The 229842-nt window shown below is 72.4% G+C and carries 209 protein-coding genes, 5 tRNA genes and 1 riboswitch (2 of these 215 only partly in view); of the genes, 137 read left to right on the top strand and 77 right to left on the bottom strand.

Annotation, left to right across the window (positions count from 1 at the left end):
• The 7 genes from KM842_RS08660 to KM842_RS08630 all read left to right on the top strand — a co-directional run.
• A protein-coding gene (locus KM842_RS08660) for an alpha/beta hydrolase (protein ID WP_216257569.1) crosses the window boundary here: on the top strand, nt 1-926 show its 3' portion. 445 nt of this gene lie to the left of the window's left edge; 926 of the gene's 1371 nt are visible here — the last part of the coding sequence; its start codon lies off the left edge, out of view; its stop codon occupies nt 924-926.
• A gap of 189 nt (nt 927-1115) precedes the next feature.
• Nucleotides 1116-3539 carry a transglycosylase domain-containing protein gene (locus KM842_RS08655; protein ID WP_216257567.1) on the top strand — a complete coding sequence of 808 codons (2424 nt, stop codon included), beginning with the start codon at nt 1116-1118 and terminating at the stop codon, nt 3537-3539.
• 106 nt (nt 3540-3645) lie between these two features.
• Complete coding sequence (gene gatC, locus KM842_RS08650) at nt 3646-3945, top strand: Asp-tRNA(Asn)/Glu-tRNA(Gln) amidotransferase subunit GatC (protein WP_216257565.1); 300 nt, start codon at nt 3646-3648, stop codon at nt 3943-3945.
• A 9-nt stretch (nt 3946-3954) separates the two neighbouring features.
• Nucleotides 3955-5502, top strand: coding sequence for an Asp-tRNA(Asn)/Glu-tRNA(Gln) amidotransferase subunit GatA (gatA, locus tag KM842_RS08645; protein WP_216257564.1), 1548 nt, complete (start codon nt 3955-3957; stop codon nt 5500-5502).
• A complete protein-coding gene (gatB, locus tag KM842_RS08640) occupies nt 5502-7004 on the top strand; it encodes an Asp-tRNA(Asn)/Glu-tRNA(Gln) amidotransferase subunit GatB (RefSeq protein WP_216257562.1) in 1503 nt (500 codons plus the stop codon). The genes gatA and gatB overlap by 1 nt, the downstream gene beginning before the upstream one ends.
• 111 nt (nt 7005-7115) lie before the next feature.
• Nucleotides 7116-8405, top strand: a complete 1290-nt coding sequence (locus tag KM842_RS08635) for a type III polyketide synthase (protein ID WP_216257560.1) — start codon at nt 7116-7118, stop codon at nt 8403-8405.
• Entirely contained in the window at nt 8402-9094 is a 693-nt protein-coding gene (locus KM842_RS08630) for a methyltransferase domain-containing protein (protein WP_253206055.1), read from the top strand. Before KM842_RS08635 ends, KM842_RS08630 begins: the two co-directional genes overlap by 4 nt.
• 176 nt (nt 9095-9270) lie before the next feature.
• On the opposite strand, the gene KM842_RS08625 is transcribed toward KM842_RS08630, so the two are convergent.
• Entirely contained in the window at nt 9271-10323 is a 1053-nt protein-coding gene (locus KM842_RS08625) for a zinc-binding dehydrogenase (protein WP_216257557.1), read from the bottom strand.
• Between the two features lie 122 nt (nt 10324-10445).
• Here KM842_RS08625 and KM842_RS08620 point away from each other — a divergent pair, with 122 nt between their 5' ends.
• Entirely contained in the window at nt 10446-11381 is a 936-nt protein-coding gene (locus tag KM842_RS08620; RefSeq protein WP_216257555.1) for a DUF3097 domain-containing protein, read from the top strand.
• Nucleotides 11382-11561: 180 nt separating this feature from the next.
• Nucleotides 11562-12215 (top strand): spermidine/putrescine ABC transporter substrate-binding protein, encoded by a 654-nt coding sequence (locus KM842_RS08615; RefSeq protein WP_216257554.1) that lies wholly within the window; start codon nt 11562-11564, stop codon nt 12213-12215.
• On the opposite strand, the gene KM842_RS08610 is transcribed toward KM842_RS08615, so the two are convergent.
• On the bottom strand, nt 12212-12631 hold the full coding sequence (locus tag KM842_RS08610) for a DUF3054 domain-containing protein (RefSeq protein WP_216257552.1): 420 nt from the start codon (nt 12629-12631) through the stop codon (nt 12212-12214). The two genes, KM842_RS08615 and KM842_RS08610, sit on opposite strands and share 4 nt — an antisense overlap.
• A gap of 93 nt (nt 12632-12724) precedes the next feature.
• On the opposite strand from KM842_RS08610, the gene KM842_RS08605 reads away from it, so the two are divergent.
• The 4 genes from KM842_RS08605 (at nt 12725) to KM842_RS08590 (ending at nt 17141) form a co-directional block, all read left to right on the top strand.
• Nucleotides 12725-14299 (top strand): inositol monophosphatase family protein, encoded by a 1575-nt coding sequence (locus KM842_RS08605; RefSeq protein WP_216257550.1) that lies wholly within the window; start codon nt 12725-12727, stop codon nt 14297-14299.
• A gap of 99 nt (nt 14300-14398) precedes the next feature.
• Entirely contained in the window at nt 14399-15139 is a 741-nt protein-coding gene (locus KM842_RS08600; RefSeq protein ID WP_216257547.1) for a hypothetical protein, read from the top strand.
• A 56-nt stretch (nt 15140-15195) separates the two neighbouring features.
• Nucleotides 15196-16284 carry an ATP-binding cassette domain-containing protein gene (locus KM842_RS08595; RefSeq protein WP_216257546.1) on the top strand — a complete coding sequence of 363 codons (1089 nt, stop codon included), beginning with the start codon at nt 15196-15198 and terminating at the stop codon, nt 16282-16284.
• 41 nt (nt 16285-16325) lie between these two features.
• Complete coding sequence (locus tag KM842_RS08590) at nt 16326-17141, top strand: ABC transporter permease (RefSeq protein ID WP_216262251.1); 816 nt, start codon at nt 16326-16328, stop codon at nt 17139-17141.
• A 157-nt stretch (nt 17142-17298) separates the two neighbouring features.
• On the opposite strand, the gene KM842_RS08585 is transcribed toward KM842_RS08590, so the two are convergent.
• A complete protein-coding gene (locus tag KM842_RS08585) occupies nt 17299-18987 on the bottom strand; it encodes a long-chain-fatty-acid--CoA ligase (protein ID WP_253206054.1) in 1689 nt (562 codons plus the stop codon).
• A 94-nt stretch (nt 18988-19081) separates the two neighbouring features.
• Here KM842_RS08585 and KM842_RS08580 point away from each other — a divergent pair, with 94 nt between their 5' ends.
• A complete protein-coding gene (locus KM842_RS08580; RefSeq protein ID WP_216257543.1) occupies nt 19082-20020 on the top strand; it encodes an oxygenase MpaB family protein in 939 nt (312 codons plus the stop codon).
• A gap of 719 nt (nt 20021-20739) precedes the next feature.
• On the opposite strand, the gene KM842_RS08575 is transcribed toward KM842_RS08580, so the two are convergent.
• The 3 genes from KM842_RS08575 to KM842_RS08565 all read right to left on the bottom strand — a co-directional run bounded on the left by KM842_RS08575 (nt 20740) and on the right by KM842_RS08565 (nt 23146).
• Nucleotides 20740-21741 (bottom strand): aldo/keto reductase, encoded by a 1002-nt coding sequence (locus KM842_RS08575; protein WP_216257542.1) that lies wholly within the window; start codon nt 21739-21741, stop codon nt 20740-20742.
• A 125-nt stretch (nt 21742-21866) separates the two neighbouring features.
• Nucleotides 21867-22433, bottom strand: coding sequence for a TIGR03086 family metal-binding protein (locus KM842_RS08570; RefSeq protein WP_216257540.1), 567 nt, complete (start codon nt 22431-22433; stop codon nt 21867-21869).
• Nucleotides 22434-22585: 152 nt separating this feature from the next.
• Nucleotides 22586-23146: a YceI family protein gene (locus KM842_RS08565; RefSeq protein WP_216257538.1), complete on the bottom strand. Its 561-nt coding sequence runs from the start codon at nt 23144-23146 to the stop codon at nt 22586-22588.
• 200 nt (nt 23147-23346) lie between these two features.
• Between KM842_RS08565 and KM842_RS08560 the strand changes: the two genes are divergently transcribed.
• Nucleotides 23347-24351 (top strand): aldo/keto reductase family protein, encoded by a 1005-nt coding sequence (locus tag KM842_RS08560; RefSeq protein WP_216257535.1) that lies wholly within the window; start codon nt 23347-23349, stop codon nt 24349-24351.
• 129 nt (nt 24352-24480) lie between these two features.
• On the opposite strand, the gene treZ is transcribed toward KM842_RS08560, so the two are convergent.
• From treZ to glgX, 3 genes are read right to left on the bottom strand one after another with little or no spacing between them, the layout of a single operon-like run.
• A complete protein-coding gene (gene treZ / locus KM842_RS08555; RefSeq protein ID WP_216257533.1) occupies nt 24481-26235 on the bottom strand; it encodes a malto-oligosyltrehalose trehalohydrolase in 1755 nt (584 codons plus the stop codon).
• Entirely contained in the window at nt 26232-28745 is a 2514-nt protein-coding gene (gene treY, locus KM842_RS08550; RefSeq protein WP_216257531.1) for a malto-oligosyltrehalose synthase, read from the bottom strand. Before treY ends, treZ begins: the two co-directional genes overlap by 4 nt.
• The gene (gene glgX / locus KM842_RS08545; RefSeq protein ID WP_216257529.1) at nt 28742-31084 is read right to left on the bottom strand and encodes a glycogen debranching protein GlgX; all 2343 of its coding nucleotides are present in this window, start codon (nt 31082-31084) and stop codon (nt 28742-28744) included. The genes treY and glgX overlap by 4 nt, the downstream gene beginning before the upstream one ends.
• Nucleotides 31085-31307: 223 nt before the next feature.
• Here glgX and KM842_RS08540 point away from each other — a divergent pair, with 223 nt between their 5' ends.
• The 5 genes from KM842_RS08540 (at nt 31308) to KM842_RS08520 (ending at nt 35572) form a co-directional block, all read left to right on the top strand.
• A complete protein-coding gene (locus KM842_RS08540; RefSeq protein WP_216257527.1) occupies nt 31308-31637 on the top strand; it encodes a hypothetical protein in 330 nt (109 codons plus the stop codon).
• 66 nt (nt 31638-31703) lie between these two features.
• Nucleotides 31704-31814, top strand: a riboswitch (TPP riboswitch).
• The gene (locus KM842_RS08535) at nt 31809-32456 is read left to right on the top strand and encodes an ECF transporter S component (protein ID WP_216257526.1); all 648 of its coding nucleotides are present in this window, start codon (nt 31809-31811) and stop codon (nt 32454-32456) included. It overlaps the preceding riboswitch by 6 nt.
• A complete protein-coding gene (locus tag KM842_RS08530; RefSeq protein ID WP_216257525.1) occupies nt 32453-34186 on the top strand; it encodes an ABC transporter ATP-binding protein in 1734 nt (577 codons plus the stop codon). Before KM842_RS08535 ends, KM842_RS08530 begins: the two co-directional genes overlap by 4 nt.
• Nucleotides 34183-34989 carry an energy-coupling factor transporter transmembrane component T family protein gene (locus KM842_RS08525; RefSeq protein ID WP_253206053.1) on the top strand — a complete coding sequence of 269 codons (807 nt, stop codon included), beginning with the start codon at nt 34183-34185 and terminating at the stop codon, nt 34987-34989. The genes KM842_RS08530 and KM842_RS08525 overlap by 4 nt, the downstream gene beginning before the upstream one ends.
• Nucleotides 34982-35572: a nucleoside/nucleotide kinase family protein gene (locus KM842_RS08520; protein ID WP_216257524.1), complete on the top strand. Its 591-nt coding sequence runs from the start codon at nt 34982-34984 to the stop codon at nt 35570-35572. The genes KM842_RS08525 and KM842_RS08520 overlap by 8 nt, the downstream gene beginning before the upstream one ends.
• Before the next feature lie 23 nt (nt 35573-35595).
• Here KM842_RS08520 and KM842_RS08515 read toward each other — a convergent pair whose 3' ends face one another.
• The 5 genes from KM842_RS08515 to KM842_RS08495 all read right to left on the bottom strand — a co-directional run bounded on the left by KM842_RS08515 (nt 35596) and on the right by KM842_RS08495 (nt 38748).
• The gene (locus KM842_RS08515) at nt 35596-35940 is read right to left on the bottom strand and encodes a metallopeptidase family protein (RefSeq protein ID WP_253206358.1); all 345 of its coding nucleotides are present in this window, start codon (nt 35938-35940) and stop codon (nt 35596-35598) included.
• Between the two features lie 124 nt (nt 35941-36064).
• Nucleotides 36065-36140, bottom strand: a tRNA-His gene (locus KM842_RS08510).
• A gap of 74 nt (nt 36141-36214) precedes the next feature.
• Nucleotides 36215-36853 (bottom strand): oligoribonuclease, encoded by a 639-nt coding sequence (orn, locus tag KM842_RS08505; RefSeq protein ID WP_216257522.1) that lies wholly within the window; start codon nt 36851-36853, stop codon nt 36215-36217.
• Between the two features lie 222 nt (nt 36854-37075).
• On the bottom strand, nt 37076-38317 hold the full coding sequence (locus KM842_RS08500) for an MFS transporter (protein ID WP_216257521.1): 1242 nt from the start codon (nt 38315-38317) through the stop codon (nt 37076-37078).
• Nucleotides 38314-38748 (bottom strand): MarR family winged helix-turn-helix transcriptional regulator, encoded by a 435-nt coding sequence (locus tag KM842_RS08495; protein ID WP_216257520.1) that lies wholly within the window; start codon nt 38746-38748, stop codon nt 38314-38316. The genes KM842_RS08500 and KM842_RS08495 overlap by 4 nt, the downstream gene beginning before the upstream one ends.
• Before the next feature lie 128 nt (nt 38749-38876).
• Here KM842_RS08495 and KM842_RS08490 point away from each other — a divergent pair, with 128 nt between their 5' ends.
• Both KM842_RS08490 and KM842_RS08485 read left to right on the top strand, forming a co-directional pair.
• Nucleotides 38877-39167: a hypothetical protein gene (locus tag KM842_RS08490; RefSeq protein WP_216257519.1), complete on the top strand. Its 291-nt coding sequence runs from the start codon at nt 38877-38879 to the stop codon at nt 39165-39167.
• 200 nt (nt 39168-39367) lie between these two features.
• Nucleotides 39368-39631: a thioredoxin family protein gene (locus KM842_RS08485; protein ID WP_216257516.1), complete on the top strand. Its 264-nt coding sequence runs from the start codon at nt 39368-39370 to the stop codon at nt 39629-39631.
• Here the strand turns inward: KM842_RS08485 and KM842_RS08480 are convergent.
• From KM842_RS08480 to KM842_RS08470, 3 genes are read right to left on the bottom strand one after another with little or no spacing between them, the layout of a single operon-like run.
• The gene (locus tag KM842_RS08480; protein WP_216257515.1) at nt 39572-41077 is read right to left on the bottom strand and encodes a DUF6716 putative glycosyltransferase; all 1506 of its coding nucleotides are present in this window, start codon (nt 41075-41077) and stop codon (nt 39572-39574) included. The two genes, KM842_RS08485 and KM842_RS08480, sit on opposite strands and share 60 nt — an antisense overlap.
• On the bottom strand, nt 41074-41952 hold the full coding sequence (locus KM842_RS08475; RefSeq protein WP_216257514.1) for an N-acetylneuraminate synthase family protein: 879 nt from the start codon (nt 41950-41952) through the stop codon (nt 41074-41076). Before KM842_RS08475 ends, KM842_RS08480 begins: the two co-directional genes overlap by 4 nt.
• On the bottom strand, nt 41949-42833 hold the full coding sequence (locus KM842_RS08470) for an acylneuraminate cytidylyltransferase family protein (RefSeq protein WP_253206052.1): 885 nt from the start codon (nt 42831-42833) through the stop codon (nt 41949-41951). Before KM842_RS08470 ends, KM842_RS08475 begins: the two co-directional genes overlap by 4 nt.
• A 154-nt stretch (nt 42834-42987) precedes the next feature.
• On the opposite strand from KM842_RS08470, the gene KM842_RS08465 reads away from it, so the two are divergent.
• Both KM842_RS08465 and KM842_RS08460 read left to right on the top strand, forming a co-directional pair.
• The gene (locus KM842_RS08465) at nt 42988-43572 is read left to right on the top strand and encodes a P-loop NTPase family protein (protein ID WP_216257513.1); all 585 of its coding nucleotides are present in this window, start codon (nt 42988-42990) and stop codon (nt 43570-43572) included.
• A tRNA-Arg gene (locus tag KM842_RS08460) sits at nt 43563-43635 on the top strand. Before KM842_RS08465 ends, KM842_RS08460 begins: the two co-directional genes overlap by 10 nt.
• A 61-nt stretch (nt 43636-43696) precedes the next feature.
• On the opposite strand, the gene KM842_RS08455 is transcribed toward KM842_RS08460, so the two are convergent.
• Together KM842_RS08455 and KM842_RS08450 are read right to left on the bottom strand one after the other, a co-directional pair.
• Entirely contained in the window at nt 43697-45115 is a 1419-nt protein-coding gene (locus KM842_RS08455) for a hypothetical protein (protein ID WP_216257511.1), read from the bottom strand.
• Between the two features lie 92 nt (nt 45116-45207).
• The gene (locus tag KM842_RS08450) at nt 45208-45474 is read right to left on the bottom strand and encodes a hypothetical protein (RefSeq protein ID WP_216257509.1); all 267 of its coding nucleotides are present in this window, start codon (nt 45472-45474) and stop codon (nt 45208-45210) included.
• A gap of 159 nt (nt 45475-45633) precedes the next feature.
• Between KM842_RS08450 and msrA the strand changes: the two genes are divergently transcribed.
• From msrA to KM842_RS08425, 5 genes are all read left to right on the top strand, one after another.
• Nucleotides 45634-46161: a peptide-methionine (S)-S-oxide reductase MsrA gene (gene msrA / locus KM842_RS08445; protein ID WP_216257508.1), complete on the top strand. Its 528-nt coding sequence runs from the start codon at nt 45634-45636 to the stop codon at nt 46159-46161.
• A 37-nt stretch (nt 46162-46198) separates the two neighbouring features.
• Nucleotides 46199-46438: a methyltransferase gene (locus tag KM842_RS08440; protein WP_253206051.1), complete on the top strand. Its 240-nt coding sequence runs from the start codon at nt 46199-46201 to the stop codon at nt 46436-46438.
• A gap of 127 nt (nt 46439-46565) precedes the next feature.
• A complete protein-coding gene (locus tag KM842_RS08435; protein WP_216257507.1) occupies nt 46566-47147 on the top strand; it encodes a single-stranded DNA-binding protein in 582 nt (193 codons plus the stop codon).
• Nucleotides 47148-47200: 53 nt separating this feature from the next.
• Nucleotides 47201-48886, top strand: coding sequence for an energy-dependent translational throttle protein EttA (gene ettA, locus KM842_RS08430; protein ID WP_216257506.1), 1686 nt, complete (start codon nt 47201-47203; stop codon nt 48884-48886).
• Between the two features lie 6 nt (nt 48887-48892).
• Nucleotides 48893-49375, top strand: coding sequence for an acyl-CoA thioesterase (locus KM842_RS08425; RefSeq protein WP_253206050.1), 483 nt, complete (start codon nt 48893-48895; stop codon nt 49373-49375).
• A gap of 167 nt (nt 49376-49542) precedes the next feature.
• Here KM842_RS08425 and KM842_RS08420 read toward each other — a convergent pair whose 3' ends face one another.
• The 3 genes from KM842_RS08420 to KM842_RS08410 all read right to left on the bottom strand — a co-directional run bounded on the left by KM842_RS08420 (nt 49543) and on the right by KM842_RS08410 (nt 51334).
• Nucleotides 49543-50403, bottom strand: coding sequence for an acyl-CoA thioesterase (locus tag KM842_RS08420; protein WP_216257505.1), 861 nt, complete (start codon nt 50401-50403; stop codon nt 49543-49545).
• Nucleotides 50404-50407: 4 nt separating this feature from the next.
• Nucleotides 50408-50725 (bottom strand): hypothetical protein, encoded by a 318-nt coding sequence (locus KM842_RS08415; protein WP_216257504.1) that lies wholly within the window; start codon nt 50723-50725, stop codon nt 50408-50410.
• Nucleotides 50726-50848: 123 nt separating this feature from the next.
• Entirely contained in the window at nt 50849-51334 is a 486-nt protein-coding gene (locus tag KM842_RS08410) for an Hsp20/alpha crystallin family protein (RefSeq protein ID WP_216257503.1), read from the bottom strand.
• Nucleotides 51335-51496: 162 nt separating this feature from the next.
• Here KM842_RS08410 and KM842_RS08405 point away from each other — a divergent pair, with 162 nt between their 5' ends.
• Both KM842_RS08405 and KM842_RS08400 read left to right on the top strand, forming a co-directional pair.
• Nucleotides 51497-52198: a DUF8185 domain-containing protein gene (locus KM842_RS08405; RefSeq protein WP_216257502.1), complete on the top strand. Its 702-nt coding sequence runs from the start codon at nt 51497-51499 to the stop codon at nt 52196-52198.
• A 53-nt stretch (nt 52199-52251) separates the two neighbouring features.
• Nucleotides 52252-53094 (top strand): NAD-dependent epimerase/dehydratase family protein, encoded by an 843-nt coding sequence (locus KM842_RS08400; RefSeq protein WP_253206049.1) that lies wholly within the window; start codon nt 52252-52254, stop codon nt 53092-53094.
• 57 nt (nt 53095-53151) lie between these two features.
• On the opposite strand, the gene KM842_RS08395 is transcribed toward KM842_RS08400, so the two are convergent.
• From KM842_RS08395 to pepN, 3 genes are all read right to left on the bottom strand, one after another.
• A complete protein-coding gene (locus tag KM842_RS08395) occupies nt 53152-53577 on the bottom strand; it encodes a globin (RefSeq protein ID WP_216262233.1) in 426 nt (141 codons plus the stop codon).
• Between the two features lie 95 nt (nt 53578-53672).
• On the bottom strand, nt 53673-54743 hold the full coding sequence (locus KM842_RS08390) for a mechanosensitive ion channel family protein (RefSeq protein WP_253206048.1): 1071 nt from the start codon (nt 54741-54743) through the stop codon (nt 53673-53675).
• Nucleotides 54744-54820: 77 nt separating this feature from the next.
• Nucleotides 54821-57400, bottom strand: coding sequence for an aminopeptidase N (gene pepN / locus KM842_RS08385; protein ID WP_216257499.1), 2580 nt, complete (start codon nt 57398-57400; stop codon nt 54821-54823).
• A gap of 115 nt (nt 57401-57515) precedes the next feature.
• On the opposite strand from pepN, the gene KM842_RS08380 reads away from it, so the two are divergent.
• Nucleotides 57516-58175 carry a mycothiol-dependent nitroreductase Rv2466c family protein gene (locus tag KM842_RS08380; RefSeq protein ID WP_301183829.1) on the top strand — a complete coding sequence of 220 codons (660 nt, stop codon included), beginning with the start codon at nt 57516-57518 and terminating at the stop codon, nt 58173-58175.
• Nucleotides 58176-58287: 112 nt separating this feature from the next.
• Here KM842_RS08380 and KM842_RS08375 read toward each other — a convergent pair whose 3' ends face one another.
• On the bottom strand, nt 58288-58806 hold the full coding sequence (locus tag KM842_RS08375) for a GNAT family N-acetyltransferase (protein ID WP_216257494.1): 519 nt from the start codon (nt 58804-58806) through the stop codon (nt 58288-58290).
• Between KM842_RS08375 and KM842_RS08370 the strand changes: the two genes are divergently transcribed.
• The 3 genes from KM842_RS08370 (at nt 58805) to KM842_RS08360 (ending at nt 61057) form a co-directional block, all read left to right on the top strand.
• Complete coding sequence (locus tag KM842_RS08370; RefSeq protein ID WP_216257492.1) at nt 58805-59482, top strand: XRE family transcriptional regulator; 678 nt, start codon at nt 58805-58807, stop codon at nt 59480-59482. The genes KM842_RS08375 and KM842_RS08370 overlap by 2 nt on opposite strands.
• Before the next feature lie 138 nt (nt 59483-59620).
• Nucleotides 59621-60109, top strand: a complete 489-nt coding sequence (locus KM842_RS08365; RefSeq protein WP_216257490.1) for a ribose-5-phosphate isomerase — start codon at nt 59621-59623, stop codon at nt 60107-60109.
• Nucleotides 60110-60127: 18 nt separating this feature from the next.
• Nucleotides 60128-61057, top strand: coding sequence for an Fpg/Nei family DNA glycosylase (locus tag KM842_RS08360; protein ID WP_216257488.1), 930 nt, complete (start codon nt 60128-60130; stop codon nt 61055-61057).
• Between the two features lie 37 nt (nt 61058-61094).
• Here the strand turns inward: KM842_RS08360 and KM842_RS08355 are convergent, their stop codons facing one another.
• Both KM842_RS08355 and KM842_RS08350 read right to left on the bottom strand, forming a co-directional pair.
• Nucleotides 61095-62564 carry an amidohydrolase gene (locus KM842_RS08355; RefSeq protein WP_216257486.1) on the bottom strand — a complete coding sequence of 490 codons (1470 nt, stop codon included), beginning with the start codon at nt 62562-62564 and terminating at the stop codon, nt 61095-61097.
• Nucleotides 62561-63205, bottom strand: coding sequence for an FMN-binding negative transcriptional regulator (locus KM842_RS08350; RefSeq protein WP_216257483.1), 645 nt, complete (start codon nt 63203-63205; stop codon nt 62561-62563). The genes KM842_RS08355 and KM842_RS08350 overlap by 4 nt, the downstream gene beginning before the upstream one ends.
• Before the next feature lie 33 nt (nt 63206-63238).
• On the opposite strand from KM842_RS08350, the gene KM842_RS08345 reads away from it, so the two are divergent.
• Nucleotides 63239-64645, top strand: a complete 1407-nt coding sequence (locus tag KM842_RS08345; protein WP_216257481.1) for a serine hydrolase domain-containing protein — start codon at nt 63239-63241, stop codon at nt 64643-64645.
• Nucleotides 64646-64705: 60 nt separating this feature from the next.
• Here the strand turns inward: KM842_RS08345 and KM842_RS08340 are convergent, their stop codons facing one another.
• Nucleotides 64706-65389 carry a hypothetical protein gene (locus tag KM842_RS08340; RefSeq protein WP_216257479.1) on the bottom strand — a complete coding sequence of 228 codons (684 nt, stop codon included), beginning with the start codon at nt 65387-65389 and terminating at the stop codon, nt 64706-64708.
• A 125-nt stretch (nt 65390-65514) separates the two neighbouring features.
• Here KM842_RS08340 and KM842_RS08335 point away from each other — a divergent pair, with 125 nt between their 5' ends.
• The 3 genes from KM842_RS08335 to KM842_RS08325 are packed head-to-tail and all read left to right on the top strand — an operon-like array spanning nt 65515 to nt 68779.
• A complete protein-coding gene (locus KM842_RS08335) occupies nt 65515-67239 on the top strand; it encodes a sensor histidine kinase (protein WP_216257478.1) in 1725 nt (574 codons plus the stop codon).
• 29 nt (nt 67240-67268) lie between these two features.
• Nucleotides 67269-67931: a response regulator transcription factor gene (locus KM842_RS08330; RefSeq protein WP_216257476.1), complete on the top strand. Its 663-nt coding sequence runs from the start codon at nt 67269-67271 to the stop codon at nt 67929-67931.
• On the top strand, nt 67928-68779 hold the full coding sequence (locus KM842_RS08325) for an EamA family transporter (RefSeq protein ID WP_216257473.1): 852 nt from the start codon (nt 67928-67930) through the stop codon (nt 68777-68779). Before KM842_RS08330 ends, KM842_RS08325 begins: the two co-directional genes overlap by 4 nt.
• Nucleotides 68780-68935: 156 nt before the next feature.
• On the opposite strand, the gene KM842_RS08320 is transcribed toward KM842_RS08325, so the two are convergent.
• From KM842_RS08320 to KM842_RS08310, 3 genes are all read right to left on the bottom strand, one after another.
• Nucleotides 68936-69088 (bottom strand): hypothetical protein, encoded by a 153-nt coding sequence (locus KM842_RS08320; protein ID WP_181431126.1) that lies wholly within the window; start codon nt 69086-69088, stop codon nt 68936-68938.
• A 114-nt stretch (nt 69089-69202) separates the two neighbouring features.
• Nucleotides 69203-69574, bottom strand: a complete 372-nt coding sequence (locus tag KM842_RS08315; protein WP_216257471.1) for a hypothetical protein — start codon at nt 69572-69574, stop codon at nt 69203-69205.
• Nucleotides 69575-69747: 173 nt separating this feature from the next.
• Nucleotides 69748-70359: an immunity protein CdiI family protein gene (locus KM842_RS08310; protein WP_216257469.1), complete on the bottom strand. Its 612-nt coding sequence runs from the start codon at nt 70357-70359 to the stop codon at nt 69748-69750.
• Between the two features lie 155 nt (nt 70360-70514).
• On the opposite strand from KM842_RS08310, the gene KM842_RS08305 reads away from it, so the two are divergent.
• Nucleotides 70515-72416, top strand: a complete 1902-nt coding sequence (locus KM842_RS08305; RefSeq protein WP_216257468.1) for an ABC transporter ATP-binding protein — start codon at nt 70515-70517, stop codon at nt 72414-72416.
• On the opposite strand, the gene KM842_RS08300 is transcribed toward KM842_RS08305, so the two are convergent.
• From KM842_RS08300 to KM842_RS08290, 3 genes are all read right to left on the bottom strand, one after another.
• Nucleotides 72413-73384 (bottom strand): alpha/beta hydrolase, encoded by a 972-nt coding sequence (locus tag KM842_RS08300; protein ID WP_216257465.1) that lies wholly within the window; start codon nt 73382-73384, stop codon nt 72413-72415. The genes KM842_RS08305 and KM842_RS08300 overlap by 4 nt on opposite strands.
• The gene (locus KM842_RS08295) at nt 73377-74945 is read right to left on the bottom strand and encodes an MFS transporter (protein ID WP_367397681.1); all 1569 of its coding nucleotides are present in this window, start codon (nt 74943-74945) and stop codon (nt 73377-73379) included. The genes KM842_RS08300 and KM842_RS08295 overlap by 8 nt, the downstream gene beginning before the upstream one ends.
• 212 nt (nt 74946-75157) lie before the next feature.
• Nucleotides 75158-76201, bottom strand: a complete 1044-nt coding sequence (locus tag KM842_RS08290; RefSeq protein ID WP_216257463.1) for a LacI family DNA-binding transcriptional regulator — start codon at nt 76199-76201, stop codon at nt 75158-75160.
• Between the two features lie 102 nt (nt 76202-76303).
• Here KM842_RS08290 and KM842_RS08285 point away from each other — a divergent pair, with 102 nt between their 5' ends.
• The 11 genes from KM842_RS08285 to KM842_RS08235 all read left to right on the top strand — a co-directional run bounded on the left by KM842_RS08285 (nt 76304) and on the right by KM842_RS08235 (nt 90901).
• The gene (locus tag KM842_RS08285) at nt 76304-77599 is read left to right on the top strand and encodes an ABC transporter substrate-binding protein (RefSeq protein WP_216257461.1); all 1296 of its coding nucleotides are present in this window, start codon (nt 76304-76306) and stop codon (nt 77597-77599) included.
• Between the two features lie 36 nt (nt 77600-77635).
• Nucleotides 77636-78514, top strand: a complete 879-nt coding sequence (locus KM842_RS08280) for a carbohydrate ABC transporter permease (protein WP_216257459.1) — start codon at nt 77636-77638, stop codon at nt 78512-78514.
• Nucleotides 78511-79518, top strand: coding sequence for a carbohydrate ABC transporter permease (locus tag KM842_RS08275; protein WP_216257457.1), 1008 nt, complete (start codon nt 78511-78513; stop codon nt 79516-79518). The genes KM842_RS08280 and KM842_RS08275 overlap by 4 nt, the downstream gene beginning before the upstream one ends.
• Nucleotides 79518-80957, top strand: a complete 1440-nt coding sequence (locus KM842_RS08270) for a glycoside hydrolase 5 family protein (protein ID WP_216257455.1) — start codon at nt 79518-79520, stop codon at nt 80955-80957. The genes KM842_RS08275 and KM842_RS08270 overlap by 1 nt, the downstream gene beginning before the upstream one ends.
• A 172-nt stretch (nt 80958-81129) precedes the next feature.
• On the top strand, nt 81130-84165 hold the full coding sequence (locus tag KM842_RS08265) for an alpha-mannosidase (protein ID WP_216257453.1): 3036 nt from the start codon (nt 81130-81132) through the stop codon (nt 84163-84165).
• Nucleotides 84166-84289: 124 nt separating this feature from the next.
• Nucleotides 84290-85267 (top strand): endo-beta-N-acetylglucosaminidase H, encoded by a 978-nt coding sequence (locus tag KM842_RS08260; protein ID WP_216257451.1) that lies wholly within the window; start codon nt 84290-84292, stop codon nt 85265-85267.
• A 15-nt stretch (nt 85268-85282) separates the two neighbouring features.
• The gene (locus tag KM842_RS08255; protein ID WP_216257447.1) at nt 85283-88480 is read left to right on the top strand and encodes a GH92 family glycosyl hydrolase; all 3198 of its coding nucleotides are present in this window, start codon (nt 85283-85285) and stop codon (nt 88478-88480) included.
• A 58-nt stretch (nt 88481-88538) separates the two neighbouring features.
• Nucleotides 88539-89066 carry a hypothetical protein gene (locus tag KM842_RS08250; protein ID WP_216257445.1) on the top strand — a complete coding sequence of 176 codons (528 nt, stop codon included), beginning with the start codon at nt 88539-88541 and terminating at the stop codon, nt 89064-89066.
• A gap of 70 nt (nt 89067-89136) precedes the next feature.
• A complete protein-coding gene (locus KM842_RS08245; protein ID WP_216257443.1) occupies nt 89137-89997 on the top strand; it encodes an alpha/beta fold hydrolase in 861 nt (286 codons plus the stop codon).
• Nucleotides 89990-90562 (top strand): TetR/AcrR family transcriptional regulator, encoded by a 573-nt coding sequence (locus KM842_RS08240; RefSeq protein ID WP_216257441.1) that lies wholly within the window; start codon nt 89990-89992, stop codon nt 90560-90562. Before KM842_RS08245 ends, KM842_RS08240 begins: the two co-directional genes overlap by 8 nt.
• Nucleotides 90563-90610: 48 nt before the next feature.
• Nucleotides 90611-90901: a hypothetical protein gene (locus KM842_RS08235; RefSeq protein ID WP_216257439.1), complete on the top strand. Its 291-nt coding sequence runs from the start codon at nt 90611-90613 to the stop codon at nt 90899-90901.
• On the opposite strand, the gene KM842_RS08230 is transcribed toward KM842_RS08235, so the two are convergent.
• On the bottom strand, nt 90869-91534 hold the full coding sequence (locus KM842_RS08230) for a CatA-like O-acetyltransferase (protein WP_216257438.1): 666 nt from the start codon (nt 91532-91534) through the stop codon (nt 90869-90871). The genes KM842_RS08235 and KM842_RS08230 overlap by 33 nt on opposite strands.
• A gap of 56 nt (nt 91535-91590) precedes the next feature.
• On the opposite strand from KM842_RS08230, the gene KM842_RS08225 reads away from it, so the two are divergent.
• Together KM842_RS08225 and KM842_RS08220 are read left to right on the top strand one after the other, a co-directional pair.
• Complete coding sequence (locus KM842_RS08225) at nt 91591-92133, top strand: GNAT family N-acetyltransferase (RefSeq protein WP_216257436.1); 543 nt, start codon at nt 91591-91593, stop codon at nt 92131-92133.
• Nucleotides 92130-92330 (top strand): GNAT family protein, encoded by a 201-nt coding sequence (locus tag KM842_RS08220; protein ID WP_216257434.1) that lies wholly within the window; start codon nt 92130-92132, stop codon nt 92328-92330. The genes KM842_RS08225 and KM842_RS08220 overlap by 4 nt, the downstream gene beginning before the upstream one ends.
• A gap of 12 nt (nt 92331-92342) precedes the next feature.
• Here KM842_RS08220 and KM842_RS08215 read toward each other — a convergent pair whose 3' ends face one another.
• Together KM842_RS08215 and KM842_RS08210 are read right to left on the bottom strand one after the other, a co-directional pair.
• Entirely contained in the window at nt 92343-93461 is a 1119-nt protein-coding gene (locus tag KM842_RS08215) for a sensor histidine kinase (protein WP_216257432.1), read from the bottom strand.
• A complete protein-coding gene (locus tag KM842_RS08210) occupies nt 93458-94144 on the bottom strand; it encodes a response regulator transcription factor (RefSeq protein ID WP_216257430.1) in 687 nt (228 codons plus the stop codon). The genes KM842_RS08215 and KM842_RS08210 overlap by 4 nt, the downstream gene beginning before the upstream one ends.
• Nucleotides 94145-94231: 87 nt before the next feature.
• Between KM842_RS08210 and KM842_RS08205 the strand changes: the two genes are divergently transcribed.
• From KM842_RS08205 to KM842_RS08195, 3 genes are read left to right on the top strand one after another with little or no spacing between them, the layout of a single operon-like run.
• Nucleotides 94232-94879, top strand: coding sequence for a M15 family metallopeptidase (locus KM842_RS08205; protein WP_216257428.1), 648 nt, complete (start codon nt 94232-94234; stop codon nt 94877-94879).
• A complete protein-coding gene (alr, locus tag KM842_RS08200; protein ID WP_216262227.1) occupies nt 94879-96054 on the top strand; it encodes an alanine racemase in 1176 nt (391 codons plus the stop codon). Before KM842_RS08205 ends, alr begins: the two co-directional genes overlap by 1 nt.
• On the top strand, nt 96051-97061 hold the full coding sequence (locus KM842_RS08195; protein ID WP_216257425.1) for a D-alanine--D-alanine ligase family protein: 1011 nt from the start codon (nt 96051-96053) through the stop codon (nt 97059-97061). The genes alr and KM842_RS08195 overlap by 4 nt, the downstream gene beginning before the upstream one ends.
• A 15-nt stretch (nt 97062-97076) precedes the next feature.
• On the opposite strand, the gene KM842_RS08190 is transcribed toward KM842_RS08195, so the two are convergent.
• Both KM842_RS08190 and KM842_RS08185 read right to left on the bottom strand, forming a co-directional pair.
• A complete protein-coding gene (locus KM842_RS08190; RefSeq protein ID WP_216257424.1) occupies nt 97077-97802 on the bottom strand; it encodes an SGNH/GDSL hydrolase family protein in 726 nt (241 codons plus the stop codon).
• 156 nt (nt 97803-97958) lie between these two features.
• Nucleotides 97959-98032, bottom strand: a tRNA-Gly gene (locus KM842_RS08185).
• 53 nt (nt 98033-98085) lie between these two features.
• On the opposite strand from KM842_RS08185, the gene KM842_RS08180 reads away from it, so the two are divergent.
• The 5 genes from KM842_RS08180 (at nt 98086) to KM842_RS08160 (ending at nt 101406) form a co-directional block, all read left to right on the top strand.
• Nucleotides 98086-98349, top strand: a complete 264-nt coding sequence (locus KM842_RS08180) for a hypothetical protein (RefSeq protein WP_216257422.1) — start codon at nt 98086-98088, stop codon at nt 98347-98349.
• Nucleotides 98350-98476: 127 nt separating this feature from the next.
• A tRNA-Pro gene (locus KM842_RS08175) sits at nt 98477-98553 on the top strand.
• Nucleotides 98554-98589: 36 nt separating this feature from the next.
• Nucleotides 98590-99933, top strand: coding sequence for a trigger factor (gene tig / locus KM842_RS08170; RefSeq protein ID WP_216257421.1), 1344 nt, complete (start codon nt 98590-98592; stop codon nt 99931-99933).
• A gap of 157 nt (nt 99934-100090) precedes the next feature.
• Nucleotides 100091-100720, top strand: coding sequence for an ATP-dependent Clp protease proteolytic subunit (locus tag KM842_RS08165; protein WP_216257419.1), 630 nt, complete (start codon nt 100091-100093; stop codon nt 100718-100720).
• A gap of 26 nt (nt 100721-100746) precedes the next feature.
• Nucleotides 100747-101406 (top strand): ATP-dependent Clp protease proteolytic subunit, encoded by a 660-nt coding sequence (locus KM842_RS08160; RefSeq protein WP_027464696.1) that lies wholly within the window; start codon nt 100747-100749, stop codon nt 101404-101406.
• 884 nt (nt 101407-102290) lie between these two features.
• Here the strand turns inward: KM842_RS08160 and KM842_RS08155 are convergent.
• Together KM842_RS08155 and KM842_RS08150 are read right to left on the bottom strand one after the other, a co-directional pair.
• A complete protein-coding gene (locus tag KM842_RS08155) occupies nt 102291-102935 on the bottom strand; it encodes a copper resistance CopC family protein (RefSeq protein ID WP_216257418.1) in 645 nt (214 codons plus the stop codon).
• Nucleotides 102932-103687: a YcnI family copper-binding membrane protein gene (locus KM842_RS08150; protein WP_216257416.1), complete on the bottom strand. Its 756-nt coding sequence runs from the start codon at nt 103685-103687 to the stop codon at nt 102932-102934. The genes KM842_RS08155 and KM842_RS08150 overlap by 4 nt, the downstream gene beginning before the upstream one ends.
• A 187-nt stretch (nt 103688-103874) precedes the next feature.
• On the opposite strand from KM842_RS08150, the gene clpX reads away from it, so the two are divergent.
• Entirely contained in the window at nt 103875-105155 is a 1281-nt protein-coding gene (gene clpX / locus KM842_RS08145; RefSeq protein ID WP_216257414.1) for an ATP-dependent Clp protease ATP-binding subunit ClpX, read from the top strand.
• Between the two features lie 100 nt (nt 105156-105255).
• Here the strand turns inward: clpX and KM842_RS08140 are convergent, their stop codons facing one another.
• The 4 genes from KM842_RS08140 to valS all read right to left on the bottom strand — a co-directional run bounded on the left by KM842_RS08140 (nt 105256) and on the right by valS (nt 111001).
• Nucleotides 105256-107283 carry a M3 family metallopeptidase gene (locus tag KM842_RS08140; protein WP_216257412.1) on the bottom strand — a complete coding sequence of 676 codons (2028 nt, stop codon included), beginning with the start codon at nt 107281-107283 and terminating at the stop codon, nt 105256-105258.
• Nucleotides 107284-107345: 62 nt separating this feature from the next.
• Complete coding sequence (locus KM842_RS08135; RefSeq protein WP_216257410.1) at nt 107346-107936, bottom strand: TetR/AcrR family transcriptional regulator; 591 nt, start codon at nt 107934-107936, stop codon at nt 107346-107348.
• 130 nt (nt 107937-108066) lie between these two features.
• On the bottom strand, nt 108067-108318 hold the full coding sequence (locus tag KM842_RS08130) for a hypothetical protein (protein WP_216257408.1): 252 nt from the start codon (nt 108316-108318) through the stop codon (nt 108067-108069).
• A gap of 85 nt (nt 108319-108403) precedes the next feature.
• Entirely contained in the window at nt 108404-111001 is a 2598-nt protein-coding gene (gene valS, locus KM842_RS08125) for a valine--tRNA ligase (RefSeq protein ID WP_253206047.1), read from the bottom strand.
• A gap of 274 nt (nt 111002-111275) precedes the next feature.
• Between valS and proP the strand changes: the two genes are divergently transcribed.
• On the top strand, nt 111276-112859 hold the full coding sequence (gene proP / locus KM842_RS08120) for a glycine betaine/L-proline transporter ProP (protein ID WP_253206046.1): 1584 nt from the start codon (nt 111276-111278) through the stop codon (nt 112857-112859).
• Between the two features lie 194 nt (nt 112860-113053).
• On the opposite strand, the gene KM842_RS08115 is transcribed toward proP, so the two are convergent.
• From KM842_RS08115 to KM842_RS08100, 4 genes are all read right to left on the bottom strand, one after another.
• Nucleotides 113054-114634, bottom strand: a complete 1581-nt coding sequence (locus KM842_RS08115; RefSeq protein ID WP_216257406.1) for an ABC transporter ATP-binding protein — start codon at nt 114632-114634, stop codon at nt 113054-113056.
• A complete protein-coding gene (locus tag KM842_RS08110; protein WP_216257404.1) occupies nt 114631-115503 on the bottom strand; it encodes an ABC transporter permease in 873 nt (290 codons plus the stop codon). The genes KM842_RS08115 and KM842_RS08110 overlap by 4 nt, the downstream gene beginning before the upstream one ends.
• Nucleotides 115500-116531: an ABC transporter permease gene (locus KM842_RS08105; RefSeq protein WP_253206045.1), complete on the bottom strand. Its 1032-nt coding sequence runs from the start codon at nt 116529-116531 to the stop codon at nt 115500-115502. Before KM842_RS08105 ends, KM842_RS08110 begins: the two co-directional genes overlap by 4 nt.
• Before the next feature lie 76 nt (nt 116532-116607).
• On the bottom strand, nt 116608-118260 hold the full coding sequence (locus KM842_RS08100; protein WP_216257401.1) for an ABC transporter substrate-binding protein: 1653 nt from the start codon (nt 118258-118260) through the stop codon (nt 116608-116610).
• A gap of 32 nt (nt 118261-118292) precedes the next feature.
• On the opposite strand from KM842_RS08100, the gene KM842_RS08095 reads away from it, so the two are divergent.
• The gene (locus KM842_RS08095; RefSeq protein ID WP_216257400.1) at nt 118293-118892 is read left to right on the top strand and encodes a TetR/AcrR family transcriptional regulator; all 600 of its coding nucleotides are present in this window, start codon (nt 118293-118295) and stop codon (nt 118890-118892) included.
• A 94-nt stretch (nt 118893-118986) separates the two neighbouring features.
• Nucleotides 118987-119775 (top strand): hypothetical protein, encoded by a 789-nt coding sequence (locus tag KM842_RS08090; RefSeq protein WP_216257398.1) that lies wholly within the window; start codon nt 118987-118989, stop codon nt 119773-119775.
• An 87-nt stretch (nt 119776-119862) separates the two neighbouring features.
• Here KM842_RS08090 and KM842_RS08085 read toward each other — a convergent pair whose 3' ends face one another.
• Nucleotides 119863-120933, bottom strand: a complete 1071-nt coding sequence (locus KM842_RS08085; RefSeq protein WP_216257396.1) for a cation diffusion facilitator family transporter — start codon at nt 120931-120933, stop codon at nt 119863-119865.
• A 248-nt stretch (nt 120934-121181) separates the two neighbouring features.
• On the opposite strand from KM842_RS08085, the gene ileS reads away from it, so the two are divergent.
• From ileS to ndk, 4 genes are read left to right on the top strand one after another with little or no spacing between them, the layout of a single operon-like run.
• Nucleotides 121182-124439, top strand: a complete 3258-nt coding sequence (gene ileS / locus KM842_RS08080; RefSeq protein ID WP_216257394.1) for an isoleucine--tRNA ligase — start codon at nt 121182-121184, stop codon at nt 124437-124439.
• On the top strand, nt 124436-125926 hold the full coding sequence (locus KM842_RS08075) for a bifunctional folylpolyglutamate synthase/dihydrofolate synthase (protein WP_216257393.1): 1491 nt from the start codon (nt 124436-124438) through the stop codon (nt 125924-125926). Before ileS ends, KM842_RS08075 begins: the two co-directional genes overlap by 4 nt.
• The gene (locus tag KM842_RS08070; protein WP_216257391.1) at nt 125923-126330 is read left to right on the top strand and encodes a DUF4233 domain-containing protein; all 408 of its coding nucleotides are present in this window, start codon (nt 125923-125925) and stop codon (nt 126328-126330) included. The genes KM842_RS08075 and KM842_RS08070 overlap by 4 nt, the downstream gene beginning before the upstream one ends.
• A 33-nt stretch (nt 126331-126363) precedes the next feature.
• On the top strand, nt 126364-126783 hold the full coding sequence (gene ndk / locus KM842_RS08065) for a nucleoside-diphosphate kinase (RefSeq protein ID WP_216257388.1): 420 nt from the start codon (nt 126364-126366) through the stop codon (nt 126781-126783).
• Nucleotides 126784-126852: 69 nt separating this feature from the next.
• On the opposite strand, the gene KM842_RS08060 is transcribed toward ndk, so the two are convergent.
• The gene (locus KM842_RS08060) at nt 126853-127719 is read right to left on the bottom strand and encodes a DsbA family protein (protein WP_216257387.1); all 867 of its coding nucleotides are present in this window, start codon (nt 127717-127719) and stop codon (nt 126853-126855) included.
• 100 nt (nt 127720-127819) lie between these two features.
• Nucleotides 127820-128425, bottom strand: a complete 606-nt coding sequence (locus KM842_RS08055; protein ID WP_216257386.1) for a vitamin K epoxide reductase family protein — start codon at nt 128423-128425, stop codon at nt 127820-127822.
• A 327-nt stretch (nt 128426-128752) separates the two neighbouring features.
• Between KM842_RS08055 and KM842_RS08050 the strand changes: the two genes are divergently transcribed.
• Together KM842_RS08050 and KM842_RS08045 are read left to right on the top strand one after the other, a co-directional pair.
• Nucleotides 128753-131917, top strand: a complete 3165-nt coding sequence (locus KM842_RS08050; RefSeq protein ID WP_216257384.1) for an Rne/Rng family ribonuclease — start codon at nt 128753-128755, stop codon at nt 131915-131917.
• 1 nt (nt 131918) lies between these two features.
• Complete coding sequence (locus KM842_RS08045) at nt 131919-132575, top strand: hypothetical protein (RefSeq protein WP_216257382.1); 657 nt, start codon at nt 131919-131921, stop codon at nt 132573-132575.
• Nucleotides 132576-132700: 125 nt separating this feature from the next.
• Here KM842_RS08045 and KM842_RS08040 read toward each other — a convergent pair whose 3' ends face one another.
• A complete protein-coding gene (locus KM842_RS08040) occupies nt 132701-132970 on the bottom strand; it encodes a DUF4031 domain-containing protein (protein WP_216257380.1) in 270 nt (89 codons plus the stop codon).
• A 210-nt stretch (nt 132971-133180) separates the two neighbouring features.
• Here KM842_RS08040 and rplU point away from each other — a divergent pair, with 210 nt between their 5' ends.
• The 15 genes from rplU to KM842_RS07965 all read left to right on the top strand — a co-directional run bounded on the left by rplU (nt 133181) and on the right by KM842_RS07965 (nt 149432).
• Complete coding sequence (gene rplU, locus KM842_RS08035) at nt 133181-133489, top strand: 50S ribosomal protein L21 (protein WP_111052511.1); 309 nt, start codon at nt 133181-133183, stop codon at nt 133487-133489.
• A 15-nt stretch (nt 133490-133504) separates the two neighbouring features.
• Nucleotides 133505-133756 (top strand): 50S ribosomal protein L27, encoded by a 252-nt coding sequence (gene rpmA / locus KM842_RS08030; RefSeq protein ID WP_111081199.1) that lies wholly within the window; start codon nt 133505-133507, stop codon nt 133754-133756.
• An 85-nt stretch (nt 133757-133841) separates the two neighbouring features.
• Nucleotides 133842-135404 (top strand): GTPase ObgE, encoded by a 1563-nt coding sequence (gene obgE, locus KM842_RS08025; RefSeq protein WP_216257379.1) that lies wholly within the window; start codon nt 133842-133844, stop codon nt 135402-135404.
• A 34-nt stretch (nt 135405-135438) separates the two neighbouring features.
• Nucleotides 135439-136227, top strand: coding sequence for a glutamate 5-kinase (proB, locus tag KM842_RS08020; protein WP_216262221.1), 789 nt, complete (start codon nt 135439-135441; stop codon nt 136225-136227).
• A gap of 119 nt (nt 136228-136346) precedes the next feature.
• On the top strand, nt 136347-137612 hold the full coding sequence (locus tag KM842_RS08015) for a glutamate-5-semialdehyde dehydrogenase (protein ID WP_216257377.1): 1266 nt from the start codon (nt 136347-136349) through the stop codon (nt 137610-137612).
• Nucleotides 137613-137653: 41 nt separating this feature from the next.
• A complete protein-coding gene (locus KM842_RS08010; RefSeq protein ID WP_216257376.1) occupies nt 137654-137854 on the top strand; it encodes a hypothetical protein in 201 nt (66 codons plus the stop codon).
• Nucleotides 137855-137865: 11 nt separating this feature from the next.
• Complete coding sequence (gene nadD / locus KM842_RS08005) at nt 137866-138465, top strand: nicotinate-nucleotide adenylyltransferase (RefSeq protein WP_216257374.1); 600 nt, start codon at nt 137866-137868, stop codon at nt 138463-138465.
• Nucleotides 138462-139919: a hypothetical protein gene (locus KM842_RS08000; RefSeq protein WP_216257372.1), complete on the top strand. Its 1458-nt coding sequence runs from the start codon at nt 138462-138464 to the stop codon at nt 139917-139919. Before nadD ends, KM842_RS08000 begins: the two co-directional genes overlap by 4 nt.
• A 145-nt stretch (nt 139920-140064) precedes the next feature.
• Nucleotides 140065-140457 carry a ribosome silencing factor gene (rsfS, locus tag KM842_RS07995; protein ID WP_216257371.1) on the top strand — a complete coding sequence of 131 codons (393 nt, stop codon included), beginning with the start codon at nt 140065-140067 and terminating at the stop codon, nt 140455-140457.
• A 116-nt stretch (nt 140458-140573) separates the two neighbouring features.
• A tRNA-Ala gene (locus KM842_RS07990) sits at nt 140574-140646 on the top strand.
• Between the two features lie 129 nt (nt 140647-140775).
• Nucleotides 140776-141714, top strand: a complete 939-nt coding sequence (locus KM842_RS07985) for an aldose 1-epimerase family protein (protein WP_216257370.1) — start codon at nt 140776-140778, stop codon at nt 141712-141714.
• Nucleotides 141693-143249 (top strand): anthranilate synthase component I family protein, encoded by a 1557-nt coding sequence (locus KM842_RS07980; protein WP_216257369.1) that lies wholly within the window; start codon nt 141693-141695, stop codon nt 143247-143249. The genes KM842_RS07985 and KM842_RS07980 overlap by 22 nt, the downstream gene beginning before the upstream one ends.
• Nucleotides 143250-143333: 84 nt before the next feature.
• Entirely contained in the window at nt 143334-144182 is an 849-nt protein-coding gene (gene imuA' / locus KM842_RS07975) for a DnaE2-dependent mutagenesis accessory factor ImuA' (RefSeq protein WP_253206044.1), read from the top strand.
• Between the two features lie 122 nt (nt 144183-144304).
• Nucleotides 144305-145882: a DNA polymerase Y family protein gene (locus KM842_RS07970; protein ID WP_253206355.1), complete on the top strand. Its 1578-nt coding sequence runs from the start codon at nt 144305-144307 to the stop codon at nt 145880-145882.
• 13 nt (nt 145883-145895) lie between these two features.
• Nucleotides 145896-149432 carry an error-prone DNA polymerase gene (locus tag KM842_RS07965; protein WP_216257368.1) on the top strand — a complete coding sequence of 1179 codons (3537 nt, stop codon included), beginning with the start codon at nt 145896-145898 and terminating at the stop codon, nt 149430-149432.
• Between the two features lie 170 nt (nt 149433-149602).
• Here KM842_RS07965 and KM842_RS07960 read toward each other — a convergent pair whose 3' ends face one another.
• A complete protein-coding gene (locus tag KM842_RS07960; RefSeq protein WP_216257367.1) occupies nt 149603-151126 on the bottom strand; it encodes a sensor histidine kinase in 1524 nt (507 codons plus the stop codon).
• Between the two features lie 10 nt (nt 151127-151136).
• Entirely contained in the window at nt 151137-151814 is a 678-nt protein-coding gene (locus KM842_RS07955) for a response regulator transcription factor (protein ID WP_216257366.1), read from the bottom strand.
• A gap of 210 nt (nt 151815-152024) precedes the next feature.
• On the opposite strand from KM842_RS07955, the gene KM842_RS07950 reads away from it, so the two are divergent.
• On the top strand, nt 152025-152342 hold the full coding sequence (locus tag KM842_RS07950; RefSeq protein ID WP_216257365.1) for a hypothetical protein: 318 nt from the start codon (nt 152025-152027) through the stop codon (nt 152340-152342).
• A gap of 69 nt (nt 152343-152411) precedes the next feature.
• On the opposite strand, the gene KM842_RS07945 is transcribed toward KM842_RS07950, so the two are convergent.
• Entirely contained in the window at nt 152412-153473 is a 1062-nt protein-coding gene (locus KM842_RS07945) for an FUSC family protein (protein ID WP_216257364.1), read from the bottom strand.
• A gap of 79 nt (nt 153474-153552) precedes the next feature.
• Here KM842_RS07945 and KM842_RS07940 point away from each other — a divergent pair, with 79 nt between their 5' ends.
• Nucleotides 153553-154794 carry an aminoglycoside phosphotransferase family protein gene (locus KM842_RS07940; RefSeq protein ID WP_216257361.1) on the top strand — a complete coding sequence of 414 codons (1242 nt, stop codon included), beginning with the start codon at nt 153553-153555 and terminating at the stop codon, nt 154792-154794.
• Nucleotides 154795-155245: 451 nt separating this feature from the next.
• Entirely contained in the window at nt 155246-157372 is a 2127-nt protein-coding gene (locus KM842_RS07935) for a DEAD/DEAH box helicase (RefSeq protein ID WP_216257359.1), read from the top strand.
• Between the two features lie 167 nt (nt 157373-157539).
• On the opposite strand, the gene KM842_RS07930 is transcribed toward KM842_RS07935, so the two are convergent.
• Nucleotides 157540-157812, bottom strand: coding sequence for a mycoredoxin (locus tag KM842_RS07930; RefSeq protein ID WP_022902366.1), 273 nt, complete (start codon nt 157810-157812; stop codon nt 157540-157542).
• Between the two features lie 39 nt (nt 157813-157851).
• Here KM842_RS07930 and KM842_RS07925 point away from each other — a divergent pair, with 39 nt between their 5' ends.
• On the top strand, nt 157852-159366 hold the full coding sequence (locus KM842_RS07925) for a CYTH domain-containing protein (RefSeq protein ID WP_216257358.1): 1515 nt from the start codon (nt 157852-157854) through the stop codon (nt 159364-159366).
• Between the two features lie 132 nt (nt 159367-159498).
• Here the strand turns inward: KM842_RS07925 and KM842_RS07920 are convergent, their stop codons facing one another.
• The gene (locus KM842_RS07920) at nt 159499-161670 is read right to left on the bottom strand and encodes a S9 family peptidase (protein ID WP_216257357.1); all 2172 of its coding nucleotides are present in this window, start codon (nt 161668-161670) and stop codon (nt 159499-159501) included.
• A gap of 442 nt (nt 161671-162112) precedes the next feature.
• Here KM842_RS07920 and KM842_RS07915 point away from each other — a divergent pair, with 442 nt between their 5' ends.
• Nucleotides 162113-163315, top strand: coding sequence for an amidohydrolase (locus KM842_RS07915; protein WP_216257356.1), 1203 nt, complete (start codon nt 162113-162115; stop codon nt 163313-163315).
• A gap of 245 nt (nt 163316-163560) precedes the next feature.
• On the opposite strand, the gene KM842_RS07910 is transcribed toward KM842_RS07915, so the two are convergent.
• Both KM842_RS07910 and KM842_RS07905 read right to left on the bottom strand, forming a co-directional pair.
• Nucleotides 163561-164451 carry an aminodeoxychorismate lyase gene (locus KM842_RS07910; protein ID WP_216257355.1) on the bottom strand — a complete coding sequence of 297 codons (891 nt, stop codon included), beginning with the start codon at nt 164449-164451 and terminating at the stop codon, nt 163561-163563.
• A gap of 88 nt (nt 164452-164539) precedes the next feature.
• Nucleotides 164540-164890 (bottom strand): tryptophan synthase subunit alpha, encoded by a 351-nt coding sequence (locus KM842_RS07905; protein ID WP_216257354.1) that lies wholly within the window; start codon nt 164888-164890, stop codon nt 164540-164542.
• Between the two features lie 65 nt (nt 164891-164955).
• Between KM842_RS07905 and KM842_RS07900 the strand changes: the two genes are divergently transcribed.
• On the top strand, nt 164956-165474 hold the full coding sequence (locus tag KM842_RS07900; RefSeq protein WP_216257353.1) for an 8-oxo-dGTP diphosphatase: 519 nt from the start codon (nt 164956-164958) through the stop codon (nt 165472-165474).
• 265 nt (nt 165475-165739) lie between these two features.
• Here KM842_RS07900 and KM842_RS07895 read toward each other — a convergent pair whose 3' ends face one another.
• The 3 genes from KM842_RS07895 to KM842_RS07885 form a co-directional block, all read right to left on the bottom strand.
• Entirely contained in the window at nt 165740-166024 is a 285-nt protein-coding gene (locus KM842_RS07895; protein WP_216257352.1) for a hypothetical protein, read from the bottom strand.
• Nucleotides 166025-166106: 82 nt separating this feature from the next.
• A complete protein-coding gene (locus KM842_RS07890) occupies nt 166107-167450 on the bottom strand; it encodes an ABC transporter permease (RefSeq protein ID WP_216257351.1) in 1344 nt (447 codons plus the stop codon).
• A gap of 75 nt (nt 167451-167525) precedes the next feature.
• Nucleotides 167526-169214, bottom strand: a complete 1689-nt coding sequence (locus tag KM842_RS07885; protein WP_216257350.1) for a cation:proton antiporter — start codon at nt 169212-169214, stop codon at nt 167526-167528.
• Nucleotides 169215-169327: 113 nt separating this feature from the next.
• On the opposite strand from KM842_RS07885, the gene KM842_RS07880 reads away from it, so the two are divergent.
• The 3 genes from KM842_RS07880 (at nt 169328) to KM842_RS07870 (ending at nt 172462) form a co-directional block, all read left to right on the top strand.
• On the top strand, nt 169328-170584 hold the full coding sequence (locus tag KM842_RS07880; RefSeq protein WP_216257349.1) for an inorganic phosphate transporter: 1257 nt from the start codon (nt 169328-169330) through the stop codon (nt 170582-170584).
• Nucleotides 170584-170880: a hypothetical protein gene (locus tag KM842_RS07875; RefSeq protein WP_216257348.1), complete on the top strand. Its 297-nt coding sequence runs from the start codon at nt 170584-170586 to the stop codon at nt 170878-170880. Before KM842_RS07880 ends, KM842_RS07875 begins: the two co-directional genes overlap by 1 nt.
• Before the next feature lie 70 nt (nt 170881-170950).
• Nucleotides 170951-172462, top strand: a complete 1512-nt coding sequence (locus tag KM842_RS07870) for an aspartate ammonia-lyase (protein WP_437124526.1) — start codon at nt 170951-170953, stop codon at nt 172460-172462.
• A gap of 140 nt (nt 172463-172602) precedes the next feature.
• On the opposite strand, the gene KM842_RS07865 is transcribed toward KM842_RS07870, so the two are convergent.
• Both KM842_RS07865 and KM842_RS07860 read right to left on the bottom strand, forming a co-directional pair.
• Nucleotides 172603-173733: a YihY/virulence factor BrkB family protein gene (locus KM842_RS07865; RefSeq protein ID WP_216257347.1), complete on the bottom strand. Its 1131-nt coding sequence runs from the start codon at nt 173731-173733 to the stop codon at nt 172603-172605.
• 21 nt (nt 173734-173754) lie between these two features.
• Nucleotides 173755-175074: an MFS transporter gene (locus KM842_RS07860; protein WP_216257346.1), complete on the bottom strand. Its 1320-nt coding sequence runs from the start codon at nt 175072-175074 to the stop codon at nt 173755-173757.
• Nucleotides 175075-175143: 69 nt separating this feature from the next.
• Between KM842_RS07860 and KM842_RS07855 the strand changes: the two genes are divergently transcribed.
• Genes KM842_RS07855 through KM842_RS07845 form a run of 3 tightly spaced genes read left to right on the top strand, consistent with a single transcriptional unit; the run spans nt 175144 to nt 178676 of the window.
• Nucleotides 175144-175515, top strand: coding sequence for an FKBP-type peptidyl-prolyl cis-trans isomerase (locus KM842_RS07855; RefSeq protein ID WP_216257345.1), 372 nt, complete (start codon nt 175144-175146; stop codon nt 175513-175515).
• Nucleotides 175515-176357 (top strand): aldo/keto reductase, encoded by an 843-nt coding sequence (locus KM842_RS07850; protein ID WP_216257344.1) that lies wholly within the window; start codon nt 175515-175517, stop codon nt 176355-176357. Before KM842_RS07855 ends, KM842_RS07850 begins: the two co-directional genes overlap by 1 nt.
• Nucleotides 176358-176417: 60 nt before the next feature.
• Nucleotides 176418-178676: a HelD family protein gene (locus KM842_RS07845; protein ID WP_216257343.1), complete on the top strand. Its 2259-nt coding sequence runs from the start codon at nt 176418-176420 to the stop codon at nt 178674-178676.
• A 52-nt stretch (nt 178677-178728) separates the two neighbouring features.
• Here KM842_RS07845 and KM842_RS07840 read toward each other — a convergent pair whose 3' ends face one another.
• Nucleotides 178729-179754: a glycoside hydrolase family 6 protein gene (locus KM842_RS07840; RefSeq protein ID WP_216257342.1), complete on the bottom strand. Its 1026-nt coding sequence runs from the start codon at nt 179752-179754 to the stop codon at nt 178729-178731.
• A 132-nt stretch (nt 179755-179886) separates the two neighbouring features.
• Here KM842_RS07840 and KM842_RS07835 point away from each other — a divergent pair, with 132 nt between their 5' ends.
• From KM842_RS07835 to KM842_RS07825, 3 genes are all read left to right on the top strand, one after another.
• Nucleotides 179887-180339: a VanZ family protein gene (locus tag KM842_RS07835; RefSeq protein WP_216257341.1), complete on the top strand. Its 453-nt coding sequence runs from the start codon at nt 179887-179889 to the stop codon at nt 180337-180339.
• Nucleotides 180340-180540: 201 nt separating this feature from the next.
• The gene (gene rpsO / locus KM842_RS07830; RefSeq protein ID WP_110823867.1) at nt 180541-180810 is read left to right on the top strand and encodes a 30S ribosomal protein S15; all 270 of its coding nucleotides are present in this window, start codon (nt 180541-180543) and stop codon (nt 180808-180810) included.
• A 180-nt stretch (nt 180811-180990) separates the two neighbouring features.
• Nucleotides 180991-181608, top strand: coding sequence for a CE1759 family FMN reductase (locus KM842_RS07825; RefSeq protein WP_216257340.1), 618 nt, complete (start codon nt 180991-180993; stop codon nt 181606-181608).
• A 15-nt stretch (nt 181609-181623) separates the two neighbouring features.
• On the opposite strand, the gene KM842_RS07820 is transcribed toward KM842_RS07825, so the two are convergent.
• Entirely contained in the window at nt 181624-182853 is a 1230-nt protein-coding gene (locus KM842_RS07820) for a coiled-coil domain-containing protein (RefSeq protein ID WP_216257339.1), read from the bottom strand.
• A gap of 277 nt (nt 182854-183130) precedes the next feature.
• On the opposite strand from KM842_RS07820, the gene KM842_RS07815 reads away from it, so the two are divergent.
• The gene (locus KM842_RS07815) at nt 183131-185404 is read left to right on the top strand and encodes a polyribonucleotide nucleotidyltransferase (protein WP_216257338.1); all 2274 of its coding nucleotides are present in this window, start codon (nt 183131-183133) and stop codon (nt 185402-185404) included.
• A gap of 127 nt (nt 185405-185531) precedes the next feature.
• Here the strand turns inward: KM842_RS07815 and KM842_RS07810 are convergent, their stop codons facing one another.
• Nucleotides 185532-186059: a YbhB/YbcL family Raf kinase inhibitor-like protein gene (locus KM842_RS07810; protein ID WP_216257337.1), complete on the bottom strand. Its 528-nt coding sequence runs from the start codon at nt 186057-186059 to the stop codon at nt 185532-185534.
• Nucleotides 186060-186116: 57 nt separating this feature from the next.
• Nucleotides 186117-186788, bottom strand: coding sequence for a TetR/AcrR family transcriptional regulator (locus KM842_RS07805; protein ID WP_216257336.1), 672 nt, complete (start codon nt 186786-186788; stop codon nt 186117-186119).
• Nucleotides 186789-187035: 247 nt separating this feature from the next.
• Between KM842_RS07805 and KM842_RS07800 the strand changes: the two genes are divergently transcribed.
• Both KM842_RS07800 and KM842_RS07795 read left to right on the top strand, forming a co-directional pair.
• The gene (locus tag KM842_RS07800; RefSeq protein ID WP_216257335.1) at nt 187036-188370 is read left to right on the top strand and encodes a M16 family metallopeptidase; all 1335 of its coding nucleotides are present in this window, start codon (nt 187036-187038) and stop codon (nt 188368-188370) included.
• An 8-nt stretch (nt 188371-188378) separates the two neighbouring features.
• Nucleotides 188379-188981: a histidine phosphatase family protein gene (locus KM842_RS07795; RefSeq protein WP_216262213.1), complete on the top strand. Its 603-nt coding sequence runs from the start codon at nt 188379-188381 to the stop codon at nt 188979-188981.
• A gap of 42 nt (nt 188982-189023) precedes the next feature.
• Here the strand turns inward: KM842_RS07795 and KM842_RS07790 are convergent, their stop codons facing one another.
• Nucleotides 189024-189515 (bottom strand): GNAT family N-acetyltransferase, encoded by a 492-nt coding sequence (locus KM842_RS07790; RefSeq protein ID WP_216257334.1) that lies wholly within the window; start codon nt 189513-189515, stop codon nt 189024-189026.
• Nucleotides 189516-189537: 22 nt separating this feature from the next.
• On the opposite strand from KM842_RS07790, the gene KM842_RS07785 reads away from it, so the two are divergent.
• Both KM842_RS07785 and KM842_RS07780 read left to right on the top strand, forming a co-directional pair.
• Nucleotides 189538-190293, top strand: coding sequence for a 4-hydroxy-tetrahydrodipicolinate reductase (locus tag KM842_RS07785; protein ID WP_216257333.1), 756 nt, complete (start codon nt 189538-189540; stop codon nt 190291-190293).
• A gap of 1 nt (nt 190294) precedes the next feature.
• On the top strand, nt 190295-190741 hold the full coding sequence (locus tag KM842_RS07780; protein WP_420364117.1) for a tetratricopeptide repeat protein: 447 nt from the start codon (nt 190295-190297) through the stop codon (nt 190739-190741).
• 145 nt (nt 190742-190886) lie between these two features.
• Here the strand turns inward: KM842_RS07780 and KM842_RS07775 are convergent, their stop codons facing one another.
• A complete protein-coding gene (locus tag KM842_RS07775; RefSeq protein ID WP_216257332.1) occupies nt 190887-191789 on the bottom strand; it encodes a TIGR01777 family oxidoreductase in 903 nt (300 codons plus the stop codon).
• 142 nt (nt 191790-191931) lie between these two features.
• On the opposite strand from KM842_RS07775, the gene KM842_RS07770 reads away from it, so the two are divergent.
• From KM842_RS07770 to dapF, 14 genes are all read left to right on the top strand, one after another.
• Nucleotides 191932-192735, top strand: a complete 804-nt coding sequence (locus tag KM842_RS07770; protein ID WP_216257331.1) for a thymidylate synthase — start codon at nt 191932-191934, stop codon at nt 192733-192735.
• Nucleotides 192735-193238, top strand: coding sequence for a dihydrofolate reductase (locus KM842_RS07765; RefSeq protein ID WP_216257330.1), 504 nt, complete (start codon nt 192735-192737; stop codon nt 193236-193238). Before KM842_RS07770 ends, KM842_RS07765 begins: the two co-directional genes overlap by 1 nt.
• Before the next feature lie 127 nt (nt 193239-193365).
• Nucleotides 193366-194343 carry a 4-hydroxy-tetrahydrodipicolinate synthase gene (gene dapA, locus KM842_RS07760; protein WP_216257329.1) on the top strand — a complete coding sequence of 326 codons (978 nt, stop codon included), beginning with the start codon at nt 193366-193368 and terminating at the stop codon, nt 194341-194343.
• A 48-nt stretch (nt 194344-194391) separates the two neighbouring features.
• The gene (locus KM842_RS07755; protein ID WP_216257328.1) at nt 194392-196068 is read left to right on the top strand and encodes a ribonuclease J; all 1677 of its coding nucleotides are present in this window, start codon (nt 194392-194394) and stop codon (nt 196066-196068) included.
• A 170-nt stretch (nt 196069-196238) separates the two neighbouring features.
• Complete coding sequence (locus KM842_RS07750; RefSeq protein WP_216257327.1) at nt 196239-199202, top strand: FtsK/SpoIIIE family DNA translocase; 2964 nt, start codon at nt 196239-196241, stop codon at nt 199200-199202.
• Nucleotides 199203-199206: 4 nt separating this feature from the next.
• Complete coding sequence (gene pgsA, locus KM842_RS07745; RefSeq protein ID WP_216257326.1) at nt 199207-199839, top strand: CDP-diacylglycerol--glycerol-3-phosphate 3-phosphatidyltransferase; 633 nt, start codon at nt 199207-199209, stop codon at nt 199837-199839.
• Nucleotides 199836-200333, top strand: a complete 498-nt coding sequence (locus KM842_RS07740) for a CinA family protein (protein ID WP_216257325.1) — start codon at nt 199836-199838, stop codon at nt 200331-200333. The genes pgsA and KM842_RS07740 overlap by 4 nt, the downstream gene beginning before the upstream one ends.
• 154 nt (nt 200334-200487) lie before the next feature.
• A complete protein-coding gene (locus KM842_RS07735) occupies nt 200488-200796 on the top strand; it encodes a helix-turn-helix domain-containing protein (RefSeq protein WP_110823882.1) in 309 nt (102 codons plus the stop codon).
• A gap of 67 nt (nt 200797-200863) precedes the next feature.
• Nucleotides 200864-201088, top strand: coding sequence for a DUF3046 domain-containing protein (locus KM842_RS07730; RefSeq protein WP_216261890.1), 225 nt, complete (start codon nt 200864-200866; stop codon nt 201086-201088).
• A 364-nt stretch (nt 201089-201452) separates the two neighbouring features.
• Complete coding sequence (recA, locus tag KM842_RS07725; protein ID WP_216261887.1) at nt 201453-202511, top strand: recombinase RecA; 1059 nt, start codon at nt 201453-201455, stop codon at nt 202509-202511.
• The gene (locus KM842_RS07720; protein ID WP_216261882.1) at nt 202508-203404 is read left to right on the top strand and encodes a regulatory protein RecX; all 897 of its coding nucleotides are present in this window, start codon (nt 202508-202510) and stop codon (nt 203402-203404) included. The genes recA and KM842_RS07720 overlap by 4 nt, the downstream gene beginning before the upstream one ends.
• A gap of 119 nt (nt 203405-203523) precedes the next feature.
• Nucleotides 203524-205017: a tRNA (N6-isopentenyl adenosine(37)-C2)-methylthiotransferase MiaB gene (miaB, locus tag KM842_RS07715; RefSeq protein ID WP_216261881.1), complete on the top strand. Its 1494-nt coding sequence runs from the start codon at nt 203524-203526 to the stop codon at nt 205015-205017.
• Nucleotides 205004-206038: a tRNA (adenosine(37)-N6)-dimethylallyltransferase MiaA gene (miaA, locus tag KM842_RS07710; protein WP_437124548.1), complete on the top strand. Its 1035-nt coding sequence runs from the start codon at nt 205004-205006 to the stop codon at nt 206036-206038. The genes miaB and miaA overlap by 14 nt, the downstream gene beginning before the upstream one ends.
• The gene (gene dapF, locus KM842_RS07705) at nt 206035-206925 is read left to right on the top strand and encodes a diaminopimelate epimerase (RefSeq protein WP_216261874.1); all 891 of its coding nucleotides are present in this window, start codon (nt 206035-206037) and stop codon (nt 206923-206925) included. The genes miaA and dapF overlap by 4 nt, the downstream gene beginning before the upstream one ends.
• Before the next feature lie 109 nt (nt 206926-207034).
• Here the strand turns inward: dapF and KM842_RS07700 are convergent, their stop codons facing one another.
• On the bottom strand, nt 207035-207646 hold the full coding sequence (locus tag KM842_RS07700; RefSeq protein ID WP_216261872.1) for a class I SAM-dependent methyltransferase: 612 nt from the start codon (nt 207644-207646) through the stop codon (nt 207035-207037).
• Between the two features lie 61 nt (nt 207647-207707).
• On the opposite strand from KM842_RS07700, the gene hflX reads away from it, so the two are divergent.
• On the top strand, nt 207708-209249 hold the full coding sequence (gene hflX, locus KM842_RS07695; RefSeq protein WP_216261870.1) for a GTPase HflX: 1542 nt from the start codon (nt 207708-207710) through the stop codon (nt 209247-209249).
• A gap of 248 nt (nt 209250-209497) precedes the next feature.
• Here hflX and lexA read toward each other — a convergent pair whose 3' ends face one another.
• Nucleotides 209498-210142, bottom strand: coding sequence for a transcriptional repressor LexA (lexA, locus tag KM842_RS07690; RefSeq protein WP_216261861.1), 645 nt, complete (start codon nt 210140-210142; stop codon nt 209498-209500).
• 254 nt (nt 210143-210396) lie between these two features.
• Between lexA and KM842_RS07685 the strand changes: the two genes are divergently transcribed.
• The 15 genes from KM842_RS07685 to KM842_RS07615 all read left to right on the top strand — a co-directional run bounded on the left by KM842_RS07685 (nt 210397) and on the right by KM842_RS07615 (nt 224965).
• Entirely contained in the window at nt 210397-210759 is a 363-nt protein-coding gene (locus KM842_RS07685; RefSeq protein ID WP_216261859.1) for a LysM peptidoglycan-binding domain-containing protein, read from the top strand.
• A gap of 67 nt (nt 210760-210826) precedes the next feature.
• The gene (locus KM842_RS07680) at nt 210827-211933 is read left to right on the top strand and encodes a histidinol-phosphate transaminase (protein WP_216261857.1); all 1107 of its coding nucleotides are present in this window, start codon (nt 210827-210829) and stop codon (nt 211931-211933) included.
• Nucleotides 211930-212532 carry an imidazoleglycerol-phosphate dehydratase HisB gene (gene hisB, locus KM842_RS07675; protein WP_216261856.1) on the top strand — a complete coding sequence of 201 codons (603 nt, stop codon included), beginning with the start codon at nt 211930-211932 and terminating at the stop codon, nt 212530-212532. Before KM842_RS07680 ends, hisB begins: the two co-directional genes overlap by 4 nt.
• Nucleotides 212529-213167 carry an imidazole glycerol phosphate synthase subunit HisH gene (gene hisH / locus KM842_RS07670; RefSeq protein ID WP_216261853.1) on the top strand — a complete coding sequence of 213 codons (639 nt, stop codon included), beginning with the start codon at nt 212529-212531 and terminating at the stop codon, nt 213165-213167. Before hisB ends, hisH begins: the two co-directional genes overlap by 4 nt.
• Nucleotides 213168-213187: 20 nt before the next feature.
• Nucleotides 213188-213934 carry a bifunctional 1-(5-phosphoribosyl)-5-((5-phosphoribosylamino)methylideneamino)imidazole-4-carboxamide isomerase/phosphoribosylanthranilate isomerase PriA gene (gene priA, locus KM842_RS07665; RefSeq protein ID WP_216261850.1) on the top strand — a complete coding sequence of 249 codons (747 nt, stop codon included), beginning with the start codon at nt 213188-213190 and terminating at the stop codon, nt 213932-213934.
• Nucleotides 213935-213937: 3 nt separating this feature from the next.
• Complete coding sequence (locus tag KM842_RS07660; RefSeq protein ID WP_216261849.1) at nt 213938-214771, top strand: SseB family protein; 834 nt, start codon at nt 213938-213940, stop codon at nt 214769-214771.
• Nucleotides 214772-214865: 94 nt separating this feature from the next.
• Nucleotides 214866-215744 (top strand): ParA family protein, encoded by an 879-nt coding sequence (locus tag KM842_RS07655; RefSeq protein WP_216261848.1) that lies wholly within the window; start codon nt 214866-214868, stop codon nt 215742-215744.
• The gene (locus KM842_RS07650) at nt 215728-216621 is read left to right on the top strand and encodes a segregation and condensation protein A (RefSeq protein ID WP_437124547.1); all 894 of its coding nucleotides are present in this window, start codon (nt 215728-215730) and stop codon (nt 216619-216621) included. The genes KM842_RS07655 and KM842_RS07650 overlap by 17 nt, the downstream gene beginning before the upstream one ends.
• Before the next feature lie 226 nt (nt 216622-216847).
• A complete protein-coding gene (gene scpB, locus KM842_RS07645; protein ID WP_437124550.1) occupies nt 216848-217417 on the top strand; it encodes an SMC-Scp complex subunit ScpB in 570 nt (189 codons plus the stop codon).
• A 1438-nt stretch (nt 217418-218855) separates the two neighbouring features.
• The gene (locus KM842_RS15850) at nt 218856-219608 is read left to right on the top strand and encodes a pseudouridine synthase (protein ID WP_253206353.1); all 753 of its coding nucleotides are present in this window, start codon (nt 218856-218858) and stop codon (nt 219606-219608) included.
• Nucleotides 219609-219750: 142 nt separating this feature from the next.
• Entirely contained in the window at nt 219751-220851 is a 1101-nt protein-coding gene (locus tag KM842_RS07635; RefSeq protein WP_216262204.1) for a prephenate dehydrogenase, read from the top strand.
• A 164-nt stretch (nt 220852-221015) separates the two neighbouring features.
• Nucleotides 221016-221711: a (d)CMP kinase gene (cmk, locus tag KM842_RS07630; RefSeq protein WP_216262202.1), complete on the top strand. Its 696-nt coding sequence runs from the start codon at nt 221016-221018 to the stop codon at nt 221709-221711.
• 72 nt (nt 221712-221783) lie between these two features.
• Complete coding sequence (gene der, locus KM842_RS07625) at nt 221784-223301, top strand: ribosome biogenesis GTPase Der (RefSeq protein WP_216261846.1); 1518 nt, start codon at nt 221784-221786, stop codon at nt 223299-223301.
• A 57-nt stretch (nt 223302-223358) separates the two neighbouring features.
• On the top strand, nt 223359-224087 hold the full coding sequence (locus tag KM842_RS07620; RefSeq protein WP_216261845.1) for a hypothetical protein: 729 nt from the start codon (nt 223359-223361) through the stop codon (nt 224085-224087).
• Nucleotides 224088-224425: 338 nt separating this feature from the next.
• On the top strand, nt 224426-224965 hold the full coding sequence (locus KM842_RS07615; RefSeq protein ID WP_253206314.1) for a hypothetical protein: 540 nt from the start codon (nt 224426-224428) through the stop codon (nt 224963-224965).
• Here the strand turns inward: KM842_RS07615 and KM842_RS07610 are convergent.
• The gene (locus KM842_RS07610) at nt 224919-225851 is read right to left on the bottom strand and encodes a helix-turn-helix domain-containing protein (protein WP_253206312.1); all 933 of its coding nucleotides are present in this window, start codon (nt 225849-225851) and stop codon (nt 224919-224921) included. The two genes, KM842_RS07615 and KM842_RS07610, sit on opposite strands and share 47 nt — an antisense overlap.
• A 103-nt stretch (nt 225852-225954) precedes the next feature.
• On the opposite strand from KM842_RS07610, the gene KM842_RS07605 reads away from it, so the two are divergent.
• Complete coding sequence (locus tag KM842_RS07605; protein ID WP_216261843.1) at nt 225955-226830, top strand: oxidoreductase; 876 nt, start codon at nt 225955-225957, stop codon at nt 226828-226830.
• Nucleotides 226831-226944: 114 nt separating this feature from the next.
• On the opposite strand, the gene KM842_RS07600 is transcribed toward KM842_RS07605, so the two are convergent.
• Both KM842_RS07600 and KM842_RS07595 read right to left on the bottom strand, forming a co-directional pair.
• Nucleotides 226945-229167, bottom strand: coding sequence for a RecQ family ATP-dependent DNA helicase (locus KM842_RS07600; protein ID WP_253206310.1), 2223 nt, complete (start codon nt 229165-229167; stop codon nt 226945-226947).
• A 70-nt stretch (nt 229168-229237) separates the two neighbouring features.
• A protein-coding gene (locus KM842_RS07595) for a hypothetical protein (protein WP_216261842.1) crosses the window boundary here: on the bottom strand, nt 229238-229842 show its 3' end. Its footprint extends 859 nt past the window's final position; the window shows 605 of its 1464 coding nt (coding positions 860-1464); the start codon falls outside the window, past its right edge — the gene reads right to left on this strand; it ends in the stop codon at nt 229238-229240.

Genomic DNA, 229842 nt, shown 5'->3' with positions numbered 1-229842 from the left:
AGCGGCTCGCCGACCGGGACGCCCCGACCGCACTCGCCGCGATGCTCGGACAGGTCCGGAAGTCGCTCGTGCAGCAGCCGGGGGACCCGCGGAAGTACCTCGTCACGCTCGACACCCGGGGCAGCGGCCGGTGCGCGATCTCGATCGGGGACATCGGCTCGGCCGGGGACGTCTCGGTGGTCGTGCCCGGCATCTTCTTCACCGTCGGCGGGCAGATGGCGGACTTCACAGCGACCGCGGGCGACGTGTACCGGGAGCAGGCCACCCTCGCCCCGGTCGCGGCACCGGCGGACGGCGAGGGCGTGGCCGTCCTCGCGTGGATGGGCTACCGCACGCCGGGCATCTCGGACTTCATGTCGCTCGACCTCGCGCACCTCGGCGCCGACCGGCTCGTCCGGACCCTCGACGGCATCCGGTCGGTCCGCACGGGGCACGAACCGCGGCTCGGGGTCGTCGCGCACTCGTACGGCAGCACGACGGCGATGATCGCGCTGTCGTCCGGCCGGACCCACGTCGACAGCCTCACGATGCTCGGGTCCCCGGGCAGCGCGGTCACCAGCGCCGGCCAGCTCGCCGTCACCCCGGGCGAGGTGTACGTCGGCTCGGCGCACTGGGACCCGGTCGCCGGCACGGGCTTCTTCGGGACCGACCCGGGTCGGGCGTCCTTCGGCGCAGCCACGCTCGACCTGGTGCGCGGGTCCGGCCCGGACGCCGCCCGGGACCTCTTCCGCCAGCCGTTCGGCCACAACGACTACCTCAAGCCGGGGACCGCGTCCCTGCACGACGTCGCGCTCATCGCGGTCGGACGGGGCGACCTGGTCCGGGAGGGGCACCGACACGACCGCGACGGCGACGGCAGCGGCGTCGTACAGGCCACGCCGGACATGTACCTCGTCCGCCCGCAGGACCTCCAGCCGCGTGACTGAGCGGCGGAGGCCGCTCGTCGCGAGACGTGACCGGATCGTGACCGGAGCGCACCCCGCCCGGTGATCCGGGCCTCCCGGCGGTCCGTCGGGTGCCGGAGGACGACGGCTGTGGGTCTTCCTGTGGGGCTGCGCAGTCCTGCGGCCGCCCGGAGCAGAGCGGGCCCAGCACGGCTCCTTACCGTGCTGACCATGCGAATCGCGCGGTGGCCGGGGGCCTTCCTGATGTTCGTCGTCCTGTCCGCGCTCGCCGGCCTGCTGGTCGCCGTCGCGGTGACCCCGGCGGTGGCGGTCGCCGGTGAGGGGGCCTCCGGAGCGGCGTCGTTCTTCGAGGACCTGCCGAGCTACCTCGACATCCAGACACCGCAGCAGGTGTCGACGGTCTACGCGAAGCAGGGCGGGAAGGACGTACCGATCGCGTCGTTCTATGCCGAGAACCGCACGAACGTCAGCTCTGCGCAGATCGCCGACACCCTGAAGCAGGCCGCGATCGACACCGAGGACCCGCGGTTCCGCGACGAGGGCGGGGTCGACGTGATCGGCACCATCCGGGCGGCCATCGCGGACGCCCTGCACGCGGGTGTCCAGGGCGGTTCGAGCATCACGCAGCAGTACGTCAAGAACGTGCTCGTGCAGCAGTGCGAGCAGCTGACCGGCAAGGACGCCGACGCCACCGACGCCGCGATCGCCGCGTGCTACCACAAGGTCGCCGGGCAGTCGAAGGCGCGCAAGCTCCAGGAGATCCGGTACGCCGTCGCGGTGAACAAGAAGTACACGAAGGACCAGATCCTGACCGGGTACCTCAACATCGTCGGGCTCGGCGGCCGCGTCTACGGCGCGGAGGCCGGCGCGCACTACTACTTCGGCGTGCACGCGAAGGACCTGTCGCTCGTGCAGTCCGCGACGCTCGTGGCGATCCTCAACTACCCGTCGCAACTGCGCATCGACCAGCCCGACGACGCGAAGAACGGCGCGGCGAACGGGTACCGGCTGACGAAGATCCGTCGTGACTACGTCCTGCGCCGCATGCACGCCCACGGGGCCATCACGGCAGCCGAGCTGCGGAAGGCCGTCGCCACCCCGATCACGCCGAAGATCACCGAGACGGCGGACGGCTGCTCGGCGGCCGCGTCGCAGTACGACGCGGGGTACTTCTGCGACACGGTCCGGTCGCAGCTGCTCGCCGACCCGGCCTTCGGCAAGACGGCCTCGGACCGGATCGCGACGCTCGACACGAAGGGCCTGTCGATCCACACCTCGCTCGACCTCGACCTGCAGCACACCGCGCAGGCCGCGCTGTCCTCGTACGTGCCGAAGACGATGGCCGGGGTGGACGCGGGCGGGGCGAACGTCACCGTCGAGCCGGGCACCGGGCGGGTGCTCTCCATGGTCCAGAACACGGACTACACGCAGTCGGACGCGCCGACCGCCGGGGCGACGGCCGTGAACTACAACGCCGACCGGGCCGTCGGCAGCTCGAGCGGGTTCCCGACGGGGTCCACGTACAAGGTGTTCACCCTGGCCGACTGGCTGGCGACCGGGCACACCCTGTCCCAGACGGTCTCGACGACCGAGCACTCCTTCCCCCAGTCGGAGTTCACGAACTCGTGCACGCCGCTCGGTGGTCCGCCGTGGCAGGTCGCCAACGCCGAGCTGGTCGACCCGACGATGAGCGTCCTGACGGCGACCGTCGAGTCCATCAACACCGCGTTCGGCGCGATGGCGAAGCAGCTCGACCTGTGCGGCATCCAGAAGACCGCCGAGGCGATGGGCATCCACCAGGCCGACGGCAGCGCCCCCGACTCGAACCCGGCCTCGGTGCTCGGGACGAACCCGCTCTCGCCGATCGACCTGGCCGAGGCGTACGCGGGGTTCGCGAACGGCGGCGTCGTCTGCACCCCGACCACCATCGACCGCGTGACCACGGCCGAGGGCGGCACCATCCGACCCACGCCGTCCACGTGCACGCGGGGCGTCAGTGCCGAGGTCGCCGGCACCGTCGACTTCGCCCTGCAGGGGGTCCTGTCCGGCCGGGGCACGGCGGCGACCGCGAACCCGGGCGACGCCGTGCCCAAGTTCGCCAAGACCGGCACCACCGACGGCGACGAGCAGAACTGGCTCATCGCCTCGACGACGAAGTACACGAACGCCACCTGGGTCGGCAACGTGCAGGGACACGTCCGGTTGGCCCAGTGGCCGTTCCTGCAGGGCACGACCGGCTACAGCGCGAAGTTCGGCATCGGCAAGCAGCTCATGACCTACCTGGACGGCACGTACAGCGGTGGTGCGCTGCCGGCACCCGACCAGGCGCTCATCGGCTCGGCGCCGAAGGCGAGCCCGGCGCCGTCGACCGGTGCGCAGCAGGGCGCGCAGACCCCGGCGCCCGCCGGGCGGGACGCCGCCGCGCAGGGTGCCGCAGGGCAGGGCGCGGTCGGCCAGGGAGGCGCGGGGCAGGGTGCCGCGGGGCAGGCGACGGCTGGGCAGCCGGCGGCCGGGCAGGGCGGGTCCGGCCAGGGCGGGTCCGGCCAGGGTGGGTCCGGCCAGGCCGGACCCGGCGCGACGGCCCCCGGCGGGGCTGCGGCACCCGCGGGTGGAGGCGGTGGGAGCGGTCGGTGACGGCGCGCGGCGAGGCCGCGGCACCCGCGGGTGACGGCCCGGTCCCGCCCTCGTCGGCACGCTCGGTAGAGTGGTGCGCATTCCACGAACCGATCGACGGAGCACCATGCCTGACATCACGAGCGAGCAGGTCGCCTACCTGGCGAACCTCGCACGTATCGCACTCACGCCCGACGAGATCGAGAAGATGACCGAGGAGCTGTCACTCATCGTCGACAGCGTCGCGAAGGTCACCGAGGTCGCGACCCCGGACGTCCCCGCGACGAGCCACCCGGTCCCGCTCGAGAACGTGTCCCGCCCCGACGAGGTCGGCGAGACGCTGACCCAGGAGCAGGCCCTCTCGGGTGCCCCCGACTCGGACGGCGAGCGCTTCCGCGTGACCGCGATCCTCGGCGAAGAACAGTAGGCGACGACAGTGACCGACGACATCACCACCCTGAGCGCCGCTGCGCTCGCCGACGCCCTCGTGGCCCGCGACGTCTCGAGCGTCGAGGCGACCCAGGCGCACCTCGACCGCATCGCCGCCGTCGACGGGGACGTGCACGCGTTCCTGCACGTCAACCAGAACGCCATCGCCGCGGCCAAGTCGATCGACTCCCGCCGCGCCGCCGGTGACGACCTCGGCCCGCTCGCCGGTGTGCCGATCGCGGTGAAGGACGTCCTGTGCACGCAGGACATGCCGACCACCTCCGGCTCGAAGATCCTCGAGGGCTGGGTGCCGCCGTACGACGCCACCCCGGTCGCGAAGCTGCGCCGTGCCGGCCTGGTGCCGCTCGGCAAGACCAACATGGACGAGTTCGCGATGGGCTCGTCGACCGAGTTCTCGGCGTACGGCCCGACCCGCAACCCGTGGGACCTCGACCGCATCCCCGGTGGTTCCGGTGGTGGCTCGGCCGCCGCGGTGGCCGCGCACGAGGCCCCGATCGCCCTCGGCTCCGACACCGGTGGGTCGATCCGCCAGCCCGGTGCCGTGACCGGCACCGTCGGCGTGAAGCCGACCTACGGTGGCGTCAGCCGCTACGGCGCGATCGCGTTGGCGTCGAGCCTCGACCAGATCGGCCCGGTGTCCCGCACCGTCCTCGACGCGGCGCTCCTGCACGACGTCATCGGCGGGCACGACCCGAAGGACTCCACGTCCCTGCGGCAGGAGTGGCCGTCGTTCGCGGCCGCCGCACGCGACGGCCTGCAGGCGGACTCGCTCGCGGGCGTCCGCATCGGCGTCGTCAAGGAGCTCGCGGGTGGCGAGGGCTTCCAGGCCGGCGTCACGCAGCGCTTCCAGGAGACCGTCGCCCTGCTCGAGTCGGCCGGTGCGGTCGTCGTCGAGATCGACGCCCCGTCGTTCGCCTACGCGATCAGCGCCTACTACCTGATCCTCCCGGCCGAGGCCTCGTCGAACCTGGCGAAGTTCGACTCGGTGCGCTTCGGCCTCCGCGTCACGCCCGAGGGCGGTGCCACGGTCGAGGACGTCATGGCGGCCACGCGCGAGGCGGGCTTCGGTCCCGAGGTGAAGCGCCGCATCATCCTCGGCACGTACGCCCTGAGCGCCGGGTACTACGACGCCTACTACGGCAGCGCGCAGAAGGTCCGCACGCTCGTCCAGCGCGACTTCGCGGCCGCGTTCGACCAGGTCGACCTGCTCATCAGCCCGTCGGCGCCGACCACCGCGTTCAAGATCGGTGAGCGCATCGACGACCCGCTCGCGATGTACCTCAACGACCTCACCACGATCCCGGCGAACCTGGCGGGCGTGCCCGGCATGAGCATCCCGAACGGCCTCGCGCCCGAGGACTCGCTGCCGACCGGTGTGCAGCTGATGGCCCCGCAGCGCGAGGACGCCCGGCTCTACCGGGTGGGCGCCGCCCTCGAGCGTCTGCTCGAGCAGCAGTGGGGCGCACCCCTGATCTCCCGGATCCCCGACCTGGACGCCGCACAGCAGTCCGCCGCAGAGGAAGGTGTCATCTGATGGCCAAGGACGCACTCATGGACTTCGACGAGGCGATCGAGCGGTTCGAGCCGGTCCTCGGCTTCGAGGTGCACGTCGAACTCGCGACGAAGACCAAGATGTTCTCGGACGCGCCGAACTTCTTCGGTGGCGAGCCGAACACGAACGTCACGCCGGTCGACCTCGGGCTGCCCGGGTCGCTGCCGGTCGTGAACGAGCAGGCCGTGCGCTACTCGATCCAGCTCGGGCTCGCGCTCGGCTGCTCGATCGCCGAGAGCTCGCGGTTCGCGCGGAAGAACTACTTCTACCCGGACAACCCGAAGAACTACCAGATCTCGCAGTTCGACGAGCCGATCGCCTTCGAGGGCGAGGTCGAGGTCGAACTCGCCGACGGCACGATCTTCCAGGTCCCCATCGAGCGCGCCCACATGGAGGAGGACGCCGGCAAGCTCACGCACGTCGGTGGTGCCACCGGCCGCATCCAGGGTGCCGAGTACTCGCTCGTCGACTACAACCGCGCCGGCGTCCCGCTCGTCGAGATCGTCACGAAGCCGATCATCGGTGCGAAGGAGCGCGCGCCGGAGCTCGGCGCCGCCTACGTGCAGGTCATCCGCGACCTCGTCCGCGCGCTCGGTGTCTCCGAGGCTCGCATGGAGCGCGGGAACCTGCGCTGCGACGCGAACATCTCGCTCCGCCCGTGGGGCCAGGAGAAGCTCGGCACCCGCACCGAGACGAAGAACGTCAACTCGTTCCGCGCCGTCGAGCGTGCCATCCGCTACGAGATCCAGCGCCAGGCCGCCATCCTCGCCGCCGGTGGCACGATCACGCAGGAGACCCGGCACTGGCACGAGGACACCGGTCGCACCTCGGCCGGCCGCCCGAAGTCCGACGCCGACGACTACCGGTACTTCCCGGAGCCGGACCTGCTCCCCGTCGTGCCCGACCCCGCCCTGATCGAGGAGCTGCGCGCCGGCCTGCCCGAGGCACCGGTGGCACGCCGCCGTCGCCTCAAGGGCGAGTGGGGCTTCGCCGACCTCGAGTTCCAGGACGTCGTCAACGGCGGACTCCTCGACGCGGTCCAGGCCACGGTCGTCGCCGGTGCCGCTCCGCAGGCCGCCCGCAAGTGGTGGACCGGCGAGATCAGCCGCGTCGCCAACGCGCAGGACGCCGCTCCCGGTGACCTCGTGTCGCCGCAGCACGTCGCCGAGGTCATCGCGCTCGTCGAGTCCGGCGACCTGACCGACCGGCTCGCGCGTCAGGTCCTCGAGGGCGTCATCGCCGGCGAGGGCTCGCCCGCCCAGGTCGTCGAGGCCCGCGGGCTCAAGGTGGTCTCGGACGACTCCGCCCTGACCGCCGCGGTCGACGAGGCACTGGCCGGCCAGCCGGACGTGCTCCAGAAGATCCGCGACGGCAAGGTGCAGGCCGCGGGCGCGATCATCGGCTCGGTCATGAAGGCCATGAAGGGCCAGGCGGACGCGGCGCGCGTCCGTGAGCTGGTCCTGGAGCGCGCGCAGCAGCAGTAGCGCGCGACCCACCCGACGGACGGGAGGCCCGTGGCGGATCCGCCACGGGCCTCCCGTCCGTCGGGTGGACCATCCTGGGGACACGTCAGCGACCCGGTGACAGGATGGAGCGTGTCAGCAACGATCCGAGCCATCGGTACCGCCGTCCCGCGGACCACCCTCGGGCAGGCCGCGGTCCGTGACCTGTTCGCCTCCCAACCCGGTCTCGGGAGGCTCGCCTCGCGGCTCGTCCCCGCCGCGTTCAACGCCTCCGAGGTCGAGCACCGGCACAGCGCCCTGCCGGAACTCGATTCCGCCGGTGCCCCCGGCCTGTTCCGCGACGGCGAGGGTGTCCTCACCTCGCCCAGCACCGGGACGCGGAACGACCGCTTCCGCGAACTCGCACCGCCCCTGTTCGTCGGTGCTGCGCGCGACGCCCTCGACCGCGCCGGTGTCGACGCGGCGACCGTCACCCACGTCGTCACCGTGTCGTGCACCGGGTTCACGCAGCCCGGCCCCGACCTGGCGATCGTCGAGGAGCTCGGCCTGCCGCGCACCGTCTTCCGCCAGCACATCGGGTTCATGGGCTGCTTCGCGGCCTTCCCCGCGCTGCGCATCGCCGACGCGTTCGTCGGCGCCGACCCCTCGGCCGTCGTGCTCGTCGTCTGCGCCGAGCTCTGCACGCTGCACGTGCGGAACTCGGAGGACCCCGACCAGATCGTCGCGAACAGCGTGTTCGGCGACGGGGCCGCGGCGGCCGTGGTCACCGCGGACGGACCGGGCCTGCGCCTCGACGCCTTCACGACCATGGTGCTCCCGGAGGGGGCCAGCGAGATGGCGTGGAACATCGGCGACGAGGGCTTCGAGATGGTGTTGAGCACCGCGGTGCCGAAGCTGATCGGTGTGCACGCGCACGAGGCCGTGGTGCCCCTGCTCGAGCCGCGCGGCTGGACGCCGGACGACGTGCCCGTGTGGGCCGTGCACCCCGGCGGCCGGGCCATCCTCGACCGGACGCAGGACGCGCTGCACCTGCCGGAGAGCGCCCTCGCCGCGAGCCGCGCCGTGCTGCGCGACCACGGGAACATGTCGAGCGCGACGATCCTGTTCGTGCTGCGCGAGGCGCTGGCAGCGGGGCCCGGTGACGGGACGCCCGTCGTGGCGCTCGCCTTCGGCCCCGGTCTGACGGTGGAGGCCGCCGCGTTGACGGTCGTGGGGAGCGAGGCGGCCGCCCGGGCCGTCGCGGGCGATCCCGCCTTCGTCGACGTCGACCCGACTCCCGGCGCGGACACGGCGACGCCCGGTGCGGACACGGCGACGCCCGGTGCGGACACCGCGACGCCCGGTGCGGACACCGCGACGCCCGGTGCGGACGCCGCGCCGACCGGTGCCGCGGCCACTGCGCTCCACGGGGCCGGGGCGTGACCGGACGGATCGACCTGTCCACCCGCGCGGTCGACCTGCGCGAGCTGATGGACGACCCGGACTGCGACCCGGCGACCCTCGACCGGACGTTCCGCCGCTTCGCCGTCGTGAACGCGGCGGTGAGCGGCTGGCGGTCGGTCTGGCGGACGCACGTCGTCCCCGCGCTGCCGGCGGCCGGACGAGCGCGTGTGCTCGACCTCGGTTGCGGCGGCGGTGACCTCGCGCGCTCCCTGACGCGGTGGGCGAGCAGCGACGGGTTCGACCTGGAGGTCGTCGGCGTCGACCCCGACCCCCGCGCGATCGCCGCGGCCGAGCGTCACCGGACGACCGGCGTGACCTTCCGCACGGAGTCGAGCGCCGACCTGGTGGCCGCGGGGCAGCGCTTCGACGTGGTCGTGTCGAACCACGTGCTGCACCACCTCGACGACGCCGAGCGCGCCGCGTTCCTGCACGACTCGGCGGAGCTGGCCACGGCGCGGAGCGTGCACTCGGACATCCGGCGATCGCGCGCGGCCTACCGGCTGTACGCGCTGGGCTCCCCGCTCGTCTCCGCCGGGACCTTCATCCGCGAGGACGGGTTGCGGTCCATCCGCCGGAGCTTCACGCAGCCGGAGCTCGCCGCCGTGCTGCCGCGGGGATGGCGTGCCGAGGCGGTCGCGCCGCACCGGGTGCTCGCGGTGCGCGGCTGAGCGCAGGCGCCCGCACACGCCCGCCCGTGCCCGCCCGCCCGTGCCCGCCCGCCCGCACACGCCCGCGCGCGAGTTGGTACGCGAAAGCGACAGTCCGCGGCGGATCTCCCACGGCAGACTGTCGCTCTCGCGCAGGACTCCGGCCAGCGCCGCGCCGGCGCCGCACCAGCACGGCGCTACGGGCGCAGCAGCACCTTGATCGCGCGGCGCTCGTCCATCGCCGCGTAGGCCTCGGCGGCGTCCTCGAGCGGCAGCTCCAGGTCGAACACGCGGCCCGGGTCGATCGCACCCGAGAGCACGTCGGGCAGCAGCTCCTCGATGTAGGCCCGCGCCGGGGCCATGCCGCCGCCGACCGTGATGTTCTTCGCGAACAGGAACGGCATCGGCAGCTCGGGGTCGCCTGCGGGCACGCCGACGTACCCGACGGCACCGCCCGGGCGGACGACGCGCAGGGCCTGGTCCATGCTCTCCGCGGTCCCGACGGCCTCGAGTGCGCAGTCGGCCAGGTCCCCGTCGAGCAGGTCGCGCACGGCCTGCACGCCCTCGTCGCCGCGGGTGTCGACGATGTCGCTCGCCCCGAAGTCACGCGCGAGCGCCTGGCGGTCGGCGTGCCGGCTCATCGCGATGATCCGATCGGCGCCCAGGCGCTTCGCCGCGAGCACCGCGGAGAGGCCGACGGCACCGTCGCCGACCACGACGACGGTCTTGCCCGGGCCGACACCGGCGGAGACCGCGGCGTGGTGTCCGGTGGAGAACACGTCGGACAGGGTGAGGAGCGAGGGCACCAGGGCGTCGTCCACGGGGCCGGGCACGCCGACGAGCGTGGTCGCGGCGTCGGGCACGCGGACGTACTCGGCCTGGGCGCCGCCGAGCGGCAGTCCGTACGCGTCCGGGGTGACGCCGAACGTCGAGCCGTGGTCGCAGCCGCTCGTCATGCCGTGGGCGCACGCCTGGCAGGTGCCGTCGTTCGTGGTGAACGGCGCGATGACGAAGTCGCCCCGACGGAGCGACCCGGCCGCGTCGCCGACGTGCTCGACGACGCCGACGAACTCGTGGCCGATCGCACGCGGCTCCTTCGTGTCGCGGACGCCGCGGTAGGGCCACAGGTCCGACCCGCAGACGCAGGCGGCGACGACGCGGACGACGGCGTCGGTGGGGGCGAGGACCTCGGGGGTGTCGCGCTCCTCGACGCGGACGTCGCGAGGGGCGTGGATGACTGCTGCGCGCACGGGGCTGCCTTTCGGTTGCGGGTGTTCGTACCGGCGCGCGGGGACGCACCGGGTGACGGAGCGTGGGGAACGCGCCGTCTGCCGGCGCCGTTGCGGGACCCCTCGACAGTACGCTCGTGCGGGTGGACGAGGACCGGTACGGCAGCGACGTGCTCTCGGGCGACTGGCGCTCGCGGGGCGTGAAGAAGGTGCGGCAGGTGCCGCTCGAGCGTGACATGGTGCTCGAGGACCCGGACTCCGGGTGGGCGGGCGCCGTCGTCGGCCTCGAGGCGGGGAACGTCGCCCTCGAGGACTGGAAGGGCCGCACCCGGTCCTTCCCCTTCGTCGGGCAGTTCCTGCTCGAGGGCGAGCTCGTCACGCTCACGCGGCCGCAGGCGCCGGTCGGCCGTCCGGCCGGGGCAGCGCCGGCACCCCGGTCCGGTCCCGGCGGTGCGGCCGGGAGGCCCGGAGCGGCCCCGGCGGTCCGGCACGCCTCCGACGGCGGTCGCCTCCGCACCGCGTCGGGATCGTTCGCGGTCGAGCAGCAGCGGGCCCGCGTGGCGCTGCCCTCGCGGATCATGGTCGAGGGCAAGCACGACGCCGAACTCGTCGAGAAGGTGTGGGGCGCGGACCTCCGGGTCGAGGGCGTCGTCGTCGAGGAGCTCTCCGGCGTCGACAACCTGGCGGACGTGCTCGACGACTTCCGACCGACCCGGGAGCGCCGCGTCGGGGTGCTCGTGGACCACCTCGTGCCGGGCTCGAAGGAGTCCCGCTTCGCCGACGCCGTGATGCGCGGCAAGTGGGGTGCGCACGTGCTCGTCGTGGGGCACCCGTTCGTGGACGTCTGGCAGTCGGTGAAGCCCGCGCGCGTGGGCCTGCGCGAGTGGCCGGTCATCCCGCGGACGATCGAGTGGAAGGCGGGCATCTGCCAGGCGCTCGGGTGGCCGCACGCGGAGCAGGCCGACATCGCGCGGGCGTGGCAGCGCATCCTCGGACAGGTGCGGACCTTCGCGGACCTCGAGCCGCAGCTGCTCGGCCGGGTCGAGGAACTGATCGACTTCGTCACCGAACCCGTCTGACGCAGAGCCGGACCGGACCCGGCCGACCGACAGCAGGCCCGACGCCGGTCCGACGGACGCGCCCCGCGCCTCCCGTCTCGACGCGCCCTGCGCCTGCCGTCTCGACGCGCCCCGCGCCTCCCGTCCGGACGCGCCCCGCGCCTCGGCGCGGATCCCGGGCGCGCCGCCTACGCTGGCGGGATGGACGGCATCGACGGACGCGTGCGCAACGCCGTCGACGTCTGGCTGCGCTGGCTGCCGCGCTGGCAGATCGGCTCGGCCCGGCCGCGCACCCGGATCTGCCGCCGCTGCACCGGGTCGCCGATCGCGGTCGCGGCGGGGTTCGGCCCCGACGTCCCGCACCCCGTGCAACACGCGCTGATCGGCCGGATGTCGAGCATCGTCGAGGACGCGGTCGACGACTACACGGCGAAGAACCTGCCGCTGCTGCACCGCGAGCTCGAGCGGGCCGCGGCCCGGAAGCGGCACGCCGGGTACCAGCCGGCCGAGGGGCTGTCCCCGGAGTTCCAGGGCCTCGACGTCGACCCGCAGCCGCAGCCCGGTGCGCCCTTCCTGTTCACGCTGGGCGAGCTGGCCGGCACCGGGGCGAGCGCGCAGGAGCCGCGTGAGCCGCTCTCCGACGAGGCCAAGGCGGCACTCCGCCACGAGATCGACCTGTCGGACGAGTGCGCACGCGCGACCGGGACAGCCGTCTGCCTGGCGCTGATCGACCACCGGGAGCGGATCACCGAGGCCGTCGAACGCCTGGTCGAGCCGCAGATCGCGGCGCTCGTGTCCGACATGTTCCGCGGGCTCGACGGGCCCGACGACGGTCCGCGCGGCGGACTCTTCTAGCGCCCGGCTGCGTCCCGAGCGCCACCGCGACGGGACCGCGACCGCACCACGAGCCGGGCCACGAGCCGCCACCCGACCAGGAACACCCCGAGGACGATCGTCGCCACGATCACGAACGACACCGGCAGCGGGTTCCCGTCCACGACGCCCTGCCCGGTCGCGACGCGGAGCGCCATGCCGACGGCGACGGTCAGCAGCCACGCGACGACGCCGGTCGGCCAGACGGCGAACGGACGACGCCACGCCCGCGTCACGACGAACGCGAGGGCCCACCCCGCCAGGAACGGGTACGCCGTCGTCCACAGGCCGAGCGGGGCGAACGCCTCGCCGTGCGAACTGCGGCCGATCACCGCGAACGCCACGATGAGCACGACGTCGACGACGGCTGCGAGCCAGGCACGGGTACGGGTCTCCACGCCTCCATCCTCGCAGGCCCGGCGCCGCAGGCGCGCCCCGGCTGTTCACCGCCGCGTCACGCTCCGTTGGGCCGGCCCTCCGACGATGGACCGGTGACGACGCTCGAGACCCCGGCACCCGTGACGACCGGGAGGCCCGGCATCCGCCCGCCACGGATCGTCGCCTCCCGCGGTGCCCCGCGGGTCCGGCGCGAGAACACGCTGCCGGCCGTCGCCGTCGCGGAGGCGCTCGGCGCGGACGTCGTCGCGGTCGACGTGCGGCGGACCGCGGACGACGTCGCCGTGCTGCTGCACGACGCCACCCTCGGGCGGATGTGGGGCGACGCCCGCCGCGTGGCCGACGTGCCGTGGTGCGAGGTCGCCCGGCTCGGCAACGGCCTGGACCGCATCCCGCGCCTGGACGCCGTCCTCGAGCGGCTCGAGGGGTGCTCGGCGACGCTGCTGGTCGGGGTCGCGGACCCGGAGGACGCCGCCGCCGCGGTCGACACCGTGCGTGGTTCGACGGCGGGTGTGCCGGTCGCCTGGCGGGGGAGCGCGGCCGCGATGACCGCCGTGCGCGCGCTCCTGCCCGAGGCCGACGTGTGGCTGCCGTGGGACGCCCTCGAACCGCCGACGGCCGCACACCTGGCGGCACTCCGCCCCTCCACGCTCGACCTCGACGTCGCGTTCCTCACCCCCGCGACCGTCCGTGCCGCCCACGCCCTCGGACTCGCGGTCGCGGTGTGGACCGTCGACGACCCGGAGCCCACACGCTGGGCCAGCCGCCTCGGTGCGGACCTGCTCCTGACCCAGGACGTCGCCACGGTGCACGCCGTGCTCGCCGCCGCGGAGCGGGACGGCTGGCCGGTGCCGTCCCGGGAGCCGAGCGAGCCCGAGGTCGCCGGCCGCGCCCAGGCCCTGGCCCACCGGATCGCGCACGAGGTCGTCGCCTTCACCCGTGAGCACCGCATCGACACCGACGCCGGGAACGCCGCCGCACGGGTGGCCGACGTCGACCGGTCGATCGAGCAGCACGTGCGGGGGCGGGTCCGGGCGGCGTTCCCCCAGCACGGGTTCACGGGCGAGGAGTACGGCGTGGCCCCGGGCGACAAGCACCGGTGGTACCTGGACCCCGTCGACGGCAGCACGAACCTGGCGAACGGCGTGCCGTGGACCAGCACGTCCCTCTGCCTGACGCGCTCGGGTCGACCGCTCGTCGGGGTCGTCGTCGACCCGTGGCGCGGTGAGGTCCTGGAGGCGCGGCGCGGCCGGGGCGCGACCGAACGCGACCGGGTGCTCCGCCTCGACGACACCCCGCGGGCGCTCGCCGGCGCGGTCGTCGGCACCGAGCTGGACGGGCACCGTCCCTGGCCGGGGTTCGCCGCGTTCGTGGCGGCGCTCGCCGCACGGTCCTGCTCGGTCCGCGTTCCGGGGTCGGGCACGCTGACGATCGCCCAGGTCGCCGCCGGGCGCGGGATCGGGGCATGCATGCCCGCGTTCGACCCGGTCGACCACGGCGCGGCGGTGCTCCTCGTCCACGAGGCCGGCGGGGTCGTCCTGACCCTGGCCGGTGCGGTGTCGGAGTTCCCACCGGTCGGGGCGCCGTTCCTGGTGGCGCACCCCGGCGCCGCCGACGAGCTGTCCGCGCTCTGGTCCGCGGCGCTGCTCGGTGCGGAGCAGGAGCGGTGACGCTCAGCGGCTGGTCCTGAGCACACACCCAGTCAACCGGGGCCGCGGGTGCCTACCGTGGGCGCCAGCGGGCACGGTGTCCGCACGAAGGAGCACGACATGGGATTCCTCGACCGTCTGCTCGGCCGCGAGGAGCGTCCGGACCAGCAACGACCCGGCGGCGGACAGCAGCAGGGGTACCAGTACGGCCAGCAGTCGTACCAGCAGCCCGCCGGCGCACCGCAGCAGCCGTACGGCGCACCGCAGCAGGCCGGTGGTGCGGACGAGCGCGCCGTCGAGCGGTACCGCTACCTGCTCCGGACCGCGCCGCCCGAGCGCATCGAGGAGGTCCACGCCGAGGCCTTCGCCCAGCTGACCCCCGACCAGCGCCGCATGGTCTACGACGAGTTCACCCGGACCGCCCCCGCCGGCGAGGCCCCGCGCGGCGACGACCCGCGCTCCCTCGCTCAGGCCGCAACCCGGTCCGAGCTGCGACAGCCCGGGTACGTGGAGCGGTCGCTCGGCGGCATCGGTGGCGGCGGCCGGCAGGGCCCGGGCTTCGGCGGCATGCTCGGGGCGTCGCTCCTCGGCACCGTCGGCGGGTACGTCATCGGGTCGGCCCTGATGAGCGCGTTCCTGCCCGACCCCGGGTCGTTCGACGGTGGAACCGATGCAGGGGGTGCGGACGACGGCGGTGCAGGGGACACTGGTGACGGATCCGGTGACGGCGGCGCGGCCGACGGCGGCGGGTACGAGAACGCCTCCTGGGGCGATGGTGGGTCCGACCTCGGCGGAGCATCCGACGGCGGTGGGTTCGACCAGGGCTTCAGCGACTTCGGTGGTGGTGACTTCGACGTCTGACTGACGCCCGTTCCGCCACCGGCCCAGCAGGACGCAGCCGGTCACGGAGGAACGACATGGCGATCATCGAGGCCTCGGGCCTCACGAAGACGTACCGATCGACGTCGGGGCCGGTGCACGCGCTGGCCGGCCTCGACCTGTCGGTGCCCGAGGGCACCGTCACCGCACTGCTCGGACCGAACGGTGCGGGCAAGACCACGACCGTCAAGGTCCTCACCACCCTCGTCGAACCGGACGCCGGGTCGGCGACCGTCGCCGGTGTCGACGTCGTCGCGGACCCGCAGGCGACCCGGCGCGCGATCGGCGTCTCCGGGCAGTACGCCGCCGTCGACGAGAACCTGACCGGGGTCGAGAACCTCGAGATGATCGGTCGGCTGTACCACCTGGGTCGCCGGGCGGCGCGGGAGCGGGCCCACGAACTCGTCGACGTCTTCGGGCTGGCCGAGGCCGGGGACCGCCCGGTCAAGGGCTTCTCGGGCGGCATGCGGCGGCGGATCGACCTGGCCGGCGCGCTCGTCATGAACCCGCGGGTGCTGTTCCTCGACGAGCCGACGACCGGCCTCGACCCGCGGAGCCGTCTCGCGCTCTGGGGCGTCATCGAGGACCTGGTGGCGGGCGGCACGACGGTCCTGCTCACCACCCAGTACCTCGAGGAGGCCGACCGGCTGGCCGACGACGTCGCCGTGATCGACGACGGCCGGGTCATCGCCGAGGGCACCTCCGACGAACTCAAGGCGCAGGTCGGCGGGCACCGCGTGGTCGTCACCCTGGTCGACGCCGCCGACGGCGACGCGGTGTCGACCGTCCTCCGCCGGTACGGCATCGGCGACGTCGAGACGAGCAGCGACGGACGCACGGCGGGCATCGCCGTGGACGCCGGACCGGCCGCCCTGCAGCGTGTCCTCGCCGACCTGGGCGAGGCCGGCATCGACCTGCACGACGCGGGCATGCGACGACCCACCCTCGACGACGTGTTCCTCCGGCTCACCGGACACGCCGCGACGGAGGACGCGGACGACGCGACCGGCGGGGACGACGGTGGGCGGGCCTCCCGGCGGGGTCGGCGAGGGCGCCCCCGGGACGGCGCCGACGGCCGGACCGGTGTCGGCGTCGGCGGTCCCGCCGGACGGGAGGAGGTCCGGTGACCGCCGCGACCCCGTCGACGGACACCGCCCTCGGACGGCAGCTGCCCGTCGTCGTGACGTCACCCGTCGCGGTGTGGTTCGAGGACGGGTGGACCGTCACGAAGCGGAACCTCACCAAGATCAAGCGGTCGCCGGACATGCTCGTGTTCGCGGTCCTGCAGCCGATCATGTTCGTGCTGCTGTTCAGCCAGGTCTACGGCGGGGCGATCAGCGTGCAGGGGACCGACTACACGCAGTTCCTCATGGCGGGGATCTTCGCGCAGACGGTGGTGTTCGGGGCGACGTTCTCCGGGTCGGCGATGGCGCAGGACCTCAAGGAGGGGCTCATCGACCGGTTCCGGACCCTGCCGATGTCGGCCTCGGCGGTGCTGGTCGGCCGGACGGCGTCGGACCTCGTGCTCAACGGCATCTCGATGGTGATCATGATGGCGACCGGTCTGGCGGTCGGCTGGCGGGTGCAGTCCTCACCCCTCGAGTTCCTCGGCGGCCTCGCGCTCCTGCTGCTCTTCAGCTACGCGTTCAGCTGGGTGATGGCGCTGCTCGGCATGAGCGTGAAGACGCCGGAGGTCATCAACAACGCGTCGTTCATGATCCTGTTCCCGCTGACCTTCGTGTCGAACGCCTTCGTGCCGAGCGACACCCTGCCGCTCGTGCTGCGGGTGTTCGCCGAGTGGAACCCGGTGTCGTCGCTCGTGCAGGCGGCGCGGCAGCTGTTCGGCAACGCGGGGTCGGCGCCCGTGCCGGACATCTGGACCATGCAGCACCCGATCGCCACGGTGCTCGTCGGGATCGCGGTGATGCTCGTGGTGTTCGTGCCGTGCGCGGTGGCGAAGTACCGGCGGATCAGCAGCAAGTAGGCGCGGTGGGCGGGGCCCGACGGCCGGTCCCGCCGTCGTCGTCCTCGGCGGGGTCGCGTCACGGTCGGTGGGGTCGCGCCGTGGTCGGTTGGGTCGGTCGTGGCCGGCGGGTCGCGTCCTGATCCGCGGGTCGCGTCCTGGTCCGCGGGGTCGCGTCCTAGTCGGCGGCGAGGATCGCGTCGCGGACCTTGCGGCGCAGCACCTTGCCGATCATCGAGCGGGGCAGGTCCTCGACGACGACCACGCGGCGGGGCACCTTGTACGCCGCCAGGTGGTCACGGGACCACGCCCGGAGCGCGGCCGGGTCGAACGTCGCCGGGTCGACGGGGATCACTGCGGCGACCACCTGCTCGTTGCCGCCCTGCGTGATGCCGACGACCGCGACCTCCTTGACGCTCGGGTGCTTGAGGAGCGTGTCCTCGACCTCGGAGGGTGCGACGTTGAAGCCACCCGTGATGATGAGCTCCTTGAGCCGGTCGACGATCTTGACGAAGCCGTCGGCGTCGATGGCCACGATGTCGCCGGTCCGGAACCAGCCGTCGGGGGAGAAGACCTCGTCGGTGGCCTCGGCCTTGCCCCAGTAGCCGCTGAAGACCTGGGGGCCGCGGACCTGCAGCTCGCCGGGCTCGTCGGTGCCGAGGACCTTCGACGGGTCGTCCGGGTCCACCACCCGGCACTCGGTCGAGGGCAGCGGCAGGCCGATCGCACCGAGACGACGGTCCTCGGACACCGGGTTCGCCATCAGGACGGGGGAGCACTCGGACAACCCGTAGCCCTCGACCAGGAAGCCGCCGGTCCGGGCCTCCCACGGTTCGATGACGTCCTGCGACAGGGGCATGGCGCCCGAGATGCCGATGTCGATGCCCCGCAGCGAGACCCCGGCGGAGTCGGCGGCGTGCTGCAGGCGGGCGTAGATCGGCGGCACGGCCGGCAGGAACGTCGGCGGACGCTTCTTGATCGCCGCCAGCACGAGGGCCGGGTCGAAGGCCGGGAAGAGCACGAGCCGCCCGGCGATGCTCATCGCGAAGGTCAGGCAGAGGGTCAGGCCGTAGGCGTGGAACATCGGCAGAACGGCGTGCACGACGCTGCCGTCGCCGGCGCTGATCTGCGGGATCCACGCCCGGGCCTGGGCGGCGTTGGCCAGCAGGTTGCGGTGGGTCAGGACCGCGCCCTTCGGGGTGCCCGTCGTACCCGAGGTGTACTGGATGAGCGCGACGTCGTCGGTCTCCGGGCGCGGGTGCCGCTTCGACAGCTTCCGGTTCGACACGAGGTCGTCCCACCGGGTGGTGCCCGTCACCGGGGCCGTCAGCTTCGCCCGGGACTCGCGGGCCTTCGCCACCGGCAGCGACAGCGCCAGGCGGGTCCGGCGCGGCATCGCTCGGGTCAGGTCGACGGAGACGATCGCGTCGAGGGCGACGTCCTTCGGGAAGTCCTGCAGGGTGGCCACCGACTTGTCCCAGGCGATCGCGACCCGGGCACCGTGGTCCTCGAACTGGTGCCGCAGCTCACGCGGGGTGTACAGCGGGTTGTGCTCGACGACGATCGCGCCGAGCCGCAGCACCGCGTAGAACGCCACCACGTGCTGGGGGCAGTTCGGCAGCACCAGGGCCACCCGGTCGCCCTTCGTCACGCCGAGCTTCCGCAGACCGTTCGCCGCGCGGGCGATCTGCTCCTCGAGCTCGGCGTACGTCGTCGTCCGCGTGAAGAACTCGAGCGCCACCGCCTTCGGGAACCGCTTCGCCGACTGCTCGACCAGGTCCAGCAGGGACCCGGTCATCGGCTCGATGTCGGTCGGCACCCCTGCAGCGTAGGAACCGAGCCAGGGACGAGGCGTGTCGATGCTCACGCCGACCAACCTAGCGGGCAGACCCGAGCGGTGGTCAGGCGCGGTTCGTGGCCGACCGGGGCGCACTGTCAGGGGCGCGACGGACGATGGCGTCATGTCGTTCGTCACCGATGCCTTCCGGACCCGCATGCAGGCCACCTTCACCGGCAGCACCACCGGCAGCCCCGAGTGGGTGGACCAGCTCGAACGCGGTACCGACGCCGGCTTCTTCGGCCCCGGGTCCGCCACCTGGTCGGTGCACGGCGGCAATCAGACCATCGTCGCCGGGGTCCGTGCCCTCCTGGTGCAGGCCCTCCACCCGGGGGCGCTGGCCGGGGTGGCCGACCACTCCCGCTACAAGGACGACCCCTTCGGGCGGCTCGCCGGCACCATCCGGTGGATCTACACCGTCACGCACGGCGACACCGCCACCGCCCGGGCCGGCAGCGAGTGGGTGCTCAAGCTGCACGAGCGCGTCCGCGGGCAGTACGTCGACGGCCACGGCATCGGCCGTCCCTACACTGCCAACGACCCCGACCTGGCGCGCTGGGTGCACCTGGCCTTCACGGACGCGTTCCTCCGCACCGCGCAGCGCTGGGGTGAGCCGATCCCCGGCGGCGCCGACGCCTACGTCAAGGAGTGGGCGATCGCGGGACGGCTCATGCGCGTGGAGGACGCCCCCGAGAGCGAGGCCGAGCTCCGCGCGCAGATGGACGGCTACCTCGACCGTGGCGAGCTCGCGGTGACGCCCAGGACCCGGGAGGTCCTGCGCTTCATCAAGAACCCGCCGCTCGCCCAGTTGCTCCGGCCGGGGTACCGGGCGCTGTACCAGGGCGCGGTCTCGACCCTCGACCCGCGGCACCGGTCGCTGCTCGGCATCCGCACGCCCGCGATCGGACCGATCGAGCTGCCCGTCGACCGTGCGACCGGGCTCGTCCTCGACGGCATCGGCGGGGTCCTGGGAACGCAGTCGGGCACGGAGCGTGCGGCGTTGGCGCGCATCGCGCGGCTCGAGCGCGAGGCGGCGGCGGGGCGGGGAGTCGGCGCGGCCTGACGGCGTTGCCGGAGCCGGCGGGGTCGGCGAGGTCGGCGGGGCTGAGGTCGCACGACCCGCCGTGGCGCGCTCGTCGAGGTCGCACGAAGTGCCATGGCGCGCTCGTCGAGGTCGCACGAAGTGCCGCCAGGGCCGTCCCCGGCCGGCCGTTCGTGCGACCCCGACGGCGTGCGGATGGCGTGTCGTGCGACTCCGGCGCGGCCGGCTGTGTCGATCTGGAGGCGCGGCCGGATTCCGCGCGGACCCTCGGCCGCTGACGCGCCCGGGTGGCAGCCGTCGAGGTCGCGCGAAGTGCCGTGGCGCGCTCGTCGAGGTCGCACGAAGTGCCGCCAGGGCCGTCCCCGGCCGGCCGTTCGTGCGACCTCGGCGGCGTGCGAGTGTCGTGTCGTGTCGTGCGACCTCGGCGTGTCCGGCCGGGGCTGTCTGGAGGCGCCGCTTCGGTCCTGCGCGGATGCTCGGCCGGGTTCCGCGGCGCCGCAGCGGTAGGCGCGCCCACGTGGGCACCGGCGAGGTCGCACGACCCGCCGCGGCCCGCCCGCCGAGGTCGCACGACGTGCCGCCAGGAGAGGGCCCGGCCGGCCGTTCGTGCGACCTCGGCGGCGCGTGGGCGGCGTGTCGTGCGACCTCGGCTGCGGCTGCGGCTACGGCTACGGCTACGGCTACGGCTACGGCTACGGCTACGGCTGCGGCTACGGCCACGGCCTGCGCCGGCGCCGGGATCAGAAGCCGGACGGCACCCGCGGGGTGTAGGCCTGCTCGAGTCGCGCGACCTCGTCGTCGGTCAGCGTGATCGCGGTCGCCGCGACCGCGTCGTCGATGTGGTGCTCCTTCGTCGCGCCGATGATCGGGGCGGAGACGGCAGGCTTGCCGGCGACCCAGGCCAGGGCGATCTGCGCCATGCTGGCGCCGCGCTCCTCGGCGACCTGGCCGACGGCGTCGACGATCGCGCGGTTCGCGTCCTCGTCCTGGCGGTAGAGGGTCTTGCCGAACTCGTCCGTGTCCGAGCGCGAGCCGGAGCCCTGGGCGTCCCACGGGCGCGTGACCTTGCCACGCGCGAGGGGGCTCCACGGGATGACCCCGACGCCGGTGTGGGCGCAGTAGGGGTGCATCTCGCGCTCCTCCTCGCGTTCGAGGAGGTTGTACTGGTCCTGCATGCTGACGAACCGGGTCCAGCCGTGGCGCTCGGCGACGTGCTGCATCTCGGCGAACTGCCACGCCCACATGCTGCTCGCGCCGATGTAGCGCGCCTTGCCGGCCTTGACGACGTCGTGCAGCGCCTCCATCGTCTCCTCGACCGGGGTCTCCGGGTCGAAGCGGTGGATCTGGTACAGGTCGACGTAGTCGGTGCCCAGGCGGGTCAGCGAGGCGTCGATCTCGTGCATGATCGCCGCGCGCGACAGGCCGGCGCCGTTGCGACCCGGGCGCATGCGGTTGAACACCTTCGTGAGGACCTGGACCTCTTCACGCGGTGCCAGCTCCTTGAGGAGCTGACCGGTGATCTCCTCGCTGCTGCCCGCGGAGTACACGTTCGCGGTGTCGAAGGTCGTGATGCCCGCCTCGAAGGCGCGGCGGACGAAGGGGCGGGCCTCGTCGATGCCGACGCTCCAGGCGTGCGAGCCGGCGGCCGGGTCGCCGTAGGACATCATCCCGAGGACGATGCCCGAGATCTCGAGCCCGGAGCTGCCCAGGCGGGTGGTGGGAACGGTCGGGGTGTCGGACATGCTGGGTCCTTCCGGAGGCGGCGCGGTCACCCACCACGCGGGAGGCGGTGCGTCGCGGTGTGTGCGTCCGCTCGTGCGGGCGAGGGACGAACGGGCGACCGGGCGGCCGCTCGTGACGGGTGTGGTCAGGCGGAGACCCGGGCGTCCCGCCCGGTGACCGCGAGGAGCCGCACCTGCAGAGGAGCATCGTCGTCCACCTGCACTGGTGCCGCGTACAGTCCCGTGGCCTCGAGCGACTGGATCTGCGGCTCGAAGTGCGTCCACACCGCCTCGACGAGTTCGTCGGGCAGCTGCTCGTCGCTCCCGGTCGCGCGGGCGAGGTCCCACGTGTGGATCGTGATGTCGCTCGTCTGCTCCGCGAGGTACTCGCCGGCGCTCACGACGTCGGTCGCGAGGTGGACCGGGGTGTCCTGGGGAGCGCGCTGCCACGCCTCGATCGCGGCACCCGAGTGCCGTTCCCACTCGGCCACGAGGTCGTCGCCGATCGGTTCGAGGTCCGCCTCGGCCTGGGCGTGGTCGCACCCGGTGAGGAGCTTCGGGATCCAGCGCTGCTCGTCCACGACGTGGGCGACGAGGTCGCGGGTGGTCCACTCCGAGTCGGGCGTCGGGGCGTCCCACTCGGTGACAGCGGCAACGCGGCGGCCGAACTCCGCGGCCGCGAGGGTCTGCAGGGCGATCCAGTCGGTGGGCATCGTGGGCTCCTGTTCGTCGGCGGTGGTGCCTGCAACCCGACGGTGCACGGCTGGATTCCCGCCGGCGGGTCGGTGCGTCGCTCACGCTACCGCTCGGTGGACGGCACGAAGCCCCGACGCCGAGGGCGCCGGGGCTTCGTGGTGTCAGGAGGTCAGGCCGCCTGGAGGACGAACTGGACGTCGAGGTTGATCGTGACGTCGTTGCCGAGCGTGAAGCCGCCGGCCTCGAGCGCTGCGTTCCAGTTCACGCCGAACTCGGTGCGGTCGATCTTGGTCGTCGCCTCGGCGCCGAGCTTGACCTGGCCGTAGCCGTCGGTGGTGACGCCGCCGAACTCGGTCTTCAGCGTGACGTTCTTCGTCACGCCGCGCAGCGAGAGCTCGCCGTCGATGAGCATGTCGTCGCCGTCCTCGCGGATGCCCGTCGAGCGGAACGTCATGTGCGGGTGCTCCTCGGTGAGGAAGAAGTCACCGGTCGCGAGGTGCTGGTCGCGCTGCGGCTGGTTGGTGTTGATGCTGGCGACGTCGATCGAGGCCTCGAGGGTGGTGTCGAGCGGGTTCTCGGCGGTGACGAGCGTGGCGTCGAACTGCTCGAACTTGCCCTTGACCTTGCTGATGGCGAGGTGGCGGACGGAGAAGCTGACCTCGGAGTGGGTCGGGTCGAGCTTCCAGGTGCCGGTGACGTAGCCGGGGATGGCGGAGGCGGTGAGAGCCATGGTGAGTCCTTACTTCGAACGAGTGGTCTTCGAGCGATGAGTCGTGGGGCCGACGCGATGGTGCATGCGCCTGCATCGACCTTGATGCTACCCCATCCTGCACCCGTTTGGTTGAAGCGTCAACCATTGTTCACCGAGGCGTCGTCCCGGGTACTGCCCGGACCCCTCACGGGAGCGCTCACTCCAGTAGCGTCGGACCCATGGAATTCAGGTACCTGGGCAACTCCGGACTCAAGATCTCCGAGATCACCTACGGCAACTGGCTGACGCACGGCTCGCAGGTCGAGAACGACGTCGCCACCCAGTGCGTGCGGGCAGCGCTCGACGCCGGCATCACCACGTTCGACACCGCGGACACCTACGCGAACACCGCCGCCGAGACCGTCCTCGGCGAGGCGCTCAAGGGTGAGCGCCGGCAGTCCCTCGAGGTCTTCACGAAGGTGTACTGGCCGACCGGTCCGAAGGGACACAACGACGTCGGCCTCAGCCGGAAGCACATCATGGAGTCGATCAACGGCTCCCTCGAGCGGCTGCAGACCGACTACGTCGACCTGTACCAGGCGCACCGCTACGACTACGAGACCCCGCTCGAGGAGACCATGCAGGCCTTCGCGGACGTCGTCCGTCAGGGCAAGGCGCTGTACATCGGCGTCAGCGAGTGGTCCGCCGAGCAGATCCGTGCCGGTGCGGCGCTCGCGAAGGAGCTCGGCTTCCAGCTCATCTCGAACCAGCCGCAGTACTCGATGCTGTGGCGCGTCATCGAGGGCGAGGTCGTCCCCGCCTCGAAGCAGCTCGGCCTCTCCCAGATCGTCTGGTCGCCGATCGCCCAGGGCGTCCTCACCGGCAAGTACAAGCCGGGTCAGCCGCTCCCCGAGGGCTCCCGCGCCACGGACGAGAAGGGCGGCGCGGACATGATCAAGCGGTTCATGCGCGACGAGGTCCTCGAGGCCGTGCAGCGCCTGCAGCCGGTCGCGGACCAGGCCGGGCTCACCCTCGCCCAGCTCGCCATCGCGTGGACGCTGCAGAACGAGAACGTCGCGTCGGCGATCGTCGGCGCCTCGCGCCCGCAGCAGGTCACCGACAACGTGAAGGCCGCGGGCGTCACGCTCGACGCCGACGCGCTCGCCGCGATCGACGCCGCACTCGGGGACATCCCCGAGCGCGACACCGCGAAGGTCGTCTCGCCGGCACAGCGTCCGGCCTGAGCCGACGACGCGCGGCGCGGCGGCCTGCGAGCCGACGCCACGACGGACGGGAGGCCCGGTACCAGCTCGTACCGGGCCTCCCGTCCGTCGTGTGGGCGCGTGCTCAGCGACCCCGCTCGCCGGACGCCGTCAGCGCACGACCACGAGGCCGCGGCCGCCGAAGCGGACGCCGTCCGTGTCGAAGTCCGCGTCGCCGAAGCTGAACAGCACCTCGCCGGTGGCGCCGACGAGAGGGACCTCGGTCGCGTCGTCCGAGAGGTTCACGACCACGTGCACCGGCGCTGCGGTCGGGCCGAGCAGCCCGCGGGTGAGCACCAGCCAGCGCTCGTCCTCGCTGAAGCGGACCGCGTTCGCCTCGTACCGGTGGTCGACGAAGGCCTCGTCGGTCCGGCGGAGGGCGACGAGCACCCGGTAGGCGTTGAGGACCCGGGCGCCGCGCTCCGAGTCCACGTCGGACCAGTCGAGTTTCGAGTTCGTGAACGTCGTCGGGTCCTGCGGGTCCGGCACGGTCGACTCGTCCCAACCGTGCTGCGCGAACTCCTTGATGCGACCCTCGGCCGTCACCTTGCCGAGCTCCGGCTCGGGGTGCGACGTGAAGAACTGCCAGGGCGTCGTCGCCGCGAACTCCTCGCCCATGAACAGCATCGGCGTGAACGGGCCGAGCAGGGTCAGGGCCGCTGCGATGACCAGGCCCTCGTCGGACACGGTGGCCGCCAGGCGGTCGCCCGCGGCACGGTTGCCGATCTGGTCGTGGTTCTGGTTCGCGACCACGAGGGCGGTCGTGGGGGAGGTGCCCCGGTCGATCGGCCGACCGTGGCGCGAGCCACGGAACGACGACCAGGTGCCGTCGTGGAAGAAGCCGTGGTCGAGCACCTTCGCCAGCGCGGTCAGCGGCGCGAAGTCGGCGTAGTAGCCGTTCGTCTCCCCGGTCACCGCGACGTGCACGGCGTGGTGGAAGTCGTCCGACCACTGGCCGGCGAGCCCGTAGCCCGCGGCCTCGCGCGGACGGAACATCACCGGGTCGTTGAGGTCCGACTCGGCGATGAGCGACAGCGGCTTGCCTGTGAACGCCGAGTAGGCGTCGGTCTCGCTGGCCATCTCGGCCAGGACGTGCGGCCGGGTGGTGTCGCGGATCGCGTGCACGGCGTCGAGACGGAGGCCGTCGACGTGGTGGTCACGGAACCACATGCGCACGTTGTCGAGAACGTAGCGCCGCACCTCGGGGTGCTCGACGTTGACCGAGTCACCCCAGGTGTTCGCCAGGCCCTGCACGAGGTACGGCCCGTACAGCGGCAGGTAGTTGCCGCTCGGTCCGAGGTGGTTGTACACGACGTCCTGGATGACGCCGAGGCCGAGCGCGTGCGCCCGGTCGACGAAGCGGTCGTAGGCGTCCGGGCCGCCGTACGGGGCGTGCACGGCGAACCACGCCACCCCGTCGTAGCCCCAGTTCCACTCGCCGTTGACACCGTTCACGGGCAGGAGCTCGACGAACTCGACCCCGAGCTCGACCAGGTGCTCGAGCTTCGCCGCGGCCGCGTCGAGCGTGCCCTCGGGAGTGTAGGTGCCGACGTGCATCTCGTAGATCACGCCGCCGCGGGCCGGGCGACCGGTCCAGGCGTCGTCGGTCCACGCGAAACGTGCCGGGTCGACGACCTCGGACGGGCCGTGGACACCTTCGGGCTGGAAGCGGCTGCGCGGGTCCGGGCGGACGGCGTCGTCGTCACCGATGCGGAAGCCGTAGCGGGCGCCGACGACGGGGAGGACCTCGTCGGTGGTCCACCAGTCGTCGTCGCCGCGGGTGAGTGCGTACTCGGTGTCGTCGACGACGAGGCGGACGCGCTCGGGCTCGGGGGCCCAGACGCCGTAGCGGTCGGGACTGGTCATGCGTGACCCTCCAGGATCTCGACCTCTGCCTGGGCGTCGGTCTCGGTGTCATCGGTGCTGGTGCTGGTGCTGGTGCTGGTGCTCGTGCTGGTGCTGGTGGTGCCGGTGCTCGCGGCGTCGTGCCCGGCTCCGTCGACGACGTCGGCCGGGACGAGGAGCGCGACCGGGTAGTCGGCGAGCACCTCGTCGAGCAGCAGGTCGCGGTCGGCAGGGAAGCGGCGACCGGTCAGCAGGTCGACCCGCTCCACCGGGACGACGTGCAGGAGCGTGTCCGCCCAGCCGCCCACGGCCGCGAGGCCGAGGGGCAGGCGCGTGGCCACCGTGACGGCGCCACCGCGGTCGAACGCGACGACGTGGTCGGCTGCCGGGCCGGTCGCGTCGAGCGGCACGTACCGGGTGAAGAGCTCCGGGCGGTCACGGCGGAGGCGGAGCGACCGGCTGGTGACGAGCGTCTTGGCGGCGGCGTCGAGGTCGATCGCGGGGAGCGCGTCGGGCCCGTCGTCGTCCGCACCGTCGAGGCCGGCGAGCACGCGGCGGCGCTCGGCGTAGTCCACCGGTCGGCGGTTGTCCGGGTCGACGAGCGAGCGGTCCCACGCCTCGGTGCCCTGGTAGACGTCGGGGACGCCGGGGGCGGTGAGCTGCAGGATCTTCGCGCCGAGGCCGTTCGACCATCCGGCGGCGGTGATGCGCTCGTCGAGGGCGTCGAGGACGGCGACGACGTCCGGGTCGTCGAACGCGGCGTCGACGAGCGCGTGCATCTGGCGCTCGAAGGCCTCGTCCGGTTCGGTCCAGGTCGTGCTGTCACCGGCTTCGCGCGAGGCCTTCTCGGCGTACGCGTGCAGCCGCTCGCGGGATGCCGGTCGGGCGCCGACGATCGCCTGCCAGAGCAGGTTCGCGAAGACGCCGTCCTCGAGCGGCGCGAGACCGTTCAGCCGGTCGAAGACCTCGGTCCACTCGCCACCGAGCTCCGCCAGCACGGCGATCCGCGCCCGGGTGTCCTCGCTGCGCTTGGTGTCGTGCGTGGTCAGGGTCGTCATGGCGGACGGCCAGCTCGCCAGGCGCTCGACCTGTGCGGCGTGGAACTCCGCGGTGGTCGCGGCGAAGACGCTCGGGTCGCCGCCGACCTCGCTGAGGGACGAGAGCCGCGAGGTGCGGTAGAAGGCCGTGTCCTCGACACCCTTCGCCATCACCATCCCGCTGGTCTGCTGCAGTCGGACCGCGGCGGCGTTGTCCGGGTCGCAGAGCGCCGGGGCGATGCGGTCGACCACGTCGGCGAGGTCCGGACGGGACTCCGCCGCGACCTCGAGCGCCTCGATGAGGTGGTGGATGCCCTCGGGCAGGTACGTGCGGTAGACCTCGAAGCTCGCGACGACCTCGGCGACCGCGTCGACGATGCGCTCCTCGGCGAGGGGCTCGCCCACACCCTGCACGCTCGGATCGGTGACGAGCAGACGGGCCAGGCGCCGGACCTCGCTGTTCAGGATGCCGTCGGCGATGCCACGGCGCGTACCGCGGGTCAGGTCCTGCCACGCCACGTGTGCGCCGCGCAGCCGGTCCTCGAGGGCGGCTAGCGGTGCCTCGCCCGCGGGGTCGACGAACACCCGGTCGACGAAGCCGAGCGCGTCGTACCCGGTCGTGCCGTCGACGGGCCACGACGCGGGCAGGAGCTCGCCGGGCTCGAGGATCTTCTCGACGAGCGTGTAGGCGCCACCGGTCAGGTCGGCGAGGTCGTCCAGGTACCCGGCCGGGTCGTACAGCCCGTCCGGGTGGTCGATCCGCAGCCCGTCGACCAGGCCGTCGCGGAACCACGAGCCGATGACGCCGTGGGAGGCCGCGAAGACCTCGGGCTCCTCGACGCGGATGGCCGCGAGGGTGTTCACCGCGAAGAAGCGGCGGTAGTTCAGCTCGGAGTCGGCGCGCTTCCAGTGCACGAACTCGTAGTGCTGGCGTGCGTGCACGGCCTCGACGTCGTCGCCGTCCTGGACGGTGCCGGGAGCGGTCGGGTAGGCGGTCTCACCCACGAGCAGGCGCGGACCGTCGGCCGAGCCGTCGCCGGTTCCGCGGTCGAGCGTGACGCCCTCGAGCAGCCGGTCGTCGAGGACCGGGACGCGGATGCGTCCGTCGCCCGCTGCCCAGTCGACGTCGAAGGCCCACGCGACGGGGGACTCCTGCCCGTGCTCGAGCAGCGACCACCACCACGGGTTCACGGCGGGCGTGGCGACGCCGACGTGGTTCGGCACGACGTCGACCAGGACGCCGAGCCCGACCGCGTGCGCGGCGTCGGCGAGGGCACGGAGTGCGTCGTCCCCACCCCGCTCGGTGTCGACGTGCGTGTGGTCGACGACGTCGTACCCGTGTCCGGAGCCGGGCTCGGCCTGGAGGACGGGGGAGAGGTAGATCCAGTCGGCGCCGAGGTCGCGGACGTAGTCCACGACGTCACGGGCGGCGCTGAGGTCGAAGTCGGCCGTGACCTGCAGACGGTAGGTCGAGGTCGGGTGGCGGCGGGTCATGCGGCACTCCCAGGGGTGTCGGTCTCGGTGGGGTCGGGTGCGTCGCTGACGGGTGCAGCGTCGGTCGTGGGCTCAGCCGCGGAGGCGGAGGAGGCGGCTGCCGGGACGCCGGCGGCACCGGCCGTCCCGGCAGCGCTCGGCGCCGCGGAGGCGGCCGGGTTGGCGGGGGTCGCCGCCGGGTGCTCGGGCTCGCCCTGCTGCGCCGTGTCGACCGGCGTCCGCTGGATCTCGTGCTCCGGCTCGGCGCGCAGGACGATCATCGACCGCGCGGGCACGTCGAGCGGCTCACCGGCCTCGAGCACCTCTTCGCGAGCGCCGGGCTCGGCGGTGTCGATGCGCACCGTCCAACCCGGGGAGTACTCCTCGGGCGGCAGCGTGAAGGTGACGACGCCGTCGTGCGCGTTGAAGTACGTCAGGAAGGCCACGTCGGTGACGCGCTCCCCACGGGCGTCACGGCCGCGGATGCCCTCGCCGTTCAGGTACATGCCGACGCTCTTGCCGAACCCGGAGTCCCACTCCTCGGGCTGCATGGCGTCACCCGCGGGGGTCAGCCACACGACGTCGGGCAGCGGTTCGCCCTCGCCACGGCGGACCGGACGACCGTTGAAGTACCGGGTCCGGCGGAAGGTCGGGTGGTCGTGGCGGAGCTTGACGACGTCGGCGGTGAACTGGATGAGCTCGTCGTCGGCGGTGGCCCAGTCGATCCAGCTGAGCTCGGAGTCCTGCGCGTAGACGTTGTTGTTGCCCTGCTGCGTGCGGCCGAGCTCGTCACCGTGCGCGATCATCGGCACGCCCTGGCTGAGCAGCAGCGTGGCAAGGAAGTTCCGTCGACGCTGCAGCCGGAGCGCGGTGACCTCGGGGTCGTCCGTCGGGCCCTCGACGCCGGAGTTCCACGAGCGATTGTGGCTCTCGCCGTCGTTGTTGTCCTCGCCGTTGGCGTCGTTGTGCTTCTCGTTGTAGGCGACGAGGTCGTGGAGCGTGAAGCCGTCGTGGGCGGTGATGAAGTTGATGCTCGCCTTGGGCGTGCGGCCGTCGTGCTCGTAGAGGTCGGCCGACCCGGAGATGCGTGAGGCGAACTCGCCGAGGGTCGAGGGCTCGCCCCGCCAGAAGTCGCGCACGGTGTCGCGGTACTTGCCGTTCCACTCCGACCACTGCGGGGGGAAGTTGCCGACCTGGTACCCGCCGGGGCCGACGTCCCACGGCTCGGCGATGAGCTTCACCTGCGACACGATCGGGTCCTGTTGCACGAGTTCGAAGAACGCCGACAGACGGTCGACCTCGTAGAACTCGCGGGCCAGGGCGGCGGCGAGGTCGAAGCGGAAGCCGTCGACGTGCATCTCGGTCACCCAGTAGCGGAGCGAGTCCATGATGAGCTGCAGCGAGTGCGGGTGGCCGACGTTGAGCGAGTTCCCGGTGCCCGTGACGTCCATGTAGTACCGCTTGTCGTCGTCCATCAGGCGGTAGTAGGCGGCGTTGTCGATGCCGCGGAACGACAGCGTCGGGCCGAGGTGGTTGCCCTCCGCGGTGTGGTTGTAGACCACGTCGATGACGACCTCGATGCCGGCCCGGTGCAGCTCCCGCACCATCGTCTTGAACTCCTGCACCTGCTGCCCGCCGTCGCCGGACGACGAGTAGTGCGCGTGCGGCGCGAAGAAGCCGATCGTGTTGTAGCCCCAGTAGTTCGACAGCCCCTTGTCCTGCAGGGTCGAGTCGTTCACGAACTGGTGCACCGGCATGAGCTCGAGCGTGGTCACGCCGAGTCGCTTCAGGTGCTCGATGACGGCCGGGTGCGCGACGCCGGCGTAGGTGCCGCGCTGCTCCTCGGGCACGTCGGGGTGCGTCTCGGTGAGGCCCTTCACGTGGGCTTCGTAGATGACGGTCTCGCCGTAGGGGATGCGGGGAGCCCGGTCGCCCTGCCAGTCGAAGAACGGGTTGATCACGACGCCCTTGACCATGTGGGACGCGGAGTCCTCGTCGTTGGTCGAGTCCGGGTCGCCGAACGTGTACGAGAACAGGGACTGGTCCCAGTCGATGTCACCGCTGGTCGCCTTGGCGTACGGGTCGAGCAGCAGCTTGGCGGGGTTCGAGCGCAGCCCGTTGGCCGGGTCGTACGGCGCGTGCACGCGGAACCCGTACTCCTGCCCCGGGCCGACGGTCGGCAGGTACGCGTGCCAGACGTGCGCGTCGACCTCGACGAGGCGGACGCGCTCCTCGGTGCCGTCGGCGTCGAACAGGCAGAGCTCGACCCCTTCGGCGACCTCGCTGAACACGGCGAAGTTGGTGCCGCTGCCGTCGTAGGTCGCGCCGAGCGGGTAGGGGTTGCCGGGCCAGGTGTGCAAACGTGCCTCCAGAAGGGGTGAACTGGGCCAACGTATCGGCGGACCCCTGTGATGTCCGCGCCGCTGGCGCGCCCTGTGGAGGGAGCGCGTGCTCCACAGGCGGACGCGACGGAGGCGGGACCGTTCCTCCACAGGGCGGACCACGGGCGCGACGGGTCGGCCCTTCTCCACAGATCGTCACGAGCGGCCCGACGGCCAGTCCGCGCGGAGTAGCGTCGCCGCCATGACCAACATCGTCACGCAGATCGCAGACAAGGTGCGGCCCGTCGGCGTCGCCTCGAACTACGGCGACCCGGTGGACGTCGGGGACAGCACCCTGATCCCCGTGTCCGTCAACTGGTACGGCTTCGGCGGCGGCTCCGACGCCGACGAGGACGGCGCGGGCGGCGGTGGCGGCGGTGCCGTCTCGCTGCCGGTCGGCGCGTACGTCCGCCGCCCGGGGCAGGACCTCGCGTTCGAGCCGAACCTCATCGCGCTCCTCACCGTCAGCATCCCGGTCATCTGGGTCGGCGGCAAGGTGCTCGTCAAGCTGGTGCGCGCGCTCAAGAAGTGACCGCCTGACCGGGACGGAGGCCCGTGGTCACGTGACCACGCGCCTACGGTCCGGTGGGTACACTGCTGGGACACACACGGGAGTCCGCCAGAGCGGGCTGAGAGGGAGCGAACCGCGCTCCGACCGTCGAACCTGATCCGGATCATGCCGGCGCAGGGAGGAGTCATCGCGATGTCCACTGGCACACCCATCGTCACGCCCACCGGACGGCCCACCGCCAAGCGCTCACTGCGCTGGCGCGTCGTCGACATCGTCGTCGCCGCGGTCCTCGCCGTCGCGGTCGGCGTCGTCTTCAAGCTCTGGGACTTCGCCTACGAGCCGATCGGCGCGGGGCTCGGTCTCGTCCTGCCCGGGTCGCAGGCCCTGGTCGGCGGGGTCTGGCTGCTCGCCGGGCCGCTCGTCGCGATCGTCGTCCGCAAGCCGGGTGCCGCACTGTTCGGCGAGATCGTCGCCGCGTCGGTCGAGGCCATGCTCGGCACCCAGTGGGGCTGGGGCACTCTGTTGTCCGGGCTCGTCCAGGGCATCGGCGCTGAGATCGTCTTCGCGATCTTCCTGTACAGCGTCTGGCGTCTGCCGGTCGTCATGCTCGCCGGCGCTGCCACCGGGCTCGCACTCGGCCTGAACGACGCCTTCCGGTACTACGCCGGCGCGACCGCCTCCTTCCAGGTCGTCTACGTCATCTGCGCGATCGTCTCGGGGGTCGTCATCTCCGGCCTCGGGTCGTGGCTGCTCGTCCGCGCACTCGCCCGCACCGGTGTCCTCTCGTCGTTCGCGGCCGGACGGGAGCAGGGGCGCCGGCCACGAGCCTCCGCAGCGTGACGACCGTCCCCGCACGGATCGCCTTCTCCGGCTGGGGCTGGCGCTACCCGGAGCGGCACGCCTGGGCCGTCCGCGGGGTCGACCTCGTCGTCGGCCCCGGGGAGCGGGTCGCGGTCGTCGGTCCCTCGGGCGCCGGCAAGTCGACCCTGCTGCGGGCCGCCGCCGGGGTGCTCGCCGACGACCCGGACGACGCGGACGACACCGCGGCGGCGGTCGAGGGCACGGTCCTCGTCGACGAAGCCGAACCGCGCACCGTCCGCGGCCGGGTCGGCCTCGTCATGCAGGACCCCGAGGCGCACACCGTCATGTCACGCCTCGGGGACGACGTGGCCTTCGGGTGCGAGAACACCGGCGTCCCGCGAGCGGAGATCTGGCCGCGGGTGCAGCACGCGCTCGACGTGGTCGGGCTCGACCTGCCGCTCGACCGTTCCACCTCCCGACTGTCGGGCGGCCAGCGGCAGCGGCTCGCCCTCGCCGGGGTGCTGGCGATGCGTCCGGGGGCGCTCGTCCTCGACGAACCGTGCGCGAACCTCGACCCCGACGGCGTGTCCCAGGTGCACGACGCCGTCCGGGCACTGCTCGACGACACGGGTGCGACGCTCCTCGTCGTGGAGCACCGCATCGGCACCTGGTTGGACCTGGTCGACCGTCTCGTGCTCCTCGAGCCCGGGGGCGGCGTCGTCGCCGACGGGACGCCGACCGACGTCCTCGCCCAGCACGGGGACGCCCTCGCCCGCGGCGGCGTCTGGCTGCCCGGAGCGGCACCCGGCCGGGGAACCGCCCGCCGGGGAGCCGCCGACAGCGGACCCGCCCCCAGCGGAGCAGCCGGCAGCGGACCCGCCCCCAGCGGAGCAGCTGGCAGCGGACCCGCCCTCCATCGCCCGACCGCTCCCGGCCCGACCGCTCCCCGTCAGCCCGCTTCCCGTCCGCCCGAGCAGACCGCCGCCGAGGGTGCACCCGACACGGCCCTGCTCCACGCCCGGGGTCTCGCGACCTCTCGGGGCCGGCACCGTTCCGTCGGCCACGGCATCGACCTCGACGTGCAGAGCGGTCGCGTCCTCGCGGTCACCGGACCGAACGGGGTCGGCAAGAGCACGCTGGGGCTCACCCTGGCCGGACTGCTCCGTCCCGGCGGCGGGGTCCTCGAGGCCACACCGACGCTGGCCGGGGCGCTCGGCACCGCCCCGCTCGGCTGGTCGAGTCGCGAGCTCGCGGCCCGCATCGGCACCGTCTTCCAGGACCCGGAGCACCAGTTCATCGCCCGGTCCGTCCGCGAGGAGATCGCCGCCGGGCCGACCGCACTCGGGTTCCCCGAGGACGACGTCGCCGCACGCGTCACCGAGGTCCTCGACGCCTTCGCCCTCGACCACCTCGCCGACGCCAACCCGTTCACGCTCTCCGGCGGTGAGCAGCGCCGGCTGGCGATCGGCGCGGTGATCGCCGCGCGGCCGCCCGTCCTCGTGCTCGACGAGCCGACCTCCGGGCAGGACCGCGCGACGTGGGGCGCCGTCGTCGAGCGACTCGGCGCCCTCGCCGACGACGGCACCGCGCTCGTCGTCATCACACACGACCAGGACCTCGTCCGCGCGCTCGACGCCGACGAGGTCGTCCTCGCCGTTGACGGCGCCACGCGCGTCGAGCGCCCCACGCCCGACCCGACTCCGACGCCGGCCGCAGCTCCGGCTCCGACGCCGGCACCGGCGCCGGCGCCGGCGGGGGAGCCACGGTGACCGCCCCGACGACGGACGCGGTCGGTCGGGCCGGAGCCGAGCCTCCCGTCCGACCCCGCCGCGGCATCGACGGCGTCCAGCCGGTCGCCGCGCTCCTCGGGGTCATCGCGCTCGGCATCGTCCTGGTGCTCAGCCTGGACCTCGTGTCCGCGACCGTGGCCCTGCTGCTCGAACTCGCCCTGCTACCGCTGCTCCGCATCCCGGTCCGCACCCTGCTGCTGCGGACCTCGCCGGTCCTGGTCGCCGTCCCGCTGACGGGTCTCAGCATCGCGCTCTACGGGCAGGCGTCCGGCCGTGTGTGGTTCGATTTCCTGTTCGCGCACGTCACGGACGGGTCGTTGCAGCTGGCGCTCGCGACGATGCTCCGCGTGCTCGCGGTCGGCATCCCGGGCATCGTGCTGTTCGTCCGGACGGACGTGACGGACCTCGCCGACGGGCTCGCGCAGGTGCTCCGGTTGCCCGCCCGGTTCGTGCTCGGCGCCCTCGCGGCGATCCGGATGATGACGCTCCTCGGCGACGACTGGCGGCAGCTCGCGATGGCCCGACGCGCCCGAGGGGTCGCCGACCGCGGACGCCTCCGCCGTGGCGTGTCGATGGCGTTCGGCCTGCTCGTCGTCGCCCTCCGACGGGCGACGACGCTCGCGGTCGCGATGGAGTCGCGCGGGTTCGGCGCCCCCGGTCCGCGGACGTGGGCGCGGCCGGTGCGGTTCGCGGGCCCGGAGTGGGCGATGCTCGCCGTGCTCGTCGGGATCGGCGTGGTCGCCGTCGCCGCGGCCGTCCTGGCGGGGACCTGGCGTGCCTGACGGCGCGTCCACGACGGGTCCGGAGGGGAACGCCGCGGGCACCGGACGGGAGGCCCGCCCCACCTCCGTCACGGCCCTCGCCGCCCGCGCGCGATCGGCCGCATCAGCTGCGGGGCACGACCGCCTCGTCGTGCTCGTCGACGGACGGTCGGGAACCGGCAAGACGACGCTCGGGAACGCCCTCGCGGCCGAGCTCGACGCGACGCTCGTGCACCTGGACGACGTGTACCCGGGGTGGGACGGCCTCCGCGCCGCGGCGGACGCCGTCGTGCACGAGGTCCTCGGCGCCCCGTCGGGCTACCGGCGGTGGGACTGGACGGCGTCGGAGCCGGCGGGCTGGGTGTCCGTCGACCCGGCGTCGCCGATCGTCGTCGAGGGGTGCGGTGCGCTCTCCCGCGCATCGGCGGCCCTCGGGTCGCTGCGGGTGTGGATGACGGCCGACGACCGGGAACGTCGGCGCCGGGCCATCGACCGGGACGGTGAGACCTTCGCGCGGCAGTGGGAGCGGTGGGCCCGGCAGGAGGACGCCTTCATCGCGGCCGAGGACCCGGCGTCACTCGCGGACGTGGTCCTGCGGTCGTAGACCTGCCGCATCCGGGCCGAGCGCTACGCCCAGCCGAGCTCGTGCAGTCGCTCGTCGTCGATCCCGTAGAAGTGCCCGATCTCGTGCACGAGCGTGGTGTGCACTTCGTCGGCGAGCTCCTCGAGCGTGTCGCACTCCGCCAGGTGCTGCTTCCGGTAGACGACGATGCGGTCGGGCAGTTCGCCGAACCCGTACTGCCCGCGTTCGGTCTGGGCGACGCCGTCGTAGATGCCGAACAGGTCCGACCCGTCCTCGGGCTCGTCCTCGACGACGAAGACGACGTTCTCGAGACCGTCCACCATGTCGTCGGGGAGCCGGTCGAGCTCGTCGGTCACGAGTTGCTCGAAGTCCTCGGCTGCCATCTCCATCACGGGTCCGATCGTGACACGCCTGCCCGTGCGATCCCTGGCCAGCGGCGTCGGCATCGTGGACGGCGGCGCACGGGGGAACGCCGAAGGCCCCCGTCCGTCGGACGAGGGCCTTCGTGGAGACTGGGGTGAGTAACGGGGCTTGAACCCGCGACCTCCTGGACCACAACCAGGCGCTCTACCAGCTGAGCTATACCCACCATGTGTCGGTCCGGCGAGCCGGAGCAACCACTCGATTGTAGTACATCCGAGCCCCCGCTTGGACCACCCGATCCTACTCGGCGGGCTGCGGGGCCAGACGTGACTCCCACTTCGCCACGACCTCGGCGGCGACGGCCTTCACGTCGTCGCTCGCGGGCCCCGGCTCGGGCGTGAACCCGGCGCGGCGGTAGTACTCGAGCTCACGGATCGACTCGAGGATGTCGGCGAGGGCGCGGTGCCCGCCGTGCTTCTCGGGCGAGTTGAAGTACACGCGCGGGAACCAGCGGCGGCAGAGCTCCTTGATGCTCGACACGTCGACGCTCCGGTAGTGCAGGTGGGCGTCGATGCGGGGCATGTACTTCGCCAGGAAGGCCCGGTCGGTCCCGATGGTGTTGCCGGCCAGGGGAGCGGTGCCCTCGGCGGGGACGTGGGCGAGGATGTACTCGAGCACCTGGTACTCGGCATCGGCCAGGGACACCCCGTTCGGGATCTCCTCGATCAGGCCCGAGGTGGTGTGCATCTTCGTCACGAACTCGTTCATGTTGTCGAGCGCGGACTGGTCCGGCTTGATGACGATGTCGAAGCCCGGGTGCACCGGGTTGAGGTCGAAGTCCGTGACGACGACCGCGACCTCGACGAGCTCGTCGACCGCGACGTCGAGGCCCGTCATCTCACAGTCGATCCAGACGAGGCGGTCATTCGCTGCAGACATGTCCCCGATCCTACTTCCGCCCACCGACGCGACCGACGCCCCGCACGCGGCGGCCAGCACCGACGACGCGACCGACGGCTGCGACGCGACCGACGACTGCGACGCGACCGACGACTGCGATGTGACCGACGTGCGCGACGTGCGTGGCGCGACCGACGCCCCCGCGCCTCCCGACCGCGACAGCGACCGCGACCGCCCCGCGAGGCGCCGCCCGCGCCACCGCTACGCCATCTCGCCGGCCGAGATCGCCTCGGCCTCGACCCGCTCCGGCTCGGCGCCGTCGTCGACACGTCGCAGGACCTTCGTGGTGGCCACGACGACGACGAACGCGACGGCCACCGAGGCGCCGGCGAACACGTACGCCGCGCTCGGCGAGTACGCGTCGGCGAGCAGGGTGGCGACGGGCGGGGCGATCGCGCCGCCGATGAACCGGACGGCCGAGTAGGCGCTGGACGCGACGGAGCGCGGGAGGTCGGTGGCCTCCATGACGGACTCGGTGAGCACGGTGTTGAGCACGCCGAGCACGAGGCCGCCGACGACGACGCAGACGATGAGCCCCGCGGGGGAGCGGACGACGACGGCAGCGGCGAACAGGTCGAGTGCGAGGAGCGGCAGTGCGAGCTTGAGCACGCTCGTCCGACGCATCCGGGCGGTGAGCATCGGCGCGACCCAGACGGAGGTGACCGCGAGGCCGACACCCCAGCCGAAGAAGGTGAACCCGATGCCGAGCGCCCCGAAGCCGAGCGGGAACGGCGTGTAGGCGAGCAGCACGAAGAAGCCGATGTTGTAGAAGAGCGCGGTCGCGGCGAGGGCGGCCAGCGCGGGGCGGCCGAGCGCGCGGAACGGTGCGGAGAGCTTGGTGGGGGTCGGCTTCTCGAGCATCCCGGGCTTGAGCAGCACGAGGATGGCGATGAACGCGACGGCCATCAGGGTGGTCACGCCGAAGAAGGGTCCGCGCCAGCTCACGGAGCCGAGCAGTCCGCCGACGAGCGGACCGACCGCGATGCCGAGGCCGAGCGCTGCCTCGTACAGGATGATCGCCGACGCGGTGCCGCCCGAGGCTGCACCGACGATGGTGGCGAGTGCGGTGGAGATGAAGAGCGCGTTCCCGAGGCCCCAGCCGGCGCGGAAGCCGATGATCGTCCAGACGTCGTTCGACACGGCGGCGAGCACCGAGAACAGCACGATGAGCGCGAGCCCGGTCATCAGGGTCTTCTTCGCGCCGATGCGGCTCGACACCCAGCTGGTGAAGAACATGGCGATGCCGGTGACGGCGAGGTAGCTCGTGAACAGCAGTTCGGTCTGCGCGGGGGTCGCCCGCAGGGACTCGGCGATCGCGGGGAGGATCGGGTCGACGAGCCCGATGCCCATGAAGGCGACGACGCAGGCGAAGGCGATCGCCCAGACCGCCGACGACTGCTTCAGGATGGAGCCGGACTGCCCGGCGGGTGCGTGCGCGTTCACGCGGTGGTCTCCGTTCTGGTCCTCGCTGCGATGAGGGCCGATGCTTCGTGCAGGACGTCCCAGTCGTCGTCGCTCAGGTCCTCGAAGAGGGGGCCGACGGTGCTGGTGAGTGCGGCGCGCCACGAGACGAGTCGCTCGCGGCCGGCGTCGGTGATCTCGATGAGCTGGCCGCGCGAGTCGTCGGGGTCGACGGTCCGCGAGACGAGTCCGTCGGCGGTCATGCCGGCGACCAGGCGGGTCATGGTCGGCTGGGACACCCGCGACGCCTTCGCGAGTTCGCCGAGTCGGAGGGACTCGTCGGCCTCGAGGATGCCGAGGGTGCGCCAGACGGCGGTGGACGTGGTGTGGCCGGTGGCCTGGAGCGCGGACCGGATGAGCCGGTTGACGGAGACGAGGAGCGTCTCGATGGTCTGTTCCCGCGCTTGTTCCATACTGAAACTGTATAGCCATGCTATGGATTCGGCAAGGAGGGTCGCCCCGCGTCCGTCACGTCGCCTGCCGCCGTCTCCGCTCCCGACGGGCTGGACGGCGCTGCCCCTCCCACTGGTAGGAAGGGAGCATGACCGACATCACCATCCACGAGGGCGACGAGTTCACCGCCATCTTCCACGGCGGCCCGTTCGACGGCACCACCGACACCCGCACCGCCACGAGCGATGCGCTGGACGACGAGGTGACGGTCTTCGCCGACATCGAGGGCCTCCAGACGGCCTTCACCTACAAGTCGACCGGCTCGCGCCAGGTCCTCGACCAGATCTCGGTCGACTACACCTTCGCGCCCGACGAGTCGGACCCGGTCGACGACCTGCAGGACCGCGGTGACCGCAGCGGCGAGTTCGACCGCGAGTAGCCGGTCCCGACGACCCCCGTCCGTCCTCGACGGCCGGGGGTCGTCCGCTGTCCGGATGCCGCCGCCCGGATGCCGCCGGCCTGAGGGCCACCGCCTGAGGGCCACCGCCCGGAGACCGCTGTCCGGAGATCGCATCGGGCGGCCGGTCGGGTGCGGCCCGATCGGGAGTGCTCGACGGGCCGACGCTGTTGGAGGACCACATGCAGGTCGATCTCTGGACGTCAGCGTTCTGCGCCCCGTGCGCCGCCGCACGCCGCGTGGTCGGTGACGCCGCCCGACTGGTGCCGGGCCTCGAGGTCACCGAGCGCGACGTCGCTGGCGTCCCCGAGCTGGTCGAGGAGCTCGGCATCCGTTCGACCCCCACCGTGGTGGTGCGACGCGACGACGGCACCGAGGTGTTCCGCTCAGCGGGCGTCCCGACCCGCGACCAGTTCCTCGTCGCGGTCGCGAAGGCCCTCGACTGACACGGTCCTGACGGCCGGTCCACCCGACGCCGACACCGCCGACCCGGGCACGCCAGCCACCGGCCCGCAAGACCCCGGTCCGCCCGACCCCGGTCCTCCTGACCCGGGCGCGCCGGACACCGGCGTCGACCGCAGCGCCCGCCGCAGCCGTCGGAGCGATCGTTTCACCGCTCGGATCGGTGTGCCGATGAGCACCGCCACGCGGCCGATCGCCGACCGGTCGAGGTCGCCGAGCGCGTTCCGCCGCTCCCACGCCCGCCGGAGCACGCCGCCACGACTGCGGCGGGCAGCGGGCCGGTCGACCGTCAGCCCCGCGTCCCGCAGCGCCATGAGCGCTTCCGCACGGTCGCTCCAGTCGTCGTCCTCGGGCGGGTGGAAGTAGTTGTCCGTCATCCACTCGGGCCGGACCGTGCCGAACCGCCCGTGCACCAGGTCGTCGGCGTCGCCCTCCAGCCCGCTGTCGACGAACACCTCGTTGATGAGCGTCCGGGACGTGCCGAAGTCGGTCAGCGTCAGGGCGGGCACCCCGCGAGCGGCTGCCTCGAGGACGGCCGTCGAACTGATCGTCACGAGCGCCACCGCGCGGTCGAGGTGCACCGACATCGGCCCGGCCTCGACCACCAGGTTCGACGGGGCGTCGGGCGGCAGCAGTTCCGCGTACGGGTACGTCTCGCGGTGCGTCTGGTGTTCACCGGCGGCCGCGCGCGTCTTCACCACCACGCGCCACTCCGGGTGCGCGCGTGCGGTGTCGGCGAGCCACCCGACCACGCGGCGACGCTCGTCCTCCTCCTTCGGCACGCTCGGCTGCGCGGCGAAGACCACGGCGTCGCGTGGCACCGGGCTGCGTGTCGTGACGGCCGGTCGGGCGAACGGCAGGGTCGCGAGGGCGAACGCCGGTTCCACACCGCCCGCCGTCGCCAGGGCCGTGTACTCCCGGACCTCGCGGTGGCTGTGCAACACGAACAGGTCCGCGCGGGCGCGGAGGAACACGCCCTTCCACTTCGCCGGGAACGAGATGCCCGGCAGCCCGCTCAGCAGGACCGGCCGTCGGGGCACGGCCCGGCTGATCACGTCGATGAGGACCTCCGCCACCGGGCCGATGCAGGACACCAGCACGGCGTCCGGCGGGTCAGCCTGGAGGCGCGCCACGACCTCGTCCACGCTCTGGGGCTCGGGAGGGGCGAGGTCGATCGGGCCCAGACGGGCGTCGACGTCACGGAACGCGGCCCGCAGCTGCGCCGGGCTCGCCGACCGTGGCGTCGCCACGGTCCGCAGCTCGAGTGACCAGTTCGGCGGGGCCGCCGACAGCAGGTGGGCGCCCCACTTGGCGAAGGAGTCGGTGTCGACCAGACCGACCACCCGGCGGCGGCGGGGTGCGGCGCCGGAGGGGTGCCGTGCCTCCCGGCCGTCACCGACCGCGTCGTGGTCGTGCTCCGCAGTGCTCACGCACCCACCCGGCGGAGCTTGGCGAGGGGCGCCTCCTCGCCGGGGAAGATGCGCTTCACGCCGTCGCCCATCGCGGTCTCGATGATGCGGATGTCGCGGACCAGGGTGCGCAGGCCGTGCGGCTCGAGCGAGGCGGCGTGGTCCGAGCCCCACATCGTGCGGTCCAGCGTGATGTGCCGCTCGACCGCGGTGGCACCCAGGGCGACCGCGGCGAGCGAGATCTGCAGGCCCGGCTCGTGGCCCGAGTAGCCGACCGGGACGCCCGCGTAGGCGTAGCGCGTGGCGAGGGTGTCGATCATGCGGAGGTTCGCCTCCTCCGGGGGGAGCGGGTACGTCGAGGTCGCGTGCATCAGCACGAGGCGCTCGGTGCCCAGCGTCGAGACGGCCCGGTCGATCTGCTCGAGCGTCGACATACCCGTGGACAGGATGACGGGCTTGCCGGTCGCGGCGACGGCGGCGAGCATGCCGAGGTCCGTCACGGACGCCGAGGCGATCTTGTAGGCGACGACGTTGAGGTCCTCGAGGAACGCGACCGACGGCTCGTCCCACGGCGACGCGAACCAGTCGAGGCCGCGCAGGGTCGCGTGGTCGCCGATCTCGATGTACTGGTCGCGGTCGAACTCGACGCGGTACCGGTAGTCGAGGTAGGTCATGTCGCCCCAGGGGGTGCTGCGCGGCATGGACTTCATGTGCTCGGGCGTGGAGATCTCGGGCGTGCGCTTCTGGAACTTCACGGCCTGCATGCCGGCGTCGGCGGCGACGTCGATGAGCTGCTTGGCGATCTCGACGTCGCCGTTGTGGTTGAGGCCGATCTCCCCGATGAGGTAGGCGGGGTTCCCCGCGCCGATGGTGGACAGGCCGATGCGGACGCTCATGGTGCTCCGTTCTCCGCGGCGGTCGCCCGCGCGGGGTGGGGATGGGGGTCGGAAGGGGCTGCTGGTTGCGGTCGTCCCGGTGCCGGTGTCGATGTCTGTGTCTGTGTTGGTGCCTGCGCCGGTGCCGGTGCCGGTGCCGGTGCCGGTGCCTGTGTCGGCGCCTGCGCGCTTGTGTCGGCCTCGACCAGGGGGGCCAGAGCGGCGGCGAGCGCGAGGTCGTCGGCGTCGTCGATGTCCACCGCGGTGCGGGCCGGGACGACCGCCAACTCGACGCGGCCGAAGAAGCGGTGGCGTGCCTCCCGGAAGCCGGCGACGCGGACCACGTAGAACGCCCCCGTCTCGCGGTACTCGGGCGCTCGGTCCTGGCGGCGGGGGCGCGTGGCGGCGTCGTGGTTGACGGCGACGGCCGACCCGTCCTCGGCGACGCGCCAGATGAACGCGTGCGACGGTGCGGCGGCCAGGACCGCGTCGGCGCCGCCGTCCAGGACACGGGCGACGGCGGCGTCGAGCTCGTCCGCTCGGGTGAAGGGGGAGGTGGCCTGCAGGAAGACGAGCACCTCGGGGGCGGTGTCGGCGTCACCGGTGTCGGGGTCCGTCAGGACGTCGAGGGCGTGCAGCAACGCGGACTCCGACGAGGCCTCGTCGCCGGCGAGCGCCTCGGGTCGGCGGACGATCCGTGCGCCGACGGACAGCGCCTCGGCTGCGATCGCGTCACCGTCGGTGCTGACGACCACCGCGTCGATGGTCTCGGCGGCGCGGGCGGCGTCGATGGACCGCGCGACGAGCGAGCGACCGGCGACCTGTCGCAGGTTCTTGCCGGGGATGCCCTTCGAGCCCGACCGCGCCGGGATCACCGCGACGACACGGGGGGAGGAGCTCATGTGGGGAACCGTAGGGAGACGCGGTGACGCCGAGGGGAACGCCAGGGGGACGGGTGACGAACCGTTCCGGAAGGAGGGCGGGACGCGCCGGCGATCGCTGGCTGCTGGTGGTCGACCGCTGGCGGACGGCCCGCCTCGGTCCTAGGGTCGGGGGATGCTCGGAGCCGACGCCGTCCTCGACCCACCGCCGCGACGGGTCCTCGTCGCCGGGACCGCCGGCGTCGGCAAGACGACGACTGCCGGCAGGATCGCGGCGGCGATCGGCGCTCCCCACACGGAGATCGACGGGCTGTACCACGGGCCGGGGTGGACGGTCCTGCCGACGTTCGAGCAGGAGGTCCGACGCGTCACCTCGGCGCCGACGTGGGTGTCCGAGTGGCAGTACCGGTCCGTCCGGGCGCTGCTCGTCGAACGAGCGGACACCCTGGTGTGGCTGGACCTGCCGCGGCGTGTGGCGTTCTGGCGGCTGCTCCGGCGCACGCTCCGTCGGCGGCTGCGACGCACGGTGTTGTGGAACGGCAACGTCGAGCCGCCGCTCTGGACGTTCCTGACCCGCCGGGAGCACATCCTGCGCTGGGGGATCGCGACCCGGAACGCGATGCGGGAGCAGGTCCCGGCGCTCGTCCCGGACGCCCCGCACCTGCGCGTCGTCCGACTCCGGTCGCAGCGGGAGATCGAGCGGTTCGTCGAGCGTCTGGTGGTCGGCACCGAATACAATCGTCGGCGTCCGCCTCCGTAGCTCAGTGGATAGAGCAGGTGGTTTCTACCCACCGTGCCGCGGGTTCGATTCCTGCCGGGGGCACCGACGACGACGGCCGCCACCCTGTCCGGGTGGCGGCCGTCGTCGCGTGCGTGGGGTCAGATCACTCGTCGTCGTCCGAGCGGCGGCGCAGTTCGCTGGCGCTCACCGGGTTGGCGTACGGCGGCTCGGAGGTCTCGTCGGCGTCCGCCGGTCCGGCCGGGGAGCCGGTGGACCGGGTCGGGACGGACCATGTGGGCGTCGTGCTCGAGGGGTCGACCGGCGCGCTGCCGGAGCGGCCGTCGTCGGACGGGTCGCGGCGGTCGCGGTCGGAGTCCGCGGAGCGTCCGGCCGGCAGGTCGTTCTGGGCGGAGCGCACGGCGGGGGACCGGTCGGACGCGCGCCCGAGGTCGTCGATCCGGACGTCGTCGACCACGTCGTCGTTGTCGGAGTCGGCGCTGGCGGTTCCGGTGTCCGAGGTTCCGGCGCTGGGCGTTCCGGCGGCGGGGCTGCCGGTACCGGGGGTGCCCGTGCTGCGGGGGTCCGCTCCGCGGGCGTCGAGGGTGCGCGTCGCACCGACGGAGGCGCCGGACGGCCGGTCACCCGCATCGCCCCGTGCGGCGGACCAGCCCGGGCCGGACGACCCGGCAGTCGACGAACCCGATCCGGTCGACCCGACGGACGGCGAGCCGAACGCGGGGGAGCCGAGCGCGGGACGGATCGGGGTGGTCTCGCCCTCGGAGTACGGGCGCGTGCTGTTGTCGGTGATCGGGACGGTCGCGTCCGCACCGTACGACGGAGCGGCCGGACGGACGGACGAACCGGCAGCGGCGGGCCGCGTCTGCGCCGATCCCTCGTCGCCCCGGGCGGACGAGGTGGTGCGGCCGGCGCCGCCACGGTCGTCGTCGGCCGCACGCGGGACGCTCGGCTGCGCGGGACGCAGGGAAGTGGTGGTCGGTGTCGGTGCCGGCTCGGGCGCGCGGCTGGCGTCCACCTTGTCGGCGTTCCACTCCTGCTGCCGCGAGATGAGCTCGGCGTCCGGGTCCGGGGAGTCGAACTTCCAGCGCTCGAGGTCGCTCTTGAACAGCTTGCGTGCACGGGCCGGACGCGCCTGCCACTCGAGCATGCGGTCGCGGAACTCGACGAGCGACTGGTCGGCCTGGAAGTTGAACGTCGACGAGTTCTTCTTGATGTCGGCGATCTCGTGCTGGGCCCAGTCGGCGGCGATCGAGGCGCCGGCGACCGGGAGCAGGCGGAGTCGCACGTCGGCGTCCTCGGCCAGGTGGTCCGCGTAGGCCCGTTCGTCGTGGCCGAGCGAGCCCCACGTGGCGGCCTTGCGGGCTGCCGACACGAGACCGGCGACGGCGGCGTTCTTCGCCTCGCGCTCGTGGAGGGTCACGACGCGCTTCGTGGCGCCGCGGCCGATGAGCGCGGCGACGATCCCCGCCACGAGGATGGCGAGGAAGGGGATGACCGCCCCCGACACCACGCGCCATCCTTCGTCGGACGAGGTCCAGTCGATCAGGTCGTTCCACCACTGCATGCGCGCACCATACCCACGGATCGTTCAGGTCCGGCGGAGGACGGACGGCGGGGCCGCGCATCCATCGCACCTGGTCCCGGTGTGGGACACCATCACCAGCGGAGGGTGTCGACCGCGTCGTCGGCGTCCCACACGTTCGGGAGCTCGACGAACCGACGCTCGGCGGCGACGTACCGACGGGCTCGGTACGCGGTGCCGCCGGCGACGTCGACCCGGTCGACGTACCCGACGATCTCGCCGTTCGCCCGGGTGACGCGGCTCAGGTCGTCCCGGACGTCGAGGATGCGGAGGTCGCCGCGCGACCGCGCCACCGGCCGCGGCGAGTGGATGCTGAGCCGGGCGTCCGTCGTGGTCTGCATGGGTGCCTCCTGGTCGTCTGGTGTGCCACGACCGTACGGCGGGCCACCGACACGCCGACGGACCGGCGGCCGACCTGGGGAACACCGCCGCGCCTCCCGTGGTTGTGGAGGAGTGTCCCGAACCCGGCTCCGCGGAGCCCAGGAAGGTAGGTTGTGGCCATGACCACGTTCGTGCTCGCAGGTGGATGCTTCTGGTGCCTCGACGCGGTGTACCGCACGCTGCAGGGCGTGCAGGACGTCGTGTCCGGCTACGTCGGCGGGACCGACCCGCACCCGACGTACGAGCAGGTGTGCACCGGCACGACCGGCCACGCCGAGGCCGTCGCCGTCACGTTCGACGAGAGCGTCATCCCCGCCGACGTCGTCCTCGACGTCTTCTTCACGCTGCACGACCCACGACAGCTGAACCGTCAGGGCGCCGACGTCGGCACCCAGTACCGGTCCGCGATGTTCCCGGCGGACGACGAGCAGCGCGCCCTGTTCGAGCGTGCGATCGACCGCGCCTCGGACATCTGGGACGGCGGGGTCGTCACGACGCTCGAGCCCCTCACCGATTTCCACCGCGCCGAGGAGTACCACCAGGACTTCTTCGCGAAGAACCCCGGTCAGGGCTACTGCCTCGCGGTCGCGCTGCCCAAGGTCAACAAGGTGCGCAAGGCGTACGGTCAGTACATCCTGGCGTCCTGACGACGGGGCGTCCGGGCCACGAGGAGGTGGTCGCACGATGACGAACGACACGATGACGAACGACACGATGACGAACGACACGACGACGGGGACCTGGGTCGCCGTCGGGCCGGCCGGCGCGGTGGGGACGATCCACCGGACCGCGGACGGGTTCGCGGTCGAGCTCTACGGACGCCGCGGGCCGGGTGGTACCTACCCGACGCTGCAGTCGGCGAAGGGCGCCGTCCACAAGGCCATGGGGCCGCTCGCGGAGCGCCCGGAGTTCCGCGCCCACTGACGCGCTCCGCGGCGTCGGTCGGGAGGCCCGGATCACCTTCCCTGCACAGGGAGCGTGAGCCGGGCCTCCTGTCCACAGCTCGGGAGAACCGGGCTCCGGCGGCGCGACGCGGACCGACGATCGAGCCATGAACGACACGATCACGGTCTGCGGCATCGTCGCCACCGAACCCCGCCACCTCGTCACCGAGACGGGCATCGCCATCACCAGCCTCCGCCTCGCCTCGCCGTCCCGCCGCTGGGACCGCCAGACGTCCGCGTGGACGAACGGCCCGACCAACTGGTACACCGTCACGGCCTTCCGGTCGCTGGCCACGAACGTCAACCGTTCCCTCAGCAAGGGCGACCGGGTGGTCGTCACCGGGCGGGTGCGCATCCGGACGTGGGAGCGGGACGGACGTGGCGGCACCAGCGTGGAGATCGACGCCGAGGGCATGGGCCACGACCTGGCCTGGGGCATCAGCAACTGGATGCGGCTGTCGCGGCACGTGGCCGAGGCGACCACGGCGCCGGGCTCGTCGCCGCGCATCGACCACGAGACCGGCGAGGTCCACGACGACGTCCCGGACGCGGCGCACCCACCGGTCGACGCGGCCCCCGACGACGTCCACCCGGACGAGCAGCCCGACCACGACGACGGGCTCGTCGCCGCGCTGGACGAGCCGCCGCACGGGCACCCCGACGGCGGATCGGGGCTCGATGCGGCCTGATCTCGACGTCCTCGCCCACGGGCGGGCGGTTGCGTCACTACACTTGGAGCGATATGGCTGAGTACATCTACCAGATGGTCCGCGCCCGCAAGGCGGTCGGTGACAAGCTGATCCTCGACGACGTCACGATGTCGTTCCTGCCCGGCGCGAAGATCGGCGTCGTCGGCCCGAACGGTGCCGGCAAGTCGACGATCCTGAAGATCATGGCGGGGCTCGACCAGCCCTCCAACGGCGAAGCGAAGCTCACCCCTGGCTTCACCGTCGGCATCCTCATGCAGGAGCCCGAACTCGACGAGTCGAAGACGGTGCTCGAGAACGTGCAGGAAGGTGTCGGTGCGATCCACGGCAAGCTGACCCGCTTCAACGAGATCTCCGCCCTCATGGCCGAGCCGGACGCCGACTTCGACGCCCTGCTCGCCGAGATGGGCACGCTGCAGGAAGAGATCGACGCCGCCGACGCGTGGGACCTCGACTCGCAGCTCGAGCAGGCGATGGCCGCGCTGCAGTGCCCCCCGGGGGACGAGCTCGTCACGCACCTCTCCGGTGGTGAGAAGCGTCGCGTCGCCCTCTGCAAGCTCCTGCTCCAGAAGCCCGATCTGCTCCTCCTCGACGAGCCCACGAACCACCTGGACGCCGAGAGCGTGCAGTGGCTCGAGCAGCACCTGCAGCAGTACCACGGCGCCGTCCTCGCCGTGACCCACGACCGGTACTTCCTCGACCACGTCGCCCAGTGGATCGCCGAGGTCGACCGCGGTCGTCTCTACCCGTACGAGGGCAACTACTCGACCTACCTCGAGAAGAAGCGCGCTCGTCTCGAGGTCCAGGGCAAGAAGGACGCCAAGCTCGCCAAGCGCCTGTCGTCCGAGCTCGACTGGGTCCGCAGCAACGCGAAGGGGCGCCAGGCGAAGTCCAAGGCGCGTCTGGCCCGCTACGAGGAGATGGTCAACGAGGCCGAGCGCACGCGGAAGCTCGACTTCGAGGAGATCGTCATCCCCGTCGGCCCGCGTCTCGGGTCGCAGGTCATCGACGCCGAGAAGCTGCACAAGCAGTTCGGCGAGCGCGTCATCATCGGCGACCTGTCCTTCACGCTGCCCCGCAACGGCATCGTCGGCGTCATCGGCCCGAACGGCGTCGGCAAGACCACGCTGTTCAAGACGATCGTCGGCCTCGAGCCGCTCGACGGTGGCGTGCTGAAGATCGGCGACACGGTCGACATCTCGTACGTCGACCAGAGCCGTGGCGGCATCGACCCGAACAAGAACCTGTGGGAGGTCGTGTCCGACGGGCTCGACTACATCCAGGTCGGCAAGACCGAGATCCCGTCCCGCGCCTACGTGTCGCAGTTCGGCTTCAAGGGACCGGACCAGCAGAAGCGCGCCGGCATCCTGTCCGGTGGTGAGCGCAACCGTCTGAACCTGGCGCTGACGCTCAAGCAGGGCGGCAACCTGCTGCTCCTCGACGAACCGACGAACGACCTGGACGTCGAGACGCTGGGCAGCCTCGAGAACGCACTGCTCGAGTACCCCGGTTGCGCCGTGGTCATCACCCACGACCGGTGGTTCCTCGACCGCATCGCGACGCACATCCTCGCCTGGGAAGGCCTGAACGAGGACGGCACGCCGAACTGGTACTGGTTCGAGGGCAACTTCGAGTCCTACGAGGAGAACAAGGTCGAGCGCCTCGGTGCCGACGCGGCCAAGCCCGGTCGCGCCACGTACCGCAAGCTCACCCGGGACTAGACAACCGTGGCGAGACTGCACGCGCCGGTCCGCATCCGCTGGAGTGACATCGACGCCTACGGGCACGTGAACAACTCGGCGATGCTCCGGCTGCTCGAAGAAGCACGCGTGCTGGCGTTCTGGGCGCCGGACCCCGACGAGGTGGACGAGTCGGGGTCCGCGCCGGAGCCGGTGATCGACGGACGCCCGGGCTCCGGGACGATGACGGTCATCGCTGCGCAGCGCCTCGAGTACCTCGCGTCGACGCCGTACTTCCGCCGACCGCTCGACATCCAGCTGTGGATCGGGCGGATCGGTGGGGCGAGCATCGACGTCTCGTACGAGGTGTGGTCGCCGGTCGGACACGAGCCGGCCGAGCTGTACACCCGGGCGACGACGACGCTGGTGATGGTCGACGCCGAGACCAACCGTCCGCGACGGCTGACGGACGTGGAACGCGCGGCGTGCCAGACCTACGTCGAGCCGCCGGTCACGTTCTCCCGACCCTGATCGGGTCGCACCGGTCCGGGTGATCGCCGTACCGAGGTCGGTGGTGCGCCGAGGCCGGCAGCGCACCGTGGTCCGTGGTCCGTGGTCCGTGGTCCGTGGTCCGTGGTGCGCGGTGCGCTGAGGCTGGCGGCGCACCGCGGTTGCGCGGGGTTCCGCCGTCCGTGTCCTCAGGCGGTGGGGACGCGCATCATCCCCTCCTGGGCGACCGTGGCGAGCAACCGACCGTCGCGGGAGAACATCCGTCCCAGTGCGAGGCCCCGACCACCCTGTGCGCTCGGTGACTCCTGCGCGTACAGCACCCAGTCGTCGGCTCGCCCGTCGCGGTGCCACCACATCGCGTGGTCGAGGCTCGCGAGCTTGACGCCCGGCGTTCCCCAGGCCATCCCGTGCCGGCGCATGATCGGCTCGAGGAGCGACAGGTCGCTCGCGTAGGCCAGGACCGCGCGGTGCAGTGCGGGATCGTCCGGCATGTCCGCGTCGACCCGGAACCACACCGCCTGGTGCGCCACCTGGGCGCCCTGCACGTCGAAGTACACCGGGCCCTCGACGTGGCGCATGTCGATCGACCGCTCCGCCCACGCCTGCGCCGTCGGGTGGTCGATGGTCGCGAGGACTGACGCCGCGGACGGCAGCGACTCCGGGTCCGGGACGTCGTCGGGGAAGGGGTCCTGGTGCTCGGCGCCGACGTCCGGGGTCTGGAACGACGCGATCATCGAGAAGATCGGCACCCCGTTCTGGTACGCCTGCGCCCGCCGGGTCGCGAACGAGCGGCCGTCGTGGATGCGCTCGACGCCGAACGTGATCGGTACGTCGGTCGCGCCGGGGCGGAGGAAGTAGCCGTGCACGGAGTGGATCGCGCGCCCCTCGATGGTCGACTGCGCCGCGACGATGCACTGCGCCAGGACCTGGCCGCCGAACACGCGACCGCCGGGGGACCAGTGACTCGCCCCGGTGAGGATCGTCTCGCGGGTGCTCGCTCCGGTGTCCTCGAGTCGCAGGGTGGAGAGGAAGTCGGGTTCGCGGTTCACGCCGTCAGTCTACGAACGGGTCCTGGCGTTCCGGCGCTCCGACCAGGTCCTGGCGCTCCGATGCTCCGACGAGGTCCAGGACCGTGGGCGACGTACGGAGCAGGCTCCAGAGCGCGACCGCGGTGATCGCCCCGGCGGTGCTCGCGACCCACGGTGCGAGCGGGTGCGCCCAGAGGCCGGGCGCGAGCATCCAGACGAACTGGTTCGCGACGACGGAGCCCCCGAGGCCGAGCAGCAGGGCGAGCCGGGGACGGAGGCTGGGGCCGGCGAGCAGGCCGGCGACGACGGCGACGGACAGCAGGGCGTTGAGCAGGTGGGGCATCGACGAGATCCGAGCGGGCACGAAGCGGGAAGGGGACGGGGCGCGGCAGGCACGGCGGACCGGACGGGGGACGGCGGACCGACCCCGTCGAGGGTCGGCCCGCCGTCACCAGTGCCGTCCGACTCAGGCGCCGGGGGCCGCCTGCTCGACGGCGAGCGGCTGGGCGCCCTGGCCGCCGCGGTCCGCACCGCTGCCTCCGTCGGCCCTGCTGCTCGTGCTGATCGCGATCTTGCGCGGCTTCGACGACTCCTGCACGGGGATCGTGACGCTCAGCACACCGTTGTCGTAGTGCGCGGCGATCCGCTCCACGTCGAGCCCGTCGCCGAGGGTGAGCTGCCGGACGAAGGTCCCCGGCTGACGTTCCCGGGTGAGCCACTGCACGCCGTCCGGAGCACCGAGGGTGCGTTCCGCGCGGATGGTGAGGACCGAGCCGTCGACGTCCACGTCGACCGAGCCCGGGTCGACGCCCGGCAGGTCGACGTCCATCACGTAGTGGTCGCCCGCGCGGTACAGGTCCATCGGCATCGAGCGCGGACCGGTCGTGGCTCCGCCGAGGAGGGAACCGGCGAGACGGTCGAGCTCGCGGAACGGATCGAAGGTCATGGCCATCTGACATCAACTCCTTCACGATGTGGGTCGTGTTGAGTCCTTCCGACTCAACTGCGTCATGTTCTAGCACTCGAACCCGGAGAGTGCCAAAAACGGGCTCGGAGATCGCCGAGAACGGGGCCAGGGAGTGCGCGGACGGTCGCGGCTAGGATCGGTGACGACATGAGCAGCTCGTTCACCCTTCCCGACGCCGCATCACTCGGTGACCTCCGCACCTACCTCGGGCGGGCCGCTCGGATCGAGGACGGCTCGGTGCGCCTCATCGCCGACTCCGGCGTGCTGGCGGTCTACACGGCGATCCTCTACCCGCTCGGACTGCTCGACGAACTGCCGACGGTGCTCGGGTTGCGGACCTTCGCGCTCACCCAGCCGGAGGAGATCGACGTCGTGGTGCCGCTCCGGTCGTTCCAGGAACGGCTCCGGCTCCTCGCCGAGGCCCAGGACGCCGAGCAGGCCCACAGCGCCGACCCGACCCGTGCCACACCGATCGAGGTCGAGCTGCCCCTCGAGGTCCACACCGTCACCTGGGCAGCGATCTCCCCGCCCCGTGGCGGCTGGGCGCCGCAGCCCGACGTGTCCGCCGAGCTCCTGCACCGCGCCGCTCGGCAGGGCATCGACGAAGTCGCCGCCTCCGTGCCGACCAGCTCGGGGGAGTCCATCGTCCGCCGCGTGCGCTCCGAGGTCTGGGGCCGTCCGATCCCGGGCGTGGAGCACCTACCGGCCGGGGCGGGCTTCGCAGCCGAGAGCCTCGGCTTCCTCGGCACCGAACCGGTGCGGCTGTTCGAGACCGGCCCGTGGAGCCGCCTGACGACCTCCCGTGGGCACGTCCTGGTCAAGCGTCGGGCCTGGACTCTGAGCTCGTAGGGCTCCGACAGCGTCTCCGGACGATGCGCAGCGGGACGTGTAAGGCTCGTGTCGTGCACGTCTTCCTCACCGGCGCGTCCGGCTACATCGGTTCCGCAGTCCTCGACGCCCTCGTGGCCCACGGCCACCGGGTCACCGCCCTCGTCCGTTCCGACGACAAGGCCGAGCGTGTCCGACGGTCGGGAGGGGAGGCGGTGGTCGGCGACGCGACGGACGGTCGCCTCGTCGCCCGCCTGGCACGCGAGGCCGACGGCGTCGTCCACACCGCGTCGGCGCAGGACGTCGACCAGGGTCTGATCGACGCGGTGCTCGACGCGCTCGGTGGCACAGACCGGCCCTTCGTGCACACCGGGGGCATCTTCACGTTCGGTGCCGCCGCGGACATCACCGAGGACTCGCCGGTCGCCCCGCCAGCCCTCACCGCCTGGCGTGCGCCGAACGAGGACCGTGTGAGGACCAGCGCCGTCCGCACCACCGTCGTCGCGCCGGGCATCGTGTACGGCCGTGGTGCCGGCATCCCGACGATGTTCCTCGGCGACGAGACCGCGCCGGTCCGGACGGTCGGCGACGGGACCCAGCGGTGGACCACCGTGCACGTCGACGACCTCGCGGAGCTCTACGTCCTCGCCCTCGAACGCGCCGACCAGGACGGCTACGTGGTGGCCGCGACGGGTGAGGCCCCGACGGTCCGCGACCTCGCCGAAGCCGGGGCCGCGGGCAGCCCGGTCGTCACCGAGTCGGTCGACGAGTCCCGCGACCGCCTCGGTGCGGCGTTCGCCGACGCGCTGCTCCTCGACCAGGTGGCCGCCGGATCCCACGCCCGCTCCCACTACGGATGGCAACCGTCACGTCCGTCACTCGTCGAGCACCTCCGGTCCGAGGCCGCCGGGCGCTGACGACCCCGGGCCGCTCGTCCGTCCAGCGGACCGGGGTCCGACCACCCCGCGGTGGTGTCAGTCGAACGAGTTCGTCATGGCGTGGGCGGCCCGGTCGAGGTAGCCCCAGAGCTCGGCCTCGTCGAGTGGTGCGAGCCCGAGCGACTCGACCGCGTCCTGCATGTGCTGCAGCCAGTGCTCGCGGGCCTCGGGCGTGATGCGGAAGGGGTTGTGGCGCATCCGCAGCCGGGGGTGGCCACGCTGCTCGCTGTACGTCGACGGCCCGCCCCAGTACTGCTGGAGGAACTGCGAGAGGCGCCAGATCGCACCCTCCAGGTCGTCCGCCGGGTACATCGGCCAGATGACCTCGTCCTGCTGGACGCCCTCGTAGAAGCGCCGGACGAGCCGGTCGAACGTCGGGGCACCGCCGACCCGGTCGAACAGGGAGCCCGATGCGGCCGCACCGCCGAGCCCCACCCGGAGCGTGACGGGCTGCCCCGGCATGCCGAGCTGGCCGGGCTGACCCTGGCCGGAGCCGGAGCCGGAGCCGGAGCCGGAGCCGGAGCCGGCAGCTGGACCCAGGGGGAGCGTCGATCCAGTCACGGGGAGTCCTCGCCGTCGGTGGTGGTGTCCTCGCCGGTCCGGATCGACTTGCCGAGGATGGTCTTCCGCGCACGGCGGGGCTTCGTCGGCGCCGGTACCGGAGCGGTCCGCACCGGGCGGAGGCCGTTCACCGAGGTGGCGTTCTCCCACCCCTCGGGCATGATCATCGCCATCGCGGGCAGGGTCACGCCGAGTTCGTCCACGCTGTGCTTCAGGCGGATGCGGAGTTCCCGCCCGACGACGTCGAGCTCGGACGCCCGGGTCTTCACGACGAGGCGGAAGACCATGCCCGTGTCGGTGATCGACTGCAGGCCCCAGATCTCCGGCTTCTCGACGATGCGCTGCCGCCACCGCGACTCCTGCGACATCGCCACGGCGGCGCCGATCAGGGCGTCCTGCACGGCGTCGATGTCGGTGTCGTAGGGGACCGTGATGTCGACGAGGACACGCGACCATCCCTGCGAGAGGTTGCCGACGCGCAGGATCTGCCCGTTCGGGACGAACCAGAGGATGCCGTTGACGTCGCGGATCTGCATGACCCGCAGACCGACGTTCTCGACCACGCCGGTCGCCTGCCCGGTGTCGACGACGTCGCCGACGCCGGCCTGGTCCTCGAGGATCATGAAGATGCCGGACAGGATGTCGCGAACGATGCTCTGCGCACCGACCGCCAGACCGGCCGCGACGACCGAGGCGCCACCGACGATGCCGACGGCGGCCGTGGGGAAGACGGTCGAGATGATGATGGCGAAGGCGATCACCGCGACGACGACCGTCGCCAGGTTCTCGAGCACGCTGCCGAGCGTGCGGGTGCGCTGCACGACCCGGGCGGTCTGCAGCGGCGACGCCACGAGCGCCTGGGTGTCGGCGGCCCCCTGGCGCTTCTTCACGCCGTTGACGATGCGGTCGACGACCTGCTTGATCATCCGGCGGAGGAGCAGTCGGATGATGACCGCCGCGAGCAGGACGACGACGATGGTGATCGGGACGTGCCAGGTGTCGACGAACTGGGTGAAGGTGTTCGACGCCCACTTGGAGACGTCGGTGGTGTCTGCAGCCAAGAGCATGATCCGGACGATGCTAAGCGGCGAGGCCTCGGCGTCCCTGGAGGAACGCCGAGGCCTCGCCGCTGCTCACATCAGGCTCAGACGTCCGCCGCCTGGACGCGGAGTGCCCGCTCGGTGCCCGCGAGGTTCTCGGTCACGATGCGGCGCAGCGCCGGCGTCTCGGGGTGCGCGTCGAGCCAGGCCCGAGCGGCGTCCCGCAGCTCGGTCGAGGCCAGCGGCGCCGGGTAGAGGCCCGTCACCACCGTGTCGGCGATGTGGTAGCTGCGCTCGTCCCAGATGCGCGTGATGACGTCGAAGTACCGCTGCACGAGGCCCTCGAGCACCACCGGCGCGTTGACGTGCTGGAACCCGACCGTCGTCTGGCGGACGATCGCGTTCGGCGCGTCGTCGCTGTCGACGAGCGACGAGAACGCCGCGAGCTTGCCCTCGGCGGTCGGGATCGTCGCCCGTGCGCGGGCAGCGGCCTGCGCGCCGGAGGCGGTCCGGTCGGCGGCGAGCTCGGCGTCGATCTCGTCGTTGCCGGCAGCGCCCGCGAGCACGAGGCCCTCGAGGAGCTCCCAGCGCAGGTCGGTGTCGACCTCGAGGCCCTGCAGCGTGACCGAGCCGTCGCGCAGGCCCTGGAGCGTCGCCACGTGCTCGGGCGTCGAGGGGATCTGTGCGAAGAACTTCACGAACTGGAACTGCGCGTCGGAGCCGGACTCCGCCGACGAGGCCAGCTGCCACAGGGTGTCGCCGACGGTGCGGACGGTGCCGTCGGTCTTCGCCGGGGCCACGTAGTTCCGCGCCGCCAGCAGCAGCTGCGACAGCGTGGTGCGGATCGTCGTCGACTCGGTCTCGGTCGCGATGTTGCCGAGCACCAGGGTGACGTAGTCGCTGGCGGGCGACTCGGCGTCACGCGTGGCGTCCCAGACGGCACCCCACACGATCGACCGGGCGAGCGGGTCCGCGATCGCCGCGAGGTGCTCGATCGCCGTGCGGCGCGAGTGCTCGTCGAGACGGATCTTGGCGTACGCCAGGTCGTCGTCGTTGAGGAGCACGAGGTCGCCGCGGTGGATGCCGACCAGCTCGGGGACCTCGGTGCGGGCACCGTCGACGTCGATCTCGACGCGGTGCACGCGCTCGAGCTTGCCGCCGGAGTACGCGGTGTCGGCGCCGAACGGTGCCGACGAGTCGTTGGTGAAGCCGTACACGCCGATCGCCAGACGGTGCGGGCGCAGCGTCGGGTAGTCCGACGGGGCTTCCTGCAGGACGGCGAACGAGGTGATGACGCCGTCGGCGTCGGTCTCGATATCCGGGCGCAGGGTGTTCACGCCCGCGGTCTCGAGCCAGAGCTTCGACCACTCGGACAGGTCGCGGCCGCTGGTGGCCTCGAGCTCGACGAGCAGGTCCTTGAGCTCGGTGTTCGAGTGGTGGTGCTTCTTGAAGTACGCCGAGACGCCGGCGAAGAACGCGTCGATGCCGACCCACGCCACGAGCTGCTTGAGGACGGAGCCGCCCTTCGCGTACGTGATGCCGTCGAAGTTGACCTGGACGTCCTCGAGGTCGTTGATCGTCGCGACGATCGGGTGCGTCGAGGGGAGCTGGTCCTGGCGGTAGGCCCAGGACTTCTCCATCGCCTGGAACGTCGTCCACGCGCCGGTCCACTCGGTGGCCTCGGCCGTGGCGATCGTCGACGCCCACTCGGCGAACGACTCGTTCAGCCACAGGTCGTTCCACCACTTCATGGTGACGAGGTCGCCGAACCACATGTGCGCGAGCTCGTGCAGGATCGTGACGACCCGGCGCTCCTTGATGGCGTCCGTGACCTTCGACCGGAACACGTAGGTCTCGGTGAAGGTGACCGCGCCCGCGTTCTCCATCGCGCCGGCGTTGAACTCCGGCACGAAGAGCTGGTCGTACTTCTCGAACGGGTAGGCGACGTCGAACTTCTCCTCGAAGTACGCGAAGCCCTTGCGGGTGGTCTCGAACACGTAGTCGGGGTCGAGGTACTCGGCCAGCGACTTCCGCGCGAAGACGCCGAGCGGGATGGTGCGGCCGTCGCGGCTGGTGAGCTCGCTGCGCACGACCTCGTACGGGCCGGCGATGAGCGCCGTGATGTAGCTCGAGATGCGCGCGGTCGGCGGGAAGGTCCACGTGGCGTGGTCGCCGTCGACGTGCGGCTCGGGCGTCGGGGCGTTCGAGACGACCTGCCAGCGGGCCGGTGCGGTCACCGTGAAGGAGAACTCGGCCTTGAGGTCGGGCTGTTCGAACACGGCGAACATGCGGCGGCTGTCCGGCACCTCGAACTGGGAGTACAGGTAGACCTCGTCGTCGACGGGGTCGACGAAGCGGTGCAGGCCTTCGCCGGTGTTCGTGTACAGCGCGTCGGCGACGACGACGAGCTCGTTCTGTTCCTGCAGGTCGGCGAGCTGGATGCGGACTCCGTCGTTGACCGCGTCGACGTCGAGCGGGACGCCGTTCAGCGTCACCGCGTGCACGGCCTTCGTGATGGCGTCGATGAACGTGCTGGCGCCGGGGGTGGCGGTGAAGCGCACGCGGGTGGTGCTGCCGAAGCTCTCGGCGCCGCGGGTCAGGTCGAGTTCGACGTCGTACGTCTGGACGCTGACGATGCCGGCACGTTCCTGGGCTTCGATTCTGGTGAGGTTCTCTCCGGGCACGGACGCTCCATCTTCGCTGCGGACGCGGACGATCGATGTCCGCGTGTCGGTGGTCCCACCCGGCGTCGTGCACCGGTGGGACGGCTCGGGGACCAGCCTAGCGAGCGGGCGTACGCTGCGATCCGTGACCGACACGACTGTGGAGAAGACCCCTGCGACCCGGACCGCTGTGGAGTTCTGGTTCGACCCGACCTGTCCGTGGGCTTGGATGACGAGCCGCTGGGTGGGTGAGGTCGAGCAGCACCGCGACCTCGACGTCACCTGGCACGTGATGAGCCTGTTCGTGCTGAACGAGCACAACGAGGACATGCCCGCCGCCTACAAGGAGGCCTCCGAGCGCAACCAGGTGTACTCACGCCTGGTGACGGCCGCGCGGCTCCGCCGCGGGCAGGAGGTCGTGAAGCCGCTCTACGACGCGCTCGGCGAGCAGATCCACCACCGCCAGCAGCAGGACCCGCAGCAGGTCGTGCCCGCCGTGCTCGACCAGCTCGGCCTCGAGGCCGACCTCGCCGACGCCGCCTGGACCGACGAGGTCGACGCCGCGATGCGCGAGAGCCACCGCGACGGCATCGAGCGCGTCGGCCAGGACGTCGGCACCCCCGTCATCGCCGTGGACGGGGTCGCCTTCTTCGGCCCGGTCATCTCGCCGGCGCCGAAGGGCCAGCAGGCGCTCGACCTCTGGGACGGCGTCGTCGCCGCGGCCCGCTACCCGGGCTTCTTCGAGCTCAAGCGCTCCCGCACGACCGGCCCGGTCTTCGACACCGTCGAGGACTGACCTCATCGGTTGACCGTCCGCGCCCCGGTGCGAACGCCGCGCCCCGTTCCGACGGGGCGCGGCGTTCGTGCAGGGGCGCGACGCGCGCCGTGCCGGCCGGGAGGCGCGGTGCTCAGGCCAGCGGCAACCGCATCAGCGTCAGGTCGAGCCAGCGGCCGAACTTCCGGCCGACCTCGGGCACGACGGCGACCGTCGTGAAGCCGAGGCGCTCGTGCAGCGCGATCGACCCGGTGTTCGTGCTGCAGATGCCCGCGACCATGACGTGCCGGCCCTCGTCGGTGGCACGCGTGACCAGGGCGCGCATGAGCGTCGAGGCGACACCGCGTCCGCGGAGGGCCTCGACGACGTAGACGCTGTGCTCCACAGTGTGGCGGTACCCCTGGTGCGGGCGCCACTGCGAGTAGGTGGCGTACCCGGCGACGACGCCGTCGACCACGGCGACCAGGACCGGCCAGCCGTCGCCCTGTCGTTCGGCGAGCCAGCTGTCGAACCAGGAGCGGGGGTGTGGCTCCTCCTGCCAGATCGCGGTGGAGTGCAGCACGGCGTCGACGTGCAGCGCGTGCACGACGTCGAGGTCGGCCGGGGTGCAGTCGCGGATGCCGACGGCTCCTGTCGCATATGCTGTCGCCATGTCTCACATCGTAGACGAGCAGGAGCGCCCGGACGCAACCGAGCAGGACGAGCGTGCCGCCGTGCCGTCCGACGGAGCGCTCGAGGGCCCGGACGACGCCGACCAGCGGCGGCTCGGGGAACGCCTGCAGCGCCTCCGTACCGAGCGGCGGTGGAGCCTCACCGAACTCGCCGCGGAGTCCGGCGTCTCCCGCGCGATGATCAACCGGGTCGAGCGGGGCGTCTCGAGCCCGACCGCCACGATCCTCGGCCGACTGTCCGGGGCGTTCGGCCTGACCGTGTCCCAGCTCCTCGACGAGGCCCTCGAGCCCGAGGTGCCCCGCACGAGCGACCCCGACGAGGCGCGCGGCGTCCGGCGCGCCGCCTCCGCCGACTCGTGGACCGATCCCGAGACCGGGTATCGCCGCCGACCGCTGTCGAGCGCGGACTTCCCGGCGGACGTCACCGAGGTGCGCCTGCCCGGCGGTCGCGAGGTCGCCTACCCCGCGAGTGCCTACGCGTTCCTGCGGCACTGCATCTGGGTGGTCGACGGCTCGCTCGAGCTGCAGGTCGGCGAGACCACCACGCGGCTGGGCGCGGGGGACCGCATCGAGCTCGGCGAGCCCGCCGACGTCGTCTACCGCAATCCCGCGGACGAGCCGTGCCGGTACGTCGTGGTCGTGGTCCGCCAGCGCTGACGGGAGGCCCGCCCCACCCCCGGCACACCGGTCCGGCCCGCGCACCGCCCCACCCCCGGCACACCGGTCCGGCCCGCGCGCCGCCCCGCCCCGGCGCACCGGTCCGGCCCGACACGGGTGCAGGAATAGGATCGGTCCATGCGCATCCACCTCGGAACGGACCACGCCGGCCTCGAGTTCTCCCAGACCCTCGCAACGCACCTGACCGGAGCCGGGCACGAGGTCGTGGACCACGGACCGACCGCGTACGAGCCGCTCGACGACTACCCCTCGTTCTGCATCAACGCCGCGCACGCCGTCGTGCAGGACCAGCGCGCGGGCGTCCAGGCCCTCGGTGTCGTCTTCGGCGGCTCGGGCAACGGCGAGCAGATCGCGGCGAACAAGGTCGAGGGCATCCGGGCCGCGCTGGTGTGGAACGAGTCGACCGCCGTCCTCGCCCGCCAGCACAACGACGCCAACGTCATCTCGATCGGCGCCCGCCAGCACACCGAGGAAGAGGCCATCCGCTTCGTCGACCTCTTCGTCGCCGAGCCGTTCTCGGGCGAGGAGCGTCACGCCCGTCGCATCGCGCAGCTGGCTGAGTACGAGACGACGGGGCACATCGCCGGTCGGCAGATCGACGAGTAGTCCGGGTAGACAGGACCGATGCCAGAGGGTCACTCCGTCCACCGCATCGCGAACCAGTTCTCCCGGCACTTCGTCGGCAAGCGCTGCGAGGTGTCGAGCCCGCAGGGGCGGTTCGCCGCCGGTGCCGCCCAGCTCGACGGCAAGCGCATGGTCGCCGCCCGAGCCGTGGCCAAGCAGATGTTCCTCGAGTTCGAGGGGGACCTGTTCCTCCGCGTGCACCTCGGGCTCTACGGGGCGTGGGACTTCGCCGGCATGATCTCGTCGGCCGAGGCGCTGTCCGAGGACGGCGACGGCGAGGAGTCGCTGTCGTCGATCGGCGCCCCGCGGCTCGCGCGGTACCGGATGGCGGAGCAGGAGAAGGCCGAGGACCCGATCGAGTCGTTCCCGCCCGACCCGGTGGGCCAGGTGCGCGTCCGCATCCTGACCGAGGACACGGTGGCCGACCTCCGCGGTCCGACGGCCTGCGTGGTCGAGGACCCGGCCGGGGTGCAGCGGGCACTCGACAAGCTCGGACCGGACCCGATCAACGACGACGGTCCCGAGGCCGAGAAGACCTTCGTCGAGAACGTGCGGAAGCGGAACGTCGCGATCGGGCAGCTGCTCATGGACCAGGCCGTCGTCGCCGGGATCGGGAACATCTACCGCGCCGAACTGCTGTTCCGGCAGCGCATCGACCCCTACAAGCCGGGGAAGAAGATCACCGTGAAGCAGGCGAAGGCGCTGTGGCAGGACTGGTCGAAGCTCCTGCACGACGGGGTCCGCGACGGGCTCATGCTGACGATGGACGACCTGTCCCCGGCCGACCACGCCAAGGCCGTGCGCTCCCGCAAGGACCGGCACTGGGTGTACCACCGGCAGGGCGAGCCGTGCCGGGTGTGCGGGACCGAGATCCGGATGGCGGACATGGCCGGCCGCAAGCTCTACTGGTGCCCGAAGGACCAGAAGTAGCGCGACTCGGACCTCGGCACCGCGTGGGTGCCGGCCGCTACAGGTCGCGGTGGGTCCAGCGCCCCGCGACCGCCGTCGCGGTCACCGGCATCGTCCGGAGCTCGGCGGACGACACCGTGAGCGGGTCGGACGGCACGAGCACGAGGTCCGCGACGTCACCCACCGACACCGACACCCGCCCGTCCGTCGACCCCCGCCACGCGGCGAGCGCCGACATCCGCTGCTCGGGGTGCCACGGCTCCCGGCCGTCGCGGTCACGGCCGACCGCGGCCGCCATCGACACCCACGGGTCCAGCGGGGCGACCGGGGCGTCCGAGCCGAGGACCATCGCGGCTCCCGCCCGTTCGAGTGCGGCGAACGGGAAGGCCCGGTCGGTGCGGCCGGCCCAGTAGCGGTCGGCGATGTCCCGGTCGTCCATCGCGTGCTCCGGCTGCACGGACGCGACGACACCGAGGCGCGCGAACCGCTCGACGTCCGGTGCGGCGAGCAGCTGCGCGTGCTCGATGGACCCCCGGGCGCCGACGGTCTCGAGGGCGTCGAGCGCGAGCGTGACGGCACGGTCGCCGATCGCATGCACGGCGGGGACGAGCCCGGCGTCGACCGCGCGACGGAGCAGCGGCACGAGGTCCTCGGGCGCCCAGGTGAGGACGCCCTCGCCGTCGGCGGTCGCGGCGGTGCGGGTGCCGAGCGAGCCGTCCGTGATGACCTTGAACGGTCCGACGGTGAGCAGGCCGCGGGTGCCGTCGACGACGTCCCCGGTGCGGAGGCCGCGGCGGACCGCCTCGTCGAGCCGGGCCGGGTACACGCCGGAGGCGATGCGCAGACCGTCGGTGCCGGCGTGGATCCGGCGGACCCAGCGGTCGAGGTCGGCGTCCATCTCGAGGTCGACCACCCCGGTCACGCCGCGGGCGGCCGCGGCCTCGACCGCGTCGGCGACGTAGCCGTCCAGGACCTCGTCGGGCACCCGCGAGAGGGCGCCCGTCACGTCGAAGGCGTCCTGCTCCCGCAGGACCCCGTCGGCGCCGGCCGGCAGCGCGCGGCCGAGCACCGCGCCGAAGTGTGCGAGCGCGATCGTGTTGCACCACACGGCGTGCAGGTCGGCGCTCACGACGACGACCGGGAGGCCCGGTGCGGCCTGGTCGAGCAGCTCGCGTCGGGCGGGGCGCGGCCACAGCCCGTCGCGGTACCCGTGGCCGACGAGCACACGGTCCGGGACCCCGCTCCGCGCGGCTGCGGCGAGGCGGTCGGCGGTGTCCTCGGCCGAGGTACAGTCCGTCACGTCGACGCGGCGGCGGACGAGGGCCCACTGGTCGAGGTGCACGTGGTGGTCGCGCAGCCCGGGCCCGAGCCACGCGCCGTCCGCCGCGACGACCTCGGTGTCGTGGTCGAGCGGGTCGAGGGTGCCGGCCGGCGCGACGGCGGTAACCCGCCCGTCGACGACCAGGGCGTCGGCGGGGGCGCCCGAGGTGCCCACCCGTCGGACGGTGCGGAGCAGGGTCGCGGTCACGGTGCCTCCAGGCCGGTCGTGGTGTCGTGGACGCGCGCCATCTCGTCGGCGAGCGCGGGGGAGGCGTAGGGGCCGTCGGCGCGCAGGCCGGCGATGATCCGTTCGACCACCTCGGGTGCCTTGTTCTGGCTGAGCTTCGCACGGGCGTCGAAGCGCGTCACGCGGAGGCGGATGCCGACGGTGCCGCGCGCGATGCGTCGGGCGGTGGCCTCGTCGACGTCGAGCGACGCCGGCTCGGGCATCTCCCGCTCGAAGTGGTCCACGAGGTCGCCGAGGACCCGGAAGTTCTCGTCGTCGGACAGGATCTCCGGCGTGCCCCACAGGTGGGCGGTGGTGTGGTTCCAGGTCGGGACGAACTGCTCCGGCGGGTACCAGGCGGGGGAGACGTAGCCGTGCGGCCCCTGCACGACGACGAGCACCTCGTGCCGACCGAGTTCGTGGGCGACCTCGTCCGGCCGGCCGACGTGCGACACGAGCACGATGTCGTCGCTGCCCTCGGGCTGCTCCTCGAGCAGGAACGGGTAGTGCGACGCGACGATCCCCCGGGCGGTGGAGGACACGATCGTCGCCCAGGGGTTCCCGCGGACGAGTCGTCGGACCTCGTCGACCTCGGTCATCAGGAAGGAGGGTGTGTGCCGCATGCGACGAGCGTGGCACATGCCAGGCTGGTCGGCATGGAGAAGCGCGCCGCCTACGAGTCCGTCCTGCCCTACGTCCGCGAGTGGATCGCGTACAAGGTGTGGCAGCTGCGGTTGCCCGGGGTGCAGGTCGCCGTCGGCTTCGAGGGCGAGGAGCTGTTCTCCGAGGCGTGGGGGTACGCCGACGTCGAGGCCGGACGGCGCCTGACCACCACGGACCTGTTCCGGATCGCGTCGCACTCGAAGACGTTCACGGCGACGGCGCTGCTCCGGCTCGCCGACCAGGGCGCCCTGCGGCTCGACGACACGGTGGGCTCGTTCGTACCGGCGCTCGCCGAGGCCGGGTCCCCGATCGCCGACGCCACCGTCCGCGAGCTCATGGAGATGGGCGCCGGCGTCGTCCGGGACGGCGCGGACGGCGACCACTGGGCGCTCGCGCACCCGTTCCCCGACGTCGACCAGCTCGTCGCGCTCGTCGTGGACGGCGGGGCGAAGGTGCCCGTCGGGTCGGCGTTCAACTACTCGAACCTGGGCTACGGGCTGCTCGGGCTCGTCATCGAGGCCGTCACGGGCACCTCGTACGCCGAGCACGTCCGCACCGCGATCACCGAGCCGCTCGGCCTGACCGGCACCGGCGCCGAGTTCGACCCGGCGCGCGCGGACGAGTTCGTCGTCGGCTACACCGGCCTGCACACCGCCCGCACCCGGCAGCCCGTCCCGCACGTGACGACAGGGGCGCTCGCCGCGGCCACCGGCTTCCACGGCACCGCCTCGGACCTGGTCCGCTACTTCACCGCGCACGTGCCCGGACGCGGATCGCTGCTGTCGGACCACGCCAAGCGACTGGCGCAGCGGAGGGCCTGGAGCGCGCTGGACAGCGACCCGGCGGCGCGCGGCTACGGAGCCGGGTTCGTCGTCGACCGGATCAACGGCCGGGAGGTCCGTGGCCACTCCGGCGGGTTCCCCGGCCAGATCACGCAGTCCGTCTTCGACCCCGCGTCCTCGCTGGTCGTGTCCGTCCTGACGAGCAGCGCGACCGGTCCGGCGACGATGCTCGCGTACGGCATCGTGCACCTGCTCGACGCGGCGGCCGACGAGCACGCCCCCGGCACGGCGCTCCCCGCGGACGTCGACGCCGGGCGGTACACCGGACGGTTCGCCACGTTCGAGGGCATCACGGACGTCGCCCGCGTGGGTGACCGGCTGCTCGCGATCGACCCGACGCAGCCGGTGCCGACCGAGTCACCGGTCCGGCTGGAGGTCGTGGACGCCGACACCCTGCGCATGGCCTCGGGCAACCGGTTCGGGTCGATCGACGAACAGATCGTCTACACGCGGGACGCGGCCGGCGCGGTCGTGTCCGTGCGCGGGGACAGCGGGATGACGCAGCGGCCGTGGTCGGTGCCCGAGGAGACGCCGGAGGTCGCCGCGGCGCTGGTCTGAGCGGGTGGCGTCCGCGGCCACCTGTGGTCCGCGGACGCCCTGGTGTCCGCGGCTCGGCGGTCAGCGGACGTCGGCGGTCGCCCAGAGGCGGCGCAGACCGGTGCCGACCGGGCGGACGAGCGGCGGGACGAACAGCAGGGCCGCGGCGACGAAGCCGACGAACTGGCCGACCTGCGGCACCGTGAAGAACGGCAGCAGCGCCTCCTGCGACGGGATCCAGAACCGGAACAGGACGTCCATCCCGATCTCGGACAGCAGCCAGACACCGGCACCGACCGTGACGGACCAGCCCGCGACGCGCCGGGCACCCGTCGACCGCAGTGCGACCACGACGCCGAACGCGACGAGGAGCACGCGGGCCAGCAGGAGCAGCACGGCCGCCACGGGGTTCAGCAGGCTGGTGACGAGGACCCCGAGCGGGAGGGCGACCGCCGCGAGCCCGAAGCCCAGGGTGGCGCGGTCACCGCGACGGGCGGCGAGCACGGCGGTGACCACGCCCGCGAGGAGTCCGACGACGCCGAGCACCCGTGCGACGGGCCCGTACGTCCACGAGCCGCCGACCGTCTGGTCCGCCCACACCCCGACGACGCCGAGCGCGGGCACGAGGGCCGCCACCACGGCGGCGAGCGCCGCCCAGCGCGCCGACGTGGCCGACCGGACTGGTGCTCGGACGGCCTCGTCCGTGCCCGTCCGTCCGGCCTCGTCGCCGTGCGTCGTCCCCGCGTGGTCCGTCGTGTCCGTCATGGTGCCCCCACCGATCGTCGTCCGTTGCCGCACACTACCGCCGACCAGGGGGTGGGGGTAACCCCACCACGGGTCCGGGAGACGGCAGGATGGGAGCGGGCCCGCGTCTCCGCGAGGCTCGATGCATGACCGACACCGACCGGCTCGACCTGGCACGCACCGTCCCCCTGGACGACGCGGTGGCCTCGCCCGACCACGCCGAGACCGTTCCACTGCACGACGTGACCGGCCCGTCCGGGCAGGAGCCGACCGTCCCGCTGCGCGACCTGCGCGGCGGGACGGTCGGGGCCACCCGCACGCCGGACACCGCCGGAACCGCGGCACCCGCAGCCACCACCGCACCCGCCGACACCCCGGCGCCCGACGAGGGGCACCGGACCACCGAGACCCCGAGAGCGACGGAACCGATGCCCAGCCAGTCCGCCCCCGGCGGCGCCGTGCCCCCGACGTGGGACGCCACCCCGCCGATGCCGCCCACGTCGTCCGGCCGCGGACCGATGGCACCGGTGCGCAGCGGTGCCGGTCGCGGTGGCGGGACGACCGCCGGAGCGTTCTACCGCGAGGCGTGGCGTCGGTCGCCACGGGACTTCGGCTACATGGCGCTGACCGCGGTGCTGCTGTGCACGCTGTACTTCGCGTTCCCGGCGGTCCTGGGCATCGGCGGGTTCGGGTCGCGGGACGTGCTCAACCCCTTCACGCTGCTGCTGTTCTTCGTCGCCCTGTTCATCGCCCGCTGGCTCGGTCAGTTCGAGAAGCTCCGGATGAGCTGGGCCGACCCGCGGCCGATCCGCCCGGTGGACTGGACGCCCCGCTGGCAGCAGAACTGGTGGACGCGCACCGGGTCCGCCGTCGCCAACCCGCACTACTGGCTGTACCTGCTGCACGCGGTGGTCGTCTACCCGATGGCTGCGGTGGTCACCGTCGGCGCCGGGGTGCTCCTGGCGGCCGGGTTCGTCTGGCCGATCGCCGCCGTCCTCTTCTATGTCGTCGCCGGCTCGTACCTCATCGACCCGTACCAGGTCGGGTCCTTCGCGGGCCTCGCCTTCCTGGGCCTGCTGTCGATGGCGGCCAGCGTCGTGCTGTTCCCGCTGTGGCTGCGCGGCTCGGTGCTCGCGCACTACTGGATCGACCACGGCCTGCTCGGTGGGTTCCGCGCTGAGGTGCTCGAGCAGCGCGTGGCGGGCCTCCAGGCCTCCCGCGCCGGTGCCGTGACGGCCGAGGGCCAGGCGCTCCGCCAGATCGAGCGTGACCTGCACGACGGCCCCCAGCAGCGGCTCGTGCGGCTCCGGATGGACCTGGCGTCGGCGGAGCGGTCGTTCGAGAAGGACCCGGAGCGCGCCAAGCAGCTCATCGCCGAGGCGTCCGGCCACGCCCAGGACGCGCTCGACGAGCTCCGGGCGCTGTCCCGCGGGTTCGCACCGCCGATCCTGCTCGACCGCGGCCTGGTCGCGGCGCTCGAGGCCCTGTGCGCCCGGTCGCCGATCCCCGTCGGCCTCGACATCCGCCTGCCGGAGGGACTCGAGCTCGCCACCGAGGTCCAGCGCAACGTGTACTTCACGGTGAGCGAGCTGCTGACGAACACCGCGAAGCACGCCGGCGCCTCCACCGCGGGGGTGTACCTCGGGCTGCTCGTCGACGCGTCGGGCACGTGGTTCCTCACGGTGAGCGTCACCGACGACGGTCGTGGTGGGGCGACCCCGCGTGAGGGGCACGGCATCCAGGGCCTGATGGGCCGGATGCGCGCCCTCGACGGCGAACTGACCGTGTCGAGCCCCGCCGGTGGCCCGACCGAGGCGACCGCTCGCATCCCGCTCGGCGCGCTGAACGGCGTCCCGACGCCGCGCGCGTGAGGATCCCGGGTCGCCGCTAGGCTGACCGCATGACCGACGGCCCGGGTGCAGCACGCATCCGGGCCGTCGTCGTCGACGACGCCGTGCTCCTCCGCGAGGGGCTGGCCCGCGTGCTCGACGAGGCCGACATCGACGTCGTCGGACAGTTCGGCGACCCGACCTCGTTCCTCGCCGCGCTGCCGGCCCTGGCACCCGACGTCGTCGTGATGGACGTCCGGATGCCGCCGACCTTCACCGACGAGGGGGTCCGTGCCGCGGTCGAGGCCCGACGCATCGCCCCGGGCACCGGTGTCCTGCTCCTGTCGCAGTACGTCGAGGCCACCTACGCCGAGGACGTCCTGGCCGCCGGCAGCACCGGCATCGGCTACCTGCTCAAGGACCGCGTCACCCGGCTGGACGAGATCGACGACGCCGTCCGGCGCGTGGCCTCCGGCGGGACGGTGCTCGACCCCGAGGTCGTCACGCAGCTGATGAGCCGCCGCCGCGACCCCCTCGCCGCACTGACCCCGCGGGAGCGCGACGTGCTCGGGCTGATGGCCGAGGGACGCACGAACGCCGCGATCGCCCGCGCCCTGGTCATCGGCACCGGCGCGGTCGAGAAGCACGTGTCGAGCATCTTCGCCAAGCTCGCGCTCGAGGACACCGGCGAGGACCACCGCCGCGTCCTGGCCGTCCTGGCGTACCTCGGATGACCCGGGTCCCGGCACCCCTGCTGGCACTGGCCGCGATGGTGTCGGTCCAGCTCGGCGCCGCGGTCGCGAAGACCCGCTTCGAGGAGATCGGGTCCGTCGGCGCCGCCACCCTCCGCCTGGTCATCGGCGCGCTCGTCCTGGCCCTCGTCGTCCGTCCCCGCGTCCGGCACTGGACCCGGACGCAGTGGGTCGGGGCGGTCGGGCTCGGTCTCGCACTCGGCGGCATGAACCTGTTCATCTACGTGGCGTTCGCGACCATCCCGATCGGTGTCGCCGTGACGATCGAGTTCCTCGGCCCGCTGGCGCTCTCCCTCGTGCACACCCGTCGGTGGCGGGACGCGCTCTGGGCGGTCCTCGCGCTCGCCGGGGTCGTGCTGCTCGGCGTCGGACCCGCGGCGGTCGGTGACGTCGGGGGCGTCGTGGCCGCCGTGCTCGCCGCCGCGTGCTGGGCCGCCTACATCGTCATGAACCGACGCGTCGGCGCGGCCATCCCCGGCATCGACGGCCTCAGCGTCTCGATGCTCGTCGCGATGGTCGTCGCCCTGCCGTTCGGACTGCGGCCCGCGGTCGACGGCGTCGTCGCCGACCCGGTGCTGCTCCTCGTGTTCGGCGTCGTCGCGGTCCTGTCGAGCGTGCTGCCGTACGCGCTCGAGATGACGGCGCTCCGGCGGATGCCGACCCGGGTGTTCGGGGTGCTGCAGAGCCTGGGACCGGCGATCGCGGCCCTGGCCGGGCTGGCCGTCCTGCGCGAGGCGCTCTCGCCGCTCGAGGTCGTCGCGCTCGTGTGCGTCACCGCGGCGAGCGCCGGCGTCACCCTGACGGCACGTCGCGCGGCGGCGACCGCCTGAGCCGCACCCGACGGCGCGACGTGCCGGCGGGGCCGCGGTCCGGAGGGTGGGGCCCGTCGGACGGGGGAGTGTGTGGGACGTGGGGCGGGCCTCCCGGCCGGGAGGCGCACCCCACGTCAGCAGCGCGACCTGCGGCGGTCGCGCCGGACGATCCGTCTACTCGCCGCGGAGGAAGTCCGCGTACGTGGGTTCCGCCTGCACTCCCGACAGGAGCGACGGGTCGTTGACCCGTCGGTCCACGTAGGCCGCGATGACCTCAGGTGGGGTGAGCACGTGGGCAACCCAGGACGGCACCTCGGTCTTCTTCATGGTGCCTCCTCTCCAGGGGCTCGATCCGGTCAGATCGCTCGATGATCGAGTATCTTCTCGAACCGGTGTGTCTGGAACGATCCTCGTCGCGGCTCCGGAAGTCAACGCGATGCGTCATGCGGACTCCGGTGAGCGCGGTCGGACCGGCCGCGGATCGGATCGAGCGCCGTTCCGAGGCGCGTGTCCGGTGCGCGGGTCCACCGCCCGCAGGGCCCGGTGCTTGACGGCGGACCGCCAGATCCACGCGTCCGCCTGCTGGCCGAACTGCGCCCACTCGACGAGCACCGCGTCGCGCGTCCAGCTGCGGGCGAACGCCTTCACGCGGACGTGGAAGGTGGGGAACTGCACCCACGCCCACACCGGGATCGGGGTCACGGCGTGGCAGACGTCGCCGCCGCGCGCCTCCTCGGAGAGCGAGAACGCGCGCGGACGTTCGACCTCCGGGTGTTCCGGGGGCTGCCACCGGTTCTCGCGACGCCGTCCCACCCTCGTATTCGAACGTGTGTTCGAACGAGCGTCAAGTCCGGGTGCGCCGGTCGGCGTGTCCGGGACCGGACGACGGCTCGCCCGTGGGCACCTGCGTCGGGCGTGGTGCAGGACGAGTCTGCGCGGGCTTGCGCGTGCTGCGTCGCGGGTGGTCGCCGCGGCGCGGCCGGGCGTCAGCCGACCTCGTCGATCCGGTAGGGCGCCGAGACCCCGCCCGTGGAGACGACCTGCGCCCGCGGTCCCACGTCCGCTTGGACCTGCCCGGCGGTCCGGAGGCCGAGGGCGCGCGTCTCGGCGTCCCCGAAGGGCGTGTCGACGCGTCGGGTGAGGGCACGCCAGTGGACGATCGCCTGCGCCGCCCGGTGGGACGCGCCCGCTCCGAGCGCCGTCCGGACGTCACGGTGCCCGTCATGCAGGAACTCGACGTCGGTCCCGGCCCGCTCGCTCTGGAGCACGATGGCGGTCCCCGCCTCGTGCACCGTGTCGATGCCGTCGCCGGCTCCGCACCAGACGTGGACGTCGTCGCCGAGTTCCAGTTGGACCCGAGCGGCCAGTGCGAAGGCGTCGACGCGGTGGGTGTCGTGGACCGCGGCGGACGGCCAGGCGAAGTCCGGCTCGCCGCGCGACTCGTAGACGTCGTTCCACGCCAGCAGGTCCTGCCGGAGCGACCGGCTCAGCCCGAGCTGCTCCGCGTCCGCCTCCCCGACGTCCTCACGCGAGCCGCGGTACCACAGCGGTGAGTCGCCGACCGAGAACTCCGCCATGACGAGGATGATCGCGCGCACCACTCCTGCAGCGTAGGGCGTGTCCGGACGGGCCACCCGCGCCGGGTGTCCGGGCGGCGACGTATCCTGGCTCCCGGTTCGCCGCCGAGGGGAGGACCTCGAGCTCGGGCACCCCGACGCCGCAGCCGGGCCCGGTGCCCACGGAAGGAACTGCCATGAGCATGGAAGGCGCGGCCTGGAGCTCGCTGTACAAGATCTCGAGCGCCAGGGACGGTGGGAACGGCTTCTCGCGTGCGTCCGTCCGTCGGATCACGACGTTCGCGGTGCCGTACCGGGCCAAGCTGGTGGTCTTCATCGCGCTCTCCGTCGTGGGGGCGTTCCTCGCCGTCGCGACGCCGGTGCTCGCCGGCCGGGTGGTCGACGTCATCGTCGCCCGCGGCGCCGCCTCGACGGTCGTCTCGCTCGCCGTCGTCATCGCCCTCGTGGCCGTGGCCGACGCCGGTGCCGCACTGGCGACGCGCTGGTACTCGGCCCGGATCGGCGAGGGCGTGATCCTGGACCTGCGCACCGCGGTGTTCGACCACGTGCAGAAGATGCCGATCGCGTTCTTCACCCGCACGCGGACGGGCGCCCTCGTGAGCCGCCTCAACAACGACGTCATCGGTGCGCAGCAGGCCTTCAGCGGCACCCTGTCCGGCGTGGTCACGAACCTCGTGGCACTGATCCTCACGCTGACCGTGATGCTCAGCACGTCCTGGCTCGTGACGGTGCTCGCGATCGTCATGCTGCCGGTCTTCCTCGTGCCCGCGCGCCGCATGGGCAGCCGCCTCGCCGCACTACGCCGCGAGGCCGCCGACCACAACTCCGCCATGAGCACGCAGATGACCGAGCGCTTCTCGGCACCCGGTGCCACCCTCGTGAAGCTGTTCGGCCGACCCGACGAGGAGGCCGAGGAGTTCCGCGTCCGCGCCGCCCGGGTGCGCGACATCGGCGTCCGCACGGCCCTGCTGCAGTTCGTCTTCGTCACCGCCCTCACGCTCGTCTCCGCCCTGGCCCTGGCGCTCGTGTACGGCGTCGGCGGTGTCCTCGCGCTCGCCGGTCAGCTGGACACCGGCGCGGTGGTCACCCTGGCGCTCCTGCTGACCCGCCTCTACGTCCCGCTGACCAGCCTGGCGAACGCACGCGTGGAGATCATGAGCGCGGTGGTCAGCTTCGAGCGCGTCTTCGAGGTCCTGGACCTCGAGCCCCTGATCCAGGAGCAGCCCGACGCCGTCACCGTCCCCGACGGCCCCGTCGCGGTCGAGTTCGACGACGTCCGCTTCGCGTACCCGTCCGCGGACAAGGTGTCCCTCGCCTCCCTCGAGGAGGTCGCCACGCTGGACACCCGCGGCGGCGAGGAGGTGCTGCACGGCGTGTCCTTCCGGATCGAGCCGGGGCAGACCGTCGCGCTCGTCGGCACGTCCGGCGCCGGCAAGTCGACGATCGCGCAGCTGCTCTCGCGCCTGTACGACGTCGACAGCGGCGCCGTCCGCCTGGCGGGGACCGACGTCCGCGACGTCACCTTCGCCTCCCTGCGGCACACCATGGGCATGGTGACGCAGGACGGGCACCTGTTCCACGAGACCATCCGCTCGAACCTGCGGCTCGCGAGGCCGGAGGCGTCCGACGACGAGGTCTGGGACGCCGTCCGCCGCGCGCGGCTCGAGCCGCTCGTCCGCTCCCTGCCGGACCAGCTGGACACGATGGTGGGGGAGCGCGGCTACCGCCTGTCGGGCGGTGAGCGCCAGCGGATGACCATCGCGCGCCTCCTGCTCGCCCAGCCGCGCGTCGTGATCCTCGACGAGGCGACGGCGGCCCTGGACTCAACGTCCGAGGCCGCCGTGCAGGCCGCGCTGAGCGAGGCGCTCGAGGGCCGGACGGCGATGGTCATCGCGCATCGGCTCTCGACCATCCGCAGCGCGGACCTGATCCTCGTGGTCGAGGACGGCTCGGTCGTGGAGCGCGGGACGCACGAGGAACTGCTCGCCGCCGGCGGGCGGTACGAGGAACTGCACCGCACGCAGTTCGCGGTGCAGGAGGACCGCGCTGCGGACGAGGAGGCGCGGAGCGTGGGCTAGCCGAGGAGCCGCCCGGTGAACTCCCGCATGGCCTGCACGGCCCGACGGGACAGGACCGCGTCCGGCATCATGCTCGTCGACCCGTGGAACGCGCCCGGCCACACGTGGAGCTCCGCCTGGACGCCCGCGGCCCAGAGCGCGCCGGCGTAGGCGACGGTCTCGTCGCGGAACACCTCGGTGCTGCCGCAGTCGACGTACGCGGGCGGCAGTCCGGTCAGGTCCGTCGCGCGGCCCGGGGCGGCGTAGACGGAGACGTCCTCGCCACCACGACGCTCGCCGAGGTAGGCGTCCCAGCCGAACGACGTCATCTCGCGGTCGGCGACCCCGACCCCGTCGAACTGCCGCGAGGACAGGGTCGCGAGCCGGTCGTCCAGCATGGGGCTGACGAGCACCTGTCCGATGACGCCCGGCCCCCGGCGGTCACGGGCCAGGAGTGCGGTGCCGGCGGCGAGTCCGGCGCCGGCGCTCTGTCCGACGAGGACGATGCGGTCCGGGTCGATGCCGAGCTCGTCGGCGTGCTCGGCGGTCCAGACGAGGCCGGCGTAGCAGTCCTCGACCGGGTAGGGGTCCGGGTGCTCCGGAGCGAGGCGGTAGTCCGGGCTGACCAGGACGACGTCGTGCACGAGCAGCCACTCGTCGTAGGCCTCGAGGTTGCCGAGGTGGTGGCCGAACATCATGCCGCCGCCGTGCACGGCGAACGCACAGGCCGCCCGACCCGTCCGGCCGGCGCGTTGGACGACGGCGAGGGTGATCGGGTCGCCGAGGTGACCGGGGACGGTGATGCTGCGCCGCTCGAGGCCGCGGGCGCGCAGTCCGTCGTCGAGCTCGGCCTCCGTCACCTCGAGCTGTCGCATCCGCGGCAGCATCTCGGCGGTCAGGTGGAAGCGGCCGCGCTCGTCCGCGGCGGAGAGGAACGGGACGAACTCGGGGTCGAACGGCGGGCGGGGCAGGGTGGTGGTCTCAGGCACGGGTGGTCTCCTCGGCGTGGGTCGTCGGACGGGTCGGGTCGGTCGGGGCGGGGGTGTCGGTGGTGGTCTGGGGGACGTCGGAGGTGGGCGCGTCGACCGGGTCCTCCGGTCCGTCGGTGTGCCGCGCCCGGAGCATCCCGACGACGACGAGCAGGGCGGCCACGACGGCGAGGCCGACCCCGGCGACGGTGAGGGCGTCCTGGAACGCTGCGAGGCGGTCGGCCGACCAGGTGGTCGTGGTGATGCTGCCTGTGACGACGGCCGCGACGACCGTCCCCGCCACGGCGACCGCGGCGCCACCGGCCAGTTCGCTCGACGTGTCGACGAGCGCGGCACCGACGGAGGTCCGGTCGGCGGGCAGCCCGGTGAGCACGGAGGCGCCCGCGACGACGCCGACGACCCGCATGCCGGCGGCGACGAGCACGAGTGCGACGAGCACCCACACGTAGCCGTGGCGGCTCAGGGCGCCGAACACCGCGAGTCCGGAGACGACCGCGGCTGCGCTGGTCCACGCGGCCCGACCGAGGCCGACCCGCTGGACGAACGGCCCGACGAACCTGCCGCCGGCCAGCAGCACGACGACCTGCGGCAGCGTCCCCACGGCGGCCAGGACCGGCGGCCACCCCCAGGCGAACTGCAGCTGCAACGTCACGAGGTACGACAGCCCGCCGACGGCGAGCCCCGACGCGGCCTTGAACGCGAGGCCGCTCGACACCAGCGGTCGGGCCAGCAGGTGCAGGTCGACCAGCGGGCTCCGCGCCGTCCGTTCCCGGATGACGAAGCCCGTCGCGGACACGACGGTCAGGACGAGGACGAGCCACCCCGGGACGGAGGCGCTCCCCGCGTCGACCAGGAGGGTCGGCGTGACGAGCGCGCCCGCCGTCGCGGCGGTGCCGAGCAGCGCGCCGACGACGTCGACGGGGTCGCGGCGGAGTCCTGCGGACTCGTCGCGCGCGACACCGAGTCGGATGCCGACGAGGGCGAGCAGGGCGATCGGGACGTCGGCCAGCAGCAGCACCTGCCACGGGGCGACCGCGAGCACGAAGCCACCCACCGTCGGTCCGACGGCCAGGCCGACGAGCCCCGCGGTCGAGATGACGGTGAGGGCCCGCACACGGAGCCCCTCGTCGTCGAACAGGCGGAAGGCGAGTGCCATCGATCCGGGGGTGGTCATCGCCGCGGCGACGCCCATCAGGACCCGGACGGCGACGAGCTCCCCGGTCGTCGTGACCACCGCGGTGGCCAGGCTCGCGACGGCGAGCAGGACGAGGCCGGACAACATCACGCGGCGACGGCCGAAGCGGTCGGCGACGGCGCCGAAGAGCAGCATGAGGCCACCGAAGGCGACCGAGTACGCGCCGGACACCCACTGCAGGCCCGTCGTCGACGACCCGAGGTCACGGCCGATCGTCGGCAGCGCGACGTTGAGCACGGAGTTGTCGAGCATCTCGAACAGGAACACCGCGGACAGCCCGGCGAGGGCGATCCAGGCATCGGAGAGACGAGGTGGCAGGCCGTCGGTCGACGAGCGACCACGGGGGAGAGCGGGGTTGGACGACACGGGGGCACACTCCTTCGCGGGAAGAAGTGGCGACTCGTTCGATGCCGCGTGCTGGTGCGTCGCAGACGGCGGCGCCTTTTACCTCGGTGATCGGAACCATACACGAACCGGCCCGCCGTCGGGGACGCAGCCGGGGTCTCCTCGGCGGTCCCGCACGCGGTCGGCGCGGGGCGACCGGCGGCCGTGCTCCACCGACCACGCGGACGGGCCGCTCAGCCCCCGACGCGCGCCGTCGACTCCCGCACGCTCAACGTCAGCTCCGGCCCGGGCCGGGACGGCAGCGGAGCGTCCGCCTCGATCTGCTCGCGGAGCAGGACCGCCGCACGCTGCCCGAGCTCGACGGTGTCACGGGTGAGCGAGGTGATGGCCGGTCGGACCAGCCGGATCATCGCCGAGTCGTCGAACGACACGATCGAGACGTCCTGCGGCACCCGCACGCCCATCTCGCTCGCGACGCCGAGGCCCGCCACGGCGAGCACGTCGTTGTCGAACACGATCGCCGTGGGACGGGTCGCCCCGGACAGGAGCCGTCGGGTGGCCGCCGCACCGGCCTCGGCCGAGTAGTCGGTGGGCACGGACTCGGTGCGGTCGTCCGGGTCGGCATCGACGAGCGTGCCCGCGAACGCCTGGACGCGCTCGATGCGCAGCGCCGTGTGCTCGAACTCCGGGGGACCGGACACGTGTGCGATCCGCCGGTGGCCGAGGGCGCGGAGGTAGCGCAGCACGGTGTCGGTGGCGTCCGAGTCGTCGATCCACACGCTCGGAGCCGATCCGGCCGGGGTCGGGTGGGAACCGACGACCACGCACGGCATCCCGAGCTCCGCGAGCAAGCGCAGGCGGTCGTCGTCGCGGCGCGGGTCGATGACGACGACGCCGTCGACCCGGTGCCCGCGCCACCAGTCGCGGTAGGTCTCGAGCTCCTCGTCGGCGTCGCGAGCGACGAGGAGCGTCATGCCGATGTGCGTCCCGGTGAGGCCGAGCTGGATGCCGGAGATGAGGTCGCCGAAGAAGGACTCGGTGCCCAGGGTCCGGGCCGGCCGGTTGAGGACGAACCCGATCGTCCCGGCACGGGCTCCGCCGAGCGCGCGCGCCGCGGTGTGCGGACGCCAGTCGAGTTCGCGAGCGGCCTGCCGCACCCGTTCGCGCGTCGCCTCGGACACGCCGGGGCGCCCGTTGAGGGCGAAGGACACGGCGCTGATCGACACGCCGGCCCGCGCTGCGATGTCGGCGATCGTCGTCCGGCGTCCTGTGGCCACGGGCTTGACTATAGCGCTTTAGTCAGGCATCGTCGCCGTCACGCAGCGGTTCGGCGCAGAAGGCTGAACCGGTTCAGTAGCTCGACGAAGGAGTCAGCAACGATGAGAACCACCCCACGCACGACGTCGGGCCGAGTGGCCGCGATCCTCGCCGGCGCCGCAGCGGCAGCGCTCGTCCTCACCGGTTGCTCGAGCGGCAGCGGTGCAGCCACCGGCGGCGGCGACGGCGAGGTCAGCGGGTCGATCACCCTGCAGACCTGGGCCCTCACGCCGACCTACACGAAGTACCTCGACGGCGTCGTGAAGGACTTCGAGGAGAAGTACCCGAAGGCGAAGGTGAAGCTCGTCGACCAGCCCGGCGACGGCTACGCCGAGAAGGTGCTCAGCCAGGCGTCCTCGAACTCGCTGCCCGACGTGGTCAACCTGCCGCCGGACATCGCGCTGCCCCTCGCCAAGCGCGGGTTCCTGCAGGACATCGCGAAGGACGACGACACGCTCGCGAAGACCTACGTCGAGGGCGGGCTCGCCGCGTACGAGTACAAGGGAGTCGACGGCACATTCGGCTACCCCTGGTACCTCAACACCGACATCGACTACTGGAACAAGACGATGTTCGAGCGGTGCGGCCTCGACCCGGCCAGCCCGCCGACGACCACGGACGAGCTGTTCACGCAGGCCGAGACGATGCACGAGAAGTGCCCGGACGACTACCTGATGAGCCGCAAGCCCGGCCTGTCCGACTTCTCGCTCGCCGGGGTGGAGATCCTCAACGACGAGGGCACGAAGTTCACCTTCGCGGATTCCTCGAAGGCCGCCGACCTCATCGCGAAGTACGCGAAGGCGTACGAGGACGGCCTCATGCCGTCCTCGGTCCTCAACACCGACTACCTCGGCAACTCGACGCTGTTCACGCAGGGCAAGGTCGCGTGGACGACCGGTGGCGCCACGGCGATCAGTGACTTCGAGAAGAACAACCCGTCGCTCAAGGGCAACATCGTCGTCTCGCCGGCGCTGGACAACCCGCCGCTGTACGTCCAGGGGCTCAGCGTCTCGGCGAAGAGCAAGCACATCGCCACGGCCGAGGCCCTCGCGGCCTTCATGACGAACGCCGAGAACCAGGAGGCGTTCGCGCACCTGGTGAACATCTTCCCGTCGACGAAGTCCTCGCAGTCCGACCCGTTCTTCTCGAAGGACGACGGCACCGTGCAGGCGAAGGCCCGCGTCCTCGCCAACGACGCCCTGAAGACCGCGAAGAACCTCAACCCGGTCGAGGCGAACTCAGCGATGACGGACTTCCTCGACCAGCAGATCGCGCTGGCGATGAAGGGCGGCACGACCCCCGAGAAGGCGCTGCAGACCGCGCAGACCAAGATGAACACCCTGCTCGCCAACGGCTGATCCGGCCCGACACACGAAGGAAGAGGGAGGATCGTCATGCGTGCGAACCGTTGGTTCACGCCCTGGCTGCTGGTGCTGCCCGCACTGGTCTGGCTGCTCGCGTTCAGTCTCTGGCCGTCGATCAACACCGTGCGGCTGTCGTTCACGAACGCCAGCCCGCTCGGTGGGGTCAGCGCGTGGGTGGGGACCGCGAACTTCCGCACCCTGCTCGCGGACCCGCAGGTGTGGGAGGCGCTGCTCAACAGCGTCATCTACATGGTGGTGTGCCTGCCGCTGCTGACGATCCTCCCGCTCCTCATGGCCGTGCTCGTCCAGCACCGGATGCCCGGGATCGCGTTCTTCCGGACGGCCTACTACACGCCGGTGATCGCGAGCGCGGTCGTCGTCGGGCTCATCTGGAACTGGATCCTCGACGACCGCGGTGTCGTCAACGAGATGGCGCAGTCGCTCGGCGTCGTGCAGGGCGCGATCCCGTTCCTGTCCGACCGGTGGCTGCTGCTGTTCAGCGCCATCAGCCTGACCGTGTGGAAGGGACTCGGCTACTACATGATCATCTTCCTGGCCGCCCTCGGGAACGTCGGGAAGGACCTGCACGAGGCCGCCGCGCTCGACGGCGCCGGTGCGGTCCGCCGGTTCTGGTCGGTCACCATGCCCGGCGTCCGCGGCACCATGACCCTCGTCGGCATCCTGGTCTGCGTCTCGGCGCTCCGGGTGTTCAGCGAGCTCTACATCCTGACGAACGGGACGGGCGGCCCCGGCGGGCAGGACAACTCGCTCGTCATGCTCATCCAGCAGTACGCCCGCGGCTTCACCGGCAACCTCGGCTACGCGTCCGCCCTGAGCCTCCTGCTCTTCGCCGTGACCCTGATCCCGATGCTCGCCCTCGCGCGGATGAACAGCAAGGCGGACAAGTGACGAACACGACGGACACCAGCGAACCGGTCATCGGCGGCAACGCCGGCGCGGCCGCACCGACACCGGACGTGACCGGCGCGACCGACGCCGGCCGGGCCTCCCGACCGAAGGGGCCGAACGGGCCGGACGGACGGGACGGGACGACCGGACCGAAGCGGCGCCGCCGCGCGGTCTGGGGCGTCATGTCCACCCGCGAGAAGGCGGTCCGCTACGTGCTGCTCGTCGTGGTGCTCTTCATCACGATCGGCCCGTTCCTCTGGCAGCTCTCCACGTCGCTCAAGGGCACGGGCGAGGACATCTACACCGCGAACCCCTCGTTCATCCCGTCGCAGCCGACGTTCGGCAACTACCTGCGCGTCGGCGAGGCCATCCCGGTCTTCGGCTACATCGGCAACTCGCTCATCGTCGCCGCGATCGACGTCATCGGGAACATCGTCTTCGCGACGCTCGCCGGCTTCGCCCTCGCCCGACTGCAGTGGCGAGGTCGGAAGATCATCCTGGGCCTGTTCCTCGCCACGCTCGTGCTGCCCGGTGAGGCGACGATCATCTCCCAGTTCGTCACCGTGAAGGACCTCGGCCTCGCCGACTCCCTGGTCGGTGTCGCCCTCCCGGGGATGATCGCCGCGCTCAACGTGCTGCTCATGTTCAACGCCTTCCGACAGGTGCCCGAGGAGATCGACCAGGCCGCGGTGATGGACGGGGCGAACGCGATGCAGCGCCTCCGGTACATCTCGCTGCCCGCCGTGCAGGGGACGATCGCCGTCATCGCGATCTTCTCGTTCATCGGCGCGTGGGACGACTTCCTCTGGCCACTCATCGTGCTGCAGTCGCCGGACAAGCTGACGCTGACCGTCGGCCTCCAGTACCTGCAGGGCACGTTCGCCACCGACCAGCGGATGATCGCGGCCGGCACGATGATCGCGTTCATCCCGATCGCCGTGATCTTCGCCGTGCTCCAGCGCTTCTTCTTCAAGGGCGTCGAAGAGGGCGGGGTGAAGGGCTGATGCGCTTCGGCGTCAACCACACCCCGTCCAACGGGTGGTTCCACTCGTGGCTCGACTTCTCGCCGTCGGACACGGCGCGGGACCTCGAGGCGATCGCCGGGCTCGGGGCCGACCACGTGCGGGTGTTCCCGCTCTGGCCGGTCGTCCAGCCGAACCGGACGCTCATCCGCCCGGCCGCCCTGGCCGACGTCGCCACCGTGGTCGACATCGCGGCGTCCTTCGGGCTCGACGTCACGGTCGACGCGCTGCAGGGACACCTGTCGAGCTTCGACTTCCTGCCGTCGTGGCTGGACAGCTGGCACCGGCGGAACATGTTCACCGACCCGGACGTGGTCGCCTCGACGGCCGCGTACGTTCAGGCGCTGGCGGGTGCGGTCGCGGGACGGCCGAACCTGCTCGGCGTCACGGTCGGCAACGAGGTCAACCAGTTCGCGCACGCCCCGCACCCGGCACCGTTCCCCACCACGCCCGAGCAGGGGCACGCGTGGGCGGCCACGATGGTCGCGGCAGCGCGGGCGGGTCTCGGGACGAGCGAGTCCGGTGGGCTCGCACCGTCCGCCGCGTCCGGGCCGTCAGCTGCGTCAGCCAGGTCCGGGTCGTCGGGGTCGTCCGGCATGGAGGCCCGCCCCGCGTCCGGCGTCCGACCCGCCCCCGCCACCGGCGAGCGCCCGGCACCGCTCGTCACCCTCGCCCAGTACGACGCCGCCTGGTACGACGACGCGCAGCCCTTCGGCCCCGAGCACGCCGCCGAGCACGGCGACGCCACGGTCACGCACTCGTGGGTGTTCAACGGCGCGGCCCGCGTGCACGGCGCCCTGGGTCCCGGGTCGGTCCGGCACGGCGAGTACCTGCTCCAGCTCGCGGCCGCGTGGAACACCAGCGCGGACCGGCCGAACTGGTTGCAGGAGGTCGGCGCACCCACCAACGTGGTGGACGTGGCCGACGCCCCGACGTTCACCGAGCAGACGATCCGGCACGCCCTCGACGTGCAGGGGCTGTTCGGCATCACGTGGTGGTGCTCCCACGACGTCTCCCGCTCGCTCGCCGACTTCCCGGAGCTCGAGTACGACCTCGGCCTGCTCACGAACGACGGTCGGGTGAAGCCGACGGGGGAGCGGTTCCGCGAGATGGCCGCGGCGTTCGGCGACGGCGCGTACCGGGCGCCGACCCCGCCGACGACCGCACTCGTGCTCGACGACGTCGCCCCGGACGGCACACCGCTCGGCGGGACGCGGGCCGACTCCGCTCCCGGTGGTCGCTTCGCCGCGGCGTGGCTCGCGATCGCGGAGCAGGACGGCCGCGGTCCCCAGGTCGTGCTCCGCTCCCGGGTGCCTGACGCGGTGCTCCTCCGCGACCGGGGGATCACCACGTGCATCGACGTGCCCGGCGACACCGCATCCGCCACCGTTTCGGTCGCCCACCCCGCGACGATGCCCTGACCGCACGACGAGCAGCACGCCGCAGGACCAGCACCACACCAGCACCACCCCGCAGGACCAGCACCACACGAGCACGACCCAGCAGGACCAGCACCACCGGCACGACCAGCACCACGCCCCACGCCCCACGCCCCGACGACCCGGACGGTCACGGCCGTCCCCGGGAGGACCCATGCACGACGACATCCCGCTCACCATCGGCCGCGCCCGCCGCGTCCTCGACGAGCGCATCCTGCCCGAGGTGCACGCCACCGCCGTCCCGCTCGACACCGCCTGGCACGAGTTGCCCGGTGAGCCGGTCGCCCCAGCCGAGGGACTCGCGCTGGACTTCGAGCCGTACGAGGTCGGCACACCCTGGGGCGCCGCGTGGGGCACCACCTGGTTCCGGCTGTCCGGCACCGTCCCCACCGCCTGGGCCGGGCAGCGGGTCGAGGCGCTCGTCGACCTGGGGTTCGACAAGAACATGCCGGGCTTCCAGTGCGAGGGGCTCGTGTACCTGTCCGACGGCACCCCGGTGAAGTCGATCAACCCGCGCAACCAGTGGGTGCTCGTCGCCGAGCAGGCCGTCGGCGGCGAGACCGTCGAGTTCTTCGTCGAGGCGGCGTCCAACCCGGTGCTGCTCGACTACCACCCCTTCCTCGTCACGCAGGAGGGCGACGTCCGCACCTCGTCCCCGAAGCGGCTCTACACGTCACGACGGATGGACCTCGCCGTGTTCGCGTCCGAGGTGCACGAACTCGCACTCGACATCGACGTCCTGCTCGAACTGCAGGAGGAGCTGCCCCAGGGCCCGCGCCGCATGCGGATCCTGCAGGCGCTCGACGACGCCCTCGACGCCCTCGACCTGCAGCACATCCCGGAGACCGCCCCCGACGCCCGTGCGGCGCTCGCCGAGGTGCTCGCCGCGCCCGCTGAGGCCTCCGCGCACCGGATCTCCGCCGTCGGCCACGCGCACATCGACTCCGCCTGGCTCTGGCCGGTCCGCGAGACGATCCGCAAGGTCGCCCGCACCACCTCGAGCATGACCGAGCTCATCGGCCAGACCGACGACTTCCTCTACGGCATGTCGAGCGCCCAGCAGTACGCCTGGATCAAGGAGCACCGCCCCGAGGTGTACGCGAAGGTCAAGGACGCCGTCGCCGCCGGCCGGTTCCTGCCCCTCGGTGGGATGTGGGTCGAGTCCGACACCGTGATGCCGACCGGTGAGAGCATCGTCCGGCAGTTCTCGCAGGGCCAGCGGTTCTTCGAGCGCGAGTTCGGCATCCGACCGAAGGGTGTCTGGTTGCCGGACAGCTTCGGGTACTCGCCGGCGCTGCCGCAGCTCATGCGCCGCGCGGGCTTCGAGTGGTTCTTCACGCAGAAGATCTCGTGGAACCAGGTGAACAAGTTCCCGCACCACACGTTCCTCTGGGAGGGCATCGACGGCTCGCGGGTGTTCTCGCACTTCCCGTCGATGGACACGTACAACTCGCGGCTGTCCGGGTCCGAGGTCGCGAAGGCCTCCCGCCAGTTCCGGGAGAACCGCCTGGCCACCGGGTCGATCGCGCCGGTCGGCTGGGGTGACGGCGGCGGCGGCACCACCCGCGAGATGACCGGCACGGCCGCGCGGCTGGCCGACCTCGAGGGCAGTGCCCGCGTCACGTGGGAGCACCCGGACGCGTTCTTCGACCGGGCGAAGTCCGAGCTCGAGAACCCGCCCGTGTGGGTCGGCGAGCTCTACCTCGAGCTGCACCGCGCGACGCTCACGAGCCAGCACCAGACGAAGCAGGGCAACCGCCGGAGCGAGCACCTGCTCGTCGAGGCCGAGCTGTGGTGTGCAACGGCCGCCGCCCGCACCGACTTCGCCTACCCGTACGACGAGCTCGACGCGCTCTGGCAGCAGGTCCTGCTCCAGCAGTTCCACGACATCCTGCCGGGCACCTCGATCGCGTGGGTGCACCGCGAGGCCGTCGAGCGGTACGCGGAGATCGCGGCCCGGCTGGAGGCCCTGATCACGTCCGCCCTGTCGGCCCTCGCCGGGGACGGGGACGCGACGGTCGTCGTGAACCCGGCCCCGTCCCTCCAGGGCGGCGCCCTCGCGCAGAGCGCGATCCTGACCACCGACGTCGAGGCGACCACCCCGGTCGCGATCGCCGAGGCCGACGGCGGGTTCGTGCTCACGAACGACCTGGTCCGCGTCGTCGTCGACGGCCGCGGGCTCGTGACGAGCGCCGTCGACCTGTCCACCGGCCGCGACGCGATCGCACCGGGCCAGGTGGCGAACCTGCTGCAGCTGCACCAGGACTTCCCGAACATGTGGGACGCGTGGGACGTCGACCGGTACTACCGGAACCGTGTCGACGACCTGGTCGACGTGACCGCCCTGCGCGGCTCGGTCGACGAGGACGGCACCGCCCGGGTGACGGTGTCGCGGTCGTTCAGCGAGTCGACGGTCACGCAGGAGATCACGCTCGCACCCGGTACCCGCACGCTCGAGTTCGACCAGGTGACGGACTGGCACGAGACCGAGAAGTTCCTCAAGGTCGCGTTCCCACTCGACGTCCGCGCCGAGCACACCATCGCGGAGACGCAGTTCGGCGCGCAGAAGCGGGTGACGCACACGAACACCTCGTGGGAGGCCGCGAAGTTCGAGACCTCGATGCACCGGTACGTGCTCGTCGAGGAGCCCGGGTTCGGCGTCGCCCTCGTCAACGACTCGATCCACGGGTTCGACGTCACGCGCGACTCGGTCGACGGACACGTCACCACGACGCTGCGGCTCTCGCTGCTCCGGGCGCCCCGGTTCCCGGACCCGGAGACCGACCAGGGCGTCCAGACGCACCGGTACGGCCTGGTGATCGGGACCGATGTGGTCGGAGCGACCGCTGCGGGCACGGTCATGAACACGTCGGTCCGACGGATCACCGGCGCGCACGGCTTCGACGCGCTCGTGCAGGCCTCCGGCGACGTCGTGGTCTCGGCCGTCAAGCTCGCCGACGACCGCTCGGGTGACCTGGTCGTCCGCGTGTACGAGCCCGAGGGTCGTCGCGGCACCGGAGGCCTGGCGGTCGACGGACCGTTCGACGAGCCGGTCGAGGTCACGCTGCTCGAGGAGACGAACCCGGCGCTGCCCGGCGTCGCCTCGGTCACGGACGGGGTGGCGGCCTTCCCGGTCGACGCCTTCGAGGTCCGCACCTTCCGCTTTGCTCGCCGGGCCGCAGCGCACTGACGGGGGAGCACTGAGACCCCCGCCGCCGGGACTTCGGGTGTCCCGGCGGCGGGTCCCACGGCCGGACCGGTCGTGGACCGCGGCGGCACCTCGTCGCCGCGGACACCACTCGAAGAGGAGTGTCATGCAGAAGACCATGAAGATCGGGATTGTGGCGGCGCTCGTCGCCATGGTGGCGGCGCCGATGGTGCCCGCCGCCGCGTCGGCAGCACCGGGCGGGCCAGCAGCGGCATCCCACGGGCACGGGCACGGCCACGGCCACGGCCACGGCCACGGGAACGGACGCCCGGGGCACGCCGCCCCGACGAAGTCCGGGCCGACGAGCATCGCCTACGTCGAGGTGAACAACGACGAGCTCCGGAACGTCGGCCGGTACACGCTCGAGAACGGCGCGAACGCGTTCGACGTGGCGATCATCTTCGCCGCGAACATCAACCGGGACGCGGACGGCGACGCAGTCCTGTACGCCAACGAGAACGTGCAGCGCACGCTCGACCAGGCGGCGACCCAGATCCGCCCGCTGCAGGCGAAGGGCATCAAGGTCACGCTCTCGGTGCTCGGCAACCACCAGGGCACGGGTCTGGCCAACTTCACGTCGAAGGCGGACGCGCGGGACTTCGCGGCCCAGGTGTCGGCGACGGTCGAGAAGTACGGGCTGGACGGCGTCGACCTCGACGACGAGTACTCGGACTACGGCGTGGACGGCACCCCGCAGCCGAACGACCAGTCGATCGGATGGCTCGTCTCGGCGCTCCGCGCGGACATGCCCGGCAAGATCATCTCGTTCTACGACATCGGCCCGTCGTCGACGTCGCTGCAGCACGAGAAGCCGTCGATCGGCAAGAAGCTCGACTACGCGTGGAACCCGTACTACGGCACCTACACGGCGCCGACGATCCCGGGCCTGCCGAAGTCGAAGCTCTCGGCTGCGGCGGTGGACATCCAGAACACGCCGGCGGACCTGGCCGTCTCGCTCGCCGAGCGCTCGAAGGCCGACGGGTACGGCGTCTTCATGACGTACAACCTGCCGGACGGCGACGTCAGCCCCTACGTGTCGCAGTTCACGCAGGTGCTCTACGGTCAGTCCGCGGTCTACAAGTAGGGGAACGATCGATCCATGAGTGACGTGCGCCGTGGCGGCCCGACCACTGACAGCCCGACGAACACCGGTCCGGTGACCGCGGTCGCGGCCCGGAACGGGGTCGGGTTCGTCTCGCAGGAGGCGACCCTGGTCGAGCAGACCGGGCCGGGGGAGACCGTGCAGGTCCTCCGCGGGCTGACCGGTCGGGAGGTCGGCCCCACCGACGTCCTGACCTGGGTCTGGTTCCCGGAGCGGTCGCTGCCCGAGGGGCAGACCGAACCGGCAGTCCGGGACCTCGACGGGTTCTGGGCCGCCACGGCGTTCGCACTCGACGTCGTCTTCACCGACGGCACCCGACTGAGCGAGGGCGGCGCCCGAGACCAGTACGGCGACGTCGTCACCCCGGCCGGGCAGGACGACGCCGGCAAGCAGTGGGTCGACCAGTGGAACCGCCGCACCGTCGACCTGTCGGCGGCCGCCGGTCGGGTGGTGGACCGCCTGGAGGCGCGGCTCGGCCGGGCAGACCGGCCCGCCTCCGTCGGCGGACCGTCGGCCCGGTCGGTGCGCGGGTGGCTCGACGACGTCCGCATCGAGCCCGCCGGTCCCGCCACCGGCGCCCTCCCCGCGGACGCGCGTCCGCTCGACCACGTCCGCACCACCCGCGGCACGCACTCGTCGGGCACGTTCTCGCGCGGGAACAACGCACCGCTCGTCGGGCTCCCGCACGGGGGCGTGTTCGGGCTGCCGATGACGAACGCGTCCGACAGCCGGTGGCCGTACGCCTACCAGGAGCACAACCGGGCGAGCGACAACCGGCCGACGATCCAGGCGTTCGCCACGAGCCACCTGCCGTCCCCGTGGATGGCCGACCGCGGGGTGTTCCAGGTCATGCCGTCGCCGCTCGCCTCGCCCGACCCCGACCGGACCGCCCGCGCGCTCGGGTTCGACCACGTCGACGAACTCGACGGCCCGCACCGGTACCAGGTCGCCCTCGACGAGGGTGTGACCGCCGAGCTGACCGCGGGGGAGTTCGCCCTGGCCTGGCGGTTCACCGGTGCCCGCAGCGTCGTGCTCGACCACCACGGTGTCCTGCGCTCCTGCGCGGTCCGGGTCGAGGACGGCACCGCCGTGGTCGACGCCCTGCTCGACGACCGTGCCGAGACCCCGCCGCACCACGTGCACCTGCGCATCGCGAACGCCGTCGCCGAGCACACCGCGTTCGTCGACGGCGAGCTGCGCGGCTGGGTCGAGGTCGCCGGGGACACCGACGTCTTGCTCGGCATCTCGACCGTCTCCGCCGAGGACGCCGTCGCGAACCTCGCCGCCGCGGGCGACTTCGACGCGATGCGCGAGCACGCGGAGGAACGCTGGGTCGCGGAACTCGACGTGCTGCAGGTCGAGGGCGCCACCGAGGACCAGCTCGTGTCGCTGTACTCCGGCCTGTACCGGGCCTTCCTCTACCCGACCCGGGCGGGGGAGACCGCGCGGACGGGGAGCCCGCGCCATCGGTCTCCGTACGGCGCCGTCCTGTCGGAGCCGATCCGCGACGAGCCCGGTCCAGAGATCGTCGAGGGGCCGCTCACCACGACGAACGGGTTCTGGGACACCTACCGCACGGCCTGGCCGCTCCTCGCGCTCCTTACCCCGGACACCGCGGCCGACCTCGCCGAGGGCGTCGTCGGACACTTCGTCGACGGCGGCTGGACCCCGCGCTGGAGTGCACCCGGCGCCGAGGACGTCATGACCGGCACGACGAGCGACACGGTCTTCGCCGACCTCGTGGCGAAGGGCGTCGACGGGTTCGACGTCGAGCAGGCCTACCGGTCGGCACTGCGGAACGCGACCGTCCCCTCTCCGGACCGACGGGTCGGACGGAAGGGGAGCCTCCCGGGCCTGTTCCGCGGGTACGTCGACACCGCGACCGGCGAGGGGATGTCGTGGACCCTCGACGCGGCCATCAACGACTGGGGCGTCGCCGTGCTGGCGGACGCGATGGCGCAGCGTGCGGCCGCGGCCGGGGACACGGCCGGCGGAGCACGGTACCGGGCCGAGCACGAGTGGTTCGCCCGCCGGTCGTTGCAGTACCGCAACGTCTTCGACCGCGATCGGGGGTTCTTCATCGGCCGCACCCCCGACGGGTCGTGGCGCGCGGGTGCCGACTTCGACCCCGACGTGTGGGGGAGCGACTACACCGAGACGAACGCGTGGGGGACGATGTTCACCGCGCCCCACGACAGTGCCGGGATCGTCGACCTGCACGGCGGACCGGCCGCGTTCGACGCCGCCTTCGACCGGTTCACCGAGCGCCGCGAGACCGGCCGCACCGACCGGTCCGGCTCGTACGGGTTCGCGATCCACGAGATGACCGAGGCCCGGGATGTCCGGATGGGCATGCTCGGGCTGTCGAACCAGCCGGCGCACCACATCCCGTTCTTCCCGATGGCCACCGGGCGGCACGACGACGCGCACCGGATCGTCCGCGAGTGCCTCGACCGGCTGTTCGTCGGCTCGGACCTCGGCCAGGGGTACCCCGGCGACGAGGACAACGGCGAGATGAGCGCCTGGTACGTCTTCGCGACGATCGGGCTGTACCCGCTGGCGCCGTCGACCGGGACCTACGTGCTCGTGCCGCCGGCGGTCCGGCGGACGGTGCTGCGCCGACCGGGAGGATCGCCCACTGTCATCGAGACCGCCGGCACCGGGCGGTTCATCGCCTCCGTCACCGTCGACGGGGAGCCGTGGACGTCGATCAGCATCCCGCACGCGGTCGTCGTCGGCGCCTCGCGGATCGTCGTCGCGCTGTCGGAGACCCCGGTCGGCTGGGCGGCGGACACGCGCCCGACCTCGGCGTCCGAGCAGCACGGGTACCGGGACACCCCCGACGACGTCCTACCGGTCGGGGCGTCACCGCTCACGGACGACGCCGGGAGGACCGTCGTGTCGCTCGCCGCGGGGGAGTCCGTCGACGTGCCGGTCTCGGTGGCGGCGGCCTCACTCGTGACGGTGACGGCGGCGACACCCGGCACCGCGTCGTGGCGGATCACGCTGCGGAGCGCCGACGGGTACGTCGTGCACACGCTCGACGGTCTCGACGAGGAGTTCGCCTGGGCCGGGCAGACGCGGGTGTTCCCCTTCGCCGGTGGGGTCGACGGCGGGACGCTGACGTTCCTGGCGCTGACGCCGGTCGCGCTCACACAGCTGCAGCTCGTCGCGGCGGACGGTGGGACCCGCTGACCGGACGGTCGACCGCTCCCGGCGCTACGGTCGACGTGGAGGGGGAACGATGAGCGAGATGACGAACACCTGGGGCGGGGCCACGCCGGACGCGCCGAGGAAGGCGCTGTTCCGGACCCGGCGACCCACCTGGCAGTGGATGATGTGGTTCGTCGCGGGACTGGTGATCGTGCTGGTCGGCCTCGTCTCGGCCGTGCGCGACGCCACGTCCGGGCGGCCGGACGCGATGACGATGGCCGGGCTGTCGGTCTTCTTCTTCTGTGGCACCGGCGCCCTCGCTGTGCTGCTCGCCGCAGCGATCCGGCGCTCGGGAATCGAGGGCTTCGACGACCACCTGGCGGTGCGGTTCGGCTTCCGCAAGCCCCGGATCGTGCGACCGACCGACATCCGGGCGCTGCAGTCCGAGGTGCAGTCGAGGAACGGCATGACCTGGTCGAGCATCGTCGGTAGGGGGGACCGGAAGAAGCGCCTCTTCCAGGCGTTCATCGGGTACCCGGGAACCGATGAGCTGGCCGGGTGGCTCGCAGCACGGTGTCCGAAGGAGTGGTCCGCGTACCTGGCTGCAGTGGGCGGTCGGCGCTCCTGACGGAGAGTCCTTGACACGTCCTGGCTACGGGTATTAGCTTCTGGCTAACACTCGTAGCCAGGAGGAGCTCATGCTCGAACACATCGCACTCGCGGGCGGCACCATCGCCGTCGACGTCAGCGGTACCGGACCCCTCGTCGTCCTCGCGCACGGCATGGGTGACAGCCGGCACTCGTACCGCTTCGTCGAGCCGGAGCTCGTCGCCGCCGGGTACCGGGTCGCCAACGTCGACATCCGCGGGTGCGGCGACTCGAGCACCGGCTGGTCCGGCTACGGCCGTGCCGACATCGCGACCGACCTGGTCGCCGTCGTCCGGCACCTCGGCGGTCCCGCCGTCATCGTCGGACAGTCGATCAGCGGTGGCGCGGCCACGATCGCCGCAGCCGATGCTCCCGACGTCGTCGCGGGCATCGTCGAGCTCGCCCCCTTCACCCGCGCGCAGTCGTTCGACCTCGGCGGGTTCCTCCGCAACCGCAACCGGCACCGCTCCGGCACGTCCCAGCTGCTCAAGGTCATGACGACCGGCAGCCTGCCCGGGTGGCTCGCCTACCTGGACGTCGCCGTCCCCACGAAGCCCGCCGACTGGACGCAGGAGCGCGCCCGCATCGAGGAGACCCTGCGGCAGCCCGAGCGGATGGCGGTCCTCCGCGCGATGACGAAGACCTCCCCGGCCGACGCCGGCGCCCGGCTGGCGGACGTCCGCTGCCCCGTGCTCGTCGTCGAGGGCAGCGCCGACCCCGACTGGGCGGACCCCGCTGCCGAGGGACGCCGCATCCTGGCCGACTTGCCCGCCGGGCTCGGCGAACTCGCCGTCATCGAGGGCGCCGGCCACTACCCGCACACCGAGACCCCGGGTGACGTCCTGGCGCTCCTCCTCCCGTTCCTCGGACGCACCCTCGCCTCCGCCACGACGGACGCCGACCGTGCCTAGGGCCGGACTCGACGCGGCGGTCGTCACCCAGGCCGCCGCCGCACTCGCCGACGAGATCGGACTCGCGCAGGTGAGCATGAGCACCGTCGCGGAGCGGCTCGGCGTCAAGGCGCCGTCGCTCTACAAGCACGTCGGCGGGCTCACCGACCTCACCCGACGCATCGCGGTCGTGGCGGTCGCCGAACTCGGCGATGCACTGCGGGACGCGACACAGGGGCGGGCCGGGAGGGACGCCCTCGCCGCAGCCGCCGGTGCGGTCCGCCGGTACGTCCGTGAGCACCCCGGCCGGTACGCAGCCACGACCGGTGCCCGTCCCGAGGACGCCGACGACCCGCTCACCCTCGCGCTGGACCGAACGCTGGCCTCGTTCGAGGCGGTGTTCCGTGACTACGGGCTCGACCCGGCGGACCAGGTGCACGCGCTGCGGATGCTCCGGAGCGTGCTGCACGGCTTCGCGACGCTCGAGGTCTCCGGCGGCTTCCAGATGGGGACCGACGTCGACGAGAGCTTCGCGTGGCTGATCGACTTCCTGGACCGCGGCCTGCGCGCCGGCACGGCACGATGAGCGTCGGACACGGACACGGTCCCGCCCGCGCGCGTCCCGGACGTCGTCATGCGAGCTGCGCCGGCCGGTGCTGACGCTGCCGACGTGTGGCGGTGGTCCGACGCCGTCACCGCCGAGGAGGCCGCCCGCCGGACCATCGGGTACGAGACGTTCGTCGAGCGACCGCCCGATCTGGCGCGGGCGGAGCAGGCGCGAGAGCGGTACACGGCGCTGTACCGGGCGTACGTCGAGGCCGCGCAGGAGTTGGGGGTGCCGTTCCGCGAGCCGGAGGTGCCCCTGGACGCGGCCGACCAGCGCGGCACCGGATCAGCTGGCGGGTCCGGAGGCCCACTGCGGTGAGGCGAACAGCTCCTGCAACTCGGTGACGAGACGGGCCGTGTGGAACCCGTCCGCCGCAGCGTGGTGGATCTGGACGGCCAAGGGCAGGATGACCCGGTCCTCGATCCGCCGGTAGCGGCCGAGGGTGAAGATCGGCGCCAGGTGGTCCCGTGCATCCCGGATGCCCAGCGTGAACCCCGTGAACGACGTCCACGGGATGCTCGACACGTCGAACACGTTCGGTGGCACGTCGTCCTGCGGGAAGAGCGAGGACGCCGTGCGGTACTGGTCGAGGACGTCGGCGGCTTCACGGTGGAACGTCACGAAGTCCTCGCGGTGCGGCGTCCACACGCTCGCGAACGTCTCCCGCTCCGGGTTGAACACCGTGAACGACGGGTGCAGGACGTCCCACACGGCCGGGGCACCGGAGGGGTCGAGTGCCGTGCGGAACTCGGCGTGCCTGTTGACGACGGCCGACAGGGCCCAGATCTGCGCCACGGAACTCCTGACCGGAGTACCGCGCAGGGTGTCGACGAGTTCGGTGACGTCGACGTCCACCGTCATCGCGTAGGTGCAGGGGACGCGTTCGCGGTAGTGCTCGAAGTGCTCGCGGCGCGGCCATGACGCGAGGTCGATGGGCCGGAGGATGTCCATGCCCTCGAGCCTAGGGCGGCACAGAAGACGCTCCCGCTCGCCGGTACGGTCGTTGCATGGGCACCGCGTTCTCCATCCACCGCACCACCGAGGACGACTGGCCGCTGGTCCGCGAGCTCCGGATCGAGAACGCGACCGACAACCCGATCTCGTACGGCGCGACGCTCGAGACCACTCTCGCGATGACCGAGGACGACTGGCGGCTCCGGGCCCGCCGGGGTCAGGCGGTCGATGCGACCAGCCTCGCGGCCGTCGACGACACGTCCGGACGGTGGATCGGGATGATGAGCGCGCAGAGCGGGGACACCGACGGCACCGATCCCGTCCTGACCGGCGTCTTCGTCTCGCTGGCCTTCCGCGGTCGTGCGCACGGGGTCGCCGACGCGCTCCTGGGTGGCATCGTCGACTGGGCGGACCGACGCGGTGCGACGCGTCTCCGGTTGTACGTCCACGAGCACGGCACACCGGCCAGACGCTTCTACGCCCGGCACGGCTTCGTGCCGACCGGTCGGACGCGGCCGGTCGGCTTCACGGAGGGGACGACGCTGGAGATGGCCCGTCCCCTGGGGCAGGTCGAGCGCGGGGCGGTGCGGTCGTGACGCTTCCGCTCCGTCTCGTCACGCCGGACGACGGGCCGGCGCTCGCCGACCTGCTGGTGCGCAACCGCGCGTTCCTGGCACCGTGGAGCCCGGTCCGCGCGGACGGGTACGAGACCGTCGACGGGCAGCGCAGGGACATCGCGTCCGTGGTCGACCGTCATGAGCGGGGCGACGCCGTCCGCTCCGCGCGGCGCTGACGCCGGATTCGTCTACGGGGTCGGGGGAGTGCCCGCGCCCGGCAGCCGCACCGTCACGACGAGCCCACCTCCCGCACGCGGGTCGAGCCGCAGCGTCCCCTCGTGGGCACGGACGACGGCGTCCACGATCGCGAGCCCCAGTCCGGCGCCGACCTGGTCCTGGTGCACCCGGGCGGTCCCGCGTTGGAACGGTTCGGTCAGGGTCGCGACGAGCTCGGGCGGGAGTTCCTGGCCGCTGTTCTCGACCACCAGTACCGCTACCGATCCGCCGTCGAGCGTGCCGGAGGCGGTGGTCACCCGGACGAACGGCACGCCGCCGCCGTCACGCTCGACGTTGTGCACGACCGCGTTGTGGACGAGGTTCACGACGAGCTGCAGCAGGAGCGCGGGCACGCCAGGCGCGTGTGCGGCCGTGCCCTCCACCTCGAGCGCGACCCCGCGTGCCTCGGCGAGCGGCAGCAACGCCTCGGTCGCCTCCTCGGCCGCGAGGGACAGGTCGACGGGCTGCCGCGCTGTCGGGCGGCGACCCGCGCGACTGAGCAGGAGCAGCGCCTCCGTCAGGTCGACCGCTCGGGCGTTCACCGTGAGCAACTTCGTGACGAGCGCCGAGTGGTCGTGCTCGGGGTCGTCGCGCGCGACCTCGAGGACCGTGCGCGTGATCGCCAGCGGGGTGCGAAGCTCGTGCGACGCGTTCGCGGCGAAGCGCTCCTGCGCTGCCACGTGCGCCTCCAGCTGGTCCAGCATCGCGTCGAACGCGTCCGCCAGCTGACGGAACTCGTCGTCCCGCCCCGGCAACCGCACCCGGTGCGCCAGCGACCCCGTCCCGACCAGCCGGGCCGCGGTCCGCAAGCGGGCGAGCGGCGCGAGCACCCGGCCCGCCAGCAGCCACCCACCCAGGAGGCCCGCCACCAGCAGGGCGCCGAGGGCGCCCACCGCGGGCGGGACGAAGGCCCGCACCAGGTCGGTCCGGTTCGGGACCGACCCGGACTGCAGGGAGATCTGCTCCGTCGGGACGTAGCGCAGCAGGAAGACCCAGACGACGGCGAGCAGGAGCACGCCCGTCACGACCACCACCGCCGCGTAGCTGAGGGTGAGACGCCACCGCACGCTCAGGCCGGGCCGTCTCGTCACGATGGGCGGGCCTCCTCGGCCGTGGAGGCGGCGATCCGGTACCCGACGCCGGGTACCGTCACGATGACCTCCGGCTCACCGAGCCGCTTGCGCAGGGTCGACACCGTGATCCGGACGGCGTTCGTGAACGGGTCGGCGTTCTCGTCCCACGCGCGTTCGAGCAGGTCCTCGGCGCTGACGACGCCGCCGGCGGCGGCGACCAGGACCTCCAGCACCGCGAACTGCTTGCGGGTGAGGGCCACGAAGTGGCCGTCACGGACGACCTCCCGCCGGAAGGGGTCGATGCGCACCCCGCCGAACTCCAGGACCGGCGGGCGGGAGGGCGTGCGACGACGGGCGAGGGCACGGAGGCGCAGGACCAGCTCGCGGAGGTCGAACGGCTTCGTCAGGTAGTCGTCGGCGCCGACGGCGAACCCGGACGCCTTGTCGTCGAACCGGTCGGCTGCGGTGAGCATGAGGATCGGCGTCCCGCTGCCCGAGGCGACCACGTGCGCGGCGATCGCGTCCCCGGACGGGCCCGGCACGTCCCGGTCGAGCACGGCGACGTCGTACGTGTTGAGGCTGAGCAGTTCCAGGGCCGTGTGGCCGTCCGGGGCGACGTCAGTGGCGATCGCCTCGAGCCGGAGCCCGTCGCGGACGGCCTCCGCCAGCAACGGTTCGTCCTCCACGATCAGCACACGCACGGGACGATGCTACGAGCCCCGACGTATCGGGAACGTATGCGGGAACGCATACGCCCTCGCAACACCGCTCGCTCGAGCATCGGTCACATGTCCTTCCCCGTGAGCCGTCGCCGTCCGCCGCGTCCCGAGCAGTCCGCCCGTCCCCGTCACCGGGTCCTCGTGCCGGGCCTGACCCTCGTCCTCCTCCTCGTGCTCGCCGTCCTGCTGGCGGGGTGCGCGGTCCGCTCAACCGTCGAGGGTGTGGCGGGCGCCGACTCCGGGCCGTCGGTGGCCTCGGCGACGGGCCGCGCCGGTGGGGAGACCCCGTCGGACGCCTCGGTCTTCGACGACACGCTGCCCGCCGTCACGCGGCTCGATCCCGCGCTCCTCGCCGCCCTCCGGCACGCTGCCGGGGACGCCGCGGACGAGGACGTCACCTTCGTCCTCAACAGCGGGTGGCGCTCTGCCGCGTACCAGCAGCAGCTCCTGCGCGACGCGGTCGACGAGTACGGCTCGGTGCACGAGGCCGCCCGCTGGGTGGCGACCCCGACGACGTCGGCACACGTCCGCGGTGACGCCGTCGACATCGGGTCGTGGGACGCGGCGAGCTGGCTGTCCGACCACGGGGACGCCTACGGCCTGTGCCAGATCTACGCGAATGAGGGGTGGCACTTCGAGCTCCGCCCGGAGGCCGTCCAGTCGGGGTGTCCGGAGATGTTCGTCGACCCGACGCAGGACCCCCGGATGCGGCAGTGATGCGCTCCCCGGTGTCGGAGCTGGTCGTCCACGACGACGCGGTCCGGGCGAACACGGCGTTCTTCGCCCGGCGGACCGGTGGTCGGCTCATGGCGGTGCTCAAGGCCGACGGGTTCGGGCACGGGGCCCTCGCCCGGTCGGTCGTCGAGGCCGGCGCCCGCTCGGTCGGCGTGACCTCGATCGCCGAGGCGCTCGCCGTCCGCGGTGAAGACGTCGACGTGCCGGTGCTCAGCTGGCTCAACCCGGTCGACGCCGACTTCGGAGCGGCGGTGCTGGCGGACGTCGACCTGGCGGTGCCGAGCTCGGCCGTCCTGTCCGCCGTCGCCCGGGCAGCGCGAGCCGTCGGACGTCGGGCTCGGGTGCACCTGCACGTGGACGTCGGGATGGCCCGCGACGGGTGCCCGTCCACGGACTGGCCGACGTTGTGCGCCCTCGCCCGCGAGTTCGAGGGGGCCGGAGACGTCCGGGTCGTCGGTGTCATGGGGCACCTGTCGTGCGCCGACCGCCCGGACGACCCGCAGAACGTCCGCGAGCGTCTCGTGTTCGACGCCGCGCTCCGGACCGCCCGGCGCCGCGTGCTCACCCCGGCGGTCGCGCACCTCGCCGCGACCGCCGCGACCCTCACCGGAGCGGGAGCGGGAGCCGGAGCCGGTGCCGGTGCCGGTGCCGTTGCCGGTGCCGGGTACGTGCACCGCATCGGCGCGGGCCTGTTCGGCATCGACCCCTCGGGCACGACCGACGTCCTGCGCCCGGCGCTGACCCTGCGCACCCGGGTCGTGTCCACCAGGACCGTCCGCGCCGGGACCGGTGTCGGGTACGGCCACGACTTCACCGCGACGCACGACACCACGCTCGCGCTCCTCCCACTCGGCTACGGCGACGGACTGCTCCGGGCTGCCGCAGGCCGCGCCGAGGTGCTGCTCGACGGACGACGGCGGCCGATCGTCGGACGGTTCTCGATGGACATGCTCGTCGTCGACACCGGCGGCGACGAGGTGCGCCCGGGCACGGTCGCGACCCTGTTCGGCCCCGGTCGACACGGCGAACCGACCGTCGCCGACTGGGCGCGCTGGGCGTCCACCATCCCGCACGAGATCGTCACCCACATCGGCAGTCGCGTCGCGCGGGTCCACCGCACGACCGTGGTCGGTACGGACACAGGAGGAACAGCATGAGCGCACACACCCCACGACGGATCGCCGTGATCGGTGGTGGACGCAGCGACGAGCACGAGGTCTCCCTGGCCTCCGCCGCGGCGGCGGCCCGGGCAGCCCGCGGGAACGGCGACGAGGTCGTCGCGCTCACCATTGACCGGGACGGCCGCTGGCGCACCGACGACGGGGAGGCCCGCACCGCCTCCGACGCGGTCCGGCACCTCACGACGTGCGACGTCGCCCTGCCGCTCCTGCACGGCGTGCACGGGGAGGACGGTGCCGTCGCCGGGCTCCTCACCATGCTCGGCGTCCCCTTCGCCGGTGCTCCGGTGCGGGCCGGCGCCCTGGCCATGGACAAGTGGGCAACGAAGCTCCTCGCCGAGGCGGCGGGGATCGCCACCGCACCCGCCGTGCTCGTCCGCCCGGGCGAGCGCGTGGGAGCGCCGCCGCTCGACCTGCCGCTCGTGGTGAAACCCACGACGGGAGGCTCGAGCAACGGCGTCACGCGCGTCGCCATCGCGGACGCGTACCGCCCGGCGATCGCTGTCGCCCGTGCCGCGGGGGAGGACGTGCTCGTCGAGTCCTTCGTGACCGGCCGTGAGGTCGACATCGCCCTCTTCCGGGACCGCGACGGCGCGCTGCGGGCCGGAGCGACGCTCGAGGTCGGCGTCGACCGGGACGGTGTGTTCGACCGGGCGCGCAAGTACGACGGGACCGCGGAGTTCACCGTGCCCGCCCGGGTCGCACCGGACGAGCACGAGGCGGTCGACCGGGCGGCGCGGGTCCTCTACGGGGTGCTCGGCTGCTCGGGGGTGGCGCGCTTCGACTTCTTCGCCACCGGCGCCGGCGTCGTGCTCAACGAGGTGAACACCACGCCCGGGTTCACCGAGCGGTCGCAGGTGCCGCTCATGTACGCGGCGGTCGGCCTGGGGTACGGGGAGCTGATCACGGAACTCGTCGAGGCGGCGCTGGTCGGACCGGGGCCGGTCGTGTCGGGACCGGTCGAGTCGGAGCCGTCCGTGCGCTGACGGGGCCGGCCGGGGTCAGACGTGGTCGGCCAGGTGGGCGCCCCACACGGCGTAGGTGTCCCGGTACCGGTGCTCCTCGGCCTCGGGGCGCCACACCGACCGGGTCAGTTCCTCGGGGAAGTCGACGACGTCGACCCGGTCGAGGTCCTCCGCCACGGCGCGGGACCGGGCGTTGAGTGCCCGCCCGTGCACCCCTGCCGCGACACGTGCCGCACGGGAGAGGCTGCCGGCGTTGTCGAGGGGCGGGATCTCGCCGACCATGACCCGCGCGTCCCGGGGCAGTGCCTCGTGCAGCGCCTCGACGGTGTCCCGCAGGTGTCGTTCCCACGTCGCCGGCGCCATCACGCTCAGGGAGTCGGTGATCCCGACCATGACCACGACGAGCTGGCACTCCCGCAGCTGCTCGCGGTGCCCCCGGACGACCGCCGGCAGCTGCCGGATGCTCGACGACGGGCAGCTCGCGATCGACCACGCGGTGCCCCGGCCGTACTGAGCGGCACGGTGTCGCGCGAAGAACGCCGGGATCGACAGCTCGTGCGTGCGGACGCCCAGGGACAACTCGCCGCGCTCGCCGATGAACAGGACACGGTCGAGCCCGGCTCCGGGCACTTCACCGGCTGCGGGGTCGTCCGGGAACACGTCGAACGCGGCGTCGGAGCGGCGGAAGACGAACTCGCTGAACCGGGCGCTCCGGGCAGGGAGGGTGAGGGCGGTCTGCAGGATGGAGCGGACTCGTGACATGGGGCCCGCGATCGATCTGCTGCGGCAGCGGGGTCCACCGCGCGGTCGCCGTCCTTCCGGGTGCCGCCACACTAGTCCTCCGAAATGCGGTCATCGGGGACAAAGCCCGTCGTGACTGATCAGAGGAGATGGCGGGAATGGAGGGGATGGCGGGAATGGAGGGGATGACGGGAATCGAACCCGCGTAGCCAGTTTGGAAGACTGGGGCTCTACCATTGAGCTACATCCCCGCGACTGCGCACGAGTCGCAGCCCCACCACCATACCGGACGAACGACACCCCCATGATCCTGCCGCCGCCGGACGAGTCGTCGCAGCGCACGATCAGGCGCTCCCGGGTCCTGTCCTACGTGCTCGTCGCCGTCGCCGCGCTGGTGCTGTCCCTCCGGCCGGAGCTGTTCGGCGACCCGCAGGCCCAGCCGTGGCACGCGCTCCTGCACGTCTGGCGGATCGTCGCCGGCCTGCTGCTCGGGGTGGCCGCGCTGGCGGTGCAGGTCCTGGTGGGCGTGCGCTGGCGACGGGGGCTCCGGAAGGCCGCGGAGGACTGACTTCCCACAACCGGGCGTCCTGCCGGGTTCTCCGCACCCGGAGCCCGCTAGACTCATCGAGGTCGTGGGGCCGGACTCGTCCTGCCCGCGCGCCGTCCGGCGCACACGACGATCCTGGCCCTCGTACCGGGGCGTAGCTCAGCTTGGTAGAGCGCCCGCTTTGGGAGCGGGAGGTCGCAGGTTCAAATCCTGTCGCCCCGACCAGGTCACATCGAACGTCAACCAACAGGAGAACATCCCTTGGCCACCAGCACCGTCGACAAGGTGAGCGACACCCGCGTCAAGCTCACCGTGAACGTGACGCCGGAAGATCTCAAGCCGAGCATCGACCACGCGTACAAGCACATCGCCGAGCAGATCAACATCCCCGGCTTCCGCAAGGGCAAGGTCCCGCCGGCGATCGTCGACCAGCGCGTCGGCCGTGGCGAGGTCCTGAACCACGCCGTCGGCGACGCCATCGACACCTTCTACCGCCAGGCGGTGGACGAGCAGGAGCTGCGCATCCTCGGCCGTGCCGAGGCCGACGTCGCCGAACTGCCCAACGTTAAGGACTTCTCCGGCGACCTCGTCCTCACCTTCGAGGTGGACGTCCGCCCCGAGTTCGACCTCCCCGACTACGGCTCCTTCGAGCTCGAGGTCGACGAGGTCGAGGTCTCCGACGAGGAGATCGACGAGGAACTGCAGAACCTGCGCACCCGCTTCGGCACCCTCGTGACGGTCGACCGTCCGGCGACGTCCGGTGACTTCGCCCAGCTCGACCTGACCGCCACCATCGGTGACGACGAGGTCGACTCGGCCACCGGCGTCTCCTACGAGATCGGCTCCGGCGACCTGCTCGAGGGCATCGACGAGGCGCTCGAGTCCCTCACCGCAGGCGAGTCCACCACCTTCGAGTCGAAGCTCGTCGGTGGCGACCGCGAGGGCGAGACCGCTCAGATCGCCGTGACCGTCACCGCCGTCAAGGAGCGCGAGCTCCCCGAGGCCGACGACGAGTTCGCCCAGATCGCCAGCCAGTTCGACACGCTCGACGAGCTCAAGGCCGACCTCAAGGACCAGATCGCCAAGTCGAAGACCTTCGGCCAGGGCGCGGCGGCTCGCGACAAGCTCGTCGAGAAGCTCCTCGAGTCGGTGGAGATCCCGATCTCCGAGAAGCTCATCGAGGACGAGGTGCACCGTCACCTCGAGCAGGAGAACCGTCTCGAGGACGACGAGCACCGCAAGGAGGTCGCCGAGTCCAGCGAGAAGGCGTTCCGCTCGCAGATCCTGCTCGACTCCATCGCCGAGAAGGAGCAGATCCAGGTCTCGCAGGAGGAGCTCACGCAGTACCTCATCCAGGCCGCCTCGCAGTACGGCATGGAGCCCGCCGAGTTCATCAAGGTGATCGACCAGAACGGCCAGATCCCCGGCATGGTCGGCGAGGTCGCCCGCTCGAAGGCCGTCGCGACGGTCCTGTCGAAGGTCACCGTCAAGGACACCGCCGGCAACCCGGTCGACCTCTCCGCGTTCACCGCGGGTGTCGCCCAGGACGCCGACGTCGAGTCCGACGAGGCCGACGACGAGTCGGCCGAGGCCGACGCGAAGTAGTCGCGACCACCCTCACGGACAGGAGGCGCGGTGCCAGCTGGCACCGCGCCTCCTGTCCGTTCCCGCACCGGCTGACCGCCGACAGCGAACACACGAGACCGCGTGCGTTGCAACCGATAAGTTCGACAACAAGCGACAACTGAACGGGAGCTTTTCCATGGCCGAAGCAACACTGAACCCCAGTGTTTTTGACCGCCTTCTGAGAGACCGGATCGTGTGGCTCGGCTCCGAGGTCCGCGACGACAACTCGAACGAGATCGCAGCCAAGCTGCTGCTCCTCGCCGCCGAGGACCCTGAGAAGGACATCTACCTCTACATCAACTCGCCCGGTGGCTCGATCACCGCCGGCATGGCGATCTACGACACGATGCAGTTCGTGCCGAACGACATCGTCACGGTGGGCATCGGCCTCGCCGCCTCGATGGGGCAGTTCCTGCTCTCGTCCGGCACGCCCGGCAAGCGCTACATCACCCCGAACGCCCGCGTGCTCCTGCACCAGCCGTCCGGTGGCTTCGGCGGTACCGCCGCGGACATCCAGACGCAGGCGAAGGTCATCCTCGACATGAAGCAGCGGATGGCCGAGCTGACCGCCGAGCAGACCGGCAAGTCGATCGAGCAGATCCTCAAGGACAACGACCGCGACAACTGGTTCACGGCGCAGGAAGCCCTCGAGTACGGCTTCGTCGACCACCTCCGTGCCTCGTCCGCCGAGGTCATCGGCGGCGGCGGAACCGTCACCGACGGCGAGACGCCGACCCCGGCCGCCGAGCCCGACGCCCAGTCCTGATCCCCACCGAAGAAAAGGAATCGAGAATGCATCTCCCCATGCTCGGTGGCGCGCAGAACGTCCCGGCCCCGTCCAATCGGTACATCCTGCCGAGCTTCGAAGAGCGCACGGCCTACGGCTACAAGCGGCAGGACCCGTACGCGAAGCTCTTCGAGGACCGCATCGTGTTCCTCGGTGTCCAGGTCGACGACGCGTCGGCTGACGACGTCATGGCCCAGCTGCTCGTGCTCGAGTCGATGGACCCGGACCGCGACATCGTCATGTACATCAACTCGCCCGGTGGCTCGTTCACCGCGATGACGGCGATCTACGACACGATGCAGTACATCCGTCCGCAGATCCAGACCGTGTGCCTCGGTCAGGCTGCCTCGGCCGCGTCGGTGCTCCTCGCCGGTGGCACCCCGGGCAAGCGCCTGGCGCTCCCGAACGCCCGCGTGCTCATCCACCAGCCCGCGACCCAGCAGGGTGGCGGTCAGGCGTCCGACATCGAGATCCAGGCGGCGGAGATCCTCCGCATGCGCACCTGGCTCGAGGAGACGCTGTCGAAGCACTCGAACAAGACGCCGGAAGAGATCAACCACGACATCGAGCGCGACAAGATCATGTCCGCGCAGGAAGCGGTGGAGTACGGCCTGATCGACCAGGTCCTCACCAGCCGCAAGAACCTGCCGGCGCTGGTCAAGTAGCGCAGACGACGAAGGCCCCGTCCCGATCGGTACGGGGCCTTCGTCGTGCGCGGGCGTGCGGGCGGGCGGACGGGCGCGCGGGGCGCCGAGTGCGGTGGTCGGCGTGCGGTGAGCCCGCCGAGGTCGCACGTCCTGCCGCCGGACGGGCCGTGGTCCGGCCGTCCGCCCGCCGAGGTCGCACGTCCTGCCGCCGGACGGGCCGTGGTCCGGCCGCCCGCCCGCCGAGGTCGCACGTCCTGCCGCCGGACGGGCCGTGGTCCGGCCGATCGTGCGACTTCGACAGACTGCCGGCGGCGTGTCCTGCGACCTCGGGGAAGGGGCGCCAGCCAGGCCCAGCGGCGGCGTGCCCGTCGACGCCCGAACCGGGGCGGGGCCGAGGTCGCACGTTCTGCCGCCGGAAGGGCTTTCCTGCGGCCGATCGTGCGACCTCGGTGGACTGCTGGCGGCATGTCCTGCGACTTCGGCAGGGGGGCGGTCGAGCTGCAGCGGGATCGGGCGTCGCGTCGGGTCGTGCCGGGGCCGTTCGGCCGTCCGAACCGAGGCGGGGCCGAGGTCGCTCGTTCTGCCGCCGGAAGGGCTGTCGGGCGGCCGATCGTGCGACGTCGACGGTCGGGCGGCGGCGCGCTGCGCGACCTCGGCCGAACTCTGACGGCGCGTCGTGCGACCTCGGGGAAGGCGTAGCCGTCGGGGTCGGCGGTGTTGGGGTCTGTCGGCGCGAGGGGCGGGCGGGGCCCAGGTCGCCCGTTCTGCCGCCGGGAGGGCTGTCGGGCGGCCGATCGTGCGACGTCGACGGTCGGGCGGCGGCGGGGCGTGCGACCTCGGCGCCCGAAGGGCAGGGGCGCACCGGCCCCGCACGGCGCCGGGCCGCGCGGCCCCGGCGGGGTTTAGTCCTCGTCGCTGGCGGGGGCCGGGCGACGACGGACGAGCAGCAGCACGGCGACGACCGCGGCGACGACGACGATCCCGCCCGCGCCGATCCACAGCGCGTCGGACGCCGTCGACGAGGACTCGCCGGACTCCGTGCCCGTCGTCGTCGCAGCGGCCGACGAGCTCGCCCCGTCGGTCGCGCAGCTCGGCGGCTCGGCCGATCCCGTAGCGGGGGAGAAGCCGGCCGGGGCGTCCCAGGTGAAGTCGTACGAGTCCGAGACGGTGTGCCCGTCCGCCGAGATGATCTGCCACTCGACGGTGTACTTCCCCGAGTCGCCGAGCGCCGCCGCGGTGGACATGGTCGGCCCCTCGACGTCGACGCAGCCGTTCTCGAAGTACTTCCCGTCCGGACCGACGATGCGGTACGCGAACCCGGAGTCCGTGTCGCCGATGTCGAGCAGCCGGTCGTTCGTCGTGATGGCGAAGGTCTTCGGCAGGCTCGTCAGGGTGCTGTCGGCCGCGGGCGTCGCCGAGACGACGTAGTTGTGCGCACTGGCCGGGGCGGCGAGGCCGAGGACCGCACCGCCCGCGATCGCGAGGGCGGCGGCGGACGCGGCCCCGAGCCTCCCGGCCCGGCGTCGCGTCCGGTCAGCCGACCTCACTTGCTGCTGCCGCGTCGGCGTGTGGCCGCGACCGAGACGACGAGCGCGACCGCGCCGAGGAGCAGGCCGCCGAGCCCGAGGAACCGGCCCACCAGGTCCGGGTCCGCCGCCTCCGCCGTGGTCGAACTGGAGGCGGTGGTCGCCGCCGCCGCGTCGGACTCGGTCGACTCCGTGGTGCCGTGGGCGTGCTCGTCGCCGGCTGCGTCGGCCGCGGTGAGGGTGATGGCGGGGGCCGGGTGCTCCGGCTCGGCCTGGCCGGCCTTCGTCGCCTGGTCCCACTCGGTGGAGCCCGCTTCGCAGGTCTGCGTGACGGGCATCGACACCGTGTCGCCGGCCTTGCCGTCCGGCAGCGAGAACGAGAGCGAGAACGTGTCGCGCTCGTCGGCGGGGAGCGGGGTCTTCGCCGTGTAGGTGATGCTCGTGACGCGCTCGGCGGCGGCTTCGGCCTCGTCGTCGTCACCGGCGGCGGAGCTCGCGGCGGTGTAGGGCTCGGTCGCCTTCGAGATGGTCCAGTTCGGGTTGACGGTCGGCGTGACCTCGATCACGGACTCGGGCACGTGGAACCGGAGCTTCGTCGTGGGGGAGCCGTCGCAGCCGTGCGGCACCGAGAAGGTGACCGTGGTGTACGAGTTGGCGGCCGTCGAGGTGGCTTCCGCCTCGACGTGGGCGCTGGCCGAGGCGGCGGTGCCGAGGACGATCGCGGCGGCGACACCGAGGGTCGCGACGCCACCGGCGGCGAGGCGCTTCTGCATGGTTCCTCCAGGGAGCCCGTTCTCTACAACTTGTAGAGCAACGGGGTCCACGCTACCAGTCCCGGGACGCCGTGGGCGAACGCGGCCAGGGGTCCCCGACTGTGTCACCGGATGCGGTTAGGCTCGGTGACACGACGACCTCGTGTACCGCACTGGCGGCGCACGTCGACCAGGGAAGGCCGAGAGCATGGCACGCATCGGAGAGAGCGCCGACCTCCTGAAGTGCTCCTTCTGTGGGAAGAGCCAGAAGCAGGTGCAGCAGCTGATCGCCGGTCCCGGCGTCTACATCTGCGACGAATGCGTCGAACTCTGCAACGAGATCATCGAGGAGCGCCTGGCCGAAGCCGGCGAGGACACCGGCAGCGGCGAGTTCGACCTGCCGAAGCCGCGCGAGATCTTCGACTTCCTGCAGGAGTACGTCATCGGGCAGGACCCGGCGAAGCGTGCACTCGCGGTCGCCGTCTACAACCACTACAAGCGCATCCGGGCGCAGGGGCAGATCACCGCCGCCGAGGACCGCGACGACGTCGAGATCGCCAAGTCGAACATCCTGCTCATCGGCCCGACCGGCTGCGGCAAGACGTACCTGGCGCAGACCCTCGCCAAGCGCCTCAACGTGCCGTTCGCCGTCGCCGACGCCACGGCCCTGACCGAGGCCGGCTACGTGGGCGAGGACGTCGAGAACATCCTCCTCAAGCTCATCCAGGCAGCCGACTACGACGTCAAGCGTGCCGAGACCGGCATCATCTACATCGACGAGGTCGACAAGATCGCGCGGAAGGCCGAGAACCCCTCGATCACGCGCGACGTCTCGGGCGAGGGCGTCCAGCAGGCGCTGCTCAAGATCCTCGAGGGCACCGTCGCCTCGGTCCCGCCGCAGGGCGGTCGGAAGCACCCGCACCAGGAGTTCATCCAGATCGACACGACGAACGTGCTGTTCATCGTGGCCGGGGCGTTCGCCGGGCTCGAGGAGATCGTGTCCTCCCGCGTCGGGAAGCACGGCATCGGGTTCGGTGCGCAGCTCCACAGCCCGCTCGACCAGCAGGACCTGTACGCCGACGTCCTGCCGGAGGACCTGCACAAGTTCGGCCTGATCCCCGAGTTCATCGGCCGTCTGCCGGTCGTCACCACGGTGTCGAAGCTCGACCAGGCCGCGCTCATGCAGATCCTGACCGAGCCGAAGAACGCCCTCGTGCGGCAGTACCAGCGCATGTTCCAGATCGACGGCGTCGAGCTCGAGTTCGACCAGGGCGCGCTCGAGGCCATCGCTGACCTCGCCGTCCTGCGCCAGACCGGTGCCCGCGGCCTCCGCGCGATCATGGAAGAGGTCCTCGGGCCGATCATGTTCGACGTGCCCTCGGACGACGACGTCGCCCGCGTGGTCATCACGCGCGAGTCGGTGCTCGAGAACGCGGCGCCGACGATCGTGCCGCGGTCGCAGCCGAAGCGCGTCGAGAAGTCCGCGTAGCCGCGGCGGCGCCCGACGTCCGGATCGCGCCCCACCACGAACATCGCGCCCCGTTCCGACGGGGCGCGATGTTCGTAGCGGGGCGCAGAAGCGCCGCGCCCTACTCGAGCCCGCGGCGACGCAGCAGCGGCCCGACCTCGGCGTCGCGGCCCCGGAACTCCCGGTAGGCCTCGAGCGGGTCCTTCGCACCGCCGACGCCCAGGAGCATTCGGGCGAACCGCTCCCCGGCCTCGCGTGACAACCCACCGTGCTCGCGGAACCACTCCACCGTGTCGGCGTCGAGTACCTCGCTCCAGATGTACCCGTAGTAGCCCGCGTCGTACCCGCCCGAGAACGTGTGGGCGAAGTACGTCGACGAGTAGCGCGGCGGGACGGCCGGGGCGTCGATGCCCGCGTCGGCCAGGGCTCGGCGTTCGAAGTCCTCGACGTCGGTGACCGCGGCGGCCTCCGCGGCGGTGAGCCGGTGCCACGCCTGGTCGAGCAGTGCGGCGGCCAGGTACTCGGTCGTGCCGAACCCCTCGTTGAACCCGGCGGAGTCGCTCAGCCCGAGCACGAGCTCGGGAGGCATCGGTTCGCCGGTCTCGTGGTGCTTCGCGTAGTTCGCCAGGACCGAGGGCCAGGTCACCCACATCTCGTTGACCTGCGACGGGAACTCGACGAAGTCCCGCTCGACGTTCGTCCCGGAGAACCGCGGGTACGTCGTCCGCGCGACGAGCCCGTGCAGCGCGTGCCCGAACTCGTGGAACAGCGTCTCGACCTCGTCCTGCGTGAGGAGTGTGTCCGAGCCCGCGGCCGGCTTCGGCACGTTGAGGTTGTTCACGACGACGGGCAGCGTGCCGAGCAGGTGCGACTGCTCGACGACCGGGTTCATCCACGCGCCGCCCCGCTTGCCGTCCCGCGTGTACAGGTCGAGCAGGTACAGGCCCACGGGCTCGTCGTCCTCGTCGGTAACCTCGAAGACCCGCACGTCGGCGTTGTAGCCGTGCAGGTCGGGGCGCTCGGCGAACCGCAGCCCGTACAGTGCCGACGCAGCGTGGAAGACCCCGTCGACCAGGACGCGGTCGGCCTCCAGGTAGGGACGGAGCCCGCTGCTGTCCGCGGCGAACTGCTCCCCGCGGAGGACCTCGGTCGCGTACGCCCAGTCCCACGACTCGACCTCGAAGCCGACGGTCTGCGAGCGGACGGCCCGTTCGTCGCGGGCGTTCGCTGTGGCGGCGGTGACGAGCGACGAGAGCAGACCGGCCACGGCCTCCGGGTCGCCGGCGGTCTCGTCCGCGGTGACGACCGACGCGTGGTCGCGGAAGCCGAGCAGCTCGGCGCGTTCGGCGCGCAGCCGGACGATGCGGAGCAGCACGTCGCGGTTGTCGAACGCGTTGCCACGGCGCCCACGCGAGAGCGACGCCTCCATGATCCGCTGCCGCAGCGCCCGGTCGGTGAGCGCGGCGAGCCACGGGTGCCCGGTGTAGAGCGGCAGGGTGACGAGCCAGCCGTCCAGACCACGGTCGGCGGCTGCACCGGCGGCGGCGGACTTCGCGCCGTCGTCGAGGCCAGCGAGCTCTGCCTCGTCGGTGACGTGCACGGCGGCGTCGTTCGTGTCCTCGAGCAGGTTCCGCTCGAACGTCGTGGTCAGCGACGACAGTTCCTGGTTGATCGCGGTCAGGCGTTCCTTGCCCGTCGCGTCGAGTCCGGCGCCCGCCAGGGTCATCTCGGTGTGCGTGCGGTCGACGAGGCGCCGGTCCTCGTCGGACAGGCCCTCGACACCGTCCAGGTCGTCGTGGACGGCCTGCACGCGCGCGAAGAGACGGGCGTCGAGGACGATGGCGTCGCGGTGTGCGGCGAGCAGCGGGGACAGCTCGGCCTCGAGGTCGCGCAGCTCGTCGGTGGAGTCCGCCGAGGTGACGGTGGAGAAGACCATCTCGACGCGCTGCAGCAGCTGCCCGGAGCGCTCGAGCGCTACCAGGGTGTTCTCGAACGTCGGCGGGTGCGGGTCCGTGGCGATCGCTTCGACCTCCGCCCGGTGCTCGGCCATGCCCGCGTCGAACGCGGGCCGGTAGTGCTCGGTCCGTACGTCGTCGAACGGGGGGAGGGCGTAGGGGAGGGTGCTCGGTCCATCGAACGGAGTGGCCATCGCCCCAACCTAGCGACGGATGTGTGCGGCCGTCCCGGGCCGGACCGGACGACCGTCGGGGCTCAGCGAGTCGCGGCGTCGATGAGCACCGCCGCTGCCCGGCGCGCGTGCACGGCCGCGTCGGCGGTCCCGGCGATGGCGGCGGTGGTCTGCGCGCCCTCGGCGAGGAGTGCGAGCTGCGCCGCGAGCTCCTCGGCACGGTCGGCGTCCGCGACGGCGTGGGCGGCGATGTCCGCGATGAAGCGCTGGAACGAGTCCTTGTGGTCGCGTGCGATCTCGGCGATCGCGGGGGAGGTCGCCCCGAGCTCCCCGAACGCGTTGATGAAGCCGCACCCGCGGAAGGTCTCGTCGCCGAACCAGGACTCGAGGAAGTCGTACACGGCGAGCAGTTCGTCGCGCGGGGTCTCCGCCGCGTCGACGGCCGTCCGTATGCCCTGCTCCCAGAGCTCGTGGCGGCCGGTCAGGACCGCTGCGATGAGCTGCTCCTTGCCGGGGAACGCCGCGTACAGCTTCTTCAACGAGACGCCCGCCGTCGAGCGGATCTCGTCCATGCCGACCGCCTGGATGCCGCGCGCGTAGAACAGCGCGTCGGCGGTCTCGACGATGCGTGCCGTCGTCTCGGGCTCGACCGCGGTCGCTGTGCTCGTCGCCATGCCCGTCACCTCCGGCTCGTCCCGTCGTCCACCCGGTCCTGCCGGGAACGGTCCACCCGGTCCCGCCGGGAACGGACGTTCTCGATCGTACTCCGCCAGGGCACCGAGCACCCCGGCCCGGACGGCGGGCTCAGTCCTCGGACCCGGCGTCGTCCGGGTCCGTCACCTGCGCGTGCCCCAGCGGATCGAGGTGGATCGACGTGCCGTCGTCCAGCTCCACCATCGGCTTGCCCTCGAGGTACGTGAGCGTCCACCGCCACGTCGAGGCGTCGACCGACTCGGCGGCCAGGTCGTCCTCGACCCCGCGCACGGCGACGACCATCGTCTCGGGCAGTCGCTCGGGCGGCTCCGCACCGACGTTCCATCTCGTCCCCAGCTGCATGCGCGCCTCCAGTCGTGTCGGGGGCGGAACGCAGGACGCCCCGCCCGAGTCTCCACGGTAACGGGGCGTCCTGCGTGCGGTCCGGCTACGCCGAGGGCTGCTCCGCCAGCTCGATCTCGACGACGGCGAAGTCGTCGCCGTCGACGAACGACAGGTCCTGGATGCGGCCGACGGCCGCCAGGTCCACCGCTGCGCGCTCGACGAGCTGGCGCACGCCGGCCGGCGTCTGCAGGACGGCCCGGGTCACGGGCGTCTTCTGGGACGCCTTCGCCGCCGTCTTGGCACCACGGATGCCGATGAGCGCCTGCCCGACCGCGGCGAGCAGGCCCGTCTCGGCCTGGTCGACCGGCAGGTCGGCGCGCGTCGGCCAGGAGGCCCGGTGCACGCTGGTCTCGTGGGTCCAGGCCCACACCTCCTCGGTCGCGTACGGGAGGAACGGCGCCAGCAGGCGGAGGAGCACGTCGATCGCGCCGCGGAGCGCGAGGACCGCGCTCGCCTGCGTCTCGTGGCTCGCGTCGGGGGCGGTGCCGTAGGCACGCTCCTTGACGAGCTCGAGGTAGTCGTCGCAGAAGGTCCAGAAGAACCGCTCGGTGACCTCGAGCGCGCGGGCGTGGTCGTACCCGTCGAACGCGGCCGTGGCCTGGTCGACGACCGAGCCGAGGGCCGCGAGCATGTCGACGTCGAGCGCCTCGGTCACCTGGTGGGCGCCGGTCGGCAGCTCGAAGCCGTACACGAACTTCGCCGCGTTGAGCACCTTGATCGCCAGGCGACGGCCGACCTTGATCTGCTTCGGGTTCTGCGGGTCGAACGCCGCGTCGGTGCCGAGCTTCGACGAGGCCGCCCAGTACCGGACCGCGTCCGCGCCGTGCGCCTCGAGGATGGACAGCGGCGTGACGACGTTGCCCTTCGACTTCGACATCTTCTTGCGGTCGGGATCGACGATGAAGCCGGAGATCGACGCGTTCCGCCACGGCACGACGTCGGCCTCGAGCTGGCTGCGGAGCACGGTCGTGAACAGCCACGTGCGGATGATGTCCTGGGCCTGCGGGCGGACGTCGTAGGGGTACACGAGGTCGTAGAGGGCGGGGTCGGTCTCCCACTTGCCCGCGAGCTGCGGGGTGAGCGACGACGTGGCCCAGGTGTCCATCACGTCGAGTTCGCCCTGGAAGCCGCCGGCGACACCGCGCTGCGACTCGTCGTACCCGGGTGCCGGGTCGGACGACGGGTCGACGGGAAGCTGCGCCTCGGTCGGGACGATCGGCTGGTCGAACACCGGGTTGCCGTCGGCGTCGAGCGGGTACCAGACCGGGATCGGCACACCGAAGAAGCGCTGGCGCGAGATGAGCCAGTCGCCGGACAGGCCACCGACCCAGTTGTCGTACCGGACCTTCATGAAGTCGGGGTGGAAGGCGATCTGCTCACCACGCTCGAGCAGCGTCGACCGGAGCTGCTCGTCGCGGGCGCCGTTCACCACGTACCACTGGCGGGTGGAGACGATCTCGAGCGGCTTGTCGCCCTTCTCGAAGAACTTCACCGGGTGGTTGATCGTCTTCACGTCGCCGACGAGCTCGCCGGACTCGGTCAGGGCGTCCACGACGACCTTCTTGGCGGAGAACACCGTCTTGCCGGCCATCTCGGCGTAGAGCGCCCGGCCCTGCTCGGACTCGATCCACGCGGGCTCCTCGGAGCGGATGCGGCCGTCGAAGCCGATCACGGAGCGGTTCGGCAGCTGCAGCTCGCGCCACCACACGACGTCGGTGGTGTCACCGAAGGTGCAGATCATCGCGATGCCCGCGCCCTTGTCCTTCTGCGCGAGGTGGTGGGCGAGCACCGGGACCTCGACGTCGAACAGCGGGGAGCGCACGGTCGTGCCGAAGAGGTCCTGGAAGCGCTCGTCGTCCGGGTGCGCGACGAGGGCGACGCACGCCGGCAGGAGCTCGGGACGGGTGGTCTGGATGACGACGTCACCGCTGCCGTCCGACTTGTGGAAGGCGAGGCCGTGGTAGGCGCCCGGCATCTCCTTGTCCTCGAGCTCGGCCTGCGCGACCGCGGTGCGGAAGGTGACGTCCCAGAGCGTGGGGGCGTCGGCCTGGTAGGCCTCGCCGCGCTCGAGGTTGCGGAGGAAGGCACGCTGCGCACTCGCCCGCGACGTCGCGTCGATCGTGCGGTAGGACTGCGTCCAGTCGACGGAGAGGCCGAGGGTGCGGAAGAGCTCCTCGAACTGCTGCTCGTCCTGCACGGTCAGCTGGTCGCACAGCTCGATGAAGTTGCGGCGCGAGATCGGCAGCTGGTCGGCTGCCTTGCTCGACTTGCCGTCGCCGCCCTCGAACGGCGGCGTGAAGTCGGGGTCGTACGGCAGCGACGGGTCGCAGCGGACGCCGTAGTAGTTCTGCACCCGGCGCTCGGTCGGCAGGCCGTTGTCGTCCCAGCCCATCGGGTAGAAGACGTGCTTGCCGCGCATGCGCTCGAACCGGGCCTTGAGGTCGGTGTGCGTGTACGAGAACACGTGCCCGATGTGCAGCGACCCGGAGGCGGTCGGCGGCGGGGTGTCGATCGAGTAGACGGCGGACCGGTCACCGGCGGCGTCGCGGTCGAAGCGGTAGGTGCCGTCCTGCTCCCACTGCGGTCCCCAGACCTGCTCGAGTCCGTCCACCGATGGCTTGTCGGGCATGGGCTTGGTCATGGCTGCGCCTTCCGTTCGTATGTGCGGCACCGAGTCCGTGATGAGGTGCCTGAGTGTCGCCGCGGCCGGGGGACGTGGTGTCCGGGTGGCCGCGGTGGCCTCCAGCGTAGCGGTCGGGCCGTCCGTCGAGCCTGCCACCCGGCACTGACATGTCAGGCGGCTGGAGCGACCTGCTAGGCTTCCTGGGTTTGTCCGGCGAGCGCGGCTCGCGGGTCGCCAGTGTCGCCGTCTCGTCGGACGCCCGAAGGACGCACAGCACACCGGAGGAACACACTTGCCAGCCAACGACTCACCGAAGCAGCACGGGGACCGCCCCCTGCGCACCAAGGGCGCCGTCAAGCGCGCACGCCGCAAGCTCACCGAGGACGACGTCACCGTCGTCGAGGAGTCCCTGCTCAAGCGCGCCGTCGCAGCCGCCGCACTCGGCAACGCGATGGAGTGGTTCGACTTCGGCATCTTCGCCTACCTCACGGTCACCATCTCGAAGGTGTTCCTGCCGGCGGGCGACCCGACCTCGAACCTCGTCGCCACGTTCGGCTTCTTCGCCGCGGCGTTCATCGTCCGTCCGATCGGTGGCGCCGTCTTCGGCCCGATCGGGGACAAGATCGGCCGCCAGAAGGTCCTCGCCCTGACGATGATCCTGATGGCCGCGGGCACGCTCATGATCGGCCTGATCCCGTCCTACGACACGATCGGCTTCTGGGCGCCCGTGCTGCTGCTCGTCGCCCGCTTCGTGCAAGGCTTCTCGACCGGTGGTGAGTACGGCGGCGCAGCGACCTTCATCGCCGAGTACTCGCCGGACAAGCGCCGTGGCTTCATGGGCTCGTGGCTCGAGTTCGGCACGCTCGCCGGGTACGTCCTCGGCGCGTCGATCGTCACCGTGCTGCAGTACGCGATGCCCGAGGAGACCCTGCTCAGCTGGGGCTGGCGAATCCCGTTCATCGTCGCCGGTCCGCTCGGGCTCATCGGGCTCTACCTGCGCCTCAAGCTCGAGGAGACCCCGGCCTTCCAAAAGCAGCAGGAGCAGGCGGCCGAGCGCGAGTCGCAGAAGACGCCGTTCCTCAAGCTCTTCGCCGAGAACTGGCGCTCGCTCATCGTCTGCATCGGTCTGGTCCTCGTGTTCAACGTGACCGACTACATGCTGCTGTCGTACATGCCGACCTACCTCGAGACGAACCTCGGCCAGAACGCGACCTTCGGCCTGATCCTCATCGTCATCGTGATGATCCTGATGATGGTCGTCATCACGTTCGGCGGGCGGCTGTCCGACAAGTTCGGCCGTCGTCCCGTGCTCGCCGCGGGCTGCATCGGCTTCATCGTGCTGTCCTGGCCGGCGCTCAAGCTCGTGCAGACCGGCTCCGGCCCCGGGGTCTTCTTCGGCCTGCTCATCCTCGGCCTGGTCCTGGTGACGTTCACCTCGACCATGCCGTCGACGCTCCCCGCGCTGTTCCCGACGATCATCCGTTACGGTGCCCTGGCCATCGCGTTCAACGTGTCGGTGTCGCTGTTCGGCGGGACGACCCCGCTGGCCACGCAGGCACTCATCGCCGGCGCGAAGGACGCGGGCTACGGGTGGGCCGAGGACATCCCGGCGTTCTACCTCATGCTCGCCGCCGTCATCGGCCTGGTCGCGGTCTACTTCACCAAGGAGACCGCCAGCTCCCCGCTCATGGGCTCCGGCCCGACGGTCGCGCACGAGGACGAGATCGCCGACGTCATCAAGGACTACAACGACCCGAGCTCGGAGCTCGCGCAGTCCGACTGGGCGAAGGACTTCTCGACCAGCCAGATGCCGGTCGTGTCGGCCGACGGCCCGGTCGGCGACGGCTCGCCGGACAAGGCGTCCGCCGGCTCCTGACCGGCCGCACCACCCGCCTGGAGGCCCGACCCGCGTTCCGCAGGTCGGGCCTCCTCGTGTGTCCGCCCACCCATGCGCCGCTGGCGCGGGCCGAGCCTCGCGCTGCGCGACGGCCCTCGCGGCTCGCACCGCGAGGGCTGTCGCCCAGCGCGAAGTGCACGGCCGCACCGGCCGCACCGCCGCGGGGCCGCCCGTCAGGCCGCGGGCCCGGCGGCGAGCTGCGCCGCAGCCCGCACGAGCCGCGCGGTGACCTCGTGCGTCGGCCGCGCGAACACGGCGTCGGTCGCCCCGCGCTCGACGACGGCGCCGCGGTGGACGACCAACACCTCGTCGGCGAGCCGCCGGACGGCACGCAGGTCGTGCGACACGAACACCATCGCCACCCCGGTCTCGTCGCGCAGGCGTTCCAACAGCCCGAGCACGGCGTCCTGGACGGTCGCGTCGAGGGCGGTGACGGGCTCGTCGAGCACCATCACCTCGGGCGCGGTGGCGAGCGCTCGGGCGATGGCGAGTCGCTGGCGTTGCCCGCCCGACAGGGTCCGGGGCGAGCGGCGCCGGAGCACGGGGTCGAGCCCGACCTGCCGCAGGGCCGCGTCCACCCGGTCGCCGAGCTCCCCGGACGCGCGGCGGACGGCACCACGGGTCAGTGCATCGGCGAGGACCCGTTCCACGGTCCACCGCTCGTCGAAGGTCGCGCCCGGGTCCTGCACCACGGCGGCGATCCGGTGCCGCCTGGGCCGCCGGTCCCGTTCCGACAGCGGTGCCCACGGTTCGTCGTCGAGCGTGATGGTGCCGTCGTCGGGGGTCTCGAGCCCGAGGAGCATGCGGACGATGGTGGTCTTGCCGGAGCCGGACGCCCCGACGACCCCGAGCACCCGACCCGGGGCGACGCCGAGGGACACGTCGGCGACCGCGGGGACGTCGTCGTAGCTCCGGCGCAGGTGGTCGGCCGCGAGGACCGGGACGACGGTGGCCTCCGGCTGCGGGCGGACCGGGCGCGGCTGCTCGGCGGCCCGCGCCGCCCGCACGAGCGCCTGCGTGGCCGGGTGCTCGGGGGAGCCGAGGACCTCGGCGGTCCGCCCGGCCTCGACCACGCGCCCACCGTCGACCACCACGACCCGGTCGGCCCACCCGGCGACGAGGCCCAGGTCGTGCGTCACGACGAGCACGCCGGTCCCATCGCGCTGGGCGGCCCGCAGCTGCTCCATCACGGTCAGGGCGATGCCGGCGTCGAGCGCGGTGGTCGGTTCGTCGGCCACCAGGAGCGACGGTCGACCGATCGTCGCCGCGGCGATGAGCGCACGCTGCCGCATCCCACCCGACAGGGTCCCGGCGGTCCGGCCGTCGGTGGCCAGGGCGGGGTCGAGTCCGACGGCCTCGAGACCGGCCCGGACCGCCTCCACGCGGTCCCGCGCCGACAGGTCCGTGTGCAGCCGGAGTGCGTCGGCGACCTCGCGCCCGACGGGACGGAGCGGGTCGAGCGCCCCCAGCGCCTCCTGGCCGACGTAGCCGACGTGTCGTCCGCGGATCCGCCGCCACCGTCGCTCGGGCAGCCCCCGGACGTCCTGGTCGGCCACCGTCAGCCGGTCGGCGGTGACGTCGGCTCCGTCGGCGGACAGGCCGAGCGCCGCGCGGACGGTGACGGACTTGCCCGAGCCGGACGCCCCGACGAGGGCGACGCACTCGCCGGCGGCGACCTGCAGGCCGACGTCGGTGACCACGGCGGTGCCGCCGATGCGGACCGACAGCCCGGCGACGTCGAGGACGGCGCTCACCGGGCCACCCCGAGGCGACGGAGGGCACGCCCGAGCACCGTCACCGCGGTGGCGAGGACCACGATCGCGAGCCCCGGGAACGTGCTCATCCAGGGCGCGGTCTGCAGGTAGGTGCGGCCGTCGGCGAGCATCGCGCCCCACTCCGGCGCGGGCGGCGGCGTCCCGACCCCGAGGTAGCTCAGCGCCGAGGCCCAGACCACCGCCTGGCCGATGCCGAGCGTCCCCACGGCGAGGATCGGCCACAGCGCGGCGGGCAGCACGTGCCGCACGACGACGACGGCGGGGGAGCGGCCGAGCAGCACGGCCGTCTCGACCACCTGCGAGGACCGCGCCGTGCGCACCAGTCCGCGCACGATGCGGGCGTAGCCGGGGGCGGTCGCGAACCCGACGGCGAGCATCGCCGGCACCGGTCCGGGGCCCGTCACCGCGATGACGACGAGCGCGACCAGGAGCAGCGGGAGGGCGAAGGCGACCTCGGTCACCCGACCGACCACCGCGTCGACGAACCGCCCGCCGAGGCCGGCGAGGACACCGAGCACGATGCCGACCCCGCCGCCGACGAGCGTCGCGACGACCCCCACCAGGAGCGATGCCCGGGTGCCCGCGACCACCCGTGCCAGGACGTCCCGACCGGACTCGTCGGTGCCGAACGGACTCCGCCACGACGGCGCCTGCAGCGCGTCGGACGGGTGCACCGCGAGCGGGTGCGCACCGCCGAGCAGCGCCGGCCACACCGCCGCGACGACGGCGACCGCCACCACGACGGCTGCGACCGTCCCGGCCGGCCCGAGCGTCCCCCCACGGAATCGCTCGGACCGGGCACGGACGGCCGCCCCGGCCGGGAGGCGCGGGTCGGCGATGCCGCTCACCGCGCCACCGTCCCGTCCCACGCCGCGTCGGGGTCTGCGGTGGCGGACCGGACGACGTCCGACCCGCCCGGCCCGTCGGCACCCCGCGGACCCGGTCGGCCGGCGCCCCGGGGGCCCGACCGGTCCGCGCCCCGAGGGTCGACGGCCCGTTCGACCAGGTCCGCCACCGCGAGCACCACGACGTAGGCCGCAGCCGACACGAGGGCGATCCCGGCGACGAGCGGCATGTCCCGCTGCGTGACCGCGGTCACGAGCGCGCGGCCGATCCCGGGCAGCGCGAACACCGACTCGACGACCACGGCGCCGGACACCAGCGACCCGAAGGCCCAGGCGGACAGGCCGATGCCGGGGAGCGCGGCGTGCCGGAGCAGGTGCCGACCGAACAGGCCCGCGCGGGACTCACCCCGACCCCGTGCGGCCAGGGCGAAGGCCGAGCGCTGCGCGTCGACCACGCCGTCCCGCACCGTCTCGGCGAGGTACCCGGCGACCGGGACCGCGACGACCAGCACGGGCAGGACCCATCCCCGGACCGTGCCGTCGCTGACCGCCGGCACCCACCCCAGGCTCGTCGCGAACACCACGATGAGCACGCTGCCGAGCCAGAAGTGCGGCACGACGCTCGCCGTCACGGACAATCCGGTGGTCAGGAGCGCCGCGACCCGGCCGCGCTGGGTCGACCACCACGCCGCCATGACCGCGAGCACCCAGGCGACGACGAGCCCCGCGACCGCCAGGGTCAGCGTGACCGGGAGCTGCTGCGCCAGGAGCGTCGACACCGGCGTGCGGAACGCGTACGAGTCGCCGAGCTGCCCGGTGGCCAGGCGGCCGAGGAACACCGCGTACTGCACGAGCACCGGCTGGTCGAGGCCGTACTCGGCGCGGACCTGCGCGACCGCCTCGGCCGAGGCCTGCGAGCCCGGCCCGCCGAGGATCGCGAGGGCCGGGTCTCCGGGGATCAGGCGGATCGCGACGAACACGATCGTGGCGACCGCCCAGAGGACCCCGACGCCGCCGAGGAGCCTGCGCACGACCCAGCGCGCCCACCCCGCGCGGGGTGGGCGGCGCGTCGGACGCGCGCCGGGCCTCCTGGACGTCACCGGGTGGTCAGCGCGCGATCCACGCCGTGCCGAACCACGGGGTGGAGACGGAGGTCGTCGCGATGTCGTGCACCGACGAGCGGTACAGGAAGTGGTTCTGCTGGTCGTAGAGCGGCAGGACCGTGCGGCTCTCGAGGATCGTCTTCTGTGCCTGCTCCACCAGGTCGGCGCGTTCGGACGCGTCCGCGGTCTGCGCCGCCCGCTGCAGCAGCTCGTCGAGCGCCGGGTCGTCGAGCTGCGCGAGGTTCGCGAAGTAGCCGGACGGAGCGGGGGTGATCGACGCGGAGTCGTAGAGGATGCGCAGGACGTCCGGCCCGACCTTCGTGTACGGAGCGCTCACGACGTCGTACTGGTTCTTCGCCAGGGCGGCGTACCAGCTGGACAGGTCGAGCTCCTGCAGGTCGACCTTGATGCCGACCTCGGCCTCGGAGGCCTGGATCTGCTGGAACAGGCTGCGCTCCGCGGGCACCGACTGGTTCGTCGAGACCGGGAAGGTGACGGTGAGCTCCTTGCCGTCCTTCTCGCGGACACCGTCGGCGTTCGTCCGCCAGCCGGCCTCGTCGAGCAGACGCTCCGCCTCGGACGGGTCGTACGCGAAGAGCGACTCGTCGGAGTACGCCGTCGGCTCGACGCTGGACAGGACCGAGTACGAGCGCTTCGCGGTCCCGAGGAACAGCGACTGCAGGCCCGGGTCGATCTCGGCGGCGGCGATGAACGCCTTGCGGACCGCCTCGTCGCGGAAGACGCCGTGCCCGGAGTTCAGCTCGAGCCGGTTGGACGCGCCGGGTCGCGGGGCGTCGAGGTCGCGGACGGCGCCCTTCGCGGACGCGGCCTTCAGCTGGTCCGGCTGCGCGTTGTCGATGACGTCCACCTGACCGGACTGCAGGGCCGCGTACCGGGACGTCGAGTCCGGCAGGAAGCGCCACGTCAGGCCGTCGAGCCGGGGCTTCGTGGTCGACCCGCCCAGCGGCGTGTAATCGGCGTTGCGCTCGAGGGTGACGCGGTCGCCGTGCTTCCAGCCGGTGATCGCGAACGGGCCGGTGCCGACCGGGGACTCGCAGTTGGTGGCCTGATCGCGCTCGAGGGCCTTCGGCGACTCCATGCCGACCCAGGGCTGCGAGAACGACTCGAGGAGTGCGGCGTCCGGGCGGCTGAGCGCGAGCGTGACCGTCGTGTCGTCGGTCGCGGTCGCCTTCTCGACGGACTGGAGGGCGAGGTACCCGGTGCTCGACGCCGTCGCCGGGTCCTGCACGTGCTCGATGTTCGCCACCACGGCCGCGGCGTCGAACGGCGTGCCGTCGCTGAAGCTGACGTCGTCGCGGAGCGTGAAGGTGAGCGTCCTGCCGTCGTCGCTCGTCGTCCACTTCGTCGCGAGCTCGGGCGTCGGTCCGCCGTCGGCGTCGAGCCCGACGAGCTCCTCGACGTACTGCGTCGCCAGGAGGGCCTGCGGGTAGTTGCCGCCGACGTGCGGGTCGAGACAGGCCGGTTCGGCGTCGCCCGACGCGTACGTGAGCGTCCCCCCGCGCACCGGCGTGCTGCCGGCACCGGGGGTGCCGCCGCCGGAGCAGGCGGTGACGGCCAGGAGGATCGTGGCAGCGCCGGCGACGCCCGTCACGATGCGCCGCAGCGCCGGGTTTTTCTGTACTGGGTCCAAGATCATGGCTGGGCGAGTCTAGCGCTTTACTGGGGGCCATGAGCGAACCGATCCGCCGCGGTGGCCGCCCCCGTCGCTCGAGCGCCGAGGTGCTCGCGGACGCGGCCGCCGAGCTGTTCCTCGAGCAGGGGTACGCGAGGACCACCGTCGACCACATCTCCGCCCGCGCCGGGGTCAGCCGGGCGACCTTCTTCAACTACTTCGCCGCGAAGTCGGACGTCATGTGGCTCGACCTCGACGCCGCGGTCGCGGACCTCCCGCAGCACCTGGCGACCTCCTTCGGGACGAGTGCGGTACGCGCCGTCGAGGAGGCCCTGCTCGCCGCGGCCCGCGCCCACGACCCGGACCGGGTGCCGTGGGCGATCGCGCAGGCCGAGGTGATGGACGTCGGCGCCGAGCTCGTCGCGAGCGTCGCCACCCGGGTCACCGCGCAGCACCAGGCGGTCGCCGCGTTCGTCGCCGACCGCACGGGGGAGCAGCCCGGGGCGCTCTGGCCGCAGACCGTGGCGGGCGCGATGCTCGGGGCCGCCGCCGCGGCGTTCGGAGTGTGGGTGACGGACGGGGTCGCCCGGCGGCCGCTCGCCGAGTACGTCGCAGCGGCGCTCACCCCGGTGGCGGCTGGGCTCGACGCGCGCTGAGCCCGACCGGTGGGACCCCGGGGCGGGACACCGACCGCTGGTAGGTTCTGGGTGCGCCGTCCGAGGGGGACGGGCACCGACACCAGGGGGACCCTTGTCCGACACACCCGCACAGCAGCCGTCGTCGTCCGGATCGGGGCCGGACCCGGAGCGCACGGACGGCCAGCAGCCGCAGTACCCGGCGCAGGACCCGGCGGCGCAGCAGCCGCAGTACCCGGCGCAGGACCCGGCGGCGCAGCAGCCGCAGTACCCCGCGCAGCCGGGTGCCCAGCAGGCGCAGTTCCCCGGCCAGCAGCCCCAGTACGGCGCCGGCCAGCAGCCCGGGTTCCCGAGCCAGCAGCCCCAGCAGTTCGGCTCCGGCCAGCCCCCGCAGTACCCCGCCGGCCCGCCGCAGCAGCCGTGGCAGGGCGCCGGCGCACCGGCCGGGCAGCCCGGGGGAGCCGTCGCGTACGGCGGCCAGCCCACCGGCCCGTCCCGCGGACGCCGGGTCCTCGTGGCCCTGGCCGGCGTCCTCGCCTTCGTGGTGGCCGCCGGGCTCGTCCGCTGGGGCTTCGCGTCCTTCGGTGGTCCGTCCAAGCAGGAGCTGGTCGACGAGGGCGTCGCGAAGATCTCCGAGCAGACCACCTTCCCGAAGCAGGTCGACTCGATCACCACGTGGACGGGCGTCGACGCCGAGGACGAGGCGATCCACTACCGCTACAGCGTCGATGCCGACCCGACCGCGATCTCCGAGCGCTCGATCCGCGACTCGGTGCTGTCGAACCTCTGCTCGACGACGGCGACCCGGGACATCCTCGAGGAGGACATCGCGATGCGGTACTCCTACGTGTTCCCCGGCTCGGACAAGACCGTCGACCTGGAGTTCACGAACGACGACTGCTGACCCCCAGCAGGCGCGCTCCTGGCGGGCGCCGCGCGACGCCGGGGCGACACCGCCCCGGCGCGGCAGCGGACCCCGACGCTCCGCGCCTCAGGCGCGGAGCGTCCCCGCACCACCCGCGGCCACGTCCTCGACGGTCCCGTCCCTGACGCCCTCCGGGATCTCGTCGCTCGTCGGGCGGAGCACGGGCGCACCCGGCACGGACAGGGTGAGCACCGCCTCCTCGACGTACCGGCTGTCCTCGAGCGACTGCTCGATCCGCCGCAGTCGGCCGGCCACGTGCTCCTCGGTGTCGTTGCCGACCAGGTCGACGGCGGCGACCAGGTAGACGCGGGACGGGCCAACGAACTCCAGGTGCAGGTAGCTGACGCTCTCGACCTGGTCGCGGGCGAGCAGCTCGACGAGCACGGCGTTCTCGAGCTCGGGCGAGGTGCTCTCGCCGAGCAGGAACCGGCGGTTGCGGTCGATGAGCACGATCGCGACCACACCGAGCAGCAGACCCACCGCGATGGAGCCGATCGCGTCGAACACGGCCAGACCGGTGACCTGGTGCAGGAAGACCCCGAGGAACGCGATGACCAGGCCGACGAGCGCTGCGGCGTCCTCGGCGAAGACGGCGCGCAGGGTCGGGTTCGACGACTGCAGCACGTGCCGCAGGATCGGTACCCGACGCTTCGTCGCGGCGCCGCGTGCCTGCCGGTACGCCTGCAGGAAGCTCGTCCCCTCGAGGCAGAACGACAGCGCCAGGACCACGTAGTTCAGGGTGACGTCCTCGGCCGGCCCGGTGTCCCCGAGCTCGGTGATGCCGTGGTAGATCGACACGATCGCGCCCGCCGTGAACAGGCCGAACGCGGCGAACATCGACCAGATGTAGGTCTCCCGGCCGTAGCCGAGCGGGTGCCGGGCATCGCGCTTCCGGGCGCCCCGACGTTCCGCGACGAGCAGGAAGACCTCGTTGCCGGTGTCGGCCCACGAGTGCGCGGCCTCGGCGACCATCGACGCCGAGCCGGAGAGCAGCGCGGCGATCGACTTCGCGATCGCGACGAGCAGGTTCGCGGCGAACGCGATGACGACGGTGAGCAGGGACTCCGGCTTCTGCTGGGAGTCCGAGGAGGTGTCCGGAGCGGGCTCCGGAGCGCCGGGTGACGACGACGAGGGCATCGCTCCAGCATGCTCCCGTCCGCTAGACTCGGGTGCACAGGCGTCGATCCGGCCATCACCGGGGAGCCTCCGGCAGAACGCGGCACCGCACGACGGAGCCGTCAGTAGATCCGGACGGGTTCGGGACCGTCACCACCCCGACGACGAGCGGTCGCACCTCCAGCACGGCGGAGCGGCAAGCGAGGTGGTACCGCGGAGCGCAGGCTCCGTCCTCGTGGTCCAGTTCCACCGACCTCCAGGAGCCTCCCGTGCGGTACCCGCTGAACTCCGACTCCGACGGCGTGACCCCGTCCCCGTCCTTCCCCGCGGTCGAGGACGGCATCCTCGCCTTCTGGAAGGGCGACGACACGTTCCGCGCCTCCATCGCCCGGCGCGAGGGCTGCGACGAGTGGACGTTCTACGACGGCCCGCCGTTCGCCAACGGCCTCCCGCACTACGGCCACCTGCTGACCGGCTACGCGAAGGACGTCTTCCCGCGCTACCAGACCATGCGCGGCAAGCAGGTGCATCGCCGCTTCGGGTGGGACACGCACGGGCTGCCGGCCGAGCTCGAGGCCATGCGGCAGCTCGGGATCACCGAGAAGCACGAGATCGACGCCATGGGCATCGACGTCTTCAACGCGGCGGCCAAGCGCTCCGTGCTGCAGTACACCGACGAGTGGCAGCAGTACGTCACCCGGCAGGCGCGCTGGGTCGACTTCGAGGACGACTACAAGACCCTCGACGTCACCTACATGGAGAGCGTGCTCTGGGCCTGGAAGACGCTCTGGGACAAGGGCCTGGCGTACGAGGGCTTCCGCGTCCTGCCGTACTGCTGGAATGACCAGACGCCGCTGTCCAACCACGAGCTCCGCATGGACGACGACGTCTACAAGATGCGTCAGGACCAGTCGGTCACGGTGGCGTTCCCGCTGCGCGGTGCGCGCGCGACCGAGCTCGGGCTCGAGGGCGTCCGCGCCCTCGCCTGGACGACGACCCCGTGGACCCTGCCGACGAACGCGGCGCTCGCGGTCGGCCCGGAGATCGCCTACGCGGTCGTGCCGGCCGGGCCGGGAGGCGCGGCCGACGGTGGCGACGCCGGCTCGGCTTCCTACCTGCTCGCCGCCGACACCGTGGCGGCGCACGCGAAGGACCTCGGTTACGAGTCGGCCGACGACGCGCTCGCCGCCGTGCTCCGCACGGTCGTCGGCGCGGAGCTCGACGCCGTGGAGTACGAGCGCCTGTTCGACTTCCTGGCCGACCAGGAGGGCTACGAGCACGCCTGGCGCGTGCTGGTCGCCGAGTACGTCGAGACGGGCGAGGGCACCGGCATCGTCCACCAGGCCCCGGCCTACGGCGCCGACGACCAGGAGGTGTGCGCTGCCGCGGGCATCCCGGTCGTGCTGTCCCTCGACGAGGGCGGGCTCTTCACGTCGCAGTTCGGCGAGGTCGCCGGCATGCTCTGGTCGGACGCCAACAAGCCGCTGACCAAGGCCGTGCGTGACGCCGGACGGCTCCTCCGCCAGGCCTCGTACGAGCACAGCTACCCGCACTGCTGGCGCTGCCGCAAGCCGCTCATCTACAAGGCGGTCTCGTCGTGGTTCGTCCGCGTCACCGAGTTCCGCGACCGCATGGGCGAGCTGAACCAGGACATCACCTGGGTGCCCGACAACGTCAAGGACGGCCAGTTCGGCAAGTGGGTCGGGAACGCGATCGACTGGTCGGTCTCGCGCAACCGGTACTTCGGCACGCCGATCCCGGTGTGGGTCTCCGACGACCCCGAGCACCCGCGCCAGGACGTCTACGGCTCGCTCGAGGAGCTCGAGCGCGACTTCGGACGGCTGCCGCTGAACGCCGACGGCGAGGTCGACCTGCACCGTCCGTTCATCGACGAGCTGACCCGTCCGAACCCCGACGACCCGACGGGGCGGTCGACCATGCGCCGGATCTCCGACGTGTTCGACGTCTGGTTCGACTCCGGCTCGATGCCGTACGCGCAGGTGCACTACCCCTTCGAGAACCGGGAGTGGTTCGACGAGCACAGCCCGGCCGACTTCATCGTCGAGTACATCGGGCAGACCCGGGGCTGGTTCTACGTCATGCACGCCCTGTCGACGGCGTTGTTCGACCGTCCGGCCTTCACGAACGTCATCAGCCACGGCATCGTCCTCGGCTCCGACGGGCAGAAGATGTCGAAGAGCCTGCGCAACTACCCGGACGTGTCCGAGGTGTTCGACCGCGACGGCGCCGACGCCATGCGGTGGTTCCTCATGTCGTCGTCGGTGATCCGCGGCGGCAACCTCGTCGTCACCGAGGAGGGCATCCGCCAGGGCGTCCGCGAGTTCCTGCTGCCGCTGTGGTCGACGTACTACTTCTTCACCCTGTACGCGAACGCCTCGGGGGAGTCCGGCTACGGTGCCGAGCGCCGCACCGACTCGACCGACGTGCTCGACCGCTACCTGCTCGCGAAGACCCGTGTGCTCGTCGCCGACGTCACGACGCACCTCGACGCGCTCGACACGCCGCTCGCCGCCCAGGCGGTCCGCGACTTCGCAGACGTGCTCACCAACTGGTACGTCCGTCGGTCGCGTGACAAGTTCTGGGCCGGGGCCGAGTCCTCCCCGGAGGCCCGTGCCGCGTTCGACACGCTGTTCACGGTCCTCGAGACGCTCGCCCGGGTGGCGGCGCCGCTGGCGCCGCTCGTCACCGAGGAGGTCTGGAAGGGCCTGACCGGCGACCGGAGCGTGCACCTGACGGACTGGCCGTCGGCGGACGAGTTCCCGGCCGACGACGCCCTCGTCGCGGCGATGGACCGCGTGCGCGACGTCGCCTCGAAGGGCCTGGCGCTCCGCAAGGCGACGGGCAAGCGCGTCCGACTGCCGCTCGCGACGCTGACGCTGGTCGTGCCGGACCCGGCGGCCGTCGAGCCGTTCGCGGACATCCTGCGCGACGAGCTCAACGTCAAGCGGGTCGTCCTCGAGGAGCAGGCCGAGGAGTCCCTGGCGCAGTACGGCATCGAGCGGAAGCTCACCGTCAACGCCCGTGCCGCCGGCCCGCGCATCGGGAAGGCCGTCCAGCAGGTCATCCCGGCCGCCAAGAAGGGCGACTGGGTGGCGACGGAGACCGGCGTGACCGTCGGTGGCGTCGACCTGGTCGAGGGCGAGTACACGCTCGACCTCACCGTGGCCGACGCTGCGACGGCCGTGGCGTTCCTCGACGGCGGCGGCTTCGTCGTCCTCGACACCGTCACGACGCCGGAGCTCGAGGCCGAGGGCATCGCCCGCGACGTCGTCCGTGCCGTCCAGCAGGCACGTCGTGACGCCGGGCTCGACGTCGGGGACCGCATCGCCCTGACCGTCCGTGCGGACGAGGTGGCGGCCGCTGCCGTCGGCACGCACCGGACGCTCATCGCGAACGAGACCCTCGCGACGGGAGTGCAGGTGGTGCCGACGACGTTCGGTGCGGACGACGAGTCCGTCGCCGTCGGCGACGGAGCGAAGGTGACCGTGGAGGTGGCACGCGCATGAGCACGGACCAGTACGACCTGCCCGACGACGACCAGCCGGACGACGACCTGCTCGGGGAGACCGGCGAGGGCGACGGCGTCGCGATCCCGGTCGGCCCCGCGGGCGACACCGCTGCCGGTGCCGACCTGCCCTACGGGGGTGACGACGACGAGGTCCGCCGCGTCGAGGCCGCCCTGTACGCCCGGATCGGCGAGCAGGCGCCCGAGCGCCGGCTGACCGCCACGCGTCGCGCCGTCGAGCTGCTCGGCGACCCGCACCTGGCGTACCCGGTGATCCACGTCACGGGGACGAACGGCAAGACCTCGACCGCGCGGATGACGGAGAGCATCGTCCGCGCGCACGGCCTCCGGACCGGTCTCATGACGAGCCCGCACCTGGTGTCCATCCGGGAGCGCATCGTCGTCGACGGCGAGCCCATCGCCGCGGACCGGTTCGTCGAGAACTGGGACGACATCACGCCGATCCTCGAGATCACCGACGCCGAGCTCACCGCGAAGGGCGAGCTCCCGCTGACGTTCTTCGAGGCGCTGACGGTCCTCGCCCTGGCGTGCTTCGCCGAGGCACCCGTCGACGTCGCCGTGATCGAGGTCGGCATGGGCGGCGAGTGGGACTCCACGAACGTCGTGCAGAGCCAGGTCCAGGTGTTCACCCCGATCGCCATCGACCACGCGAAGCAGCTCGGCAGCACCGTGGCCGAGATCGCGCGGACGAAGTCGGGCATCGTGAAGCCGTCCTCGTCGGTGGTGTCGAGCGCGCAGACGCCCGAGGCCCTCGCCGAGCTCGAGCGCGCCGCCGAGCTGACCGAGTCGACCCTGGCGGTCGAGGGCACCGGCTTCCGGGTGACCAGCGACACCCCGGCCGTCGGCGGGCAGCTCGTCAGTGTGCAGGGCATCGCCGGCACCTACGACGACCTGTTCGTCCCGCTGTTCGGCGCGCACCAGGCGCACAACGCGGCCGTCGCGATCGCCGCCGTGGAGTCGTTCCTCGGCCGGGGGAGCCAGGCGCTCGACGAGGACGTCCTCAGCGAGGGGCTGGCCGCCGCGACGAGCCCGGGTCGCCTGCAGCCCGTCGCGACCGGCCCGACCGTCGTGGTCGACGCGGCGCACAACCCGCACGGCGCGAAGGCCCTCGCCGAGGCACTCCCCGTGGCCTTCCCGTCGGAGCACGTCGTCGGCGTCGTGGGGATCCTCCGCGACAAGGACGCCCGCGGGTTCGTCCGCGCGCTCAAGGACACCGTCGCGACCTTCGTCGTGACGCAGCCGCCGGGTGACCGTGCGCTCGACGCGGACGAGTTCGCCCGGGTCGTCGTCGACGAGGTCGGCAACGACCGGGTCGTGGTCGAGCCCTCGCTCGCCGGCGCCCTGCAGGAGGCGCGCGACCTGGCCGACGACGCCGACGCCGAGGACGCGATGGTCCTCGTCGCGGGCTCGATCGTCATGGTCGGCGCGGTCATGGACCTGGTGCACCGGGAAGGCGGGACGAAGTGACCGACGCAGGACGGGCCTCCCGGAAGCCGCGCACCCGCCGCCCGCGGCGTGACCGCGGTGCCCGCGAGAGCCTGCTCTCGATCACCCTGGTGCTCGAGGCGATCATGTTCTTCTTCCCGATGCTCGTCGTCTACGGCAAGCACACGCTGCCGGCCGGTGTCGCGTTCGGCGGCGGGATCGCGGCGATCGTCGTGCTCGCCCTGGCCTCGCGGATGACCGGTTCGCGGGCCGGTGTAGTGTTCGGGTGGCTGCTGCAGGCGGCCATCCTCGCCACCGGGTTCATCGAGCCCTTCATGGTCGTGGTGGGCCTGGTGTTCCTGGCGTTGTGGGTCTTCTGCTTCGTCAAGGGCGGTCAGCTCGACCGGCAGAACGCCGCCCGCCGTGCCGCGCTCGGCGAGGACTGATCCACACCACCTCGAACCGCAGGGAGTCCCGCTGTGTCCGAACTCGAAGAGACCCTCGTCCTCGTCAAGCCCGACGGTGTCGCCCGCCAGCTCACCGGTGAGATCCTCCGCCGGATCGAGGCCAAGGGCTACGAGATCGTCGACCTGAAGATGCTGACCGCGCCGCGCGACCTGCTCGACAGCCACTACGAGGAGCACCAGGGCAAGCCGTTCTTCGAGCCGCTCGTCGAGTTCATGCAGTCCGGCCCGGTCGTCGCCGTGCGCGTCGCGGGCAACGGCGTCATCGCCGGGTTCCGCTCGCTCGCCGGCACCACCGACCCGACCTCGGCCGCCCCGGGCACGATCCGCGGCGACCTCGGGCGCGACTGGGGCCTCAAGGTCCAGCAGAACCTCGTGCACGGCTCCGACTCGGCCGCGTCGGCCGCCCGTGAGCTCGGCCTCTGGTTCGCCTGAGCCGCACGCCGGTACGACGACGGCCCCCGCACTCCGAGGAGTGCGGGGGCCGTCGTCGTACCGGGCGGGCTACTTGCCCGACGCGCCGTTCTGCTCGACGAAGTCGGCGAACGCCTGCGGGTCGGCCCACGAGTTCGTGCCCTGGCCGTTGTACTGCTTGCCGTTGACGATGACCGTCGGGGTGCCGGTCAGCTTCGGCAGGTCGGAGTTCGGCAGCGGTTCGGTGAGCGCACGGTTCGTGGCGTCGGCGACCCAGCCCGCGAACTCCTGGTCGGTGATGCAGGACTGCACCTTGCTGTTCGTCGCGCCGGCCTTCTTCGCGATGTCGGCGAGTTCGTCGTTCGACAGGCCGCGGGTGTTCTCCGACGGCTGGTTCTCGTAGAACGCGCTGTTGACGTCGAGGAACGCCTCGGGGTCGTAGTTCGCGACGCAGGCGGCAGCGGCGGCCGAGCGGGTCGAGTACTTCGAGCCGAGCGACGCACGGTCGAGCAGGTTGAACGGGTGCACCTCGAGGGTGGCCTTGCCGTCCTGCACCCACTGCTTGATCTGGGACATGTTGCCCGTCTCGAACTGGTTGCAGATCGGGCACATGTAGTCCTCGTACACGGTGATGTTCGTGACCGAGTCGTCCTGCTTCGTCGCCGTGGGCTTCCCGCCCTCGGGGATCGCCTTGGTCTCGACGGGGACGATCTTGCCGCTCTCGCCGGTCAGGACGATGCCGTCGCTGGCCATGTTCTTCGGACCGGGGCCGACCGGCTGGATCGAGTTCGCGATCAACAGGACGACGACCGTGACGACGGCGAGCGACCCCACGATGATGCCGCTGATCAGGAACGTCTTGTTCCGGCGTCGACGGGCCTGCTCCTTCTGGCGGGCCTCGCGGGCACGCTCGCGCGCGGCGTTGCGGCGCGCCTTCTTGCTCTCGTTGTCGCTCATCGGGAACGAGCGTAATGCGTGCGGGTGGCGGGACCGGGCCGCTGCGCTGGGAAGAGCCCAGGAATGCGGTGACACGTCACCGCGCTCGTGCGCCCCGGCGCTACAGAGTGGTGAGGAGCGTCGGGAACTTGACGAGGATCGTCACGATGACGAACAGGTAGTTCGCGAGCGGGATCGCCCAGCAGAACGGCAGGAGCGCACGCCCGATGCGACGGGCCCGGGCGCCGAAGGGCAGGTTCCCCTTCGCGAGGTTCCAGATCGTGAAGATCCAGAACAGCGGGATCGTCATCGCCCAGACGAGCATGCACCAGAGGCAGAGGTAGCCGATGAACCAGACGGTCTGCGTGAACAGCCAGGTCACGAAGACCCACGCCAGGAAGAGCCCGGCGTTGAAGAGCGTCCAGAACCACGTCGTCCCGCGGAACCCGGCGAGCAGCACGACCCCGACGGCGATCGGCGCGACGAACCCCATCATCCCGAGCAGCGGGTTCGGGAAGCCGAACAGGTGCCCCTGCCACGTCGTCATCACGTTCGAGCAGTTGAGGAACGGACTGACGTCGCACGTCAGCACCTTCTGCGGGTTCTCGTACTTGGCGAACTCGTCCAGCACCAGGCTGAAGGCCGCGTAGAGCCCGACCAGACCGGTCACGATCAGGAGGATCGCGACCGGGACGGGACGGCGGGGAGCAACAGGCGTCGAACTCACGGCGTCATCTTCGCACGAGGCTCCCGGCGTTCTCCCTGACCGCGTGCGATGATGGGGGAGTCACCCGGCCGATCCGGGCGACGACGAGAACTTGCCGGGCCACCGCCCGGACGTGATGGTGCCGTGAGAGGGCGCCGTGACCGGACGACGCGTCACCTCCGACGCCGAGCCGCCGTGGGCCGGGTGCCCAGGACGACGGACGCGGACGAGACGCCGGACCGGTCACTGACCGCAGCGAGTGCGGGGGCGGAGTCGCCGCCCGCAGCCGAACGAGAGAGTTCCCGCCACCCTCGCGGGTGAGTGCGGGGTCGAGGAGTGCACCAGTCCATGGTGGAGCAGAACGAGAACCAGAACCAGAACACCGACGACGCGCCGAAGCGCCGGACCCGCCTGTTCGGTGGCCGTCGCGCCCGGTCGGGCGGCCTGGAGGCCCCTGATCAGTCCGACACGGCGGCGCAGCCCGACACGGCGACCGACGCGGTCGCGACGGACGAGACGGCCCAGGCCGGGGTCGCCGGCGCGAGCGGAGCGTTGGACGCCGAGGCGGCCGGTGCCGAGACGGTCGACGCCGAGGCGGTCGACGTCTCCGACGTCACGGACACCGCCGACGTGACCGACACGGCCGAGGCCGACGTCGAGCAGACGGCACCCGCGACCGACACCGACGAGGCGCTCTCCGTCGCGGTCGACACGACCTCGGGCGCGGGCACCGCCCCGGAGGACGTCAACGTCAGCACGCTGACCGGCGACCTGCCCGTCGTCGCGCAGGAGTCCGCCGCGGACGCTCCGGCCCAGGACGCGGTCGCATCGACGGCGACCTCGACCGAGGAACTCGCGGGCACCGACCCCGAGCCGGCATCCCCGGTCGAGGCAGAGGTCGAGGCAGAGGTCGAGGCGGACGCCGCCGACGCGACGGACGCGGGACGGGCCTCCCGTCCGGCCGAGACGGCCCCGGCACCCGCCGAGCCGTTCGTGCCGAAGGCGACCAGCACCCTCAGCCTGATCTTCCACGCCCCGGTGCTGCCGGAGCGACCGGCACGGTCCGACCGTGATCGTGACCGCGACCGCGGTGACCGGTTCGACCGCTCGGACCGCGGCGAGCGGGGCGAGCGCGCCGGTCGTGGTGACCGGTTCGACCGCGCCGACCGCGGCGACCGGTACGAGCACGAGGACCGTCCCGACCGGTCCGACCGCTGGGACGACGAGGACCGCGACGAGCAGGGCGGCGGCCGCCGTCGGACCCGTCGTCGTGGTAGCAGCAGCGACCGCGAGCAGGCCGAACCGCGCCGCCGCGAGCCGGAGCTCATCACCGAGCCCCAGCGCATCAAGGGGTCGACCCGCCTCGAGGCCAAGAAGCAGCGACGTCGCGACGGCCGTGACGCCGGACGCCGCCGCCAGGTCGTGACCGAGGACGAGTTCCTCGCCCGCCGCGAGAGCGTCGACCGCCAGATGATCGTCCGGTCGAGCTCGTCCACGATCGAGATCGGCGTGCTCGAGGACAACGTCCTCGCCGAGCACTACGTCACCAAGTCGCAGAACGTCTCGCTCATCGGGAACGTCTACCTCGGCAAGGTGCAGAACGTCCTGCCGTCGATGGAAGCAGCCTTCGTCGACATCGGCCGTGGCCGCAACGCCGTGCTCTACGCCGGCGAGGTCGACTGGAACTCGGTGGACACCAGCCACGGTCGTCGCATCGAGGCCGCGCTCAAGCCCGGCGACAAGGTGCTCGTGCAGGTCACGAAGGACCCGGTCGGCCACAAGGGCGCCCGCCTCACCAGCCAGGTCTCGCTGCCGGGTCGGTACCTCGTCTACGTGCCGAACGGCTCGATGAACGGGATCTCCCGCAAGCTGCCGGACACCGAGCGTGCCCGTCTCAAGAAGATCCTCAAGGAGGTCCTCCCCGAGCACGCCGGCGTCATCGTGCGCACGGCCGCCGAGGGCGCCACCGAGGACCAGCTCACGCGCGACGTGCAGCGCCTCACCAGCCAGTGGGAGGCCATCGAGAAGAAGGTGCAGAACGGGCAGGCCCCGGTCATGCTGCACTCGGAGCCCGACCTGCTCGTCAAGATCGTCCGCGACGTCTTCAACGAGGACTTCACGAAGCTCATCATCGACGGCGAGTCCGCCCGCCAGACGATCGACGAGTACCTCAGCGCCGTCGCCCCGGACCTCAAGGACCGCGTCGAGCTCTACGACGGGCCGGACTCGTTCGAGGAGTACCGCCTGAACGAGCAGATCGAGAAGGCCCTGGACCGCAAGGTCTGGCTGCCCTCCGGTGGCTCGCTCGTCATCGACCGCACCGAGGCCATGACGGTCGTCGACGTCAACACCGGCAAGTTCGTCGGCTCCGGGGGCAACCTCGAGGAGACGGTCACGAAGAACAACCTCGAGGCCGCCGAGGAGATCGTCCGTCAGCTCCGCCTGCGCGACATCGGCGGGATCATCGTCGTCGACTTCATCGACATGGTGCTCGAGGAGAACCGCGACCTCGTGCTGCGCCGTCTCGTCGAGTGCCTGAGCCGCGACCGCACGAAGCACCAGGTCGCCGAGGTCACCTCGCTCGGCCTCGTGCAGATGACCCGCAAGAAGATCGGCGTCGGCCTGCGCGAGTCGCTCGACGAGGTCAACGCGAAGGTCAACGACAACAACGCCGACCCGGGTCCGAGCAAGGGGCGCCGCAAGGCGCGCAGCGGTTCGACCGGCGGCAACGGCAACGGCAACGGCAACGGGTCGAACGGTGGCAACGGCGCGTCCGAGCAGAAGTCCTCGGCGCACCAGATCACCGACGACGTGAAGCACGCCCTGTCGCGGATCGCCGCGTCGACGATCGGCCACGATGAGTCCGGTGAGCCCGTCACCGGGATCGCCACGACCGTCTCGCCGGTGTCGCCGGTGACGGTCGCGTCGCCCACCTCACCGGTCGCCCCGGCGGCGGAGACGCCGGCGGAGCCCACCGGCGGGTCGAAGCGGCGTCGCCGTCGCGGCAGCCGCGCCGGAGACGCGCCGCAGTCGTCGACGCTCGAGACCCCGGCCGCGGAGGCCGTGCTGCCCGGGACGACGTCCGCAGCGGACGCCCCCACCGAGCAGCCGCAGCAGTCGCAGCAGCCGCAGCGGTCGCACTCGGCGGAGGCGGCCCAACCGCGCCAGGCCGAGCAGCCGGTGGCGTCGGAGGCCGAGGCGGCACCGAAGGAGCGCCCCGCCGGTCGCCGTCGGGTGAGCTCGTCGGCCGCGATCACGCCCGCGGACACCACGGTGGCCATCCTCGACATCCCGGTCGGCGCCACGAAGCGCGAACCGCGTCGGGTGCCCGCCGAGGCGGCCGAGTCCCTGCTCGACTCCGTCCTGCAGGCGCTGCCCGAGCCCAAGCAGCCCGGACAGGGGCGCTCGCGGTCGCGTCGCGTCTCCTCGGGGAGCATCAGCGCCCCGGCGACCCCGACCGCCACGGACGGCACCGGCACCGAAGACGACGGCACCGTCATCCTCGGGCAGTGACGTGACCGCCGACCACCCCACGGACGGCCCCGGGCCGGGACACCACGTCCCCGGACCGGGGCCGTCCGGGTGGGCGGCCGTCCCGCCGCCCGGACCGCGGTCCGCACCGCCGGCCCCGCGCCCGGCCGAGCGGACGGGCACGATCGCGCCCGGAGCCTCCCGGATCGCGACGACCGGCGCCGCCCTCACGGTCGTCAGCGTCGTCGTGGTCGAGTTCCTCGCCGGCGTCGTCGGCCTGCTCGGGTCGAGCACGCTCGTCGGACCCTTCCTCAGCCACGGCGGGACGAGCCTGGTCGAGGCCTTCGTCCAGGGCGTCTTCGTCGCGCGCACCCCGTTCTACGTCGGGGCCTTCCTCGCGCTCGCGTTCCTGGTGCCGGTGGTGCCCCGCGCACCGCTGCCCGTCGTGCTCGTGCGCGCGCTCCTGGCGGGAGCGGCGGGCGCCCTCGCCCTGGCGCTCGTCGGGGTCGCCACGGGGGCCTACGCGGCCGTCCGGCAGGGGAGCGTCGGACGGGGCCTCGGACGGGTGTTCGTCGACGTGGTGACCACACCGCTGCAGATCGGGCTGCCCCTCACGCTCATGCTGCTCGGCACGGCGACCGTGGCGTGGCTGCTGCTCGGGCGTCCGCGCACCGGGCCGTCCACTCCGCCGCGCCGCTGAGCGCCCTCGTCCCACTGGACAGCCGCTGGTCCGCAGGAGCAGCCGCTCGTCCCGCGGGGACGGCCGCGCGTCCTGCGGGTCAGCGCCGCGCGTCGGACGTGGTCAGCGCCGCGGGTCCTCCGGCGTCAGCTGCGCTTGTCCCGCTGGGGCACGCGCAGTCCGCTGGCGATGAGGCGCAGCACGAGCTCCCGACCCGTCACCGGGGACGCCCCGGACGCCACCAGTTCGGCGTACCGCGACTGCGGCACGTCGTAGTGGTCGTGGTCGAAGGCGCGCCGCGGCACGCCCGCACGGTCGGCGAAGGCGTGCAGCTCGTCGTAGGATGAGTCACTGACCAGGTGTGACCACAGCGTGTCGTGCGCGGGCCAGGCCGGGGGATCGATCAGCACGGTCATCCCTCGATGGTACGTGTGTCGGCGTTTGACCCGCCTGGTCGGATCGAGTATTCTCGATCCCTGGTGTCAGCGGGCCATTCTGCCTGCGTCGCCGATCGTCCCGGGGCAACCCGGGACCCGGACCGAACCAGACCATCGGGGCAGTCCGGGCAGGTCGCGCAGAAGTGGGCACCCGAGACTTCCCTCAAGCAGAGTACGTAAGGAATCCACGTGGTTTACGCAGTAGTGCGCGCCGGCGGCCGTCAGGAGAAGGTCGAGGTCGGCTCGATCATCACCATCGACCGCATCAAGGCCGACGACAATGGCAACATCGACCTCGCGCCGGTGCTCCTCGTGGACGGGGACAAGATCACCTCCGCCGCGGCCGAGCTCGCCAACGTGACCGTCACGGCCGAGGTCCTCGCCGACCTCCGCGGCCCGAAGGTCGTCATCCAGAAGTTCAAGAACAAGACCGGTTACAAGAAGCGCCAGGGCTTCCGCGCGGATCTCACGCGCGTCAAGGTCACGAAGATCGCGTAAGGCGGAGGTAGAGACATGGCACACAAGAAGGGTGCGAGTTCCACTCGCAACGGTCGCGACTCGAACGCACAGCGCCTCGGCGTGAAGCGCTTCGGTGGCGAGGTCGTCAACGCCGGCGAGATCATCGTCCGCCAGCGTGGCACGCACTTCCACCCCGGCGCCAACGTCGGCCGTGGTGGCGACGACACGCTGTTCGCCCTCTCGGCCGGTTCGGTCGAGTTCGGCACCAAGGGTGGCCGCAAGGTCATCAACATCGTCAACGCGTAGTCGCTGACGATCGAGCTCAGCGGGAGGGGCAGGCCGTGTGCCTGCCCCTCTTCTGCATTCCCCCACGACAACCAGGAGTGAACCCATGGCGACGTTCGTCGACCGCGTGACCCTGCACCTGACGGCAGGCAACGGTGGCAACGGCTGTGTGTCCGTCCGTCGCGAGAAGTTCAAGCCCCTCGCGGGCCCCGACGGCGGCAACGGCGGTGACGGCGGCGACATCGTGCTCGTCTCCGACCCGCAGGTCACGACCCTCCTGGGCTACCACCGGTCGCCCCACCGCTCGAGCCGCAACGGCCAGCCGGGCATGGGCGACCACCGCAGCGGTGTCAGCGGTGAGACGCTCGAGCTCCCCGTCCCCGTCGGCACGGTCGTGTACGACGAGGACGGCGAGGTGCTCGCGGACCTCACCGAGCCGGGCATCCGCGTCGTCGTCGGCCCCGGCGGACAGGGCGGACTCGGCAACGCCGCGCTCGCCACCACCAAGCGCAAGGCCCCCGGGTTCGCGCTCCTCGGCACCGACGGCTGGAGCGGCGACGTCAGCCTCGAGCTGAAGACCATCGCCGACGTGGCCCTGGTCGGCTACCCGAGTGCGGGCAAGTCCTCGCTCATCGCCGCGATCTCGGCAGCGAAGCCGAAGATCGCCGACTACCCGTTCACCACCCTCACGCCGAACCTCGGCGTCGTCGAGTCCGGCAGCACGCGCTTCACGGTCGCGGACGTCCCGGGGCTCATCGAGGGTGCGTCCGAGGGCAAGGGCCTCGGGCTCGAGTTCCTCCGCCACGTCGAGCGCTGCGAAGCCCTGCTGCACGTCATCGACTGCGCCACGCTCGACGCCGGCCGCGACCCGATCAGCGACCTCGACGTCATCCTGCGCGAACTCGAGCAGTACCCGGTGCCCGAGGGCCAGGTGCCGCTCCTCGAGCGACCGCAGCTCATCGCGCTCAACAAGATCGACGTGCCGGACGCCGCCGAGCTGGCGGCCTTCGTGACCGCCGAGTTCGAGTCCCGTGGCTACCGGGTCTTCCCGATCTCGACCGCCTCGCACAAGGGCCTGCGTGAACTGACCTTCGCCCTGGCCGACGTCGTCGAGCAGGCGCGCGCCGAGCAGGCCGCCGAGCCCGCGGTCGAGCGCATCGTGCTCCGCCCGAAGGCCGTCGACGAGAAGCCGTTCACCGTGCGTGCCGAGGGCGGCGAGGAGCACCGCTTCTACCGGGTCCGCGGTGCGAAGCCGGAGCGCTGGGTGCAGCAGACCGACTTCACCAACGAAGAGGCCATCGGCTACCTGGCCGACCGGCTGGCGAAGCTCGGCGTCGAGGACGGCCTGTTCAAGGCCGGAGCCGTCGCCGGGTCCACCGTGGTCATCGGTGGCGACGGCGGCATGATCTTCGACTGGGAGCCGACGCTGACCTCGACCGCCGAGCTCATCACGAGCGCGCGCGGTACCGACTCCCGCCTCGACCTCAACGCCCGCCCGACCCGCAACGAGCGTCGCGCCGACTACTTCGAGCGCATGGACGCTAAGGCCGCCGCCCGCGCCGAGCTCGAGCAGGAGCGTCGTGCCGGGCTGTGGGCGGACGAGCCGGCCGCCGAGCAGGCCTCGGCCGAGCAGACCGCGGCCGAGCCGGCAGCGTCCGAGCGGGAGTGACCGCCCCGACATGACCGAGCAGCGCACCCGTCCCGTGGCCGTCGCCGACCGTGCCGACCTGTCGAGTGCCCGGCGGATCGTCGTCAAGGTCGGCTCGTCCTCGGTGAGCGGGGACAACGCCGGGCAGATCGCCCCGCTCGTGGACGCCCTGGTCGGTGCGCACGGTCGGGGGACCGAGGTCGTGCTCGTGTCCTCGGGGGCGATCGCGACCGGGTTCCCGTTCCTCGGCATCGAGGGGCGCCCGGACGACCTCGCCACCCAGCAGGCCGCGGCCGCGACGGGGCAGGCCGTCCTGGTCTTCCGGTACCAGAAGGAACTCGACCGGCACGGGGTCACCGCGGCCCAGGTCCTGCTCACCGCCGGTGACCTGCAGAACCCGACGCACCGGGTGAACGCCCGTCGGGCGATGAACCGGCTGCTGGAACTGCGGGTCCTCCCGATCGTCAACGAGAACGACACCGTCGCGACGCACGAGATCCGCTTCGGCGACAACGACCGGCTCGCCGCACTCGTCGCCCGTGAGCTCGAGGCGGACGCCCTGGTGCTCCTGTCCGACGTCGAGGCGCTCTACACGAAGCCGCCGGAGCAGCCCGGGGCCGCGCGCATCGACGAGGTCCCGTTCGGCGACGAGCTCGCGGGCGTGACGTTCGGTTCGATCGGTGCCGCGGGCGTCGGCACCGGGGGAGCCGCCACGAAGGTCGCCGCCGCCCGCCTCGCCGCCGAGGCCGGCACCGCGGTCCTCGTCACCGCGACGCCGCTCGTCGAGCGCGCCCTCGGTGGCGAGCACGTCGGCACCTGGTTCCATGCCGCACCGCGTCCCTGACGGCGCCGCCGGAGTGGGCCGCGCACCGAACGACCGGTGGCTGTCCACAGCCAGGAGGCGCGCCTCCCGTCCGTCCACAGGGCGCGTCACGCGACCGGTCACCGACCTACAATCGGCTCATGCCGACCACCGCTCCCGTCCCGACCCTCGTCGACGTCCTCACGGCAGCGCGGACGGCGTCGACGGCCCTGGCCACCGCGACGACCGCGGTGAAGGACGCGGCGCTCCGCGCGATCGCGCACGAACTGCGCGCCGGGACCGCCGACATCGTGACGGCGAACCACGAGGACCTCGTCGCCGGACAGGACGACGGGCTGTCCTCCGGGCTGCTGGACCGGCTGCGACTCGACGTGGACCGGGTGGACGCCCTCGCCGACGCCGTCGAGCACGTCGTCGGGCTCACCGACCCCGTCGGACAGCACGTCCGCGGCTCCGTGCTGCCGAACGGCCTGCAGCTCACGCAGGTGCGGGTGCCGTTCGGGGTCGTCGGCGCGATCTACGAAGCCCGTCCCAACGTGACGGTCGACATCGCCTCGCTCGCGCTGAAGTCCGGCAACGCCGTGGTCCTGCGGGGCGGGTCCGCTGCGCAGCGCACGAACGCCGTGCTGGTGCGCCGCATCCAGGACGCCGTCGCCTCGGTCGGGTTGCCGCGGGCACTCGTGCAGACCATCGACGAGTTCGGTCGGCCGGGCGCCACCGAGCTCATGCGGGCGCGCGGCCTGGTCGACGTCCTCATCCCGCGGGGGAGCGCCTCGCTCATCCAGACGGTCGTCGCCGAGTCGCAGGTGCCCGTGATCGAGACCGGCGCCGGTGTCGTGCACGTGTTCCTCGACGAGTCCGCGCCGCTCGACCGGGCCGTCGACATCGTCCTGAACAGCAAGGTGCAGCGCCCGAGCGTGTGCAACGCCCTCGAGACGCTCCTGGTGCACGAGCGCGCTGCCGAGCGGCTGCTGCCCGCCCTCACGGCACGGCTCCGCGCTGCCGGCGTCACCCTGCGGGGCGACGACGCCACGCGCACCATCGTGCCGGGCGTGCTGCGCGCGACCGAGGCCGACTGGGCGACCGAGTCGATGGACCTCGACCTGTCGATCCGTGTCGTGCCCGACGTCGACGCGGCCATGGCGCACATCGCCCGGTGGTCGACGCACCACACCGAGTCGATCGTCACGAACGACGTCGACACGGCCGAGCACTTCCTGGCCGGCGTCGACTCGGCCGTGGTGATGGTGAACGCCTCCACCCGGTTCACCGACGGCGGGGAGTTCGGCTTCGGGGCCGAGGTCGGCATCTCCACGCAGAAGCTGCACGCCCGGGGGCCGATGGGGCTGCTGGAGCTGACGAGCACCAAGTGGCTCGTGCGCGGGCAGGGACACATCCGCGGCTAGGATGGTCCGGAGTCTTCCTCGACCGATCGGAGCACTGCCAGATGTACATCCTCGCTGAGGCCGCCGAGCACGCCGGTGGCGTCCCCGCGATCGTCTACCCGGTCGTCGCCGCCTGCTTCTTCACCTTCCTGGGCTTCGTCACGTGGAGCTTCCGCGACGTCGCCTACCGTCACTCGCACAAGTTCCAGGCCACGCGGCAGCACGAGACCGGCGTGGACGAGTTCGGCCACTCGAAGATCTGATCCGTCCCCCGATGCTCGAGAGCACGGGTCGACCGCGCATCGGGGTGATGGGCGGGACGTTCGACCCGATCCACCACGGACACCTCGTGGCGGCTTCCGAGGTCGCGAAGCACTTCGACCTCGACGAGGTCGTCTTCGTCCCGACCGGCCAGCCGTACATGAAGTCGGACGTCACCGACGCCGAACACCGGTACCTCATGACGGTGATCGCGACCGCGTCGAACCCGATGTTCACGGTCAGCCGCGTGGACATCGACCGTCCGGGGCCGACCTACACCGTCGACACGCTGCGGGACCTGCGCGAACAGCGGCCCGACGCGCAGCTCGTGTTCATCTCCGGAGCCGACGCGGTCCAGCAGATCGTCGACTGGAAGGACCACGACGGGCTCTGGGACCTGGCGCACTTCGTCGCCGTGACCCGCCCCGGTCACCAGCTGAGCATCACCGGACTCCCAGAACGGGACGTTAGTGTTCTCGAGGTCCCCGCGCTGGCGATATCCTCGACCGATTGCCGCGACCGGGTGAGAAGCGGGTTCCCCGTCTGGTACCTCGTTCCGGACGGCGTCGTCCAGTACATCTCGAAGCACCATCTGTATCGGAGCGTTGCATGAGTTCGTCCGACGCGCAGCCGCCGTTGTCACGGCGCCAGATGCGCGAGCGCGAGCGCGCCGCCTCAGGCGGTGCCCAGCCCGCCACGCCGCCGCCCTCCGTCGTCGCCCCGAGCGCTCCGGAGGCCCGTCGTCGGCCCGGTTCGCACGTCGCGCCCGGCTCGGCCGCCGCTGCCCAGTCCGCGGCACCGCGTTCCGCCGGTGTCCCCGACCTGCCCCCGGCCTCCGCCACCGAGATCGTGCCCGGCACCGGCGGGATGTCCCGTCGGCAGTTGCGGCTGCTCCGCGAGGCGCAGGAGCAGGGCGGCCGTCCGGTCCCGCTGCAGAACCCGACGCCGCACTCCTCGGACCGCACCGTCCAGGATGTCCTCGGCACCCTGACGGACCCGGCTGCTCCGGCTCCCGACGCGCGCGTGCCCTCGCTGCCGACCCCGGCCGAGACCGCGGCATCCGGTACCGCCGACGACCCGAACGCGGACGACGCCACGGGTGACGCGCAGGACGACACGGCCGCCGACACCACCGCTGCCCAGGACGGCGAGTCGTCGAACTGGCAGGACCCGAACCCCGAGGTCTCGCACCTCGAGCCCGCGGCCGTCGAGCAGGCCACCGCCGCCGACGGGTCGCCCGACGCGATCGAGCCCCTCGAGGAAGCCGCCGCCCACGCCGAGGAACCGCGCGCCCACCGCACGACCTGGGCGCCGCACGACGCGGACCCGGACGAGCTCGCGCAGGACGACGACGAGGTCGACGGGATCGACGACGTCGTCCCGACCGCGGCCGGCACGCTCCCGGCCGCCGCGCCCGGCGTCTTCCCGCTCGACCTCGACGACGACGACACGAACGAGGTCCCGATCCCCGTCGTGCCCGCCGACGCCCCGGTGTCCCGCCCCGGCTCGGCAGCACGCCCGGGGTCGGCGGCGGCGCCCTCGTCGTCCGACACCGCGCGCGAACCGAAGCCCGTCACGACGGCCTTCGACGCCCCCGCCGGACACTGGTCGACCTTCGCGCACGACTCGAACGACGCCGAGGTCCACGACGAGGAGACCGGCACGCGCCGCGTCGCAGAAGCCCGTTCCAACGCGATCATCCTGCCGAACTCGGCCCTGGCCGACCCCACCGGTGCGCTCAACGCCACCGGCGAGGTCATCCTGACCGGCTCGATCGACCTGCCGTCCTCGCTGTCCTCGACCGGGTCGCACCGGCCGATCGACGGAGCGGACGTCGACCGGTTGCTCGACCAGCAGGACGAGCAGCCCGAGACGGACGCCAGCCCCGTGCGGGCCAGCCGTGCGGTGTCGAGCCACACGTCGACGCGTCAGGTCGTCCTGGCCGCTGCGAAGCCCAAGGACTCGAAGACCCCGGTCGTGCTCGCCGTCGCGGCGAGTGCCGTCGGTGTCGTCGCCGCCGGTGTGATCGTCGTCGCACTCGTCGCCACCAACGCCTTCGGGTCCTGACCCGACGTCCGTCGGTGGCGGCCCGCGCACGGTGTGCGGGCCTCCCGGCGTTCCGGGGCATGGCCGGTGTCGGCGCCCTGACCTATGATCGTGACCCACACGCACCACCGCGACGCCCCGTCGTGGTGACCACCGGAAGGAATCCGTGACCGCCTCCGCTCGCGCACTCGAACTCGTGCAGATCGCCGCTCAAGCGGCCGACGCCAAGCAGGCCGAGGACCTCGTCGCCCTCGACGTCACCCGACCGCTCCAGCTCACCGACGTCTTCCTCCTCGCCACCGGTCGGAACGAGCGCAACGTGCTCGCCATCGCCGACGAGATCGAGGACCGCCTGCTCGAGGCCGGCGCCAAGCCGCTCCGTCGCGAAGGGCGCAGCGAGGGCCGTTGGGCGCTCATCGACTTCGGTGACATCGTCGTGCACGTCTTCCACGAGGAAGAGCGGCAGTACTACTCCCTCGAGCGCCTCTGGTCGGACTGCCCGGTCATCCCGCTCGACCTGCCGGTCGACCAGGCGCAGGCAGCGGAACACTCCGCCTGACCCGCGACGCGCCCGGGTGGCGGCGACGATTTCGTCACCCGGTGTTCGCGTGGTGTACGCTGTACTGGTGCCTCCGGGGAACCGGAGGAACACCGACTGGCTCTCTTCGTCAGTCTGGGTCTGTGGCGCAGCTGGTAGCGCACCTGCATGGCATGCAGGGGGTCAGGGGTTCGAGTCCCCTCAGATCCACCCACGAAGCCCCGTTGCTCTCCGAGCAGCGGGGCTTCTCCCGTTCCCGCAGTCCGTTCCTGCAGCCCGTCCACGTAGCCCGTTCCGCTCGTGCCGATGCGTGCCGCGGGTGGCCGATACGCTGGCCGCATGAGCAGCGCAGCCCCCCGGTCCGGATCACAGTCGTCGATCGCCGCCCACGGCTACACGGCGGACGTCGCGAGCGTCGGCGCCACCCTGCGTGCGCTCCGCCACGACGGCCGTGACCTCGTCACCACGTTCGACGCCGACGAGGTGCGCCCGGTCTTCCGCGGTGCCGTCCTCGCGCCCTGGCCGAACCGCGTCGTCAACGGCCGCTACTCGTTCGGCGGCGTCGACCACGAGCTCGCGCTCACCGAGCCGAAGCGCTCGCACGCGCTGCACGGGCTCGTGGCGTGGACCGAGTTCGCCGTCCTCGAGCACGACGCCGACCGGGTCCTGCTCGCGACCACCGTGCAGCCCCAGGAGGGCTACCCGTACCGGGTCGAGGTGCGCGTCGAGTACCGCTTGGACGCCGACGGCCTGCACACGACCGTCACGGGCACGAACACCGGCGACGACCGGGCACCGTGGGGCGCCGGACCGCACCCGTACCTCGTCGCGGGCGCCGGGACCGTCGACGACTGGACGCTGACCCTGCCCGCGGCCGAGGTGCTCGAGGTCACCGAGGACCGTCTCGTCCCGACCGAGCTGGTGCCCGTGCACGACGAGTTCGACCTCCGCACCCCGACGCCTGTCGGCACGCGGTTCATCGACCACGCCTTCACCGGCTTCGACCGCGACGCCGCGGGCACCGCCGTCATCACCGTCACCGCGGCCGACGGACACGGCGTCAGCGTCGCGTTCGGCACGGACTGCGGCTGGGCCCAGGTGCACACCGCCGACCACGTCGTACCCGGGTACCACCGCGCCGGACTGGCCGTCGAGCCGATGACCTGCGCGCCGAACGCCTTCAACGCCGACGCCTTCGCGGCCGACGTCGACGCGGGCCTCGTCGTGCTCGAGCCGGGCGCCGCGCACGCCGCAGCATGGACGATCTCGGCGGTCTGACCACCGGGCCGGACCGGGCCGACGCCTCGTCGGTCCGGCTCGAGACCCGTGCGCTCGACGGCCCGGTCGACCTCGCCGTGCTCGCGCAGCACACCCCGGCCGACCTGGTCTGGTTCGACTCGGCACTGCCGGCGGGATCCCCGGCTGCAGCCGCCGAGCGGGCGAGGTGGTCCGTGCTGGCGGTCAGCGACGGGCCGTTCGCGGCGCGGTTCCACCACCGGGACCGGGTCGCCCGGCTCGACGTGGCGACGCCGGCCCGGCGCTGGTTCGGCCCGTCGTGGTCCGGGGATCGTCCAGCCTTCGCCGTCCTCGACGACCTGGTGCGTCGGACGCCGCCGCTCGTGGAACCGGTCGCCGGCTGCGGGTTCGCGCTCGGGTGGGTGGGGTTCCTCGGCTACGAGCTCGGACGCGAGGTCGACGGACCCGACCGCACCGCCGACGGGCACGCCGACGCCGACCTCCGCTTCGTGGACCGGGCCGTCCTGGTGCGCGGCGACGGGCACGCGTGGGCGGTGGCGCTGGTCGACGACGACGAGCCCGCCGCGTCGGCACTGAACCGGGCGTGGCTGGCCCGGCTGCGCGTCCCGGTGACGCAGGACGACGTGGCGGACGTCCGCACGGGCCTCCCGGCCGTCCCGGAGCGGCAGCAGCGGACCGGTCCGGTCCTGGAGGCCCGTGGTCGCGTCACCCGCGCCGCCTACGAGCGCGCCGTGGAGGCGTGTCGCGACGAGATCCGCGAGGGCAACGCGTTCCAGGTGTGCCTGACGACCGCGTTCGCGGTGCCGGACGCGCCGGCGGACGCCGACAGCGACCCGCACCTGGCCGAGTACCTGCGGTTGCGCGGGTCGGACCCGGTGCCCTTCGGGGCCTACCTGCGGACGGGCGACCTGCGGATCGCCAGCCGGTCGCCCGAACGGTTCCTGCGGATCGACGCCGACGGGCGGGTGTCGGCCGAACCGATCAAGGGCACGCGGCCGCGGCGGTCCGACCCGGAGGCGGACCTCGCGACACGCGCGGAGCTCGCGTCGAGCGAGAAGGACCGGGCCGAGAACGTGATGATCGTGGACCTGCTCCGGAACGACCTGCAACGGACGGCCCGACCGGGGTCCGTGCGGGTCGAGCGGCTCTGCGACGTCGAGACCTACGCGAGCGTGCACCAGATGGTGTCGACGGTGACCGGGGTGCTGGCGGCGGGGACCTCGCGGGTCGAGGCCGTTAGGGCGGCGTTCCCGCCGGGGTCGATGACCGGCGCGCCGAAGCCCAGCGGGACGGCGATCGCGGACCGGCTGGAGGGGGCGCCGCGCGGGGTGTACTCCGGGGCGATCGGGTACTTCTCGGCGAGCGGGACGGTCGATCTGTCGGTGGCCATCCGGACACTGGTGACGGTCCTGCACCCCGACGGCTCCGTCCGACGGCGGTCGCTCGGAGCAGGCGGCGCGGTCACGTGGTCGTCCACCGCCGCGGACGAGGCCGACGAGGTCGAGACGAAGACGGTGTCGGTGCTCGGTGGCGTCGGGGCTGCCGCGCGCTGGTAGGGCTCGGCATCTTCCGACGGTGCTCGAACGGGTGTTCGACCGGTTGTCCACCGGATGTCGGTGCCGGTTGACATCATCGAACACATGTTCGAACATGAGGGAATGCAGACGGCGACGGCACTCCGGTCGCCCGGTGAGCGTGGGGACCGCGGACGCGGCGACCGAGAGCGCACCGGGCGGAACGGTGCTGGGCGCGGTGACGGGGGAGCGCGGGCGTCCGACCACGTCTCCGCGGCTCGGGCCGCGCTCGACCGGATCACCTCGCTCCGCTCGCGGGTGGCCGACATGGAGTCGACCCGGGTGGACACCGAGGGACTGCCCACCGCCGACGCCCTCGTGCCGCTGCTGCCGGGTGGTGCCATCCGCGCCGGGGGCACCTACTCCGTGCCCGAGTCGGTGCTGCTCGCCCAGACCATGCTGCAGGCCGCCTCGGCCGCCGGGTCGTGGTGCGCGGTCGTCGGGGTGCCGTCCTTCGGGGTCGAAGCCGCGGCCGCGGCCGGCATCGACCTCGAACGGCTCGTGCTCGTGCCGGACCCGGGCGACCAGTGGCTCGCGGTGACCGCGGCGCTGGCCGACGTCGCACAGATCGTCCTGACCCGGCCGCTCGGCCGCGTGGTCCCCGGTGACGTCGCACGGCTCTCCGCTCGGCTCCGGCAGCGCGGGGCAGCCCTCGTCGCACTCGGGTCGTGGCCGGGTGCCGACGTCACCCTGCGGGTCACCGAGTCGCACTGGACCGGGATCGGCCACGGACACGGGTACCTCGCCGAACGTCGGGCGACCGTCACGGCGTCGGGCCGGGCAGGAGCCGTGCGTCCGACGAGCACCGAGCTGCTGCTGCCGGCCGCCGACGGCTCGGTCCGCGCGGTCGTCCCGACGGCGGCCGTGGTGCCGGCCGACACGCGGGTCCTGCGTCCCGTGGCGGTGGCGTCGTGAGCCCGCGCGGACGCCGGGGCCTGGCCACCGCACCCCGGGGCGGTGCAGGGGTCGGCCTGCCGGGTGTCGGCCTGCCGGGGGCGGGTGCCGTCCGCGCCGACGCGCTCAGCCGTGGTGCCGGGCTGCCGGAACCGCCACCCACCCGCACGATCGTCCTCTGGTGCCCGGACTGGCCCGTCATCGCGGCTGCCCGTGCCGCCGGCGCACCGCCGGAGCAGCCCTTCGCCCTCATCGCCAAGGGCCTGGTCTTCGCGAGCTCCGCCTCGGCCCGGCAGGTCGGGGTGGTCCGGGGGCTGCGTCTGCGGGAGGCCCAGGCGCGCTGCACCGACCTCGTCACGCAGCCCTACGACGACGCGCTCGACCACCGTGCCTTCGAACCGGTGATCCGTGCGATCGAGACGGCAGCACCCGGGGTCGAGGTCCTGCGGCCCGGCACGATCGCGCTGCGTGCCCGTGGCCCGGCGCGGTACCACGGTGGCGAACGGGCAGCGGCGACCGTCCTCGCGGGCATCGCTGCCGACCACGGTGCGCCGGGGGTCCGAGCGGGGGTGGCGGACACCCCGTTCGCCGCGGAACAGGCCGCCCGGGCACGTCCGCGGCGCCCCGGTGAACGTGTCCGGATGGTGCCGGTCGGCGGCTCGGCGGAGTTCCTCGCCCCGCTGCCGCTCGGTGTGCTCGGCGACCCCGACCTCGCGATGGTGCTCGGCCGACTCGGCATCGCGACCCTGGGGGACTTCGCCGCGCTCACCGACGAACAGGTGCGCGACCGGTTCGGGCTGCCCGGGGCCTTCCTGCACCGGCTCGCCGGCGGTCGTGACCCGCGGGAGGTCTCCGCGCGCGAGGTCCCGCCCGACCTCGAGGTCCTGGCCTCGTTCGAACCAGCGCTCGACCGGGCCGACCAGATCGCGTTCGCCTTCCGCCGGTCCGCCGACGACTTCGCGGCGAAGCTCCGGGCAGCCGGGCTCGTCGCGACGACGATCCGCGTGGGCATCGTCGACGAGCGGGACATCCTGCTCGAACGGGTGTGGGCGCACCCGCGGTGGTTCGACGCCGCCGACGTGGTCGACCGGGTGCGGTGGCAACTCGCGGGCGGGGTCGACCCGACCGGGCTCGAGGCGCCGGTGACCTCGGTCCTGCTCGAGCCCGTCGCCGTGGACGACCTCGCGAACCACGAACGCGGGCTCTGGGGCTCCGGCCCGGACGAGCGGGTGCACCACGGCCTGGCCCGCGTACAGGGCATGGTCGGACACGACGGGGTCGTCACGCCCCGGATCGGGGGCGGCCGCACGCTCGCCGAACGCACGGTGCTCGTCCCGTGGGGCGACGCGCCCGTGGGCGGCGAGCGCGCCCTCGCGGTGGTCCGCGACCGTCCGTGGCCGGGCAGGCTGCCCGGGCCGCCGCCGGCGACGGTGCTCGAGCGGCCCCGACCGGTGGACGTCGTCGCAGCCGACGGCGGCTCCGTGGACGTCGACGAGCGCGGCACGCTGACCGGGGAACCCGAGCGGTTCCGGTCCGACGGCGACCGCGGTGGCCGGTTCGCACCGGTCACCGCGTGGGCCGGTCCCTGGCCGCTCGTCGTGCGGTGGTGGGAGTCGGGCGGTCGACGGCTGCACCGACTGCAGCTCGTCGACGACGACGGACGTGCGTGGTACCTGGTGCTCGCCGACCACCGCTGGTGGGCAGAGGCGATCGCGACGTGAAGGACGGTTCCTGATGGGCTACAGCAACCCGCCGATCCCGTGGTCGCAGTTCGAGCGTGCGCTCTCCGACAAGCGGAGCCCCGGCACGACCCCGGACGGCGACGGCGGCGACAGCCCGGCGTGGTCGCGGAAGCGTGCGCCGTACCAGCCGGCGGACGTCGTCGCGCCGGACGCTCCGCCGACGGTGCCGTACGCCGAGCTCCACGCGCACTCGACCTTCAGCTTCCTAGACGGCGCGAGTCCGCCGGAGCACCTGCTCGAGGAGGCCGCCCGGCTCGGCCTGCAGGGACTGGCGATCACGGACCACGACGGCTTCTACGGTGCCGCCCGGATGGCGGAGGTCGCCGAGACCTACCCGAGCGTCACGACCGTCTACGGGGCCGAGCTGTCCATCGGGCTGACCGAACCGCAGAACGGCGTCCCCGACCCCGAGGGCTCGCACCTGCTGCTGCTCGCCGACGGTCAGGAGGGCTACCACCGGATGGCCGGCGCGGTGACGGCCGCGCACCTCGCCGCGGGCTCCGAGAAGGGCCGTCCCCGGTACGACCTCGACGACCTCGCCGAGCGCTCCGGCGGTCGGTGGCGCGTGCTCACCGGGTGCCGGAAGGGTGCGGTCCGCCAGGCCCTCGAGCGCGGTGGGGAGAGCGCCGCTGACCAGGCGCTCCGGGCACTGCTCGACCGGTTCGGCACGGGCAACGTCGTCGTGGAGCTCAGCGACCACGGCGACCCGCTCGACAGCGCCCGGAACGACGTCCTCGCCGCCCTCGCCGACCGGCACGCGGTGCCCGTCGTCGCGACCGGCAACGTGCACTACGCCACCCCGGACCGCTTCCCCGTGGCGACTGCGCTGGCCGCCGTCCGGGCTCGGCGGAGCCTGGACGAGGTCGACGGGTGGCTGCCGGCGGCGGACACCGCGCACCTCCGCTCCGGAGCCGAGATGGCCCGGCGGTTCGCCCGCTGGCCCGGTGCCGTCGAGCGGAGCGTGGCGCTCGCGGACGAGCTCGGGTTCCAGTTGAAGACGGCGAAGCCCGGCCTGCCCGACCTCGACGTGCCCGAGGGACACACCCCGATGAGCTGGCTGCGCGAGCTGACCTGGCGCGGGGCCCGTCGGTTCTACCCGGGATCCGCGGACGGGGTCGACGCGCACAAGCGGGAGCGCATCGAACGCGAACTCGCCGTCATCGAGGACAAGGGGTTCCCGGGGTACTTCCTCATCGTGCGGGACATGGTGCAGTACGCCAGGGACCGGGGGATCCTCTGCCAGGGGCGCGGCTCCGCCGCCAACTCGGCGGTCTGCTACCTGCTCGAGATCACGGCGGTCGACTCGATCAGGTACGGTCTGCCGTTCGAACGCTTCCTGTCGGCCATGCGCGACGAGGAGCCCGACATCGACGTCGACTTCGACTCCGACCGACGAGAAGAGGTCATCCAGTACGTCTACGACAAGTACGGCCGTTTCAACGCGGCGCAGGTCGCGAACGTCATCACCTACCGGCCGAAGGGCGCCGTGCGGGACATGGCGAAGGCCCTCGGGCACAGCCCCGGGCAGCAGGACGCCTGGTCGAAGCAGGTGGAGCGGTGGGGGTCGGTCACCGAGAGCCAGGACCACGACATCCCGGAGCCGGTGGTGGACCTCGCGCAGCAGGTCCTCGGGTTCCCGCGGCACCTCGGCATCCACTCGGGCGGCATGGTCCTCACCGACCGGCCGGTGGGCGAGGTCGTGCCGATCGAGCACGCCCGGATGGACGGCCGGACCGTGCTGCAGTGGGACAAGGACGACTGCGCCTACATGGGGCTCGTGAAGTTCGACATGCTCGGGCTCGGGATGCTCGCCGCCCTGCAGTACTCGTTCGACCTGGCCGCCGACCACTGCGGGGAGCGGTGGGACATGCACTCGATCCCGAAGGAGGAGCAGGGCGTCTACGACCAGCTCTGCCGAGCCGACACCATCGGCGTCTTCCAGGTCGAGTCCCGCGCGCAGATGGGCACGCTGCCCCGGCTGCTGCCGCGACGGTTCTACGACCTGGTGATCGAGGTCGCCCTGGTGCGCCCCGGTCCGATCCAGGGCGGCGCGGTGCACCCGTACATCCGTCGGCGCACCGGTGAGGAGCCGGTGACGTACATCCACCCCGCGCTCGAGCCCGTGCTGGAGCGGACCCTCGGCATCCCGCTGTTCCAGGAACAGCTCATGCAGATGGCCATCGCGGTCGGCAACTGCTCCGGCGACGACGCCGACCTGCTCCGCCGGGCGATGGGGTCCAAGCGCGGCCTCGAGAAGATCGACCGCCTGCGGGACAAGCTCTACCGGGGGATGGCGGAGAACGACATCCACGGCGAGGACGCCGACGCCATCTACGCGAAGATCCAGGCGTTCGCGAACTTCGGCTTCGCGGAGAGCCACTCGATCAGCTTCGCGCTCATCGTCTACGCGAGCGCGTGGATGCGGCTGCACTACCCGGGGGCGTTCCTCGCGGCCCTGCTGCGGGCGCAGCCGATGGGCTTCTACTCGCCGCAGACCCTCGTCGCCGACGCCCGGCGACACGGCGTCCGGGTGCTCCGGCCGGACATCCTGCGTTCGGAGGTCGACGCGACGCTCGAGCCGATCGTCGACGCGTCGGACGCGTCGGACGGGTCGGGTGCCGGAGCCGGGGCTGCCGGGGCCGCCAGCGCCGGTGCGCAGGCCGGGGCCGCCAGCGCCGGTGCGCAGGCCGGAGCCGGGGCCGCCGGGGCTCCCGGTACCGACGGGCTCGGACACGACGGCTGCCTCGCGACCGAGCAGCCGCCCGTGCTGCCCTTCGACCGCGACGCCCCCGACGACACCGCCGAGCACCGCCGCGACGGCGCCTTCGCAGTACGGCTCGGGCTCGCCGAGGTCGCCTCGCTCGGCCGACGCAGTGCCGAGCGGATCGTCGCCGAACGTCGGGCGAACGGACCGTTCACCGACATGTCCGACCTCGCCCGCCGGGTCGGCCTGACGACCGCACAGCTCGAGGCCCTCGCCGCCGCCGACGCGTTCGAGTCCCTCGGCGTGGACCGGCGGGCGGGGATGTGGTCCGCGGCGCAGGCGGCGTCCGAGCGACCCGACCAGCTGCCGGACACGCAGGTCGTCGTGCAGCCGCCGCTGTTCGGACAGATGACGAGCGGAGACGTCCTCATCGCCGACATGTGGTCGACGGGGATGTCCACCGACGACCACCCGGTCGCGCACCTCCGGCCCCGACTGTCCGACCGCGGCGTGCTCAGCGTCGAGGACACCCGGACGGCGGAGACCGGTCGGCGCGTCGAGGTCGGCGGCATCGTGACGCACCGGCAGCGCCCGGCGACGGCGTCGGGGATCACCTTCCTCAACGTCGAGGACGAGTCCGGACTGGTGAACGTGATCTGCAGCGTGGGGGTGTGGGGTCGGTACCGGCGTGTGGCGCGGGAGTCACCGGCCGTGGTCGTCCGGGGCATCCTCGAGCGGTCGCCGGACGGGGTGGTCAACCTGGTCGCCGACCGGATCGAGCACCTGCCGCTCGGGGTCCGGACCCGCTCCCGCGACTTCCAATGACCCGGGCGACGCACCCGGCACCCAGCAGGGGCGGGCGCGAGTGCGGGCGCGAGTGCGAGTCCGGGTCCGGGCGCGGGCCTGCGTCAGTGCTCGTCCCGCCCCCGGGCCTGCGTCAGTGCTCGTCCCACCGCCGGGCCTGCGTCAGTGCTCGTCCCGTCGCCGGGCCTGCGTCAGTGTCCGTCCCGCCCCCGGGCCTCTCGACCCTCCCTGCCCGCCGGACCGGCCGGCGCCGCCGACACCTCCGGCACCCGCACCGTCACCTCGAGCCCACCGGAGCGGACGTTGCGGAGCGTGGCCGTGCCTCCCGCCCGTTCCGCCACCGCCCGGACGATCGCGAGCCCGAGGCCGGAGCCACCCGGCATCGGGATCCCGCCGGTCGCCGGGTCGGGGTCGCGGCGGGAGGTGCGTGCCTCGTCCGGACGGGTGAACCGGTCGAACGCGACCGGCACGAACGACTCCGGGACGCCGGGTCCGTCGTCGGTGATCTGCAGCACGCCCTCGCGGGGCGTGGTGCGCCAGCTGACCAGGACGCTCCCGCCGCGGGGGAGGGCAGCGACCGCGTTGCCCGCCGTGTTCGTGACGAGCTGCGCCATCCCGCCGGTGTCCAGGCGGTACCGCGGCTCGCCCGTCTCGTCGTCGGGGACCGGTGGGTCGAGCTCGAAGTCGACGGTGACGTCCTTCGCGCTCGCGATGAGCCGCACCCGGTCGACGGCGGACATCACCTCGTCGCCGAGGTCGGACCACGACGTGGCGGACTGCGGGGCGCCGTCGGCCGCACGCCGCTCGGACTCCTCGATGCGCGAGAGCGTGAGCAGGTCGTTCGCCAGTCGCGAGAGCCGTGCCACGTTGTTCTTCGCCCGGTCGATGTGTGCCGCAAGGGCCGCGGCGTCACCCGCGTCGAGTGCGGCGAGGTCGAGCTGGGTGGTGAGGATCGCGAGCGGCGTCCGGAGTTCGTGGCTGGCGTCCGACACCATCTGCCGCTCGCGTTCGGTCGCCTGGCGGGTCCGGGCGAGGAAGGCGTTGAGCGTCATCGCGAGCGAGGCGAGTTCGTCCTGCGCCGGCCCGACGGGCAGCTCGGCGCGTTCAGGCGCGACGGAGAGCCGTTCGGCCTCGCGGCGCATCCGGTTCACCGGACGGAGCGCGGTGGTCGCGAGCACCCACGACGCGATGCCGAACGCCACGAGGATCGCGAGCCCGGTGAACGACAGCGTGGTCGTGAGGTCGTCGACGACGATCGCCTCGGCCTGCGAGTTGCGAGCGGCGACCACGGTCCAGCGGCCGGCCTGGTTGACCGGGTGCTCGACGACGACGCGGTACTGGGAACCGCCGACCTCGATCACCGAGGTGCCCGCGGGCGTGGTGCGGAGGCTGCCGAGCGCCTGCTCGAGTCGTCGGGGCATCGACGAGAGCGTGATGTCCCCGGTGGGGGAGAGCACCGCGACGAACTGCGCGTTGCCGGGCGGCGACAGGTTCGGGTCGCTGTCCACCTCGAGCGTCGCGACGTACGGGTCGGTGTCGGCGTCGAGCAGGGTCTCGGTGGCGCTCGCCACGACGCTGACGACCTGCAGCCGCATCACGAGCACCAGGAGCGCGATGACGACGGCTGCGATGACGGTCGACCCGATGGTGATCCGGGCACGGAGGGACAGCGACCGCAGGGACGGCGACGACCACCGCGCGCGCATCGACCGCATCACGCGGTCGTCAGGTGGTGACGAGGTCGAGCCGGTACCCGCGACCGCGCACGGTGCTGATCGCGACGGTGGCCTGCTGCGCCACGAGCTTCTTCCGCAGGTAGGAGATGTACTGCTCGACGACGTTCGGGTCGACGTGCTGCGAGCCGTCCCAGACCTCCTCCAGGATCTTCGGCCGGTCGACGACCGCCCCGACCGAGCGGGCGAGGAGCCGGAGCAACGCGAACTCGGTGGGGCTCATGGCGACGCGCTGGCCCTTGATCGAGACGCGGCGGGCCTCGGAGTCGATCGCGACGTCACCGACCTCGATGGTCCGCGGCGCACCGGTGGGCTCGCGGCGACCGAGGGCCCGGAGGCGTGCGGTCAGCTCGGCGAACGCGAACGGCTTCGTGAGGTAGTCGTCGGCGCCGGCGTCGAGGCCGAACACGCGGTCGTCCACGGCGTCGCGAGCGGTGACGAGCAGGATCCGCACGGGGTCCTCGCGTTCGCGCACGCGTCGGGCGAGCTCGAAGCCCGACATGCCGGGCATCATCACGTCGACCACGGCGATGTCGTAGGCCTGCTCGCCCAGGGCGATGAGCGCCTCCACGCCGTTCTCGACCGCGGTGACGCGGTACCCCTCGGCGGCGAGCCCGCGCTCCATGAGCGCGCGCATCTCGTCGTCGTCCTCGACCACCAACAAGCGCATCTGGACCTCCCGCGACCATCGTGGCACCGAAGTGCGCTCGCCGGGCGGATCGACCGGCACGGTGTCTGAATCTCGTCACAGTCCCGACCGGAGTCCGTGGACCGCGGTCTGTGGACACTCGAGACTGACGGGTACTGACAGTACCCCCTTCGTTGCTATGCTCCGGCTCGGACGCTGTACCCGACAGACCGTCCTGTACTTGGGGGCACCATGCACGACCCGGAGAACCCGGCCATCGTCCGCCTGCGCGCCGAGCTCGACGCCGCCTGGAAGGGCGTCGTCAGCGTCGGAGCGCTGGACGCGGCACACCGCGACCGTGTGGTCGCCTACCTGCAGACCGCCGTGCCGGACAGCGCCGGTCGCGCGGCGCGCTCGGTCGGCCAGGAGGCGGTGGTCGCCGAGATCCGTCGGTTCTCCGAGGTCGAGGTGGTCACGTCCCACCCGACGTGGCCGGCCGGCACGGTGTGGTCCGCGGTGCTCGAGACCGCGGTCGAGGCTGCACGCGGAGCTGACGCGCCCGTCGCCTGATCCGACGCGCCCGTCGCCTGATCCGACGCGCCCGTCGCCCGGGCCGACGCCGCCGCGACGCCGAGGTCGTCAGTCGTCCTCGCCGAGGAGTTCCTCGCGCACGCGGCGGACGTCCTCGAGCAGGGCCCCGATGAGCACCCAGTGCCGGGAGTTCGGCCGCACCACCTCGAGCGGCGCCGTCAGGGCGTGCTCGACGGTCGGCTCCTCCGGTCCCTCGGCGAGCTCGCCCGGGGTCAAGCGCGTGGACTCGACCTGCGCCCCGAGACGTCGGACGTCCGCACCGATGCGGGCGACCTCGGTGGCGATCCGCCCCACCATCGGGTCGGCGCGCAGGTCCGGCGCCGTGTTGTCTCGGACGGCACGCGTCATGCCGGTGACCCGCGTGACGAGGACCCGGAGGTGCTCGGTGACGGCGACGTCCCGCTCGAGGATCGTCCGGTGGCGTCCGCCGCGCGGGTTCATCGTGAGCGAGTCGCGCGCCGAGGTCAGCGCCGCGTCGGTCCGGGCGTGCTGCTGCCGGAGCGCCCGGGCCTGCAGCAGGGCCTCGTGCCACCGCTCGGCGTCCCACCCCTCGGTCAGCCCGACGGCGATCCGCTCGAATGCGGCGGCGGTGTCCCGCGCGAGCCGGGCGACGGCCAGGTGCGCGGGTTCGAGCAGCACGGGCGGGACGATGAGGGCGTTCACCACGAGGGCGACGACCGCGCCGATCACGGTCTCGAGGATGCGGTCGGCCGAGTAGTTGGGCGTGACGACACCCGCGGTGAGCACGAGCATGCCGCTGATGCCGACCTGGGTGGCCGAGGTCGGGGTGAGGCGGAGCGCCCAGGCGAGCAGGATCGCCAGGACCACGACGAGCAGCACGATCCACACCGCGTCGCCGAGGAGCAGGTGCACGCCCGTCGCCAGGACCACCCCGAGCAGGACGCCCGCGCTGCGCTCCAGGCCCTTCACGAACGACTGGTTGATGCTCGGCTGGACGACGAGCAGGGCGGCGATCGCGGCGAAGGTCGGGAACGGGCCGCGGATGAGGAGCTCGCACAGGAGCACCGCCGCGACCACCGCCACCGCGGTCTTGACGACCTGCAGGAACGGGGTGCGGCTCGAGCTGCGGAGACGCGAGACCGGGTTCACGTGTCCACGGTAGCCACGAGCCGCACGCCGAGCCGTGCACGAAGGCGACGAAACCGCGCGGACACGGTTGACTGTGCCCGTGTGGCCCAACCATGAGCGCGTCATCCCCGAGGCCTTCGCCGGGTCCGGGACGACCGTCGTGGCCGCCCGGGCGCACTCCGTCGAGCCGTCGGGCAACGGGTACCTCTACGGGTACGAGGTCGACACCGTCGACCGCGCCGGCCAGCGCGCGACGGTCCTGACGTACGTCGACACCGGCGGCGCCCACGACCAGAACAGCGCGATCGTCACCGACCCGGCGACGGGGGAGCCGGTCTCGGTGTGGGCCTACCCGAACGACCCGGGCCTCCCGGTCCTGCCACAGGTGACGTACCGCGACGCCGTCGCGGAGCTGCTCACCACCCTCGGGATGCCCGTCACCGACCCGACGTTGACCGTCGCCGCCTACCGACCGGGCAAGCGTGCCGTGGTCCGCGTGGACGCACCGGAGCGGACCCTGTTCATCAAGATCGTCCGGCCGCACCGGGTCGCGCCGATCGTCCGCACGCACGAGCAGTTCGCCGCCGCCGGTCTGCCGGTGCCGCGGGTGCTCTCCAGTCGCGGCGACGGGCTGCTCGTCCTGGAGCTCGTGCGCGGCGTGCCCGCGGGGAGCCGGATCACCGAGATCGCCGACGACCCCCGGTTCGTGGCGTCCCTCGCGGCCCTGAGCGGTCGGGTCGCGACCGTGCCGATGACGCAGCAGGCCCGCGCGGACGCGATGGACCACGCCGACTGGCACCGTCGCACCCTCGTCACGGCGCTGCCCGGGGACGCCGAGGAGATCGACCGGCTGTACGACGCGATCGGTCGCCGGTCGATCGGCTGGGCCGCCGGCCAGAAGCAGGTGGTGCACGGTGACCTGCACCTCGAGCAGGTGTTCGTCGACGAGGACGAGCCCTGGCGCATCTCCGGCCTGCTCGACATCGACACCGCGGGCTGGGGGCACCCGGTGCGCGACGTCGGCGCGGTCGTGGCACACCTCGTCGTGACGGGGCTGTGGCACCGGTCGCGCGGGGACGTCGAGCGCGGTGCCGCGGCCGAGCGCCTCGCCGACGCCGTCGCCCGGGACTGGGTCGCCCGCAACCCGCAGGAGGCCGACCGGATCGGCCCGGCGATCGGCGCGCAGCTCCTCGCCCACGCCGGCGGTCAGGCGACGACCGGATCGGCGAACGGGATCGCGACCGCGGAACAGCTGCTCGCGGCGACGCGAGCGGCCCTGGCGGAACCGGCCCCGAGCCTCCCGTCCGGCACCGGCCGCCCGCGGTCCGCGCCGCGCGTCTGAGGTCCCCGCCCGCTGCGTGGGGCAGCGTCGACCGCTCCGGTCGTCGTCGGCCGGGAGGCACGCCACGCGCGGGGTGGGGAGAGTCGCCTCCGTCGGTGGCTGGGGAGTAAACTGACCGCGCACGCACCGCGTGCTCGCACGTGGCGTCGATCCCTGACGCGACGATCGGTCTCCTGACCGGTGCGGGCGCCGGATCCGCGTCGTCTCGAGTCCGGACCTCCAGGAGGCCTGACCCCAGGACGGAGCGTGCGTGCGACGGCGCCGGACTCCCCGCGCAGACCGTCACATCGATCACCGGCCCTCACCTGGGCTCTCGATGCGGTCGGCCGGAACGTTCCGGTGTGCTGCGGGCCACGGCGGCCCGTGGTGGACCCGGGTGCGACAGCCGCACCGTGACGACTTCCGCCCGTACCGGGTGGCTCGCCCCGTCGAGGGCGGAACAGGAGGAGCCGTGGCTCGATCAGGTACCCGGCGCGCTGCCGGCGGCACGCGGACGGCTGCACGCCGGACCCGGCCGCTCGACAACGAGGGTCTCATCCCCGTGCTCGCCCGCGCCGTGCGGGAGGTCGAGGCCGCCGCCCAGCGTGGCGCCCTCAAGGCCACCAACCGGACGAAGTTCCAGGCCGTCGCGCTGCTCATGCGCGAGGAACGTGCCCGCGTGAAGGCGGACGCCGAGCTCACCGACGCCCAGCGCGCCGAGCAGCTCAAGCGCCTCGACGGGGTCGCGACGATCCTGGCGAAGACGGCCGCGCGCGACACCAGCGTCATCCAGCTCCTCACCGAGGAGGCCGCGGTCTCCGAGGCGACCCGCACCGTCAAGCGCGACATGATGATCGCCGCGGGCATCGAGCTGCAGCCCGAGGACCTCGTCATCGCCGCCGAGCCGACCGCCGCGGTCGAGACGCCCGAACGGGCCGTCGTCCCGCAGGCCGTCGTGCAGCGCCAGCTCGCGAACCCGTTCCTGCCGCCGGACTTCGCGCTCGCCGATCAGCCCGTCGCCCACCCGCGTCGCCTGGCGAACTGGGAGCTCTTCGGTCCGCTCTTCAAGTCGTTCGAGTACGGCGCCGGCGGGGGAGCGGCCTCGATGCCGCTGCCTGACCCGTCGTCGCTGCACACGCCCTCCGGCACCTCGCTGATGAAGCACCAGGCGGAACTCGTCGCCTCGGCCGCGCAGGGACACCGCACCTTCCTGCTCGCCGACGAGCCGGGTCTCGGCAAGACCGCGCAGTCGCTCATCGCCGCCGACGCCGCCAAGGCCTTCCCGCTGCTCGTCGTCGTCCCGAACGTCGTGAAGACGAACTGGGCGCGCGAGGCCGAGCGCTGGGTGCCGAACCACCGCGCGACGGTCATCCACGGCGACGGACAGGACCTCGACGGGTTCGCCGACATCATCATCGTCAACTACGAGATCCTCGACCGGCACGTCGGCTGGCTCGGCACCTTCGGGTTCAAGGGCATGGTCGTCGACGAGGCGCACTTCATCAAGAACAAGGAGTCGCAGCGCTCCCGGTACGTGCTGCAGCTCGCCGACAAGATCCGCGAGCGCACGGCGAACCCGCTGCTCATGGCCCTCACCGGCACCCCGCTCATCAACTCCGTCGAGGACTTCCGCACCATCTGGGAGTTCCTGGGCTGGATCGACGACAAGAAGCCGCGCGCGCAGCTCATGAACGAGCTCGAGGAGATCGGGCTGACCCCCGCCGACCAGGGCTTCTTCTCCGAGGCACGGAAGGCCGTCATCGACCTCGGCATCGTCCGGCGTCGGAAGGTCGACGTCGCCGCGGACATCCCCGCGCGCCGGATCGCCGACATCCCCGTCGAGCTCGACGGGGACGAGGGCCGCTCGATCCGCGACGCCGAGCGCGAGCTCACCGCGAAGCTCGTCAAGCGCTACCACCAGGCGCTCGCCGCCCGCACCGGACAGGACCCCGTCGTCGGCATCGACGAGAAGCTCGTCCGCCAGGTCGCTCGTTGGGAGCTCGAGGACCAGGACGCGTCGTCCACCGGCGAGAACGTGTTCTCGATGGTGCGGCGGATCGGCCGTGCCAAGGCGCAGCTCGCGGCGGACTACGCGGCGCAGCTGGCCTCGAACGTCGGCAAGGTCGTGTTCTTCGCGAAGCACCTCGACGTGATGGACCAAGCGGAGGAGGTCTTCGCGCGCCGGCACCTGCGCACCGCGACCATCCGTGGCGACCAGACGCCGGCGCAGCGCACCGCCGAGATCGACTCGTTCGTGAACGACCCCGACGTCGCCGTCATCGTCTGCTCGCTCACCGCGGCGGGCGTCGGCCTCAACCTGCAGGTGGCGTCGAACGTCGTCCTCGCCGAGCTGTCGTGGACGAGCGCCGAGCAGACGCAGGCGATCGACCGCGTGCACCGCATCGGGCAGGAGGAGCCGGTCACCGCGTGGCGCATCATCGCCGCGCAGACGATCGACACCAAGATCGCCGAGCTCATCGACAGCAAGGCCGGGCTCGCCGCACGGGCGCTCGACGGCTCCGACGAGGAGGTCGTCGACTCCGGCGACATCCAGCTCGACGCCATGGCGGCGCTGCTGCTGGACGCGCTCAGCCGCTAGCGCGCTGGCGCCCGGCGCGTCGCCCCGGACCCCGCGCCGGGGCGCCGGGGCGCCGGTGCGACGGCGCCGCGCCCGACAACGAACAACGCGCCCCGTTCCGACGGGGCGCGTTGTTCGTTGCGGGGCGCGATCGCGCCGTGTGGCACTTCCGCGCCGGGCGGCCGGCGTCAGACGCGCGACTGCACCTCGGCGAGGGAGGGGTTCGTCGCCGTGCTGCCGTCCGGGAACACCAGGGTCGGGACGGTCTGGTTGCCGCCGTTGACCTCGGCGACCAGCTCGGCCGTGCCCGGCGTCTGTTCGATGTCGACCTCGCGGAAGGGCACGCCCGCCTTGGTCATCTGGTTCTTCAGCCGGGCGCAGTAGCCGCACCAGCTCGTCGTGAACATGGTGACGCCGCCGGCCTCGGGCACGAACGCGTCACGGGTGATCGTCTCGCTCATGTGCCGAGGGTAACTCCGCGGCCTGGTAGACAAGACCGTGTGAGCGACACCCACCTCGAGATCGAGCGCACCTACGACCTGCCCGACGGGGCCGCCCTCCCCGACCTGATCGGCGTCGGGGGCATCCTGCAGACCGACCACCAGGAGCCGTTCGACCTCGACGCCACCTACTGGGACACGCAGCGGTACGACCTCGTCGCCGCACGCGTCACCGTCCGTCGGCGCACCGGCGGGCACGACGCCGGCTGGCACATCAAGCGCGCCGCGTCCGACACGGTCCGGCACGAGCAGCACTTCCCGCTCACCGAGGACCCGGACGCCGTCCCCGACGAGGTCCTGGCCGCCCTGTTCACCGAACGCCGCGGCCGTGGCCTGCGTCCGGTCGTGCGCATCACCACCACGCGGACGGTCACCCGGCTCCTCGACGAGGACGGTGACCAGGTCGCCGAGCTCGCCGACGACCGCGTCGTCGCAGAACGTCTCGACGACGACGCACCGGCCGATCCGCGCACCTGGCGGGAGGTCGAGGTCGAAGCCGTCGAGGGCGTCGACCCGCAGGTCGCCGAGGCGCTCTTCGCCGCCCTCGACGGCCGGTTCGCGGCCGTCGGCGCCGGCCCCGCCGCCGTGGCGAGCAAGCTGGCACGTGGGCTGGCGGGTGTACCGGCGCCGCGCCTCCGGACCGAGGAGAAGCCGCACAAGGGCACCGCGGCCCGCGCGCTCACCAAGCGACTGCGCAAGCTGCGCGGCGCGCTGCTCGGCCTGGAGGCCCGCCTCCGGTCCGGCGAGGCGGCCGACCTCGCCGAGACGGCCGAGACCGCCCTCGGCATCGCCGCCGTGTTCGGGTCCTACCGGCCCGCCTTCGCGGCCGGCGCCGAGGTCGACCGTGCCGCCGCGGCTGCCGATGCCCTCGCCGCGGTGACCGCCCGCGCGGCCCTCGCCGAGTACCTCGTGGAGCGGCTGCCGCGGGCCTCGAGCCCGGCGCAGGAGGCGCTGATCGATTCGATCACTCGCGAGCGGATCCTCGCGTCGACGCGACAGCGTCGGGACGACGCCACCCGCGAGGTCCTGCTCAGCCTGCACGAGGAGTCGTTCCTCGAACTGCTCGACGCCCTCGACGACGCGGTCGAACGGCCGCGTCCGACGGCGTGGGCGCTCCGCGACCCGAAGCAGGTCGCACAGGACGTCTCCGCCGTCGAGAAGCCGCGCATCCGCGACCTCGTCCGCGCCGCGGTCGGGGACGACCCCGCCGACGAGGCCGGCGACCGCGAAGCGACCGAGCGGGCGTGGCACGCGACGCTCCGCGCCCGGATGGCGATGGACGTGCTCGGCGACGACGCCTTCCCGCACGCGCTGTGGAAGCGCGTCGGCACGGCAGCGGACGTCCTGACCGAGCGGGTCCGGTCGCTGCACGCCCTCGAGCAGCTGCGCGTGCAGGCGGGCATCGCGGAGCGCGGCGGTGAGGGGACGTTCGGGTACGGCGTGCTCGCCGGCGACCGGGTCCGCATGGCCGAGGAGTCGTACGACGAGGCGGTGCACGCGCTCAACCGCGTGTGACCTCCAGGGCCTGCTGACACCACGACGGCGCGCACCCCGTGCGGGTGCGCGCCGTCGTCGTGTCGGTGGTGGCCGGGCAGTCTTCCGGCCTCCACCGGTCAGGCGCCTCGCTCGCCGGCGCGCTGACCGGGATCAGCCAGCGGCGATCGGGTTCGCTGACGCCGCCGCGGGGGAGACGTCCGCCAGACCCAGGACGTCGAGCAGCCACGCCAGCTCGAAGGCCCGCTCCTTCCAGGAGTCATACCGTCCGCTGACCCCGCCGTGACCCGCGGCCATCTCGGTCTTCAGCAGGACGGGAGCACCGACCTCCCGGAGCTTCGCCGTCCACTTGGCGGGCTCGACGTAGAGCACACGGGTGTCGTTGATCGACGTGGCCGCGAGGATGCGCGGGTACTGCACGTCGTCGCGGACGTTCTCGTAGGGCGAGTACTCGCTCATGTACCGGTAGACCTCGGCGTCGTGCAGCGGGTCGCCCCACTCGTCCCACTCGATCACGGTCAGCGGCAGGTCCGGGTCGAGGATGCTCGTCAGGGCGTCGACGAACGGCACGGCGGCCAGGATCCCGGCGAAGCGCTCCGGGGCGAGGTTCGCGACCGCGCCCATGAGGAGACCTCCGGCGCTGCCGCCCTCGGCCACGAGCTGGTCGGCCGTTGTCCGACCGCTGTCGATGAGGTGCTCGGCGACGGCGACGAAGTCCGTGAAGGTGTTCTTCTTCGTCAGCGTCTTGCCGTCCTCGTACCAGTGCCGGCCCATCTCGCCGCCACCGCGGACGTGTGCCACGGCGAACACGACGCCGCGGTCGAGCATCGACAGGCGCATCACGCTGAAGCCAGGGTCGATCGAGTGCTCGTACGAGCCGTAGCCGTACAGGTGCAGCGGCGCGGGGGCGTCGGCGTCGACGGCGTCACGCCGCCAGACGAGCGAGACCGGGATGCGCGTGCCGTCGGCCGCGGTGGCCCAGTCGCGCTCCTGCACGTAGTCGGCCGGGTCGTAGCCGCCGAGCACGGGCTGCCGCTTGAGGACGGTGACCTCGCCGGATGCAAGGTCGAGGTCGCTCACCTCGGACGGTGTCACGAAGGACGTGTAGCCGAGGCGCAGCGTCGGCTGGTCCCACTCCGGGTTGCCGCCGAGGCCCGCCGAGAACAGTGCCTCGTCGAAGGGGACCTCGTGCGGTTCGCCGTAGCCGTCGCCCTCGATCGGGATGACCGCGATGCGGGGGAGCGCCTCGGACCGGTACTCGAGCGCGAGGTGCCCGGCGAAGGCGTCCACCGACTCGATCCGGCGCTGCTCGTGGTGGGGCACCACGACCCGGCGGTCGGACTGCGAGGTCGGGTCGTCCGCCGGGACGTCCACCAGCTCGAAGTTCTCGGCACCGTCGTTGTGCAGGACGAGCAGCCGGTCGCTGCCGCCGACGATGGCGTGCTCGATCTCGTACTCGACGCCCTCGCGCCGGGGCCACACGACGTGGAACTCGCCGGTCGGGTCGGCCGCGTCGAGGACGAGCGCCTCGGACGTGATCTTCGATCCGAGCTCGATGACGATGTACTGCGACGACCGGGTCACGCCGACACCCACCCAGTACCGGTCGTCCGGCTCCTCGAAGACGACGACGTCGGCATCGGCGGGCGTGCCGACCTCGTGCCGCCAGATGCGGTCTGGTCGCCAGGACTCGTCGACGGTCGGGTAGAAGACGTATCTGCCGGACGGGTCGAAGGTCGCGCCGGCGCCCGTGTCCGGGATGGTGTCGGCGAGGTCCTGCCCGGTCTCGAGGTCGCGGACGTGCAGCGTGTAGCGCTCGTCGCCCTCGACGTCCACGCCGTAGACCAGGCGACGGCCGTCGTCGCTGATGTCGTAGGTGCCGAGCGAGAAGAAGTCGTGGCCGTCGGCCAGGGCGTTGCCGTCGAGGACGACCTCTTCCCCCGGCAGGGTGGCGGCACCGTCGTCGAGCGACGGCGGCGTCCAGTCGTCCGGTCCGCTGATCGGCGCGCGGCACTGGACGCCGTACTGGCTGCCCTCGCTGGTCCGCGTGAAGTACCACCACTGGCCCATGCGCACGGGCACCGAGAGGTCGGTCTCCTGCACGCGGCTCTTGACCTCGTCGAAGAGCCGGTCGCGCAGCGCGCCGAGGTGCTCGGTCTGCGCCTCGGTGTAGCGGTTCTCTGCCTCGAGGTACGCGATGGTGTCCGGGGACTCCTTGTCGCGCAGCCATTCGTAGTCGTCGACGAAGTCGATGTCGTGGTGGGTCCGCGTGACAGGCCGCTTGGCGGCGGTCGGCGGAGTGGTCGCGTCGTGCTCGCTGGTCACCGGCCCACCCTATGCGCTCGGGGTGGTGGCCCGACCCGGCCGGGCAGGCGAGGTCGCGCCCGTGGTCGTGCCCGTAGCCGTACCCGTGCCCGTACCCGTGCCCGTACCCGTGCCCGTACCCGTGCCCGTACCCGTGCCCGTACCCGTACCCGTGCCCGTACCCGTGCCCGTACCCGTACCCGTGCCCGTGCCCGTGCGCACCGAGCGCACCATCCGGTCTGCTCGTGGTGGTCGTCCGCTGCTCCCCCAGGCCCGACCGTCGAACCGTGCACGGGCCACCCGGACCCGTCCCCCTGCTGCTGCATGGTGCCTCCGCTCGTCGTGCTCGCCGACGGTAGCGCCGGTCGCGCGGGGAGACCCAGGAATCGGGATGTCGTGTGCACAAGGCATCAACACGTCCGTTGGAGGGGACACGCCGCACCGCGCTCGCTACCGTTGCAGGATGACCGACAACTCGTTCGTGATCACCGGTGCCCACGTCGTCCCCGTGGACGGCCCGGCGTTCGACGGCGGTGCCGTCGTCGTCCAGGACGGGCGGATCACCGCCGTCGGGCCGGACGTCACGCCTCTCGACGGGCTGCCGGTCGTCGACGCCGCCGGAGCGTGGCTCCTGCCCGGCTTCGTCGAGGCGCACGGTCACGTCGGCATCCACGAGGAGGCGAACGGCCCCGCCGGCAACGACACGAACGAGATGACCGGCCCGAACATGGCCGCCGTCCGGGCGATCGACGCGGTCGACATCGACGACGAGGGCTTCCGCGACGCACTGTCCGGCGGCGTCACGAGCATCGTCGTCAAGCCGGGGTCGGGCAACCCGATCGGTGGGCAGACGGTCGCCGTCAAGACCTGGGGCGGCCGGACGATCGACGAGCAGCTCATCTCGGACGCGGTCAGCGTGAAGAGCGCCCTCGGTGAGAACCCGAAGCGGGTCTACGGCGACAAGGGGCAGACCCCGTCCACGCGGCTCGGCGTCGCGAAGGTGATCCGCGAGGCCTTCGTGGCGGCGCAGGACTACCGGGCCGCCCGTGACGCAGCGGCCCGCCGGGACGAGCCGTTCACGCGCGACCTCACCAAGGAGACCCTGGTGCGCGTGCTCGACGGCGAGCTCGCGTGGGACCAGCACACGCACCGGCACGACGACATCGCGACCGCGATCCGCCTGGCCGACGAGTTCGGGTACCGCCTGGTCGTCAACCACGGGACCGAGGCGCACAAGATCGCCGACCTCCTGGCCGAGAAGGGCATCCCGGTCATCTACGGGCCGATGTTCACCAGCCGGTCCAAGGTCGAGCTCCGCGACCGCGGCATCCCGAACCTCACGACCATCGCGGCCGCCGGCGTCCGCGTGGCGATCACGACGGACGCGCCGGTCGTCCCGATCAACATGCTTGTGACGCAGGCGACGATGGCGGTCCGCGACGGTCTGCCACGCCAGACGGCGCTCGAGGCCATCACGTCGGCCCCGGCGGACATCCTCGGGTTCGGTGACCGCGTCGGCCGGATCGCCGTGGGCCTCGACGCCGACCTCGTCCTCTGGGACGGTGACCCGCTCGACGCGACGAGCCGCGCCCAGCGCGTCTGGATCGAGGGTCGGCAGGTCTTCGCCTACTTCGACGGTCAGGGCGTCACGACCCCGCGCTGGTGACGCCGTCGCGCCGATGCCGCCGACGCACCGGCGCCGCCCGCCCTCCGGCGCCGCCCCAGCGCAGCCCCGGCGCCGCCCCCGCCCACCGGCGCGGCGCCAGCGCCGGTGACGTCGCGGTGCTGGTGACGCCCACGCACCGGTGACGCAGCCGCGCGACACCGCCGGCCCGTCGCCCACGATCGCCGGGACGGACGGAAGCCGCGGTGCCGACCTGCACCGCGCCTCCCGTCCGGCCAGCGGCGTCGTCAGTCCTGCCGCGCCAGCAGGAAGTCGTTGATGCGCTCGGTCATGCCGAGGTCCATCTCCTGCCGCACCCCGTTCACCGTGTGGATCGGCGCCGCCTGACGGATGCTCGACACGAGCCACATCGCGTCGGCGGCCCGCAGGTCGTCCAGCGTGACGAGCTCGTAGGCGGTCTCGATGCCCTCCTGCTCCGCGAAGCGGAACACGTCCGCCTGCGTCGTGCCGTCGAGGATGCCGATGTCGGTCCGCGGCGTGACGAACCGGCCGCCGACGGACATGATCAGGTTCGCCCGCGTGCCCTCGAGGACGTACCCGTCGGTCGAGACGAAGAGCGCGTCGTCGGCGCCGCGGCGGACCGCCTCGCGCAGGGCCGCCATGTTCACGGCGTAGGAGAGCGTCTTCGCCCCCTGCAGCAGCCACGGCGAGGTCCGCTCGACGTCGTGCCGGTACCCGCGGTCGAGCGTGACGACCCCGATGCCCTCGGTCCGGTCCCGCGTCTGGTCCGCCGACGGTGCCGCGTACACCCAGCCGGTCGGGCGTCCGAGGCCCTCGACGCCGCGCGTCAGGACGGTCTTCGCGTACGCCTCGCGCACTGGGTCGAGTCGGGCGCACACGGCTTCGATCGCACGGCGCCAGGCGTCGATGTCGGGCTCCGGCAGGTCGAGCTTGGCCGCGGACCGGACGAAGCGGCCGAGGTGCGCCTCGAGGGCCTGGGGACGGCCGTCGATCACCGTGATCGTCTCGAACACGCCGTCGCCGCGGGTCAGGCCGAGGTCCATGACCTGGATGTGCTCCTCGAGCGGCTTCGCCCAGGTGAAGGCGTCCGCCTCGGGGTCGTGCGGTGCTGCGGACCGCGAAGGCTGGTTGAGGACGGCGAGGACGGTGTCGGTCATGACCCCATCCAACCCCAGGAACGATCCACCAGGTGGGAGCACTCGGTCCCGTGGGACGTCCCCGTCCGGAGCGCGAGCCCGGTCGGCGTCAGCGCGCGCCCGGCAGCGCGTCCATCATCTTCCACACGGCCTCGGTCAGCTCGGGGTGCTGCAGGGCGATGCGGCGGAGGCGGTGGTACTCCTCACCGTGCTCGGTCTGCTGACCGGAGGCCGGGTGCGCGGACCACTGGGCGCTCCGCTGGCCGATCCGGACGTCGAGCTCCATCGCCTCGGCCCGGAGGATGAGCACGACCTGCTCGTCGACGGTCGGCAGCGTGTGCATGAAGTCCCAGGGGTCGTCACCCTGACGACAGCGGTGCTCGACGATGACCGATATCTCCTCGGCGGCTTCGGCGCGCAGCACCTCGAGGCTGCGCCCCGTCCTGCGGGACTCAGCCATGGTGCCCCCGCAGCACGCCTGCCATGCAACGAGCGTAGACCACCGGATCGGCCACACTGGACCACATGACCGAGCGCGACGAGAGCAAGACCCAGCACCCGGCGGTCGTCGTCGTGTACCTGCTCCGCGACGGCCCACACGGACCGGAGGTCCTGCTCGGCGAGAAGCGACGGGGCCTCGGCACGGGGCGTGTGGTCGGCCCCGGCGGCAAGCGCGAGGGCGACGAGACGGCGGTCGAGACCGCCGTGCGCGAGGTGGCCGAGGAGGTCGGACTGCGGGTCGACCCCGCCGACCTGGAGGCCCGTGGCACGTTGGACTACCGGTTCCCGTACCGACCGTCCTGGTCGCAGGTCTCGGACGTCTTCGTCTGCCGCCGCTGGCAGGGGGACCCGTCGGGCGGTGAGGAGCTGGACCCGCGGTGGGTGCCGGTCGACGCGGTCCCGTTCGACGCGATGTGGGACGACGCGCGCTACTGGCTTCCGGGGGTGCTCGCCGGCGGGCGGGTTGAGGCGCGTGTGGTGTTCGCCGAGGACAACGCCTCGGTCGCGGGCTTCACCGGGACGGGGATCGGCGAGCCGGGCTGAGCCCGCGTGCGGGGCCGAGCCCGGTGCTGTGCGGAGCCCGATCGGTGCTGTACCGGGCGCCATCGGTACCGATTGGGCCGCGGGACTGAGCCCCGGCACCCGACTGGGCCTCGGTAGCCGACTGGGCCCCGGTAGCCGACTGGGCCCCGGTAGCCGACTGGGCCCCGGTACCGACTGGGTCCCGGTACCGACTGGGCCCCGGTACCGACTGGGCCCCGGTACCGACTGGGCCCCGGCGCCCGGACGGACGTCCGCGGGCCGGCCGTCAGCGGGAGCGCTGCGTCCGGGTGCTGCCGGTGCGTGCCGCCTCGGCCTCGGCCATGACGTCCGCGTCCCCGCTCTGCCCGCCGAGCGGCCGGACGAAGAAGTCGACGACCCCGAACGCGATCGCGGCGACGAGCGAGAACATCGCCCACCCGTCCCAGAGCCCGGCGACGCTCCGGCCACCGCTCGGGGCGAGCACGATGCTCGTCACGTACGACAGCGCCGCGAGCACGAGGAAGACGACGACGATCGTGACGAGGAGGCGGTGCCAGGCGGTGCGGGTCATGGTCGCACCAGGATACCCACCCGGGCACGAGGTGCCGTCGTCCGCCCGAGCACACGGCCCCGGCAGCTGCCGACACCCTCGCTCAGCGGCCGGACTGCTGCCGGTGCGGGTTGACCGGTTCGTTCTCCAGGCCGTCCCGTCCGCCCGTGAAGACGTCGCCGGCTGCCCGCTCGTCCTCCCACCCGTCGTCGGGCACCACCTGGAGCGTGCCGGTTGCGGTCGAGGTCAACCCGTGCCGCTCGAGCTCGGCGTCGCGCTCCCGGCCGAGGAACTCGCGGTTCGCGGTGTTCGCATCCTGGAACATCGTGGTCCGGCCGGTGACGATCGCGCGGATGCGTCGGCGCTCCCACCACTTCTTGCCGAAGTACATGAGCACGAGTCCGGCGAGGGCGTAGCAGGCCATCGTGAGGAGCCCGCGCGCCGGGCCGGGGCCGACGCCGTAGACCTGGTGCTTGATCATGTCGACCATGCTCGAACCGACCACGACGTTGTTCAGCCATGCGAAGGGCTCGGGCATGAACCACTTCGGGTAGGCGCCACCGGAGGACGGCATCGACAGGAAGACGAAGCAGATCATCGCGGGGGCGGCGATGAACCGTCCGACGAAGTAGCTCAACCCGTTCACGGCCAGGCCGATGGCGACGATCCAGCCCCAGGCGATGAGCACGAGCGGGACGAAGTGGCCGTGGATCGCGCCGACGACGGGGCCTGCGAGCGTGTTCGTGATGAGCGAGATGACCAGGCCGCCGGTGACGATGACCGCCATGCGCGTGCGGTGGCGGAGCGGTCCGCCCATGATCCCGATGAACATCGCGACCATGTAGCCGCCGATGCACCACGCGAGCATCACGTACATCGGGACGGTGCCGTACTCGTCCCAGGCGGGCAGCGGTGCGAGTTCGGTGACCTTCGGCGACGCGACCCCGAGCCCGGTGAGCACGGCGGTCAGCGTCGCGGGGACGAGGCTCGCCACCTGGAACTGGTGTGCGCTCGCCTTCCAGAACTCGTTCGTCGACGGGTCGTACGCGACGGCCATCGACCCCGCGAGCACGTCCCGCTTCGCCGCGACCAGGGAGTCGTACGAGTGGAAGACGAACTCGCCCGGCAGCGCCTGCTGCACCGCGGCCACGAGGGTCGGGTCGCTGCCGATGAGCGCCACCGGGACGTCGTGCGGGTGGGGCGCGTGGAAGGCGAAGACGTAGCAGAGGCAGAACCCGACGATGAAGAACAGCGGCATCCAGAGCTGCAGCCCGATGAGCTGCAGCGACGGGTGCAGGGTCGCGTACCAGCGCCGGTAGCGGCCGAGCTGCTGCTTCGGGGGCGGAGCGGTCCGAGGAGTGCGCCGTGCGCGTCCCGCCCCGGTCGCCGCGGCGGCCCGGTCGGGCAGGTCGTTGTTCCTGGGTCGGTCGTTCCGCGGCGTGCTCACTCGGCGGTGTGCTCCTGTCCTGTCTGGTCCGTCTGGCGCTCCACGATACGCCCGGGCACCGGGACCGGCACGAGGTCAGGAACGGCTGCGCGACGCCTGTGCCGAGTCCATCGCGAGCTCCTCGGCGTCGAGCGTCACGAGCACGCGGCGCATGACCTCCTCGTCGAGGTTGCCCTTCTCGCGTTCCTCGAGCACGATCTCGCGGCGCCGGTCGAGCAGCTCGCGCCGGATGTCCTGGATCTGCGCTCCACGGAGGCGGATCGGGGCCATGCGCTCCTCGGACTCCTCGTCCTCGGCGTCCTGCCGGAACGTCTCGGCCTGCCGCTCGAGTCGTGACTTGAGCCGCGGGACGACCGCGTCCACCGCCTCCCGCCCGTACCGCTCGGCCCACGCCGGACGGCGTCGGTCGAGCAGCTCGATGGCGGCCACGGTGGTGCGCTGGTTGAGCAGCATCTCGCTGCGACGGTCCATGTCGTCCTCGGACGGGTCCTGCACCTTGAGCGCGCGGATGACGAACGGCAGGGTCAGGCCCTGCAGCAGGAGCGTGCCGACGGTGACGATGAACGCGATGACGAAGATGGTGTCCTGCGCCGGGATCTGGGTCGAGCTCGCCACCACCGAGACGGCGGCGGCGAGCGTCACCACGCCGCGCATGCCGGTCCACGAGATGACGGTGAGCTCGCGCCAGTTGAGCTTCGGCTCGGCGGTGCCGCGCAGCCACCGCAGGGAGCGGTGCCCCCGGGAGGCGCGGATCCGGAGCGGACGGACGAACCGGCCGTGCAGGCGGTTGCGCACGTACGACTCGAAGATGAAGAGCGGGCGCACGACGATGACGACGGCGAGGACGACGGCCGCGGCGGTGAGGGTCTGGCCCAGGCTCCGCTCGCTCTCGACGAGGTCCTGCACGACGGTGTTCAGCTGCAGGCCGATGAGCGCGAAGACGAAGCCCTCGAGGATGACGTCGACGCTCGTCCAGAGCGGGCGCTCCTGCAGTCGGGTCGCGTAGCCCTCCTTGGGGGAGTTGTAGCCGATGTACAGCCCCGCGGTCACGACGGCGATGACGCCCGAGCCGGAGAGCTCCTCGGCCAGGATGTACGCGACGAACGGCAGCAGGATGCTCATGATCGTCTCGACCACGGGGTCGTTGATGCGCATCCGGATCCAGTGCACGACGACGCCGAGCACACCGCCGACGACGAGCCCGACGCCGATCGCGAGTCCGAAGATCCCGAGGTCCTGCCACACCGTCAGCGAGGTGCCGGCGATGATGAGCGTGAACACCCGCACGAGCGTCAGCGAGGCCGCGTCGTTGATGAGGCTCTCGCCGGACAGCACGGTCATCACGCGGCGGGGGAGACCGAGCTTCCGGCCGATCGCCGCGGCGGAGACGGCGTCCGGCGGGGCGACGATGGCGCCGAGCAGGATCGCGGCGGGCCAGGTCATGTCCGGGATGATCAGGTACGCGGCGAGCCCGACGGCCAGTGCCGTGATGATGACGAGGAAGATCCCGAGCCGGCGGATCTGCTTGATGGAGCTGCGGAAGCTCTGCCACGACACGTCGAGCGCCGCGGAGTACAGCAGTGGCGGCAGGACGACCGTCAGGATGACCTCGGAGTCGATCTCGATGTGCGGCAAGCCGGGGATGAACGACACCCCCAGGGCCACGGCGGTGACGAGGAGCGGCGCGGGGAGGCCCCAGGCGCGGGCGACCCCCGTGACGGCGAGCGATCCGACCAACAGGATGAGCAGCTCGGCGATGTCCACGGGTCCATCATCCCATCCCCGGGGCGCGGACCCGGGCGGACGTGAAGCGCAGATGAACAACAGGTGTCCGCTCGGCTTGCCCCGGGACCGCCCGCCTGGGACACTTGCCCGCGGTGGACATCACGCTCATAGTCGTCCTGGTCATTGCGTTGGCCCTCTTCTTCGACTTCACAAACGGTTTTCACGACACCGCCAACGCAATGGCGACCCCGATCGCGACCGGCGCCATGAAGCCCACGGTGGCGGTCTCCGTCGCAGCGGTGCTCAACCTGGTCGGTGCGTTCCTCAGCACCGCCGTGGCCACGTCGATCTCGCACGGGCTCATCAACGAGGGACCCGGTGGCGTCGCCATCAGTCCGGAGATGATCTTCGCGGGGCTGATCGGCGCGGTGGTCTGGAACATGATCACGTGGCTGCGCGGCCTGCCGTCGTCGTCCTCGCACGCGCTCTTCGGCGGCCTGATCGGTGCCGCGATCGTCGGTGCTGGGTTCGACTCGGTGAACTACGCGGCCCTGCTGACGGTGGTCATCATCCCGGCGTTCCTGTCGCCGGTGATCGCGGCCCTGGTGTCGCTGCTCGCCACCCGGATCGCCTACCGCATCACCCGCCGCCCGGTCTTCCCGAACGAGCGCGGCGGCTTCCGGGTCGGACAGATCTTCACGAGCTCGATGGTCTCGCTCGCGCACGGCACGAACGACGCGCAGAAGACGATGGGCGTCATCACGTTGACGTTGATCGCGTCCGGCGCCCAGTCCGCCGACCAGGGCGTGCAGTTCTGGGTCGTCGTCGCCTGTGCCCTCGCGATCGCCCTCGGCACCTACACGGGCGGGTGGCGGATCATCCGCACGCTCGGCTCCGGCATCACCGAGATCCGTGCCACGCAGGGCTTCGCCGCCGAGGCCTCGACCGCCGCGACGATCCTCGCGTCGAGCCACCTCGGCTTCGCGCTCTCCACCACGCAGGTGTCCTCGGGCTCGATCATCGGCGCCGGCCTCGGTCGTCGCGGGTCGAAGATCCAGTGGTCGACCGCGGGCAAGATCGTCATCGCCTGGTTCATCACGCTGCCGGCCGCCGCCGCGGTGGGTGCGGTCGCGTCGGGCATCGCCCGCTTCGGCGTGGTCGGCCTGGTCATCGACGCCGTCGTCGGCGCCGTGGTGATCCTCGGGCTGTACCTCTGGTCGCTGCGCAAGCCGCACGAGCACGCGTCCGCCATCGAGATCGACGTCGCCGCGAACGCCGTGCTGACCCGCAAGGAGCAGCGCGACCTGCAGCGCAAGAAGCGTGCCGAGGCGGTCGCCGCCCGTCGCGCCGAACTGAGCCGCGAGCGGACCCTCCGTCGCATGGCCGGACGCAAGGGAGGCCGTCGCTGATGGGCATCGACTGGGGAGCGTTCCTCCTCGTGGCACTGGTCGCCGTCGTCTCGGCGTGCTTCGTCGTGGCCGTCTACTCGGTGGGCCTCCGCTTCTGGAGCGCCGCGGACGCCCGCGCCGGCAAGTACACCGTGAAGGACGACGGCACCATCGGCCCGGCCACCGCCGGCTTCCCGGACCCGACCGCGGCCTCGGGAGCGATCCGGGCGTTCCGGGCCCTCGCGGTCCTCTGCTTCGCGCTCTGCGGTGCGGCCGTGCTGTACGGCATCTACCTCATCGTCCCCGCCTTCCACTGACGGGTCGGTCCCGCCGCCGGGCGTCCGTCCACAGGCCAGCACCGGCCGGACGGTCGCGTACTAGCCTCGGGTGGTGACCCGCGACGGAGAGGAACACCACGTGACGAGCGCCGCCACACGCACCGAGACCGATTCCCTGGGCTCGAGGGAGGTGCCGGTCGACTCCTACTGGGGCATCAACACCCTCCGTGCGATGGAGAACTTCCCGATCGCCTCGGTGCCGATCGCGGTGTACCCGGACCTCGTCGCCGCCCTCGTCACGGTGAAGCAGGCCGCGGCTCGGGCGAACAAGGCGATCGGGGTCCTCGACGCCGAACGTGCCGACGCGATCGACCGGGCCGCGCAGGAGGTCCGTGACGGCGGGCTCCGCGACCAGTTCGTGGTGGACGTCATCCAGGGCGGCGCGGGCACGAGCACGAACATGAACACGAACGAGGTCCTGGCGAACCGGGCCCTCGAGATCCTCGGCCGGGAGCGCGGCGACTACGCCCACCTGCACCCGATCGACCACGTGAACCGTAGCCAGTCCACGAACGACACCTACCCGACGAGCATCAAGATCGCGATGATCTACGGCGTCCGCCGGCTCGCCGACCAGCTCGAGCAGCTCTCGGCGGCGTTCGCGGAGCGGGGTGCCGTGTTCGCCGACGTCCTCAAGGTCGGGCGCACCCAGCTGCAGGACGCCGTGCCGATGACGCTCGGGCAGGAGTTCACCGGCTTCGCGCACACCATCCAGGAGGACGTCGTCCAGCTGCGCCGGGCGGTGCCGCTGCTGGCGGAGATGAACCTCGGCGCGACGGCCATCGGCACCGGCATCACGGCGGATCCGCTCTACCGCGACGAGGTCCGTCGCCAGCTGCAGGAGGCGAGCGGCATCGACGTCGTGACCGCCCCCGACCTCATCGAGGCGACGAGCGACGCCGGTTCGTTCATGACGCTGTCCGGCACCGTGAAGCGCAGCGCCGCGAAGCTCTCGAAGATCTGCAACGACCTGCGGCTGCTCGCATCGGGTCCGCAGGCCGGCCTGGGCGAGATCACGCTGCCGCCCCGGCAGGCGGGGTCCTCGATCATGCCGGGCAAGGTGAACCCGGTGATCCCCGAGGTCGTCAACCAGATCGCGTTCGCGGTCGCCGGTGCGGACACCACGGTGACGATGGCGGCGGAGGGCGGGCAGCTGCAGCTCAACGCCTTCGAGCCGGTCATCGCCCACAGCATCCTGCAGTCGCTGCAGTGGATGGCCCGCGGCTGCGCGACGCTGCGCGAGCACTGCGTGGTCGGCATCGAGGCGAACGAGGCCAAGCTCGCCGCCCAGGTCGACACGAACGTCGGCGTCGTCACCGCGCTGACGCCGTACATCGGCTACGCCGCCGCCGCCTCGATCGCGCACACGGCGCTGACGACGTCCACGCCCATCTCGACGCTCGTGATCGCGGCGGGTCTGATGGACGAGGACCAGGTGCACCGCGTCCTCAGCCCCGCGCGACTGTCCGGCATCGAACTCGCGACGGGCGCCATCCCGGTGGTCACCGAGGAGATGCTCGACCAGCACCTCCGCGACACCGAGGGACGCGCCCGCCCCTGACGGACCACGGGCCGGACGGGAGGCGCGTGGGGCGCCGCCACGCGCCTCCCGTCCGGCAGCCGGTGCGGCCGGACAGCCGACGCTGACGAACGGGCCGTGCGCCCGGCGAGCAGGGCCCGGCGAGCGCGGACGTCGACCGCTCAGGCCAGCGGCTCGTCCGCGCGCTCCGCGCCGGCCCGCGTCCCCGCCGCCCGCACCGCGTCCGCACGCGCGTCGTCGTCGCGGGCCGCGTCGGCCACCGTGCGCAGGTGCTCCTGCCGGGGCGACGCCCCGTCGGGGAGGGCGGCCGCCGCGGTCCGGACGCGGGCGGCGGTGGTGACGTCCTGCTCGCGCCAGCGCGCCAGGGTCGCGTTGCGCGTGACGTCCCGGAGCGGCAGCCGGATGCGCTCGTCGGCCTCGATGCCGGCGAGCAGCTGCCGCATCCGGATCACCTCGGAGTCGAGTTCCCCGCCGACGACGAGCACGAAGTTCGAGACGTAGAGGTACACGAGGAGCAGCAGGGCGCCCCCGAGCCAGCCGTACGCCCGGTTGCCGCTGCCGATCGTCTCGACGTAGACCGCGAAGCCGACCGTCGCGATCGCCCAGGTGCCGATCGCGAAGCCGGCGCCCGCGGAGACCCAGCGCAGCTGCGGCGTCCGCACGTTCGGCGTCGCGGTGTAGAGCACGGCGACCATGACGACCAGGTCCACGGCGAGCACCGGCCACTTGAGCGTGTCCCAGACCTCGTCGACCCAGGTCGGCCAGCCGAGCTGCTGCGCGACCGCGGCGGCGATCGTCGGGGTGCCGAGCAGGATGACGATCGCCACGGCACCGCCCACCATGACGAGCAGCGTGACGAGGAGCATCATGCCGCGGAACTTCCAGATCCGGCGACCCTCCTCGACCTCGTACGCGACGTTCATCGCGCGGCCGAACGCGGTCGCGTGCCCGGACAGCGACCACAGCGTCAGGACGAGCCCGATCGTGGCACCGAGCCACGGGTTGTCGAGGGTGAGCAGCTGCCGGAGCGGGGTCGCGAAGTGCTCGGCGGTGTCCGGTCGGACGATGATCCCGAGGATGCCGATGATGTCCGCGACGCTGTCACCGCCACGGTCGACGATCGCGAGCAGCGAGACGACGGTCAGGGTCGTCGGGAACACGGTGAGGAGCGCGAAGAAGGTCAGCGACGCCGCGGAGTCGACCACCCGGTGCCGGATGACCGAGTGGTAGGTGCGGCGCACGACCGCTCGGACGCCGATCCGCCGCAGGGTGCGTCCTCGGCGTTCGGGCATGGCCACGACGGTACCGGCTCGTCAGTTCGCGTGCGGGTGCAGGGCGTCGTACCGGCGGAAGGACGGCACCAGTCGGAGCAGCAGCGCGACCAGCGCGACGATGAGCACGCCGCCGATGACCGGCGGGTACGCGAAGCCGGCCGCGACGACCAGGCCGGCGTACAGGTCGCCGACGCGGGGACCGCCGGTGACGACGACGATGAAGATGCCCTGCAGTCGACCGCGCATGCCGTCCGGAGCGGCGGCCTGGAGGATCGTCCCGCGGAACACGCTGCTCACGTTGTCCGCACCGCCGGCCACCGCGAGGAACAGCGCGCAGAGCGCCAGCGCCGGCAGGATCCCCGACGAGAACGTCTCCGACGCCCGGCCGCCGAGGAGGTGCGCGCACGCCACGACCACTCCGAACCCGGCGATCGCCGCGCCGTAGACCGTGATCGCCCACCCGACGGCCTCGCCCTGCCGACGGACGTGTCCGAGCGGCCCCGAGAACACGCCCGACAGGAGCGCGCCGATCGCGTACGCGGCGGTGAGGGTGCCGACGGTGATCGACCCGCCGCCGACGACGAGTGCGCCGATCGCCGGGAACAGCACCCTCGGCTGCCCGAACGTCATCGCGACGATGTCGAGCACGAAGGTCATGGTGATGTTCCGCGACCGCCGGAGGAACTGCGCGCCCTCGATGAGCGAGGACAGCCCGGGGCGCAGGGCGTCGTGCTCCGGGGCCATCCGCGGCAGCGTGACGACGCCGAGGAACGCCGCGCTGAACAGCACGACGTCGACCGTGTACGTCGGGGCGAAGCCGAACGCGGCGACCAGGACACCGCCGACCGCGGGCCCGACCGTCACCGAGAAGCCGGCGCTGATGCTGTTCAGGGCGCTCGCCGCGGGCAGGAGCTCGATGCCGACCAGCCGCGGGACGATCGCCGCGCGTGAGGCGCCGATCACCGTGCCCGCGACGGCGTTGACCGTGACCAGGACGTACAGCAGGACCACGCTCTCCATGCCGAGCCAGGCGTGCGCGGCGATGAGCGCCGTCGACACCCAGGCGAAGACGGCGGAGACGAGTGCGACGGTCCGCCGGTCGAACGCGTCGGCGAGCATGCCGCCGTACAGTCCGGCCAGGATCATCGGCACGAGCGAGACGACGCCGACCAGGGAGACCATGAACGTCGACCGGGTGATCTCGTACACCTCGAGCCCGACCGTGACGCTCGTCATCATCGTGCCGATGCCGGCGATCGAACTGCCGAGCCAGAGCCGGGCGAAGGCGGGGGAGCGGCGCAGCGGGGTCAGGTCGGCGAACAGGGAGCGGCGGGGCTTCGCGGGGGCATCTGGTGTCACGGTGGAACCATTCTGCGGGCTGGTGGGCTCCTGCGGGGCGCTGCCGCGTTCTCTGGTTGACTGACGAGCATGACTGACCTGAACAGCAAGCCCGAGTTCGACGCCCCCGAGGGCCCCGCCCCCACCGACCTCGTGGTCACCGACATCGTCGAGGGTGACGGGGACGTCGCCGAGTCCGGCTCGACCGTCAAGGTTCACTACGCCGGCGTCGAGTACGAGACCGGCGAGGAGTTCGACAGCTCGTGGAACCGCGGCGAGCCGATCGACTTCCCGCTCGCTGCCCTCGTCCGCGGCTGGCAGGAGGGCATCCCCGGCATGAAGGTCGGTGGGCGCCGCAAGCTCGTCGTCCCGCCGGAGCTCGCCTACGGCCCGGCCGGCGGCGGCCACTTCCTGTCGGGCAAGACCCTGATCTTCGTCATCGACCTGCTCGGCGTCCGCTGATGGCCGGCGTCCCGGAGGTCCCGACCCTCGAGCTGAACGACGGGCACCGCATCCCGGCGCTCGGCCTCGGCACGTACTCGCTCGACGGGGACGCGGGCGTGGCGGCGGTCGGCGCGGCGATCTCGAGCGGGTACCGCCTGCTCGACACCGCGCTGAACTACGGCAACGAGGACGCTGTGGGCCGCGCGGTCCGCGAGTCCGACGTGCCGCGTGACGCGTTCGTGGTGACGTCGAAGCTCCCGGGACGCCACCACGGCTACGACGAGGCGCACCGCTCCGTTGACGAGACCCTGGCCAACCTGGGCCTGGACCACCTCGACCTCTACCTCATCCACTGGCCGAACCCGTCCGTGGACAGGTTCGTCGAGACGTGGAAGGCGTTCGTCGACCTCCGCGACAGTGGCAAGGTCCGCTCGATCGGAGTCTCGAACTTCACGCCCGAGCACCTCGACCGCATCCTCGACGCCACGGGGGTCGCCCCCGCGGTGAACCAGGTCGAACTGCACCCGTACTTCCCGCAGGCCGAGCTCCGCGCGGTGCACGAGCGGCTCGGGATCGTCACCGAGAGCTGGAGCCCGCTCGCCAAGCAGTCGGAACTCCTCACCGAGGAGCCCGTGACCGCCGCGGCCGCCGCGCACGGTGTCTCGGCCGGTCAGGTCGTCCTCCGCTGGCACGTCCAGCTCGGTGCCGTGCCGGTGCCGAAGTCGGGCGACCCGGACCGCCAGCGCGAGAACCTCGACGTCTTCGGCTTCACGCTGACCGACGACGAGGTCCGGGCCATCTCGGCGCTCGAGCGCGGACGGCTCTGGGACGGCGACCCGGACACGCACGAGGAGATGTAGCGGCACGACCCGACTCGGGGCAGGGGATACCATTGGTTCCCCTGTCCCGAAGGGTTGCGAGTGTCCGAACCGCGTGTTTCCGAACCGACCGAGATCGACCGTGAGCGCGACTACGTCGACGGTCTGTTCCGCCGTCTCGACGACCTGACCGCCGAGGCCGAGCAGCGCCTCGTGGAGACCCGACGCCAGACCGTCGGCGGCAACCACCAGAGCCGGAGCGAGCGCGACGCCTTCGCCCGCCTGTACGAGGACACCGTCGCCACCCTCCAGCGCGTCGGCGACCGCCTGGTCTTCGGCCGGCTCGAGGTGCAGGACCCGCGCGCCGACGAGGACGCCTTCCGCTACATCGGCCGCGTCGGGCTCCGCGACGCCGACCACCGGCCGCTGCTGCTCGACTGGCGCGTGCCCGGTGCGAGCGCCTTCTACCAGGCCACCGCGGCGCACCCGATGGGCATGCGCGCCCGTCGCCACCTGACCCTCGAGGGCCGCAGCGTCGTGAACGTCGAGGACGAGGTCTTCGACGCCTCCCTCTACGACGACGAACGCACCCACCTGCAGGGCGAGGGCGCGCTCCTCGCCGCCGTCACCGCCGAGCGCACCGGGCGGATGACCGACATCGTCGCGACCATCCAGGGCGAACAGGACCGCATCATCCGGTCGCCGCTCGAGGGCGTGCTCATCGTCCAGGGCGGCCCGGGCACCGGCAAGACGGCCGTGGCGCTGCACCGCGCGGCCTACCTGCTGTACTCGTACCGCGAGCGGCTGCGCGGGTCCGGCGTGCTCGTCGTCGGCCCGTCTCCGGCGTTCCTCACCTACATCGAGCAGGTGCTCCCGTCGCTCGGCGAGACCGGCGTGGTGATGGCGTCCCTCGGCTCGCTCTACCCGGGGCTGCACACCACCGTGCACGACCGTCGGGACGTCGCGGCCGTGAAGGGCTCGGGCGAGATGGCCGACCTGCTCCGCCGTGCCGTCCGCTCGCGGCAGGTCGTCCCGACCGAGACCGTCACGCTCGACGTCGAGGGGGAGCGGCTGGTCGTCCCGCCGCAGCTCGTCGCCGACGCGATGCGCCGCGCGCAGGACCGCGGCAAGCCGCACAACGTCGCCCGCGTGACGTTCAACAAGAACGCGCTCGACGCGATGACCCGGCTGCTGGCCGACCAGTTGCGGCAGCGCGGGACCACGGTGGACGAAGCCGACGAGAAGGTCCTGCGCGAGGACATCCGCAGCTCGTACGACGCCCGCGTCCTGCTCAACACCGCGTGGCTGCCACTGCCGGCCGAGAAGCTGCTCGAGGACCTGTACGCCCGGCCGAACTGGCTCGCGTCCCTCACCCCGAACTGGAGCCCGGAGCGCCGAGCCCTGCTCCGGCGGGAGCGCGGTGCCGGCTTCACGGTCGAGGACGTCCCGCTCCTAGACGAGGCCGCCGAACTGCTCGGGGTGTTCGACCCGACCGGCGGTGCGGCGAAGCGCCAGGCGAAGGCGAGCCGCAACCGGGACATCGAGAACGCCCGCCAGGCGATCGAGAACATGGGCGTCGAGGGGATCGTCAGCGCCGAGCAGGTCGCCGGTGCCTTCGCCGAGGGCGGCGACCCCCGCTCGACGGCCGAGCGCGCCGCCGAGGACCGCGAGTGGACGTACGGGCACATCGTCGTCGACGAGGCGCAGGAGCTCTCCCCGATGCAGTGGCGGGTGCTCGCACGCCGGAACCCGCTCCGCTCGTTCACCATCGTGGGCGACATGGCGCAGGGTTCCTCGCCCGGCGCCGCCCGCACCTGGGACGACGTCCGCGGGGCGCTGTCCCGGCGCCGTCGCGGTCGTGCGCCGCAGGTCCCGCTCGACTCCCGCCTCGAGGAGCTGACGGTCAACTACCGCACGCCGCGCTCCATCGTCGAGGCCGCCGGGGCGTTCGCGGCGTCGGCGGGACTCACCGTCACGGCGAACCAGGCGGTCCGTGACGGCGACCCCGTCGAGCGGCTGACGGTCCCGCGCGCGGACCTGCTCGACACCGTCGCCGAGCGGGTCGAGGGCGAGCGCGAGCTGATCGGGTCGGGGACCATCGGCGTCATCGTGCCCGAGTCCGAGGTCGCCGCCGTGCGGGAGCGCCTGGCCCGCACCGACGCCGACGTCCGGGGACTCGGCTCCCCGCGTCCCGGATCGGTCACGGTGCTGACCGGTGCGGACGCGAAGGGGCTCGAGTTCGACGGCGTCCTGCTCGTCGACCCGGATCGGGTCGGCGACGACGCCGCACGTGCCGCGGCGGCGGTCTACGTCGCGATGACCCGGCCGACGCGTCGCCTCACCGTCGTGTCGGTCGCCTGACGGCCGACCGCGCCGGCCGGACCGACCCGCCGGACGCGCCCCGCGCCTCCCGTCAGGACCGCTTGCGGTTCTCGACGAGCGCGAGCGCGTACGACTCCCACCACGTGCCGGCGGCCGGCCCGCCGTTGCAGCTGCCGTCGCTCAGTCCGGGCGTCTTGACCCAGAGCAGCGCGTCGAGGCGGGTCGTGCCGCGCGTGACGTGGGGGAGCTGCCCCAGGCCGGCGCCGTCCGGGTTGCACCAGTCGCCCCGCCAGCCCCGTCCGTTCCGCGAGACGTCGATGACGAAGTGCGGGTCGCCGCCGATCGCGTCCGCGAGCTCGTCGGCGTAGGCGCGCTCCTGGTCCACGCGGTAGAAGTTCGACACGTTCGTCGCGAAGCCCTGCACGCGGTCGACGCCGGCTCGCCGGAGCCACCCGGCCATGGTCTCGACGGGCACCCGCCGCTCGTTCCCGCCGTCCAGGTACACGGTCAGGCCGTGCCCGGACAGGGCGCGCACCGCCGCTCGGAGCAGGGGCAGCCGGGTGTCGAGCAACCGCTCGCAGACCGCGATCTGTGCGATCGAGTCCGGTTCGACGAGCACGACTGCGTGGGAACCCGACAGCGCGCGGGTGACGGCCCGCACCCACGGCAGGTAGGCGTCCTCGGCGGCGCCGCCGCGCGACCAGTGACCGCAGTCGCGGTCCGGGATCGCGTAGAGCACGAAGACGGGGGTCGCCCGTTGCTCGCGGGCGGCGGCCAGGACGCTCCGCACGGTGGCGACGGTGTCCGAGACCGAGGGGTCGGTCAACCAGGTCGCGATCGGCTGGTCGGCGATCACCGCCAGGCGGTCCGCCGTGGAGGCCCGTCCGGCCTCCCGCGCGGCCGTCTCGTGCCAGCGTGGCTGGTTCGCGGTGCCCGGCTGGTGTGCGAGGCCGCCGGGCCAGGCCTCGGCGACCGTGCGTCGGTGCGCGATCTGCCGGTCGGTGTCGCCGCGCGGCCACACGACGGCGACGGCTGCCACGACCGCCGCGACGAGCACGAGGACGAGCCCGATCCACACCCACTGCCGGGCGGTCGAGGCGCGCTGCGGTGCCGGCATCGGCGGTCCTCCCTGGTCGGACGTCGCCCTCCGGACGACGTCGCTGCTCGCGGCCATGTTCCCATCGGATCGGCACCGGATGCCAGGGCGTCGTCCAGCACCCGGCCAGCAGGCGTGCCCCAGACTGGCGGGATGTTCCGGAAGCTGCTCCTGCTCGCCCTGACGGCGGCCTACGCCTGGGTGATCTGGCGCATGACCCTGACGCCGCACGTCTTCTCCGAGGCCGAGAACACCCTGGTCCTCCGTGCGGTCGCCTGGGTCCAGCAGCAGCCGCACGGTGCCTGGTTCACGTACGACCGCACCGAGTTCCTGGCGAACGTGGCGATGTTCGTGCCGGTCGGTGTGATCGCCGCGCTGTGGCTCCCGCGCCGGTGGTGGGTGCTCGGCGCCTTCGTGGCCGTCGTGCTGTCGGTCGGGATCGAGTTCGCCCAGGCGGTGTACCTGCCCTACCGGGTCGCCGACCCGCGCGACGTGCTGTCGAACGGCCTCGGCGGTCTGATCGGGGCCACGTTCGTCGGCTTCGTCCGGAGCCTGCTGCCCGAGCGGCGGCGTCGTCGACGTCCGCTCCGCGCCCGCACGGCCTGACCCGCACGGTCTGACCCGCACGGTCCGACCCGCACGCCGACGCCGACGCCGGCTCCGGCCCGGGGCCCTGGTCCGTGGCCGCGCTCTGGTATGCTCGTTCGGTTGCCGTCGAACGGCCGCGGATCAAGAGCGCTCACACATCAGGTGTGGGCACCGCGCAACGGACACAGCTCTCACGCAGAGCAGGAAAGGGGATCCTCCATGGCACTTGACGCGAAGATCAAGCAGGAGATCATCGAAGAGTACGCGACCCACCCGGGCGACACCGGATCCCCCGAGGTCCAGGTCGCCGTTCTGACGCGTCGTATCAACGACCTGAACGAGCACCTCAAGGAGCACAAGCACGACCACCACTCGCGTCGTGGTCTGCTGCTCATGGTCGGTCAGCGTCGCCGTCTCCTCGGCTACCTCTCCGACGTCGACATCGCCCGCTACCGTGCGCTCATCGAGCGCCTCGGACTGCGCCGCTAGTCATCGTCCGAGCCCTGCCTCGTCGCAGGCCTGCTCGACCGGAAGCCCCGTCCCTCCTCGCGAGGGACGGGGCTTCTCCCCTTCCCGGCAGTGCCGTGCGCCTCGGGGGCGGGAATGGCTGCACGCCCCACCCGGTTCGGTGTACTGTTCATGCAAACGCATCGAAAGTCGGGAGTCCCCATGACCACCATCGCCGTCGTCTCCGCCGGTCTCTCCGAGCCCAGCTCGACCCGCCTCCTGGCCGACCGCCTCGCCGCGGCCGCCGTCGCCGCGCTCGACGTCGACCCGGGCGCCGAGGTGCAGGTCCGTACCGTCGACCTCCGCCCGCTCGCGCACGACGTCATCGACGCCATGCTCACGCGCTTCTCGTCGCCGGCCCTGGCCGAGGCGATGGCGACCGTCGTCGAGGCGGACGCGGTGGTCTTCGTGACGCCGGTCTTCACCGCTGGCATGAGCGGCCTCGCGAAGTCCTTCCTCGACGTGATGGACAAGGACGCCCTCACCGACATGCCCGTGCTGCTCGGCGCCACCGGGGGGACCGCCCGGCACTCGCTCGCCCTCGAGCACGCGCTGCGTCCGGTGTTCGCCTACCTCCGCGCCGCGGTGGTCCCGACGGCGGTCTTCGCCGCCACCGACGACTGGGGGAGCGACGAGGCCGGCGCGCTCGACGCGCGCATCCGCCGGGGCGGCGCCGACCTCGCCTGGGCGATCGGGGCCTCCCGGCGGCAGCCGCAGCAGACCGGAGTGCTGCCGGCGGTCACGGACTTCGCCGCCCTGCTCGGCGACCTCCGGCACTAGCGGACGCGGTCCCGCTCAGTACCAGTGCGGGTCGACGCTCATCTCGTGGTCCCACGCCCCGCACGGGGTGCCGTAGCTGCTCTTGATGTAGGCGAGGCCCCAGTTGACCTGCGTGCGGGCGTTCGTCCGCCAGTCGGCACCGGCGGCGGCGAGCTTCGACGCCGGCAGTGCCTGCGGGATGCCGTACGCGCCGCTCGACGGGTTGAGTGCGTTCGCGCGCCACCCGGACTCCTGCTTCCACAGGGAGACCAGGCAGCCGAACTGGTCGTCGCCCCAGCCGTACGAGCCGAGGGCGCTCCGGGCGTAGGCCTGTGCTCCGGCGGGGTCGACCGGCACCCCGTCGGTGCTCGGGTAGGCGTTGCCGGCGGGGGCCGGTGACGACGGGGTCCCACCGCCCGAGGAGGGCGCGGCCGACGAGGCCGCCCGTCGTGCAGCGGCTTCGGCAGCGGCTCGTGCAGCGGCGCGCTGCGCGGCGGCCTGGGCCGCGACTGCCTTGCCGACCTCGTACCGTCGCTGCGTCTCGGCGGTCGAGTCCCGGAGTGCCGCCAGCTGCGCGTAGAGCTCGTCGCTGTGCGACTCGGTCGACGCCACCGCGGAGTCCGCGCGCTGCTGCGCCGACTTCGCGGTCGCCGCCGTCGGCTCGGCCGCGGCCGCGAGGGACGCGCGCTCGTGCTCGGCGCGCGCCGCCTGGTCGTGCAGCGACGACGCGGTCCCCGCCGCGACCGAGGCGTCCTCCATCACGCTCGACCACGTCGTCGAGAGCTGGTCGAGCGCGCCGAGCTGGTAGAGCAGCTGGTCGGGGTCACCGGCGGTCGCGATCCGCGTGGTCATCTGGTCGGTGGAGCCGTCGCGGTACAGGTCGGCGGCCAGGCGCCCGGCCCGGGTCTGCGCTCGTCGGGCCGTCGCGGCCGCCTGCTCGGCGTGGGCCTGGAGGCTCGTGGCCGTCCGCGTGGCCTCGGCCAGGTCCGCCTCGGCCTGCGTCGCCGCGGCGGACGTCTCGAGGGCGACCTGGGACCTGCGCGCCGCCTCCGCCTGGGCGGACCGCAGCGCGGCCTGCACCCGCGACACCTCGGAGCGCTTGGCCTGCTCGTCGCCCTTCGCCCGCTCGACGTCCTGCCACGTGGGGTACTCCGTGGCGGAGGCCGGTGCCGCGGTGACGGCGGGGACGACGAGCGCGCCGACCACCACCGCCACGAGGACGGCGGCGTGACGCGCAGGGTTCGGTCGAGCGGTGTTCCGACGCATGGGTGCAGGGTACCGAGGACACGCCCGTTCGCCGGCAGCACCGCCGCTGGTCCACCGCAGAATGCTAAGGTCGCAGGGTCCGGGGACCGTTCCCCGCGACGCCATACGACATCGCACGCAGACCGGCACGAAGCTGGTCATCGGTGGTGGCATCCGGGCCGAGTCCGTCCCGAGTGCTTCTACTGCTGGCCAGACATGCGTTCCGCGTCGTGGAGCGCACGTGCACGCGTGTGCCCGAGGCCGGGTCTGCTGCAGACAACCGCAAGGAGGCATCCTCTTGGAGGGTCCCGAGATCAAGTTCGCCGAAGCGACCATCGACAACGGTCGCTTCGGCACCAGGACGGTCCGGTTCGAGACCGGTCGTCTCGCGCAGCAGGCACAGGGTGCCGTCGCCGCGTACCTGGACGAAGAGACCATGCTGCTGTCGGCCACCAGCGCCGGCAAGCACCCGCGCGAGGGCTTCGACTTCTTCCCGCTGACGGTCGACGTCGAGGAGCGCTCGTACGCAGCCGGCAAGATCCCCGGCTCGTTCTTCCGCCGCGAAGGCCGCCCCAGCACCGAGGCGATCCTCGTCTGCCGCCTCATCGACCGGCCGCTGCGCCCGTCGTTCGTCGACGGCCTCCGCAACGAGGTCCAGATCGTCATCACCGTCCTGAGCATCGCCCCGGACGAGTTCTACGACGCGCTGGCCATCAACGCCGCGTCCGCGTCGACGCAGATCTCCGGTCTGCCGTTCTCCGGCCCGATCGCCGGTGTGCGCCTCGCGCTCATCGGTGACCAGTGGGTCGCGTTCCCGAAGGCGTCGCAGCTGGCCGAGGCCGTCTTCGACCTCACCGTCGCCGGCCGTGTCGTCACGGACGAGGCGGGCAACGAGGACGTCGCGATCATGATGGTCGAGGCCGAGGCCACCGAGCACAGCTGGGACCTCATCCAGGGCGGCGCCACCAAGCCCGACGAGGCGATCGTCGCCCAGGGCCTCGAGGCGGCCAAGCCGTTCCTCAAGTCCCTCGTCGAGGCGCAGGCGAAGCTCGCCGCGCAGTCGGCCAAGGAGATCCAGGACTACCCGGTCTTCCCGCCGTACGCCGACGAGGTCTACGCAGCGGTCGAGTCCCTCGCCCTGTCCGAGCTCGGCGACGTCTACAAGATCGCCGCGAAGACGGAGCGTCAGGACGCCGACGACGCGCTGAAGTCCCGCGTCAAGGCCGCGATCGCCGAGCAGGTCACCGCCGGCACGCTGCCCGAGGTCGCGAACAGCCAGGTCGGCGCCGCGTACAAGTCGGTCACGAAGAAGGTCGTCCGCGGCCGCATCCTGACCGAGCAGGTCCGCATGGACGGTCGTGGCCTCGCCGACATCCGCCCGCTCGACGCCGAGGTCGCCGTGATCCCGCGCGTCCACGGTTCCGCGGTGTTCCAGCGCGGTGAGACGCAGATCCTCGGCGTCACCACGCTGAACATGCTCAAGATGGAGCAGCAGATCGACTCGCTGTCGCCCATCACGAAGAAGCGCTACCTGCACCACTACAACTTCCCGCCCTACTCGACCGGTGAGACCGGCCGCGTGGGTTCGCCGAAGCGCCGCGAGATCGGGCACGGCTTCCTCGCCGAGCGCGCCCTCGTGCCGGTGCTGCCGTCGCGCGAGGAGTTCCCGTACGCCATCCGTCAGGTCTCCGAGGCGCTCAGCTCGAACGGCTCGACCTCGATGGGTTCCGTCTGCGCGTCGACCCTGTCGCTCCTCAACGCCGGTGTGCCCCTCAAGGCCCCGGTCGCGGGCATCGCGATGGGCCTCGTCTCCGACACCGTCGACGGTCAGACCCGCTACGCGGCGCTGACCGACATCCTCGGTGCCGAGGACGCGCTCGGTGACATGGACTTCAAGGTCGCCGGTACCTCCGAGTTCGTCACCGCCATCCAGCTCGACACCAAGCTCGACGGCATCCCGTCGTCGGTGCTCGACGCCGCGCTGAAGCAGGCCAAGGAGGCCCGCTCGGCCATCCTCGGTGTGCTCAACGAGGCCATCGACGGCCCCGACGAGATGGCCGACACCGCCCCGCGCGTGATCTCGGTGAACATCCCCGTCGACAAGATCGGTGAGCTGATCGGCCCGAAGGGCAAGACGATCAACGGCATCCAGGACACCACGGGCGCCGACATCTCGATCGAGGACGACGGCACGGTCTACATCGGTGCCGTCGACGGTCCGTCCGCCGAGGCCGCGCGTGCGCAGGTCAACGCGATCGCGAACCCGACGAACCCGGAGATCGGGGACCAGTTCCTCGGCACGGTCGTCAAGATCGCGACGTTCGGTGCCTTCGTGTCGCTGATGCCGGGTCGTGACGGTCTGCTCCACGTCTCCGAGGTCCGCAAGCTCGCCGGTGGCAAGCGCGTGGAGAACGTCGAGGACGTCCTGGGCGTCGGCCAGAAGATCCTGGTCGAGGTCACCAAGGTTGACGACCGCGGCAAGCTGTCGCTGGCGCCGGTCGTGGCGGACGACGTGGACACCGAGGGTCGCGACGACCACGGTTCCCACGCCGAGGCCCCGGCCGAGGGCTGATCCCCGATCGCCTGAGCGTCTGAACGCCACAACGGCCGCCGTCCTGCTGGACGGCGGCCGTTGTCGTGTCGCGGGGCGTGCCTCCCGGCCGCGGGGCCGCGCGTTCGCGGTGCCGTGGCGGTGGTGGTCAGGCGGCCGGCGTCTCCTGCAGGCCGGTCAGCTGCGCGCGACCGAGCAGGTGCTCGCGGAACATGAACCCGACGACGGCCGGGGTCACGTCGACCGGGACCTCGAGCGTCGGCACCGCGAGCGCGCTCAGCGTGAAGACGTAGCGGTGCGGCCCGTGTCCGGCGGGCGGCGCGGCACCGAGGAAGGTGTCCGTGCCGTACTCGTTGCGACGACGGGTGGCGCCCTCGGGCAGCAGCGCGTCGTCGGTGCCGGCGCCGCGGTCGAGCGAGGTGACCGAGGCGGGGACGTCGGAGAGCGTCCAGTGCCAGAAGCCCGAGCCGGTCGGGGCGTCGGGGTCGTACACGGTGAGCACGTAGCTCTGGGTGCCCTCGGGCGCGCCGGACCAGGTCAGCGCGGGGGAGCGGTCCTCGCCGCCGACGTCGCTGCCGCGTGCCCAGTCGGGCAGCTGGCCACCGTCGGTGAAGTCGGGGCTGGAGAGGTCGAAGGACGGGACGTCCGGCAGGTTCCAGTTGGGGTCGTTGGTCATGCTCCGAGCCAACACCCCGACACCCGACGTCCGCCGGGAGGTCTGAGCTCGGGACGATCAGGCCGTGAGGACGCGCTCGGCGACGCGGCCGAGTGCCGCCGTCGCCGCGATGGCGTCACCGGCGTACGCGCCGGACATGGCGCCGTCGCGGGCGAGCATGAGCTCGTCGGCGCCGTCGCCCGGCAGGGGGTGCCCGGCGGCCTGCAGCAGGTCGCCGAGGCGCTCGGTGTACCAGTCGCGGTGCATCGAGACGACCTCGCGGACGGCGTCGCGTGGGTCGTGGTACTCCGCGGCGGCATTGAGGAACGCGCAGCCGCGGAAGCCGGGGCGGTTCACGTCGGCGGACACGGCCTCGACCCAGGCGCGGACGGCGGCCTGCGGGTCGTCGGCCTCGGCCACGACGGACTCGAGCCAGGCCTGGGCACGGGCGTGCTGCTCCCGCACGTAGGCGAGGATCAGGTTGTCCTTCGAGCCGTAGTGCTTGTAGAACGTCGCCTTCGTGACGCTCGCCTCGGAGATGAGGCGGTCGACGCCGACGCCGTGGATGCCCTCTTCGTAGAACAGGCGGTTGGCCGTCTCGAGGATGCGGACCTTCGCGCCGCCGGAGCGGGGAGCCGGGGGGACGCTCGACCCGTCCGGCGACGCGAGGTTCCGGTTGCTCGGGGCCGGTCCTTGCAGACGCTGACCCAGGAGACGCTGGACGGTCGGTTGGGGGGAATCGACCGTCACAGCGTGGCTCTCCTTGGGTCATCGGCTCCGCGGCGGAGTGGGGGGACTCGTTGCCGCGCAGGACTGATGTCCCGAGCCACCGGATCGAGATCTAGGGGGGCTCTCGATCCGGTGCACTCACTGTAGCACAAGGAGGACAGACAGACGAGTCGGTCTGTCCGTCTTTTTTGTACCCCTATTCGAGTGACGTGCCCGTGCGCTCCGCAAACTGGGCAGGGCACCTCGTGCCTTCAGTAGAGTCATCACGATGAACCGCCCAGTGCCGCTGCCGCTCGAGGCTCCGGAAACGTCCTTCGTGACGTCCGGTGGAGCCCTCGTCCGGCGCACCGTCCTCGCGTCGGGCGTCCGTGTCCTCACCGAGGCCGTCCCGTCCGTCCACTCCACGAGCATCGGGTACTGGGTGGGGGTCGGCTCCCGCGACGAACGCGCCGGCCAGTACGGCTCCACGCACTTCCTCGAGCACCTGCTGTTCAAGGGCACGGCCGAGCGGAGCGCGCTCGACATCGCCGTGGCGTTCGACTCCGTGGGCGGCGAGCACAACGCCGCGACCGCCAAGGAGTACACCTGCTACTACGCCCGCGTCCGGGACACCGACGTCCCGATGGCCGTGGGCGTCATCGGTGACATGGTCACCAACTCGACGCTCGAGCCGGCCGCGTTCGACGTGGAGCGGGGCGTCATCCTCGAGGAGCTCGCGATGGCCGCCGACGACCCGGCCGACGTCGCCGGCGAGGCCTTCTTCGCCGCGACCTTCGACGGGCACGCCCTCGGCCGACCGATCGGCGGCACCCCGGAGTCCATCCGCGAGGTCCAGCGCGACGAGGTCATGGCGCACTACGCCGAGCACTACGAACCGAACGGCATCGTCGTCACCGCGGCCGGTGCCGTCGACCACGACGACTTCTGCGCCCTGGTCGAGGCCGTGTTCGCCGATGCCGGAGCCGCCGCGCCCCTGGCCCGCCGGACCGCCCAGCCCGTCGCCGACCCGGTCGAGTCCGCCCTGCGCGTGGTGCACCGTCCGACCGAGCAGGTCAGCATGCTCCGCGGGTCGCAGGGGCTCGACCTCCGTGACGACCGTCGCCCGGTGCTCAGCGTGCTCAACGCCGTGCTCGGTGGCGGCATGAGCTCCCGCCTGTTCCAGGAGGTCCGCGAGCGCCGGGGCCTCGCCTACGCGGTGTCGTCGTTCGCGCCCGCCTACCTCGACAACGGGGCCTTCGGCGTCTACGCCGGGTGCGCACCCGACAACGTGGCCGGCGTCGTCGACATCATCGACGGCGAGTTCCGGCGGATGGTCGACGACGGCATCACCGAGGACGAGCTCCGCCGTGCCAAGGGCCAGATCGAGGGCGCACTGACCCTCTCGCTCGAGGACTCCGACGCCCGGATGACCCGCCTCGGCCGCGCCGAGCTCGGCACCGGTGAGTTCACCGACCTCGCGACCGCCCTGGAGCGAGTCGACCGCGTCACCGCCGCCGACGTGCTCGACCTGTCCCGCGATCTCCTGACGCGTCCGACGGTGACCGCCGTCGTCGGCGACGTTCAGCGTGAGCGGTTGGCGGCCGCCCTCGGGATCGACGGTTGACCTCCACGATGTCGCACTACCTGTACCTCGTCCGCCACGGCGAACACCAGGACGCCGAGCACGGCCTCCGCGACGGCAAGCTGTCCGAGCGCGGCAAGCGCCAGGCGATGCTCATCGCGGACCGTCTGGGCGGCGTCCCGTTCGACGGCGTGTGGCACTCGCCGCTCGACGCCCCGAGCGAGACCGCGTCCTTCCTGCAGCAGCGACTGCCCGCGATCCAGCCGGAGCCCTCGACGCTGCTCTTCGACTGCATCCCGTCCGGTCCGACCCCGGACATGCCGCACGCCTACAAGGGCTGGTACGGCGGGGTCACCGAGGAGGAGATCGCTGCCGGACAAGCACAGATGGAGGACGCCGTCGCGGAGTGGTGCACCCCTGCGATGGAGGACCGCCACGACCTCCTCATCACGCACAACGCCGTCATCGGCTGGTTCGTGCGCGAGGTCTTCCAGGCACCCGAGTGGCGCTGGATGGGCACGAACGTCGCGCACGGCTCGCTCACCATCATCCGGATCCGCTCCGCGAAGCCGGCCGAACTCGTCACCCTCAACGACCTGGCGCACCTGCCCGTCGAGCTGCGCACCGGCCTGCCGGTCCCGCAGCCGCTCTGACGAGCGCTCCGCGCGCGGCCTGCCGGGAGGCCCGTGGCGACGTCAGCGCACCGGCCGGCGGTACCAGGCGGTCGCGTTCGGGTTCTCGTTGAAGGCCGGCACCCGCACGTAGCCACGGCTCCGGTACATCGCGCCCGCGGCGACGAGCGAGTCGTTCGTGTCGAGGACCACGCTGGTCGCCCCGAGCTCCACAGCGGCCCGCTCGAGGACGTCCATCACCGCGGTCGCCACCCCGCGCCCGCGGCCCTCGGGCGCGACGAACACGTGCTTCACCTCGAAGCGGGCGTCGTCGCCGTCGTCCGCGATGCGTCGCAGGCCACCGCAGCCGACGGGGGTGCCCGCGACGTCGGCCACCACGAACGTGCCGTTCGGCGGCACGAACTCGGCCGCCGGCGTGCGCTTGCGGGAGTAGCTGCCCTGCGCGACCGGGAACGTCGCGGCACGCTCGTCAAGGTACCGGTCGAGCAGCGCGTCGACCTCGGGGCGGTCGGCGGGGACGACGCGGACGGTGACCAGGCTGCGATCGTCGGACATGCCCCGATCCTAGGATGGGGGCATGGTCACCACCGTCGCCGTCGTCGGCGCCTCCGGTCGGCTCGGAGCCCTCGTGGCCTCCGTCGTCGAGGAACTGCCCGACTTCGAGCTCGTCGCCCGACTGTCGTCCCGAGACCGCGCGCACGACGCCCCGGGCACGGTGTTCGGCGGCGCGCAGGTGGTCGTCGACGTCACCGTCCCGGCCCTGAGCCCCGCCGTCGTCGAGAACGCCCTCGGCACCGGGGCGAACGTCCTGGTCGGCACGTCCGGCTGGTCGGGGGAGCGCCTCGGTCGACTCCGGACCTCGCTCGTGGACCGTCCCGAGCAGGGTGCGTTCGTGGTGCCGAACTTCTCGATCGGGTCGGTCGTCGGCACGCACCTCGCCACCGTCGCGGCGCCGTGGTTCCCCTCGGTCGAGATCGTCGAGAGCCACCACGCGGGCAAGATCGACTCCCCGTCGGGCACCGCGGTCCGGACGGCCGAGCTCATCGCCGAGGCGCGCCGGGACGTCGGCCCCGTGGACGCCCCGCACGTCGACCAGCGCGCCCGCGGGCAGCAGGTCGCGAGCGTGCCGATCCACTCGCTCCGGCTGCCCGGCGTGAAGGCCGTGCAGGACGTCGTGCTGAGCGGCCCCGGCGAGACGCTGACGATCCGCCACGACACCGGTGACGACTCGGCCTACCTGCCCGGCATCCGGGCCGCGCTGCAGGCCGTCGGCTCGATGCGCGGGCTCACGGTGGGCCTGGGCACCCTGCTCGGCATCGGACAGGCCGGCTGACGTGCGCGGACTGCGGTCCCCGCTCTGGGGCGTCCTGCTCATGACCGTCCTGCTGGCCGTGTACATCGTGCTGGTGGGGCAGCGGGCGGTGGCGTTCCTCGCGACCGGACTCGCGGTCGGCATCGGCATCGGGGTCGCGCTGCTCGTCGTCGCGGCCGTCGGCGCGGTGCTGCTCGTGCTCGAGTTCCGGTTCGGGCTGCGCATCACCCGGCTCGGCGCCCGTCTGGAGCGCGAGGGCGGTGCGCCGGACGACGTCGTCCCGGTGCGTCCCTCGGGGCGACCGGACCGGAGCGCCGCCGACGAGCTCTTCCCGCGCTACCGGGCGGCGGTCGAGGCGGCGCCGGGGGACTGGCGCGCCTGGTACCGGCTCGGTGTGGTCTACGACGCCGCGGGGGACCGGAAGCGGGCCCGAGCCGCCATGCGGACGGCGCTCACGCACGCCCGCTGAGCGCACCGGCGCCCAGCGGGCGCACCTGCCCGTCGGCCTGCGCGCCCGCCCGCACGTCGACCTGCCGGCCCGCCCGCCCGTCGGCCTGGCCGCCCGCCGACGGGCGCAGGACGACCGTCGGGGGCGGGACGCGCCTCCCGTCGGATCAGAACGCGGCGTCGACGGCGTCCTCGGCGCGCGTGTACCGGAACGTGTAGCCCGACCCGAGCAGCTTCGTCGGGACCAGGCGCTGGTTCGACAGGAGCATCTGGTCCGCCGCCTCGCGGAGCAGCGTGCGGAGCGCGAACGCCGGCACCCGGAACAGGTACGGCCGGTGCAGGTCGTGGGCCACGCGCTTCGTGATGCGCTCGGCGACGGCGGGCTCCGGGCCGGCCAGGTTGACGGGTCCCTCGACGTCGTCGGCGGTGGCGAGGTGCACGATCGCGCCGACCTCGTCCTCGAGGGCGATCCACGGCCACCACTGACCGCCCGTCCCGAGTCGGCTGCCGACGCCGGCCTTGGTGAGCGGGACGAGGGGCGCGAGCGCGCCGCCGCCCTGCCCGACCACGATCCCGGTGCGCAGCAGCACGACGCGGACGCCCTCGGGTGCCCGGCGGGCCGCCGCCTCCCACGCGGTGCAGACCTCGGCGAGGAAGCCGGTGCCCGGTGCGGCGTCGTCCTCGAGCACGTCGACCGGCCGGTCGCCGTACACGCCGGACGCGGACCCGGACAGGAACACGCGCGGCGGGGTGGCCGCAGCGCGCATCGCGTCGACGAGCGTGGTGGTCGCGTCGACACGGGAGGACAGGATCTCGCGGCGGTACGCGTCCGTCCAGGGCAGCTTGCCGAGGTTCGCGCCGGCGAGGTTCACGACGACGTCGGCACCGTCGAGCACGGCCGGGTCGAGGGGACGTTCCCCGGGCGCCCAGCGGAACTCGGTCGGCGTCCTCGGTTCGCGACGGACGAGCGTGGTCACGTGGTGCCCCGCCTCGCGCAGAGCGCGGACCAGGGGCGTGCCGATGAAACCGGAAGCGCCGGCCACCAGGACCGAGAGCGGCTGTTGCGTCATGCCGCCACCGTACTCAGCAGGCTGACGGGAGGCCCGGTGCGGCTGCCGACGTCGCGGTGCCCGTCCGGCCGGTCCCGGGTGCCGGTGCGGCCGGTCCTGGGTGCCGGTCCGGCCGGCTCGTGCGTCGCTTAGGCTCGTCGTCGTGACCGAGATCCCCACGCCGTACGAAGACCTGCTGCGCCGAGTGCTCGAGGAGGGCTCGCCGAAGGGCGACCGGACCGGGACGGGGACCCGCAGCCTGTTCGGCGCCCAGCTGCGCTACGACCTCGCGCAGGGGTTCCCGCTCGTCACCACGAAGCGCGTGCACATGAAGTCGATCGCGTACGAGCTGCTCTGGTTCCTCCGCGGCGACGGCAACGCGACCTGGCTGCAGGAGCACGGCGTCAGGATCTGGAACGAGTGGGCGGCCGAGGACGGCGACCTCGGCCCGGTCTACGGCGTGCAGTGGCGCTCCTGGCCGACCCCGTCCGGCGAGCACGTCGACCAGATCGCCCAGGTGATCGAGCAGATCCGGACGAACCCGGACTCGCGGCGGCTCGTCGTCTCGGCCTGGAATGTGGCGGACATCCCGAGCATGGCGCTCGCCCCCTGCCACGCGTTCTTCCAGTTCTACGTCAACGACGGCAAGCTCTCGTGCCAGCTGTACCAGCGGAGCGCGGACATGTTCCTCGGTGTGCCGTTCAACATCGCCTCGTACGCGCTGCTGACGCACATGGTGGCGGCGCAGACCGGACTCGAGGTCGGCGACTTCATCTGGACCGGCGGTGACTGCCACGTCTACGACAACCACGTCGAGCAGGTGCAGGAGCAGCTGTCCCGGCAGCCGTTCCCCCTGCCGACGCTTGAGCTCGCCCCGCGCGACTCGATCGACGACTACGAGTACGAGGACATCACCGTCGTCGGGTACGAGCACCACCCGGCGATCTCGGGCAAGGTCGCCGTCTGATGACCCCGGACGGCGGCGAGGTCGGCGTCGGCATGGTCTGGGCGCGCTCGACCTCCGGCGTGATCGGGGCCGACGGCGGCATCCCCTGGCACGTGCCCGAGGACCTCGCGCACTTCCGTGCCGTCACCGGGAGCGCCACCGTCGTGATGGGCCGCCGCACCTGGGAGTCGCTGCCGGAGCGCTTCCGCCCGCTGCCCGGGCGTCGGAACGTCGTCCTCACCCGTGCCGCGGACTGGTCTGCCGAGGGCGCGGAGGTCGTGCACGACCTCGCGGCCGCCCTCGACACCGACGGGCCGGTCTGGGTCATCGGCGGGGGAGCGGTCTACCGGGACGCGCTCGCCGCCGCCAACCGGGTGTCCGAGACGATCGTCGACCTCGAGGTGGACGGGGACACCCACGCCCCCGCGCTCGACGACGCGTGGGAGCTCGTCGACGACGGACCCTGGCAGGAGTCCCGCACCGGCGCGCGGTACCGCTTCCTGGAGTGGCGCCGCCGCCGCTGACCAGGCCGATCACCGGCCCACCGGAGGCAGCGTGCGGGACCGGCACCGTGCCTCCGGACGCGCACCCGCGAGCGCACCGTCCGGGCGGACGGACGCCGAGCCTGCCCGGGCCGGTACGCTGGACCCCGTGTCCACGCGTGAGAATCCCTTCGGCCAGGTCCTCGTCGCGCTCGTGACCCCGTTCACCGCCGACGGCGAGGTGGACTGGCCGGGCGTCGAGCAGCACATCGACGACTGCATCACGGCCGGGGCCGACGGCATCGTCGTGACCGGCACCACCGGTGAGACGAGCACCCTCACCGACCCGGAGAAGCTCCGCCTGGTCGAGGTCGGCAAGTCCGTCGCCGCGGGCCGCGCGAAGATCATCACCGGCGGCGGCTCGAACGAGACCGCGCACGCCATGCAGCTGTACAAGCAGAGCGAGCGCGCCGGGGCCGACGGCGTCATGATCGTCACCCCGTACTACAACAAGCCGACCCAGGCCGGCGTCCTCACCCACTTCCGGATGATCGCCGACGCCACCGACCTGCCGGTCATCCTGTACGACATCCCCGGCCGCACGGGCATCCCGATCACGTACGAGACGATCGTGCGCGCCTCGAAGCACCCGAACATCCTCGCGGTGAAGGACGCCAAGGGCGACTTCGCCGAGGTGTCCCGCGTGCTCAACAACACCGACCTGATGTACTTCTCCGGCGACGACACGAACGTGCTCCCGCACCTGTCGATCGGTGCGACGGGGCTGATCGGCGTGACCGCGAACATCACCAGCGCGCCGTACCGCACCATCATCGACGCCGTGAACCGCGGCGACCTGACGACCGCGACCGCCGAGCACAAGCGCCTCGAGCCCCTCGTCCGCGCGATCATGACCCACGTCCCCGGCACCGTCGCCGCGAAGTACGTGCTGCACGGGCTCGGCCGCATCGGCAGCCCGCGCGTCCGGTTGCCCCTCGTCGGACCCGAGGACTCCGAGGCGTACGCGATCGAGACCTCGCTCGAGGCCGTCCGGGACGTCCCGGGCGCCGACTTCTCCAACTTCCGCCCCGACCGCAACGCCGCGGCCGGTGGCGCACTACCGAAGGTGCCAGGCACCACCCGCTAGACGAACACCGCGGCGTACGACGTGCGTCGCCCGAATCCGTAGGACCGAATGCCCACACAGATCTCCACACCGCAGCCGCTCGAACCCGGAACCCTCCGAGTCATCCCCGTCGGGGGACTCGGCGAGATCGGTCGCAACATGACCGTCTACGAGTTCGAGGGCAAGCTCCTCGTCGTCGACGCCGGCGTGCTCTTCCCCGAGGAGCACCAGCCCGGGGTCGACCTGATCCTGCCGGACTTCACACCGATCCGGGACCGCCTCGACGACGTCCTCGGGGTCGTGCTCACGCACGGTCACGAGGACCACATCGGCGCCGTCCCGTACCTGCTCAAGCTCCGCGGTGACATCCCGCTGATCGGCTCCACGCTGACCCTCGCGCTCGTCGAGGCGAAGCTCAAGGAACACCGGATCAAGCCCTACACGCTGAACGTGCAGGAGGACCAGACCGAGCAGATCGGTCCGTTCCACCTCGAGTTCGTCGCGGTGAACCACTCGATCCCGGACGCCCTCGCCGTCGCGATCACGACCCCGGCCGGCCGCGTGCTGCACACGGGCGACTTCAAGATGGACCAGCTGCCGCTCGACGACCGGATCACGGACCTCCGTGCGTTCGCCCGTCTCGGCGAGCAGGGCGTCGACCTGTTCCTGCCGGACTCCACGAACGCCGACGTCCCGGGCTTCACCGCCCCGGAGCGTGACATCGGCCCCGTGCTCGAGAACATCATCACGCGCGCCCGCAAGAAGGTCGTCGTCGCGAGCTTCTCGTCGCACGTGCACCGTGTCCAGCAGGTCCTCGACGCCGCCGCCGCCGCGAACCGCAAGGTCGCGTTCATGGGCCGCTCGATGATCCGCAACATGACGATCGCCGCCGAGCTCGGGTACCTGCGGGTGCCGGAGAACGTGCTCATCGACACGAAGAAGGCGAAGAACGTCCCCGACGACCAGATCGTCTACATGTCGACGGGGTCCCAGGGCGAGCCGATGGCCGTGCTCGCGCGCATGGCGAACCTCGAGCACCAGATCGAGATCGGCGAGGGCGACACCGTCATCCTCGCCTCGTCGCTCATCCCGGGCAACGAGAACGCCGTCTACCGGGTGATCGACGGGCTGACGAAGCTCGGCGCCAAGGTCGTGCACAAGGGCAACGCCAAGGTGCACGTCTCCGGGCACGCCTCGGCCGGCGAACTGCTCTACTGCTACAACATCCTGCGGCCGCGCAACGTCATGCCCGTGCACGGCGAGCACCGCCACCTGTTCGCGAACGCCGACCTGGCGATCCAGACGGGTGTGCCGCCGCGCAACGTCATCCTGGGCGAGGACGGCACGGTCGTCGACCTCAAGGACGGCCAGGTCACGGTCGCCGGACAGCTCGACATCGCGTACGTCTACGTCGACGGCTCCACGGTCGGCGAGATCACCGACGCCGACCTCAAGGACCGCCGGGTGCTGTCCGAGGAGGGCTTCATCACGGTGTTCTGCGCGGTGGACTTCACCACCGGCCAGTGCGTCATCGGTCCGGAGATCCAGTCGCGCGGTTTCGCCGAGGACGACTCCGTCTTCGACGAGGTCCGACCGCAGATCGCGAAGGCCCTCGCCGACGCCGCGGGCAACGGCACGCGGGACGCGCACGCGTTCAGCCAGGTCGTCCGCCGCACGGTCGGCCGCTGGGTCAACACGAAGCACCGTCGCCGTCCGATGATCGTCCCGGTGGTCATCGAGGCGTAGCGCCACGGTCGACCGGCACCCCGGTCGCACGGCCAGGAGGCCCGGAGCACGTCCGTCAGGGACGCGCACCGGGCCTCTTGTCGCGTCCGGCACCGGTCGGCGGGCGCGACGCGGTCCGTCGGGCGGCGGGGCTCCCTCACGGTGTCCCGGGTTGGCGTTAGGGTCTCCCCATGGCCGGAGGCACCAAGTCGACCACGCGCTCGCGCGCGTCCTCGTCGTCGACCCGTGGAGGCGGGTCGCGCGGTTCGTCGCGCACCCAGGCCACGACGAAGAAGCTGCCACAGGCGGCACCCACGCCCGTGTTCCGCGAGCAGAACCCGCTCGTGACCGCGTGGACGGGCATGGCGCACGGCGTCGGTGCGGGCTTCCGCCTGCTCGGCAAGGAGTCGCTCGAGAAGGACCAGCGGCGTGACGGGTTCCCGTTCCTGCTGTTCGTCCTGGCGGTCGCTGGCGGGGTCGTGGAGTGGCTGAACCCGACCAACCCGGTCTCGATCGCCCTCGACGCGTACACGTTCGGCGGGCTCTTCGGACGGCTGGCGTTCGCGCTCCCGGTGATCATGGTCGTCTTCGCCGGGTGGCTGTTCCGCCACCCGGCCTCGGTGCACGACAACACCCGGATCGGCATCGGGCTCGGGCTGCTGCTCGTCTCGATCGCGTCGCTCTGCCACGTCTTCGGCGGGCAGCCGAGCGCCGCGGACGGCATGCCTGCGCTGGCGGCCGCCGGTGGGGTGCTCGGCTGGGTCGTCATCGGCTGGCTCGTCGCCGTCGCCACCGCGTGGGTCGCCGTCCCGGTCGCGGTCGTGCTGCTGGCGCTCTCGCTCTTCATCATCACGAAGACGCCGCCGAACAAGCTCGGACGCCGGCTGCACGAGCTCTACGCGTACCTGTTCGGCGCCCCCGGGCCCGTCGACGAGGCCCCGACCGACGACACCGCTCCGGCCCCGGCGACGAAGCCGACCCGCAAGCGCGGAGCGAAGGGCCAGTCGCAGGACTTCCCGCTGTTCGAGGACCTCGGGTTCGACGAGGACGGCGCTCCCGCCGAGGGCGCGGACGAGCACCTGCCGTGGTGGCGCCGGAACAAGTCCGGCCGCGAGGAGGACCCCGCATACGACAGCCCCGTCCTCCCGGAGAGCCAGACCGGGGCCGCGCCCGCCGCTACGCCCGCTGCCCCGGCCGCTCGCGGTGCCGCCGCCGGGCTGCGCGACCTGACGCCGGCCGAGCCGGTCTCGGTCAACCTCAACGACTCGACCGAGCAGGACGTCGCCGACGACCTCGACCGGGCCGAGCAGGCGCTGCGTGACTTCGGGTCGCCGGCGCCCGCGGCGCCCACCGAGGCGTTCCGTCCGGACCGCGACGTCGCCGCGGCGGTCGCCACGGGCCTCCCGGCCGCACCCGCGCCGGCCACCGTGCCCGTCGTGTCGGCGGAGTCCGACCTGGGTGACGTCGGCGTGGACGACGAGCCCGAGGGCCTGCCGCCGGTCGCGACCGAGGAGGACCCGGCCCACCCGTACCGGCTGCCCGCGGCGACCACGCTGAGCCCCGGTACGCCCTCGGTGGCACGGAGCCAGGCCAACGACGAGATCGTCGCCGCGATCACGGGTGTCCTCACCGAGTTCAAGGTCGACGCCAAGGTCACCGGCTTCTCGCGCGGCCCGACGGTCACCCGGTACGAGATCGAGCTCGGCCCGGGCGTCAAGGTCGAACGCGTCACCGCACTGTCGAAGAACCTGTCCTACGCGGTGGCGTCGAACGAGGTCCGGATCCTCTCGCCGATCCCGGGCAAGAGCGCCATCGGCGTCGAGATCCCGAACACCGACCGCGAGATCGTGTCCCTCGGCGACGTACTGCGCTCGAGCGCGGCGACCAAGTCGAAGCACCCAATGACGATCGGCGTCGGCAAGGACGTCGAAGGCGGGTTCGTCGTCGCGAACCTGGCGAAGATGCCGCACCTGCTCGTGGCCGGGTCCACCGGTTCGGGCAAGTCGGTGTTCATCAACTCGATGATCACGTCGCTGCTCATGCGCGCGAAGCCGTCCGAGGTCCGCATGGTCCTCGTCGACCCGAAGCGCGTCGAGCTGTCCATCTACGCCGGGGTCCCGCACCTCATCACACCCATCATCACGAACCCGAAGAAGGCGGCCGAGGCGCTGCAGTGGGTCGTGAAGGAGATGGACATGCGGTACGACGACCTGGCGTCCTTCGGGTTCCGCCACGTCGACGACTTCAACAAGGCCGTGCAGAACGAGGAGATCGTGCTGCCGGCGGGCAGTGAGCGGAAGCTCAAGCCCTACCCGTACCTGCTCGTCGTCGTCGACGAGCTGGCGGACCTCATGCTCGTCGCCCCCCGCGACGTCGAGGAGTCCATCGTCCGCATCACCCAGCTCGCCCGTGCCGCCGGCATCCACCTCGTGCTCGCGACGCAGCGGCCGTCCGTCGACGTCATCACCGGGCTCATCAAGGCCAACGTGCCGTCGCGGATCGCGTTCGCCGTGACGAGCGTCACCGACTCGCGGGTCATCCTCGACCAGCCGGGTGCCGACAAGCTCATCGGTCAGGGCGACGGACTGTTCCTGCCGATGGGGTCCTCGAAGGCGGTCCGCGTGCAGGGCGCCTGGGTGCAGGAGAGCGAGGTCGCCGAGGTCGTCCAGCACGTCACCCGGCAGGCGCAGCCCGAGTACCGCCAGGACGTCGCCGCGGTCGTCGAGCGCAAGGAGATCGACGCCGACATCGGCGACGACCTCGAGCTGCTCCTCGCGGCGGTCGAGCAGGTCGTGTCGACGCAGTTCGGCTCGACGTCGATGCTGCAGCGCAAGCTCCGCGTCGGCTTCGCCAAGGCCGGCCGGCTCATGGACCTCATGGAGTCCCGCGACATCGTCGGGCCGTCCGAGGGGTCGAAGGCCCGCGATGTGCTCGTGACCGGCGACCAGCTGCCCGCGGTGCTCGCGAAGCTGCGGGGCGAGGAACCGCCCGCCCCGGCTGCCCCGGCCGCAGCGGCACCCGCCGTGGCCGGTCCGCCGGCCGAGGGCTCCGACGACCGGTACGGGGACGACCCGGTCGCCGGCATGACGCGTGGGTACGATGAGGTGGAAGGCGACACCGACGAGGACGCCTGGGGCCTGACGGGCAGGGAGTGAGACGATGACCGCCTCCGACGGCACGACCAACCGGTTCCCCTGGCGCGGCCGGCTCCTCCGCAAGGGGCCCGGCCCGGCGTCGACCGCGAACGTTGCCAACATCATCACCGTGGTGCGCATCCTCATGGCGCCGCTGTTCTTCGCCCTGCTGCTGGCCGACGCCGGCGCGGACGGCCCCGTGCGCATCTGGGCCGCCGTGCTCTTCGTCGTGGCGATCGTCACCGACAGCGCCGACGGCATGATCGCCCGGCGCCAGGACCTGGTGACGGACTTCGGCAAGCTCGTCGACCCGATCGCCGACAAGGTCCTGATCGGCGGCGCGCTCGTCGCCCTCTCGATCCTGAACGAGCTGCCCTGGTACGTGACGGTGCTCATCATGCTCCGCGAGATCGGCATCACGGTGTTCCGGTTCGCGGTGCTGTCCGACCGGGTGATCCCGGCCAGCCGCGGCGGCAAGATCAAGACCGTGCTGCAGGCCGTCGCGCTCACCCTCGCGCTCTTCCCGTGGTGGCACCTCGTCGGAGACCTCGCGCACTGGGTGAACGGCATCTTCATGACCGCAGCGGTCGTCGCCACCGTCGCGAGCGGGATCGACTACCTCGTGCAGGCGTGGAAGCACAACCGGACCACGGCGTGACCGACGCGGGACCCGCTGCCGCCCTGGTCGCGGCGCTGGCCGAGCGCGGGGAGACCGTCGCGGTCGCCGAGTCGCTGACCGGTGGGCTCGTCGTCGCGGAGCTCGTCGGGGTCCCCGGCGCCAGCGCGGTCGTGCGCGGCGGCGTGGTCGCCTACGCCACCCCGGTGAAGGCGACGGTGCTCGGCGTCGACGCCGACCTGCTCGCCGCCCACGGTGCCGTCGACCCCGAGGTCGCCCGGCAGATGGCCGCCGGTGTCCGGATCGCGCTGGCCGTCGACGGGGTACACGCGACGTGGGGGATCAGCACCACGGGCGTCGCCGGGCCGGACCCACAGGACGGCAAGGCCGTCGGGACCGTGTTCGTCGGGATCGCCGACGCGGCGGGCGCGGAGGCCGTGGAACTGCACCTGGACGGCGACCGCGCGGCAATCCGTTCGGCGGTCGTCTCCGAACTCCTGACACGACTGCGATCCAGGCTCCAGAGCACGGAATAGGCGGCGTGACCGTCAGGTTACATCTCACGCAATCTCCAGCAGGACGGCAGCCGTACTGGCTAGCATCATGCAACCGGCAACGTCAGCGTTGTCGGACCCGAGCTCGGTCATCCGGATCGAGCGGGCGCGGAGATGACAGGAAGGAGGAGTTCTCATGGTTCTCGTTCGTCAGGAAATCGGCGATGTGCTGCGGGACTTCCGCTTGCAGAAGGGCCGGACCCTCCGTCAGGTCGCGTCCAAGGCCAGCGTGGCCCTCGGGTACCTCAGCGAGGTCGAGCGTGGTCAGAAAGAGGCCAGCTCGGAGATCCTCGCCTCGGTGGCGGATGCACTCGACACCCCCATCTCGACGATCATGCGCGAAGTGGGCGACCGCCTCGCAGTGGTCGAGGGTCTGACCCGCGTCCCGGACACGCTCCCGGACGAGCTCGTCGCCGAGTTCGACAACGACCTCGCGGTGCGCTGAGCGCACACCGCACGAACGCCCCCGCCGGTCCGCCGGCGGGGGCGTTCGCCGTTGTTAGGGTGGTCCGATGCGCGTGAGTGAGTTCTGGCGAGCCGTCGATCAGGTGTTCGGGGACGCCTACGGCTCGGTCGTGGCGCGGGACGTCGTGCTCGAGCAGCTCGGAGGCCGGTCCGCCGCCGACGCGTTGGCCGCGGGCATCGACGCCCGGACGGTGTGGGACGCACTGTGCGACTCGCAGGACGTCCCGCTCGAGCGGCGGCACGGCAAGGGGCTGCAGGACCCGAAGGACTGAGGTCGGGCACCGCGGGGGTCGGCACGGGCGGGTTCGTCGAGGCGTTGTCGCTGCGGCTGCGGCTGCGGCTGTCGTCGTGGTCGCGGTCGGCGCCGCCGCTGGTGCGAGCCGATCTGCCGAACGTGTGTTCGGCGTGTCGCTCGAACACGTGTTCGGTGGGTGCTACGTTCCTGCACAGCGACGTCGACCGGGTGATCCATCCACAACCGACGCTCCCGGCGGCAGCGATGTCGGTGGGCAGCCGTAGGTTCATGGACATCGGAACACGTCCGAAGCCTTGTCGCAGAACGAGTGGCCTTGCACCATCGGCCGGTCGGGACGCGACAGCCTACAGGCGGCCGTCACCAGCACGAAGGAGCACCCCATGCCATCACCAGTAGACCGCGAGAAGGCCCTCGAGACCGCACTCGCCCAGATCGACCGTCAGTTCGGCAAGGGTGCTGTCATGCGCCTCGGAACCGACGAGCGCGCCCCGGTCGCCGTCATCCCGACCGGCTCCGTCGCGCTGGACGTAGCGCTCGGGATCGGTGGACTGCCGCGTGGCCGCATCATCGAGATCTACGGCCCGGAGTCCTCCGGTAAGACGACCCTGACGATCCACGCCATCGCGAACGCACAGCGCAACGGTGGCATCGCGGCCTTCATCGACGCCGAGCACGCGCTCGACCCGGAGTACGCCAAGAAGCTCGGTGTCGACATCGACGCCCTCCTGGTCTCCCAGCCGGACACCGCCGAGCAGGCCCTCGAGATCGCCGACATGCTCGTGCGCTCGGGGTCCATCGACCTCATCGTCATCGACTCCGTCGCGGCGCTCGTGCCCCGCGCCGAGATCGAGGGCGAGATGGGTGACTCCCACGTCGGTCTGCAGGCCCGCCTCATGTCGCAGGCGCTCCGCAAGCTCGCCGGTGGCCTGAACCAGACGCAGACCACGATGATCTTCATCAACCAGCTGCGCGAGAAGATCGGCGTGTTCTTCGGCTCGCCCGAGACGACGTCCGGCGGCAAGGCGCTGAAGTTCTACGCCTCGGTCCGCCTCGACATCCGCCGCATCGAGACGCTCAAGAGCGGCACCGACGCCGTGGGCAACCGCACGCGCGTCAAGGTCGTCAAGAACAAGATGGCGCCGCCCTTCAAGCAGGCCGAGTTCGACATCCTGTACGGCGTCGGCATCTCGCGCGAAGGTTCGCTGCTCGACTTCGGTGTCGACCACGGCATCGTCAAGAAGTCCGGGGCCTGGTACACCTACGACGGCGACCAGCTCGGGCAGGGCAAGGAGAACTCGCGGTCCTTCCTCATCCAGAACCCGGAGATCGCCGCCGAGATCGAGGGCAAGATCCTCGCCAAGCTCGGCGTCGGTGGGGCGAAGGAAGCGGCTCCGGTCGAGGCCATCGCGCCGAAGGTCGCGGAGCGCAAGGGCGCGTGACGACCGAACACGACGACGCGGACCTCGCACCGGTCACCGACCTGTTCGGTGCGAGGTCCCGTCGCCGCTCGTCGGCAGCAGCGGAACGAACGGCGCCTCCTGCCGCCGAGCCCGACAGCGACGACGAGCCGACCTCCGACCCTGACGACTCATCCGGCCGGCCCGGTGCCGGCTCCGATGCCGATGCCGACACACCGGTTCCGCTGCCCATCCGCGGCGCGCAGTCCGAGTGGCTGTCGCCGGTGGTGGGTGACGGTTCCGGTCGCAGCGCCCGTGCCGAGCAGGGCGGGTACGACGGGGACGAAGCCGATGCGCCGACCGCGTCGGTCTTCTCGATCACCGGCGGTGAGCTCGACCCGGCGGACGCCCCGCGTCCGATCGATGAACAGCGTGCCGACGCCGAGCGGATCAGCATGCGTGCCCTGGGTCGACGCGGCGTCAGCACGTCGGAGCTCCGGACCATGCTCGACAAGCAGGAAGACCTGGACCCCGACGTGGTCGAGCACGAGATCGAACGCCTCACCCGCGTCGGCCTGCTCGACGACGTGGCGCTCGCGACCGACCTCGTCGACCGCATGCACGCGCGCAAGGGCCTCGGACGCCAGGCGATCGTCGCGGACCTCCGCCGGCGGGGAATCGACCAGGTGGCGATCGACGCTGCGCTCGACGCCGCGGCGGACGACGAGGACGACGAGTTCGTCCGGGCGATCGAGCTCGCGACCAAGCGTGCCGGGCAGATGCGCGGGCTCGACCGGGCGACGGCGGAGCGACGGCTCTCCGGCTTCCTGATGCGCAAGGGCTACGGCTCCGGCGTGGTCCGGGTCGCCGTGGAACGCGCGCTCGACGGTGGACGCCGACCGCCGACCGGGCGCGGTACCGTCCGCTTCGAGTAGGGCTCCGCACGGCCCGGTCGGTCGCTCCCGGCGCGCGCCGACCGGGCAGTGCTCTTGGTGTGCGTGCTCGCTCCGCCAGGGCCCGGACGGGCGGTGCCCGGTCCTACACTGGGACGACCATGGACACCGTCGCCTCGCGCCCGCGTACCTACGAAGTGCGCACCTACGGCTGCCAGATGAACGTGCACGACTCCGAGCGGCTGAGCGGCTCCCTCCGGGCGGCCGGGTACGTCGCCGCCGAGGACGAGCAGGCCGACGTCGTCGTCATCAACACCTGCGCGGTCCGCGAGAACGCCGACAAGCGGCTCTACGGGAACCTCGGTCGGCTCGCGTCGATCAAGCGCGAACGCCCGGGCATGCAGATCGCGGTCGGCGGCTGCCTGGCGCAGAAGGACAAGGACGTCATCCTCGAGAAGGCGCCGTGGGTCGACGTCGTCTTCGGGACGCACAACATGGGGTCCCTGCCGACCCTCCTCGACCGGGCGCGGCACAACGGCGAGGCGCAGCTCGAGATCCTCGAGTCGCTCGACGTCTTCCCGTCGACGCTGCCCACCAAGCGGGAGTCGACTTCGAGCGGCTGGGTGTCGATCTCCGTCGGGTGCAACAACACGTGCACCTTCTGCATCGTCCCGTCGCTGCGCGGCAAGGAGAAGGACCGTCGCCCCGGGGACGTCCTCGCCGAGGTCCAGGCCCTCGTGGACGACGGCGCGATCGAGGTCACACTGCTCGGGCAGAACGTCAACTCGTACGGCGTCGAGTTCGGGGACCGGCAGGCGTTCGGCAAGCTCCTCCGGGCGACGGGGGAGATCGCGGGCCTCGAGCGCGTCCGGTTCACGAGCCCGCACCCGGCCGCGTTCACCGACGACGTCATCGCCGCGATGGCCGAGACGCCGAACGTCATGCCGCAGCTGCACATGCCGCTGCAGTCCGGCTCCGACCGCGTCCTCAAGGCCATGCGGCGCAGCTACCGGAGCGAGCGGTTCCTCGGCATCCTCGACCGGGTCCGGGCCGCGATCCCGCACGCCGCGATCTCCACGGACATCATCGTGGGCTTCCCGGGGGAGACGGACGAGGACTTCGAGGAAACCATGCGGGTCGTCGAGCAGGCCCGCTTCGCGACGGCCTTCACGTTCCAGTACTCGATCCGACCGGGCACGCCCGCTGCGACGATGGACGACCAGCTGCCGAAGCACGTCGTGCAGGAGCGGTACGAGCGGCTCATCGCGCTGCAGGAGCGGATCACGACCGAGGAGAACGCGGTGCAGCTCGGGCGGACGGTCGAGGTGCTCGTCGCGATGGGCGAGGGCAAGAAGGACGACACCACGCACCGGCTCTCCGGCCGCGCCGAGGACTCCCGCCTGGTGCACTTCGCGGTACCGGCCGGGTCCGACGTCCCGCGACCCGGTGACGTCGTGTCGGTGCAGGTCACCCGGACGGCGCCGCACTTCCTCATCGCGGACTCGGACGCACCGCTCCGCATCCGCCGCACCCGCGCGGGCGACGCGTGGGACCGTGCGCAGGCCGAGTCGTGCGGCGTACCGACGCCCAGCACGGCCGGAGCCGGTCCGCGACCGGTCTCGCTCGGGCTCCCCACGCTCCGTGTCGGACGCTGACCCGCGGCCCCCGGCGGACCCCACCCTGCCCGGGGCCGCTCCCGGCGTCGGAGGACCGCCGGAGGCGCCGCTCGAGACGGCCGGTGACGCCGACCTGATCGCCGTGGTCGGTGCGACCGGCACCGGCAAGTCCGAGCTGGCCCTCGGAGTCGCCGAGGCGCACCGGGCGCAGGGTCGCACCGCCGAGGTGGTCAACGCGGACGCGATGCAGCTCTACCGCGGCATGGACATCGGCACGGCGAAGCTGCCGGTGGCGGAGCGGCGGGGGATCCCACACCACCAGCTCGACGTCCTCGACGTGACCGACGAGGCCAGCGTGGCCGCCTACCAGCGGGACGCCCGCGCGGTCGTCGACGGCATCACCGCTGCCGGTGGCGTCGCCGTCCTCGTCGGCGGCAGCGGGCTGTACGTCTCCGCGGTGCTGTTCGACCTCGCGTTCCCGGGCACCGACCCCGCGCTCCGAGAGCAGCTGGAGCGCGAGCACGAGGAACTCGGACCGAACGCCCTCCTCGACCGACTGCGACGACTCGACCCCGCGGCCGCCGCGACCATCGACGCGCGCAACCCCCGGCGACTCGTCCGCGCCGTGGAGATCGCGAGCCGGTCCGACCGCGTCACCACGAGCCTCCCGTCCACGCCCCGGTCGTGGCGGCCGGCGCACGTGCTGCACCTGCGACGCGAGCGTACGCAGCTCGTGACCGCGCTGCGGGCGCGGGCCGAGCGCATGTTCGCCGACGGGCTGGTCGACGAGGTCGCCGCGCTGCGGGAGCGGGGCCTCGAGCAGGGACGGACGGCCCGGGCGGCGATCGGGTACGCGCAGGCGCTGCAGGTCCTCGGTGGGGCGGTGGACGTCGCCACCGCGGTCGAGGCGACGAGCATCGCCACACGGAAGTACGCCCGCCGGCAAGTGTCGTGGTTCAAGCGGTACACGGACACCGAGACCACGCGCCTGACCACCCTCGACGTCACCGGTGCCGACGCCGCGGCCCTGAGCGGGCTGGCCCGTAGGATCGTCCCGTGACCGAGCTGCACTTCACCAAGGGCCACGGGACGGGCAACGACTTCGTCCTGTTCGCCGATCCCGATGCCGCCGTCGACCTGACGCCGGACCGCATCCGGGCGATCGCGGACCGCCGCTTCGGTGTCGGTGCGGACGGCGTGATCCGCGCGGTCCGGTCCGACGCGATCCCGGAGGGCCAGGCGATCCTCGCCGAGGACCCGGACGCGACCTGGTTCATGGACTACCACAACGCCGACGGCTCGGTCGCGGAGATGTGCGGCAACGGCATCCGCGTCTTCGCCCGCTACCTCACCGAGGCGGGTCTGGTCGACCTCGCGCCCGGGCAGACGCTGACGGTCGGCAGCCGGAAGGGCGTCGTCGACATCCGGCGCTCGTCGACGGGCTTCGCGGCGGACCTCGGGCGGTGGCGACTCGGCATCGACGGCGGCGGTGCGGACGACGTGCTCGTGCGGGCGAAGGCGCTCGACCGTGCGCGCCCGGGCCTGGGCATCGACGTCGGCAACCCGCACGTGGTCGTGGCGGTCGCGAGCGAGGACGAACTCGCCGGCATCGACCTCACCTACGTGCCGGTGCTCGACCCGGCCCCCGCCTCGGGCGCGAACGTCGAGTTCGTCCTGCCCGGTGACCCGCTGGTCACCGACGGCGTCGGGCAGATCACCATGCGGGTCCACGAGCGGGGCAGCGGCGAGACGCTGTCCTGCGGGACCGGGGCGGTCGCGGCGGCGCTGGCGACGCGGCACTGGGCGGGCTCGGCGGCGCCGGACACCTGGCGTGTGCGCGTGCCGGGCGGGGTGCTCACCGTCCGGATGACGGCGACCGAGGACGGCGAGCACGTCTCGCTCGCCGGACCCGCGGAACTCGTGTTCTCGGGGGACCTGACCGTCTGAGTCGGACCACGCGACGCCGGGGCGCCCGAGGCCGGGCCACGAGACGCCAGCTGACGCCCGGCCAGCCCCACTCGGCGGTCAGCCCCACGCCGCGATCAGCCGACGAGCGTCAGGCTCGGCGGTGCACCCGGATGACCCGGAACCCCTTGTCGGTGGTGGCACGGGCGACCGTGAAGTCGTCGGCGAGCAGCTGCTGCAGCCACCGCTGGAGGGAGTCGCCGCCCAGGTCCTTCGACACCACGAGCCAGGCGTCCCCGCCGACCTCGAGCCGGGGGATCCAGGTGCGCAGGATGTCGTGCAGTTCGTCCTTGCCGACCCGGATGGGCGGGTTCGACCAGATCGTCCGGAAGCGCTTGTCGGCCGGGACGTCCGTCGGCAGGCCGACCGTCACGTTCTCGGCACCGGCGGCGAGGGCGTTCGTCCGTGCGAGGTCGAGCACACGCTCGTTGACGTCGACGCCCCACACGTGTGCGTCCGGGGACTGCAGGGCCATCGTGATCGCGAGCGGTCCCCAGCCGCAGCCGACGTCGAGCAGGTCGCCGTCGGTCGCGGGAGCGGGGACGTTCTGCAGCAGCACGCTCGTGCCGCGGTCGATGCCGTCCGGGCTGAAGACGCCCGCCGCCGTGGTGAGCTCGAGCGTCCGACCGGCGAGAGTCACCCGGATTTGCCGCGGTCGTGCCGCGCTCTCCGGGGTGGCCGAGAAGTAGTGGTCGTTCGCCATGGAAGAACCGTACCGGGAACCCCGTGTGTCCCGAGGCCGCCGGAGGTACCCTGTGGACAGCATGACGGATACCCATCAGCAGGACGAACAGACCATCCACGACGACAGCGCAGACGGTGTCGTCGAGCGGGTGCTGCGCAACGCCGACAAGCGCGCCGCCTCCTCCATCTTCGCGCCGGCACAGGCGATCCAGACCCGCTCGGTCGACGAGCAGGGCTGGAGCGGTGACGGTGACCAGTACGACCGTGACGACCGTGCGGCGCTGCGCCGGGTCGTCGGCCTCTCCACCGAGCTCGAGGACGTCACCGAGGTCGAGTACCGGCAGCTCCGGCTCGAGCGGGTCGTCCTGATCGGTGTGTACGCGCAGGGCGACTCCTCGGACGCCGAGAACTCCCTCCGCGAGCTGTCGGCCCTCGCCGAGACCGCCGGTGCCGTGGTCCTCGACGGGCTGCTGCAGCGCCGCCCGAACCCCGACCCCGCGACGTACCTCGGCAAGGGCAAGGCCCAGGAACTCGCGATGGTCGTCAAGGCCACCGGTGCGGACACGGTCATCGCCGACACCGAACTGGCCCCGTCCCAGCGCCGTGCCCTCGAGGACGTCGTCAAGGTCAAGGTCATCGACCGCACGGCGGTGATCCTCGACATCTTCAGCCAGCACGCCTCCACCCGCGAGGGCAAGGCGCAGGTCGAGCTCGCACAGCTCCAGTACCTGCTGCCGCGTCTGCGCGGTTGGGGCGAGTCGATGTCCCGTCAGGCCGGTGGACAGGTCTCCGGCGGTGCGGGCATGGGTTCCCGCGGTCCGGGTGAGACCAAGATGGAGCTCGACCGCCGGAAGATCCACACGCGGATGGCGAAGCTGCGTCGGCAGATCGCGGGGTTCACCCCGGCGCGCGAGGCCAAGCGTGCCGAGCGCAACCGCAACGAGGTGCCCAGCGTCGCGATCGCCGGCTACACCAACGCCGGCAAGTCCTCGCTGCTCAACCGCCTGACGAGTGCGGGCGTGCTCGTGCAGAACCAGCTGTTCGCCACCCTGGACTCGACGGTCCGCCGGACGAGCACCGCGAAGGGCCGTGAGTTCACGTTCACCGACACCGTCGGGTTCGTCCGCAACCTGCCGCACCAGCTGGTCGAGGCGTTCCGCTCCACGCTCGAGGAGGTCGGCGACGCCGACGTCATCGTGCACGTGGTCGACGGCTCGCACCCGGACCCGGCCGCACAGCTCGCCACGGTCCGCGAGGTCATCGGCGACGTCGGTGCCCGGGACGTCCCCGAGGTCGTCGTCTTCAACAAGGCCGACCTGGTCGACGACACCCAGCGGATGCTCCTGCTCGGCCTCGCCCCGGACGCCGTGTTCGTCTCGGCGCGCACGGGCGAGGGCATCCCGGACCTCCTCGCGGCGATCGAGGCACGGCTGCCCGAGCCGGACGTCGAGCTCACCGTCGTGGTGCCGTTCTCGCGCGGCGACCTCGTCTCGCAGCTGCACGACGCCGGCGCGGTCGAGTCGCTCGACTACGTGGCCGAGGGGACGCGCCTCCGGGTGCGGGTGTTCCAGCGGGAGGTCGCGGAGCTCGACCCCTTCGTTGTCGCACCGGTCGCGTCCTGACGGACGTGCCCTGACCGACGTGCCCTGACGGACGTGCCCCGACGGACGCCCCCTGACGGACGCCCCTGACGGACGGGAGGCCCGTGGCGACCCCGCCACGGGCCTCCCGTCCGTCCGTGTCCGGGTGACCGCGCGCCGGACCGCACGCAGGACGACGGACGCCCCGCGCCACTGACGTGGTGCGGGGCGTCCGTCGAGCCGGCGGCGGGCGCCGGGCGGGTCAGCGTGGGCTGGTCAGCGCGAGCTGGTCAGAGCGAGCGGAGGACGGCGACGACCTTGCCGAGCACGGTGGCGGCGTCACCGAGGATCGGCTCGAACGCGGAGTTGCGGGGGAGCAGCCAGGTGTGGCCGTCCCGCTGCCGGAACACCTTGACGGTGGCCTCCTCGTCGAGCATGGCGGCGACGACGTCACCGTTCTCCGCCGTCTGCTGGGACCGGACGACCACCCAGTCGCCGTCGCAGATGGCGGCGTCGATCATCGACTCGCCGACGACCTTGAGCATGAAGAGGTCACCGGTGCCGACGAGCTGGCGGGGGAGCGGGATGATCTCGTCGACGTGCTGCTCGGCGGTGATCGGGACGCCGGCGGCGATCCGACCGACGAGCGGCACGAGCGTCGTGGTGTCCACGTCCGGGCCGTCGGCGGCCGAGGAGGGCTCGTCGACCAGGACCTCGAGCGCGCGGGGCCGGTTCGGGTCGCGGCGGATCCAGCCGCCGAGCTCGAGCTGGCCGAGCTGGTGCGAGACGCTCGAGAGCGACGAGAGCCCGGCGGCGTCGCCGATCTCCCGCATGCTCGGCGGGTAGCCCCGGCTCGCGATCGACGCGCGGATGGCGTCGAGGATCGACTGCTGCTTGGCGGTCAGCGGTTTCTGTCCGCGCAGTTCGTCCGTCACGTCTGGCCCTTCGTCGGAGTGGAACGGCACCCGCGGGAATGTCGGTGGTCCCGGTGAGACTTGTTCCAGTCGCTCGAAACAGTATCCGACCGTGACATGTCGGACAAACACCTGTTCGAGCGTGTCGGACAAAAATCCTCCGAGAATCCCTCCGGGGGACTTGTGCGGCCCGAGGATCGAACGTATGTTCGGGACACGGCTTCGGATGACCCCTCCGGTCCTCTCGACACCCCGGCAAGCAGGAAGGCAACGACATGAGCACCATCGCCACCACGGACGCGCAGCACACCACCGCACGCGTCGCGCGCACGCGCCTCCGTCTCACCCGTCGCGGCCGTGTCGTGTTCACGACCCTCGCGGCCCTCCCCGTCCTGTTCTGCGTCGGCATCGCCATGCTGAACGGCGGCCAGGCCTCGGCCGGTGACCGCGCGGCGGACGTGCACTTCGACACGGTGACCATCCAGTCGGGCGAGACGCTCTGGCAGCTCGCCGAGCAGACCGCACCGAACTCCGACCCCCGTGACTTCATCCAGGACGTCGTCGCCCTCAACGCGCTCGACGGCTCAGGCGTGCAGGCCGGCCAGGAGATCGCGATCCCCGCACAGTACGACCGCTGACGCAGCGGGCTCCGCGGGGCACCGGCTGGCCGGTCGGCGTGGAGCACGAGCGGCCTACGATGGATCGGTGGCAATCACGCTCGAAGACCTCCCCATCCGTGACGACCTGCGTGGACAGAGCCCCTACGGCGCCCCGCAGAAGCACGTCCGCGTCCAGCTCAACGTCAACGAGAACACGCATCCGGTCCCGGACGACGTCGCAGCGGACATCGTGGAGTCGATTCGCCAGGCGCTGACGACGGTTAACCGCTACCCGGACCGGGAGTTCACCGAACTCCGCCGGTCGCTCGCGGGGTACCTCGGGCACGGCTTGGGTGCAGAGTCCGTCTGGGCCGCGAACGGGTCGAACGAGGTGATCCAGCAGCTGCTGCAGGCGTTCGGCGGTCCGGGCCGCAGCGTGCTCGGCTTCCCGCCCACCTACTCCATGCACTCGATCATCGCGTCGGGCACCGGCACCACCTGGATCGCGGCCGAGCGCGACGACGCCTTCCGGATCTCGCCGGAGACCGCTGTCGCTGCCGTGCGAGCGCACCAGCCCGACCTCGTGTTCCTGTGCGGGCCGAACAACCCGACCGGCACGCCGCTCGACCTCGCCACCATCGAGGCCGTGTACGACGCCACCGACGGCATCGTGATGGTCGACGAGGCCTACGCCGAGTTCATGCCCGTCGGACAGCCGACGGCGCTGACGCTCCTGCCGGGGCGTGAGCGCCTCGTGGTCTCCCGCACCATGAGCAAGGCGTTCGCGTTCGCCGGCGCACGGGTCGGGTACCTGGCCGCCGACCCCGCCGTGATCGACGCCCTCCGACTGGTCCGCCTGCCGTACCACCTGTCCGCGCTCACCCAGGCCGCGGCGGTCGCGGCGCTCCGGCACGCGCCGGAGATGCTCCGTATGGTCGACGACATCCGTGGGCAGCGTGACCGGATGGTGAGCGAGCTCCGGGCGATGGGCTACCAGCCGCACGAGACGTGGTCGAACTTCGTCCTGTTCGGCGGGGTGGCCGACCCCCGGGCCGCGTTCGAGTCCCTGCTCGACCAGGACGTCATCATCCGCGACCTCGGCATCCCGAACCACCTCCGGGTGAGTGCCGGCACCGAGGAGGAGACCACCGCGTTCCTCGACGCCATGCGCCAGGTCGCCGCCGTCCAGCCGCCCGTTAGGCTGGACGCATGACCGCGCGCACCGCCGAGATCACCCGCTCGACGAGTGAATCGTCCGTCTCCCTCTCGCTCGACCTCGACGGCACCGGCTCGTCCGAGATCTCCACGAGCGTGCCGTTCTTCGACCACATGCTGACCGCGTTCAGCAAGCACGCCCTGATCGACCTGCGGGTGCAGAGCTCGGGCGACACGGACATCGACGTGCACCACACGGTCGAGGACACCGGGATCGTGCTCGGGCAGGCGCTGCGCCAGGCCCTGGGCGACCGGGCCGGCATCGGTCGCTACGGCGACGCGCTCGTCCCGCTCGACGAAGCCCTCGCGCAGGCCGTCGTCGACGTCTCCGGGCGACCGTTCCTCGTGCACACCGGCGAGCCCGAGGGCTTCGAGTTCCACCGCATCGGCGGGCACTTCACCGGGTCGCTCGTCCGCCACGTCTTCGAGGCGATCACGATGAACGCCGGCATCACCGTGCACGTGCGCGTGCTCGCCGGCCGTGACCCCCACCACATCGCCGAGGCCGAGTTCAAGGCCTTCGCCCGCGCGATGCGCCGCGCCGTCGAGCTCGACCCGCGCGTCGACGGCATCCCGTCCACGAAGGGCAAGCTGTGAGCACCACCCGGCCGAACGTCGTCGTCCTCGACTACGGATCCGGCAACGTCCACTCCGCGGCGAAGGCACTCGAGCGCGCCGGCGCCGACGTGACCCTGTCGAACGACAAGCAGGCCGCCCTGCGGGCCGACGGCCTCCTGGTCCCCGGCGTCGGGGCGTTCGCTGCCGTCGTCGACCAGCTCGAGGGCGTGCGCGGCGGGGAGATCGTCGACCACCGTCTCGCCGGCGGGCGCCCGGTGCTCGGCATCTGCGTCGGCATGCAGGTGCTGTTCGAGCGGGGTGTCGAGCGCGGCGCCGACGTCGAGGGCCTCGGGCAGTGGCCCGGCGTCGTCGAGCCGATCGAGGCCGAGGTCCTGCCGCACATGGGGTGGAACACGGTCGAGGCGCCGCAGGACTCGGTGCTGTTCGACGGCCTCCACGACGAACGCTTCTACTTCGTGCACTCGTACGGGGTGACCGACTTCCCGCTCGAGGCGTACGGGCCGTTCCGCGCGCCGAAGCTCACCTGGGCCGAGCACGGGGAGCGTTTCGTCGCCGCCGTCGAGAACGGCCCGTTGAGCGCCACGCAGTTCCACCCGGAGAAGTCCGGCGAGCCCGGCATCCGCCTCCTCCGCAACTGGGTCTCGTCGCTGTGACCCCCGATCCCGACGGGACCATGACCGAGCTCTCCACCACCCAGCCCCTCGTCCTCCTGCCGGCCGTCGACGTCGTCGACGGTCAGGCCGTCCGCCTCACCCAGGGCGAGGCGGGCAGCGAGACCGGGTACGGCGACCCCGTCGCGGCGGCCCGCACCTGGCGCGACCAGGGTGCGGAGTGGATCCACCTGGTGGACCTCGACGCGGCGTTCGGCCGCGGCGACAACCGTCGGGTGATCGCGCACGCCATCCGCGAGGTCGAGGGCGTCTCGGTCGAGCTGTCCGGAGGCATCCGCGACGACGCCTCGCTCGAGGCCGCCCTGGCCACCGGTGCCGCCCGGGTCAACCTCGGCACCGCCGCGCTGGAGAAGCCGGACTGGGCCGCGCGGGTCATCGGGCAGTACGGCGAGCAGATCGCCGTCGGGCTCGACGTCCGCGGCACCACGCTCGCCAGTCGTGGTTGGACCGAGGACGCGGGCGACCTGTGGGAGGTGCTCGACCGCCTGGAGGACGCCGGCTGTGCCCGGTACGTGGTGACCGACGTCACGAAGGACGGCACCCTGCAGGGCCCGAACGTCGACCTTCTCCGCCAGGTCTGCGACCGCACCGACCAGCCCGTCGTGGCCTCGGGCGGCATCTCGACGCTCGACGACCTGCGGGCGCTCCGCGAACTCGTGCCGCACGGCCTCGAGGGCGCGATCATCGGCAAGGCGCTGTACTCGGGGGCGTTCACGCTCCCGGCCGCGCTCGACATCGCCTCCGAGTAGCCCGTGGCGGGCATCTCCAACGGGCGCGGGACCGGCCCGGACGCAGTGGGCCACGGCGCAGCCGACCAGGCCGCAGCCGACCAGGCCGCAGCCGACTCGGCCGGGTTCCCGTGGGCCGGTCGGACGTTCGACGCGCACGACGACGCCTTCGCGGACGACGACGGGCTCGCCGACCCGGACCTCGTCGCCGCGATCACCGCCGTCGCGTCCGGCGGACCGCACGCGGCCGTGGTCGAGGCCCTGCGCTCCGCACGGCTGCTCATCCCCCTCGTCGCCGAGGCGGGGGAGCTCGGCGAGACGCCCGACGGCCGGGTCGTCGACAAGACCCAGGAACTCTCGATCGTGACCGTCGCCGGGCCCGACGGCCGCGCCGTGATGCCGGCCTTCACCTCCGTCGAGGCGATGCGCGCCTGGGACGCGGACGCCCGGCCGATCCCGGTCGAGTCCCGCCGTGTCGCGATGGCCGCGGCGAGCGAGGACACACAGCTCGTCGTGCTCGACCCGACGGCGCCGACGGAGTTCGTGCTCCGCCGTCCCGCCGTGTGGGCGCTCGGCCAGGACCTGCCGTGGACGCCGTGCTCCGAGGACCCGGAGGTCGCCCGGGCCTTCGCCGCCACGGTCGAGACCGAGCCCGCGGTGGTCCGTGTCGAGCTGTCGCCGGGGGACCCGACCTCGCGGTTCGCCGGTCCCGAGCTCACCGTCGGCCTGCGGCTCGTCGCCGGTCTGGACCGCGAGCAGATCGCCGAGCTCGTCGGTCGGCTGCAGCAGCGCTGGGCGACCGACCCGGTGATCGCCGAGCGCGTCGACAGCATGCGCGTCGCCCTCCGCGCCGCCTGACCCGGCCGGGAGGCGCGCCCGACGTCCGCCCCGTCGGGTGCCCGCCCCGGCGGTGCGGCCCGGTCACGGGCGGGCGCGCCGGTACGATGGCCCGGTGAGCAGCATCCCGACGACAGCCTCCGGCACCGGCGACATCGTCACGGGTCCGACCGGCCGACCCGTGCGGGCGTTCCCCGTACCGGAGGAGCTGGACGGCCACGGCCCCGCGCGCATCATCTCGCTGTGCAACCAGAAGGGCGGGGTCGGCAAGACCACCACCGCCATCAACCTCGGCGCCGCGTTGGCCGAGTACGGCCGCCGCGTGCTCGCGGTCGACTTCGACCCGCAGGGTGCCCTGTCCGCCGGGCTCGGTGTGCGGACGCACGACATCCCCACCGTCTACGACCTGCTGATGGGCGCCGTGAAGGACCCGAACCAGGTCATCCAGCCGACGAACGTGCCCCTGCTCGACGTCATCCCCGCGAACATCGACCTGTCCGCGGCCGAGGTGCACCTGGTGAACGAGGTCGCGCGCGAGCAGATCCTGGCGAGCGTCCTGCGCAAGGTGTCGAACGACTACGACGTCATCCTCATCGACTGCCAGCCGTCCCTCGGCCTGCTCACCGTGAACGCCCTGACCGCGGCACACGGCGTGCTCATCCCGCTCGAGTGCGAGTTCTTCGCCCTCCGCGGGGTCGCGCTGCTCATCGAGACGATCGACAAGGTGCGCGACCGGCTCAACCCGGCGCTGACCCTCGACGGCATCCTGCCGACCATGTACGACTCGCGCACGCTGCACTCGCGGGAAGTCATGGAGCGCGTCGTCGAGACCTTCGGCGACCGTGTCCTCGACACCGTCATCGGGCGCACCGTGAAGTTCCCGGACGCCACGGTCTCGGCGCGGCCGATCACGCAGACGGCCCCGGAGCACGCCGCGGCCCACGCCTACCGGCAGCTCGCCCGGGAGCTCGTCCAGCGTGGCGCCGTCGCCTGAGGACCCGGCTACGAGCCTCCCGTCCGGTGCCGCCGGACCGGCGTCCGACGGGCGCGACGCGCCGGTCGGCACCACGACCGCACCCGGGTTCCGGGTGCGGCTCAGCAACTTCGACGGCCCGTTCGACCTGCTGCTCTTGCTCATCACGAAGCACGAACTCGACATCACCGAGGTCGCGCTCAGCGCCGTGACAGGGGAGTTCATCGCGTACGTCCGGCAGGCGGAGTCGAGCGACGAACTCGACGAGGCGAGCGAGTTCCTCGTCGTCGCAGCGACGCTGCTCGACTTGAAGATCGTCGGGCTGCTGCCGCAGGGCGAGCTCGTCGACGCCGAGGACGTCGCACTCCTCGAGGCCCGCGACCTGCTCTTCGCCCGTCTGTTGCAGTACCGCGCGTTCAAGCAGGCCGCCGACTGGTTCGGCGAACGCTGGGGCGCCGAGTCCCGACGGCACGTCCGGAGCGTCCGGCTCGAGGAACGTTTTCGCGCCCGGACGCCCGAGCTGGTGTGGACGCTGTCCGTGCAGGACTTCGCCGCGCTGGCCGCCCTGGCGTCCGCCCCGCGGGAGATCCCGACCGTCGGGCTCGACCACCTGCACGCGCCCGCCGTGAGCATCCGGGAGCAGGCGGCGATCGTCGTGTCGGTCCTGCGCACCCGGGCGGACGAGGGGGCGCCGGACGTCACGTTCCGCGAACTCGTCGCCGGGGTCGACCAGGCGGGTATCGTGGTGGCTCGTTTCCTCGCGATCCTGGAGCTGTACCGGAACGCCTCCATCTCGTTCGAACAACTCGAACCGCTCGGGGAACTGGTCCTCCGGTGGACCGCGCTCGACTGGACGGACGAGAGCCTCGCGAACCTGGGAGCCGACTATGACGGATGACGTGCACGCGTCCGGAGCCCGCGCTCGCGCGGGTGGTTCCGCCGAGCCCGGTGGCGCCGACGAGATCGGCGACGTCCGTGCGCTCGAGCTGTCGCTGCGCGCCGAGCACGCGGCGGAGCAGGACGCGCACGGCACCCAGGACGGCGCCGTCGCCGAGGCGGCTGCGCCCGCCGTCGCCGAGGAAGCCGCGCCCGCCGTCGCCGAGGAGGCCGCGCCTCCCGTCGACGTGCCGGTCGACCGGCAGCTCGAGGCGATCCTCATGATCGCGGACCAGCCGCAGTCCCTCGTCGCGCTCGCCGCGGCGGTCGGCGAGCCGGTCCCCGTCGTCCGCCAGGCCGTCGACCGGCTCGTGGCGGACTTCGACGGCGTCGACGGCACCGTCCGCCGCGGCTTCGAGCTCCGCGAGGTCGGCGGCGGCTGGCGCTTCTACGTCCGCGCCGAACTCGACGCCGTGGTCGAGCAGTTCGTCGAGGCCGAACGCCCCGCGCGGCTGTCCCAGGCGGCGCTCGAGACCCTCGCGGTGGTCGCCTACAAGCAGCCGATCACCCGCTCCCAGATCGCCGCGATCCGGGCCGTCAACGTCGACGGAGTGGTGCGGACGCTCGTCGCGCGCGGTCTCATCGAGGAGTCGTTCACCGACGCCGAGACCGGCGCCATCAACTACGTGACCTCCGGGCTGCTGCTCCAGCAGCTCGGCATCAACTCGCTCGACGAGCTTCCGCTCATCTCGCCCCTCCTGGAGGACGGCGCGGACGGTTTCGGGCAGACCGAAGGGATCCCCGATGGCCGGGTATGACCAGAACGACCGCCCACGACGTGACGACGACCGTCGCGGCCCCGGACGCGCGGGCGGTGACCGGCCGGGAGGCGCGGGTCGCCGTGACGACGCACCGCGCGGGCGCGACGGGGCCGGCTCCGGCGGGTACCGGGGGCGCGACGACCGCGGTGCGGGTGACCGTGGCGGGTACCGCGGGCGCGACGACCGGGGTGCCGGTGACCGTGGGGGGTACCGAGGCCGTGACGACCGGGGTGCCGGGGACCGCGGCGGGTACCGCGGTGGGGACGACCGGAACGCCGGCGGGTACCGCGGGCGTGACGACCGTGCTGCCGGTGGTGACCGTTCGACCGGTGGGTACCGGGGCCGCGACGACCGTGCCGCGGGGGACCGCGGTGGGTACCGGGGCCGCGACGACCGGGGTGCCGGTGACCGTGGTGGCTTCCGCGGTGACGACCGGGGCACCGGTGGCTACCGGGGCGGCGACGACCGTGCCGGCGGCGACCGCTCGACCGGTGGGTACCGCGGGCGCGACGACCGGAGCGCGGGCGACCGGGGCGGGTACCGCGGTGCCGAGAGCCGGGGTGCAGGCGACCGTGGCGGCTACCGGGGCCGGGACGACCGGGCGTCCGGCGGCGACCGTGGTGCCGGCGGGTACCGCGGGCGTGACGAGCGCAGCGGCGGGTACCAGGGCCGTGACGATCGTGGTGCCGGTGGGTACCGCGGGCGCGACGACCGGGGCGACCGGCCGTCCGGTGGGTACCGCGGGCGTGACGAGCGCAGCGGCAGGTACCAGGGCCGTGACGACCGCGGGACCGGCGGGTACCGCGGACGCCCGGACGGCGACCAGCGCGGCGCCGACCGACGACCTGCCGACCGCGGCGGCTTCGTGCACCGTGACGACGACCGCGGACGCTTCGTGCGTCGCGACGACTCCACCGACCGCCGGCCGGCCGCCGGCGGTCGGGACGACCAGCGCGGCGGGTACCGCGGGCGCGACGACCGGAGCACCGGCGACCGCGGCGGGTACCAGGGCCGTGACGGCCGTGACGGCCGCGGTGGTGGCCGGGACGAGCAGCGCGGTGGGTACCGCGGGCGTGACGACCGGAGCACCGGCGACCGCGGTGGGTACCGCGGGCGTGACGACCGTGGTGGTCCGCGTCGCCCGGACGACCGCACGTCCGACCGCGGCGGCGACCCCCGCCGCGAGGACCGCCGCAGCCCGGACGGCGCGCCGAGCAGCGTGTGGCACAACGGTCGCCGCTACGTGGGCGGCACGACGAGCCCGCGCAACGACCCGGCACGCAAGCGGACCACGCCCCTCCCGGCCGGGGAGCGCGACGACGCCGGCCGTCCCGCCGAGGGCACCCCGGAACGCCCGATCATCCCCGACTGGGAGGCGGCGGACGGGACCGCGACCGACGGCGGCGAACCGGACCTCCAGGAAGGCGGTGAGCGCCTGCAGAAGGTGATCGCCGCTGCGGGCGTGGCCAGCCGCCGCGTCGCGGAGAACCTGATCGCCGAGGGTCGCGTGACCGTGAACGGTGAGGTCGCCGACATGCTCGGCCGCCGTGTCGACACGGACACCGACGAGGTCGCCGTCGACGGCGTGCCGGTGCAGACCGACACCTCGCGGCGCTACGTCGTCCTCAACAAGCCGACCGGGGTCGTCTCGAGCATGCAGGACGAGCACGACCGGCCCGACCTGTCGCAGTTCGTCGACCGGTTCGAGGAACGGCTGTTCAACGTCGGCCGCCTCGACTTCGACACGTCCGGACTGCTCATCCTGACGAACGACGGCGGTCTGGCACACGTCCTGGCGCACCCGTCGTTCGGTGTCACGAAGACGTACGTCGCGAAGGTCGACGGCAACATGGTGCCCTCGACGCTCCAGCTGCTGCTCGACGGCATCGAGCTCGAGGACGGTCCGATCGCGGCGGACAAGGCGCGACTGCTCGAGTCCTCGCGGGGGGAGTCCCTCGTCGAGATCACGCTGCACTCCGGGCGCAACCGGATCGTGCGACGGATGCTCGAGGCGGTCGGGCACCCGGTGCTCGAGCTCGTCCGCCGGTCGTTCGGGCCGCTGCAGCTCGGCAGCCTCGCTCCAGGCCAGTCCCGCGAGCTGACCACGGTCGAGCTCGGACAGCTGCTCGGGATCGCCCGTGGTGCCGAGGCGCGCACGGGTGACGACGAGGCCGAGAGCACGGACTGACGGCAGTGCACACGGCGCCGGGTCGGTGGGGTTCCTCCACAGGCCCGGCGCCGTCCCGCATCCGCGGACCGCGGCTCGGTAGGCTTGCCGCGTGACCGACGCCAGGACGACCGCACCCGACGCTGCGCCGTCGAGCGCCGACGTGGCGTCGGAGCCCGACCGGCGGCTGCGCGGACCGGTCCGGATCGTGGGCACCGGGCTGCTCGGCGCCTCGATCGGCCTCGCGCTGCGCGACAAGGGGGTCGAGGTCGTCCTCGACGACGTCTCCCCGGCCGCGCTGGCGCTCGCCGTGGACTACGGCGCGGGTCGACACCCGGCGCCCGGTGACGCGCCGCAGCTCGTCGTGGTGGCGGTGCCGCCCGACGTCACGGCCGCGGTCGTCGAACGCGAACTCGCCACCTACCCGGACGCCGTCGTCACCGACGTGGCCAGCGTCAAGTCCGGGCCGCTCGAACGACTCCGGGCGGTCGGAGCCGACGTCTCGCGGTACATCGGCTCGCATCCGATGGCCGGACGGGAGCGCAGCGGTCCGACCGCTGCCCGGGCCGACCTGTTCATCGGACGCCCGTGGGTGATCGCCGGCCACGACGACATCAGCTACCAGCGTGCCGCCGCGGTCGAGGACCTGGCGCTCGACCTCGGCGCGACGGTCGTCCCGATGGACCCCGAGTCGCACGACCGGGCGGTGGCGGTGGTGTCTCACGCGCCACAGCTCGTGTCGACGCTGATGGCCTCGCGACTGCGTGACGCCCCGGGCGAGGCGCTCGGGCTCGCCGGCGGCGGCGTGCGCGACGTCACCCGCATCGCGGCCAGCGACCCCGGACTGTGGGTCCAGATCATCGGCGCGAACGCCGAGCACATCCGTCCGGTGCTGACCGCCCTGCGTGACGACCTCGACCGCGTGATCGACGCCCTCGCCGACCCGGCCGCGACCGGGGCGCCCCGGGCGATCGCCGAGACGATGGCGTCCGGCAACCGCGGAGTCGAACGGCTGCCCGGCAAGCACGGCTCCACCACCCGCTTCGCCCGGGTCGTCGTCCTCATCGACGACCGACCCGGGCAGTTCGCCGCACTCCTCACCACCATCGGGGAGCTCGGCATCAACCTCGAGGACCTGCGCCTCGAGCACTCGCCCCGGGCGCAGATCGGCATCGTCGAGGTGTCCGTCGTCCCGGAGCACGAACAGCGACTCGTCGAGGAACTCGAGGGTCGCGGATGGAGGATCGCAGCAGCATGGGCCTGAACGACCACGACAGCGCACTCGAGTCCGGCGTGACGGGCGGCCCCGACGCCCCCGACTCCGGCCTGCCCACCCCGGCCGACCAGCCCGGACCACTCGGCGGCGGCGACGTCACCGGCGGACCGGACGGCCAGGGCGCCGGCGAACTCGGGTCGACGCGGGCGCCGATGCCCGCCGGCCTGCCCGAGGGTGCGTTCGTCGCGAAGTTCGTGGTCGCGGTCGACGGCCCCGCCGGCAGCGGCAAGTCGAGCGTGTCCCGTGCCGCGGCCCGCGCGCTCGGCTTCGGGTACCAGGACACCGGCGCCGCCTACCGCGCGCTCGCGTGGCACGCCCTACAGCAGGGCGTCGACCTCGACGACCCGGCGGCGGTCCTCGCCAGCTGGGACACCTTCGACTACGCGATCGGCACCGACCCCGACGACTCCTTCGTGCGGGTGGGTGGGGTCGACGTCACGGACGCCATCCGCACCCCGGAGGTCACGGCCGCCGTCGCCCACATCGCCAAGCTGCCGGACGTCCGCGCGAAGCTCGTCCAGCTGTTCCGGCAGGTGATGCGGATGGCCGACGGACAGGGCATCATCACCGAGGGTCGCGACATCACGACCGTCGTGGCACCCGACGCCGAGGTGCGGATCCTGTTGACCGCCGACGAATCCGTTAGGATGGCACGTCGGTCGGCAGAGGTCACGACGCAGTCGGCCGAAGAGACCTCGGCGGCACTCGCTCGTCGGGACGCGGCCGACGCCAAGGTGGTCGACTTCATGAACGCCGCCGACGGCGTGACCACCCTCGACTCCACCGACCTCGACTTCGACCAGACCGTGCAGGCGGTGGTCGACCTGGCCCGCTCGGCCACGAACTGACGACAACGCGGCCACACGGCCGCACGTGAACCACGAACACGCGGCCGACCGGCCGCCGGCAAGGAAACCACCATGGCGCAGCTGGACGACCGAAGCGACGACTTCCCCGAGTACGACGACGCCCTCGGCGAGCGGCTCGCCGACATCGACGAGGCCGAAGCGGACCAGCGCGCGAGCGCCCTCCGCGCCGGCCTCGAGGAGTACGACCTCGACGACGAGGACCTCGCACTCCTCGAAGCCGGCAAGCTCGGCGTCGACGGGGTCGCGTACCTGCCGGCGCTGCCGGTGCTCGCGATCGTCGGCCGCCCGAACGTCGGCAAGTCGCAGCTCGTGAACCGCATCCTCGGCCGCCGCGAGGCCGTCGTGCAGGACACTCCGGGTGTCACGCGCGACCGCGTCAGCTACAAGGCCGAGTGGAACGACAAGCGCTTCACGATCGTCGACACCGGCGGGTGGGAGCCCGACGCGAAGGGCATCAACGCCTCGGTCGCCGCCCAGGCCGAGGTTGCGATCGACCTCGCCGACGCGGTGCTCTTCGTCGTGGACGTCACGGTCGGCATCACCGCGACCGACGAGCACGTCGTCAAGATGCTCCGCGGCACCGACCGCCCGGTCATCGTCGTCGCGAACAAGTCCGACGACGACCGCCGCGACCTCGAGGCGCACGCGCTGTGGAACCTCGGCCTCGGTGAGCCGCACCCGGTCTCGGCCCTGCACGGCCGCGGTGTCGCCGACCTGCTCGACCTCATCATCGCGACGCTGCCGGACGTGTCCGCGGTCGCGAAGCAGGAGATCGGTGGACCCCGTCGCGTCGCGATCCTCGGGCGCCCGAACGTCGGCAAGAGCTCGCTGCTCAACAAGGCCGCGGGCGAGGAGCGCGTCGTCGTGAACGAGCTCGCCGGCACCACGCGCGACCCGGTGGACGAGCAGATCGAACTCGGCGGCAAGACCTGGCGCTTCGTCGACACCGCGGGCATCCGCAAGCGCGTGCACATGCAGCAGGGCGCGGACTTCTACGCCTCGCTCCGCACGACCGCCGCGCTCGAGAAGGCCGAGGTCGCCGTCGTCGTCCTCGACGTGACCGAGCCGGTCTCGGTGCAGGACCTCCGCATCATCGACCTGGTGCTCGAGTCCGGCCGCGCCCTCGTCCTGGCCTACAACAAGTGGGACCTGCTGGACGACGAGCGTCGCCGCTACCTCGAGCGCGAGATCGAGCAGGACCTGGCGCACGTCGCCTGGGCTCCGCGCGTCAACATATCCGCCCGCACCGGTCGTCACCTCGAGAAGCTCGTGCCCGCGCTCGAGACCGCACTCGAGTCGTGGGACACCCGCATCCCGACCGGCAAGGTCAACGCCTTCGTCGCGGAACTCGTGCAGGAGCACCCGCACCCGGTCCGCGGCGGCAAGCAGCCCCGCATCCTGTTCGCCACGCAGGCGTCGACCCAGCCGCCGACCTTCGTGCTCTTCACGTCGGCGTTCCTCGACCCGCAGTACCGCCGGTTCATCACCCGGCGTCTCCGCGAGGTCTGGGGCTTCGACGGCACCCCGATCATCGTCAACATGCGCGTCCGCGAGCGTCGGAAGCGCTGATCGACCGTGTCCGCGCCGCGGGGGGAGCGATCGACGTCACGACGTCGGTGGCCCCTCGTGGCCGGACTCGTCCTGCTGCTCGCCGTCGTGGCGGGCACGCTCGTCCAGTGGTCCTCGCCTGCCCCGACCTCGCGGGCGGCTCCTGACCGGGTCGTCGACGAACCCCGGCCGGACGACCTGCTCCTCCCGACGGGACCGACAGACCCGACGGACCCGACGTCGGCGAGCACGATCGACCCCGTCGCCCTCGGGGCTGGCTTCCTGCCGAACGACGCCGATGCCGGTGCCGACGCCGAGGCAGACGCAGTCGGCGACGGCGACGGCGCCAGCGACGACGGCGCCGGCGCCGGCGATGTCGTCGTGATCGACTCGGCGACCGGGCAGCCCCTCGGCGCCGACTGGGCCGCACCCTGGTGGCAGCGTGCCCTGCCCGTCTCCGGTCGGCTCGTCCCGATCGAGGGCACGGTGCGCGGACACGTCCGCCTCGACGTCGTCGGCCCCCAGGCCGTGCAGATCACCCTGACGGACGTCCGGGTCACCGACCCGGCGCGCGTCGCCTCCGTCCGGATCGAGCTGTCGAGCGGGGACGTCCTCGGTGACGAGCGTGCGCAGTGGGTCGGGGTCGACCAGCCGGTCGACGTCGGGTCCTTCACACCGGACGGCGAGCACCCGGTCCTGACCGTCGTCGACCCCCACGTGCTGCCCGACGTCGTGCACGCCGTCCTCCTGGTCGACGACCGCACCGGTCGCGTGCTCGGAGGGGCGGAGCTGCTGCCGGCCCCGTGACCGCAGCGGCACGGCCCGACGCAGGACGGAGCGGGTGGCTGCCGCCGTCCGGACCGGCTCGGCGTCCGTGGTGGTGCGCCTCCTCGGCGGGGAGCCCGTGCTCGTCGTCCGCGGATGCTGGGTCGCGCGTCCGCACCAGTGGCCGAGGCTCCGTCTCGCGGAGCGCGCCCCTCCCGACCGACACGGTCCGCGCCTCCCGACCGACGGAGGCCGCGCCTCCCAGCCCGCGCCTCCCGACCGACGTCGGCCGCGCCTCCGGGCCCGACGCTGACCGGACGCGCAGCCGGAGCGCAAGGCCCGCGGCCCCACCCGCCCGTCGGATGCGGCACCATGGGACGGTGACGCAGCACCCATCCGGCCCGGCAGGGACCGCCGACCGGCTCTGGACCCGCCTGCAGCTCGACCGCCTGGCCGGTGGTCGGCAGAGCGGGTACGTCATCCGTGAGGACATGCTCGCCCACCCGGACACGGTCCGGTCGTTCCGGTGGATCCGCTGGCTGCTCGTCGCCGAGACCGTCGTCGGACTGACGGCCATCGTCATCGCCGTGCTGCTCACCCGCGCCGGACAGACGGTCCCGTGGGCGGTGTGGTTCCGCGCGACGGTCGTGCTGCTCATCACGCTGACGCTGTACGTGTTCGCCTGGCGTGCGCAGCTCGGGTACTACTGGGCGTACCAGCGGCTCCGGTTGTTCAGTCGGGTCTTCCCGATCGTCACGCTCGTCGTCGCGGCGATCCCCGGGCTCTACCCGTTCTGGATGGTCATCGAGCAGATCGTGTTCTCGGTGCTCATGGTCGGGATCGGGGACGTCCTGACCAGCGACCACATGCGACTCACGTTCCCGAAGCCGGCCCGTCCGACTCGTCGGGTCCGGCGGTAGGCGGGGAGGCGGTCACCCGCGCGGCGGTCGGCGGGTCCGACCGTGCGGCGGCGGCGTTCGCCGTCCGGGTCGCTGCGAGGCTGCCGAGCAGCGCCAGTCCGCGGGCCGACCGAGAGCTGGGCTCGGCGTGGTGCACCACGAGGAGCTGCCCGTCGGTGCCGCCGACGCCGAGCTTCTCGCGCCGCAACTCGAGGTCGCCGACCTCCGGGTGCCACATCCGCACGTCCCCGCCGCCGAGCGCCCGGACGTCGTGCCGTGCCCAGAGCCGACGGAAGTCCTCGCTGCCGAGCGACAGCTCACCGACCAGGCGGACCACGTCGGGATCGTCGACGGCGGCGCCGATGGACGCCCGGAAGGCGGCGACCATGCCCGCCATGTGTCGCGGCCACTCCGGGTACCGCTCGAGCTCGTCCGGCTCGAGGAACATCGTCCGGAGCCGGTTCGCGCCGGCACGGAGGCCCGGGGCGAGCTCGGTGGCGACGGCGTTGGCAGCGAGGACGTCGAACACCCGGTTCTCGACGAACGCCGGCAGGCCGATGACGTCGAGGAGCTGCAGGGTGCCGGCGGGGACGACCTGACGGTGCGACCGCGTCCGACGACTCGGCGGGGACGGACGGACACCCGCCAGGCCGAGCAGGTACTCGGTCCCGACGCCGTCGAGCCCCAGGACGCGGGCGAGCGCCTCGAGGACCTGCGGCGACGGGTTCCGGTCGCGGCCCTGCTCGAGCCGGAGGTAGTAGTCGGCGCTGATGCCGGCGAGGGTGGCGACCTCCTCGCGGCGGAGTCCGGGCGTGCGCCGGACACCCGTCACCCGGATGCCGACGTCCGCGGGCTGCACGAGCTCGCGACGGGCGCGCAGGTGGTCACCGAGGGGGTTGTCGCTCACGCTGCCGATCGTAGGCGCGGTGCGCGGACCGATCCTGGTCCCCGCACTCCCAGGACCGACGGGGATCTGTGCCCGGTCGTGCGCACGGAGCATCGTGGGTGGCATGACCACGACATCGCTCCCCGGCGGCACGTACCGCCTCGCCGACGACCTCACCCTGACCCGCGTCGGGTACGGCGCCATGCAGCTCGCCGGACCGGGGGTGTTCGGCCCGCCGAGCGACCCCGACGAGGCCGTCCGGGTCCTGCGGGCGGTCGTCGAGCTCGGGATCACCCACATCGACACGTCGGACTTCTACGGCCCGCACGTCACCAACCAGCTCATCCGCGACGCACTGGCACCGTACCCGGCCGACTTGCGGATCGTGACGAAGGTCGGCGCGCGCCGGGATGAGCAGGGCGGGTGGCCGCACGCGCGCGAGCCGCACGAGCTCGTCGAACAGGTGCACGACAACCTCCGGAACCTGGGCGTCGAGCAGCTCGACGTCGTCAACCTGCGCATGGGCGGCGTCGACGCCCCCGAGGCCGGCTCGATCGCACCGCAGTTCGCGGCGCTCGCCGAGCTCCAGCAGCAGGGGCTGATCCGGCACCTCGGCCTGTCGACCGTGGACGCCGATCAGCTCGCCGAAGCGCAGACGATCGCGCCCGTCGTCTGCGTGCAGAACATGTACAACGTCGCCCGGCGCGAGGACGACGCCCTCGTCGACCTGACCGCCGAGCAGGGCATCGCCTACGTGCCGTACTTCCCGCTCGGAGGCTTCTCCCCGCTGCAGTCCGGCGCGCTCGACCGGGTCGCGGAGCGCCTCGAGGTGTCGCGGCTCACGGTCGCGCTGTCCTGGCTGCTGCAGCGCTCGCCCAACATGCTGCTCATCCCGGGCACGTCGTCGGTGGCGCACCTGCGGGACAACGTGGCGTCGGCCGGGTTCGTGCTGCCCGAGGACGCGGTGGCCGAGCTCGACGCGATCGGTTCCGCGGCGTAGCGAGGACCGGGCCGGAGCCGACCTGCTGACGGCCGGGAGGCACGTGGCACTGCCGCCACGTGCCTCCCGCCCGTCGGGCACGCACCGTGCGCGGGCCAGACGCCGGGCGGACGGTCAGGCGACGGTGGCCAGGGCGAACGGCAGCACCGCCGACGCTCCGGCGCGCAGGAGTTCGCGCCCCGCGACCGTCATCGTCCACCGGCTGTCGACCAGGTCGTCCACGAGCAGCACCGGCCCGTGGTGCGCCTGGAGCCCGGCGGCCAGTTCGGGTCCGACCACGAAGGTGTCCCACACGCCGGACAACCGGTAGGCGCTGTTCGTCGCGCCGTCGCCACGGGGGACGCCGCCGTCACGCTCGAGCGTGCCCAGGTGCTGCAGCCGACCGATCGACGACAGCGCCTGCGCGAGGGAGCCGACGAGCTGTGGCCGGGAGCGGGAGGACATCGCGACGACCCCGGTCGGTCGGACCTCCCACGGCCAGTCCTTCAGGGCGCGGACGCACCCGTCGACGAGTTCGCGCGAGACCGGCGCATCGGACGTCCCGGTGGCGAACAGTGCGCGGAGCGGACCACCCCAGCCGAGGTCGGTGAGGCGTGCGACCGCCCGCCCGGGTGCGACGAGTTCGCCTGCCGGGATCTTGCCCTTGACGGCGACCCCCAGGGACGCCATGCCGGACGGCCACTGCGCGCGCGGGGCGATCTCCACCCCCACCTGGTCGAGGGCGTCCGCGGCCCCGGAGCGGTCGGCCTCGGAGACGTCGGTCGGGTACCAGGCACCGGCGCAGTTGTCGCACCGGCCGCAGGGCTCGGCGGTCGGGTCGTCCAGGTCCTGCTGCAGCAGCTGCATGCGGCAGGCGCTCGTCGACTCGTACGTCAGCATCGACGCGGCCTCGGCGGCGCGGGCGGCGGCGACGCGCTCGTAGCGGACGGCGTCGTACTCCCAGGGGCGGCCGGTGGTGACCCAGCCCCCGCCCACCCGCCGGACGGCCCCGTCGACGTCGAGCACCTTGAGGAGCAGCTCGAGGGTCGAACGCTTAATGTCGACGAGCCCCTCGAGCGCCACGGTCGACATGGCGGCGTCGGGGGACAGCGCGCCGAGCACGGCAGACGCGCGGGACTCCGTCGGCATCGAGGCGCTCGCGAAGTACTGCCAGATCTCCTGGTCCTCGCGACCGGGCAGCAGCAGGACGTCGGCGTTGTCCGTGGCGCGTCCCGCACGACCGATCTGCTGGTAGTAGGCGACGGGGGAGGACGGAGCGCCGATGTGCACCACGAACCCGAGGTCGGGCTTGTCGAACCCCATGCCGAGCGCGCTGGTCGCGACGAGGGCCTTGAGCTCGTTGCCCTTCAACTGTGCTTCGAGCTGCTCGCGTTCCTCGTTGTCGGTGCGGCCCGTGTAGGCGCGGACGGCGTACCCGGACTCGCGCAGCAAGCGGGCGATGTCCTCGGCCGCCGAGACCGTGAGCGTGTAGATGATCCCGCTGCCGGGCAGGTCGCCGAGGTGCGCGAGCAACCAGCCGAGCCGGGCGCGGGCGTCGGGCAGGGTGAGGACGCCGAGGCGCAGGGAGGCGCGGGCGAGCGAACCGCGGATGGTGAACACCGGGTCCTCGGGGCCGGCGGTGAGCTGCTCGGCGACGTCCTCGACCACGCGTTCGTTGGCGGTCGCGGTCGTCGCCAGGACCGGCACGCCGTGCGGCAGGGACCGGATGAGCTCGGCGAGCCGCCGGTAGTCCGGGCGGAAGTCGTGGCCCCAGTCGGAGATGCAGTGCGCTTCGTCGACGACGAGCATCCCCATCCGCCCGATCAGTGCGGGCAGCTGCTCGTCGCGGAACTTCGGGTTGTTCAGCCGCTCGGGGGAGACGAGGAGCACGTCGACCTCGTCACGGGCGAGCGCCGCCTGGGTCTCGGACCACTCGTGCGCGTTCGCCGAGTTGATCGACACCGCCCGGACCCCGGCACGGGCAGCCGCCGCCACCTGGTCCCGCATGAGCGCGAGCAGCGGGGACACCAGCACGGTCGGACCGCCGCCGCGGCGCCGGAGCAGCAGGGTCGCGAGGAAGTAGACGGCGGACTTGCCCCACCCGGTGCGCTGCACCACGAGCGCGCGCTGCCGGTGCTCCACGAGTGCCGAGATCGCCTCGAGTTGTCCGGGGTGGAAGACGGCTTCGGGGCGGCCGGTGAGCGCCTGCAGCGCCTCCTGCGCCTCCGCGGCGATCGCCGACGACGGCGCCGGCCCCGACGATGCCGGCCCCGACGATGCCGGCCCCGACGATGCCGGGCCCGACGGCGCGGCGTCCGCGACCGACGGCGGGACGGGGGAGGCAGCAGGTGAGCTCATGCCCCCATGCTGTCAGGACCGACCGACGTACCGAGCCACGGGCCTCCGACCTGTGGGGAACCCGGCGCGGTCACTGGTAGGTGACGAGCGACGGTGTCGGTTCGACCTCGGTCATCGTCTGCTCCGGGGTCAGCATCGGGGTGTCCTCGTCGATGAAGTTCTTCCAGCCCCAGTGCACGCCGCGCGGAGCACCGACGTGCAGGGCCTTCCACGTCGCCTGCTTGTCCGGCTGCGACCCCTGCCCGTCGACGTGCACGAGCAGGTCGAGTTCGGGGTGCGACGCCAGCGCGTCCCGGTCCGAGATCATCGACAGCCGGAACTGGTGCAGCACGAGGGCCTTGGGCGGCAGCCCCTCCCGACGGACCAGACCGGCCAACCACGACGACACCTCGTTCACCTCCTCGGCGCTCACCGACCCGATCTGCTCCAACGGGACCTGGTCCGGACCGAGCCGCCACTCCGGGTCGAGTGCCAGCCAGACGTCCGGCCGCTGCAACAGCGACTCGTACCGCTTCGCCTGCGACAGGAAGTCACTGCGTCCCGGCTGCAGGTCGATGATCGTCGGCAAGCCGGCGTCGTGCGCCGCGTCGACGTAGGGCTCGAGGGACGAGACCGGCAGCTCGCGTGAGTAGTCGCCGTCCTCCCCGGCCTCGCCCGCGGCGACCGTCGCGATCA

The sequence above is a fragment of the Curtobacterium sp. L6-1 genome (assembly GCF_018885305.1).
GTDB lineage: Bacteria > Actinomycetota > Actinomycetes > Actinomycetales > Microbacteriaceae > Curtobacterium > Curtobacterium aetherium.
The sequence above is the reverse complement of the archived record's forward strand: the minus strand, read 5'-3'. Positions and strand labels throughout refer to the sequence as shown.

Coding starts and splice junctions, on each gene's coding strand:
- gatC (WP_216257565.1), top strand. CDS start 3,646: ATGCCTGACATCACGAGCGAGCAGGTCGCCTACCTGGCGAACCTCGCA.
- KM842_RS07895 (WP_216257352.1), bottom strand. CDS start 166,024: ATGACCCGCACCGCCTGGCACCGCCTCCTCGTCACGATCGTCGTCGTC.
- KM842_RS08165 (WP_216257419.1), top strand. CDS start 100,091: ATGGCCGAAGCAACACTGAACCCCAGTGTTTTTGACCGCCTTCTGAGA.
- KM842_RS08330 (WP_216257476.1), top strand. CDS start 67,269: ATGACCGACGGCCCGGGTGCAGCACGCATCCGGGCCGTCGTCGTCGAC.
- KM842_RS07900 (WP_216257353.1), top strand. CDS start 164,956: ATGACCGAGCGCGACGAGAGCAAGACCCAGCACCCGGCGGTCGTCGTC.
- KM842_RS08575 (WP_216257542.1), bottom strand. CDS start 21,741: ATGTCCGACACCCCGACCGTTCCCACCACCCGCCTGGGCAGCTCCGGG.
- KM842_RS07765 (WP_216257330.1), top strand. CDS start 192,735: ATGACCCCGGACGGCGGCGAGGTCGGCGTCGGCATGGTCTGGGCGCGC.
- KM842_RS08130 (WP_216257408.1), bottom strand. CDS start 108,318: ATGCAGCTGGGGACGAGATGGAACGTCGGTGCGGAGCCGCCCGAGCGA.
- KM842_RS08135 (WP_216257410.1), bottom strand. CDS start 107,936: ATGGCGACGAGCACAGCGACCGCGGTCGAGCCCGAGACGACGGCACGC.
- KM842_RS08405 (WP_216257502.1), top strand. CDS start 51,497: ATGAGCAGCTCGTTCACCCTTCCCGACGCCGCATCACTCGGTGACCTC.
- KM842_RS08255 (WP_216257447.1), top strand. CDS start 85,283: ATGAGTGACGTGCGCCGTGGCGGCCCGACCACTGACAGCCCGACGAAC.
- KM842_RS08340 (WP_216257479.1), bottom strand. CDS start 65,389: ATGACGGACACGACGGACCACGCGGGGACGACGCACGGCGACGAGGCC.
- KM842_RS08325 (WP_216257473.1), top strand. CDS start 67,928: ATGACCCGGGTCCCGGCACCCCTGCTGGCACTGGCCGCGATGGTGTCG.
- KM842_RS08365 (WP_216257490.1), top strand. CDS start 59,621: ATGCGCATCCACCTCGGAACGGACCACGCCGGCCTCGAGTTCTCCCAG.
- orn (WP_216257522.1), bottom strand. CDS start 36,853: ATGTCTGCAGCGAATGACCGCCTCGTCTGGATCGACTGTGAGATGACG.
- KM842_RS07810 (WP_216257337.1), bottom strand. CDS start 186,059: ATGACCAACGACCCCAACTGGAACCTGCCGGACGTCCCGTCCTTCGAC.
- KM842_RS08395 (WP_216262233.1), bottom strand. CDS start 53,577: ATGCCGGGGCAGCCCGTCACGCTCCGGGTGGGGCTCGGCGGTGCGGCC.
- KM842_RS08470 (WP_253206052.1), bottom strand. CDS start 42,833: ATGAGCTCCTCCCCCCGTGTCGTCGCGGTGATCCCGGCGCGGTCGGGC.
- KM842_RS07605 (WP_216261843.1), top strand. CDS start 225,955: ATGACCACGACATCGCTCCCCGGCGGCACGTACCGCCTCGCCGACGAC.
- recA (WP_216261887.1), top strand. CDS start 201,453: ATGCCATCACCAGTAGACCGCGAGAAGGCCCTCGAGACCGCACTCGCC.
- KM842_RS08360 (WP_216257488.1), top strand. CDS start 60,128: ATGCCAGAGGGTCACTCCGTCCACCGCATCGCGAACCAGTTCTCCCGG.
- treZ (WP_216257533.1), bottom strand. CDS start 26,235: ATGACCAGTCCCGACCGCTACGGCGTCTGGGCCCCCGAGCCCGAGCGC.
- KM842_RS08230 (WP_216257438.1), bottom strand. CDS start 91,534: ATGGACATCCTCCGGCCCATCGACCTCGCGTCATGGCCGCGCCGCGAG.
- KM842_RS07980 (WP_216257369.1), top strand. CDS start 141,693: ATGGACGATCTCGGCGGTCTGACCACCGGGCCGGACCGGGCCGACGCC.
- KM842_RS08615 (WP_216257554.1), top strand. CDS start 11,562: ATGGACGGCATCGACGGACGCGTGCGCAACGCCGTCGACGTCTGGCTG.
- rpsO (WP_110823867.1), top strand. CDS start 180,541: ATGGCACTTGACGCGAAGATCAAGCAGGAGATCATCGAAGAGTACGCG.
- KM842_RS07910 (WP_216257355.1), bottom strand. CDS start 164,451: ATGACCGACACCGTCCTCGCCGTCCTCAACCAGCCTTCGCGGTCCGCA.
- KM842_RS08465 (WP_216257513.1), top strand. CDS start 42,988: ATGCTCGGAGCCGACGCCGTCCTCGACCCACCGCCGCGACGGGTCCTC.
- KM842_RS07985 (WP_216257370.1), top strand. CDS start 140,776: ATGAGCAGCGCAGCCCCCCGGTCCGGATCACAGTCGTCGATCGCCGCC.
- KM842_RS07835 (WP_216257341.1), top strand. CDS start 179,887: ATGTTCCGGAAGCTGCTCCTGCTCGCCCTGACGGCGGCCTACGCCTGG.
- KM842_RS07965 (WP_216257368.1), top strand. CDS start 145,896: ATGGGCTACAGCAACCCGCCGATCCCGTGGTCGCAGTTCGAGCGTGCG.
- KM842_RS08570 (WP_216257540.1), bottom strand. CDS start 22,433: ATGCCCACCGACTGGATCGCCCTGCAGACCCTCGCGGCCGCGGAGTTC.
- KM842_RS07600 (WP_253206310.1), bottom strand. CDS start 229,167: ATGAGCTCACCTGCTGCCTCCCCCGTCCCGCCGTCGGTCGCGGACGCC.
- KM842_RS07840 (WP_216257342.1), bottom strand. CDS start 179,754: ATGCCGGCACCGCAGCGCGCCTCGACCGCCCGGCAGTGGGTGTGGATC.
- KM842_RS08490 (WP_216257519.1), top strand. CDS start 38,877: ATGACCGACATCACCATCCACGAGGGCGACGAGTTCACCGCCATCTTC.
- KM842_RS08180 (WP_216257422.1), top strand. CDS start 98,086: ATGATCCTGCCGCCGCCGGACGAGTCGTCGCAGCGCACGATCAGGCGC.
- alr (WP_216262227.1), top strand. CDS start 94,879: ATGCGCTCCCCGGTGTCGGAGCTGGTCGTCCACGACGACGCGGTCCGG.
- KM842_RS08450 (WP_216257509.1), bottom strand. CDS start 45,474: ATGCAGACCACGACGGACGCCCGGCTCAGCATCCACTCGCCGCGGCCG.
- KM842_RS08410 (WP_216257503.1), bottom strand. CDS start 51,334: ATGGCCATGACCTTCGATCCGTTCCGCGAGCTCGACCGTCTCGCCGGT.
- KM842_RS07905 (WP_216257354.1), bottom strand. CDS start 164,890: ATGGCTGAGTCCCGCAGGACGGGGCGCAGCCTCGAGGTGCTGCGCGCC.
- KM842_RS08540 (WP_216257527.1), top strand. CDS start 31,308: ATGACCAACATCGTCACGCAGATCGCAGACAAGGTGCGGCCCGTCGGC.
- pgsA (WP_216257326.1), top strand. CDS start 199,207: ATGACCGCCTCCGACGGCACGACCAACCGGTTCCCCTGGCGCGGCCGG.
- msrA (WP_216257508.1), top strand. CDS start 45,634: ATGACCACGTTCGTGCTCGCAGGTGGATGCTTCTGGTGCCTCGACGCG.
- KM842_RS07930 (WP_022902366.1), bottom strand. CDS start 157,812: ATGAGCGAGACGATCACCCGTGACGCGTTCGTGCCCGAGGCCGGCGGC.
- hisB (WP_216261856.1), top strand. CDS start 211,930: ATGACCGCGCGCACCGCCGAGATCACCCGCTCGACGAGTGAATCGTCC.
- KM842_RS08060 (WP_216257387.1), bottom strand. CDS start 127,719: ATGAGCGACAACGAGAGCAAGAAGGCGCGCCGCAACGCCGCGCGCGAG.
- KM842_RS08160 (WP_027464696.1), top strand. CDS start 100,747: ATGCATCTCCCCATGCTCGGTGGCGCGCAGAACGTCCCGGCCCCGTCC.
- KM842_RS08010 (WP_216257376.1), top strand. CDS start 137,654: ATGTACATCCTCGCTGAGGCCGCCGAGCACGCCGGTGGCGTCCCCGCG.
- miaB (WP_216261881.1), top strand. CDS start 203,524: ATGGACACCGTCGCCTCGCGCCCGCGTACCTACGAAGTGCGCACCTAC.
- KM842_RS08485 (WP_216257516.1), top strand. CDS start 39,368: ATGCAGGTCGATCTCTGGACGTCAGCGTTCTGCGCCCCGTGCGCCGCC.
- priA (WP_216261850.1), top strand. CDS start 213,188: ATGACCGAGCTCTCCACCACCCAGCCCCTCGTCCTCCTGCCGGCCGTC.
- KM842_RS07865 (WP_216257347.1), bottom strand. CDS start 173,733: ATGCCCGAACGCCGAGGACGCACCCTGCGGCGGATCGGCGTCCGAGCG.
- KM842_RS08085 (WP_216257396.1), bottom strand. CDS start 120,933: ATGCCCTCGTCGTCGTCACCCGGCGCTCCGGAGCCCGCTCCGGACACC.
- cmk (WP_216262202.1), top strand. CDS start 221,016: ATGCCCGCCGGCCTGCCCGAGGGTGCGTTCGTCGCGAAGTTCGTGGTC.
- KM842_RS07960 (WP_216257367.1), bottom strand. CDS start 151,126: ATGCGGTCGATGCGCGCGCGGTGGTCGTCGCCGTCCCTGCGGTCGCTG.
- KM842_RS07800 (WP_216257335.1), top strand. CDS start 187,036: ATGAACCGCCCAGTGCCGCTGCCGCTCGAGGCTCCGGAAACGTCCTTC.
- KM842_RS08040 (WP_216257380.1), bottom strand. CDS start 132,970: ATGACCGTGCTGATCGATCCCCCGGCCTGGCCCGCGCACGACACGCTG.
- KM842_RS08335 (WP_216257478.1), top strand. CDS start 65,515: ATGACCGACACCGACCGGCTCGACCTGGCACGCACCGTCCCCCTGGAC.
- KM842_RS08320 (WP_181431126.1), bottom strand. CDS start 69,088: ATGAAGAAGACCGAGGTGCCGTCCTGGGTTGCCCACGTGCTCACCCCA.
- KM842_RS08455 (WP_216257511.1), bottom strand. CDS start 45,115: ATGCAGTGGTGGAACGACCTGATCGACTGGACCTCGTCCGACGAAGGA.
- KM842_RS08305 (WP_216257468.1), top strand. CDS start 70,515: ATGAGCATGGAAGGCGCGGCCTGGAGCTCGCTGTACAAGATCTCGAGC.
- KM842_RS08235 (WP_216257439.1), top strand. CDS start 90,611: ATGCGAGCTGCGCCGGCCGGTGCTGACGCTGCCGACGTGTGGCGGTGG.
- KM842_RS08100 (WP_216257401.1), bottom strand. CDS start 118,260: ATGATCTTGGACCCAGTACAGAAAAACCCGGCGCTGCGGCGCATCGTG.
- KM842_RS08195 (WP_216257425.1), top strand. CDS start 96,051: ATGAGCGCACACACCCCACGACGGATCGCCGTGATCGGTGGTGGACGC.
- KM842_RS08565 (WP_216257538.1), bottom strand. CDS start 23,146: ATGGCTCTCACCGCCTCCGCCATCCCCGGCTACGTCACCGGCACCTGG.
- KM842_RS07735 (WP_110823882.1), top strand. CDS start 200,488: ATGGTTCTCGTTCGTCAGGAAATCGGCGATGTGCTGCGGGACTTCCGC.
- KM842_RS08000 (WP_216257372.1), top strand. CDS start 138,462: ATGAGTTCGTCCGACGCGCAGCCGCCGTTGTCACGGCGCCAGATGCGC.
- KM842_RS08495 (WP_216257520.1), bottom strand. CDS start 38,748: ATGGAACAAGCGCGGGAACAGACCATCGAGACGCTCCTCGTCTCCGTC.
- KM842_RS08260 (WP_216257451.1), top strand. CDS start 84,290: ATGCAGAAGACCATGAAGATCGGGATTGTGGCGGCGCTCGTCGCCATG.
- KM842_RS08595 (WP_216257546.1), top strand. CDS start 15,196: ATGGCGATCATCGAGGCCTCGGGCCTCACGAAGACGTACCGATCGACG.
- KM842_RS08370 (WP_216257492.1), top strand. CDS start 58,805: ATGTCTCACATCGTAGACGAGCAGGAGCGCCCGGACGCAACCGAGCAG.
- KM842_RS08600 (WP_216257547.1), top strand. CDS start 14,399: ATGGGATTCCTCGACCGTCTGCTCGGCCGCGAGGAGCGTCCGGACCAG.
- KM842_RS07855 (WP_216257345.1), top strand. CDS start 175,144: ATGACTGACCTGAACAGCAAGCCCGAGTTCGACGCCCCCGAGGGCCCC.
- der (WP_216261846.1), top strand. CDS start 221,784: ATGGCGCAGCTGGACGACCGAAGCGACGACTTCCCCGAGTACGACGAC.
- KM842_RS08205 (WP_216257428.1), top strand. CDS start 94,232: ATGTCCTTCCCCGTGAGCCGTCGCCGTCCGCCGCGTCCCGAGCAGTCC.
- KM842_RS07750 (WP_216257327.1), top strand. CDS start 196,239: ATGGCCGGAGGCACCAAGTCGACCACGCGCTCGCGCGCGTCCTCGTCG.
- KM842_RS07730 (WP_216261890.1), top strand. CDS start 200,864: ATGCGCGTGAGTGAGTTCTGGCGAGCCGTCGATCAGGTGTTCGGGGAC.
- KM842_RS07955 (WP_216257366.1), bottom strand. CDS start 151,814: ATGCGCTTGTTGGTGGTCGAGGACGACGACGAGATGCGCGCGCTCATG.
- nadD (WP_216257374.1), top strand. CDS start 137,866: ATGCTCGAGAGCACGGGTCGACCGCGCATCGGGGTGATGGGCGGGACG.
- KM842_RS07950 (WP_216257365.1), top strand. CDS start 152,025: ATGCACGACCCGGAGAACCCGGCCATCGTCCGCCTGCGCGCCGAGCTC.
- KM842_RS07790 (WP_216257334.1), bottom strand. CDS start 189,515: ATGTCCGACGATCGCAGCCTGGTCACCGTCCGCGTCGTCCCCGCCGAC.
- KM842_RS07685 (WP_216261859.1), top strand. CDS start 210,397: ATGAGCACCATCGCCACCACGGACGCGCAGCACACCACCGCACGCGTC.
- obgE (WP_216257379.1), top strand. CDS start 133,842: ATGGCGACGTTCGTCGACCGCGTGACCCTGCACCTGACGGCAGGCAAC.
- KM842_RS07825 (WP_216257340.1), top strand. CDS start 180,991: ATGACCACCATCGCCGTCGTCTCCGCCGGTCTCTCCGAGCCCAGCTCG.
- KM842_RS08075 (WP_216257393.1), top strand. CDS start 124,436: ATGAGCACGGACCAGTACGACCTGCCCGACGACGACCAGCCGGACGAC.
- KM842_RS08655 (WP_216257567.1), top strand. CDS start 1,116: ATGCGAATCGCGCGGTGGCCGGGGGCCTTCCTGATGTTCGTCGTCCTG.
- rpmA (WP_111081199.1), top strand. CDS start 133,505: ATGGCACACAAGAAGGGTGCGAGTTCCACTCGCAACGGTCGCGACTCG.
- KM842_RS08270 (WP_216257455.1), top strand. CDS start 79,518: ATGCGCTTCGGCGTCAACCACACCCCGTCCAACGGGTGGTTCCACTCG.
- valS (WP_253206047.1), bottom strand. CDS start 111,001: ATGACCAAGCCCATGCCCGACAAGCCATCGGTGGACGGACTCGAGCAG.
- KM842_RS08250 (WP_216257445.1), top strand. CDS start 88,539: ATGACGAACACCTGGGGCGGGGCCACGCCGGACGCGCCGAGGAAGGCG.
- KM842_RS08095 (WP_216257400.1), top strand. CDS start 118,293: ATGAGCGAACCGATCCGCCGCGGTGGCCGCCCCCGTCGCTCGAGCGCC.
- KM842_RS08560 (WP_216257535.1), top strand. CDS start 23,347: ATGGAATTCAGGTACCTGGGCAACTCCGGACTCAAGATCTCCGAGATC.
- KM842_RS07785 (WP_216257333.1), top strand. CDS start 189,538: ATGGTCACCACCGTCGCCGTCGTCGGCGCCTCCGGTCGGCTCGGAGCC.
- KM842_RS08265 (WP_216257453.1), top strand. CDS start 81,130: ATGCACGACGACATCCCGCTCACCATCGGCCGCGCCCGCCGCGTCCTC.
- KM842_RS08245 (WP_216257443.1), top strand. CDS start 89,137: ATGCTCGAACACATCGCACTCGCGGGCGGCACCATCGCCGTCGACGTC.
- ettA (WP_216257506.1), top strand. CDS start 47,201: ATGGCTGAGTACATCTACCAGATGGTCCGCGCCCGCAAGGCGGTCGGT.
- KM842_RS07850 (WP_216257344.1), top strand. CDS start 175,515: ATGGCCGGCGTCCCGGAGGTCCCGACCCTCGAGCTGAACGACGGGCAC.
- KM842_RS07775 (WP_216257332.1), bottom strand. CDS start 191,789: ATGACGCAACAGCCGCTCTCGGTCCTGGTGGCCGGCGCTTCCGGTTTC.
- KM842_RS08345 (WP_216257481.1), top strand. CDS start 63,239: ATGGAGAAGCGCGCCGCCTACGAGTCCGTCCTGCCCTACGTCCGCGAG.
- KM842_RS08150 (WP_216257416.1), bottom strand. CDS start 103,687: ATGCAGAAGCGCCTCGCCGCCGGTGGCGTCGCGACCCTCGGTGTCGCC.
- KM842_RS08225 (WP_216257436.1), top strand. CDS start 91,591: ATGGGCACCGCGTTCTCCATCCACCGCACCACCGAGGACGACTGGCCG.
- KM842_RS08515 (WP_253206358.1), bottom strand. CDS start 35,940: ATGGAGATGGCAGCCGAGGACTTCGAGCAACTCGTGACCGACGAGCTC.
- KM842_RS08390 (WP_253206048.1), bottom strand. CDS start 54,743: ATGCTCTTGGCTGCAGACACCACCGACGTCTCCAAGTGGGCGTCGAAC.
- KM842_RS08190 (WP_216257424.1), bottom strand. CDS start 97,802: ATGTCACGAGTCCGCTCCATCCTGCAGACCGCCCTCACCCTCCCTGCC.
- KM842_RS07915 (WP_216257356.1), top strand. CDS start 162,113: ATGACCGACAACTCGTTCGTGATCACCGGTGCCCACGTCGTCCCCGTG.
- KM842_RS07700 (WP_216261872.1), bottom strand. CDS start 207,646: ATGGCGAACGACCACTACTTCTCGGCCACCCCGGAGAGCGCGGCACGA.
- KM842_RS07755 (WP_216257328.1), top strand. CDS start 194,392: ATGCCCACACAGATCTCCACACCGCAGCCGCTCGAACCCGGAACCCTC.
- clpX (WP_216257414.1), top strand. CDS start 103,875: ATGGCACGCATCGGAGAGAGCGCCGACCTCCTGAAGTGCTCCTTCTGT.
- treY (WP_216257531.1), bottom strand. CDS start 28,745: ATGACCCGCCGCCACCCGACCTCGACCTACCGTCTGCAGGTCACGGCC.
- gatB (WP_216257562.1), top strand. CDS start 5,502: ATGGCCAAGGACGCACTCATGGACTTCGACGAGGCGATCGAGCGGTTC.
- KM842_RS08435 (WP_216257507.1), top strand. CDS start 46,566: ATGAACGACACGATCACGGTCTGCGGCATCGTCGCCACCGAACCCCGC.
- KM842_RS08440 (WP_253206051.1), top strand. CDS start 46,199: ATGACGAACGACACGATGACGAACGACACGATGACGAACGACACGACG.
- KM842_RS08350 (WP_216257483.1), bottom strand. CDS start 63,205: ATGCGGCACACACCCTCCTTCCTGATGACCGAGGTCGACGAGGTCCGA.
- KM842_RS08580 (WP_216257543.1), top strand. CDS start 19,082: ATGTCGTTCGTCACCGATGCCTTCCGGACCCGCATGCAGGCCACCTTC.
- KM842_RS08535 (WP_216257526.1), top strand. CDS start 31,809: ATGTCCACTGGCACACCCATCGTCACGCCCACCGGACGGCCCACCGCC.
- hflX (WP_216261870.1), top strand. CDS start 207,708: ATGACGGATACCCATCAGCAGGACGAACAGACCATCCACGACGACAGC.
- KM842_RS08140 (WP_216257412.1), bottom strand. CDS start 107,283: ATGGCCACTCCGTTCGATGGACCGAGCACCCTCCCCTACGCCCTCCCC.
- KM842_RS08015 (WP_216257377.1), top strand. CDS start 136,347: ATGCCGACCACCGCTCCCGTCCCGACCCTCGTCGACGTCCTCACGGCA.
- KM842_RS08280 (WP_216257459.1), top strand. CDS start 77,636: ATGCGTGCGAACCGTTGGTTCACGCCCTGGCTGCTGGTGCTGCCCGCA.
- KM842_RS07820 (WP_216257339.1), bottom strand. CDS start 182,853: ATGCGTCGGAACACCGCTCGACCGAACCCTGCGCGTCACGCCGCCGTC.
- KM842_RS08415 (WP_216257504.1), bottom strand. CDS start 50,725: ATGCCCCACCTGCTCAACGCCCTGCTGTCCGTCGCCGTCGTCGCCGGC.
- imuA' (WP_253206044.1), top strand. CDS start 143,334: ATGTTCGAACATGAGGGAATGCAGACGGCGACGGCACTCCGGTCGCCC.
- KM842_RS08375 (WP_216257494.1), bottom strand. CDS start 58,806: ATGGCGACAGCATATGCGACAGGAGCCGTCGGCATCCGCGACTGCACC.
- KM842_RS08050 (WP_216257384.1), top strand. CDS start 128,753: ATGGTGGAGCAGAACGAGAACCAGAACCAGAACACCGACGACGCGCCG.
- KM842_RS07875 (WP_216257348.1), top strand. CDS start 170,584: ATGGGCATCGACTGGGGAGCGTTCCTCCTCGTGGCACTGGTCGCCGTC.
- KM842_RS07795 (WP_216262213.1), top strand. CDS start 188,379: ATGTCGCACTACCTGTACCTCGTCCGCCACGGCGAACACCAGGACGCC.
- KM842_RS08285 (WP_216257461.1), top strand. CDS start 76,304: ATGAGAACCACCCCACGCACGACGTCGGGCCGAGTGGCCGCGATCCTC.
- KM842_RS08475 (WP_216257514.1), bottom strand. CDS start 41,952: ATGAGCGTCCGCATCGGCCTGTCCACCATCGGCGCGGGGAACCCCGCC.